Annotated in this window: 196 protein-coding genes and 1 CRISPR repeat array (1 of these 197 cut by a window edge); of the genes, 86 read left to right on the forward strand and 110 right to left on the reverse strand. The window is 37.5% G+C overall.

Annotation, left to right across the window (positions count from 1 at the left end):
• Both BUA97_RS12340 and BUA97_RS12345 read left to right on the forward strand, forming a co-directional pair.
• On the forward strand, positions 1–1,554 hold a 1,554-nt coding region (locus BUA97_RS12340; protein WP_072998670.1), incomplete at its 5' end, for an MFS transporter.
• Between the two features lie 153 nt (positions 1,555–1,707).
• Positions 1,708–2,148, forward strand: coding sequence for a DUF305 domain-containing protein (locus tag BUA97_RS12345; protein WP_072998672.1), 441 nt, complete (start codon positions 1,708–1,710; stop codon positions 2,146–2,148).
• An 8-nt stretch (positions 2,149–2,156) separates the two neighbouring features.
• Here the strand turns inward: BUA97_RS12345 and BUA97_RS12350 are convergent, their stop codons facing one another.
• The 5 genes from BUA97_RS12350 to BUA97_RS12375 all read right to left on the reverse strand — a co-directional run bounded on the left by BUA97_RS12350 (position 2,157) and on the right by BUA97_RS12375 (position 11,079).
• Complete coding sequence (locus BUA97_RS12350) at positions 2,157–2,924, reverse strand: 4-hydroxy-tetrahydrodipicolinate reductase (RefSeq protein ID WP_072999380.1); 768 nt, start codon at positions 2,922–2,924, stop codon at positions 2,157–2,159.
• Positions 2,925–3,137: 213 nt separating this feature from the next.
• Positions 3,138–4,586 carry a TolC family protein gene (locus BUA97_RS12355; RefSeq protein ID WP_072999382.1) on the reverse strand — a complete coding sequence of 483 codons (1,449 nt, stop codon included), beginning with the start codon at positions 4,584–4,586 and terminating at the stop codon, positions 3,138–3,140.
• Positions 4,573–7,689: an efflux RND transporter permease subunit gene (locus BUA97_RS12360; protein ID WP_072998675.1), complete on the reverse strand. Its 3,117-nt coding sequence runs from the start codon at positions 7,687–7,689 to the stop codon at positions 4,573–4,575. The genes BUA97_RS12355 and BUA97_RS12360 overlap by 14 nt, the downstream gene beginning before the upstream one ends.
• Positions 7,690–7,706: 17 nt before the next feature.
• The gene (locus BUA97_RS12365; protein WP_072998678.1) at positions 7,707–8,795 is read right to left on the reverse strand and encodes an efflux RND transporter periplasmic adaptor subunit; all 1,089 of its coding nucleotides are present in this window, start codon (positions 8,793–8,795) and stop codon (positions 7,707–7,709) included.
• 547 nt (positions 8,796–9,342) lie between these two features.
• Complete coding sequence (locus BUA97_RS12375; protein WP_072998683.1) at positions 9,343–11,079, reverse strand: APC family permease; 1,737 nt, start codon at positions 11,077–11,079, stop codon at positions 9,343–9,345.
• A gap of 229 nt (positions 11,080–11,308) precedes the next feature.
• Between BUA97_RS12375 and nhaA the strand changes: the two genes are divergently transcribed.
• Both nhaA and BUA97_RS12385 read left to right on the forward strand, forming a co-directional pair.
• Positions 11,309–12,634, forward strand: a complete 1,326-nt coding sequence (gene nhaA / locus BUA97_RS12380; protein WP_072999384.1) for a Na+/H+ antiporter NhaA — start codon at positions 11,309–11,311, stop codon at positions 12,632–12,634.
• A gap of 6 nt (positions 12,635–12,640) precedes the next feature.
• A complete protein-coding gene (locus BUA97_RS12385) occupies positions 12,641–13,930 on the forward strand; it encodes a DUF389 domain-containing protein (RefSeq protein WP_072998686.1) in 1,290 nt (429 codons plus the stop codon).
• 198 nt (positions 13,931–14,128) lie between these two features.
• On the opposite strand, the gene BUA97_RS12390 is transcribed toward BUA97_RS12385, so the two are convergent.
• Positions 14,129–16,135 carry a BCCT family transporter gene (locus tag BUA97_RS12390; RefSeq protein WP_072998688.1) on the reverse strand — a complete coding sequence of 669 codons (2,007 nt, stop codon included), beginning with the start codon at positions 16,133–16,135 and terminating at the stop codon, positions 14,129–14,131.
• A gap of 608 nt (positions 16,136–16,743) precedes the next feature.
• Positions 16,744–19,692: a glycosyl hydrolase 115 family protein gene (locus BUA97_RS12395; RefSeq protein WP_084081330.1), complete on the reverse strand. Its 2,949-nt coding sequence runs from the start codon at positions 19,690–19,692 to the stop codon at positions 16,744–16,746.
• Positions 19,693–20,141: 449 nt separating this feature from the next.
• On the opposite strand from BUA97_RS12395, the gene BUA97_RS12400 reads away from it, so the two are divergent.
• The 3 genes from BUA97_RS12400 (at position 20,142) to BUA97_RS12410 (ending at position 23,814) form a co-directional block, all read left to right on the forward strand.
• Positions 20,142–22,736, forward strand: coding sequence for a glycosyl hydrolase 115 family protein (locus tag BUA97_RS12400; protein ID WP_072998690.1), 2,595 nt, complete (start codon positions 20,142–20,144; stop codon positions 22,734–22,736).
• 463 nt (positions 22,737–23,199) lie between these two features.
• Entirely contained in the window at positions 23,200–23,460 is a 261-nt protein-coding gene (locus BUA97_RS12405; protein WP_072998693.1) for a helix-turn-helix domain-containing protein, read from the forward strand.
• Between the two features lie 24 nt (positions 23,461–23,484).
• Complete coding sequence (locus tag BUA97_RS12410; RefSeq protein WP_221405661.1) at positions 23,485–23,814, forward strand: hypothetical protein; 330 nt, start codon at positions 23,485–23,487, stop codon at positions 23,812–23,814.
• Between the two features lie 374 nt (positions 23,815–24,188).
• Here the strand turns inward: BUA97_RS12410 and BUA97_RS12415 are convergent, their stop codons facing one another.
• The 3 genes from BUA97_RS12415 to mnmE form a co-directional block, all read right to left on the reverse strand.
• On the reverse strand, positions 24,189–24,473 hold the full coding sequence (locus tag BUA97_RS12415; protein WP_072998695.1) for a helix-turn-helix transcriptional regulator: 285 nt from the start codon (positions 24,471–24,473) through the stop codon (positions 24,189–24,191).
• A 183-nt stretch (positions 24,474–24,656) separates the two neighbouring features.
• Positions 24,657–25,796 carry a site-specific integrase gene (locus BUA97_RS12420; RefSeq protein WP_072998698.1) on the reverse strand — a complete coding sequence of 380 codons (1,140 nt, stop codon included), beginning with the start codon at positions 25,794–25,796 and terminating at the stop codon, positions 24,657–24,659.
• 167 nt (positions 25,797–25,963) lie between these two features.
• Positions 25,964–27,349 (reverse strand): tRNA uridine-5-carboxymethylaminomethyl(34) synthesis GTPase MnmE, encoded by a 1,386-nt coding sequence (mnmE, locus tag BUA97_RS12425; protein WP_072998700.1) that lies wholly within the window; start codon positions 27,347–27,349, stop codon positions 25,964–25,966.
• 90 nt (positions 27,350–27,439) lie between these two features.
• On the opposite strand from mnmE, the gene tyrS reads away from it, so the two are divergent.
• Positions 27,440–28,735: a tyrosine--tRNA ligase gene (gene tyrS, locus BUA97_RS12430; RefSeq protein ID WP_072998703.1), complete on the forward strand. Its 1,296-nt coding sequence runs from the start codon at positions 27,440–27,442 to the stop codon at positions 28,733–28,735.
• Positions 28,736–28,873: 138 nt separating this feature from the next.
• Here the strand turns inward: tyrS and BUA97_RS12435 are convergent, their stop codons facing one another.
• The 3 genes from BUA97_RS12435 to BUA97_RS12445 are packed head-to-tail and all read right to left on the reverse strand — an operon-like array spanning position 28,874 to position 31,201.
• Complete coding sequence (locus tag BUA97_RS12435) at positions 28,874–29,953, reverse strand: porin family protein (RefSeq protein ID WP_072998705.1); 1,080 nt, start codon at positions 29,951–29,953, stop codon at positions 28,874–28,876.
• An 8-nt stretch (positions 29,954–29,961) separates the two neighbouring features.
• Positions 29,962–30,660 carry a hypothetical protein gene (locus BUA97_RS12440; RefSeq protein ID WP_072998707.1) on the reverse strand — a complete coding sequence of 233 codons (699 nt, stop codon included), beginning with the start codon at positions 30,658–30,660 and terminating at the stop codon, positions 29,962–29,964.
• On the reverse strand, positions 30,641–31,201 hold the full coding sequence (locus tag BUA97_RS12445) for an RNA polymerase sigma factor (RefSeq protein ID WP_072998710.1): 561 nt from the start codon (positions 31,199–31,201) through the stop codon (positions 30,641–30,643). Before BUA97_RS12445 ends, BUA97_RS12440 begins: the two co-directional genes overlap by 20 nt.
• A 394-nt stretch (positions 31,202–31,595) precedes the next feature.
• Here BUA97_RS12445 and prfB point away from each other — a divergent pair, with 394 nt between their 5' ends.
• Genes prfB through BUA97_RS12460 form a run of 3 tightly spaced genes read left to right on the forward strand, consistent with a single transcriptional unit; the run spans position 31,596 to position 33,287 of the window.
• Positions 31,596–32,708 (forward strand): peptide chain release factor 2, encoded by a 1,113-nt coding sequence (gene prfB / locus BUA97_RS12450; RefSeq protein WP_072998712.1) that lies wholly within the window; start codon positions 31,596–31,598, stop codon positions 32,706–32,708.
• A gap of 53 nt (positions 32,709–32,761) precedes the next feature.
• Complete coding sequence (locus BUA97_RS12455; RefSeq protein ID WP_072998714.1) at positions 32,762–33,004, forward strand: hypothetical protein; 243 nt, start codon at positions 32,762–32,764, stop codon at positions 33,002–33,004.
• Positions 32,988–33,287, forward strand: a complete 300-nt coding sequence (locus BUA97_RS12460; RefSeq protein ID WP_072998716.1) for a type II toxin-antitoxin system RelE/ParE family toxin — start codon at positions 32,988–32,990, stop codon at positions 33,285–33,287. Before BUA97_RS12455 ends, BUA97_RS12460 begins: the two co-directional genes overlap by 17 nt.
• A 42-nt stretch (positions 33,288–33,329) precedes the next feature.
• Here BUA97_RS12460 and BUA97_RS12465 read toward each other — a convergent pair whose 3' ends face one another.
• On the reverse strand, positions 33,330–34,661 hold the full coding sequence (locus BUA97_RS12465) for a dihydrolipoamide acetyltransferase family protein (RefSeq protein WP_072998718.1): 1,332 nt from the start codon (positions 34,659–34,661) through the stop codon (positions 33,330–33,332).
• A 125-nt stretch (positions 34,662–34,786) separates the two neighbouring features.
• On the opposite strand from BUA97_RS12465, the gene BUA97_RS12470 reads away from it, so the two are divergent.
• From BUA97_RS12470 to BUA97_RS12480, 3 genes are all read left to right on the forward strand, one after another.
• The gene (locus BUA97_RS12470; protein ID WP_072998720.1) at positions 34,787–35,077 is read left to right on the forward strand and encodes a putative quinol monooxygenase; all 291 of its coding nucleotides are present in this window, start codon (positions 34,787–34,789) and stop codon (positions 35,075–35,077) included.
• A gap of 137 nt (positions 35,078–35,214) precedes the next feature.
• Positions 35,215–37,815 (forward strand): T9SS-dependent M36 family metallopeptidase, encoded by a 2,601-nt coding sequence (locus BUA97_RS12475; protein WP_072998723.1) that lies wholly within the window; start codon positions 35,215–35,217, stop codon positions 37,813–37,815.
• 145 nt (positions 37,816–37,960) lie between these two features.
• Entirely contained in the window at positions 37,961–38,602 is a 642-nt protein-coding gene (locus tag BUA97_RS12480) for a LolA family protein (RefSeq protein ID WP_072998725.1), read from the forward strand.
• A gap of 38 nt (positions 38,603–38,640) precedes the next feature.
• Here BUA97_RS12480 and BUA97_RS12485 read toward each other — a convergent pair whose 3' ends face one another.
• Entirely contained in the window at positions 38,641–39,345 is a 705-nt protein-coding gene (locus BUA97_RS12485) for a DUF4294 domain-containing protein (RefSeq protein ID WP_072999388.1), read from the reverse strand.
• Positions 39,346–39,403: 58 nt separating this feature from the next.
• On the opposite strand from BUA97_RS12485, the gene BUA97_RS12490 reads away from it, so the two are divergent.
• Both BUA97_RS12490 and rpe read left to right on the forward strand, forming a co-directional pair.
• A complete protein-coding gene (locus BUA97_RS12490; RefSeq protein WP_072998727.1) occupies positions 39,404–40,480 on the forward strand; it encodes a M42 family metallopeptidase in 1,077 nt (358 codons plus the stop codon).
• Positions 40,481–40,531: 51 nt separating this feature from the next.
• A complete protein-coding gene (gene rpe, locus BUA97_RS12495) occupies positions 40,532–41,182 on the forward strand; it encodes a ribulose-phosphate 3-epimerase (RefSeq protein ID WP_072998729.1) in 651 nt (216 codons plus the stop codon).
• Positions 41,183–41,336: 154 nt separating this feature from the next.
• Here the strand turns inward: rpe and BUA97_RS12500 are convergent, their stop codons facing one another.
• The 8 genes from BUA97_RS12500 to BUA97_RS12535 all read right to left on the reverse strand — a co-directional run bounded on the left by BUA97_RS12500 (position 41,337) and on the right by BUA97_RS12535 (position 49,643).
• Positions 41,337–41,756, reverse strand: a complete 420-nt coding sequence (locus BUA97_RS12500; RefSeq protein WP_072998732.1) for a nucleoside-diphosphate kinase — start codon at positions 41,754–41,756, stop codon at positions 41,337–41,339.
• A gap of 378 nt (positions 41,757–42,134) precedes the next feature.
• Positions 42,135–43,655 carry an amidophosphoribosyltransferase gene (purF, locus tag BUA97_RS12505; RefSeq protein ID WP_084081331.1) on the reverse strand — a complete coding sequence of 507 codons (1,521 nt, stop codon included), beginning with the start codon at positions 43,653–43,655 and terminating at the stop codon, positions 42,135–42,137.
• Positions 43,656–43,674: 19 nt separating this feature from the next.
• A complete protein-coding gene (purC, locus tag BUA97_RS12510; protein WP_072998734.1) occupies positions 43,675–44,394 on the reverse strand; it encodes a phosphoribosylaminoimidazolesuccinocarboxamide synthase in 720 nt (239 codons plus the stop codon).
• Positions 44,395–44,626: 232 nt separating this feature from the next.
• Positions 44,627–45,634: a VWA domain-containing protein gene (locus BUA97_RS12515; protein ID WP_072998736.1), complete on the reverse strand. Its 1,008-nt coding sequence runs from the start codon at positions 45,632–45,634 to the stop codon at positions 44,627–44,629.
• Between the two features lie 4 nt (positions 45,635–45,638).
• On the reverse strand, positions 45,639–46,634 hold the full coding sequence (locus BUA97_RS12520) for a VWA domain-containing protein (protein WP_394332930.1): 996 nt from the start codon (positions 46,632–46,634) through the stop codon (positions 45,639–45,641).
• Positions 46,635–46,722: 88 nt separating this feature from the next.
• A complete protein-coding gene (locus BUA97_RS12525) occupies positions 46,723–47,622 on the reverse strand; it encodes a BatD family protein (RefSeq protein WP_072998741.1) in 900 nt (299 codons plus the stop codon).
• Positions 47,623–47,672: 50 nt separating this feature from the next.
• A complete protein-coding gene (locus BUA97_RS12530) occupies positions 47,673–48,533 on the reverse strand; it encodes a DUF58 domain-containing protein (protein WP_072998743.1) in 861 nt (286 codons plus the stop codon).
• A 105-nt stretch (positions 48,534–48,638) separates the two neighbouring features.
• On the reverse strand, positions 48,639–49,643 hold the full coding sequence (locus BUA97_RS12535; RefSeq protein WP_072998746.1) for an AAA family ATPase: 1,005 nt from the start codon (positions 49,641–49,643) through the stop codon (positions 48,639–48,641).
• A 204-nt stretch (positions 49,644–49,847) separates the two neighbouring features.
• On the opposite strand from BUA97_RS12535, the gene BUA97_RS12540 reads away from it, so the two are divergent.
• The 7 genes from BUA97_RS12540 (at position 49,848) to BUA97_RS12570 (ending at position 56,454) form a co-directional block, all read left to right on the forward strand.
• Positions 49,848–50,324 carry a DinB family protein gene (locus tag BUA97_RS12540; protein WP_072998747.1) on the forward strand — a complete coding sequence of 159 codons (477 nt, stop codon included), beginning with the start codon at positions 49,848–49,850 and terminating at the stop codon, positions 50,322–50,324.
• A gap of 26 nt (positions 50,325–50,350) precedes the next feature.
• Positions 50,351–51,028, forward strand: coding sequence for a DUF4919 domain-containing protein (locus BUA97_RS12545; protein WP_072998749.1), 678 nt, complete (start codon positions 50,351–50,353; stop codon positions 51,026–51,028).
• A 206-nt stretch (positions 51,029–51,234) separates the two neighbouring features.
• Positions 51,235–51,987, forward strand: a complete 753-nt coding sequence (gene rlmB, locus BUA97_RS12550; protein ID WP_072998752.1) for a 23S rRNA (guanosine(2251)-2'-O)-methyltransferase RlmB — start codon at positions 51,235–51,237, stop codon at positions 51,985–51,987.
• Positions 51,988–52,046: 59 nt separating this feature from the next.
• Positions 52,047–53,090, forward strand: coding sequence for a DUF6263 family protein (locus BUA97_RS12555; RefSeq protein ID WP_072998754.1), 1,044 nt, complete (start codon positions 52,047–52,049; stop codon positions 53,088–53,090).
• 9 nt (positions 53,091–53,099) lie between these two features.
• Positions 53,100–53,327: a hypothetical protein gene (locus BUA97_RS12560; RefSeq protein WP_072998757.1), complete on the forward strand. Its 228-nt coding sequence runs from the start codon at positions 53,100–53,102 to the stop codon at positions 53,325–53,327.
• 155 nt (positions 53,328–53,482) lie between these two features.
• Complete coding sequence (locus tag BUA97_RS12565) at positions 53,483–56,023, forward strand: YfhO family protein (protein ID WP_072998760.1); 2,541 nt, start codon at positions 53,483–53,485, stop codon at positions 56,021–56,023.
• 17 nt (positions 56,024–56,040) lie between these two features.
• The gene (locus tag BUA97_RS12570) at positions 56,041–56,454 is read left to right on the forward strand and encodes an RDD family protein (RefSeq protein ID WP_175546202.1); all 414 of its coding nucleotides are present in this window, start codon (positions 56,041–56,043) and stop codon (positions 56,452–56,454) included.
• Between the two features lie 60 nt (positions 56,455–56,514).
• On the opposite strand, the gene BUA97_RS12575 is transcribed toward BUA97_RS12570, so the two are convergent.
• A complete protein-coding gene (locus BUA97_RS12575; RefSeq protein ID WP_072998764.1) occupies positions 56,515–57,570 on the reverse strand; it encodes a diphosphomevalonate/mevalonate 3,5-bisphosphate decarboxylase family protein in 1,056 nt (351 codons plus the stop codon).
• A 119-nt stretch (positions 57,571–57,689) separates the two neighbouring features.
• Between BUA97_RS12575 and BUA97_RS12580 the strand changes: the two genes are divergently transcribed.
• Positions 57,690–58,142, forward strand: a complete 453-nt coding sequence (locus BUA97_RS12580; protein ID WP_072998766.1) for a glucosaminidase domain-containing protein — start codon at positions 57,690–57,692, stop codon at positions 58,140–58,142.
• 40 nt (positions 58,143–58,182) lie between these two features.
• Here BUA97_RS12580 and BUA97_RS12585 read toward each other — a convergent pair whose 3' ends face one another.
• Together BUA97_RS12585 and BUA97_RS12590 are read right to left on the reverse strand one after the other, a co-directional pair.
• Positions 58,183–58,473 carry a putative quinol monooxygenase gene (locus BUA97_RS12585; RefSeq protein WP_245795919.1) on the reverse strand — a complete coding sequence of 97 codons (291 nt, stop codon included), beginning with the start codon at positions 58,471–58,473 and terminating at the stop codon, positions 58,183–58,185.
• Positions 58,473–59,093, reverse strand: a complete 621-nt coding sequence (locus BUA97_RS12590; RefSeq protein ID WP_072998768.1) for an NAD(P)H-dependent oxidoreductase — start codon at positions 59,091–59,093, stop codon at positions 58,473–58,475. Before BUA97_RS12590 ends, BUA97_RS12585 begins: the two co-directional genes overlap by 1 nt.
• Before the next feature lie 100 nt (positions 59,094–59,193).
• Here BUA97_RS12590 and BUA97_RS12595 point away from each other — a divergent pair, with 100 nt between their 5' ends.
• Positions 59,194–60,090, forward strand: a complete 897-nt coding sequence (locus BUA97_RS12595; RefSeq protein ID WP_072998770.1) for a LysR family transcriptional regulator — start codon at positions 59,194–59,196, stop codon at positions 60,088–60,090.
• A gap of 136 nt (positions 60,091–60,226) precedes the next feature.
• Here the strand turns inward: BUA97_RS12595 and murI are convergent, their stop codons facing one another.
• The 6 genes from murI to BUA97_RS12625 are packed head-to-tail and all read right to left on the reverse strand — an operon-like array spanning position 60,227 to position 67,075.
• Positions 60,227–61,057: a glutamate racemase gene (gene murI, locus BUA97_RS12600; RefSeq protein WP_072998772.1), complete on the reverse strand. Its 831-nt coding sequence runs from the start codon at positions 61,055–61,057 to the stop codon at positions 60,227–60,229.
• A 45-nt stretch (positions 61,058–61,102) separates the two neighbouring features.
• The gene (locus tag BUA97_RS12605) at positions 61,103–62,701 is read right to left on the reverse strand and encodes a DUF4139 domain-containing protein (RefSeq protein ID WP_072998774.1); all 1,599 of its coding nucleotides are present in this window, start codon (positions 62,699–62,701) and stop codon (positions 61,103–61,105) included.
• 48 nt (positions 62,702–62,749) lie between these two features.
• Positions 62,750–63,874 (reverse strand): radical SAM family heme chaperone HemW, encoded by a 1,125-nt coding sequence (gene hemW / locus BUA97_RS12610; RefSeq protein ID WP_072998776.1) that lies wholly within the window; start codon positions 63,872–63,874, stop codon positions 62,750–62,752.
• 52 nt (positions 63,875–63,926) lie between these two features.
• Positions 63,927–64,895 (reverse strand): PorP/SprF family type IX secretion system membrane protein, encoded by a 969-nt coding sequence (locus BUA97_RS12615; protein WP_084081333.1) that lies wholly within the window; start codon positions 64,893–64,895, stop codon positions 63,927–63,929.
• Between the two features lie 19 nt (positions 64,896–64,914).
• Positions 64,915–65,982 carry an RluA family pseudouridine synthase gene (locus tag BUA97_RS12620; RefSeq protein WP_072998779.1) on the reverse strand — a complete coding sequence of 356 codons (1,068 nt, stop codon included), beginning with the start codon at positions 65,980–65,982 and terminating at the stop codon, positions 64,915–64,917.
• A gap of 46 nt (positions 65,983–66,028) precedes the next feature.
• Positions 66,029–67,075 (reverse strand): PASTA domain-containing protein, encoded by a 1,047-nt coding sequence (locus BUA97_RS12625; protein ID WP_072998781.1) that lies wholly within the window; start codon positions 67,073–67,075, stop codon positions 66,029–66,031.
• A 126-nt stretch (positions 67,076–67,201) separates the two neighbouring features.
• On the opposite strand from BUA97_RS12625, the gene hpt reads away from it, so the two are divergent.
• The 6 genes from hpt (at position 67,202) to BUA97_RS12655 (ending at position 71,951) form a co-directional block, all read left to right on the forward strand.
• Complete coding sequence (gene hpt, locus BUA97_RS12630; RefSeq protein WP_072998783.1) at positions 67,202–67,756, forward strand: hypoxanthine phosphoribosyltransferase; 555 nt, start codon at positions 67,202–67,204, stop codon at positions 67,754–67,756.
• A gap of 44 nt (positions 67,757–67,800) precedes the next feature.
• Positions 67,801–68,382, forward strand: coding sequence for an adenylate kinase (locus BUA97_RS12635; protein ID WP_072998785.1), 582 nt, complete (start codon positions 67,801–67,803; stop codon positions 68,380–68,382).
• A 78-nt stretch (positions 68,383–68,460) separates the two neighbouring features.
• On the forward strand, positions 68,461–69,444 hold the full coding sequence (gene obgE, locus BUA97_RS12640; RefSeq protein WP_072998787.1) for a GTPase ObgE: 984 nt from the start codon (positions 68,461–68,463) through the stop codon (positions 69,442–69,444).
• Positions 69,445–69,463: 19 nt separating this feature from the next.
• The gene (locus BUA97_RS12645; protein ID WP_072998789.1) at positions 69,464–70,084 is read left to right on the forward strand and encodes a porin family protein; all 621 of its coding nucleotides are present in this window, start codon (positions 69,464–69,466) and stop codon (positions 70,082–70,084) included.
• Between the two features lie 41 nt (positions 70,085–70,125).
• Positions 70,126–70,611 carry a DUF6438 domain-containing protein gene (locus BUA97_RS12650; protein ID WP_072998791.1) on the forward strand — a complete coding sequence of 162 codons (486 nt, stop codon included), beginning with the start codon at positions 70,126–70,128 and terminating at the stop codon, positions 70,609–70,611.
• 89 nt (positions 70,612–70,700) lie between these two features.
• A complete protein-coding gene (locus tag BUA97_RS12655; protein WP_072998793.1) occupies positions 70,701–71,951 on the forward strand; it encodes a DEAD/DEAH box helicase in 1,251 nt (416 codons plus the stop codon).
• A gap of 23 nt (positions 71,952–71,974) precedes the next feature.
• On the opposite strand, the gene BUA97_RS12660 is transcribed toward BUA97_RS12655, so the two are convergent.
• The 12 genes from BUA97_RS12660 to BUA97_RS12715 all read right to left on the reverse strand — a co-directional run bounded on the left by BUA97_RS12660 (position 71,975) and on the right by BUA97_RS12715 (position 84,061).
• The gene (locus tag BUA97_RS12660; protein WP_139258312.1) at positions 71,975–73,102 is read right to left on the reverse strand and encodes a hypothetical protein; all 1,128 of its coding nucleotides are present in this window, start codon (positions 73,100–73,102) and stop codon (positions 71,975–71,977) included.
• Positions 73,103–73,110: 8 nt separating this feature from the next.
• Positions 73,111–73,875, reverse strand: coding sequence for a TatD family hydrolase (locus BUA97_RS12665; protein WP_072998797.1), 765 nt, complete (start codon positions 73,873–73,875; stop codon positions 73,111–73,113).
• Positions 73,876–73,938: 63 nt separating this feature from the next.
• The gene (locus tag BUA97_RS12670) at positions 73,939–74,889 is read right to left on the reverse strand and encodes a GSCFA domain-containing protein (protein WP_072998799.1); all 951 of its coding nucleotides are present in this window, start codon (positions 74,887–74,889) and stop codon (positions 73,939–73,941) included.
• Positions 74,890–74,910: 21 nt separating this feature from the next.
• Positions 74,911–75,504, reverse strand: coding sequence for a hypothetical protein (locus tag BUA97_RS12675; protein ID WP_072998801.1), 594 nt, complete (start codon positions 75,502–75,504; stop codon positions 74,911–74,913).
• Positions 75,505–75,509: 5 nt separating this feature from the next.
• Positions 75,510–76,481 carry a polyprenyl synthetase family protein gene (locus BUA97_RS12680; protein ID WP_072998803.1) on the reverse strand — a complete coding sequence of 324 codons (972 nt, stop codon included), beginning with the start codon at positions 76,479–76,481 and terminating at the stop codon, positions 75,510–75,512.
• 271 nt (positions 76,482–76,752) lie between these two features.
• Positions 76,753–77,892, reverse strand: coding sequence for an inorganic phosphate transporter (locus tag BUA97_RS12685; protein ID WP_072998805.1), 1,140 nt, complete (start codon positions 77,890–77,892; stop codon positions 76,753–76,755).
• A 27-nt stretch (positions 77,893–77,919) separates the two neighbouring features.
• Positions 77,920–78,558 carry a DUF47 domain-containing protein gene (locus tag BUA97_RS12690; RefSeq protein ID WP_072998807.1) on the reverse strand — a complete coding sequence of 213 codons (639 nt, stop codon included), beginning with the start codon at positions 78,556–78,558 and terminating at the stop codon, positions 77,920–77,922.
• 152 nt (positions 78,559–78,710) lie between these two features.
• On the reverse strand, positions 78,711–80,405 hold the full coding sequence (locus BUA97_RS12695) for a DEAD/DEAH box helicase (RefSeq protein WP_072998810.1): 1,695 nt from the start codon (positions 80,403–80,405) through the stop codon (positions 78,711–78,713).
• Positions 80,406–80,500: 95 nt separating this feature from the next.
• A complete protein-coding gene (locus tag BUA97_RS12700) occupies positions 80,501–81,919 on the reverse strand; it encodes an L-serine ammonia-lyase (RefSeq protein ID WP_072998812.1) in 1,419 nt (472 codons plus the stop codon).
• A gap of 108 nt (positions 81,920–82,027) precedes the next feature.
• Positions 82,028–82,669, reverse strand: a complete 642-nt coding sequence (locus BUA97_RS12705) for a hypothetical protein (protein ID WP_072998813.1) — start codon at positions 82,667–82,669, stop codon at positions 82,028–82,030.
• A gap of 87 nt (positions 82,670–82,756) precedes the next feature.
• The gene (locus BUA97_RS12710; protein ID WP_072998816.1) at positions 82,757–83,323 is read right to left on the reverse strand and encodes a YceI family protein; all 567 of its coding nucleotides are present in this window, start codon (positions 83,321–83,323) and stop codon (positions 82,757–82,759) included.
• 165 nt (positions 83,324–83,488) lie between these two features.
• Positions 83,489–84,061 (reverse strand): hypothetical protein, encoded by a 573-nt coding sequence (locus BUA97_RS12715; RefSeq protein WP_072998819.1) that lies wholly within the window; start codon positions 84,059–84,061, stop codon positions 83,489–83,491.
• Positions 84,062–84,280: 219 nt separating this feature from the next.
• On the opposite strand from BUA97_RS12715, the gene BUA97_RS12720 reads away from it, so the two are divergent.
• The 4 genes from BUA97_RS12720 to BUA97_RS12735 all read left to right on the forward strand — a co-directional run bounded on the left by BUA97_RS12720 (position 84,281) and on the right by BUA97_RS12735 (position 87,889).
• Positions 84,281–85,648, forward strand: a complete 1,368-nt coding sequence (locus tag BUA97_RS12720) for a DUF1800 domain-containing protein (RefSeq protein ID WP_072998821.1) — start codon at positions 84,281–84,283, stop codon at positions 85,646–85,648.
• An 11-nt stretch (positions 85,649–85,659) separates the two neighbouring features.
• A complete protein-coding gene (locus tag BUA97_RS12725; RefSeq protein WP_072998823.1) occupies positions 85,660–86,856 on the forward strand; it encodes a DUF1501 domain-containing protein in 1,197 nt (398 codons plus the stop codon).
• Between the two features lie 133 nt (positions 86,857–86,989).
• Complete coding sequence (locus BUA97_RS12730; protein ID WP_072998825.1) at positions 86,990–87,412, forward strand: organic hydroperoxide resistance protein; 423 nt, start codon at positions 86,990–86,992, stop codon at positions 87,410–87,412.
• Between the two features lie 48 nt (positions 87,413–87,460).
• Entirely contained in the window at positions 87,461–87,889 is a 429-nt protein-coding gene (locus BUA97_RS12735) for a MarR family winged helix-turn-helix transcriptional regulator (RefSeq protein WP_072998828.1), read from the forward strand.
• A gap of 51 nt (positions 87,890–87,940) precedes the next feature.
• Here BUA97_RS12735 and BUA97_RS12740 read toward each other — a convergent pair whose 3' ends face one another.
• Entirely contained in the window at positions 87,941–88,963 is a 1,023-nt protein-coding gene (locus BUA97_RS12740; RefSeq protein ID WP_072998831.1) for a 3-oxoacyl-ACP synthase III family protein, read from the reverse strand.
• A 223-nt stretch (positions 88,964–89,186) separates the two neighbouring features.
• Here BUA97_RS12740 and BUA97_RS12745 point away from each other — a divergent pair, with 223 nt between their 5' ends.
• Complete coding sequence (locus tag BUA97_RS12745; RefSeq protein ID WP_072998833.1) at positions 89,187–91,655, forward strand: FtsK/SpoIIIE family DNA translocase; 2,469 nt, start codon at positions 89,187–89,189, stop codon at positions 91,653–91,655.
• 86 nt (positions 91,656–91,741) lie between these two features.
• On the forward strand, positions 91,742–92,188 hold the full coding sequence (locus BUA97_RS12750; protein ID WP_072998836.1) for a phosphohydrolase: 447 nt from the start codon (positions 91,742–91,744) through the stop codon (positions 92,186–92,188).
• On the opposite strand, the gene hisS is transcribed toward BUA97_RS12750, so the two are convergent.
• On the reverse strand, positions 92,185–93,534 hold the full coding sequence (hisS, locus tag BUA97_RS12755) for a histidine--tRNA ligase (protein WP_072998838.1): 1,350 nt from the start codon (positions 93,532–93,534) through the stop codon (positions 92,185–92,187). The two genes, BUA97_RS12750 and hisS, sit on opposite strands and share 4 nt — an antisense overlap.
• 146 nt (positions 93,535–93,680) lie before the next feature.
• Between hisS and BUA97_RS12760 the strand changes: the two genes are divergently transcribed.
• From BUA97_RS12760 to BUA97_RS12770, 3 genes are read left to right on the forward strand one after another with little or no spacing between them, the layout of a single operon-like run.
• Positions 93,681–95,258: a Na+/H+ antiporter gene (locus BUA97_RS12760; protein ID WP_072998840.1), complete on the forward strand. Its 1,578-nt coding sequence runs from the start codon at positions 93,681–93,683 to the stop codon at positions 95,256–95,258.
• Positions 95,259–95,272: 14 nt separating this feature from the next.
• A complete protein-coding gene (locus BUA97_RS12765) occupies positions 95,273–95,728 on the forward strand; it encodes a nuclear transport factor 2 family protein (RefSeq protein ID WP_221405662.1) in 456 nt (151 codons plus the stop codon).
• Positions 95,728–96,342: an alpha-ketoglutarate-dependent dioxygenase AlkB family protein gene (locus tag BUA97_RS12770; protein ID WP_072998842.1), complete on the forward strand. Its 615-nt coding sequence runs from the start codon at positions 95,728–95,730 to the stop codon at positions 96,340–96,342. Before BUA97_RS12765 ends, BUA97_RS12770 begins: the two co-directional genes overlap by 1 nt.
• Here the strand turns inward: BUA97_RS12770 and BUA97_RS12775 are convergent.
• The gene (locus tag BUA97_RS12775) at positions 96,335–97,486 is read right to left on the reverse strand and encodes an MFS transporter (RefSeq protein WP_072998844.1); all 1,152 of its coding nucleotides are present in this window, start codon (positions 97,484–97,486) and stop codon (positions 96,335–96,337) included. The genes BUA97_RS12770 and BUA97_RS12775 overlap by 8 nt on opposite strands.
• Before the next feature lie 373 nt (positions 97,487–97,859).
• Between BUA97_RS12775 and yidD the strand changes: the two genes are divergently transcribed.
• Positions 97,860–98,096 (forward strand): membrane protein insertion efficiency factor YidD, encoded by a 237-nt coding sequence (yidD, locus tag BUA97_RS12780; protein WP_072998846.1) that lies wholly within the window; start codon positions 97,860–97,862, stop codon positions 98,094–98,096.
• 417 nt (positions 98,097–98,513) lie between these two features.
• A complete protein-coding gene (gene lgt / locus BUA97_RS12785; RefSeq protein ID WP_394332931.1) occupies positions 98,514–99,374 on the forward strand; it encodes a prolipoprotein diacylglyceryl transferase in 861 nt (286 codons plus the stop codon).
• Positions 99,375–99,434: 60 nt separating this feature from the next.
• Here the strand turns inward: lgt and BUA97_RS12790 are convergent, their stop codons facing one another.
• The 3 genes from BUA97_RS12790 to BUA97_RS12800 form a co-directional block, all read right to left on the reverse strand.
• A complete protein-coding gene (locus BUA97_RS12790) occupies positions 99,435–100,898 on the reverse strand; it encodes a serine hydrolase (RefSeq protein ID WP_072998848.1) in 1,464 nt (487 codons plus the stop codon).
• 86 nt (positions 100,899–100,984) lie between these two features.
• The gene (locus BUA97_RS12795) at positions 100,985–101,572 is read right to left on the reverse strand and encodes a helix-turn-helix domain-containing protein (RefSeq protein ID WP_072999399.1); all 588 of its coding nucleotides are present in this window, start codon (positions 101,570–101,572) and stop codon (positions 100,985–100,987) included.
• A 143-nt stretch (positions 101,573–101,715) separates the two neighbouring features.
• On the reverse strand, positions 101,716–102,858 hold the full coding sequence (locus BUA97_RS12800) for an acyl-CoA dehydrogenase family protein (protein WP_072998850.1): 1,143 nt from the start codon (positions 102,856–102,858) through the stop codon (positions 101,716–101,718).
• A 149-nt stretch (positions 102,859–103,007) separates the two neighbouring features.
• Between BUA97_RS12800 and BUA97_RS12805 the strand changes: the two genes are divergently transcribed.
• From BUA97_RS12805 to BUA97_RS17025, 3 genes are all read left to right on the forward strand, one after another.
• A complete protein-coding gene (locus BUA97_RS12805; RefSeq protein WP_072998852.1) occupies positions 103,008–104,777 on the forward strand; it encodes an AMP-dependent synthetase/ligase in 1,770 nt (589 codons plus the stop codon).
• Between the two features lie 106 nt (positions 104,778–104,883).
• The gene (locus BUA97_RS12810) at positions 104,884–106,641 is read left to right on the forward strand and encodes an AMP-dependent synthetase/ligase (protein WP_072998854.1); all 1,758 of its coding nucleotides are present in this window, start codon (positions 104,884–104,886) and stop codon (positions 106,639–106,641) included.
• 30 nt (positions 106,642–106,671) lie between these two features.
• Positions 106,672–106,911 (forward strand): hypothetical protein, encoded by a 240-nt coding sequence (locus BUA97_RS17025; protein WP_139258314.1) that lies wholly within the window; start codon positions 106,672–106,674, stop codon positions 106,909–106,911.
• A 68-nt stretch (positions 106,912–106,979) separates the two neighbouring features.
• On the opposite strand, the gene prmA is transcribed toward BUA97_RS17025, so the two are convergent.
• Positions 106,980–107,807: a 50S ribosomal protein L11 methyltransferase gene (prmA, locus tag BUA97_RS12815; protein ID WP_072998856.1), complete on the reverse strand. Its 828-nt coding sequence runs from the start codon at positions 107,805–107,807 to the stop codon at positions 106,980–106,982.
• Between the two features lie 151 nt (positions 107,808–107,958).
• Positions 107,959–109,758 (reverse strand): TonB-dependent receptor plug domain-containing protein, encoded by a 1,800-nt coding sequence (locus tag BUA97_RS12820; protein ID WP_072999401.1) that lies wholly within the window; start codon positions 109,756–109,758, stop codon positions 107,959–107,961.
• A 228-nt stretch (positions 109,759–109,986) separates the two neighbouring features.
• On the opposite strand from BUA97_RS12820, the gene BUA97_RS12825 reads away from it, so the two are divergent.
• From BUA97_RS12825 to uvrA, 4 genes are all read left to right on the forward strand, one after another.
• On the forward strand, positions 109,987–110,547 hold the full coding sequence (locus tag BUA97_RS12825; protein WP_072998858.1) for an N-acetylmuramidase family protein: 561 nt from the start codon (positions 109,987–109,989) through the stop codon (positions 110,545–110,547).
• Positions 110,548–110,551: 4 nt separating this feature from the next.
• Positions 110,552–110,845: a hypothetical protein gene (locus tag BUA97_RS12830; protein WP_072998861.1), complete on the forward strand. Its 294-nt coding sequence runs from the start codon at positions 110,552–110,554 to the stop codon at positions 110,843–110,845.
• A 4-nt stretch (positions 110,846–110,849) separates the two neighbouring features.
• Complete coding sequence (locus tag BUA97_RS12835; RefSeq protein WP_072998863.1) at positions 110,850–111,446, forward strand: hypothetical protein; 597 nt, start codon at positions 110,850–110,852, stop codon at positions 111,444–111,446.
• A gap of 107 nt (positions 111,447–111,553) precedes the next feature.
• Entirely contained in the window at positions 111,554–114,343 is a 2,790-nt protein-coding gene (gene uvrA / locus BUA97_RS12840; protein ID WP_072998865.1) for an excinuclease ABC subunit UvrA, read from the forward strand.
• A 27-nt stretch (positions 114,344–114,370) separates the two neighbouring features.
• Here uvrA and BUA97_RS12845 read toward each other — a convergent pair whose 3' ends face one another.
• The 5 genes from BUA97_RS12845 to BUA97_RS12865 form a co-directional block, all read right to left on the reverse strand.
• A complete protein-coding gene (locus BUA97_RS12845) occupies positions 114,371–115,006 on the reverse strand; it encodes an NAD(P)-dependent oxidoreductase (protein ID WP_072998868.1) in 636 nt (211 codons plus the stop codon).
• 573 nt (positions 115,007–115,579) lie between these two features.
• Positions 115,580–116,248 carry a YceI family protein gene (locus BUA97_RS12850; RefSeq protein WP_072998870.1) on the reverse strand — a complete coding sequence of 223 codons (669 nt, stop codon included), beginning with the start codon at positions 116,246–116,248 and terminating at the stop codon, positions 115,580–115,582.
• Between the two features lie 199 nt (positions 116,249–116,447).
• The gene (locus tag BUA97_RS12855) at positions 116,448–117,218 is read right to left on the reverse strand and encodes a TIGR02757 family protein (protein WP_072998872.1); all 771 of its coding nucleotides are present in this window, start codon (positions 117,216–117,218) and stop codon (positions 116,448–116,450) included.
• A 134-nt stretch (positions 117,219–117,352) separates the two neighbouring features.
• On the reverse strand, positions 117,353–118,999 hold the full coding sequence (gene pafA / locus BUA97_RS12860) for an alkaline phosphatase PafA (RefSeq protein ID WP_072998874.1): 1,647 nt from the start codon (positions 118,997–118,999) through the stop codon (positions 117,353–117,355).
• A 141-nt stretch (positions 119,000–119,140) separates the two neighbouring features.
• Positions 119,141–121,264: a TonB-dependent receptor domain-containing protein gene (locus BUA97_RS12865; protein WP_072998877.1), complete on the reverse strand. Its 2,124-nt coding sequence runs from the start codon at positions 121,262–121,264 to the stop codon at positions 119,141–119,143.
• A 132-nt stretch (positions 121,265–121,396) separates the two neighbouring features.
• Between BUA97_RS12865 and BUA97_RS12870 the strand changes: the two genes are divergently transcribed.
• On the forward strand, positions 121,397–121,963 hold the full coding sequence (locus tag BUA97_RS12870; RefSeq protein ID WP_072998880.1) for a DUF4256 domain-containing protein: 567 nt from the start codon (positions 121,397–121,399) through the stop codon (positions 121,961–121,963).
• A gap of 2 nt (positions 121,964–121,965) precedes the next feature.
• On the opposite strand, the gene BUA97_RS12875 is transcribed toward BUA97_RS12870, so the two are convergent.
• The gene (locus BUA97_RS12875; protein WP_072998882.1) at positions 121,966–122,340 is read right to left on the reverse strand and encodes a Fur family transcriptional regulator; all 375 of its coding nucleotides are present in this window, start codon (positions 122,338–122,340) and stop codon (positions 121,966–121,968) included.
• A 108-nt stretch (positions 122,341–122,448) separates the two neighbouring features.
• Between BUA97_RS12875 and BUA97_RS12880 the strand changes: the two genes are divergently transcribed.
• Positions 122,449–123,357 carry an NAD(P)/FAD-dependent oxidoreductase gene (locus BUA97_RS12880; RefSeq protein ID WP_072998884.1) on the forward strand — a complete coding sequence of 303 codons (909 nt, stop codon included), beginning with the start codon at positions 122,449–122,451 and terminating at the stop codon, positions 123,355–123,357.
• A gap of 64 nt (positions 123,358–123,421) precedes the next feature.
• On the opposite strand, the gene BUA97_RS12885 is transcribed toward BUA97_RS12880, so the two are convergent.
• On the reverse strand, positions 123,422–124,348 hold the full coding sequence (locus tag BUA97_RS12885) for a malate dehydrogenase (RefSeq protein ID WP_072998887.1): 927 nt from the start codon (positions 124,346–124,348) through the stop codon (positions 123,422–123,424).
• Positions 124,349–124,566: 218 nt separating this feature from the next.
• Between BUA97_RS12885 and pfkA the strand changes: the two genes are divergently transcribed.
• On the forward strand, positions 124,567–125,553 hold the full coding sequence (gene pfkA, locus BUA97_RS12890; protein ID WP_072998889.1) for a 6-phosphofructokinase: 987 nt from the start codon (positions 124,567–124,569) through the stop codon (positions 125,551–125,553).
• A 45-nt stretch (positions 125,554–125,598) separates the two neighbouring features.
• A complete protein-coding gene (gene gap / locus BUA97_RS12895; protein ID WP_072998891.1) occupies positions 125,599–126,603 on the forward strand; it encodes a type I glyceraldehyde-3-phosphate dehydrogenase in 1,005 nt (334 codons plus the stop codon).
• Between the two features lie 161 nt (positions 126,604–126,764).
• Here gap and BUA97_RS12900 read toward each other — a convergent pair whose 3' ends face one another.
• From BUA97_RS12900 to BUA97_RS12930, 7 genes are all read right to left on the reverse strand, one after another.
• Positions 126,765–126,959 carry a hypothetical protein gene (locus BUA97_RS12900; protein ID WP_072998893.1) on the reverse strand — a complete coding sequence of 65 codons (195 nt, stop codon included), beginning with the start codon at positions 126,957–126,959 and terminating at the stop codon, positions 126,765–126,767.
• A 12-nt stretch (positions 126,960–126,971) separates the two neighbouring features.
• A complete protein-coding gene (locus BUA97_RS12905; RefSeq protein WP_072998895.1) occupies positions 126,972–127,574 on the reverse strand; it encodes a MarC family protein in 603 nt (200 codons plus the stop codon).
• Between the two features lie 50 nt (positions 127,575–127,624).
• Positions 127,625–129,361 carry a BatD family protein gene (locus BUA97_RS12910; protein WP_072998897.1) on the reverse strand — a complete coding sequence of 579 codons (1,737 nt, stop codon included), beginning with the start codon at positions 129,359–129,361 and terminating at the stop codon, positions 127,625–127,627.
• On the reverse strand, positions 129,362–130,096 hold the full coding sequence (locus BUA97_RS12915) for a tetratricopeptide repeat protein (protein WP_084081336.1): 735 nt from the start codon (positions 130,094–130,096) through the stop codon (positions 129,362–129,364).
• Between the two features lie 260 nt (positions 130,097–130,356).
• Positions 130,357–131,205 (reverse strand): ABC transporter permease, encoded by an 849-nt coding sequence (locus BUA97_RS12920; RefSeq protein WP_072998900.1) that lies wholly within the window; start codon positions 131,203–131,205, stop codon positions 130,357–130,359.
• Positions 131,202–132,101: an ABC transporter ATP-binding protein gene (locus BUA97_RS12925; RefSeq protein ID WP_072998903.1), complete on the reverse strand. Its 900-nt coding sequence runs from the start codon at positions 132,099–132,101 to the stop codon at positions 131,202–131,204. The genes BUA97_RS12920 and BUA97_RS12925 overlap by 4 nt, the downstream gene beginning before the upstream one ends.
• A 97-nt stretch (positions 132,102–132,198) precedes the next feature.
• Positions 132,199–133,128: an SPFH domain-containing protein gene (locus tag BUA97_RS12930; RefSeq protein ID WP_072998905.1), complete on the reverse strand. Its 930-nt coding sequence runs from the start codon at positions 133,126–133,128 to the stop codon at positions 132,199–132,201.
• 160 nt (positions 133,129–133,288) lie between these two features.
• Here BUA97_RS12930 and BUA97_RS12935 point away from each other — a divergent pair, with 160 nt between their 5' ends.
• Together BUA97_RS12935 and BUA97_RS12940 are read left to right on the forward strand one after the other, a co-directional pair.
• A complete protein-coding gene (locus tag BUA97_RS12935; protein WP_072998908.1) occupies positions 133,289–134,938 on the forward strand; it encodes a peptide-N-glycosidase F-related protein in 1,650 nt (549 codons plus the stop codon).
• 86 nt (positions 134,939–135,024) lie between these two features.
• On the forward strand, positions 135,025–135,882 hold the full coding sequence (locus BUA97_RS12940; protein WP_072998910.1) for a tyrosine-protein phosphatase: 858 nt from the start codon (positions 135,025–135,027) through the stop codon (positions 135,880–135,882).
• A gap of 23 nt (positions 135,883–135,905) precedes the next feature.
• On the opposite strand, the gene BUA97_RS12945 is transcribed toward BUA97_RS12940, so the two are convergent.
• The 3 genes from BUA97_RS12945 to ccsB all read right to left on the reverse strand — a co-directional run bounded on the left by BUA97_RS12945 (position 135,906) and on the right by ccsB (position 140,322).
• Complete coding sequence (locus tag BUA97_RS12945; protein ID WP_317041421.1) at positions 135,906–136,082, reverse strand: Arc family DNA-binding protein; 177 nt, start codon at positions 136,080–136,082, stop codon at positions 135,906–135,908.
• Positions 136,083–136,101: 19 nt separating this feature from the next.
• A complete protein-coding gene (locus BUA97_RS12950) occupies positions 136,102–136,971 on the reverse strand; it encodes an SPFH domain-containing protein (protein ID WP_072998914.1) in 870 nt (289 codons plus the stop codon).
• Positions 136,972–137,085: 114 nt separating this feature from the next.
• Entirely contained in the window at positions 137,086–140,322 is a 3,237-nt protein-coding gene (ccsB, locus tag BUA97_RS12955; protein WP_072998917.1) for a c-type cytochrome biogenesis protein CcsB, read from the reverse strand.
• A 197-nt stretch (positions 140,323–140,519) separates the two neighbouring features.
• Between ccsB and BUA97_RS12960 the strand changes: the two genes are divergently transcribed.
• From BUA97_RS12960 to BUA97_RS17030, 3 genes are all read left to right on the forward strand, one after another.
• Complete coding sequence (locus tag BUA97_RS12960; protein WP_072998919.1) at positions 140,520–141,428, forward strand: magnesium transporter CorA family protein; 909 nt, start codon at positions 140,520–140,522, stop codon at positions 141,426–141,428.
• A complete protein-coding gene (locus BUA97_RS12965) occupies positions 141,416–142,342 on the forward strand; it encodes an endonuclease/exonuclease/phosphatase family protein (protein ID WP_139258316.1) in 927 nt (308 codons plus the stop codon). The genes BUA97_RS12960 and BUA97_RS12965 overlap by 13 nt, the downstream gene beginning before the upstream one ends.
• A gap of 77 nt (positions 142,343–142,419) precedes the next feature.
• Positions 142,420–142,590 (forward strand): lmo0937 family membrane protein, encoded by a 171-nt coding sequence (locus BUA97_RS17030; protein ID WP_139258318.1) that lies wholly within the window; start codon positions 142,420–142,422, stop codon positions 142,588–142,590.
• A 70-nt stretch (positions 142,591–142,660) separates the two neighbouring features.
• Positions 142,661–149,252: a CRISPR direct-repeat array (repeat unit 47 nt; unit sequence GTTGTGAATTGCTTTCATTTTTCCGTATCTTTGAGATACAACACAAC).
• A gap of 57 nt (positions 149,253–149,309) precedes the next feature.
• Here BUA97_RS17030 and cas2 read toward each other — a convergent pair.
• The 5 genes from cas2 to BUA97_RS13000 form a co-directional block, all read right to left on the reverse strand.
• Entirely contained in the window at positions 149,310–149,648 is a 339-nt protein-coding gene (gene cas2 / locus BUA97_RS12975) for a CRISPR-associated endonuclease Cas2 (protein ID WP_072998923.1), read from the reverse strand.
• A 51-nt stretch (positions 149,649–149,699) separates the two neighbouring features.
• Complete coding sequence (gene cas1, locus BUA97_RS12980; protein ID WP_072998924.1) at positions 149,700–150,593, reverse strand: type II CRISPR-associated endonuclease Cas1; 894 nt, start codon at positions 150,591–150,593, stop codon at positions 149,700–149,702.
• 12 nt (positions 150,594–150,605) lie between these two features.
• Positions 150,606–154,790: a type II CRISPR RNA-guided endonuclease Cas9 gene (cas9, locus tag BUA97_RS12985; RefSeq protein WP_072999406.1), complete on the reverse strand. Its 4,185-nt coding sequence runs from the start codon at positions 154,788–154,790 to the stop codon at positions 150,606–150,608.
• A gap of 315 nt (positions 154,791–155,105) precedes the next feature.
• Entirely contained in the window at positions 155,106–155,747 is a 642-nt protein-coding gene (locus BUA97_RS12990; protein ID WP_072998926.1) for a DUF6266 family protein, read from the reverse strand.
• A gap of 235 nt (positions 155,748–155,982) precedes the next feature.
• Positions 155,983–156,246 carry a helix-turn-helix domain-containing protein gene (locus BUA97_RS13000; RefSeq protein WP_175546203.1) on the reverse strand — a complete coding sequence of 88 codons (264 nt, stop codon included), beginning with the start codon at positions 156,244–156,246 and terminating at the stop codon, positions 155,983–155,985.
• Between the two features lie 300 nt (positions 156,247–156,546).
• On the opposite strand from BUA97_RS13000, the gene BUA97_RS13005 reads away from it, so the two are divergent.
• From BUA97_RS13005 to BUA97_RS13015, 3 genes are all read left to right on the forward strand, one after another.
• The gene (locus tag BUA97_RS13005; protein ID WP_072998931.1) at positions 156,547–156,738 is read left to right on the forward strand and encodes a hypothetical protein; all 192 of its coding nucleotides are present in this window, start codon (positions 156,547–156,549) and stop codon (positions 156,736–156,738) included.
• Entirely contained in the window at positions 156,739–157,332 is a 594-nt protein-coding gene (locus BUA97_RS13010) for a dual specificity protein phosphatase family protein (protein WP_072998934.1), read from the forward strand.
• 82 nt (positions 157,333–157,414) lie between these two features.
• Positions 157,415–158,218 (forward strand): class I SAM-dependent methyltransferase, encoded by an 804-nt coding sequence (locus BUA97_RS13015; protein WP_072998936.1) that lies wholly within the window; start codon positions 157,415–157,417, stop codon positions 158,216–158,218.
• 65 nt (positions 158,219–158,283) lie between these two features.
• Here the strand turns inward: BUA97_RS13015 and cphA are convergent, their stop codons facing one another.
• On the reverse strand, positions 158,284–160,902 hold the full coding sequence (gene cphA, locus BUA97_RS13020) for a cyanophycin synthetase (protein ID WP_072998937.1): 2,619 nt from the start codon (positions 160,900–160,902) through the stop codon (positions 158,284–158,286).
• Positions 160,903–161,278: 376 nt separating this feature from the next.
• Here cphA and BUA97_RS13025 point away from each other — a divergent pair, with 376 nt between their 5' ends.
• The 3 genes from BUA97_RS13025 (at position 161,279) to BUA97_RS13035 (ending at position 163,880) form a co-directional block, all read left to right on the forward strand.
• Complete coding sequence (locus BUA97_RS13025; protein ID WP_072998938.1) at positions 161,279–162,175, forward strand: cyanophycinase; 897 nt, start codon at positions 161,279–161,281, stop codon at positions 162,173–162,175.
• 138 nt (positions 162,176–162,313) lie between these two features.
• Complete coding sequence (locus BUA97_RS13030) at positions 162,314–163,156, forward strand: isoaspartyl peptidase/L-asparaginase (RefSeq protein ID WP_072998940.1); 843 nt, start codon at positions 162,314–162,316, stop codon at positions 163,154–163,156.
• A gap of 16 nt (positions 163,157–163,172) precedes the next feature.
• A complete protein-coding gene (locus tag BUA97_RS13035; RefSeq protein ID WP_072998942.1) occupies positions 163,173–163,880 on the forward strand; it encodes a leucine-rich repeat domain-containing protein in 708 nt (235 codons plus the stop codon).
• Between the two features lie 56 nt (positions 163,881–163,936).
• Here the strand turns inward: BUA97_RS13035 and BUA97_RS13040 are convergent, their stop codons facing one another.
• From BUA97_RS13040 to BUA97_RS13050, 3 genes are read right to left on the reverse strand one after another with little or no spacing between them, the layout of a single operon-like run.
• Positions 163,937–164,920, reverse strand: a complete 984-nt coding sequence (locus tag BUA97_RS13040) for a PLP-dependent cysteine synthase family protein (protein WP_072998944.1) — start codon at positions 164,918–164,920, stop codon at positions 163,937–163,939.
• A gap of 29 nt (positions 164,921–164,949) precedes the next feature.
• Positions 164,950–165,555: an LURP-one-related/scramblase family protein gene (locus tag BUA97_RS13045; protein WP_072998946.1), complete on the reverse strand. Its 606-nt coding sequence runs from the start codon at positions 165,553–165,555 to the stop codon at positions 164,950–164,952.
• A gap of 20 nt (positions 165,556–165,575) precedes the next feature.
• Complete coding sequence (locus BUA97_RS13050; RefSeq protein ID WP_072999409.1) at positions 165,576–166,805, reverse strand: ABC transporter permease; 1,230 nt, start codon at positions 166,803–166,805, stop codon at positions 165,576–165,578.
• A gap of 4 nt (positions 166,806–166,809) precedes the next feature.
• Here BUA97_RS13050 and BUA97_RS13055 point away from each other — a divergent pair, with 4 nt between their 5' ends.
• Complete coding sequence (locus tag BUA97_RS13055; RefSeq protein ID WP_072998948.1) at positions 166,810–168,072, forward strand: exo-beta-N-acetylmuramidase NamZ family protein; 1,263 nt, start codon at positions 166,810–166,812, stop codon at positions 168,070–168,072.
• Positions 168,073–168,115: 43 nt separating this feature from the next.
• On the opposite strand, the gene BUA97_RS13060 is transcribed toward BUA97_RS13055, so the two are convergent.
• Entirely contained in the window at positions 168,116–168,781 is a 666-nt protein-coding gene (locus BUA97_RS13060; protein ID WP_175546204.1) for a porin family protein, read from the reverse strand.
• A gap of 70 nt (positions 168,782–168,851) precedes the next feature.
• Entirely contained in the window at positions 168,852–169,295 is a 444-nt protein-coding gene (locus BUA97_RS13065) for a 6-pyruvoyl trahydropterin synthase family protein (RefSeq protein WP_072999412.1), read from the reverse strand.
• Between the two features lie 95 nt (positions 169,296–169,390).
• Here BUA97_RS13065 and BUA97_RS13070 point away from each other — a divergent pair, with 95 nt between their 5' ends.
• Positions 169,391–169,858: a hypothetical protein gene (locus BUA97_RS13070; protein WP_072998953.1), complete on the forward strand. Its 468-nt coding sequence runs from the start codon at positions 169,391–169,393 to the stop codon at positions 169,856–169,858.
• Positions 169,859–169,861: 3 nt separating this feature from the next.
• Here BUA97_RS13070 and BUA97_RS13075 read toward each other — a convergent pair whose 3' ends face one another.
• From BUA97_RS13075 to dnaN, 5 genes are all read right to left on the reverse strand, one after another.
• The gene (locus BUA97_RS13075; RefSeq protein WP_072998955.1) at positions 169,862–170,692 is read right to left on the reverse strand and encodes an alpha/beta hydrolase family protein; all 831 of its coding nucleotides are present in this window, start codon (positions 170,690–170,692) and stop codon (positions 169,862–169,864) included.
• A 49-nt stretch (positions 170,693–170,741) separates the two neighbouring features.
• Positions 170,742–172,100: an oxygen-independent coproporphyrinogen III oxidase gene (gene hemN / locus BUA97_RS13080; protein WP_072998958.1), complete on the reverse strand. Its 1,359-nt coding sequence runs from the start codon at positions 172,098–172,100 to the stop codon at positions 170,742–170,744.
• Positions 172,101–172,301: 201 nt separating this feature from the next.
• Positions 172,302–173,549, reverse strand: a complete 1,248-nt coding sequence (locus BUA97_RS13085; protein ID WP_072998960.1) for a YCF48-related protein — start codon at positions 173,547–173,549, stop codon at positions 172,302–172,304.
• A 71-nt stretch (positions 173,550–173,620) separates the two neighbouring features.
• Positions 173,621–176,020 carry a phenylalanine--tRNA ligase subunit beta gene (gene pheT / locus BUA97_RS13090; protein WP_072998963.1) on the reverse strand — a complete coding sequence of 800 codons (2,400 nt, stop codon included), beginning with the start codon at positions 176,018–176,020 and terminating at the stop codon, positions 173,621–173,623.
• A 135-nt stretch (positions 176,021–176,155) separates the two neighbouring features.
• Positions 176,156–177,286 carry a DNA polymerase III subunit beta gene (gene dnaN / locus BUA97_RS13095; RefSeq protein WP_072998965.1) on the reverse strand — a complete coding sequence of 377 codons (1,131 nt, stop codon included), beginning with the start codon at positions 177,284–177,286 and terminating at the stop codon, positions 176,156–176,158.
• Between the two features lie 566 nt (positions 177,287–177,852).
• Here dnaN and BUA97_RS13100 point away from each other — a divergent pair.
• The 3 genes from BUA97_RS13100 to BUA97_RS13110 are packed head-to-tail and all read left to right on the forward strand — an operon-like array spanning position 177,853 to position 180,634.
• Positions 177,853–178,758: an ABC transporter ATP-binding protein gene (locus BUA97_RS13100; RefSeq protein WP_072998967.1), complete on the forward strand. Its 906-nt coding sequence runs from the start codon at positions 177,853–177,855 to the stop codon at positions 178,756–178,758.
• Positions 178,759–178,818: 60 nt separating this feature from the next.
• On the forward strand, positions 178,819–180,129 hold the full coding sequence (locus BUA97_RS13105; RefSeq protein WP_072998969.1) for an ABC transporter permease: 1,311 nt from the start codon (positions 178,819–178,821) through the stop codon (positions 180,127–180,129).
• 49 nt (positions 180,130–180,178) lie between these two features.
• A complete protein-coding gene (locus BUA97_RS13110) occupies positions 180,179–180,634 on the forward strand; it encodes a lipocalin-like domain-containing protein (RefSeq protein WP_072998970.1) in 456 nt (151 codons plus the stop codon).
• A 35-nt stretch (positions 180,635–180,669) separates the two neighbouring features.
• Here BUA97_RS13110 and BUA97_RS13115 read toward each other — a convergent pair whose 3' ends face one another.
• From BUA97_RS13115 to BUA97_RS13125, 3 genes are all read right to left on the reverse strand, one after another.
• Positions 180,670–182,019: a DEAD/DEAH box helicase gene (locus tag BUA97_RS13115; RefSeq protein ID WP_072998972.1), complete on the reverse strand. Its 1,350-nt coding sequence runs from the start codon at positions 182,017–182,019 to the stop codon at positions 180,670–180,672.
• 289 nt (positions 182,020–182,308) lie between these two features.
• Positions 182,309–183,355, reverse strand: coding sequence for a T9SS type A sorting domain-containing protein (locus BUA97_RS13120; RefSeq protein WP_072998974.1), 1,047 nt, complete (start codon positions 183,353–183,355; stop codon positions 182,309–182,311).
• A 288-nt stretch (positions 183,356–183,643) separates the two neighbouring features.
• Positions 183,644–184,810 carry a sensor histidine kinase gene (locus BUA97_RS13125; protein WP_072998976.1) on the reverse strand — a complete coding sequence of 389 codons (1,167 nt, stop codon included), beginning with the start codon at positions 184,808–184,810 and terminating at the stop codon, positions 183,644–183,646.
• A 125-nt stretch (positions 184,811–184,935) separates the two neighbouring features.
• Between BUA97_RS13125 and BUA97_RS13130 the strand changes: the two genes are divergently transcribed.
• The gene (locus tag BUA97_RS13130; protein ID WP_072998978.1) at positions 184,936–185,802 is read left to right on the forward strand and encodes an aldose 1-epimerase family protein; all 867 of its coding nucleotides are present in this window, start codon (positions 184,936–184,938) and stop codon (positions 185,800–185,802) included.
• A 428-nt stretch (positions 185,803–186,230) separates the two neighbouring features.
• Here BUA97_RS13130 and BUA97_RS13135 read toward each other — a convergent pair whose 3' ends face one another.
• Entirely contained in the window at positions 186,231–188,225 is a 1,995-nt protein-coding gene (locus BUA97_RS13135; RefSeq protein WP_072998979.1) for an alpha/beta hydrolase family protein, read from the reverse strand.
• An 88-nt stretch (positions 188,226–188,313) separates the two neighbouring features.
• Between BUA97_RS13135 and BUA97_RS13140 the strand changes: the two genes are divergently transcribed.
• Together BUA97_RS13140 and secG are read left to right on the forward strand one after the other, a co-directional pair.
• Entirely contained in the window at positions 188,314–189,162 is an 849-nt protein-coding gene (locus tag BUA97_RS13140) for a T9SS type A sorting domain-containing protein (RefSeq protein ID WP_072998980.1), read from the forward strand.
• A gap of 64 nt (positions 189,163–189,226) precedes the next feature.
• Positions 189,227–189,565, forward strand: a complete 339-nt coding sequence (gene secG / locus BUA97_RS13145; RefSeq protein WP_072998982.1) for a preprotein translocase subunit SecG — start codon at positions 189,227–189,229, stop codon at positions 189,563–189,565.
• A 62-nt stretch (positions 189,566–189,627) separates the two neighbouring features.
• Here secG and BUA97_RS13150 read toward each other — a convergent pair whose 3' ends face one another.
• The 4 genes from BUA97_RS13150 to BUA97_RS13165 form a co-directional block, all read right to left on the reverse strand.
• Positions 189,628–190,215, reverse strand: a complete 588-nt coding sequence (locus tag BUA97_RS13150; protein ID WP_072998983.1) for an HD domain-containing protein — start codon at positions 190,213–190,215, stop codon at positions 189,628–189,630.
• Between the two features lie 9 nt (positions 190,216–190,224).
• Positions 190,225–190,917: a dipeptidase PepE gene (pepE, locus tag BUA97_RS13155; RefSeq protein WP_072998984.1), complete on the reverse strand. Its 693-nt coding sequence runs from the start codon at positions 190,915–190,917 to the stop codon at positions 190,225–190,227.
• Positions 190,918–191,386: 469 nt separating this feature from the next.
• A complete protein-coding gene (locus tag BUA97_RS13160; RefSeq protein ID WP_072998986.1) occupies positions 191,387–192,571 on the reverse strand; it encodes a hypothetical protein in 1,185 nt (394 codons plus the stop codon).
• Positions 192,572–192,607: 36 nt separating this feature from the next.
• Entirely contained in the window at positions 192,608–195,148 is a 2,541-nt protein-coding gene (locus tag BUA97_RS13165) for a TonB-dependent receptor domain-containing protein (RefSeq protein WP_072998988.1), read from the reverse strand.
• 285 nt (positions 195,149–195,433) lie between these two features.
• Between BUA97_RS13165 and BUA97_RS13170 the strand changes: the two genes are divergently transcribed.
• The 5 genes from BUA97_RS13170 (at position 195,434) to BUA97_RS13190 (ending at position 201,555) form a co-directional block, all read left to right on the forward strand.
• Positions 195,434–195,988, forward strand: coding sequence for an L-threonylcarbamoyladenylate synthase (locus tag BUA97_RS13170; RefSeq protein WP_072998990.1), 555 nt, complete (start codon positions 195,434–195,436; stop codon positions 195,986–195,988).
• Between the two features lie 262 nt (positions 195,989–196,250).
• A complete protein-coding gene (locus tag BUA97_RS13175; RefSeq protein ID WP_072998992.1) occupies positions 196,251–197,675 on the forward strand; it encodes a CCA tRNA nucleotidyltransferase in 1,425 nt (474 codons plus the stop codon).
• Position 197,676: 1 nt separating this feature from the next.
• On the forward strand, positions 197,677–198,117 hold the full coding sequence (locus tag BUA97_RS13180) for a hypothetical protein (protein WP_072998995.1): 441 nt from the start codon (positions 197,677–197,679) through the stop codon (positions 198,115–198,117).
• Positions 198,118–198,153: 36 nt separating this feature from the next.
• Complete coding sequence (locus tag BUA97_RS13185) at positions 198,154–198,948, forward strand: thymidylate synthase (RefSeq protein ID WP_072998998.1); 795 nt, start codon at positions 198,154–198,156, stop codon at positions 198,946–198,948.
• Between the two features lie 96 nt (positions 198,949–199,044).
• Positions 199,045–201,555, forward strand: coding sequence for a M1 family metallopeptidase (locus tag BUA97_RS13190; RefSeq protein WP_072999000.1), 2,511 nt, complete (start codon positions 199,045–199,047; stop codon positions 201,553–201,555).
• A gap of 204 nt (positions 201,556–201,759) precedes the next feature.
• Here BUA97_RS13190 and BUA97_RS13195 read toward each other — a convergent pair whose 3' ends face one another.
• From BUA97_RS13195 to BUA97_RS13215, 5 genes are all read right to left on the reverse strand, one after another.
• Positions 201,760–202,143, reverse strand: a complete 384-nt coding sequence (locus BUA97_RS13195) for an HU family DNA-binding protein (protein WP_072999002.1) — start codon at positions 202,141–202,143, stop codon at positions 201,760–201,762.
• Positions 202,144–202,504: 361 nt separating this feature from the next.
• A complete protein-coding gene (locus BUA97_RS13200; RefSeq protein ID WP_072999414.1) occupies positions 202,505–202,804 on the reverse strand; it encodes an MGMT family protein in 300 nt (99 codons plus the stop codon).
• A 4-nt stretch (positions 202,805–202,808) separates the two neighbouring features.
• Complete coding sequence (locus BUA97_RS13205) at positions 202,809–205,271, reverse strand: DUF5686 family protein (RefSeq protein WP_072999004.1); 2,463 nt, start codon at positions 205,269–205,271, stop codon at positions 202,809–202,811.
• Positions 205,272–205,414: 143 nt separating this feature from the next.
• Entirely contained in the window at positions 205,415–207,145 is a 1,731-nt protein-coding gene (locus tag BUA97_RS13210) for a cellulase family glycosylhydrolase (protein ID WP_072999007.1), read from the reverse strand.
• Between the two features lie 103 nt (positions 207,146–207,248).
• Positions 207,249–209,195, reverse strand: a complete 1,947-nt coding sequence (locus tag BUA97_RS13215) for a heavy metal translocating P-type ATPase (protein WP_072999009.1) — start codon at positions 209,193–209,195, stop codon at positions 207,249–207,251.
• Positions 209,196–209,541: 346 nt separating this feature from the next.
• Here BUA97_RS13215 and rplS point away from each other — a divergent pair, with 346 nt between their 5' ends.
• The gene (gene rplS, locus BUA97_RS13220) at positions 209,542–209,898 is read left to right on the forward strand and encodes a 50S ribosomal protein L19 (RefSeq protein WP_072999011.1); all 357 of its coding nucleotides are present in this window, start codon (positions 209,542–209,544) and stop codon (positions 209,896–209,898) included.
• Positions 209,899–209,974: 76 nt separating this feature from the next.
• On the opposite strand, the gene kbl is transcribed toward rplS, so the two are convergent.
• The 6 genes from kbl to BUA97_RS13250 all read right to left on the reverse strand — a co-directional run bounded on the left by kbl (position 209,975) and on the right by BUA97_RS13250 (position 218,632).
• Entirely contained in the window at positions 209,975–211,168 is a 1,194-nt protein-coding gene (kbl, locus tag BUA97_RS13225) for a glycine C-acetyltransferase (RefSeq protein ID WP_072999013.1), read from the reverse strand.
• 88 nt (positions 211,169–211,256) lie between these two features.
• Positions 211,257–213,197 (reverse strand): M1 family aminopeptidase, encoded by a 1,941-nt coding sequence (locus BUA97_RS13230; RefSeq protein ID WP_072999016.1) that lies wholly within the window; start codon positions 213,195–213,197, stop codon positions 211,257–211,259.
• Between the two features lie 77 nt (positions 213,198–213,274).
• On the reverse strand, positions 213,275–214,729 hold the full coding sequence (gene dacB, locus BUA97_RS13235; protein ID WP_072999018.1) for a D-alanyl-D-alanine carboxypeptidase/D-alanyl-D-alanine endopeptidase: 1,455 nt from the start codon (positions 214,727–214,729) through the stop codon (positions 213,275–213,277).
• Between the two features lie 150 nt (positions 214,730–214,879).
• Entirely contained in the window at positions 214,880–217,330 is a 2,451-nt protein-coding gene (priA, locus tag BUA97_RS13240) for a replication restart helicase PriA (protein ID WP_072999020.1), read from the reverse strand.
• A gap of 13 nt (positions 217,331–217,343) precedes the next feature.
• The gene (locus BUA97_RS13245; protein ID WP_139258322.1) at positions 217,344–217,928 is read right to left on the reverse strand and encodes a hypothetical protein; all 585 of its coding nucleotides are present in this window, start codon (positions 217,926–217,928) and stop codon (positions 217,344–217,346) included.
• A gap of 8 nt (positions 217,929–217,936) precedes the next feature.
• A complete protein-coding gene (locus BUA97_RS13250) occupies positions 217,937–218,632 on the reverse strand; it encodes an ABC transporter ATP-binding protein (protein WP_072999024.1) in 696 nt (231 codons plus the stop codon).
• A 219-nt stretch (positions 218,633–218,851) separates the two neighbouring features.
• Here BUA97_RS13250 and BUA97_RS13255 point away from each other — a divergent pair, with 219 nt between their 5' ends.
• The 7 genes from BUA97_RS13255 (at position 218,852) to BUA97_RS13285 (ending at position 223,627) form a co-directional block, all read left to right on the forward strand.
• Positions 218,852–219,349, forward strand: coding sequence for an RNA polymerase sigma factor (locus BUA97_RS13255; protein ID WP_072999026.1), 498 nt, complete (start codon positions 218,852–218,854; stop codon positions 219,347–219,349).
• Positions 219,350–219,465: 116 nt separating this feature from the next.
• The gene (locus tag BUA97_RS13260) at positions 219,466–220,062 is read left to right on the forward strand and encodes a hypothetical protein (RefSeq protein WP_072999028.1); all 597 of its coding nucleotides are present in this window, start codon (positions 219,466–219,468) and stop codon (positions 220,060–220,062) included.
• A 68-nt stretch (positions 220,063–220,130) separates the two neighbouring features.
• The gene (locus tag BUA97_RS13265) at positions 220,131–220,997 is read left to right on the forward strand and encodes a hypothetical protein (RefSeq protein WP_072999030.1); all 867 of its coding nucleotides are present in this window, start codon (positions 220,131–220,133) and stop codon (positions 220,995–220,997) included.
• A 143-nt stretch (positions 220,998–221,140) separates the two neighbouring features.
• Positions 221,141–221,554: a Holliday junction resolvase RuvX gene (gene ruvX / locus BUA97_RS13270; RefSeq protein ID WP_072999032.1), complete on the forward strand. Its 414-nt coding sequence runs from the start codon at positions 221,141–221,143 to the stop codon at positions 221,552–221,554.
• A complete protein-coding gene (gene def / locus BUA97_RS13275; protein WP_072999034.1) occupies positions 221,551–222,123 on the forward strand; it encodes a peptide deformylase in 573 nt (190 codons plus the stop codon). The genes ruvX and def overlap by 4 nt, the downstream gene beginning before the upstream one ends.
• A 103-nt stretch (positions 222,124–222,226) precedes the next feature.
• Entirely contained in the window at positions 222,227–222,820 is a 594-nt protein-coding gene (locus BUA97_RS13280; RefSeq protein ID WP_072999036.1) for a DUF5606 family protein, read from the forward strand.
• A gap of 72 nt (positions 222,821–222,892) precedes the next feature.
• On the forward strand, positions 222,893–223,627 hold the full coding sequence (locus BUA97_RS13285) for an ABC transporter substrate-binding protein (RefSeq protein ID WP_072999038.1): 735 nt from the start codon (positions 222,893–222,895) through the stop codon (positions 223,625–223,627).
• Here BUA97_RS13285 and BUA97_RS13290 read toward each other — a convergent pair.
• From BUA97_RS13290 to BUA97_RS13315, 6 genes are all read right to left on the reverse strand, one after another.
• On the reverse strand, positions 223,611–224,171 hold the full coding sequence (locus BUA97_RS13290; RefSeq protein WP_072999040.1) for a Crp/Fnr family transcriptional regulator: 561 nt from the start codon (positions 224,169–224,171) through the stop codon (positions 223,611–223,613). The two genes, BUA97_RS13285 and BUA97_RS13290, sit on opposite strands and share 17 nt — an antisense overlap.
• An 87-nt stretch (positions 224,172–224,258) precedes the next feature.
• Positions 224,259–225,461 carry an ABC transporter permease gene (locus BUA97_RS13295; RefSeq protein WP_072999043.1) on the reverse strand — a complete coding sequence of 401 codons (1,203 nt, stop codon included), beginning with the start codon at positions 225,459–225,461 and terminating at the stop codon, positions 224,259–224,261.
• Positions 225,462–225,484: 23 nt separating this feature from the next.
• Positions 225,485–226,444 (reverse strand): HlyD family secretion protein, encoded by a 960-nt coding sequence (locus BUA97_RS13300; RefSeq protein ID WP_072999045.1) that lies wholly within the window; start codon positions 226,442–226,444, stop codon positions 225,485–225,487.
• A gap of 20 nt (positions 226,445–226,464) precedes the next feature.
• Positions 226,465–227,868, reverse strand: a complete 1,404-nt coding sequence (locus BUA97_RS13305) for a TolC family protein (RefSeq protein ID WP_072999417.1) — start codon at positions 227,866–227,868, stop codon at positions 226,465–226,467.
• Positions 227,869–228,096: 228 nt separating this feature from the next.
• A complete protein-coding gene (locus BUA97_RS13310) occupies positions 228,097–228,543 on the reverse strand; it encodes a GAF domain-containing protein (RefSeq protein ID WP_072999047.1) in 447 nt (148 codons plus the stop codon).
• A gap of 63 nt (positions 228,544–228,606) precedes the next feature.
• Positions 228,607–230,031: a nicotinate-nucleotide adenylyltransferase gene (locus BUA97_RS13315; protein WP_072999419.1), complete on the reverse strand. Its 1,425-nt coding sequence runs from the start codon at positions 230,029–230,031 to the stop codon at positions 228,607–228,609.
• A 54-nt stretch (positions 230,032–230,085) separates the two neighbouring features.
• Here BUA97_RS13315 and BUA97_RS13320 point away from each other — a divergent pair, with 54 nt between their 5' ends.
• Positions 230,086–230,686 carry the 5' portion of an MBL fold metallo-hydrolase gene (locus tag BUA97_RS13320; RefSeq protein WP_072999051.1) on the forward strand. It continues 167 nt past the right edge of the window, so only the first 601 of its 768 coding nucleotides appear in the window; the start codon lies at positions 230,086–230,088; its stop codon lies off the right edge, out of view.

Genomic DNA, 230,686 nt, shown 5'->3' on the forward strand with positions numbered 1-230,686 from the left:
GTATCCGATTGGGTAGCGAGATCCGTCATATTTGCCATTCTGATGACCTGTCTGTTTAGTTTCGCTTTTTACAGCAGTCCGGTTGCAGCGATGGGTTATTATGGGATCCAATCCTCTGATGTACAATTTGGAATGGTAGTCTTGTATGGCTCGACGGTCGCTTTTCTGGCGCTTGATGTCCGTATCGTAAAATATTTTGAGGCAAGGAAATATCTGCTGACAGCAATCGCACTGAACGCAATATGTTCCTTGATCTGTTTTCATTTCAAAGATTATGCCTTGTTTATGGTATGCCAGTTTGTACAAGGAATCACTTGCGCTTTGATGTCCGGTATCGTCTTGCTGTTGATTTTTCCGAGGTTACATTCGATGCATGCCCGGGTTATTGCATATAGTATCCTTTACGGAAGTATACAGATCGCTGCACCACTATATTCTATCTATACAAGTATAGTGCTTCATTTCTTTGATTTCAACTGGTTATTCTACGGGTACACCGTAATACTCATTATTCTGACATTCGCTGTATTACTAACAATGAATAGTAAAGCAAGATTTACCAAAAAGATGCCACTGTATCAATTGGATCTGATAGGATATGTTTTATACGCATCATTGATATTAGTATTCGGATATATTATGGTCTACGGAAGACAATTGGGATGGTTTGGTAGTTCATTAATCACCACTCTTAGTGTAATCAATCTAATTATTCTTTCACTTTTCATCATTAGAGAATTGAAACTTAAACGACCATTGATCAACTTACAGATTTTCAGGACAAAGAATTTCATCATCGGACTATTAATGCTTATTACGTTCTACATTTTCAAAGGCAGTAACGGACTTGCTTACGGCTATCTGGAAGTTATTCTTGGTACTGATCCACTCAGTACTGTTCCAATATGGATGGCTGTGATCATGGGAACTGTTATAAGTATGTTCGTCACCTCAAGGTTTGTATTGATGGGGTTTAATCTCGTTAAGATCATCATTTTGGGTTTTGTAGTAATGGCAGTGTACTACGTTTATATGATACAATTTGTTTCAATACATGGTGAAACCAGTGATTTTATACTACCTCTGTTTATGTATGGCGTTGCAACAGGCGTTCTGTTTGTTCCGATAGTCTCATTTACAAATTCATCAGCCCCTCCTTCAATTGCGGTTAATGCATCATTAGTAGGAATATTGGCGAGGTTCATTGGTTTTACTGCAGGTCTGGCATTCAGCAACGAACTTCAATTATTTACAAAGTCTGCCGTCAGGGAAAAAGTGAGGGAAACAATAACAGAAACCAATCCGCAGTTACCTGTTACATTACTGGATATTCAAAAGCAATATGCGACAACAGGTAACGATTTGTATACTTCAAAGACTATCTCGGCTGCTTATTTTAATAAAATGGTCGTGCAGCAGATATTGGCCCGTGCAACGCGTGATTATTATACTTTGATGCTGATTGGAGTTATTTTAGTAATTATTATCCTGATCATTTTACCACAGATCAAAAAAGTGTCCTTAAAGCTAAAGAAGAATCAGATGCCTTATTGATTATGATAATCATATACTTTGCCGCGCAAGCTGTTTATTTATTAGAAATTAAAATTAAATCAATACATTCTTTATAAAACTCTAGAGCTTGCTGATCACGAATAATTATAGCCGAGGTCTGCTATTTGCTGTAATTAATTCAAATCAAAACTTATGAGCTACAAAAAATTATTGATCACTTTAGCTATTTCAGCTGTTCTGATGTATCTGATGATGTTCTTAAATATGAATTCCATCAATGATTATTATACCAGTCTGACCAGAATATATATGGCACTGATAATGGTAAGCCCTATGGCGATTTTAATGATTGTAATGATGGGAAAAATGTATACCAACAAAAAATACAACAACATTATAATCGTAGTTTCAGCTCTGGTTTTCATAATTACTCTTACTGGTATTAGAAAACAGATCCCTATTGGCGATGAACAATATCTCAAAGCCATGATCCCTCACCATTCCTCTGCTATTATGACCAGCAGAAATGCAGACATCAAAGATCCTGAGGTCAGAAAACTGGCTGACAGCATCATCCTATCGCAACAAAGGGAAATTGATGAGATGAACAGAATAATCAAGAGATTACGCTAATTTATAATTTAAGATAACGAGCTGGCCTGGGAGAAGAAATAAGGGCGAAGTATGTCCTCAAAATTATAAAAGCCCTCTCTTTTGTCTTTTAGATTCTCCGCTACAAACAACGCTCCGCTGCCAAAGGCTTCTCTCGATATTGACTCATGGACAAGTCTTACGGTTTGGTAAGGAAATCCGAAGATGACCTCGTGTTTTCCAACAATCCCTCCTGCACGGACCGAATTGATCGATTCGGTCTCCAAGTCTAACGTTTCGGCAATTCTCACGGCAGTGCCTGACACACCAGATTTGGCTTTAAAGTGCTCTTCTATTAATTCGATATCGACATCAGGGGCAATATTTTTCAACAGTGAGGCGGCGAACAAAAGGTAATTGACACCTAAAGTGATATTGGGAGACCAGAATACCGTTGTAGTTTTAGCAAGTTGCTTTAAAAAGGCAATCTGATCGTCGTGATAATGCGAGATGGCAGAGATGATCTTGACTCCGTGACGCGCGGCTGAGCTTCCGTACTGCAAAATACTTTCAGCATCTGAAAAATCTACAAGGATATCAACTGGATACATCTCAAAAAATCGATCCATCTCCATCTCTGATCTCGAATAAATAATACTTGCGTCATCAGCTTCTATATTCAAAGCTTCTTTGGCTGTTGACAATCCCGGCTCTGCATTGTTTTTCAGCACCCACTCTAAGGAAAAGTCTTTACTGCCAAGAATTACATTAGCTACGGCTTTCCCGGCTTTTCCAAAACCTATAAGACCTATTTTCATAATCATATATAATTTAAATGGACAATTGATCTGTTTCAAAACAGCGAACCATGCCCTGTTAGTCATTTAGATGATAAGTAATTTACAAAAAATATTTTAACCAGGTTCTCCAAACTGAATCTGAGATATTTAAGTCAACATGTTTGAAGTAAGTAATTGATGACTAAAAAAAACTGTCCAAATATTATCGATTAAATATTAGAATTTAAGGGTTTATTGCAACCTGCCTCCTAAAGCTTTAAACAGCAATACATTATTCCTCGTATTTTCATGCTGGAATTTAAGCAGATCCAGCTCTGCCTGAAGCTTGCTTTTCTGAGCATTGATCAATTCAAAATAATTGGCGTAACCTGTAATGTACAAATCATTAGAAACTTCAATTCCTTTATCAAGAAATTGCACTTCCTCTTCTTTTAAATCCAGAACGCGATGAAATATTTTGGTCTGTTTCAAAATAGACTGAAGTTCGTTAAAAGCCGTCGTCACACTTTTCTGATAATTTAAAAAAGCAATTTCCTGCTCATTGTTGGCAATATTGAATTCGTATCTCAATTGTCCTTTGTTGAAAACAGGAACCATCAATCCGCCTAAAAGCTGGCCTGCCAAAGAAGCCGGCTTAAAAAATGTTTCCGCTGAAAAAGAATTTAATCCGAAGGTCGCACCCAGATCAATCCTGGGATAAAATGCGGCTCTTGCTGCTTTTGCATCAGCATGTGAAGCCTGCAATGTATAGTAATTAGAAACCACATCCGGCCTCGAATGAATGACTGCATCCACATTGATATTCTTATTCAAAATCTCAAAATTGGTTGGCAAAAGAGTCGAACCTCTTTCAATTTCACCGCCATAGACTCCTGTCAAAGTTGCAATAGCTTGTTTTACCGTTACAATTTCGACTTTTATGTGTTCGATTTCTGCCAGCCAGTTGTTGTTCTGAGCCTTAAACTGCTGAACGGCAAGCTCGGTAACTTTCCCTACTTCACGCTGAGCCTTAATGATTTCAAAAGCCCTTTTCTGCAAATTGTAATTGTCCTGATAAATTTTCAGACGTTTGTCCAAAGCAATCAGATCATAGTACAGATTAGCAATATCGGTAAACAGATCAATCTGGATCAGTTTTAAACCTTCTTCCGAAGCCAGAAATTTATTCTGAGCAGAAAGCTTTTTGTTTTTCAGCTTTCCCCAGGCATCGATTTCCCACCTGCTTCTTGCGCCCATCCAGTAATTCGGTGTAAAATCCGTATTGATCATCTGCTGTTCGGTGATGTTTGAGGAAAGATTGGTATCATAATTCCCAACTCCTTCCATCGTATATTTTCCGTAACGGTCGCCCGAAACAATCGCTCCGACATCCAGGGACGGAAGCAGCTCCGTCCTTGAACGTTTAAGAAAACTGTTGGCCATATCAACACGTTGTTGCGCAATTTTAAAATCCGGATTCGCCTCTTTTACCTGTTCAAAAAGTTTCAGAAGATTCTGGTCTGTGAAATAGGTCTTCAGATCAATTCCGGTAAAATCTCCCCTGGTTGCGATGGTTTCCGAGTTTTGTAATTCAGGCGTTTCTTTTACTTCTTTTATGGCGGTTACTTTTGGAACAGCGCAAGACGTTACTGCCAGTGCGGCTGTACTCCAGACTGCAAATTTTAATTTATTTGGTTTCATTCTTCTTTCTGTTTTCAAGGGTTGCGAAAAAAATATATAATCCCGGAATAATAATCAGTCCGAAAACGGTTCCGATTAACATTCCGCCTGCGGCCGCGGTTCCGATCGAACGGTTTCCGATAGCTCCTGCTCCGGAAGCGACACACAGCGGAATCAAACCTGCAATAAATGCAAAGGATGTCATTAGGATCGGACGGAGACGTTGTTTTGCGCCTTCAATTGCTGCGGGAATAATGTCATTTCCATCTTTATGACTGGCAACAGCAAATTCTACAATCAGGATGGCATTTTTAGCAAGCAATCCTATCAGCATGACCAAGGCGACCTGTGCGTAAATATTGTTATCTAATCCGCAAACCAGCAACGCAATATAAGAACCGAAAATCCCGGTGGGTAAACTCAGTAAAACCGGCAGTGGTAAAAGAAAACTTTCGTATTGAGCAGACAATAAAAGATAGACGAAAACCAGACAGACAATAAAGATATAAATGGTCTGATTACCCGATAAAATCTCTTCTCGTGTCATTCCCGACCATTCGATCTCAAAACCTTTTGGAAGGCTTTGTTCAGCGACTTTTTCAACCGCTGCAATGGCATTCCCGGAACTGTATCCTTCGGAGGGTTCACCATTAATCATTGCAGACATATACATATTATAACGGGTTAAAACTTCCGGTCCATAAACTCTTTCAATGGTAATGAACGTTGAGAAGGGAACCATTTCGCCTTTGTCATTTTTTAAGTATAAGTTCAGAATACTTTCCGGCGTTTCACGGTATTCCGGGCTTGCCTGAACCATTACTTTGTACATCTGCCTGAATCGGATAAAATTGGTGGCATAATAAGAACCGAGCATCGTCTGCAAAGTTGACATCGCATTATCCACCGAGATTCCTTTCTTGGCGGCCATATCATAATCGATATTGATCATGTATTGCGGGAAAGTGGCATCAAAACTTGTGAAGCTGTTTTTCAGTTCGGGTGCTTCATTCAGTTTTTTGACAAAATCTTTAGTGATCTTATCCATATTTTCGATACTTCCGCCTGTCCTGTCGAGAAGCCGGAGTTCAAAACCACTTGTATTACCAAATCCCGGAACGGTAGGTGGTGCAAAGACTTCAATTTCGGCATCGGAGATTCCTTTTGTTTTTTCAGTAAGTTCTTTAATAAAATCATCAACAGACTTATTTCTTTCTTTCCAGTCTCTAAGATTGATCATTGCCATACCGTAGGACGAACCGGCAATTTCTGTCACCACACTGTACCCAGCCAAAGTCGTCACGTTTTCTACGCCTTCAATTTTTTTGGCAATCGACGTAATTTCATCCAAGACTTTTTCCGTTCGCTCAACCGTCGCACCTTGCGGAGTTGTGACGCTCACATAGGCCATTCCCTGGTCTTCCATCGGGATAAAGCCTGAGGGCAAAAATTTCGAAGTCAATCCGATCAGGAAAACAAATAAGAACAGGAGTCCGAAAGTGACGATTGTTCTTGTAGCAAATTTTGATAAGATGTTCACATATCCGTTGGTTACTTTTTCCAGTAAAATATTGAATTTATTGAAGAATTTATCAATAAAACTTTTCTTTTTATCGTGATTATGAGGTTTTAAAATCAAAGCACATAAAGCTGGAGTCAATGTTAATGCATTGATACCGGAAATCACAATGCTTATCGCCAGCGTTAATGAAAACTGTCGGTAAAAAACTCCGACCGGACCATCCAGGAATGCCACCGGAATAAATACCGCCGACATCACCAACGTAATTGCCACCACAGCTCCTGCAATCTCTTTTGTCGCAATGACCGTAGCCTGGTAAGGCGGAAAACCTTCTTCCATTTTAACGTGGACTGCCTCGACAACGACAATCGCATTATCAACGACAATTCCGATGGCTAAAACCAAGGCAAAAAGCGTTAATAAATTCACGGAAAAATCAAGCATATCCATAAATGCAAACGTTCCGACCAATGCCACAGGAACTGCCAGAACAGGAATCAATGTAGAACGCCAATCCTGAAGGAAAAGAAATACGACAATAGCTACCAGAATAAAGGCTTCCAATAGAGTATGTAATACCGCACTGATAGAAGCGTCGAGGAATCTCGAAACATCATACGCCATATTGTAATCCATTCCCGGAGGAAAAGAATTCATTTTCAGCTCGGCCATCTTATCCTTTACATTCTGGATGACTTCCGAAGCATTTGATCCAGGTCTCTGCTTCAACATGATCGATGCGGAAGGCCTTCCGTCGGTCTTTGAAACCATTCCATACGTCATTGCCCCAAATTCTACTTTGGCAATATCTTTCAGCTTTAAGATCGTTCCTTCTTCATCGGCCCTGACCGGAATTTCTTCGTACTGTTTAGGCTCAAAAAATTTACCTTTGTATTTTACAACATATTGAAGTTGACCGGCCTTTTTACCGGATGATTCCCCAACTTTTCCGGGAGCTGCGGAAATATTCTGCTTCTGAAGAGAATTTACTACTTCATCCGCCGAAATATTATACGCTGCCATTTTCTGAGGGTCAAGCCAGACCCGCATCGAATATTCTTTCTGCCCCATGATTTCAGCACGGCCTACTCCATCCAGACGTTTCAGTTCCTGAAGAACATTGATGTCTGTAAAGTTGTAAATAAACTGTTCATCCTGGCTCGGGTCTGTACTGGTGATGTTGAGATACATCAACATACTGTTCACTTCTTTTTCGGTGGTAACCCCGGCTCTGATCACCTCTTCCGGCAATTCATCCAGAATGGTGGTTACCCTGTTCTGAACATTGACTGCCGCCAGATCTGGATCCGTTCCTACCTCGAAGAACACCTGGATCAACGTCAAACCGTCATTGGAAGTCACTGTGGACATATAGGTCATTCCCGGAACGCCATTGATGGCACGTTCTAAAGGCAGTGCCACTGCATCTGCAGACACCTCGGCATTCGCTCCGGTATATTTGGCCGTCACCGTTACCGAAGGCGGAACGATATCTGGAAATTGGGTGATCGGCATCTTCATTAAGGCCATAATTCCTACCAAAACAAAGACAATGGAAATCACGAGCGAAAGAACCTTTCGCTTTATAAACATTTCTACCATGATTGATTATTTAAGAATTAAAGTCTGTTTTTGATTGTGATCTGATCTCCGTCTTTCAGCGATTGCGTGCCTTCGTAAATAATCAAATCTCCTTTTTTGAGGCCGCTTTCCACGACGTATGAATCTTTCAGAGCCGTTTTGACCTCTATGTTGGTCATCTTCACTTTGTTGTTCTTATCCACTTTGAAAATGTAGGTTTTATCCTGAATGGAAAATGTTGCTTTCTGAGGGATCATCATGGCATTATTCTGAACTTCCGAAATAGAAAGTTTTCCGGACGCACCGTGTTTGATCAAATGATTAGGATTGGGAAACAGAACTTTATAGCGAATGGAACCCGTTGCCCGGTCGATCTCACTTTCAGCCGACTTCAAAGTGCCGCTAAATTGATAAGCTGCACCATTAGGTAATGTCAATTCGATTTTCTGATGCTTTCCCAATTTGTCATGAGCCAACAGTTCAAAATACTGATTTTCCGGAATCGAAAAATAAGCATAGACTTCATCGAGCTGCGATAAGGTAGTAAGCAATGTTCCGTTGGTCACAAGACTGCCGTCTTTATGCGGGATAATATCAAGAACACCGTCAAAAGGAGCTTTGATGGTTGAAAAATCGATCTTTTGCAACACTGCTTTTCTTTCGGCATCTGCAAACGCATATTTTGCCCTTGCAGAAGAAAGTTTGGCTTTGGCAAGCTCCAATTCATTATCGGCAACAAATTTTTTGCTGTGCAGACTTTGGACCTGCTTCTGTTCTACTTCTGCAATACGAACATCGGCCGTAGCTTGTTTCAGGCTTGCAGTTGCCTTCAGCAATTCAACCTGAAGCTCGGCATCATTGATCTTAAATAATGGCTGTCCTTTTCTTACGAATTGACCTTCGTTGACGTATATCTTCTGAATGATGCCACTCAGCCGGGAACGTATTTCAACATTTCTTTTAGCCTGAATATCGGTTACAAACTGATTGGTTACCAAAGTATCTTTCTGCTTTACGACATAAACAGGAACTTCTTTAGTGCTTTTATTTTTATTCTGATGGTTTTTACCACATGACCATGTGCATATCAATGCAAGACTGCACCATATGAGACTTTTTGTTTTCATTGAAAATTTTTGATTACTAAACTTGATTAAACATTAACATTTAGTAATTCTCAGAAAAGTTGCAGTAAATGGAGATAAGAAGTAAAAAAACTATAAATTGGTTTAGTAGAAGCAGGAGGAAAAACCTCACAGATTTCAAAATGCTCGTTTGTGGAACTTTCATAATCTCCATCAATATCCGCTGAGCTTAAAAACTTAGAGAAATTTTTACCGCAAACGGGCAGCGCTTTTACATTTTTATAAGATTTAGAACAATTATTAAAACCTTTCTGTGTACAATGTTGGGTCGTCAAAATATTCGCAATAGACATTTTGGTCCATTTCGAATTAACAAGAGTAAAGATTGTAAGAATGTATATAAATACGGATGACCTAAATACCATTATCTACAGAAATTTTTGAAAATTCCACACTATCATATGTGGCACATACAAAGATAGCCCCTTTGGTTTTTAATCTTTTTTTAAGCAGTGTTAAATATTTACTAAAAATTACAAATTTTTGTTAAAGCGTACACATAATTTATTAATAAAAAGTTCCACTGGTGTTATAATACCAATCGTACACCTCCCAGTTCATCCACTCTATAACTGAACCGGTCGCCAGGGCTGCTGATAAACATGAAGTTCTTAGGAATGTTCCATTTGTTGCTGAGATCTTCTACCAGTTCCGGCGTGAATTTACCAACCAAGGTAATATATTCCATGTCAACATCCGGGTAAGCCCGGTCCAAAACTTCAAAATCTGCAAGGAACTTCGGGTCAGGGATCTGCTCCTTTTCAAGGACTGTTACAATCTTCATTTTATTGGTTACTTCATTCTCATGAAGATACATCATCACCTTATTTAAGGTTGCGATATCGTCACCTTTTGAGAAGAATACGAAATTCTGCTCATAGAGTTTTTTAAGTTTTCGGTTCAGGAAGCGCTGTCTTGTGACGGTGTATTTTTTATATCCGCGGGATACGGATTCCAGCATATTAACTACAAAATGCATGATATCTTTCCTCATCAGCATCGCGAGAATAATAAGTACAGAGGGAATAAAATATTGGAGAAAAGTGACGAGATACTGAGGCTTGGTTTTAATATTACCGTACAAAGCAATTATAATTGCAAATAAGGCGATGACCACAGCGCCCGGCCTCGCACTTTCGGGCCGTGGAAGACGGGAGCGTCTCAGCTTTAAGAGAATATTACCCAAAGCAAAAGAAGCCATTACGGTAAGAAACGACAAAGCATAGACCGCTGCCAAAGGCCCAAGCTGACCACGAGTCACCAAAAGGACTGAACAGCAAAGAAGAAAAAACAAAATCAGGATCCTGTAGGTGCTCCCTCTTTTATTTTCCTTCAGGAAATAATTGGGAAGTATTCTGTCCAGGGTCATCCTTTTAATGAGTCCGTTTACACCAACAAAAGAAGTAAGAACGGCACCGCTTAAAACAGATACCGCATTGATCGAAATAATGGTTGCCAGCCACTTGCCTCCGGTAAGTGTTCCTACATAGCTCAGAAAAGAATTCTGATGGGATTGAACGTCAGAGATTGGAATAATGCAAATGGCAAGGAATGCGATAAGTGGATTCAGGATGGATACGGCGATCCACATATTTCTCAGTGTTTTTGCAAATACGCCCCTTTTCTGTTCCTCTACGAAATTGGATGAGCTTTCAAAACCTGATATACCTAACATCGCTGCGGAAAAGCCAAAAAAGATAGCCGTCATTATACTGCCATTTCGAACGGGAAGGTGAAAATTCTCGATCAATATAGAAAGGCCATTCTCAAAAACAAAATAGAAGCACGAACCAATGAGCAGAGCCATTGTCGTGAGATGAAAGATGAAAATAACCAGCGCAACGACCGCACTCTCAGAGATTCCCAGAATCGTCAGTCCTAAAAATATTAGCAGAAGAACAAACGTAGCAATATTGACGTTGAAGTAGGGCAAAATGTGATGAAGATAATGCATCGCTTCACTGGAAGAGATCACTGCGGTAGCCATATATGACAGAATCGTAAGACAAGCTGCGACGGATGCATTGCTTTTTGATGTCGTGTTTAGCAATACATTATAAGCACCACCATTAAGAGGAAGAGCACCGACCACCTCACCGTAGATCTTTCTGAAAAGATAAAGTACTGCTGCAACGAGCAGAAGAGCGATCCAGGCATACTGCCCTGCTGCAACAATAGCCAGTGCAGAAACATACAAACAGGAAGAAGTGATATCGTTTCCACAGATGGCAGTGGCATACCATTCACCAAGTTTTTTTGTCGACATTTTTGTTGATTTCTTGTTTTAGAGGTGTAATATTATAAATTAATTTACAGTCAAAGCTATTTTTTATTTTAAAATTTATGCTTAAATTTTATCAGACAATGTTCTAAAAATCAACATCTCCTCCAACGCTGTATTACTGTGAAACTATCCTGATAACTTTACTGGAAACGTTTTTAGTTGGGGAAAAGTTATGAAAGCCGTAAATTTAGGCGCATTTAAAAATTCAATAATGAGTAACGGTTATAACCAGAAACCGATCGATAAGATCGTGCACCCTATGCAACGGTTTATTCAACAGGAAAAATCAGGAGGTCTTCTGTTGGGAATCAGTGTGATCATTGCTTTGATCCTGGCTAATACACCACTCTCTCATGCCTATCATGAGATTCTCGGACAGTCTTTCGGTTTTAGATGGAACGATCAGACCTACTTCGACTATAATATCCACCATTGGATCAATGACGGACTGATGTCGATATTTTTCTTCGTCGTCGGGCTGGAACTGAAAAGAGAAATTATTGGAGGGGAGCTTTCCAATGTAAGAAAGGCTCTTTTGCCCATTGTAGCTGCTGTTGGCGGTATGGTTATGCCTGCACTTATCTATCTGCTTTTTAATCCTTCTGGCGAACCCCATAGAGGTTGGGGAATACCTATGGCAACCGATATCGCCTTTGCATTGGGCGTCCTTTACCTGTTAGGGAAAAAGATTCCTCTTGCGCTCAAAGTTTTTCTCACAGCTCTGGCTATTGTCGACGACCTGGGTGCGGTGCTAGTCATTGCATTTTTCTATACCGCGGAAATCAATATGATGTTTTTATTGGCAGGACTTATCATCCTTGCTTTAATGTATTTAGGGAACAAGCTTGGTGTAAGATCCATTATTTTTTATGCTGTGCTCGGAATTGGCGGAGTCTGGACCTGCTTTCTCGTTTCGGGAGTGCATGCAACGATAGCTGCTGTACTGGCTGCCTTCACGATTCCTGCGGATGTTAAGATCAGAGAAAATCTTTTTATTGCGAAAATCAATTCCTATCTGGAACGATTTAAAAATATTGATCCGACCGAAAATACACCGACGCTTACCAATGAACAACTTCATGTCCTTGAAAAAATGAACGAAGCGACCCTGGCTGCTACTCCTCCATTACAAAGATTGGAACATGCCATGCACCCTGCCGTGTCATTTCTCATTATTCCCATCTTTGCCATAGCCAATGCCGGAATTTCTTTAAGCATTGATATGGAAAGTCTTTTTGACAATAATATCGCATTAGGTACCGCTTTAGGTCTTCTCATTGGTAAAGTACTGGGAATTTTAGGATTCAGTATTCTTTTTATCAAACTGAAGATCGCAAAAGTACCTGATGGCATTACAATTAAGAATCTTCTGGGACTCGGGTTTTTAGCTTCCATTGGATTTACCATGTCATTATTTGTGACCTCACTCGCCTTTAGCCATGAAGAATACCAGACCCAGGCAAAAATCGGTATATTTGCTGCATCACTCATCGGTGGAGCTATAGGATATATTATTCTCAACCGATCTGCAAAATAGATACAGATGATTAGAAATATCTTCAATTTTATCAACCTTCACAATGGTGAAGAAAAAAAGGACAAGGTTCTTGAAAATGTTGTTTCCAACATTTCTTTCCGGGGTTCAAATCTGTGGATCCTGGCATGTGCGATTATTATTGCTTCAATTGGTCTAAACGTTAATTCTACGGCGGTAATTATCGGTGCGATGCTTATTTCTCCGTTAATGGGACCGATCGTCGGAGCCGGGTTTGCTCTTGGAACCTACAATTTTTCATTGCTGAAGAAGTCATTTAAAAATCTTCTGATCGCCACTTTTGTAAGTCTTACAGTATCTGCGATCTACTTTTATGTCAGTCCGTTTAAAGATGTACAGTCAGAACTTCTGGCAAGAACAGCGCCCAATATCTATGATGTTCTCATCGCATTTTTTGGTGGATTAGTGGGCGTGATTGCTATCACAAGGGTTGAAAAGGGAAATCCGATTCCCGGCGTTGCCATTGCCACCGCTTTAATGCCGCCGCTATGTACCGCAGGTTTTGGTCTGGCAACTTTCAATTTTTCATTTTTTTTCGGGGCTTTTTACCTTTATACCATCAATTGCTTCTTTATTTGTATTGCTACATTTTTCGTGGTAAAGTTTCTGCAATACCCATCTTCTATTATTGATAACAAATATGAGAAAAGAATCAGGTACGGGATCTCTATCCTGATCATCGTTATGATTGTACCAAGCTTTTATCTGGCTTATAACCTATATAAAGAAAAGAAGTTTACGAAGACGGCTGAGCAGTTTGTCCAGAAGGAATTTGAAAATAACGGTTATACGGTTATTTACAAGAAGATCAATTATAACTCAAGCCCTAAAACGATTGACCTTGCTTTTCTCAACAAAAAGTTTACAGATAATGAAATAATCTCTTTTAATAAAATGCTTGCAGATAATGGTCTTGCAGATACAAAGCTTAGCATACGTCAGAATGATACCGATATTAAGTCTGAAATCTTAAATGAGATCAATAAGTTTGATAATAACATTTCGGAAAAAGACATTGCTATTTCTAAGCTCAGACAGGAACTGGACAGCTATAAAGTGACAGATTCAACACTTATTCAAGAAATAAAGATCCTTTATCCTGCCATTGGTGATATTTCTTACGGAAAAATCGAGCAATATCCGAGGACAGACAGCGCAAGACTGCAGTTTACTTTATTTTATTCCGGTAAGGATGTTGACCGGGATCAGCTCATGCAATGGCTGCAAAAAAGGATTCACGAGAAAAATATAAGAATTATTAGTTCCAATGCTGAATAATATGAAGATAACAAATGTCACAAAAAAAATTAGATGTAAGGAGCATCAAATTCAATATTCCTTCCCTACTTTCAAAAAAATATTTGTCATAGTACCTGATTTTCTAATAACTTCCTTTAAAGATCTTTCCACCTGTTAATAATGAGAAACTGATGTTTTAATCCGTCAATTCATCGGAAACAAACCGGCAATGATCTTTTATTTAAATCTGTGATTGGCATCACTGCTGATAAACATCGTATTCTTTTCTTCAGAGACAATCTCGATGAAACGTTCATAATGTTTCAATACATCTGAGATCAATTCGTTCTTAGTAAAAAGTTTAATGTCATACCCTTCCCTGCTATCACCGAAGTACGATTTCGGATAATAGACAACCCCTTCTTCGGAATTCGGCAGGTTCTCTTCATCTAAAAGATATTCCGAAATCATTTTTGATTCTTTTTTCACCCCGTATTTAAAGTTATTGATAACATCATATTTTATCTCAACTTCAATACTTTCCGGAATGTTGTGCAAATTGATTTTGGCATCGATGCCGTTTTTTGAAAATTCTTCCCCTAACTCCTGGAAGGCCTGCTGGACCGTAGTTTTGATATACAGCTCCGTAGATTCTGCATCATTGAATGATACAATTTGTCGCAGCCGTTCTCTCCAGTGCTCTCCGGACCATGGAATCGTAGTGGATGAAAAGTCTTTTTCATAATAGCCTTTGTCAATAACAAGTGCTTTGGTAAGACTTACAATAAATAATATCATTATAATTGAAAAAGGCAGAGCCGTTATCAGGGTCATACTTTGAAGGGCCTCCAGGCCTCCTGCATTAAGAAGCATCAGGGCCAGGACTGCCAATAGCACGCCCCACCCTGCAGTCTGCCATTTAGGTGAGATCCTTGCATTTTTTGTCGCAATGCTGTTCATGACAAAGATTCCACTGTCCGCAGACGTTACGAAGAAAATAATGATGATACCGATCACAAGGAAACTGATCAACTTGGTCAGAGGGAGATATTCAAGAAACTGAAACATAAGTCCGTCAGGATCATTAGCCATTTTACTTAAATAACCGTTGGCTGTATTCATATCAAACCATATAGCGCTGTTTCCGAATACCGACATCCATATAAAATTGAAAAGCGTAGGTAAAATCAGTACGGCAGCGACAAACTCTCTGATGGTCCTTCCTTTAGAGATCCTTGCAATGAACAGCCCGACATACGGAGACCACGAAATCCACCATGCCCAGTATAATATCGTCCAGTCATGAAACCAGCTCTGGGTATTTTCCTCATAGACATGCGTATTGAAAGTAAGGCTGAAAAAACTGTTGATATACGTTCCTATCCCTTCAGTAAAACTGCCGATCAGGTAAACCGTTGGTCCAAGCATAAGTACAAATAACAGCAGGGCAACTACCGCAATAATATTAATATTACTGAGAATCCTGACCCCTTTATCCAATCCGGATACCGCAGAAAAGATAGCCAGCAAAACCAAAACAGCCACAATAAGAACCTGGTATGGAAAACTGTTTTCCGGTAAGACGTTTAATGTTACAAGTCCTGAGTTGATTTGAACGACGCCAAATCCCAGTGTTGTCGTAATCCCGAAAAATGTGCTGCACAACGCAAAGATATCAATAATATTTCCCCACTTCCCTTTGATCTTATCTTTAAGCAGTGGGTAAAAACAACTGCGCAGGGATAAAGGCAGTCGATACCGGTATGAGAAATATGCCAGTGCCAGCCCCACAACGCCATAAATCGCCCACGCATGAATGCCCCAGTGAAAAAAAGTGTATAACTGTGCATTTTGAGCCCTCTGAACGGTCGACATAGAAGAAAATATGGGATTGGAATAATGCTGCATAGGCTCGGCAACGCTGAAATACATCAGACCAATACCCATTCCTGCCGCAAAAAGCATCGACATCCAGGAGAAGAAGTTGTAGTTGGGTTGACTGTCGTTGCTGCCAAGCCTGATATTACCGTATTTGCTGGCCATAATATATATCAGGAATATGACAAACAAGGTGACAGACCAGACATATACCCAATTGAGATTGATGAAGATAAAATTTTTGACAGTACTCAATAAATCCTCAGTGGCACTTGGATATATTGCCGATATGAGGCAGACACCAATGATAAAGATCAAACTTGGAGTGGTAATTCCCTGTTTTAGGGTGCTTCTTATTTTGTTCATCTTAATACCGTAATTTTAGAATACAAAAAGGTAAAATATTTTTCGGTACGATGCAAATTGCAGCCCATTTGAATAGAATAACAATTTTTATCTTGTATTTCAAATAATCTTCAGGTAAACGACTGAATAGCTGGATTCATAAGATAAAAAAAATACTTTGCATATTATCTATATCTGCTAGCAAATGTTTAAATAAAGTATTTCAAATTTATTAACAGGATTATTTAATGTCTAATATTCTTCTAAGATCTTTTTTAAATGTCTCCATATTTATTCTATTGCTGGTAATAGACCGATACAGGCAATTAATGACCTACTATTCCAATGCTGATTGCATTAAACAAAATCATCGATGAAAATGTTCGAAGATACGCTCTTTAAGGTAACAAAAAGCCAAACGGGTAACTTTCTCAGTGGCCTTGTTTTAATCTAAATATAAGAGTCGAACATTTTTAAGGTCAGTGTCAGTTTGATTAATGATTAAATTAATCTTAATTAGAAATGTTGCATGGTTATCATAAAAAAATTGAGTTTTAAGCTACAGTGATTTGTTACTACAAAAAATGCAGCATTGGAACAATTCTATTAAAATGCTACGTCATGTTTAATTATTGTTTGTCAGGTGCACCGAAGTAGCTTGGATAAATATCATTAGGATTTATGATGATACGTTCTAATACAACCTCCGGATCAATCATGTAAATTTTCAGGGTATGTAGACCATGTGTTTTGACATCTAATGTAGCATCCAGCCAACGTTGGTTATCAAACACTTCGGTACGGCGGGGTTTTCCGCGGGAAATCAGGGCATAGTCCGGTCCGGGATCCGGCAGCGGTTTTAATATCTTTGAACGGCCAAGGTTTTCCGGCGTGTATTCTTTAAATTCATCATGATAGCCTTTTCTGGCATCGATGATAATAGGTTCAGCGTTGTCAATAGAAACCGCAATTCTTAATCCGCGACCCGGGTTAACATCCTGGGTTGGCAGAATTCCGAGCAATACTTTTGCAGGGCCTGCCTCTGGAAGAAAAATCTTATACTCCAGTCGTGGAGCATTTTCAGGAGTTGAATTTGGTGCTGTAGTAGGATAAATACCCATACACGCTTCAGCTCTTCCCAAACCAGGTAAAGCTATCCATTTGGCCTGCTTACCTGATATATTTGCGCTGAATTTATTTGCAGGGATAGAAAACTCGCCGGAAAATCCGCCATAAAAATCTTCTTTGCTGGCAGGTGCTGCTTTCTTCAACGTATTTATAACTACCGGTACCTTAATACTATTTTGATTAACTTCAATCAAGCCGCTTCCTTTACCTTCAGGAGCTTTTTTCCAGTCAATATCTACATATATGCGTTGTTCTGTTTCTGTGGTTCCTTTAGTAGCACTTACTCTAATCCACGGTTTATCTGCTTTGACCGTAAATTTCAGTAGCCCTTTTCCACGGTTAAAAATGTCGATATAATAACGCTGCTTGTCAAGAATGTCAAATTGGGGAAGCTCTGCTTTTCCTTGTGTTCCTGGCCAGGCATCTGTACTTCCTTCCACCGCAATACCTAACGATGGTTCTGGCAAAGGTGTAACTTCATTAAGCGGAGGCAAGCTGTTCTCCTTCGGCATCGACCAGTGTTGGTAACCCAAATGTACGTCGCTCATCATATTTTTCCATTTACCGCCAGCAATAGAATCATTGTAACGGGTGCTTAGTTTTTTATCCAGCTCAAAAAGTTCGCGGGCACGATTGGCATATTCATTAGCACTTACTCTACCTTGTTTAGCATAAAGATTATTACGTCCTGCTACCAGATAAATCTCTGCCACACCAGCTGAAGCTTTAACCGGATACAGTACTAGCTGATAATAAGCGTCCAATGCCTCTTTCGGCATTTTCTTTTCCAAAGCTTCTGCTTTTGCGGTAAGATCCTGCCACCTCTTTTGTACCTTTTCGGCTTCATGGTAATTGACAAAACTGAAAATATTCGGATCCTGTACTTCCGGCTTTCGCATCAGGTTATATTTTGAATATTTTGATACGAGATCTGCAATTTCTGTAGCATGTTCTTTTCCGAAAATTCCAGTCGCCCAATCGGTCATGTAATCAGAAGTTTGATTAGCAGAGATCGCATTGGGATTCCAGGCATAACGCATAATAAAATCGATCGGCATTTCTTTCGGCTTTAGGTCACCCACGTTAACGATCCAGATACGGTCGATGCCGCTTTTATACGCCAGACTGAATTGCTCTCGCAGTTTCGGAACTGTTGTTGTGTTGATCCAGCGGTCGTTCCAAGGTCCGCCGTTCATATCAATATGATAATATAATCCCATACCGCCTTTACGTTTTAGTTCATTGGCTGGTGCGGTACGGCGAATGTATCCCCAGTTATTGTCGCAGAAAAGCAATGTCACGTCGTCAGGAACATTCATTCCGGCATCATAGTAGCGCTGCACTTCTGTGAATATAGCCCAGAGCTGAGGGACTTCTGTAGGACTTTTGCCATACACATTTCCGATAATCTCACGTTGGTCGGCAATCACTTGTTTCAGTGTTTTGATATTTTCGGTATCGTCTCCTTTTCCCATAGCCACGTCGCCGTCACCGCGCATACTCATTGTAATCAGGTTATCATAATTTTTATTCCGCTCCAGACCTTCGGTCCAGAATTTCTTTAGATTTTCAGCGTTTGTTACATAATCCCAAGCCCCGATTTGATCTTTGCGTTTGGTATATTCTTTCTGCGAACGCATCATCGGCTCGTGATGCGAGGTTCCCATTACAATACCGTACTCATCGGCAAGAACAGGGCTCATCGGATCATCTTCATTAAAAGCATTTCCCCACATTGCAGGCCACAAGTAATTAGCTTTTAAACGAAGTAACAGTTCAAAAATATGCGTATATACTTTGGAATTTATTCCGCCAAAATGTTTATTGGACCAGCCGGAAAAAGAAGGACTTTCATCGTTGATAAAGATTCCACGGTATTTCACTTTCGGCGATTCCTGTAAATAACGACCTGCTTTAACATAAAGATCTGTACTTTTCTTTACAGGAGCATCAGCCCAATAATACCAGGGAGATACCCCAATTTTCTCAGAAACATCATAAATTCCATATATCGTTCCGCGCTTATCGCTGCCGGCAATAACAAGATTATCTCCGACAGTCTGGATTACAAAAGATTCCCATTTATTTTTTACAGCGTCTACGTTCAGCTTACCGCCATTTATTAGCTGATCTATAAGTCTGCTTTTGCCGATAGTTCCAACGATAATTGCTCCTGGTACAAGTTTTACATCTGCAATTATCGGCGATGCTACATCGGTCACTTTACGCACGTCATCACCCAGATCATTGGCAGCACGTAAAATGCCTTTCCAATCATCAGGATCTACAACTATTTTTGCCGTAATTCCATTTGCTGCAATCCGAAAAGCACCTTTTTCAGCTGTATGCTGTACATAATCCGGGAGTAAACTTAGCGTATGATGAGCAGTTTGTGCATTTATTATTAAACCAGTAAATAGTAACGCAAAAAAAGTTAATTGTTTAAGCATAATTGATAATTTTGGAATTTATGCTACCGTTTCAGACGCGGCATATTCGGATTAAATGATAAATATATAAAATTAAATGTAATTTTTACAATTAATGAAGAATTAGGATAACAGAAAGAATCGTTAAAAATTAAAATTTGGAAATAAAGCATCATTGTCAAATCATACATATGACGAATTATAAAATGTACAAAGCCGTTTCCAACAAAAACATTCAACCGCCACATATCATAAATTACCGTACAAAAAAGCCGGAAATCCCTTATTCAGATAATGGCTTTAATTTTTTTTCCAAGAAAAAAAACCTTAGTTTTAAAATTCCATACTTGGGAAAATAATTAGAAATTAACATGATTTTTTGATTTTTCTCTCCGGAAACAACAAGAACAAAAACCAGAATAATCGATTCTCAGAATACAATAAATTCCTGGTGTTTAATAATATTTAATATGAAAAATTATTTTACCATACTGCTGTTACTACTCTCTATCAATTTGTTTGCATTAGATCATAAGAATATCGTTTCTAATGATCTTAAACCGGGTAACTTTCCATTGATAGAAAATGGCATTCCCGGGAAAATACTCATCGATGAAAATGACGACTCTGCCGTAAAAATTGCAGTAAGCAATCTTCAAAAAGATTTTGAAAGAGTTTCAGGACGACAAGCCGAAATGATGTTCTATCCTCAGTCTAAAAGATTGATCATCATCGGCAGCATTGGCAGTAAATATATCAAAGCATTGATCAAAAACGGGAAAATCGACGAAAAAGAGCTGAAAGGCAAAAACGAAAAATATATAATGACTGTTGTTGATAATCCTCTGCCCGGCGTAGATGAAGCATTGGTAATAGTCGGAAGTGACAGACGTGGAACGGTGTATGGAACTTATGAACTCTCTGAACAGATCGGGGTTTCTCCTTGGTATGACTGGGCAGATGTTCCCGTTAAAAAACAACAAAATTTATCCATCAAACCGGGAAAATATACAGCCGGAGAACCTGCGGTAAAATACAGAGGTATTTTTCTGAACGATGAAGCGCCTTGCTTAACGACTTGGGTACATAATACCTACGGCACAGATTACGGTGACCACCGATTTTATGCAAGAGTCTTTGAATTGCTGCTCCGTTTACGCGCCAACTATCTGTGGCCCGCCATGTGGAGCTGGAGTTTCTATACTGATGACCTCAAAAATAGTGAGACAGCCAACAAAATGGGAATTATTATGGGGACTTCTCATCATGAGCCAATGGCGAGAAACCATCAGGAATGGGTGAGGAAAAGAAAGGAATATGGAGAATGGGATTACAGAAGCAATCAGAAAAATATTGATCAGTTTTTTAAGGAAGGCATTCAAAGAGCTGCCAAAACAGAAGATCTGATCACCATCGGTATGCGCGGTGACGGCGACACGCCAATGGGCGGAAAAGAAGGAGAAGATCATAAAACAGTTCCAAATGATGAAGAAAACATCAAACTACTGGAAAAGATTATACACAATCAAAGGAGCATTATAAAAGACATCACAGAAAAATCCGCAGATAAAACCCCTCAGATGTGGGCATTGTACAAGGAGGTTCAAAGATATTACGACAATGGACTGAAACCGCCTGATGACGTTATTGTACTGCTTAGCGACGACAATTGGGGCAATCTGCGCCGTCTACCGAGAGGAAAGGAGAAGGATCATCCGGGTGGATACGGAATTTATTATCACGTAGATTATGTGGGTGCACCACGTAATTCAAAGTCCATCAATGTGAGTCCGATTCAAAATATCTGGGAACAGACACAACTGGCTTATGACTATGGTGTGGATAAAATATGGATCGTGAATGTAGGTGATCTGAAACCGATGGAATATCCTATTTCGCTGTTTTTAAATATGGCGTGGAATCCTAAAAATTATAACAATGACAATCTACTGCAACATACCAGAGACTTCTGTGCACAGCAATTTGGAGACGATCAGGCAGATGAAGCCGCACGCATTTTAAACTTATACAGCAAATATAACGGGCGGGTAACTCCGGAAATGCTGGACGCCGAAACTTATAATCTTGAAAGCGGCGAATGGAAGCAGGTTTCGGATGAATATCTCAAGCTTGAGGCAGAAGCCTTACGCCAATATGTGAGCCTAAATTCCGAATACAAAGATTCTTACAAACAATTGATTCTTTACCCGGTGCAAATGATGGCCAACCTTTATGAGATGTATTATGCACAGGCAATGAATCACAAACTGTACAAAGAAAATAATCCTGAAGCTAATTTCTGGGCAGACAAGGTGGAGACTACCTTTAAGAGAGATGCCGATCTGAGCTACGATTATAATCATGTAATGTCAGGCGGAAAATGGAACGGCATGATGATTCAGAAAAAGATTGGCTATACTTCCTGGAACGATAATTTTCCTAAAGATACCTTGCCAAAAATTTACCGTATCAATTCAGATAAAACTTCAGGAGGTTACATTTTTACTGCCAAAAATAATGTGGTTGTGATGGAAGCAGAACATTATTTTGAATCTAAAAATTCTCCATCCACAAGCTGGACAACGATTCCTTACATGGGAAGAACATTGAGCGGTGTTGCTTTGATGCCTTATAATAAAGAAGTGACCAATGCTTCGCTTTCTTATAAGATGAGCATTCCAAAGGGTATTAATAAAGTGAAAGTTCACGTTATTGTTAAATCCACATTGGCATTTCACGACCCGAAAGGCCATCAGTACAGTGTAGGCTTTCTCGGAAAAGAAGAAAAAATCATCAACTTCAATCATAATCTTAACGAAGATCCTGCCAATATCTACTCGGTGTTCTATCCTACCGTTGCAAGACGTATAGTTCACAATGAGACCGAATTGCAACTGCCGGAAACCGAGGATGGACAACAAACCTTAATCATCAAGCCATTGGATCCGGGAATCGTATTCGAAAAAATAGTTGTTGATTTCGGAGGTTATGAAAAAACTTATCTTTTTATGAATGAATCGCCTTTTGTAAGGGCTAATAATATATCTGTATTACAGAAGAAATAATAGCATCATAACTTTTGTAAGTGATTTTATATTTTTATAATTCCGCAATACATTCATTAAAAAGATCCAACACACCTGGCAAGAGTTTACTAAATTTGACAGTTATAGTCGATAGAAATGTTATTTTTACATATCAGGCAATACTTCAAACGTTGTCTGATACGTTCAAACCACTATCAATATTAATTAGTAAATGATATTGATAAAGCCATGTCAAGTTCCAAAGGCAAGAATATTTTACATTTGTACGGATGTCTTATATACATTTCAACTTAAATTTTACCAACCTTCTGATACAATTTGATTCTTATATCCCCATTTTAATCTTTTCTGATACATCTAATATTTTAAAGTAATAGCTTTTACTATTATTCGTTGCATCTTGATTTAAAGCTATTGATTTACAAATTTTTATGCTGCAATTTTGCAAGAAAATTGTAAATAAATTAATTACAGCTACGCCATGATAGTAAACATAATCACGAAAGAAGATCTTCAGGAATTTAAAAATGAGTTATTAAAAGACATTAAAAATTTGTTCAATATTAAAACTTCCGAACAAAAACTGTGGTTACGGTCTTCCGAAGTTAAAGAACTTCTAAATATTTCGTCCGGAACATTGCAAAATTTGCGTAATGAGGGAACTATAACGTATACTCGTATAGGAGGAACATTGTATTACAATTATAAAGACATTGAAAAAATGCTGAGAGGCAATAAATAATGTACTAATCCTATATATCGAGAAATGAACTACATAAAACATCTCACAGGTTTCTATGAAAAAGCCACACAAGACAATACGCTTAAACCCACACATATCAGTATCTACCTGGGGCTATTCCAATTCTGGAATTTCAATCGATTCCGAAATCCCATCAGCATTTCTAGGGACAAAGTAATGCGGATTAGTAAAATCCATTCAAAGGCAACTTATCATAAATGCCTTAAGAATCTGCACGCTTCTGGCTATATCATTTATCTACCCTCATACAATCCATTTGTAGGAAGCCAGGTTATAATGGTGGACTTATCACTTGAACTAAGGACATTTGAAAAACAGGATTTTAGCGATTAATTAGTCTTATATAACATTTTTCCTAGCATGAAATCGCATAAAATATTGTTTCATACAAAACATTTATTTTTTATCTCCGATATTTTAACTTGAAATTTTAAGGTGCAAAGAGAAGGATTATATTTCTTGCTTTGAACTCTAAATAACCTGTTCAATTTTTAGCCTTTTTACTTGCAGATTTGAGCAGAAATTTTTAGCTTTACTACGTAAAATTTAAATTAGGATTTTACCACTTTTTTGCCAATGTCCTATTTGAGGCCATTCACAGAGATGCAACAGCGAAAATCTTATCCATAAAGCGATGAGAAATGGGCACAAATCCCTCACTCTCCTAGCTTTACCAAACAATAAAAAAGTAAAGGACAAAGCTGTTTTTATTTTTTGCCTAAAGAAAATTCTATTGCTTCTTGTTGGATCTCGTCATTTGATTTATGACTGTTTTTCAGCAACCATTCGTCAATTTTTTTTCGTTCAAAGAATAGAATTTTTCCGGAAGGTTTTGAAAATGGGATAGAGTTGGTATGAACCAATTTGTAGATATAGGATTTCTTGAACCCTGTGTAATCCGAAAGCTCTTCTACATTAAGAATTGCTTTGAGCCCGAAAATATGCTTTTCAATTCGGTTGAGCTTGTGAATAATGATTTCGTTATTTTCCATCTGTTTCTTTTAATTGACTTAACGAAACAAAAGTCAACAATAATAACCATAAATAAAAGACTATCTGTAGCTTGTGGGCTAAATAAGAATACTCTGGATTGATTTTATCTGTCAAAAGATTAAAAAAGATTAATCTGGATTAAATAGCGATTTTCATTGAGTTTAAAAATAGAAAACGGATTTTCATAACTCGATATTTAATTCCGGAATAATCTCAGCAGCTTCCTTCATTTTGCTATCCACAATTTTTGCGTAAATCTGTGTTGTTCTTAATTCCCGATGTCCCAGTCTTTTGGAAACCGTGTAAATATCTGCACCATTTTCTAACAACAGAACGGCGTTCGTATGTCTCGCTGAGTGAAAAGTAATATGCTTAGGAACTGCAGCTCGATTGCACCAGCGAATAATTTCAGTATTGTAGGTCATTCCATATTTCAAACCTTTGAAAACTCTTTCTTTCGGATCTTGTCTTTCGCCCAACAATTCCCTGGCTTGTTTTGAGATATAGAGGTATTCTACACCATCCGTTTTTTCCTGTCGGAAGTTGACTCTAGAAACATCACCTTCGTCACGAACTTCTTTCCAGGTCAAAGTATTAATATCCGACCAACGTAGTCCTGATAAACACGAAAAAAGAAAAGCTTTTTTCAAAACCGGATATTTACATTCCGCTTTGGCTAAACGTTGTAATTCATCAAAAATCAGGTATTCTCTTTGGCTTTCAGCCTGTTCAAAGGATTTGACTTTTGATGCGTAATTTATAGTCAAATATCCATTATCGAAAGCACTCCTTAGAGCAGCTTTAAACTTGTTGAAATATGAATATTTTGAATTTTGAGAAAGTGGTAGCTCACTTTTTGTAAGAGCGTCTTTTTCGAAATATCGGTGAACTTTCTTGACGAAACTTTCATCAATTTCTTCGAAAGTCATATTTTTTGGAACAATCTTTTTGAGATGTTGTAGTGTAGAAAACCAGTTACCGTAATTATTAGAAGTATCTTGCTTTTGCTTTTCTTCTGTCAGTTCAGCAAAAAAATTTAGAAATACCCTTTTTGATTTTGCAGTATTTTTTAATTCAAATCTCCCTTGCGCGTATTCAGCTTTTCTAATTGCAAGTACGTTTTCTGCAAATTCTAAAGCTTCTTTATTTTCTTTTTTTTCTTTTGCAGTTTTTGGATCTGAAATTAAATAAGAATCTAGATTCTCAAAGCTTCTCAGATGTTTTCTTTTTCCGTCTTCAGTAATTTCGGAACCGCGATAAAACTCAATCGACAGACTGATTCTTCCATCTTTCAATTTTCTTTGACTAAGTGATATTTTCATAATTTTGGATTTGTACTACTTTGTACTACTTTTCACTATTTTGATAGCCCGAAGTGGTACAGAAGTAGTACAAATATATAAATAAACTCCAAAAAGAGAAAGTAAAATTTTTATAAATAATTGATAATCAAATAAAAGAAAGAAAAAGAAACCAAAGAAAAGCTAAATTATTTCCCGATACAAAACTTACTGAAAATATTTCCAAGCACTTCATCATTCGTAAATTCACCGGAAATCTCACCAAGATATTCCAACGCGTTACGAAGTTCATAAGCCAGAAGTTCTGTTGTAATCTGTGATCTTACAGCATCTTCTACTCTTTTGACCGAATTCAGCGATTTCTGCAAAGCCTCATAATGACGTTGGTTGGTGATCACAACATTGCCTTCTTCGGATTTCAGATGTTCTACATAAGAAGACAATTCGTTTTTAAGATCCTGAATATTCTTATTTTCAACCGCCGAAATTTTAATAAAATCAAAATCAGTTGAGATACCATTTCTGAAAATCTGCTCTAACTTTTCATATTGAGTCGGAATTACCTCGTCAATTTTTGTGGCGCATATAATCAGTTTTAAATCGTCTCTTAGTAAAGATTTTATCATCTCGATATCTTCTGAGAAATCTTCTGTTCCTGCGTCAGCCAGATAAACCAGAATCTCAGCATTTTCAACTTTTTCCCTAGCTTTTTTTACACCAATCGCTTCAATTTCGTCCGCCGTTTCTCTAAGACCTGCAGTGTCAATTAACCGAAATGCGTGTCCCTTGATGTGAAGCACTTCTTCAATCGTATCTCTTGTAGTTCCGGCAATATTGCTGACAATTGCTCTTTCTTCTTTCAATAAGGCATTCAGCAATGTAGATTTTCCCGCATTTGGTTTTCCAATAATTGCGACTGCTGTTCCGTTTTTGATAGCATTTCCGTACTGGAAACTATCAATCAGTGAAATTAATTTATCTTCAATTTTTTTTAATAATGATGTCAATGCCGTTCGGTCTGCAAACTCCACATCCTCTTCTGCAAAATCAAGTTCCAACTCAATTAAAGATGTGAAATTCAACAAATCATTTCTTAAGAATGAAATCTCATTCGAAATCCCACCTTTTAATTGATTCAAAGCTACTTTTCGGGAAGCTTCATTTTCAGATGCAATTAGGTCCGCTATGGACTCAGCTTGTGATAGATCGATTCTGCCATTCATAAACGCGCGCATCGTAAACTCTCCGGCTTTCGCCATTCTCGCACCATTATTAATCAGGGCTTCAAGAATTTTTTTCCCGATATAAGGCGAACCGTGGAAAGAGATCTCAACAGAATTTTCCGTCGTAAAAGTCTTCGGAGCATGAAAAACTGAAATCATCACTTCATCAATCGTCTCATTTTCATCTTTGATAAAACCATAATGAACAGTGTGAGATTCCACCTTTTCCAGATTTTTCCCTTCAAAAATTCTATTGACAATTTTGAAAGATCCATTTCCGGAAACTCTAATGATTCCAATTGCTCCGATTCCGTTGGCTGTTGCCAGTGCGCAGATAGTGTCGTGATTCATTTTACAAAATTACGATTTTGATTTAGTATAACTAACAATATGAATCTAAGCCAAACTTATTCTTATCTTTGCACGAAATTTATTAAGACAATGAATGCATTTATCGAAGAGCTAAAATGGCGCGGACTTTTTTCTGATATGACACCGGGAACGGAGGAACAACTGGATAAAGAAATGACAAAAGCTTACATCGGGTTTGACCCAACAGCGGATTCTTTGCATATCGGAAGCCTTATCCAGATCAAGATCCTGGCGCATTTTCAACAGCACGGCCATCAGCCGATTGCTTTGGTCGGAGGTGCAACGGGAATGATTGGTGATCCTTCCGGAAAATCTGCGGAACGTAATCTTTTGAGTGAAGAAACTCTACTCTATTATGTTGATTGTCTTAAAAATCAATTGTCAAGATTCCTAAGATTCGATGGTGATGGTGAAAACAAAGCTGTCCTGGTTAATAACTATGACTGGATGAAGGACTTTACGTTTCTCGATTTTGCAAAAAATATCGGCAAGCACATTACCGTGAACTATATGATGGCAAAAGATTCGGTAAAAAAACGTTTCTCAGGAGATTCCGGTGTAGATGGAATGAGCTTTACAGAGTTCACTTACCAACTTTTACAAGGCTACGACTATCTTCATCTGTACCAGAACGAAGGCGTGAAACTCCAGATGGGCGGATCTGATCAATGGGGAAATATCACCACAGGAACAGAATTGATCCGTAGAAAAGTACAGGGTGAAGCTTATGCTTTGACAGTTCCCCTGATCACAAAAGCTGACGGATCCAAATTCGGAAAGTCAGAAAGCGGCGAAAATTATTGGCTCGATGCAAAGAAAACCTCTCCATACAAATTCTACCAGTTTTGGCTGAATGCAACGGATGATGATGCGGAAAGATTTATAAAATTCTATACGTTCCTGAAAAAAGAAGAGATCGAAGCTTTGGTTCAGGATCATAAAACTGCAGCTCACGAAAGAAAGCTTCAGAAAAAACTGGCAGAAGAAGTGACAATCTGGGTACACGGAAAAGAAGAATATGAAAAAGCACTGAAAGCTTCCCAGATTCTTTTCGGCCAATCCACAGCAGAAGATCTTGTAAGCCTGGATGAAGAATTGTTCCTGCAGGTTTTTGATGGTGTTCCTCAGAAGGAATTATCCAAAGAAGAAGTCATCGGAAGCAATATCGTAGATCTGATCTCAGAAAAATCAGGCTTTCTGAAATCTAAAGGAGAAGCCAAAAGAGAGCTGACAGGAAATGCAATATCCGTAAATAAAACAAAGGTAGGAGAAGACTTTTCAGTTTCCGAAAATGACTTGATTGACGGTAAATTTCTTCTGCTTCAGAAGGGTAAAAAGAATTACTTTATTGTAAAAACAGTTTAAAAACGATATTGTGATTAGAATAAAAAACTCCGGCTAAACGTCGGAGTTTTTATTTAAAATAAAAAAGACACATCTTTTTCAAGATATGCCTTTAAATAAGAAAATAATAATAAGAATGTTCTATGAAAATTTATAGTTTTAAAAATCAATATTTGCGATTTCGATACCGAACTGGATTCCGTTCTTACTCGGTAAGTCAGCTTTATCATTAAAGATGGAAGTGAAATCTTTTTTGATAAATAAGTTCACACCGCCATAACCCAGACTGAATTTTCCACCAAACAAAAATGTATTCACCCCGTCATCCAAAGTATAGTCATACTTTCTGAATTTGTCATTTTCATTATAATATTTCACCTTAACAATGCTTCTGGTATTGATTCCGGCATAAGCTCCTACGCCTACTTTCCACATCTTTTTCTTTACATCCAGATATTGTTTGCCATCATATTCCGTATATTTAGGATTGAGATAAAGCTGAAATTCAATTGGCAAAGTCAAATAAACATTTCGAAGTTTAGAACGTTTTAGTCGCCCTTCCGCAAAATCTTGCAGATATAAGTGCGAATTATCCTGAATAAAAACCTGCGGACGTTTCGGCATATAAGTGTCGGTTCTGTAAGCCAATCCGTATCTGATGAACCATGGACTGGTGAATCCGCCTAATTGACGATCCGTTCTGAACTGCACTTCAACACTGTGCGAGTTCCCGATTCTCATCTCAGAATCGTTTTCAAAAGGATTAAAGCTGCCTTTATCTCTGGTAAGATTTGTGAATGCATATCCAACGCTCAGCGTACTGCTTTTCAGATATTGCTCAGGAGTGGATTTACCACTTTTTCTAATGGATAAACCTTTAGTACTGAAAACGAAAACATCTTTATTTCTCAAGGTATCTTGCTTTGTATTGTAAACCGAGTTGGTCACCGCGGTTTTTGTAATATCATCTAAATGTTGACGTTCACTCTCAATTTTGTCATTGATGATTGTCTCGTATTTTTTAGCGACCGTTTCTTTCTGCGCAATCTGTTCTGCTTTCGTTATATTTCCGGAGCTGAAAGCATCATCGATTTTATCGGTTTCGGATTTCATATTTGCTTTTTCTGTAGAGACGATCTCATTCACTTTCTCCGTGTAAGATTTCATCTGATTATCAAGCGTAGTTTGTGCAGTAGCAAAGCCGGAAAGCAATGCCAGGAGTAAAATTTTAATATTCATAGTTTAAATTATTTAGTATTTACAGAATCTTTTTCGTAGAGCGTGATTCCGAAGAGTTTAACACGTTTCGGGCTGGGAAAATCGGACTCGTTTTTAATTTTCGGCACATTGATTCCCATTGATGACTTTGGCGTCTCAGCTTTCGCTTTATCTATTTCTACTCCGAAAAGTAAATCCGATGATGAGATATATTTTACTTTTTGTTTTGGAATAATGATATCATTTTGAGCTAATTTCTCTTCAGGTTTAGGAGTGATTTGCAGCGCTTCTTTTTTTATAATGGATTCTTTTTCGGCAATTTGATTTGAAACTGAACTTTCTTTTTTTACTGAATTTGTCATTCTGAACGGCGTCGAAGAATTTTCATTTTTAAATTCCTTTTTTTGAGTTTTGATTTTAGAACTGTTTGTCAAAAGAGATTTTTCTACCTCATCTTCGTAAGCCGCTTTTTCTTTTGCTGTGAAGATTTGGTTCTCAGTTCTAAATTTGAATTCTCGACTATTTTTAACCTGGTTTTCAATATTGTTTAACCAAGAAACACCGCTGAAATTTAAAATCAAAATTGCAACAGCAACGTACCGTAACCAAATCATTTTTGGCTGTCTCTTTTTCGCAGGAACCTGGTCAAGTTTTTCTTCCAATCTTTCCCAAAGACCGTCGGAAACTTTCATTTCCTCTTGTTCGTATTTAGATTTCAGATTCTGCATTTTGTTTGATGTTTTGTTGTTGATTAAAAAAATCATGAAGCCATTTTTTAGCTTTGCTTAGCTGGCTTTTACTGGTTCCTTCGGAGACATTCAGAATCTCTGCAATCTCCAGATGTTTCTTTTCCTCAAAAACCGATAGATTGAAAACCAGTTTGTAACCAATCGGCATTTCCTTGAAAATCACATCCAAATCAATGTCTTTAGAAAGTTCATCAACATCATCAATCTGTTCTGCCATCGAATCCGTAAATTCAGTTTCGGCATACAAAATATGTTTGTTTGTCCGGATAAAACTAATAGCATCATTCACTACAATCTTTCTTAGCCAAAACGGAAATGACTCATAATTCTTACAATCCTCCAGCTTCGTAAATGCTTTATAGAAAGCGTTCATCAGAACATCTTCCGCATCATCCCGATTACTGATGTAAGAATTGGCAACCGACAACATTTTCCCCGAAAACATCTCGAACAGACTCTTCTGAGCCAGCCGGTCATTTTTCTTTGCTTTGGAAAAGATATGTTGTAAATCTGATTTCATTTTCTCTTTCTGACTATAAGACGGCAAAATTCCGAAATGGTTGCCTCAATTTTCATAACAATTTAAAATTAATTTACAAACAACTGATTATCAACCAATAAATTTCAAATACTTTTTACATTTTACTTTATACATTTTACTTTAGTATGGAAAGGATTTCCACTACTATCCCTATTGCGGGTCTCGTCATAAAAATAAAGTTTTCAATCCATAACACGTAGCTTCAAAATATGATATAAAAAATAATTCCTCGCTGAGCGAAGCGCCTTTGTGAACCTAAAAATATTTCAATTAGATAAAAAAATCTTTGGGGCTTTGCCTTTAATTCTCATTCCAATCATTAATCGACAGTATTCACAATTTTCTCCTTACTTTTGCAAAAATCAAAACAAACGTGGTAAACACAGACCAAATAAAAGATATACAATCCAGAATAGAAGACCTTCACAAATTCCTGGGCATCGAAAAAAAGAAAATCGAAATAGCTAACGATGATGAGAAAACCGCAGCTCCGGAATTCTGGGAAAAACCAAAAGAAGCCGAAGTGTTCCTGAAACAACTCCGTTCCAAGAAAAAATGGGTGGAAAGTTATGAGGAAATCAATTCTCAATTCGAAGATTTACAGGTTCTTTTAGAATTTGCAAAAGAAGACCCGGATTCTGAAAAAGAACTGGATGAAACTTTCCCGGAATTAGTTGAAAAAGTCGAAAATCTGGAATTCAAAAATATGCTTTCCAACGAAGGTGATGAGTTGTCTGCCGTTCTTCAGATCACAGCTGGCGCCGGCGGGACAGAATCTTGCGACTGGGCAAGTATGCTGATGCGGATGTACACAATGTGGGCAGACAAACAAGGCTACAAAATCCGTGAACTGAATTTCCAGGAAGGTGATGTTGCTGGCGTAAAAACTGTAACCTTAGAAATCGAAGGTGAATTTGCTTTCGGTTACCTGAAAGGTGAAAATGGCGTTCACAGATTGGTGAGGATTTCGCCGTTTGACAGTAATGCCAAACGTCACACAAGTTTCGTTTCGGTTTATGTTTATCCTTTGGTTGATGACACGATTGAAATCAATATCAATCCTGCCGACATCAGTTTTGAAACGATGCGAAGTTCCGGAGCTGGTGGACAAAACGTCAATAAAGTTGAAACGGCTGTTCGTCTTCGTCACGCACCAACAGGAATTATCATTGAAAACTCGGAATCACGTTCTCAGCTTCAAAATAAAGAAAAGGCAATGCAACTTTTGCGTTCCCGACTTTATGAAATTGAACTCGAAGAACGTATGAAAGCCAGAAACGAAATCGAAGCCGGCAAAATGAAAATCGAATGGGGTTCTCAAATCCGAAATTATGTGATGCATCCTTATAAATTGGTAAAAGATGTGCGCTCAGGATATGAAACCTCTGATGTCGATGGAGTAATGAACGGCAATCTAACTCCTTTCCTGAAAGCTTATCTGATGAATGAAGGACAAGGTTCTGCGGATGAGCTGGATGATTTGTAGAAAAGCTCAAACAAATTTGAATTTTTATTTTTAAATTTGATAAAAGATTTACAATGGACACGGATTTACAAATACAAAATAAAAAATTAGAGTTAATTCAATGGTTATCAACTATTGAGGATTTGAATTTTCTGGAAAAAATTTCTGAGTTCATTTCTCGTGAAAACAAAAAAGACTGGGCAGATCTAATTTCGGATGCTGAAAGAAAATCTATTGAAAAGGGAATCGAACAAGCAGACGCTGGAAGGCTAAATCCACATTCTAAAGCGAGAGAAATTTATGGAAAAAGGATTTGAAATTCTTTGGACTGATTTAGCTTTGGAAGAGCTTTCTGAAACCGTTGGATATCTTGAAAGAGAGTTTTCTCAAAAGGAAATTGACATTTTGGGCGATGAAATTGAAAGGATTACATCAATCATATCACAAAATCCAAATATTTTTCCTAATTCTGATAAATTACAAACTAGAAAAGCCGTAATCTTAAAATTTAACACTTTATATTATAGAGTTATGAATAATAAAATTGAAATTTTATCATTCTTCTCAAACAGACAATCCCCAGATAAAAAGAAATTATAATTTTAAAATAAAAAAGCCTCAGAAAATTCTGAGGCTTTGCTTTTATATTTCCGTATTCAGATCCCAATTTTCAAGATAATCATTGACGTGTTTCAGAAACATTCCGCCTAAACTTCCGTCTACTACTCTATGGTCGTAAGAATGTGACATAAACATCTTTTGACGAATGGCAATCACATCTCCAAATTCCGTTTCGATAACTGCAGGTTTTTTCACAATGGCTCCAACCGCCAAAATCGCCACCTGAGGCTGAGGAATAATCGGTGTTCCCATCAGGTTTCCAAAAGTTCCGACATTGGAAATCGTGTAAGTTGCACCTTGCGTATCAGCCGGCGTCAGTTTTTTATTTCTTGCTCTGTAAGCCAAATCATTGATTGCTTTTGCCAATCCTGATAAGCTCAACTGGTCTGCATTTTTAATCACAGGAACAATCAGATTCCCATCCGGAAGAGCTGTTGCCATTCCGATATTAATATTTTTCTTCTTGATGATTTTATCGCCATCCACAGACACATTGATCATTGGAAAATCCTGAATTGCTTTTACAACCGCTCTGATGAAAATCGGCATAAAAGTCAACTTCTCGCCATCTCTTTTCTGGTAAGAATTTTTGTTGGCATTTCTCCAGGTCACAACATTTGTAACATCAGTTTCTATAAATGACGTTACGTGTGGCGAAGTATGTTTGCTGTTAACCATCGCATCCGCAATGATTTTACGAACTCTGTCCATTTGGATAATTTCGTCACTATCATTAATGCTGATTGGCTGAGCTGGAGCTGGCTGAGTTTTGACTTCAGAAACCGGTTGAGAAATAGTCTGCTGAACTGGAGCGGATTGAACTACACCTCTGTTTTTCACAAATCCAAGAATATCTTCTTTGGTAATTCTGCCTTCTAATCCGCTTCCTTTTATGGTTTTAAGTTCAGATTCAGAGATATTTTCCTGCTGAACAACAGATTTTACCAAAGGAGAAAGATACAAATCAGAACTTTGATTGCTCAATGAATTATCAGAATAATTTCTCAATGGTTGTTCCAAAGTATTTATAACTTCCGGCTCAGGCTTGTGAATCTGGTCTTCAACTTCTTCGTAAGATTTTGGTTCTGGTACTTCTGAATCCTGAGTACCGCCTTCTGTTTCCAAAATCGCAATGACTTCACCTATTTTTGCAACCTCATCTTTATTTTTAAGAATTTTAATGATTTTTCCGGAGACCGGTGTCGGAACATCGGAATCTACCTTGTCTGTTGCAATTTCTACCACAGATTCGTCCTCCTTTATAAAATCACCTTCATTAAACAGCCAGCTGATAATTGTTGCTTCCATAACTCCCTCGCCCATACTCGGGAGCAATAGTTGATATTCTGCCATTTTTTTGCTTTTTTGAATTTTTCCAAAAATACATTTTTTTTTATTAATTATATAATTCTATTTTTTAAAACTTGCAACATCCATTTTTTCATACATTTGAGAATCAAAATTTTTAGAATCTTACAATGAATATTTATCTCAGTGCAATTATCCATATCAAAGAAAATGCAATAATGGATGCTATAGAAATATTAAAGAAACTGGTTATAGAAACCCGAAAGGAATCAGGCTGCATACAATATGACCTTCATGAAGATAGCAGAAATAAAGGTGTATTTTTCATCCATGAAACTTGGGACTCCAATGACAACCTGCAGCAGCATCAGGTTTCTGATCACATGATTAATTTCCGGGAGAATATCAGTTCTTTTTTGGAAAAGCCTAACATTGTCTATATCGGCAACAGATTATTCTAATTCAATAATTGTCAATATAATAGTTAAATTTTTATTGAAAACCCAAAAATTAGAAATTTGTTTGGATTTAATTCATTAAAAAGGAAAAAAATTAATATTTTTGCTAATGATATTTTAATTTACTAATAAAGTTATATATGAAACTAAATCAACTCACTAGATGTGCAGGTGTAGGCGTTTTCTTTTTGTTTGCCAGCCTGAACGCACAATCAAATGAAATAATTATCAGAGACCATATTAAGAATGATGTTGCTTTCCGCAGCAATTCTAATGTGGATTTCAGAATCCAAAATGAAGATAAGTCCAAGAGTCTTAAATCGGATATTGTAAACATTCAACAATATTATAACAATACACCAATTTACCGGTCTTTGGCAAAAGCTGTTGTAAGAGAAGGAAAAGTTATTTCTTTCAATAACAACTTCATTCAGGTCAATGGTAATAATATTATTTCAGACAAAGTTGACAAGTCAGAAGCTTTATCATCCGCATTGAGACACCTTAATATTGCCGGTCAAGGCTTTGAGGTAATGGATGAAAACAGTGGAGATCTTATCAATCTTCCTGATAATAAAGTTGCCAGCCTTCGTTTTTATTTTGAGAAAAATAATACTTTAATTCCAGCACAGTTGTTTTTCATTAACCAAAGCAAAGAAAATAAGTATTTTTCTACATTGGTTAGTTTGACAACAGGTGAAGTTCTGGAAAACAACAGTATGATCAACGAATGCTCTTTCCATCCGGATCATGCATCAGATCACCCATCTCTTGCAGAAAACAATGAACATCTGCTGAATCATTTTAATTCTTCGCCTTCAAATAGCGAAAACCAAGTTAAAGCCGCTACAGATGCGACTTACAATGTATTCCCGTTCCCATTGGAAGCAGCAACATTTGGCCCAAGAAGTCTGGTAACCAATCCGTGGGATCTTACAGTATCCCCGGAAGGTTGGCATTCTAACGGAACAACCAACTATACAGATACAAGAGGAAACAACGTTTTTGCTTATGTTGATAACAATGCCAGCAATAACATTAATGGGTTTTCACCGGAAAGTACAACTACAGGATCTCTTACTTTTGATTTTCCATTTGTAGAATCACCAAGCCTTAGTGCTTATGATAACAGAAGTTCTGCGGTTACCAATCTGTTCTATGCCAATAATATGGTACATGATATAATGTATAAATTCGGTTTCACAGAAAGCAGCAGAAACTTCCAGTCCAATAACTTTGGAAAAGGCGGAGGTCAGGGTGATGCTGTGCGGGCAGAAGCTTTTGATGGCAGCGGTTATAATAATGCAAATTTCGCATCCGGTCAGGAAATTCTGAACGGTGTAGGAAACTGGATCGTACAGGCTCCAAGAATGCAGATGTATCTTTGGAACTACAGCGTTCCTTTGAAGAAAAGATTATTTTATACAGATCCTGTTTTGGCTACAAGACCCGGCGTTAATACCGGAGTTTCTAATTTCGGAAGACCGCTTATGGAAACCGGTGTAACGGGAGATGTGGTAATCCCTTCTGTAGCAACTGGTTGCACAGCACTGGCATCTGGTAGCCTTACTGGCAAAATAGCTTTAGTGAATACAACTAGCTGCGCTTATAATATCAAAGCAAAAACTGTTCAGGATGCCGGTGCAATAGGAATGATCGTGCATAGAACCAACTCCAATACCGTTAGCGATATAAACATTAACAATGTAACTAATGTAACTATCCCGACCATAATGCTTCCTAAAGATGAGGGAGATTTCATTACTGCAGAACTAACCGCAGGGAGAACTGTGAATGTTAACCTGAAAGATCTTGCTGTTGGTTACAAAAACTCCAGTTTTGACAATGGCGTTATGATCCACGAATATGGACACGGGATTTCCAACAGACTGACAGGACAGGGTTACAGCTGTCTTACAAGCATCGAACAGATGGGCGAAGGATGGTCAGATTTCTTTGCTTTAATGCTGACTAACGCTCCAGGAGCTACAGCAACTACAGCAAGAGGAATCGGAACCTACTCTACCAATTCACCAACCACAGCCAATGGTATCAGACAATATAAATATACTACTGATATGACTGTGAATCCTCACACATATGCAGATACAAATCTTACAGGAGGGCAACAGCATGCTATTGGAGAGATCTGGGCAACAATGCTTTGGGATCTTCATTGGAAAATGGCAGAAAAATATGGCTATAATTCTGATGTAACCGCTGATCCTAACTCAGGAAGTGCAAAAACATTACAACTGGTAATGGATGGTTTAAAATTACAGCCTTGTAATCCGAACTTCATTTCCGGAAGAGATGCTATACTACAAGCAGACCAATTGAAAGGTGGTGCTGACAATTGCCTGATCTGGAATGTATTTGCAAAGAGAGGATTGGGAGTCAATGCTTCTGCAGGAAGCAATTCCAGCATCACGGACCAAGTGAATGGATTCGATGTTCCTGACGGGTGTGTTCTTGCTACAGAAGATATAGCTGCAAATAAAAAATTCGGGATATATCCAAATCCTGCAAAAGGAGAATTTTTCATAAAGACAGCTCCGACAGTTGGCAATGCTACCATTAAGATTGAAATACTGGATATGAACGGAAAACTTATCAAATCTTTTGAAAGAAAGAAAAACAGCTCCGAGCCTATCTCTACAAAAGGATTGATAAAAGGAACTTATCTGGTTGTAATGAGCGAAAACGGAAAATCTAATGCTGAGAAATTAATTGTAGAATAAGCCATAATAATTACTATATATTCAAACCTTTTCCTTAGTGAAAAGGTTTTTTTGTTGTGTCAAAACTTAACAAAATTTTATTATTTCAGAATATTGGCATCAATATTGAAAAACTAACTTTGTTTCAAATTTAATTAATAAGTAAATGAAAAATTTTTTAAAGACAGTTTTGGCTTTAACTTTTATGGGCAGCAGTTTTTTTGCGCATGCTCAAACCATCGATAACAAATCGAAGACCATACTGGATGATATAACCAGAAATTATAAGAGCAAAAAAAATTCTTATTTCAAATTTTCATATACAACAGGTAATGGAAAGTCATCACAGACACAAACGGGGATCTTCTATTCTGACAATACCAGATATAAACTTAAAATAATGGGTATAGAACAGATCTTTGATGGTAACAAAGTCTATAATATCAATGATGAAGATAAAGAAGTGACAGTTTCAAAACCTAATGATAATCAGATGCACTTTTCCCCATTAAGTTATCTGGATTCTTATAAAAAAGATTACAATGTATCGTATTCAGGAAAAAAGACCATTAGCGGAATTCCTGTTGATATTATCAAAATGACTCCTGTTAAAAATAATGGATTGAAAAATGTCATCTTGTATATCAATACGCCACAGAAAAAACTGATCAAACTCGAACAAGTTTCCAGCAACAATGATTTGGCAGTGATCAATATAAGTAACTATAAAGAAAATCAGCCATTATCACCCTCAGTTTTTAGCTTTGACAAATCCAAATATCAAAATTATCTGATAACTGAATTATAAAATAAAAAAAGCATTACAAATTAGATTGTAATGCTTTTTTATTTCTCTACTTTATAATCATTGGCACCCGGATAAGGCTGGAGATAACCCAGATTCCAGTTAGACTGCAACAGCGATTCTATAAAAAGATCATCCCTGAATCTATGCGGATCATAAGGTGTCTTCAGACTTACATCTGCTATATTCCCCTTTACATTCCACCAAAAGGCACTCCATCCGCCTCTTAGTTCTTTAATGATTTCGTAAACTGTTTTTCCGGTAGCTCTGTTCATTAACTTGGCGAAAATCTGACCTTCGGTTGTCGTTAGTTCACGCAATTGATTTTCATAGCTGGCAGCCAGTTCAGTTTGTCTTTGCTTGATATATCGGTTGCGGTCGGAGCTTTTCAGATTCGCACTTTCTTTTTGTATATTTCTGTATTGTTCCAAAGCATCCAGAAAAAGTGGATAAACTCGGTTAAGTTTTTTATTCAGGAAAAAATAAAAATTCCTGTCCAGTTGATTGTTGAAGTGTGGATTTGCTCTCAGCGTCAATTCGTCCAAAACGATGACCTGTTCGCCATTTATTTTATAGATTTTTGCCTTTTGGACTTCGTCGTAATAATATTCATTTCCATACTCATCTTTTTTCAGTCTGCTCTTTGGAATATCGTCAAAAGAATTCACCTTTAAAGTATCCTGCTGCGAGAAACAAAATATGCCAATAAACATACAAAGAAACGGAAACAATTTGCCAAAATTCATTACTTTTACCTCCATAAATACTAACGATATTTAATATCAAAAATCATTCCCTTTCGTCATGAAATTCGAAAAGAAATCAATTAAATTCCTGGCAGAATATCTCAATACTGCTTCACCTACAGGTTATGAACACAACGGACAAAAAGTCTGGATGGATTATATCAAACCTTATGTCGATAAAATTGAAGTTGACAACTACGGAACAGCTTACGGAATCATCAATCCGGACGCAGACTTCAAAGTAGTTATAGAAGCTCATGCGGACGAGATTAGCTGGTATGTCAACTATATCACGGATGATGGTCTGATCTATGTTATCAGAAACGGTGGCTCGGATCAAACTATAGCTCCTTCAAAAGTCGTGAATATCCACGGCGAAAAAGGGATTGTAAAAGGCGTTTTCGGGTGGCCGGCCATTCACACCAGAAGTACCAATCAAAATGAACCGACTCCAAAAATTGATAACATCTTCATCGACTGTGGTGCCAATTCAAAAAAAGAGGTCGAAGAATTGGGAATTTTTGTTGGTTGTATGATTACTTATCCTGATGAGTTTTTCGAACTGAATAGCAGATATTTCGTTTGCCGGGCTTTGGACAACAGAATTGGCGGATTTATGATTGCAGAGGTTGCAAGACTCTTGAAAGAAAACAAGAAAGAATTGCCTTTTGGATTGTACATTACCAATTCCGTTCAGGAAGAAGTCGGACTTTATGGCGCTGACATGATTGCTGACACCATAAAGCCTAACATTGCCATTGTGACAGATGTGACACACGACACTACAACACCAATGATTGAAAAGAAAAAAGAAGGCGACCAAAAATGCGGCGATGGACCGGTTGTGTTTTTTGCACCAAGTGTTCATCACACCATTCGCGAATTGATAATTGATACCGCAAAAGAAAAAGAAATCCCTTTCCAAAGGGCTGCAGCAAGCAGGGCAACCGGAACCGATACAGATGCATTTGCACATTCTAACGGCGGCGTTCCGAGCGCATTGATTTCGCTACCTTTGCGTTATATGCATACCACAGTAGAAATTGTTTCAAAAGAAGACGTCTCAAACGTTATCAGATTGATCTACGAAAGTCTTTTGAAAATTCAGCCTGCAATGAAATTGAAATATCATTAAATCTCTGGAATTCAGGCTCAGTTAACAGCATCTAAATCCTAATCTAATAAAATGAAAAACAAACTCATAGCACCTTCACTACTTTCCGCAGATTTTGGAAATCTGCAGAGAGATATAGAGATGCTCAACAATTCCCAGGCAGACTGGATCCATGTCGATGTGATGGATGGACGCTTTGTGCCTAATATCTCTTTCGGATTTCCCGTGATGAAAACCGTTCAGGAGCACGCCAAAAAATTTGTCGATGTTCACCTGATGATTCTGGAACCGGAAAAATATGTTGAAGAATTCATTGAGTTTGGAGCCGATTTGATTTCTGTCCATTTCGAAACCTGCACCCACCTTCACAGAACCATTCATCTGATCCAGAGCAAAGGTGCAAAAGCAGGAGTAGTCCTTAATCCTTCAACTCCTGTTCTGATGCTGGAAGATATCATTGCAGACGTAGATTTGGTTCTGTTGATGAGTGTCAACCCGGGATTCGGAGGTCAGAAATTTATTGAAAACACTTATAAAAAAATCAAAGAAACCAAAGATTTGATCTTGAGTAACAACTCCACGGCATTAATAGAAATTGATGGTGGCGTAAATCTGGACAACGCATCAAAACTATTCGAAGCTGGAGCAGATATTTTAGTAGCCGGAAATGCAGTTTTCTCTTCCGTCAGCCCTGAAAGGACGATTGAACTTCTGAAGATTTAAATTTTTCCAAGGAGCTTATCCCGCTATCCGCTGTATCTTTTTTGCCAGGCATTGTCCATCGCAAAAAAAGGATGCCGCTGCTATCGGGGCTATTCATAAATAAAAAAAACAGGCTATCAAAAAATGATAGCCTGTTTTATATTTTCAGGAGAAATTAGAAAATCTCTCTGCCAGAAAAATGGAATTGGGCTTCGATAAGCGCATTCTCATCAGAGTCAGAACCATGGACTGCATTTTCACCGATGCTTCTTGCAAATAGCTTTCTGATAGTTCCTTCAGCAGCTTCAGCCGGATTCGTAGAACCGATAACAGTTCTGAAATCATCCACAGCATTATCCTTTTCAAGAACAGCAGCCACTATTGGTCCGGAAGACATGAATTCTACCAACTCGCCGTAGAAAGGTCTTTCTGAGTGCACTTCGTAGAATTTTTTTGCATCAGCTTCGGTCAGCTGAGTTAATTTTAACGCTTTAATTTTAAAACCAGCTTCGCTGATTTTTCCAAGAATCGCACCAATATGTCCATCTGCAACGGCATCTGGCTTGATCATGGTAAATGTGATTTTTCCTGACATGTTCTTATTTTATTTTTTTTTAAAGAGTTGCAAATTTACAATAATTTTTCCTTATGTTTGCAACAGAAAATTCTTTTTCAAAGATTCGAATTTTATTGGCACAGTATTTGTATCATTATTTTCGATTCTCATGTTTAATTTGAGTTTTCATGGTTATTAGTTTTTACCCCAACTTCGGTTGGGGTTTTTTTATTTATGAAAATCACTTTAATAAATAACCGCCAAAACAAAATGTATCAGCGGTTTTATATAAATGATTCTTATCAGTTTGATTTTTGTCACACAATTCAATCAGCGAATTGCAGCAGCCAGGCCTGAGTGGAGCTCATCCGCCAGCGGCGGATAGTGGGAACGGAGGACTGAAAAACTGCCCGAATTCTAATCACCCTGATCTACAAAAGCCAATTCGTCCGGATTATTGACAGGATATTTCTCTGTGAAACATCCAAAGCAATGATTGGGTGAACCTAAAATCTCTATTAGATTTTCCACACTCAAAAACTCCAGACTATCGACAGCAAGGTAATCCTTCAACTCATCTTTTGTCATATTTGCTGAGATCAAATCGTCTTTGGTAGGTGTATCAATCCCCAAAAAGCAAGGGGCAACAATCGGTGGTGACACACTTCTAAAATGAATCTCCTTAACACCTGCATTTTTTAAAATCTTCACCAGACGTTTTGACGTTGTTCCTCTCACGATAGAATCGTCGATAATAACCACTCTTTTATCTTTCATTTCGGATATAATCGGATTGAGCTTCAGGTTCACAAAATGTTCCCTCATCTCCTGAGACGGAATAATGAATGATCTGCCGATATACCTGTTCTTGATCAAAACCGGTCTGAAAGGTATGCCCGAAGCTTTGGAAAACCCAATCGCAGCAGGAACGCCGGAATCAGGAACGCCTATCACAATATCGGCATCTACAGGTGCCTGTTCCCAAATCTTCATTCCCGACTTCTCTCTTACTTCGTGAACATTAATACCTTCAAGAGTAGAATCCGGTCTTGCAAAATAAATATACTCGAATGCACAGATTTTATTGACACAATCTTCTCTAACCAGGTAGGATTGCAAACCTTCTTCATTGTCACTTGTGTAAACAATCTCACCAGGAAGAATATCACGGACATATTGTGCTCCTACTCCATCCAAAGCACATGTTTCCGAAGCTACAACGAATGTATTTTCGTCAATAGCACCTAAAACCAAAGGCCGGATTCCATTAAAATCGCGGAACGCAAAGAACTTATTTCTCGTAATCCCGACAACCGAATAGGCACCTTCTATTTTTTCCATGGTTGCTTTGATCGCTCCACGCAGTCCCAAGTCCAGATTTTTCTGAATCAGCCTTAAGATAACTTCGGTATCAGATGTCGCACGGAACACCACTCCTTCATCTTCCAGTTCCTTTCTAAGCTGTTTTGCGTTGGTGAGATTTCCGTTATGTGCAATTGAAAGGATGATCTGATCATATTCATTCTTTGCAAAAAAAGGCTGAAAATTATATTTTTTCTTGTCACCTGCAGTTGTATATCTTGTGTGCCCGATAACGGTACTTCCCATAAACTGCTCGGGCTCTTCTATTGTTTTGAAAACGTCCAGAACCAAGCCTTCATCTTTTACAGAAAATATTCGCCCTTTGTTCCCGACAGCTATTCCGCAAGCTTCCTGACCACGATGTTGTAGTGCAAAAAGGCCGAACTGCGACAAAGAAAAAGTATCCAAATTTTCAGGAGAATGCAGTCCGAAAATCCCGCACTCCTCTTCCATTTTGTCAAAAGGATAAGTTCCTAATTTCTCTTTGGAAAGATGTTTGGTTGCTTCAAATTCCTGATAGCGGTTCTGGAAAGCATATTTTGATAATGTGCTGTATTGTTGAAATTCTAAATCCATTCTAAATTGTTCTTGGATTCTATTTTTCTAATGCTGTTTGTAATCTGTCAAAAATCTCAACATAAGCTTCTGTGATTTCTCCCAAATCTCTTCGGAACCTGTCTTTATCAAGCTTTTTCATTGTATCCCTGTCCCAAAGTCTGCAAGTGTCGGGAGAAATCTCGTCTGCTAAAACAATTTGTCCATCAGAAGTTTTCCCTAATTCGATCTTAAAATCTACAAGAATGACATTCATTTTATCAAACAAAGCAATCAGAAGCTCGTTGATTTCGCCCGTCAATGCATACATCTCTTTCAGCTCATCGAACGTTGCAGCACCTAAAAATACAGCATGGTAATCATTAATCAAAGGATCACCCAACTCATCTTTTTTGTAACAGATATCGAAAATAGTAACAGGAGATTTGGTGCCTTCTTCAACTCCTAATCTCTGAGCCATACTTCCTGCAGCGTAATTACGAACAACCATTTCCAGCGGAATGATTTCCACTTTTTTAACAAGCTGTTCTCTGTCATTGAGTTTTTCGATAAAATGTGTCGGAATTCCGTTTTCTGTAAGATAACCAAATATAAGTGTAGAAATCGCGTTGTTCAGTTCGCCTTTTCTATCAAACTGACCTCGTTTCTGGGCGTTGAACGCTGTTGCATCATCTTTATAACGAACAACGACTTCGTCAGGTTTTTCGGTAGCGAAAACCTGTTTAGCTTTACCTTCGTAAAGCATTTCTTTCTTTTCCATTTAAACTTTTTACTGTTAGATTTATGTACAAATTTACGAAAAATTTACATTAAATGTAATTTGGAAAATATTATCCTATTGAGCATGCTTTTAGTACGATGAATTGCATGCAGCCCGACCTGAGTGGAGCTCTTTTTCTGATGGGGCAATTCTTATGACGTGATGGGATGTCATCCCGTTTTGTAATGGCAGAAAAAAGCGGGAACGGAGGGCGGATAAAGCTGCCCAAAAATTAAATATTGAAATCTTTTTTCGGGTTGAAAAGATAAATCAAAAGGAAAAAGAACATCGATGCGCACAAGAAATACTGGTAATAATGCACAGCGGACTGGGAGCTGATGATCGTGGAACTTGAACCTGTATTTTTGTGAAGTTCGCCGACAAGATTGTTAATGGTATTATCGAGATTGTTGCCATCCAGATAACTGCCGCCCGTGGAAGAGGCGATATTGCGAAGTGCCTTTGTCTGAAGTTTGGAAACGACAGTTTCACCATACATATCGGATTTATAACCCATTAGTTGTCCGAAATAATATTCCGGAATAGGAGCACCTTCTTCTGTTCCGACACCGATTGCTGTAATTCTGACGCCTTCTTTTCTGGCAAGATTGATAGCTTCATCCTCATGACCTTCGTTATCTTCTCCATCACTGATCAATACAATATTCCGCGAGCCTTTTGTGATATTTTTAAATTTTTGTGCTGCAATCTGAATCGGTTTCAGAAAATCGGTTCCCTGATTCTGAACAACACTGGTCTCGATTCCCAAAAGATAATTTTCTGCTGCAGAATAGTCACTGGATAAAGGCATGACTGAATATGCATCTCCAGCAAAAACGATGATCCCAACCCGGTCATTGGTCATTTTCTGAAGCGAATTGATGATGATATTTTTTGCTTCTTCCAGGCGGCTTGGCTGGATATCCTGCGCATTCATAGAATTGGATACATCGAGAACGAACATCGTACTGCTAACATTCTGCTTCACATTGATTTGTTCTTTTCCGCCCAAAAGATCAATGATGGAAAATATCAGAAATAAAAATCCAAGTAAATATAAAACCGGAAACAGCTTGGCAAAGGATGATGTTTTCTCAAATAAAGCGTCCTGAAAACGACTTTCCGCAAAAAGATTTCTTTTTTTGTTTTTCCAACGGATATAATGGATGATAAAGTAGCCTATGACAGGCAACAAAATAAGTAATAACAGATACCAGTAATTTCCTAAATACCAATTCATCGGCTTAATTCAAAATTTTAAAAATCACCCACCTCAATAATGCGTCCAGCAATAAAACCCCTAAGGCTATCCAAAGAAAAATTCTGAAATACTCCTCATAATTATATAATTTAGACGATTTAACATCTGACTTTTCCAGCTGATTGATCTCGTCATAAACATTCTGTAAACTGCTGTTGGATGTTGCCCGGAAATATTTTCCGCCCGTTAGCTGTGCAATATCTATCAGCGTATTTTCATCTATTTCGGTTTTCTGTTCTGTAAAAACAATGTCTCCAAAAATATTTGTTCCTGTCGGGAAAGCCGCAAAACCATTACTTCCAATCCCGACAGTATAGACTTTTATCCCGTTATTTTTTGCCAGTTCTGCGGCGATCTGCGGCGGCATTGCATTGATAACTGTATTCACGCCGTCAGTCATCAGAATAATGATTTTACTTTTGGCCTTACTTTTTTTAAGGTGATTTACTGCAACAGATAAACCTTCTCCTATTGCTGTTCCCGGCTGCAGCTCTAAAGGATTAAGCTGATTCAGCTCATCGACAACAACCTGATGATCAGTTGTTAAAGGTACTTTGGTGTAAGCTTCTCCAGAATAGGCAACCAAGCCTATTCTGTCATTTTCTCTTTTATTCACGAAATCAATCGCAATTTTTTTTAGGGCTTCCAACCTGTCCGGATCCAGATCTTTTGCCAGCATACTGAGCGAAACGTCTACGGAAAGCATGATATCAATTCCTTTGGACTCGTCCCTGTCCTGCGAAATCGTATAAGTCCTTGGTCTTGCAAGTGCAATAATCAATGCTGTAAGGATAAAATATTTCGAAACCTTCAGAAAAGTCATTACAAATGAAATATTCCCGCTTGGTTTCATATTGCTGACAGACGACACAGCAATACCTTTGCTTTTTTTCTTGCCATAATCCATTATTAATAAAGGAATGAAAATAACAAAAAGCAATAAAAACCACGGACTGTAAAATTCGAAATTCACGTTAATTATTAATGATTTTTAAATCACCAGAGGCTTTACCTAAGGTTACAATATTGGACGTTCAGAGTTCATTATTTTTTTCAAATCCATTCCCTCAAACATTTGTATTCCGAAGATTTTCAGCTTCAATATCTTTTGTGGAACGCTTCACAAAATCTCTTATTTCTATAAAATCTTTTGACATCAATTCTTTTGTAGGGATTGTTTTTGCAAATTTCACAAGGTCACCACGCAAAAATATGTCTTCCACGATCTTTTCATTTTCCTGAGAAATCGCATTGGTATTTTTCATATATTCTATCAGATCATCAGTCAGCAAAACATCTGCAGGAATATGATACTGTTTGGTAATAAAATTTCTGGTAATCTCAATCAGTTCAACATAAAAAGATCTGAAATTTTCATTTTCGATATAATTCTTCTTTCTAAGTTTCTCCAAATCTTTTAAAGTTTGATTTGTAGTTACAGCAGGACTGTCTTTGCGTTTTCTTCCCCATTTTACAATTCCGATGATCAGAACAATGATTGCAATAACAATCAGGAAAAGAAGAACGTAGAATTTGTATAAATCCCAGTAATCCTGGACATTCAGTTCCACTTCTTTATTCTTCATTATATCATTAATCTGATCGCCTTTTTTAGCTGTATTAATGACTTCAACTTCATAAGGAATGGTTTTCAGTATTTTATTCCCGACCTTAACCTGGATTTCCGGAATCGTAAATTTCCCTTCCTGAAAAATCGCAAATTTCACAGAGCGAAGATATATGTCTTTTTGCTTCGCAATGCTGTCATTCACCATTTCAAAATGAAAAGGCAGCAACTCATTCCTTGGCGCAAGCTGCACATCTTTCCCGTCAAGATCGAGAATCTGAATTTTAAAAACAGCTACTTCGCCTAACGCCAAAGTCGTCTTATCAAGACTTGATGTTAAAGTCTGACCTAATCCAAAAGTCGAAATAAAGAGAAAAAGTGAAAGAAAATATTTAAACATTATCGGTTGCAGGTTGATCTTTTTGATTATTTCAGTTTTTATTCCTGATTTTATTTTCTAAAATATTGATACAAAGATTTGCTGTAATCATCAGAAGTATTGATGTCTAAAAAATGAGCCGACGAATTTTCGAACTCATCTTTTGTCTGACGCATTTTTTGTTTTTGCTGTTCTGCAAAATCGTAGCGCCATCTTGCGCTGGAAGTATTTGCCCAGACTTGTTTCCCGGTTTCTGCATCGCGAAAAAGCGCATAACCAATATCCGGGATCTCCATATCTTTTTCATCATAAATCCTAAGTCCCAAAACCTGATGTTTCCTGGCAGTCACATTAAGAATTTTCTGGTCAAATTCATCCTCAAAATCTGAAAACAGAAACACTAGGGATTTTCTTTTGAAAACACTCATCATATAATTGAAAGCTGTATCCAGATTTGATTTGGCAGGAACATAATCTGCAGACAGAATATTACTGATAATCGACAAAACGTGCTTTCTGCCTTTCTGTGGCGGAACGACTTTGAGAACTTTATCCGCGTATAAAATCAAGCCTACTTTATCATTATTTCCTGCGGCCGAAAATCCCAGAGATGCACAGATCTCAGCAACATATTCTCTTTTCAGCTGCGTTTTGGTTCCGTAATCCATTGATGCAGAAACATCAACCACAAGCATCATCGTAAGCTCGCGCTCCTCCTCCATTACTTTCACAAATGGTTCGCGGAAACGCGCAGTTTTGTTCCAGTCGATTCGTCTTGTATCATCTCCGAATTGATATTGTCGCACTTCTGAAAACGTCATTCCCTGACCTTTGAAAGCGCTGTGATATTGTCCCATTAGCGATGCTTCCGTTTTCTTTCGGGTCCGGATTTCTATCTGCTTTACTTTTTTGACAATATCTTTTATCTCCATTTTAACGCTGGTGCTTTTTGGCGGTCATCGGTTGATAGTTTTCAGGCATCTTAGTTTTTTCAAAAACAATACGACGAGTGACCACTATCAACTGATTAACCATTTTTAAGGGGCTTGTATTTTCCCTAAAATTTTATTCACTATATCATCCTGAGAAATCTCCTCTGCTTCGGCTTCAAAGCTCAATCCGATTCTGTGTCTCAAAACATCTTTTGCAATTTCTTTCACATCTTCAGGAATTACAAATGCTCTTCCTTTGATGAAAGCATAAGCTCTGGAAGCAATTGCCAAGTTGATACTTGCTCTCGGCGACGCTCCAAAACTGATATAATTTTTGATGTCAGACAATCCATATTTTTCAGGATAACGGGTCGCGAAAACCATATCCAGAATATATTTCTCGATCTTTTCATCCAGATAAATCTGATTGATAAGTTTTTTAGCTTCAACAATCTGATTCAGATCCACCACTTTTCTGATCTGAGGAATATCCTGCGTAGAAATCATTCGCATTACTTTTCTTTCGTCCTCAAATTCAGGATAATCTATTTTACATTTCAGCATAAAACGGTCAGTCTGCGCTTCTGGCAAAAGATAAGTTCCTTCCTGGTCAATTGGATTTTGAGTCGCTAAAACTAAGAATGGTTTTGGCAAAGACATCGTCTCATCGCCGATTGTCACTTGCTTTTCCTGCATCACTTCCAGCAAAGCAGACTGAACTTTCGCGGGCGCACGGTTAATCTCATCTGCCAAAACGAAATTGGCGAAAACCGGGCCTTTTTTTATAGAAAAATCGTTATCTCTTACATTATAAATCATTGTTCCCACCACATCCGCAGGCAACAAATCCGGCGTAAACTGAATCCTGGAAAACTCGCCATCAACAGCTTCGGACAAAGTTTTGATTGCTAAAGTTTTGGCCAACCCGGGAACACCTTCTAAAAGAACGTGGCCGTTGCCGAGAAGTCCTATCAAAAGACGGTCAATCATATATTCCTGACCGATAATAGCGCGGTTGATTTCTTGTTTTAAAATAGAAAAAAAGTAATTCTGTTCTTTTACTTTTTCTGTAAGCTGTCTGATATCTTCTGCTTGATTCAATTCTGACATGGTAAATATTAAAAATATAATTGGTAAATTTCATACAAAAACAGGCAACGGCAAACACAACAACTGCTAATCTTGCGTTAAATATTTGTTAAAATAAAACCTGGTTTGTTACAGGATTTTTTCTTTGATTCTTAATAAAATCAGATTATTTGTCGTTTATTTATAATTAATATAACTTTGAACCCACAAAATCTTTATTTGAAAATGAATTATCATTTTGCCAATCACAGACAAGTCAGAAAAAATCTGCTTTATATTTTACAAAACACTTCCGAAAAGGATCTTCTTACAATCCCGGACGGGTTCAACAATAACATCTACTGGAACATCGCACATTGTATTGCAACACAGCAACTGCTCTGTTATTACCTGAGCGGAAACCAGTTCCGGATTGATAAATACTGGGTGGAAACTTACAAAAAAGGAACTTTTGCCAATGTTGATGTGAAGCAGTCTGAAATGGAAGATTTAGCCTATCTTTTAATTGAAACTTCAAAAATCCTGATGAAAGATTTTGACAATGATTTCTTTCCGGATTACACGCCATATTCCACGAGTTTCGGGATTGATTTGAAGAATATTCAGGATGCAATTATTTTTAATAATATGCATGAAAGTATTCATTATGGTTATATCCTGGCGCAGAAACGGGCTTTGATCGGTGAAGGATTGAGCTTATAAATTATTTGCAAATTTAAATTCGCATTATGTATAAAAAACTATTATCCATTACCTTTTTAGCATTTACAATTATTTTATTTGCTCAAAATCTTGAATTCAAGGTTCCGAACTACAATGAAATAAAAAAGCATATTGAAGATAAAAAGTCAGAATTTTATTATCCAGATTTGCTGTCCAAGCTAAAAAAGAATGATACACTTTTAACCAAAGATCAATACAAACATTTATATTTCGGATATATTTTTCAAAAAGAATATAATCCTTACCATAGAGGTAAAAGTGATGAAAAGCTTTCAAAATATTACAGAGGCGAATTTGAAAAAAATGAATTTCCTGAAGTTATAAATACGCTTAAAGAATCATTGGAAGAATTCCCATTAGACCTACGAAGCTTGAATTTTCTTTCTTATCTCTATCATCTCAATGGTAGTGAAGATATGGCAAAAACAACATCCTTAATTTTCCAAGGATTATTTGAAGCTATACTTTCATCCGGAGATGGCAATAAATGTGAAACCGCTTTTCATGTGATTTCAGTAAGCCACGAATATGTTTTGCTGAATATGTTTGACCTGAAATCTATATCTCAAAGCTTCAATGGAAAGTGTGATTTTTTACAATTCGAAAAAGATAAGTACAGAGTTCCCGGGATTTATTTCAATGTTGAAAAACTTCAGGAAAAAAATATTAATCTTCTGCGGTAGATCTGAAATTGAATCTGATTAATCTCAAATATATTTTCATTTTTTTAAGTTTTTAAATTTTTCAAAACTTTTAAATCACGCTTTATCTTTGTTCTGTCAGGACATTGAGGGTATTTCGTTTGAATTTTCTGAACTTAAAAAATTACAATTTTGTTAAGATATAACTAATCCCAAAAACCTTACTTTTGCAAAACAAATTTTCATCAATGAACGAACAGAAAAAAGATGACTTCATCTTCGGACTAAGACCTGTAATGGAAGCTCTGGAAGCCGGAAAAACAATAGATAAAATATTCATTCAGAATGCTTTACAAGGCGAAATCTATATAGAGCTGAAACAACTTCTTGCCAAACATAATCTGCGTCCAAACTACGTTCCTGTAGAAAAACTCAATCGTTTTACGAGAAAAAACCATCAAGGTGTCGTTGCTTTTATTTCTGATGTTCCGTTTTATAAAATTGAAGATGTTTTGCCTCAACTTTTCGAAGAGGGGAAAACACCTTTTATCCTGATACTGGACAGACTGACCGATGTAAGAAACTTTGGTGCTATTTGCAGAACTGCAGAATGCGTAGGAATCGATGCCATTCTGATCCCGGAAAAAGGTGGTGCACCCATCAACTCAGATGCTATTAAAACTTCTGCCGGAGCGATTTATAACATCAAAATTTGTAAAGAAAAAAATCTTGCACATTCGGTGGATTTTCTACAGCAAAGTGGTATCAAGGTTTTTGCAGCAACTGAAAAGGCGCAGAAATTGATATACGATGCAGACTTCACGGAACCTTGTGCAATCGTTATGGGAAATGAGGAAACAGGGATTTCAAAAGAAGTACTTCATCACTCGGATGAGAAAATAAAACTTCCTATAGAAGGTAAAACCCAGTCTCTGAACGTCTCTGTAGCTTGTGGTGCCATTCTTTACGAAGCTGTGAGACAAAAAATAGTTGTTGGTTGATAGTTGATAATCACTCCATCATTACTCAAAATCATTATATTATTATTCAAATATCATTTATGAAAAAAATAACAGCGCTTGCGCTAATCGCAATAACACTAGTTGCTTGTAAAAAAGAAACTAAAACCATCACCAGAGTTGACCCAAAAACAGGAAAAACTGAAACTGTGACTGTAGAAGTTTCGGCGGAAGAAGCAGCAAAGCCAAAAGCAATTGCTGACAGCAGCGGCGTTTACAAGCAAAAATTTATTCTTGAAAAAGGTGTTACCTATCCGTTGGTATCTTATCAGAGAGAAATCCAGTCTCTGACGACGCCTGACGGCAAAACCATTTCCGGAACCAACGAAACAACGGACGAAATGTCCGTAACGGTGAATGATTTCAAGGATAATATCTATGATATGACTCTGAATATGGTTGGAAAAAGAATGTCCAGTTCAGCAAACGGAAAGACAGTTGTAATTGACACAAAACAATCTGCTCCAAAAGAGGAAAGTCTGAAAATGGATTACATGGTAAGTAAAGGTTTAGCCGGAAACAAGCTAAGCGTAAAAATGGACATCTATGGAAATATCAAATCCATTACAGGCTTCGAATCCGTGCATAACAATCTGAGAAAAGCGATTGCCGGAACGATCAGAGAAAAGAAACAGCAGGATGCGATTATCGAAAACTTCAAAGCTGGGTTCAATGAAGAAATGATGAAAGAACAGCTAAGCAAAAACCTAAAACTGATTCCGTCGAAAGGCACAAAAATCGGGGAAAAATGGACGACTTCTGAAGATATCGACCCAAACGGAAAGCTGAAGCAAACCTTGACTTTCACTTTGGTAAAAGTTGAAGACGGAAAAGCGGAAATCAGCGTGACTGGTGTAATCCCATCCAAATCTGACAAGCAGTCTAAAGACGGCATGACGCACACAATGAGCATGGGCGGCTCCGAAAGCGGAAAAATCATCATCGATGAAAATACAGGCTGGCTGTTGAATCAGAATCTGTCGGTAAAAACAAATCAGAAAGAAAGCCTATCCGACGGAAAACAGACGCAAAGTATGTCGAAAAACGCCACAACATCTATTATCATTAATCCTTCTTATAAATAAAATCTGGAAATGAAATACATTTTCGAATTCATATTGGCAACCATCATTATATTCTTTGTCTGGAATATTCTGAAAAGATTGTTTTTCAATGCGTTTTATAAGAACTTCCCAACATTGAATCCTAAAAATCACCAGCAAAACGAACAAACAAATACTAAAAAAATGCCTAAGCAAAAGGTCAACTGGGACGCAGAAACTGTGGATTATGAGGAAGTGAGGGATGATAAAAAAGATTAGTTAAAATCTTAATTAAAATAAATACAAAACCTTTCAGATTATGAAGTCTGAAAGGTTTTTTAATATTAAATTTGGAATTTAATTTTTAAAACAATTTTAAATTGGGATTAATCCTAAAAATTTAATATCTGAAGTCTAATATCTAACATCTATTTATGTTCAAAAACAAGAAAAATCTAATATTCATCGTAGCAAGTCTTGTTATTTTCGTTTTACTGGCGGTAGTTTATGCCAATCCTGTGATCTCGGGAAAACGATTGATGCAGCACGATATCGTTTTTTACAAAGGTGGCGCAGAAGAACTTTTGCAATACCGCGCCAATAATGATAAAGAAACCTACTGGAGCGATGCAATGTTTGGCGGAATGCCCACTTATCAGACAGGAGTGCAATTCCGCGGCGATGTGATCAAAAAAATAGATGATGTTTTCATGTTTCTTCCAAAACCTGCAAATTATTTGTTTTTACTATTTGCCGGATTTTTCTTTTTGGGAATGGTTGCTGTCAGAAATTGGAAATATGCCCTTCTAGGCGCAACATTTTTTGGATTGTCCACTTATTTCTACATTATCATTGCAGCCGGACATAACGGAAAAGTTCATACGATTGCCTATTTCGCACCGCTTTTAGCCGGAATCCTACTCGTTTATTTTAGAAAAAAATATATTCTTGGCTTTATCGTCACTGCACTTTTTGCAGGCCTGCAGATTTGTGCGAATCACCCGCAGATGACTTATTATCTGTTCTTAGGATTGGGATTTCTGTTTTTGTCAGAATTGATAAGAGCCTTTAAAGGAAAAATCGAATGGAGACATTTCCTGGTCTCTTCCGGAATTGTTGCATTCGCAGTAGTAATCGGTGTTGGAATGAATTCCCAAAGAATAATGGCGAATGCAGAATATGTGAAAGAAACCGTTCGTGGAAAGCAAATTTTGAATACAGGTTCTCACACCGCCGGAAAATCCGGAATGGATAAAGAAAGCATCACCATGTGGAGCTACGGAAAACTGGAAACACTTAACTTATTTATTCCTAGATTAATGGGCGGAGGAAGTCAGGAACCGGGTTCTGACAAGATGATGGAAAAAGTGCAGGAACTGGCTCAGGAAAATATCAGATCCCAACAGGAATATGATATGATGACAAGAGGTTTCGGAAGCCTGACTTATTGGGGAGACCAGCCGAGCACATCTGGTCCAGCTTACCAAGGTGCGGTGGTTTGTTTCCTTGCAATTTTAGGCTTTTTCTTTGCCGGAAAAAAATACAGATATTGGATTTTAGGCGCTTCGATTTTGACCATATTCCTAGCTTGGGGAAGCAACTTTGCTGTGCTTACAGATTTCTTTATCGATTATGTTCCGATGTACAATAAATTCCGTGCGCCATCTTCTATCTTGGTCGTCGTCGAGTTTTTATTCCCATTGATTGCAATTCTTGGATTGTACAAATTCTTTACGGATGAAAAACTGACGGAAGAATATAAAAAGAAAATTTTGCTTTACGTTTCAGGAACAGTTCTCGGAATCACATTGATTCTGTTGTTTTTCGGAAAAGGAATTTTAGGTTTCTCCACAGCCAATGAGAAAACTTATCTTCCGCCATTTTTACTGGATTATTTGGTTGGTGAAAGAGCATCGATGTTCCAAGCTGATGCAATCAAAGCTGTTTTTTATGTTTTGATTACAGCAGGTGCATTATTTTTAGGACTAAAGAAAAAACTGAATGTCAACATTGTTTTATTGATTATTGGATTCGTAAGTTTGTTTGATCTCTGGACCGTTAACATGCGTTATTTGAATGATGATAATTTTGTAGATAAAACTTTTGCAGATTCTCCTTTCCAGACAGAAAATTCGGAATATCTGATGAGCAAAGCTGGAAACGATTCCTTTGTTCAAAGTCTTTTGCAACAGACTGAAGTGAACAAAGCTTTACAAACGATTGCTGAAAAAGATAAAGACCATTACAGGATTTTCAATAATATTCTCTCAACATTCAGTGAGACAAATACATCTTTTTTCAAATCATCGATAGGTGGTTACCATGCTGTAAAACTGAGACGTTATGATGATTTAATCAACAAATATTTTTCATCAACTGACCAGGTGAAAACGATCAGAATCCTGAATATGCTTAACACCAAATACTTCTTAGTCGGTGATCAACAAAAACCGGAAATCACACCTAATCCTGAAGCAAATGGCAATGCGTGGTTTGTTTCTGACATCAAATTCGTGGACAATCCTAATGAAGAGCTGAACGAAACTGGAAATGTAGACACCAAGAAAATTGCTGTGATTTCCAAAGATGATAAAGCTTATTTCAACGGAAAAAATCTGGCAAAAGATTCAACTGCTTATTTGGATTTGAAAACTTATCAGCCAAACGAATTATCTTTCGAGTCTTCTTCTAAAACACCACAATTGGCCATATTTTCAGAGATTTATTATCCGCACGGCTGGAATGTTTATCTGGATGGAAACAAGGTAGATTACATCAAAGCTAATTATCTTTTGAGAGCACTTTACGTTCCAGCAGGCAAGCATAAAATCGAAATGAAATTTGAACCGGCTGTTATCGAAACTGGGAAATTATTCTCTTTAATCAGTTTTGGACTGTTTGTTTTATTGAGTTTAATTGGAGTTTATTTTTTGATTATGAATTCTCGGAAATCTGAGGTTGCGGAAGTTTATTAATTAGTTTATTAAATCAAGTGAAAAATAAAAAATTTATTTCCCGAAGATTTCTAGCTGGTTTTATAGATTATTCCATAATAATCGCTATAAATGCTTATTATATTTATTCTTTTGGAAGTTTGAATGATGAAGGCGGATATTCTGTAACTGGATTCAAAACATTTCCAATAATAATTTTTTGGTTTGTCTATTTATGTGTAATCGAAACAACTTTTAGCTCAACGTTAGGAAATTTCATTGTGCAATTAAAACCAGTTGATTTGCAAACCGAAAATAAAATTACTTTGAAGCAATCTTGTTTACGACATATTGCGGATGTTTTAGATATGTTCTTCTTTGGATTAGTAGCAATTATTATTATAAAAAACTCAAACGAGAGTCAAAGATTAGGAGATTTACTTGCGAAATCGAAAGTTATAGAAAACAAATAAAAGCAAAGACAATTTTAAAATCAAAGCAACTCAGATTGAGTTGCTTTTTTATACAAACAGTTAAAACCTCATCACATCCTTCACAACGCCGCCTTTCTGAGTCAGTGGTATAAGTTCTGTTTTGATAAAGTCTTTAATTCTGTCATTGTCAATATCATTAGGGAAAAGGAGATGAACATTAGCTCCTGCATCCAGCGTAAAAAATAACGGCAAACCTGTAATTCTCCGGAAATCCCAGATTTTATTGATAACTTCAAGTGTTCCTGTTTTCATGAGAATAAAAGCCGGGTCACTCATCATCATCATTGCATGAAGAGTCAGCGCCTCGTGTTCTACAAGCTTTATAAAACCTTCCATATCGCCTGTTAAAAGAATGGTTTTCAGCTTCGCAAAATTTTCGTGTGCCTCCTGAAAACGTCTTTCTGCATAAGGATTTGTGTTCATGAGACCATGACCAACTGTGGAAGAAACCGACTTCTGACCTTCGTGAATCAGCAAAACCCAATCATTAAAATTTTTAAATATTGGATGAATATCAACATTAGGATATTGAATGGCATACAAATCGGAACTTTCTGCAACTTCATCTGTTTTGCCCCAAACAACCAGACCTTCGTAAAGACTTCTGCAAGCACTTCCACTTCCTAATCTTGCCAGGAAGCTTTCTTTTTTTGTTTTAAAATCTTCATCGGTAACTCCTGTAAAAAAGTTATCCAGATTCATCAGGCATTTTGCAATGGCTCCAAAACCTGAAGCCGAACTTGCAATTCCGGAGCTGTGAGGAAAAGTATTTTCCGTTTTGATAATATATTTACCTTTTAGTATCCATGGCAGATATTGCTCGATATTTTTGAAATACTTTTCAATTTTTTCAGCAAATTTTTGCTCATCATTTCCTGCTAAAAAAGTCTGAACAGAGAAATCTTCTCCTGCAAAAAACTCAATCACCGTGTTGGTTCTGCAATGGCTCAAAGTATAGCTGATACTAGGATTAGCCGGAATTTGATTGTCATATTTCCCCCAATATTTGATCAGTGCGATATTGGAAGGACAGCTTGCTGAAACTACTTGACTGGATATCTGAAATTGGGGACTTCCCAAGAATTCTTGCTTCATAAGTTTGGCTTTTTGCAAGGCAAATTTAATGTATTTCGCAATGACTAAAAATATTTTTAAATTTGCAAAGGCATCTTCTATATTATCAATGGTATTAATTATAGATTAAAAAAGCAATTATGCGTTTTAAGAATTTAGGAATCAAAGCTTTATCGGTATTGATTATTTTTTTCAGTTTGACAATGTCTGGTCAAAATTCTTATATCAATCAATATAAATCTGTTGCGGCCGAATTGTCTCAGGAATTCGGGATTCCGGCGGCGATTATTCTTTCGGTAGCTTACGTGGAAACTGGCGGCGGGAATAGTAAACATTGTCAGACGCTTAACAATCATTTCGGAATCGTCGGAAAGAACACCGTCAATAATTCCAGATTCAAAAGTTTTGAAAGCTCTAAAGAATCATTCAGGTCTTTCTGCGAAATGATTTCAAGAAAAAAATATTACCAAAAACTAAAAGGCAATCTTAATAATTCCGAATGGCTCAATGCAATTGCTTCTGCCGGTTATGCTTCCAAACCAACGGAATGGAAACATAAAATCAAACTGGTTATCCAGAAATTCGGATTATGATTTATAAAAAACCGCCTCAATTAATCGAGGCGTTTAAATTTTATACCAATTTTGCTAGATAAATCTCAGCAGGTTTTTCTAATAAACTGGGTGCTTTTTCTACAAATTCTTTGATGTAAGATTGCTGATTATGCGCATCCAAACCTTCCTTACTTTTCCAAATCTCGTGAAAGATAAAAACCGATTCGTCATCCAGACTTTGCTGTAATTCATACTTTTCGCAAGCTTTTTCTTTTCTGGTATTTAAAACCATATTATCAAGAATTGATTTCAAATCCTGAACTGATTCCTTTTTTGCCTTTAAAATTGCGGTCAAATAGATTGATATCATTAATTTAAAATTTCAGATTCAACATCCACGAAAACACTTTTCAGATAATTTTTATATTCGAATTCATAATTATCGATTCGTTCCTTAGTTGCCTGTTTTTCCATATCGTGAAAATGGAAGCTTCCCAGATTTTTCATTCCTGTGAAAGCATTCATTTTATGAAAACCGAACAAAATACCTTGATCCACAGAATGCTGATTGAAAAATTCGCCCTCCAAAGTGAAAGCCGTTTCTGGCGCATTCCAGCTTGTGGTCACGAAATATTTTTTACCGTGCATCAAACCGCCAGTTCCGTAATTGATAGCAGGATTCACTCTGGAACGTCCGTCGCTTTTGTATATTCCGTTGTTATGGCCAGCAGTGAAAACTTCATCAATGTAGAATTTAAGACGATTCGGAACCTGAAACCACCAAACCGGAAAATGATAAACCACTACATCTGCCCATTTGAAATTTTCCGCTTCCTCCATTGCATCAAAATCATCATTGATATTGGTCATTCTAACTTCAAATCCCAGTTCTTTAAGCGTTTCTTTTGTCCAATTCGCAATTGTATTATTAAAACTTCCTCCGGAATGAGCGAACTTTTGTCCACCATTGATTATGAATATATTTTTCATTTTTAATATTTTTTAATTATTGATAGTGCAAATTTCCGACAGAAAAATCAATTATAAAAATAATATAAATTATATATTTGCATTATAATTATGATGCAATATGATAAATCTGGAATGGCTTAGAACTTTTAAAAGTGTGTATGAAACACAATCTTTTACGAAGGCAGCGCGTGAACTTTATATTTCCCAGCCGGGCGTTAGCCTTCATATAAGTTCATTGGAAGCTTATGTAGGTTACGCTTTATTTGAAAGAATTTCGAAAAAACTGATCCCGACAGAGAAAGCGAAAATTCTTTATAATTTCACTCTAGAACCGCTTCTGAAGCTTGAAACAGCCGAACAAACCTTTCATAAAACCACAAAAACCGAACGCCCGACTGTGAGCATCGGGATGTGTTTTGAAACGTTTCAATTCACGCTGGAAAAGCATATTCCGACATTTGATTTCAATGTGATTATTCGGTTTGGATTGTACGAGCAGATGTTTTCGGATTTGGATAATGGTTTACTGGATTTAATCATCACGCCAAGAAAAGCCAATTTGAAAAATCTGAATTTTGATTCATTTTCCAAAGAAAAAATTGTTTTGATCAATGGAACCGGAACCGACACCACCGAGTTTCAAAACTTGATTAAAAAAAATAAAATTGAGGAAGCCGAAGCCTGGCTGAAACAGCAAATCTGGTACAGCACAGCGGCGGATATGGAACATCTGAATAATTTCTGGAAAGCGAACTTTAACCGACATCCTGATTTCAAACCGAATTACATTGTCCCGAATATTTGTTCCATTGTCCGATGTTTAAGCGGTAATTCAGGGTTTTCCGTAGTTCCGGATTTTCTCTGCAAAAAGGAAATTGCAAACGACGGAATCGAGGTAACTTGGGAAGGGAACAACAAAATTGAAAACACACTTTATTTCGGCGAACGTATAAAAAATAATGTTCAAAATGAGATTGACAGAATCAAGGAAATTTTTAGGAATGAGAATTTTTAATTATTAAACCACAAAAGAAACAAAAGCTATATTTAGATTTATAAAAGGCTTCGACTCCGCTCAGCCTGACAATGGTAATCGAATATTATTAGGAATGTCATCCTGAGCGGAGTCGAAGGATTTTTACTAAATATTATCAAAGAACTTTCAGTTCCAAATCTATCGATTTTCCGAAGAATTTTTTAGAGATTTTCTCGAAATTTTTGGTAATGTCTGACAAGAAAAACTGATAAGTGGATTGGTGATTTTCCTCGTTCAGAAGATGATGTTTATCCAGAATCATTTTCAATTGATTAGCAACAATATTCGGAGAATCGATAACACGGACACGGTTTCCGTAATATTGTTTGATTTCATCAATCAACAGAGGATAATGTGTGCAACCTAAAATCAAAGTTTCGATATTTTTTAATTTACTATTACTCAGATAATTATAAATAATAGAATGCGTAATCGGATGATTTTTGAAACCTTCTTCAATGGCTGGCACCAAAAGAGGCGTTGCCAATTCATCAACTTTGATAAACTTATTATGCTTGCGAATCGATTTTTTATAAAGCCCTGAATTAACCGTTGCTTTTGTCGCAATCACGCCCACATTATTGTGAATTTCATACGACACTTTTTCCGCAACCGGATTGATGACATCAATGACCGGAACTCTTTCAGCAACCAATTCATGAACTTCGTGGAGTGCATTGGCCGTTGCCGAATTGCAGGCAATGACAATGGCTTTACAATTTTTATCTAATAAAAACTGAGTAATTTTCGTAGAATAACCGACAATGGCTTCACGGGATTTTTCACCATAAGGAAGATGTTTGGTATCGCCAAAATAAATCAAATCTTCATTGGGCAACAATCTTTTGATTTCTTTCGCAACAGTTAATCCACCAACGCCGGAATCAAAAATCCCGATTGGCTGATTGGCTGAAAGATGCGTGTAGTCGGCTTTTTTCTTTTTCAAAATTTGGAAAAATTAAAGAACAAAAATACGGAATTTGAAACAAAATTAATTAAGATTTGATATCGAATAATCCTTTGGATATCTCACTTTGTAACTCACTCTTATTTTTTTGGTTTCTGATGCCGGAATTTTCATATTCCAGGTTAGATACCCTTTTTCCTTGTCATATTCTGCATTATCACTTTGTAGCAATTCAATTTTCACAGCATCGTCTGTACTCAGAGGAATTTGATCTTTGACTTCTACATCTATCGTATCTTTTTTATTATTTCTAATAATTATATCATATGTAAAAGTTTTTTCCTGATAAGACGAAAACATTTTCGAACTGGATTTATCATCTACAGTTTGTTTTACTACACTTATTTTTTTATCGTTTCCAAGTGTAATGTCAAGCTCGTCAGTTATTTGATTTGGATTGATATTGGTTTCGCCAACATACATATTCTCAAAAATGACATTTGCAGTCCCGGGAATCAAATTATATTGGTTAAAATCTTTGACTTTAGCAATGAGAAAAGCATCCTTACTCTGTTTCGGCACAATCACATATTTGTAGATTGCGGGAATTTTGGTTTGTTTAAGATTAATAAAATGATCTTCATTATTAGACAAAATATTATACGGAATATCAACATCAAAACTAGTATTAAGTTGGTTTTCATTAATTCTAAATCCAGCACCAACAAGCACAACCTCCTCAATTTCCATTGTTTTTGCCGTATCACTTTTGTAAGATCTTTTCTGGGAACTAGAATAGTTTTTTTCCTTTTCATAAGAATTCAAAAACCACGGGTTCAGAACGGGAATATTGTTATTTCTCGTCGCATATCCATTGATCAACGACAACCTTACATCTTTCCAATCTAAACCTGTATCTTGTCTCACCTTCGCTTTGAAAAGTACGTTCAGCGGTTCAGAAATTTTATTGCCTTTGATTTCATAAAACGGTTGCCAAGAAACATTCTGTGCAAGATAACTAATATCCATTTTTACGTTTGTAGCAGAATTACTCAAGATTTTAATAACCAAAACGCCATCAGAGATATTTTCTTCTTTATTTGCATTTTCGTTCAAGCTGTTTCTGAGACGACTTTGTTTTAATGAGAATTTGCTTATTGATTTTTGAAGTTCAGCCCGGCTGAGACTGATTTCGGTTCTCTTGGTTTTATAATAATCTGTCAATTGTATCAATTGTGCGACAGAAGATGAATTGCTTCCCACCAAAAGTGTTTGATTTTTGTCTAAAAGTTCCAGCGTTTTAGTTTGCGATTCGAAATCTACATTGGCTTTTGCAATCAGATTATCGAGAATCGTGAGACTGTCGGAAATCGATTTTACTTTTGGATTTGTTTTATCTAAAAGATTATTGGTTTTATAATCATCAGAGAACTGAACCGAGAGGATGGCAACATTTGGATTGTTGGAATTAATTTGAATTGATTTTTCCTCGATTTCTTCAGAAATATTGGTAATAACTACTTCTGAAGGCCCTGCAGGAATATTGAAAGTAGCTGAACTTTGTAATTCTGCAGATGTACGATAGATACTGACACCTGAAACTTTTGACTTTACAAAAATTGGTTTTTGAGCAAAACTAAAAAAACCAATTAAGAACAGTATAAAAAATAAATTTCTTTTCATATTTTGATATTATACTCAAATATACTTTTTTTAGAGATTGAAAAGTCATCAGACTAAAAATAAATCGCTGGCAATTCCGTCTGCCAAAAACCAATTTTTTTCTGGGATTTTTAGATGGTTATTTTCAATAGTCAGGATTCCGTTTTCTTGTTTTGTCTTGATTTCCTGATTAAGATAATCGATTATTTGTGAAGAAAATGTTTGATTGATTTTATCTAAATCTACGCCCCAAATTGTTCTGAGTCCAATCATAATCATTTCATTAAACCTGTCTTTTTCGGAAAGAATTTCGGTTTCTTTTGGAAGAATGTTCCCGTTTAATTTTTTGATGTAAATCGGATTATTAGCAATATTCCAACTCCTTTCCAAATGACCGTCGTAAGAATGCGCAGACGGGCCAATTCCCAAATACGGTTCTGATTTCCAATAAGCAGAATTATGTTTTGAATGAAAACCCGGTTTTCCAAAATTTGAAATCTCATAATGGTCGAATCCATTATCTTTCAGAAAATCTTTCATATAATAAAATTCCTGATTTTGCTCTGATTCTTCGGGCGAATTCACTTTTCCCTTTTCAATCCATTTTTCTAAAGCGGTTTTTGGCTCAACGGTCAAAGCATAGGAAGAAACGTGAGGAACTTGAAGTTCTATTGTTTTGTAGAGATTGTCTTTCCAGATTTGGAAGTTGGAAGTCGGTGAACCATAAATCAGATCGATGCTGATATTTTCCAAACCAAAATCCTGCGCTCTTTTGATAGAGCTTTCTGCTTCGGACGCATTGTGCGCTCGGTTCATCAGTTTCAAATCGTTGTCAAAAAAACTCTGAGTTCCAATAGATAAACGATTGAATTCGGTTTGTGATAATTCTTTGAGAAAATTTTTGTTCAAATCATCCGGATTGGATTCCAAAGTGATTTCGATATTTTCATCAAAACTGAAATATTTCTGAATTTCATCAATTAAAGATTTGATTTCATCAACAGTCAAAACAGAAGGTGTTCCTCCACCAAAATAAAGTGATTTCAGCTTTTTATTATCAAGTTCATTTTTCCTTAGGCCAATCTCTTTTTTGATAGCAAGAAGCATCTCGTCTTTCAAATTAAAAGAAGTTGAAAAATGAAAGTTGCAATAGCTGCACTTCTGCTTGCAAAAAGGAATATGTAGGTAGATCATTAAAAAAGCCCCGAAAATTCAGAGCTCAAAGTTATTTAAATTAATATTAATGTTATCTGTATCGGAAACCTCTTGGATTGATAAAGTTATCGATATTAAAACCAACTGACAGCATAAAACTGTTTCCAAAATTCTCGGTTAATTCAGACACTCCAAAATTATAAACAGCACCAAAAGTAAAATTAGAAATCCTTCCTTTAATCACCGGCGACATTCCAAGATTCTGACTTCCAATAGCACTTTTCGCGCTACGGAAACTGATACCCGCTGACAGATTATTCTTTTCGCCAAAAACTGTTGCCATCAGATTATAATCGAAAATTCTGGAAGAATTGGTATTAAGATTCATCATCAGAGATGGTGTTACAAACATCCCGTCTATAAAATGCCAGTCATAACCTGCATTAACATAGAACTTAGTTGGCGACGGTTCTATACCATTATCAATTGGCAGTGTATTGCTGATCGGGATGTCCACTACAGAAACACCTGCAAAAAAGTGCTTGTATTTCACAGCCGTCCCAAGATTGACATAAGCTAGAAAAATATCGTTGGTATTTTCACCTAGTACCTGATCGCCCTGTTGCTCTGCATTCAATTGGGTATAATCGATATTCATATTATAAAGATTGGTTCCAATCCCGAAAGAAAACTGATCCTGTCGGTCTTCTTCATCAGTTATAGGGATAAAATACGAAGCTCCGAGCGTCAATCCGTTAGAAGATATCGGTCCGTTCTGATCTCGAAAAAATGAGATCCCAGCTCCGACTCTGTCGAATATATTGGCGTGTAAACCGACAGATTGAACATTAGGGGATTCATTAAGCTGCGAAAACTGTTTCTGATAATTAAGATTCAGGACAACATCATCTGTCTTCCCCAACAATGCAGGGTTAAACAAAAAATCTCCATCCAACAGATATTGCTGATAGAATGGTAACGTCTCCTGGGCCTTTGTTTCAATTAAAAAAACTGTTGTGCACAGTAAATATATTTTATAGAATAGGTATTTTTTCTTCACAATACAAATATATAAAACTCTAGTTATTATCTAAATATTTTCTCCAACGTTCTGAAGCTTCTTGCATATCTTTTGGCATCGGACTCTCAAAATACATCTCTTTTTTTGTAACAGGATGAATAAATCCCAGCGTATGGGCATGTAAAGCATGTCTTGGTAAAATTTCAAACACATTCTGTACAAATTGTTTGTATTTGGGAAGGTTGATACCTCTAAGTATCACATGACCTTCATATCTTTCATCATTAAACAAAGTATGCCCGATATGCTTCATGTGGGCACGGATCTGATGGGTTCTCCCTGTTTCCAGTTTACACTCAACCCATGTCATATATCGGAATCTTTCCAACACTTTGTAATGTGTAACGGCATGTTTTCCATGGCTGCCATCCACATAGGTGTACATCTGCATTCTGTTTTTCGGATGTCTTCCAATGTGTCCTACGATTGTTCCTTCATCATCCTGTACATTACCCCAGACAAAAGCCCAGTAAAGCCTTTTTGTTTTCCTGTCAAAAAACTGTTTGGCCAGATGACTGAGCGCATATTCATTTTTTGCAATGACCAATAATCCGGATGTGTCTTTATCAATTCGGTGAACCAATCCTACCCTGTCCAGATCAGAATTATAATTGGGATCCTTTGCAAAGTGGAATGCCAATGCGTTCACCAGCGTTCCGTCCCAGTTCCCGAATCCCGGATGAACCACCATTCCGGCATCTTTATCAACTACTACAAGATCCTCATCTTCATAAACGATATTAACAGGAATATCTTGTGGTATAATAACATTTTCTCTTGGCGGATGCGCAAGAAGCACACTGATTTCATCACCAGGTTTTACCTTATAATTTTGCTTTACCGGATTTCCGTTTACAACAACATTACCAGCTCTGCAGGTTTGTGATATTTTATTTCTGGATGAATTCTGACGGTGGATCAGTAAAAATTTATCGATTCTCAGCGGTTCCTGATTTTTATCGACCTTAATTTTAAGATGCTCATATAACCCGCTGTTTTCATCGTCAGCAGAAATTTCATTACCTGTCAATTCGTCTTCTAAAAATTCTTCGTTTTCGTCAAGCATAACTTAATTTTAAAAAGGCTTCAACTAATTGTTGAAGCCTTCTGTTTTATTCTATCACTACTTTTTTTGGCTTAGGCTTTTCCACGGGTTTTGTTGTTTGAGGGGATGTTGTGTTTGGTTTTCCCGCCGGCTGGGAAGTAGCTGTTTGAGATGCAGACGCTGCTGTAGTGGCTGCCTTAGGTTTGGGAACCGTTGTTGTTTGTGTAGTCGTTGCAGGCTGATTGGCAGAAGTCACAGGCTTTTGCTCCACTGTCGGCATTTCCCTGTATTCTATTGGTGCCAGTGTTGTATCAATTTTCGGACGGTACATTTCATCCAGTTGTCTGATCTTATTTTGTAATTCTGCAGGTGTCTTTTTACTTGCCCATAAATCTATCTGCATACCCTGATCACGCAAAGCCCCGAATTCCGGATCTTGATAATAAACTATATCGGAATCATCTTTCCCGCCATCTTCATGCTCTATAATTCCCACTTCAAACAAAGCCTGTGCAATTATTTTCTTCGCTTCCTGAACTGTCCTTCCTACAACATTCGGAATGGTAACGTTTCTGAGAGGTCCGGATCCGATGACCAAATCCACAGCAGAAAACCTTGGAATTTGTGTTCCAGGCTTCACACTAGTGCCGTTATATATAATTCTAAGAACCGCATCCCGTTGGATACTTGGTTCATATAACGTATCGCCGACTTTAAGTCCTACAAGATTCAGCTGGTTAAAAGCCAGACCTTTGTATCTGTCGATAATATCAGGGATTGCTACTTTTGCCCACGTTCTCGGATTAACCTTCAGGGTTATAACTCTTCCGTTTTTTACGTTGGATCCAGGATTAGGGTTAACCGCCAACACCTGGAACGGGCGAAATTTAGGATCATATTTGAAACTATCCACTTCGTATTCCAGACCGGAATCGTCCAGGATCTTGATAGCTTCGTGAACAGTCATATTCATCACATTCGGCACAGGAACTTCCTCGCCATGATTGGTATGGAACTCCAGCCAGCGGAATGTGAGCCAGACCAAACCGGCAAAAAGAGCCATTGCTAAAACTATATTAAGTAATACTTTCCAGTGGAAAAGCGATTTGAACATAATTATTCTTTTTCAGAAACAGTAACGCAAATATAGATAATTAAATTGTATTACCGATTTTCTATCATCTTAAAAAGATATCGGTCAATTGGCATAAAAACCTTATTTTTGTGCTTTGAAATACTTATGGAGTCTATACAAATTCACGACAAAAACTTTGTTCCCTATCTGAAACATGATGAAATTCAGGAAATTATAAAAAAATTAGCCTTTAGAGTTTATGAAGATTACAAAGATGAAACACCAATTTTTGTTGGGGTTCTGAATGGTGTAATCATGTTTTTTGCTGACTTTCTAAAATATTATCCTGGCAAATGCGAAATTGCATTTTTACAGGTGAGTTCATATTCCGGAACACAATCGACCGGAATTGTCTATAAGAAGATGGATCTGACAAAAGATGTTGTGGACCGCCATATCATTCTTATGGAAGACATTGTGGATACAGGGAATACTTTGGAAAATCTTTTTGAGTATTTCAAAAATACACAACGTCCAAAATCACTGAAAGTAGCTTCTCTTCTATTGAAGCCGGATGTTTTCCAGAAAGATTTCACGATAGATTATGTTGCCAAGGAAATCCCGAATAAATTCGTTCTGGGATACGGACTGGATTATGATGAACTGGGGAGAAACCTTCCTGATCTCTATCAATTGGAAGAAGGCAGAATCAATCATTAATTTAAGAAGAAAGAAATAATTCTCTAATATATTAAAAAAGCATTATGATCAACATCGTTCTCTTTGGTCCACCAGGAAGTGGAAAAGGAACTCAGGCTCAGCATCTTATCGAAAAATTCAATCTGAAACAAATCTCAACGGGAGATCTTTTCCGATACAACATGAAAAATGATACGGAACTGGGAAAACTGGCAAAATCATATATAGACAAAGGCGAGCTCGTTCCGGATCAGGTTACAATAGATATGCTGATTGATGAACTGAAAAAACCAACGGAAACCAACGGATTTATTTTCGACGGATTTCCTAGAACTGCTACTCAGACTGATGCTCTGGAAAATATCGTCAAAGAAGAACTGAATACAGATATCAGCATTTGTCTTTCTCTGGTTGTTGAGGACGAAGTTCTGGTACAAAGACTTCTTAAAAGAGGTGAAACCAGTGGAAGAACGGATGATTCTAATGAAGAAATCATCAGAAACCGAATCAAAGAATACTATACAAAAACTGCTGAAGTTGCAGAGCTTTACAAACAGCAAGGCAAATATGTTGAAGTTAACGGAATCGGTGAGATCTCGGAAATCTCAAATAAGCTGTTTGCTGAAGTAGAGAAAATTCAGAAATAAATAAGCTGCAAGCCAGAGAGATACCGGAAATTTTATTTTTCCCCAGATTCTGATGCTTCCAGCATTCAATATTATATTATGTCCAATTTTGTAGATTACGTAAAAATCCATTGTAAAAGTGGTCACGGTGGTGCAGGTTCTGCTCATCTCCGCAGAGAAAAATACATCCCAAAAGGTGGTCCCGATGGTGGTGATGGCGGACGTGGCGGACACGTTATTATGAAAGGTAATGCCAACGAATGGACACTTCTTCCACTTCGCTACACACGCCATGTGAAAGCAGAACGCGGACAGAATGGTGCAAAAAACCAACTGACCGGAGCATATGGTGCAGATGTTTACATCAATGTTCCATTGGGAACAATTGCAAAAAATGAAGACGGTGAAATCATCGGTGAAATCATGGAAGATGGTCAGGAAATCATCCTGATGGAAGGTGGAAAAGGTGGTCTCGGAAACGAACATTTCAAATCTTCCACGAATCAAACACCAAGATATGCACAGCCAGGAATGGATGGTCAGGAAGGTTATGTCATCTTTGAACTGAAAATTCTTGCCGATGTTGGTCTGGTTGGTTTCCCAAATGCCGGGAAATCAACATTGCTCTCATCTGTTTCTGCAGCAAAACCTAAAATTGCAGATTATGCATTTACAACCCTGACTCCGAATCTCGGAATCGTGGAATGGAGAAATTATAAATCTTTTGTCATGGCTGACATCCCCGGTATCATCGAAGGAGCAGCTGAAGGAAAAGGACTTGGACACAGATTCCTGAGACATATCGAAAGGAATTCTATTCTATTATTTCTTATCCCGGCGGATTCTGAAGATCATTTTCAGGAATTCAAAATTCTGGAGAATGAACTGAAAGAATATAACCCTGAATTGGTAGACAAGGATTTTATTTTATCAGTTTCAAAATCTGATCTTTTGGATGACGAGCTGAAAAAGGAAATCGCAGCAGAATTCCCAGAGAACAGACAGCCTTTATTTTTTTCAGGCGTAACTGGTGAAGGCCTGCAGGAACTAAAGGATGCAATCTGGAAAAAGTTGCACGGATAAAATTAAAACTTAAAAAACTATGAAAAAAATTGCTTTGCTGCTATTATTGGCAGCATCATCTTTAACACTCGCACAAACACATTTTGGAGTAAAAGCCGGTTATAGTTTATCCAGTATGAAATGGAAAAGCAGCATCGGTGACTTGAAATTTGATTCCAAATCTTATTTCTATGTTGGAGGGTTTGCAGAACATAAATTCAATGAAAAATTTGCAGTTCAGGGAGAAGTGCTTTATACAGAGCTTGGCGGTCAAATGGAAGAGGAATTGACACAATTTGTAGGAAATCAGTTAATTACAGTCGGTATGGCAGAATATAAATTTAAATATCCTCAAATACAAGTTCCCGTATCTGCAAAATATTACTTTGTCAATAATTTTAATGTCCTCGGCGGTTTTAATTTCGCATTCAATATAAATCCGGTTGTTAAATCAAATTTTCTTATGAACGGAAGCGATGAAGGCAAACTGGAAAATGCAAAAACACTGAACATTTCGCCTTTCTTAGGAGCAGAATATCTATTTGACAATCATTTTTCTGTAGATGCAAGATATAACTTCGGTTTGTTCAACGCCAACAATTCTGGTTTTGATAACAGAACAGGATTCTTGCAAATCGGGTTGGGATATCGTTTCAGGTAGATTCGGAACAATTATTGAAAGCCTAATTTTAAAATATTAAAATGAAATATATAATAAGTCTTCTGGCTTTCGTAACTGTGTTATCCTGCACCACTTCACAAACTTCAAAATACTCCAAGATAGAATACGAAGTTGGACCTTGTTTCGGATTTTGTCCTGTTTATAAACTAACTGTTAATTCTGACCGCAATGCGGTATTGGAAGCTGAACATTTTAACTTTTCCGAAGGCGAAGGAAAGGGTGATCTCGACAAACCAAGAGAAGGAACTTTTACATCAACAATTTCTAAAGAGGATTATGAAAAACTGATTATTCTTACCGACGCTGCAGATATTAAAGCATTGAAATACAGTTATATAGACAAAAGAATCATGGATGCTTCCAAATCGGAATTAAGCATTTATTTTTCTGATTCAACAAAAAAAACCATTCAGATTTCGGCTGGAGAAAAGCCTCAGAAACTTGTAGATCTTCTGGCTTTTATTGATAGTCTGAAGAAAAAACAACAATGGAAAAAAGTTAATTAAAAACTTTATTTTAAATAAGTTATCTTTGCAAAACATAAATTCCTTCTGAATTGAAGGGATTTTTTTATTTACATTAAAAATATTTTCATTTGAAATTCGAAGAATTAGGCTTGATCAAGCCGATATTAGACGCACTAAAAGCACAAGGCTACGAACAGCCAACACCAATACAGGAAAAAGCAATCCCATCCATTCTACATAAAAAAGACCTATTGGGAAGCGCTCAGACAGGAACAGGGAAAACGGCAGCTTTTGCCATCCCGATTTTACAAAATCTTTCTGAAAAAGAACAACATAGAAACCAAATAAAAGCGTTGATCCTTACACCGACAAGAGAATTGGCCATACAAATCGAGGAAAATTTTCAGGCATACGGAAAACATCTTAAACTGAAATCGCTTGTGATTTTTGGTGGCGTAAAACAACACGCACAAGAACAACAGGTCAAAAGAGGTGTTGATATTCTGATTGCAACTCCGGGAAGATTGCTGGATTTCATTTCTCAGGGTATTGTGAAACTCCATCATCTGGAAATCTTCGTTCTGGACGAAGCGGACAGAATGTTGGATATGGGTTTTGTCCATGATGTTAAAAAAATCCTTAAATTAATTCCTGCAAAAAGACAGAATCTTTTTTTCTCTGCAACGATGCCGAAAGAAATTGCAAAATTAGCTTCAGAGATTTTGGTAAATCCTGTAAAAGTGGAAGTAGCCCCGGTTTCTTCTACCGCTGATACAATTCAGCAAAGTATTTATTTTGTTGAAAATTCTAATAAGACTGATCTTTTGATACATCTTTTGAAAGACCCGAAACTGGATCAGGTACTGGTTTTTTCCAGAACCAAACATGGCGCCGATAAAATTGCCAGAAAGCTACATCAGGCAAAAATCTCCGCAGAAGCAATTCATGGCAACAAATCTCAAAATGCAAGGCAAAACGCATTATCTAATTTCAAATCCAAGAAAACAAGAGTTCTTGTTGCAACCGATATTGCTGCAAGAGGCATTGACATCGATGAATTGAAATATGTTGTCAATTATGAACTATCTGATGTATCCGAAACCTATGTTCACAGGATCGGAAGAACCGGAAGAGCAGGTTCCGAAGGTACGTCTTTTTCTTTTGTAGACGGTTTGGATATCGCCAATCTCAGAAATACTGAAAAGCTGATTGGGAAAAAAATCCCTGTCGTAAAAGATCATCCTTTCCATACCGATGATCTGGTGGAACAAAAAAGAGACAGCAACAATAAACCGATGCAGGCAAGAACATCATCTTCCAAGATTCAGCCGAAAAAAACTCAGGAAAAGAAAAAATTCTTCAGAAAAAGAAACGGATAAGATTATTATTCTGATAAGGCATTTTATTTTTGCCTTTCTTCAAGAGCAAAGCAATAGCCTATGATGCAAAATGGCAAGCCAGCTGCAAGATAGGTTGTTGCAAAATAAGCACTTTCGAAGTAATTGGTTTCCCAGACTATATATTGTTCCAGGAGATAGCATGCCATAAGTGCAAAAAGAAAATAAGATGAATAATAATACACATCATTAATTTTCTTTACAAAAACAGAAACTACCAATGTTATTGCAATCAGGAAGGCAGACACGATAGTATTGCTTTGACCCTGAAGCAGTAACGGATTATGGTCATAAATCGTTTGCAAATCCTTTGCCGGCAGCAGAACACTTGCTAAAAGTAAACCTGAGGATATTATGAAACCCATTCCTATTTTCAAAATTGACTTCGCATCGGCTTTAACAAACGAACTCATCAAAAATAAAATAATCGGAATGATAACGGCACTTCTGGTCAGACAGATTATACCTAAAAAAAGTCCGAGCAGAAATGAACGCTTAAAATAGTTGTCCCTGAATTTCTGATGCCAAAGAAGAATAAACGTGGCTGCAACAACAAATGATGAAATAAAGTCACTTTTGCAGATGACTTCATAGTTAAAAGACAAAGAAACTCCTAACATTAAAATACCTTGGAATACCAAAACATGATTCCCGAATTGTCTCATCAAGGCATAGCAAAATAATAAAAAAACAGCAATCTGAAGATAGCCTACATTTCCAAGCAAATAAAAAGGCGCGGCTAATAATAACTGCCCTGGAAGATAAGAAGATTTATTACCCAGATGATTAACCTTGTCATAAAAAAAATTCCCCTGAAGCCAGTTTTCTGTGGAATAATTCAGAGTTTCCCAACGATCGATATTCAACTTTACAGGATCATTCAGCAAATGACAGAAAACTAGGTAGATAACAGTAATTATAATTACCAGAATATAATTGCTCTTTGTATTGATTTTCTTGATTAATAAATCACTTTTACTGATACGGGACATTAAAACATTAACAATAAGAAAACCAATACATAATACAGATAATGGAATAATATTTTGCCTGGCACCATACTTGATCAGGAACACCATATTAATAATGAAATAGATAGTAAATAATACGGCAGAGTGTATTTTATTTTTCATTAATAATGTTATATTTTGAACAGTTTCAGGGCATTTTCCGTTGTGATCCTGTTGATATCCGGAAAATCTTTTTTATAAACATCTACAAGTTTTCCCGCAACTAGTTCTATATAAGCACTCTCATTCCGTTTTCCCCGGAAAGGAACCGGCGAGAGATAGGGAGCATCCGTTTCCAAAACAATCTTATCCAATGGAATTTCTTTCAGAAACTGGTCAATTTTTCCATTTTTGAACGTCACTACTCCACCGATTCCCAAAATGAACTGAAGATTAATTGCCCGATTGGCCTGCTCAAGATTACCAGAAAAACAATGAAAAATACCGCGAAGTTTCGGATGCTTTTTTCTTTCAAGCACTTCGAAGGTTTCATCGAAGCTTTCTCTTGTGTGGATCACGATTGGCAAGTCTCTTTCGATAGCCCAGTCAATCTGCTGTTCAAAAGCCTTAACCTGAATGTCCAGAGTTGATTTGTCCCAATACAGATCAATCCCTATTTCGCCAATGGCTACAAAATCTCTCTGGTCGAGATAATTCTTCACCAGTTGCAATTCTCTTTCCCAGGATTCTGGCTGAACCGAGCATGGATGCAATCCCATCATCGCATAGATTTTTCCGGGATATTCGGTTTCAAGAAGCAGCATTTTCTGATGGGTTTCAGAATCAATGGCAGGAAGAAAAAATTTTTCAACGCCTTTGTCAATAGCCCGCTGAATCATTTCGCTGCGATCTTCGTTGAACTGGTCTGAGTATAAATGAGTGTGAGTGTCGATCATATCAGTGACAAATGATAATCTATAAATGATAATTGAAGTCTAAATTAATTCATCATCTATAATTTAAAATATTTTATGTTTTACTTTTTTTTGCTGTTCTTTGATTCTCAGATTGATTTTCTCAATAAAATCCTGGTATTTCGGATTTTTTTCATCGCCGGGTTTATGGTTCAAAGCTGCTGCTATCTTGTTATTTTCGTTGATGAAAATCTTAGCATTATCAGAGAAATAAGCACTCCCGAATTTTTCCCAAATATATTGAACGGCCTGGGAATTTGGGTGAATCAAATCGTCTTTGTAAAAACGGTAATCACGCAGATCATCCATCAGTATCTCATAAACCGGCAAATAGTTACAATTATCTTTCCCGGAAATAGATTCGTGAATGGCTGTAATCAATTTTGATTTGCTTAATTGATTTTCGATCATTCCGTCTTTGATATGACGAACCGGTGAAACTGTGAACAGAATCTGAACATTATCCCTGCAGATATCGGTAAGAATCTCAATTGTTTTATGGATTGAATCCGTCAGTTCCTGATTAGATAAAAGTCTTTTCTCAAAAAATTTCTGCGGAATCTTATGACAATTCGCTACCAGCTTTTTTTTAGGAAGAAACTCATAAATAAAAGACGTTCCGAAGGTGATGATTACAAAGCCAGTATTCTGTAAAAACTGGTTGGCATCTTCTATATTCTTGTTGATTTTTTCAAGAGAGCGATGCAGATATCTGGAATCGAAAGAGGAATGATGATCCAGACTGATGTAACTTTCATTTGCCAGAATCAAATCATTTTCCTGATATTCTTTGGCATCATAGATCTGCCGAATTGCCTGACAGACAGAATATGGATTAAAAATAGTACCGAATGGATTGTTCAGAGACTGGATTTGCCCTTCGGAGAATTTCTCGTGCATTTCCGTCGCAAAACAGGAACCGATCGAGAATATACAATCGTCGATTCCTATTTTTGTTATACTTTCATTAATTTCAACTTCTGTACGGAATTTCATTTGCTGATATTTTTTAAATATTTATTCGATCCGTTCATATTTTTTATATTCAGTAAAAAGCTTTTCAAAAAGAAGTTGGTTTTTGTCACTTTTATATAAGTAAACTTCATAGGTAATAATTGCAAACAGCAAAGGTAATTCATCCTGTTGGTACGTATTGTTTTTAATGGCATCTTTCCATCCTCCTCCATAGTTTTGAATAAAACTTTTCTGAACATTATATGCCATTTCATTTCCAAGAAATTTTGGAAGAGCATTTATGTAAACCGCCTTAGATAAAAGTTCTCTTATTTGCCTGTCTCTTTTAGTATAAGGATCCAAAAGAAAATAAATCAGGGCATTGAATATTAAAGTATAAAGTACGCTGTTTTCAAAACTCTGGTCGTAATAATCCCTCGTCAAGCCTTTGACCAAAAGGTAAATCAGAGAAATGACAATGACATAGATCTTGACTGCATGTTTCCAGTGCAAATCTATTTCTATGCTCCTGTTATTTTCAAGAAAATAAAAACTCTGGACTGGAAATAACGGAATTCCAACCACGACAAATCGGGTCCCAATACCTTGTCCTTTGTATTTTCGGTATTTTTTTATGATGAAATGTCCAAAAATCATATTTCTTAGCTTTCTCTTCTCAACAGATAATTCGCCAGTTCCCGGAAGGGCAGTTTTCTTTCATCAGGAAGATTAATTTTATCAAGATAGGACTGCCCTATTTCATTATGTTTTTGAATCAATCTCAAAACTTTGTCATCCACTTTTGTTCTTCGGAATATTTTTTCCACGCTGTAAACTTTATCGACGTTATCCGTTTTTTTGGAAAACCAATAATTAAGCTCTGATAATTCTTCTTCATCAGCATGTTCAAGTGCCAGGAGGTATAGAATTGTTTTTTTATTTTCATAAATATCGCCGGCATGTTTTTTTCCAAATTGTTCCTGATTTCCAAACACATCCAGATAATCATCCATGATCTGAAAAGCGATCCCGATATGCTTTCCGAAATTGTACATCGCCTCCGCATCTTCCTCTGAAGCACCGGCAATCAAAGCACCGATCTGAAAAGAAGCTGCGCTCAGGACACCCGTTTTGCTGGTGATCATATCGATATAGTCATCATAGGTCACGTTTTTTCTTGTCTCGAAATTGACATCGTTTTGCTGACCTTCACAAAGTACAGCACCGGTTTCTGAAAATATTTTAATACATTTTTTAAACAATTCCGGTTCCAGATCTTCGAAAAACTGATAAGCTTTTATCAAAAGTGCATCCCCTGAAAGAATCCCGACATTGATGCCATGCAACGTGTGGATCGTCGGCTTGTTTCTTCTGAGCGGCGCCTCATCCATAATATCATCATGGATCAAAGTAAAATTGTGAAAAAATTCTATTGCCAATGAAGGCTTGAGGGCCTTTTCCAAATCACCCCGAAAAAGATCGCAAGCCATCAGAACCATTATCGGACGAAGTCTTTTGCCGCCATGCGAAATGATATAGTTCATCGGACTGTATAGCTCGTCAGGCTTATTTTTGAAAGTATGTTTCTCGATTGCTTCTGCTACAATTTTCTGATATTGATCCAGGAATTCCATTTATAATAATCTGTTTATGGCAAAAATACGACTTTTAAACGGTCAGTAAAACCGATTTGATAATAAACTACTAATAATGTGACAATAAATTCAAGTTAATTTACATAAATAATTAATTTTATGTAAATCTGGAAAATCGTATTATAAAAAGTAATATAAACTGCTGTAAGGAGCAAATGTTTTATTGACCTACAAAAAAAAGAAAAACCTCATAGGTAAAAATCCATGAGGCAGGTTCTGACGCAAAATATACGTTCAAATATTTTTTTAATTAAAGCAGCGTCACCAAAAGATAGGTAACTCCGGCGACAATCGCACTGATAGGAATCGTTAGTACCCATGCCCAAAGCAAACTGACAGTAACACCCCAACGGACAGCAGAAACTCTTTTTGTAAGCCCAACCCCAATGATGGAACCTGTGATTGTATGCGTGGTAGAAACAGGAATTCCCAAATGATCTGTGATGAATAATGTAACCGCCCCTGCTGTTTCCGCACTCACGCCTTCCAACGGTGTTACTTTCGTAATCCTGGTTCCCATAGTCTTGATGATCTTCCAGCCACCACTCATTGTTCCTAAACCGATTGCTAAAAAGGATACGAAAGGAACCCATAGATAATGCTGTGCAAAATATGTAAATCTGCCAGCTTCCGGAATACTGAGATATTGAGGATCCTGAATCATATTGACATGATAATAGATCATGGCAGCACCAATAATTCCCATAACTTTTTGTGCGTCATTGGTTCCGTGGCCAAGACTGAACAACGCAGAGGAAACCAGCTGCAATTTTTTGAATGCACGCTCTGCCTTGTGCGGATTTGATTTTTTACAGATGTTTACAATAATCAAAGTAATAATAATTGAAACGAACATCCCTATAAATGGCGCCATAAAAATGAAAAGAAAAATTGGAATGACGACTTTGTACTTAACCACATTCTGAGAGAATAACTGTTTGAATGCCAGATAAATATTTTCAAAAAATGAGTTGTCCGGATGGGCAAGAACAATGGAATGATAATCTGTAGTCAGTGCATGCATCAGTGCTGCACCAATAAAGCCTCCGATCAGCGTATGTGATGATGAGGACGGAATTCCGAACCACCAAGTGAACAAATTCCATATGATGGCTGCAATAAGACCGGCAAAGATAACCTCGAGATTGATGAAGTTCTCATCTACTGTTTTAGCAATTGTGTTACCGATTTTAAACTCGCCAATAACATAAGCAGCAAGGAAAAAGGCCGCAAAGTTCCATACTGCCGCCCAAAGCACGGCCTGGAAAGGTGTAAGAACCTTTGTGGAAACAATGGTAGCGATGGAATTGGCAGCATCATGAAATCCATTGATATAATCAAATATTAACGCTAATACGATAATAATAATAAGTAGAATTGGAAAATCCATTCGATATTTTGTTTGATAAAACCTGTGTTATGCGTATTTGATAACAATACTTTCCATCGTGTTGGCAACGTCTTCTGCTTTGTCTGTTACGACTTCCAGATAGTCCAAAATCGATTTTTGCTTGATGATCAATATCGCATCATTGGTCTCAAATAATTTCACAATCGCCTGACTAAGAACATCATCCGCAATATTTTCGTAAGAATTGATTTTTATACAAGATTCTCTTACTTCATCAGAATTTTTAAAATCTTTCAGATTCTCCAATGCCTTTTTGATTTCAAGGCAAGATTTGTATATCAAAAGAGAAAACTCTGTATAAGCATTGTTCTCTCCAGCTTTGTACAGATAGATATATTTTGCCGAAGCGTAGATATAATCTGCAATATCATCAAGACCTGTCGCCAGATAATTGATATCTTCCCTGTCAAAAGGTGTTATAAAATTCTCTCCTAGCTGTACGAAAATCTCGTGTGTCAGGTCATCCATCTTATGCTCATAATCGCTCATCTGGTTGAGAAGTGCTTCATCATTGATGTCGAATTCTAGCAAACCGTCGTGGAAGGTTTTGGACATTTCTACTAATGTTTCTGCCACACGAAGAAACAAATCAAAAAAGATTTTGTCTTTTGGCTGGAAAGCCCTGAAAATATTACCTATTCCCATTTTTATAAATGTTAATTTGTGCAAATATGATAAAAAACAAATTGACCTAAAAACTTTAATATTAATTTTTCATTAATATTAATAACCATAAAAACCTGTTGATTAACAGGTTTTTATGGTTTATCTTTAACATATCGGTTAGCAAAATGATACTAATTGGCAACTTCTGCTCTCATTTCTTTTCCCCGAAATTTCATGCTGGTTAATCCATCCAAAACTTCGTTTTTGAATGATTTCTCAATTTCAAAGAAACTGAACTTGTCCAATATCTCTATCTCACCGATGTCTGCTCTTTTCTTGGATTTAGAAGTCGCCTTGTTGATGATCTCCAACATATCCATTTTCTTCAATTGGTCTTTTTTACCAAGATTAAAGAAAAATCTTACCATATCTTCATTCTTGCGTCTTGGCTTTCCTCCTCTTTCATTTCTATCGTTTCGGTCTCTTCTCTCTCTCTTTTCGCCATTTCTTTCGCGCTCTCTTCCTCTTTCTCTTCGGCTACCTCCTCTATCATCTCCTCTATTGAATTCCTGCTGCTGGATATCGTTTCTATCTCTGTAAAAAATCGCAAGATCTTTCAATTGGAATTGCAGTAACTGATGTACTAACTGTTCTTTAGAAAAATTCGATAAATCTGGGATTAGACTGTCATCAAAATCGAAGAAATTCTCATGTTCTGTAAATAGTTTTTCAAAAACTCCACCAACCTGAGCTTTGATGATATCATCGCCAGTAGGGATATTTTTTTCTACCATTTCAATCTTCGTGTCAGATTTGATATGCTTCAGCTTTCTGCTTTCCTCTGGCTTGATCAAAGCCATGGAAATTCCATCCTTACCCGCACGTCCGGTTCTTCCGCTTCTGTGAACGAAAACTTCCGGATCATCCGGTAAAGAGAAGTGAATAACATGTGTCAGAGAATCCACATCCAGACCTCTTGCCGCAACATCTGTCGCTACTAGAATGTCAATATTTTTCAGTCTGAATTTTTTCATTACCGTATCTCTCTGCGCCTGTGAAAGATCACCGTGTAGTGCATCTGCAGCATAACCATTCTGCATCAGGAAATCTGCAACTTCCTGAGTTTCCATTCTTGTTCTGCAAAAAATAATTGAATATTGATTCGGATTTGCATCGATCAATCGCTTCAAAGCTTCTTTCTTTTGTCTGTAACCAACCACGTAAAATTCGTGTTTGATATTTTTCTTAACAGCATTGATAGATCCAACAGAAATTCTGTGAGGATTAGTCAAATAGTTTTTAGAAATACGTTCTACTTCTTTGTTCATCGTTGCAGAGAACAAGAAAGTTTGTTTTGTGTCCGGAGTTTCACTAAGGATTGTTTCTAAATCATCTTTGAAACCCATTGAAAGCATTTCATCAGCTTCATCCAGAACTACCCATTGTACTTCAGAAAAATCTAAGGCTTTTCTGCCGATCATATCGATCACACGACCCGGAGTACCCACAATAATCTGCGGTTTGTCTCTCAAAGATCGAATCTGATCCATAATACTACTACCACCATAAACTGCTGTAGTTTTGATGTTTTTTAGGTATTTCGTGTAATTTTTGATGTCTTTGGTAATCTGAAGGCAAAGTTCACGAGTAGGGCAAAGCACCAATAATTGGATTTTACGACTGTTGTCGTCTATCATATCCAAAATCGGAAGCGAAAATGCTGCTGTTTTGCCTGTTCCTGTTGCCGCAAGTGCGATAAGATCGCGAGTATCTGTAGAGATAAAAGGAATAGTCTGTTTTTGGATTTCTGTCGGCTCTACGAAGCCGAGGTCGCCAATAGCCTGAAGAACTTCAGGGCTTAAATTGGATTCCGTAAATAAATTCATTTAAAGATCGTCTAATTTGCTGCAAAGATACGAATTTTATTTTTGATAATTATCAGGCTTCTTTTTTAACGATTCTTTATTAACTAAATTTAATATTAACACTCCGCAACATTCACAGCTACAGCCAGTCCGCCTTCCGATGTTTCTTTATATTTTGAATTCATATCCAAAGCGGTTTCCCACATCGATTTGATAACACTGTCCAAAGACACTTTTGCTTTTGTCGGGTCGCCATCCAACGCCAGTGATGCAGCTGTAATGGCTTTCATTGCACCCATAGAATTGCGTTCAATGCAGGGAATTTGAACCAATCCACCAATCGGGTCACATGTTAACCCAAGATGATGTTCCATTGCGATTTCTGCTGCCATCAGAACTTGTCCGGGTGTTCCTCCTGAAATCTCAGTTAATCCAGCTGCTGCCATTGCCGAGGAAACGCCAACCTCTGCCTGACAACCACCCATTGCTGCAGAGATAGTTGCATTCTTTTTAAAAATAGTTCCGATTTCTCCTGCAACTAACAAGAATCTAATGATATCTTCTTCTGAATTAAATTCTGTAAAGGTCTGCGCATACATCAAAACTGCGGGAATCACACCGCTTGCGCCATTGGTTGGTGCCGTTATGATTCTGCCAAAAGAAGCATTCTCTTCATTCACAGCAAGTGCAAAACAAGACACCCATTTGGTGACAGAACTGAAGGTTTTTTCCTGGTTTTTAACCATTTCAAACCACTCGTTTTTATTTTTGTAAATCTGTGTTCCGAGGAGTTTTTCATTCATTTCTGAAGCACGTCTCGTTACATTCAGCCCGCCGGGAAGAATTCCTTTTTTGTTGATGCTTTTATAAACGCAGTCTTTGATATTATCCCAAATTTCCAAAGCTTTTTGGCTCGTTTCTTCCTGACTTCTCCATGATTCTTCATTCAAAAAAACAAGATCAGATATTTTTTTGAGATTAAGTCTTTCAGAGTATTTCAGAATATCACTGCCATGATGGCATGGATAAAGCGTCCGCACACATTTTTCATCAATAGAATTATCTTCTTTAGTCGCGACAAATCCACCGCCGACAGAATAGTAATCCTGACTGAATGCTTCACCATTTTCAAAAACAACTTTGAAGATCATTCCGTTTGGATGAAAATCCAGGGATTTTTCTTTGTTTAGGATCAAATGATGTCCGTAGATAAACGGTAACCAAACCTTTCCTCCCAAGTGTAGTTTTTGTTCGGATTTGATTTTATTGATTTTTTCATCAATTTTATTGGTATCAATTGTTCGGAAATTTTCACCGCTCAAGCCCAGCATTCCTGCGATATCAGTTCCATGACCGATTCCAGTCTTTGCCAGTGAACCAAAGAATTCTACGAAAACTTCTTTGATATCTTGTAAAGAATGATTTCGCTTCACCAGATCAAGAAACATTTGCGCAGCATTCCAAGGCCCCATTGTGTGGGAAGAAGATGGGCCGATTCCTATTTTTATGATGTCAAAAACGCTGATAGATTCCATTAAAATTGTAATAATTATCGTCTGTAAATGTAATTGATTTTTGAAACCGTCACAACTTTATATTATTGATCGGATAATTTTTGGATCTCGATTTAAGAAAATTTAAAATTAGACAAAAATAGTTTTCAAAATTTCAGAAACCTGTCTGGCTTTGGTAACCGGGAAAAGGTGTGTTGCGTTTTTTATTATAAAATCCGGTTCAGAATATTTGATGGGAAAAACGATGTCTTTATCTCCCGAAATCTGAATTACATCAGGCAGTTTTTCGAATTTCCATTGGGCAACTTTATCCATGGACCATTTGAGATAATAAGGATCTTTTACCCGGAAATACTGTAAAATATTTGCATTTTTGGAATCGAAAATTCTTTTCAGAAATGCGTATAAAAAAGTGCTGCTGTTGCCAAAAAGTCTTTGCGGAACATATCTTACAGCATTGGTTTTTGCACCCGCTTTTATAAGTCTGGACTTTTCCTGGTCACATCTGATGCTTGCCAAAATGACAATTTTTTTTGCAGGCTTAATTTTATGAATTTCCTGAACAATAATGCCTCCAAACGAATATCCGAGAAGATAAAATTCTTTGGAATTATCTATAGATGCTGACATCCTGACAACATAATGGTGAAAGTCCTCATCCAACTCTGGAATAAGCCATGGAATGTGGACAATTTCAATGTCCGGATTGAACGTTAGTTTTTCCAAAACTTTTTCGTCACCACCAAGTCCGCTAATGATATATAATTTCATTATAATTTTGTTGTGTTTTGTCCAAATTTAATACAAAAAAAGAGCAGAAAAAATTCTGCTCCTAATATTTATCTATAATTTTGATAATTATTTCACGCTGATTTTAACTTTCATATCAACATCATCTTTAACCAAAACATCTTGCATTGTAGATTTGTAAGCTACATCGAATTTTTGTCTGTCGAAAGAAAATTTGTCAGATTCTAATGTTACAACACCGTTCGCAGCAGTGATTTTTGCAGGGAAAGAAACTGGGTTGGTTTTACCTTTTACAGTAAGCTTTCCGTTAACCACAAAGTTATAATCTTTGTTAGAATTTTTCTTAACAGAAGTAATTACATAGGTTGCAGTCGGGAATTTTTCAACTTCGAAGAAATCTCCGTTTTTCAGATGCCCGTTCAATTTCCCTTGGTATTCTCCGGAAAGGTCTGTAGAGTTGATAGACGTCATATCCAATACAAACTCGCCACCAACTACTGCTCCATTCTTAAGAACCAGGTTCCCTGATTTTACATTCACAGTTCCATCGTGTGAAGATGCTTCAGTTTTTGCGATTTTATAACCCCACCAATGTACGTCTGAACTTGTTAATTTTTTAGTTTGTCCGAAAGCTAATCCGCTTGCCAATACAGCTAGTAATAATACTTTTTTCATTTTTTTAATAATTTTAATGATGCAAATTTAATTAGAATCAATCAAGATTGTTGTTGATGTATGATAACTTTTAAAAAAAAATCAATGCCCTCATTATAAAATGAAGGCATTAAGTATGTCATAGTTTGATTAAATAATTTTGATCTATAAGATTCAAAGATTGTATTATTTTCCAAGAGGAATGTTGTAGCCAAAACCTACGCCAATTGCTCCGGCATTATATTTTTGGTCAGCAATCTGTCCTTTGTCGCCTGTGAAGGTTTTGTTGTATTGTACAAAAAAGTTCCAGTCGCGATTGTGGTAACCAATTTCGGGCTTTATATAGAAACCGCCGTCTGGTCTGTCTACATCGATATTTTTAGCAACTTTATCATCGCCTACGATGAAACCGTAACCTAGATCAGCACCAAAATAAAATCCCATCTGTTTAGGATAAACCCTGAATAATGCTGCAACAGGAATTACCCCGAAGTCATTATTATCTACTTTCACACCATTGATGGTAGCGTTTTTACCAAAATAATGATTATACCCAGTTGCGATACCAAGACCAAAACCAGGTGTAATCAGATTCTGATAAGAAAGATCTACTCCAAGATTTGCAGATGTGTTACCACCTGTAGAAACTCCGCCATTCAAACCTACTTTGAACATATTGTTCATATCTGCACTTTGAGCCGAAGCCAATCCACCAGCCAAAATCCCAAGACCCAATGCCAATTGCTTTAAAGTTTTCATATTTTTAAATTTTAAATTTTACATGGTTCTTCTTTGTAAAATCCGTGCCAAAACGATATTTTGTTTTACATATCTAACACTCATCCAAAACAACCTTCTAATTTTCAATTATTTAAAATCACAATTAAATATTAAAATTAATTCATAAACTGACATTTTCATCATTTTTGATTTAACTAATTCTTATTTACATACTCCAATCAAATAAATCCGTTAGCTATGAATCAATTTCTTAAAAATAAACATTTGGTTTCCAGAGCGGGTTTCGGTATTCATCATAATGACATTGAGAAATACAGAAACCTGAATCCAAAGAAATTATATCAGGAACTTAAAAATAATTCTGATTATAAGCCTTTGAAAACTGATATGCAACCGGTAACTCCGCAACAATACCAGGAAATGTCAAAAGCAACCGACAGAAAACCTTATAATCAGTTCAATAGAAATTATAACAGCTCAGTCCGGAAATCATGGCATTCTCAAATGATAAATACATCTTCTCAGCTTCGGGAAAAAATGGCGCTTTTCTGGCATGGGCATTTTGCCACAAGGCTTCAGCAGTCAATATTTAATAAAGATATCATTGAGATTTTCAGGAAAAACGCTTTGGGAAATTTCAGGGATCTGGTTTTCGAAGTCTCCAAATCGCCGGCAATGCTGAATTTTCTGAATAATCAACAAAACAAAAAAGCAAAACCCAATGAGAATTTTGCCCGGGAACTGATGGAACTTTTTACTTTGGGAAGAGGAAATCTCTACACGGAAAAAGATATAAAAGAATCTGCAAGGGCTTTTACCGGCTGGAGTTATAATGCTTTTGGAGAATTCACGGATAACAAAAAACAACACGATTCTGAAGAAAAAGTGTTTCTAGGAAAAACCGGAAATTTTGACGGAAATGACATCATCAATATTATTCTTGAAAAACCGGAATGTGCCCATTTTATCACAGGAAAAATCTACAAATTCCTCGTTAATGAAAATCCTGATGAAAAAATAATAAAATTTCTGAGCGATAAATTCTATAAATCTAATTATGATATCACGACTTTGATGGATGAAATTTTTCTTTCAGATTGGTTTTTTTCTGACAAAAATATCGGAGCAAAAATCAAGTCACCTGTAGAATTGATTGTCGGAATCAGACGGATTATGCCCATGGATTTGCAGAATGGTGATACAATCTACAACTTCGAAAAACTGCTAGGGCAAGAATTACTCCAACCTCCGAATGTCGCCGGCTGGCCAAGCGGAACGCTTTGGATTGACAGTTCTACCCTGTTATTGAGAATGAGAATCCCAGCGGTAATGGCCGGTTACAAAACTCTGAACATCGAACCCAAATCTAATGATGATGTGAATATGGGAAAAGATGAGAAAAAAGTCGTTGTTAATAAGAAACAAAATACAATCACAATACATTGGGATGGTATCAGTAATATATTGAATGAAGATCTTTTCAATTTATTATTATCAAATCCGAATAACAATCTTCAGAAAATGATCACGGATTTCAATTCCGATAAAAGTAAGAAACACCTGATGATAAGTATTATGTCAACACCGGAATATCAACTTTGTTAAAATAAGCCATTATGATTATCAATAGAAAAAACTTCATAAGAACAAGCAGTCTTGCTGTAGCTTCTATGCTTTTTCCTAATTTTTTAGATGCTTTGACTTTACCCGAAGCCATAGCAATGAATGGAAAAACGCTGATTATTCTGCAATTATCCGGCGGAAATGATGGACTGAATACGATTATTCCTGTTAAAAATGATATTTATTACAAATCAAGAAATCAAATTTCAATTAAAGAAAATGATGCACTTTTGATGACGGATGAAGCTGGAATTAATCCCAATCTGAAATTCTTTAAAACGCTTTATGATAACGGAGAATTGGCAGTGATGAACAACGTGGGTTATCCGGAACCTAACAAATCGCATTTCCGAAGTATGGATATTTGGCAAACTGCGAGTGACAGTAATGAATTTAAAAATTCTGGCTGGCTCGGACGATATCTGGATGAAGCCTGTCATGAATGTCAGAATCCAACTCAGGCAATAGAAATTGATGACCTTCTGAGTCTTGCCATGAAAGGCGAAACCAAGAACGCCATCGCTTTCAAAGACCCGAAAAAATTGTTTGATAACAGTCAGGAAATACTCTACAAAAAACTGAATACCGGCAATCAAGATCATGAGCATGATCTGACTTCCTATCTTTATAACACGCTCGGCAACGCCATCAATAATTCTGAATATATATTTTCTGAAAGCAGAGCGAAACCGACAGATAAAATTTATCCGGCAACACAAATCGGAAAAGATTTTAAAACCATTGCATCGCTTATCAAATCTGATATCAACACACAGGTTTATTACCTTTCCGTAGGAAGTTTTGACACACATACCAATCAAAATCAGAAACAAAATCAACTGTTTAAAAATATCAATGAAGCTGTAGAAGTTTTCACAAATGATATGAAAGAGAATGGGAAATTCAGGGACATTATGATTATGACATTTTCTGAATTCGGAAGACGTGTTGCCCAAAACGCCAGCAACGGAACTGACCATGGAACAGCCAATCAGATGTTTTTCATAAGCGGTGGGCTCAAGAAAAAAGGATTGCTGAATCCGCTTCCTGATTTAACCAATCTCAAAGACGGCGATTTGATTTACACTGAAGATTTCCGAAAAGTCTATGCAACAGTTCTCAAAAGATGGTTGAATACGAATGACAAGAAAATTCTTGGAAAGGATAATGGTTACTATGATTTTATCTAAATTTAAATTTTAAAAAAATTTATAGTTTATATCAATGATTGGTTTTGATGTAAACTTTATTTTATATTGTACAAAATATAATTTTACGCTATATATTTGCACCATCAAATAATATAATTAAAACATCAGCAAAATGAAAACATTGTACAGTATTGGCGCAACAGCCAAAGGCGGAAGAAACGGACATGTAAAAAGTGAAAACGGAATTCTGGATTTAGAAGTTAGAATGCCAAAAGGTTTAGGCGGCGCCAATGACGAGTATGCGAATCCGGAAATGCTTTTTGCAGCAGGATATTCGGCTTGTTTTGACAGTGCTTTGAATCTGGTTATCAAGCAAAGTAAAATAGAAACAGGAGAAACAACGGTAACAGCGAAAGTTGGAATCGGACAACTCGAAAATGGAGGTTTTGGTCTGGAAGCGGAATTACACGCCAACATTCCTGGCGTTTCTTTGGAACAAGCGCAGCAACTGATTGAGAAAGCCCATCAGGTTTGTCCTTATTCTAATGCGACAAGAGGAAATATCGACGTTAAGCTGACTGTGAGCAACGATTAAGGAAATTGAATTATTATCTTTGATGAATTGTAAATTAAGACACGCAATATGGAAGATTTTTTAAAATTAGACAAACAGCTTTGTTTCTCCGTCTATGTTTTGCATCGCGAGATCATGCAGTGTTATCGTCCGATTCTGAAAAATATTGGGCTGACTTATCCGCAATACATTACCATGATGACGCTTTGGGAAAAAGATAATTTGACGGTGAATCAGGTTGGGGAAATTTTACAACTGGACAACGGGACTCTGACACCTTTACTGAAAAGACTTGAATCTAAGGGTTATCTGGAAAGAAAACGCAGCAAGGAAGACGAACGAGTTGTAAAAATCCACTTAACAGAAAAAGGTACTAAACTCAAAGAAAAGGCAACTTGCATCCCATTGGAATTGGCAAAAGCTATGCATCTGAATATCGACGAAATAATGGAACTGAAAACTTTATCTGATAAAGTTGTTCAGAAAATTAATCAATAAAAAAAAGTGCTATTTGCAAATCCAAATAGCTCTTTTTTATTTTGAATCGAATCAATACTCAAACAAAACACTTCCCCAGGTGAAGCCACTTCCGAAAGCCGACATACAAACCAAATCGCCACGTTTCATTCTGCCTTCCTGAATCGCTTCACTCAAAGCAATCGGAATTGAAGCAGCGGTTGTGTTTCCATATTTTTGAATATTAACGAATACTTTTTCGTCCGGTAATTTCAATAATTGTTGAACGTATTGTGCAATTCTGATGTTCGCCTGATGCGGAATCAGCAAATCTAAATCTTCAATTTTCTTTCCTGCTTTCTCCAAAGCTTCAAGAATTGTTTCCGGAAATCTAGTAACGGCGTGTTTGAAAACGAAATTCCCGTTCATCACCGGATAGATATCTTCTGCAGTTAATGAATCCGGATTTTTGAGAAGATTATCGCTCCAACCCAATTTAGTTCCCGGGAATTTCACCGCTAATTCTTCCGCATATTTTCCTTCGGAATGCATATTCACTGAAAGGATCCCGCTGGTATTTTCATCATCACTTGCCGATAAAACTACTGCACCTGCACCATCACCGAAAATCACGGAAACGCCACGTCCGGCATCAGAAAAATCCAATCCGAATGAATGGATCTCTGCGCCGACAACCAAAACATTTTTATACAATCCAGATTTGATAAATGCATTTGCTACACTCATAGCGTAAACAAAACCTGAACATTGGTTTCGAACATCTAAAGCGCCAATTGTCCCGCAACCTAATAATTCCTGCAAGAGAACGCCTGAACCTGGAAAATAATAATCCGGAGACAAAGTCGCAAATACAATATAATCAATATCTTCCGCAGCGAGGTTAGCATTTCTAAATGCTATTTCTGAGGCTTTGAAAGCGTAGAATGAGGTTGTTTCCTCAGAATCTATACGATTTTTGCGGTGTCTTCTTTCTTTGATGCCTGTTCTTTCTGTAATCCACTCATCGTTGGTTGTCATCAATTTAGACAGATCGTCGTTAGTTACTATATTTTCCGGAACGTAGTGTCCGACTCCTGATATTACACTTTTAAGCATTGGTGTGTTTTAGAATTTTGACAAATGTAAATATTTTATTTATTACATAAGTTCAGTTTAAATAAAGATTCCTGCAAAATATTTTATATCATTTCCAGGTACAACTAATTGATTTTTACCAGACCATTCTGACACCTTAAAAAGTCGCTCAATAAAAATTCTTTCAAAGTATACATCAGACAGAAAAAACATTAAATTTGCATCTATTGACTTTTTTTTTAAAATGAAGAACGAACAAAACACAGCTTCCAATACCAAAATCATATCAAAACCAAGAATCATCTCGGGGATTAGTTTTATTGTCCTATCCGTGGTTCTTCTGCTGTCATTCATTTCTTACCTGATGAACTGGAAAGCCGACCAGAGCCAGGCCGGAACTATGTCTGACAAAACGGTAGAATCATCCAATCTTTTTGGTAAGATCGGCGATTGGCTGGGAAATCTCTTCATCTTTGAAAGTATTGGTGTAGCAGCTTTTATAGTTGCATTTTTATTTTTCGTATTCGGGACTTTGATTTTTAAGAAGAATTATTTTAAACCCTGGAAAACCATTTCGCACAGTTTATTTTTCATTTGCTGGATTCCGATATTTTTTGGTGCAGTTACCAATGGCGAAGGTGTTTTAGGTGGCGTTTACGGTTATCAGATTATGGATTATCTGAAATCTTACATCGGACTGGTAGGACTTTGGATGGTTCTTCTGGTAAGTTTTGTTCTTTATTTTGTTCTGGAATTCAATCTGAGACCAAGTTCTATCAAAAATAAACTGAACGATATCAATGATAATACATTCGGAAGATTGAAAAACATGATGCCGAATTCCGAAGAGGAATTCGAAGCGGATGAAGACCTGGAAGAAGAAATTATCCCTGAGAATCCTGCGGTTATCGAAACCTTAACACCGAAAACCGAAAATGACTTCAGTAATATCAAAGTCACACAGGATTTTGAACCCATCAAAACACCGAATCAGACATCTTTCAAAGAAGAAACTAAAGAATCTGCTCCTGAACCAATTATATTATCTTCTGCCACGGCTCAGCCTCAAAAGCCAGTGATAGAAACCCCTGTTATCAAGTCTGAAGATGATTTTGCCTTCAATGTAGAAATCAAAAAGGACGAAGATTTTCCGGTTTCTAGTGAGCAGCAAAAATCGGATGATCTTGTTAGCAGACATGGTTTGTACGATCATAAACTGGATCTGGCAAAATTCCAGATGCCTTCCGTTGAGTTGCTGAAAGATTACGGAAACGAGGAAATCACAATCAATAAAGATGAACTCGAGGAAAATAAAAACAGAATTGTTGGCTTACTGAAAACCTTCAACGTCGGTATTTCCGAAATCAAAGCGACAATTGGACCAACGGTGACACTTTACGAAATTGTACCTGAAGCGGGAATCCGTGTGGCGGCGATCAAAAAACTCCAGGACGATATTGCACTGAATCTTTCTGCACTTGGAATCAGAATCATTGCACCAATGCCGGGAAAAGGAACCATCGGGATCGAAGTTCCGAGAAAAAATCCGACAATGGTTTCAATGCGTTCCGTTGTAGCTTCGCCAAAGTTCCAATCTGCAGATATGGATTTGCCAATAGTTTTTGGACGAACAATTTCTAATGAAGTTTTCGTCGCTGACCTTGCAAAAATGCCTCACCTACTGATGGCTGGAGCAACCGGACAAGGTAAATCTGTTGGGATTAATGCGATTTTAACTTCTCTGATTTATAAAAAGCATCCAAGCGAACTAAAATTCGTTATGGTGGATCCGAAAAAAGTGGAATTATCACTTTATTCAAAAATAGAAAGACATTATCTGGCAAAACTGCCAGACACAGAAGATGCAATCATCACAGACAATGCGAAAGTAATTAACACACTGAATTCACTTTGTATCGAGATGGATGACCGTTACGAATTGTTGAAAAATGCATTCTGTAAAAACATCAAAGAATATAATGCAAAATTTGCCCAGAGAAAGCTGAATCCAGAAAACGGGCACAGATATCTGCCATATATCGTTCTGGTTGTGGACGAATTTGCAGATCTGATTATGACTGCAGGAAAAGAAGTAGAACATCCGATCGCCAGGTTGGCACAGCTTGCAAGAGCGATTGGAATTCATTTAATTGTTGCCACTCAAAGACCTTCTGTAAATGTGATCACAGGTATGATCAAAGCGAATTTCCCTGCGAGAGTTGCTTTCCGTGTGATTTCCGGTGTGGATTCGAAGACAATTTTGGATTCACCCGGAGCGGAACAACTAGTGGGAAAAGGCGATATGCTTTATTTCAATGGAAATGATCTGACGCGTCTTCAATGCGCATTTGTTGATACGCCGGAAGTGGAGAGAATTGCGGAATTTATTGGTGAGCAAAAAGGTTATTCCGATGCTTATCTTCTTCCTGAATATTCGGGAGAAGAAGCCAGTTCTACTGTTGGTGCTTTCGACCCGAATGAAAAAGATGCTTTGTTTGAAGATGCTGCAAGAATTGTGATTTCCACCCAGCAAGGTTCCACTTCTATGCTGCAGAGACAACTGAAACTGGGTTACAACAGAGCGGGAAGAATTATGGATCAGTTGGAAGCAGCCGGTGTTGTCGGTGGTTTCAACGGAGCAAAAGCAAGAGAAGTTTTGATTTCTGACCTCAACTCTTTGGAACGGTTGTTTGATGAGCTGAAAGGAAGGTAGAATAAAATATCTGGCAAAAATCTGAGCAATACTCATCATAATAAAAATCATTTGAATAATCAAAAAGAAAAACCAAATCCAAATAAATGTCCACCCACGAACTCCTGAACAAAGCCATAAAAATCGCTACCAAAGCCCATAAAAAACAAACTGATAAATACGATGCGCCTTACCTAGGCCACGTTTTCCGGGTAATGAATGCCGGCAAAACTATCGACGAAAAAATCGTGGGCGTTTTACATGACGTAGTGGAAGATCATCCGGAATTCTCTTTCGACTACCTGAAAGAAAAAGGCTTTCCCGATTATATCCTGGAAGCGGTGGAATCTCTTACAAAACGCGAAGAGGAACATCTGGATTATGATGCCTTTATCGCAAGAATAGAAAAAAGTCCTTTGGCAATTGCTGTCAAACTGAACGACCTGAGAGACAATATGGATCTTACAAGATGCACGGAACCGTTACAGGAAAAAGACCTGAAACGTTTCAATAAATATCTGAAAGCTTATCTTTATCTGTCCGAGAAATATTAATCCAAAAACTGTTCTGTTTTCAGAGTCTGCTGCTCACCTGTGGTCAGGTTTTTTATAGTAATCGTTTGATTTTTGATCTCTTCTTCACCAAGAAAAACCAGGTTTTCAATCCCCTTCTTCTCAGCATAGGTGAATTGTTTCTTCAGTTTTGAAGCTTCGGGATAGAGTTCTGCGGAAATATTTTTTTCTCTTAATTCCGAAATCAATTTCAGAGCTTCGATGGATTCTTTTTCTCCGTAATTGGCAAAAAGATATTTGACATTATTCTCAGAATCTTCCGGGAAGATATTTAATTCTTCCATCACGAGATAGATCCTGTCCAGACCAAAAGAAATCCCGATTCCGGGCATGTCTTTCACGCCGAAAACTTCTGTTAGATTATCATAACGTCCGCCGCCGCCAATGGAACCCATTGCCACATCATTCGCTTTCACTTCGAAAATGGCGCCGGTATAATAATCCAATCCTCTGGCTAACGTAATGTCAAAGACTAAACTTTTAGAATCAACTCCGAGACTGAGAGCGTTTCTGATTACGAATTCTAATTCTTCAACACCTTTCAGTCCTGCCTCGTTTCCGTTAAATTTTTCCTTAAGATTCAACAAATTTTCAAGCACATCAGAACCCTGAGCAAAGAGAAAATCCAGCTTGGAAATGGCTTCTCCGGAGATTCCTTTTTCCAGCATTTCTTTAGTTACGCCGTCTTTACCGATTTTATCTAATTTATCCAGAGCGACTGTAAAATCAATCAATTGGTGAGCAATCCCTGCATATTCTGCGATTCCGGAAAGGATCTTCCTGTTGTTGATGTGAACTGAAACGGATAGGTTCAGATCTTTGAACGATTTAAAATACAATTGCAGCAACTCCACTTCCTGCCAAAGACTTGTGCTTCCCACAACATCTGCATCGCATTGATAAAACTCTCTGAATCTTCCTTTCTGCGGCCTGTCTGCTCTCCAGACCGGCTGAATCTGATAACGTTTGTAAGGAAAAGCCAGCTGTCCCTGATTCATCGCCACAAATCTTGCAAATGGAACGGTTAGGTCGTAACGAAGGGCTTTTTCTGAAATCTGGGAAATCAGTTTTTGAGAATTTCTGCTGGTCCAGTCTTCATCATTTGCTTTGGAAGCATAATCACCGGAATTGAGGATTTTAAAAATCAGTCTATCGCCTTCTTCGCCATATTTCCCTGTCAATGTAGAAAGGTTTTCAAAACTTGGGGTTTCCAAAGGCTGGAATCCGAACAGTTCGAAATTGTTCTGTAATATATTGATGATGTATTTTCTTCTGGAAACTTCTTTCGCAGTAAAATCTCTGGTTCCTTTTGCTAGACTCGGCTTCATTTTAATGGGTAATGATGTTTGATAATCGATTGCAAAAGTAAGAATAATAGCGCAAAGGATTCTAAATCTAATTTAACTTATAGGAAAAATTCAGACATTTTTATATTTTTAAGAATTATTTGAAATTAAAACACAAGCTATAATTGATGCATACACTCTTACCTTTTTTGCTTGCCATGGTAGCGGCGATTGTACTGCTGAATATTTTGGGAACCAAACTGAGAATCGCCTACCCTATTCTTTTGGTTGTCGCAGGGTTATTGATCAGTTTCGTTCCGGGATTGCCAATGGTCAGGATTGATCCTGATCTTATATTTTTTATCTTTCTTCCGCCATTGTTGTTTGAGGCAGCCTGGAGCATCTCTTTTAAGGAAATGAAGAAATGGTGGCGGATAATCGGGAGCTTTGCTTTTCTCGTTGTGTTTTTCACGGCATTATCGGTCGCCCTTTTTGCCAATTATTTTATTCCGGGATTCACGATTGGTTTGGGATTCCTTTTAGGCGGAATTGTGTCTCCTCCGGATGCAGTGAGTACTGGTGCCATTACAAAATTCGTGAAGATCCCGAAATCCACCTCTGCCATCCTCGAAGGAGAAAGTCTTCTGAACGATGCCTCTTCATTGATTATATTCCGGTTTGCTCTGATAGCCGTCAGTACAGGTCAGGTCATCTGGCAGGAAGCGGCTTCCAGCTTTGTGTGGATGGTCATCGGTGGCGCAGGGATAGGACTGCTCCTAGGCTGGATATTAGTTCAGATTCATAAGATTCTGGACACAGAACCTGCTTCTGACATTGCGCTGACCATGATAGAACCTTATTTTATGTACCTCATTGCAGAGCTGTTCCACAGCTCGGGCGTTTTAGCAGTGGTTGCCGGTGGATTATATATGTCTTCCAAACGACTGGTCTTTCTCAACAGTGCCAGCCGAATCCAGGCTTACAGCGTGTGGGAAAGTTTTGTATTCATCCTCAATGGTACTGTGTTTTTACTCATCGGTTTGGAGCTGCCAGAGATTGTGGAAGGAATCCGGTCCGAAGGTGTCCCTATTCAAACAGCTATTGGCTATGGGCTTTTGGTAACCGCTGTTCTGATTGCAGCAAGAATCGTCAGTGCCTATGCTGCATTGGTAGCGACAATCATCTTCCGACCGGGTGTGATCCCAAATGCTTCATCGCCACGGAGAAGATACCTAATGCCATTGCTCCTCGGTTGGACCGGTATGAGAGGAGTCGTTTCTCTGGCTGCTGCTTTGGCCATTCCTGTCACACTGAATGGTACAGCTTTTCCCCATAGAAACCTGATCCTGTTCATCACATTTACCGTCATTTTATTGACGTTGGTGATACAAGGCCTCACTTTGCCCGCTCTCATAAAACGAAGCCGCCTGTTTGATATGTATACTGAAGAAGACGAGACGGAGACAAAACGAAAGATCAAACACGGACTGCGGCAACATGTCTATGAAAAGCTGAAACACAAATATAATAACGGATTCGGCAGTCATCCCGGCTTCGAAAGAATAATGAAACACTGGGAAGAGAAAGTGAATGCCAGCGATGAAAGCTGGATGAGCCCGGCATCTAAAAAGATCTTCTACGAAGTGCTCGAATGCCAAAGGCAATACCTGACAGAACTGAACCGCGATCCGAAAATCGATGAAGGAATCATCCGGCAGCAATTATACCAGATTGATCTGGAAGAGGAACGTATAAAAAGTATTTAAAATAACATTATATTATGAAAATATTCAGATTATCCGCAGCGCTCCTGATGCTTTCAGCATTGACTGTCGGCTGCAGCAATTGTGATACAAAAGGCAATCCCGAAAACGAACAGCTTGTGAAACATTATTTCGAGTTGTTTAACAAACACCAATGGAAAGAGCTTTCTGAGCTGTATGCAGAGCATGCAGAATTCAAAGACCCGAGTTTTGGTACAGGAACCGTAAAGCAGAGCAGACCTGATTTTGTGAAAAAGTATACGGAGCTGAATCAGATGTTTCCCAACCTGAAAGATGAAGTGAAACATATCTACGTCTCTGGCGACAAGCATATCATTGTTGAATTTGTCTCTACAGGTACTGCACCGGATCAGTCCGGATTTGAACTTCCGATTTGTACAGTTTTCACCATTGAGAATGGAAAAATTACCAAAGACTTCACCTATTACGATAACTTTGACGAACCTAAATAATGAGCCTTTTTGACGATCAGCCCGACATTATTGAAAATATTCTGCCATACGACGGCATTACCTCTTACTATGGGAAAATCTTTTCCGATGAAGAAGCCGACCATTATTTTGAAGCATTAATGACGCAGACCGAATGGAAAAGTGATCAGGCCGTCATCTTTGGAAAAGTTATAGAGACTAAAAGAAAGGTGGCCTGGTATGGTGATGAGAAATATAGCTACACCTATTCCGGAAGGACAAAAACAGCTTTGCCTTGGAACCGGACACTTCTTAAAATCAAAGAAAAAATCGAGGCCGTAAGCGGCGAAACTTTCAATTCCTGTTTACTGAATCTGTATCACAACGGTTCTGAGGGCATGGCATATCACAGCGACGGCGAAAAAGACCTGAAAGATAATGGGGCGATAAGCTCTGTCAGCTTCGGGGCAGCCAGGAAGTTCCACTTCAAGCATAAAACCACCAAAGAACTGGTATCTCTCATCCTGGAACACGGCAGCCTGTTGATGATGAAAGATGTAACGCAAAAATTCTGGCTGCACAGGTTACCCACCACAACAAAGGTCATCAGACCAAGAATAAGCCTGACGTTCCGAACCATAGACAGATCTAAATAACCGGCTTATATTTCCTGATGAAACTGAGGCAAAGCAACAGTCCTATCCCGGCCAGGCCTGCTCCCACCAGGGACGGATAATTATAAGACAAGCCCAATTCTAGGGGCAAACCGCCGAAAAGCGCGCCCAGAGAATTGCCCACATTGAAAGCGGCCTGCATAAAGGCCGACGCCATCATTTCCGAATTCTTTGCAGAACGGAGCATTATAATGTTGACAGGTGTTCCCACAGCCATTGACAAAGCACCGCAGACAAATGTCAGAACAAGGGACACCGACTGATACCCAGAGAAGAAGAAAACCAGAATCAGCGCCAGTATCATGGCACCGAGAAGAATTGCTGCTGCCAATGCCGGGCGCATCCTGTCCGCCATGATGCCGCCGAGGAAATTGCCAACCACCATCCCGGCACCGGCAAGAACCATTATGTATGCGATAGAATCCGTCCGGAACAGGGAAACATGCGTCATCAGCGGTGTGATATAGCTGAACCATGCAAACAGACCGCCAAACCCGATCCCCGTGATCGCAATGATATGCCAGGCTTTGGCAGAACGGAAGAACTCCAGCTCATCTTTCAGGGTGGTGGTGCGCAGACTATCCATATAAGGCAGCAGGAATTTGAGACCTATCAGGGTCAGCACACCCAGCACAGCCACTACCCCGAAGGCATACCGCCAGCTCAGCTGATGACCCAGCCAGGTCACGAAAGGTACCATGGCTAGATTGGCCAGGGTTAATCCGGTAAACATCATGGCAATGCTCTGTGCCTGCTTGCCGGGTTTTGCAAGCCGCGTGGCAACGACAGTCCCGACACCGAAAAACGCGCCGTGCGGCAGGCCGGAAAGGAATCTCACGACCAACATCGTATAATAATCACTCACCAGTGCAGACAGCGCATTGAACAGGATGAAGGCCATCATCAGAAAAGCAAGGATCTTCTTCGGAGGAAATTTAGCGGCATAGGCTATCAGAACCGGTGCGCCCACCACTACCCCAAGGGCATAAGCTGATATCAGATGCCCGGCCTGAGGAATAGAGATATGCAGCGATGCAGCAACATCCGGCAGCAATCCCATGATCACAAATTCTGTAGTCCCGATCCCTAATGCGCCCAAAGCCAGCGGAATTATTCTTTTATCCATTTTGCAAAATTCTTGATTTTAATGATAAAAGTCAAATTTTAACCGTTCCGCAACAGAATAGTAAGATTAAATTAAGAATTGATTAATGTTACATTCACACACGCAAGCACCGGAACAGTTCCGGGGATTTTACCGGGCACTACCTGCCGGGCATCTGCACTGCCATCACACGCCCGTTTTCATGGTTTCCTCACGCCCTTCTGGACCAACTCCCCACGGATGTCTGCACTATCTCCTCCTGCGATAACCAATGCCGGGGTGTACAAAACTGCTTGGCGGGCGAAGTCTGTCTGTTTAATTTAAATTGTTATAGTTGGTTAAAATTAGTTTGTGTTATGATTTTTCTGTTATTTTTGTATCAGTAAAAATCAAAATGCTGAACAGGATTCTCACTTTTCCGTTTGTGGTATTGATAAAGTTTTATCAATTCTTTATCTCCCCATGGCTTGGGAAAAACTGCAGATACGAGCCTACCTGTTCCCATTACACCCTGGAAGCACTCCGCGTCCATGGTCTTCTGAAAGGAGGGTGGCTGGCTGTCAGAAGAATCGCAAGCTGCCATCCGTGGGGCGGCGAAGGCTATGATCCCGTTCCCCCGAAACAACCTTAAAATCAATTATCAATGAACAATATCTTTCTTCGGTTTTATCTTATACTCTTTGCAGGCATTTTCCAGCTTTTTTCTTCGCAAGCCGCTGTTACCGACCTATCTGACGGCACATTGAAAATCAACAGTAATGAAGATCTTCCTGTAAAGATCTTCGCTTCGCAAAGAACGGATTCTTTGGCAAACCAGGCTTTCAGGAACATCCCGAATGAACTGATCATCCTGAATGAGGACAATATCAAAGCGGAATCTGCCGAAGGTCTTGCCAGCATTCAAAACATTCTAGAATCTTTCAAGGCGAATAAGTTCCAGTTCCTGGACAAGGATTTGAAACCTGTAGAACCTGTATTCGAACAAAAAAACATAGAGAACTTCAAGTATCTGCTGAAGTCTGACAAAGTGCTGAAAGCTGCAGACCATGTGGAACTAGAGACAGAATTCAACATCTGGGATCCGATGAAAGGAATTCCTCTGGGCCCGGTAACGCTGCATTTTTACAGCCTGATGTTCATCTTTGCATTCGGTCTCGGCTATGTGATCATGGCAAGGATCTTCAAAATCGACCATGTGGAGGAGAAATACCTGGAGCCGCTGTTCACGTGGACGCTTATCGGGACGATCCTGGGAGCAAGATTAGGGCATGTTATTTTTTATCAGCCGGAATTGTTCAAGGAAGACTTCCTGAGTGTTTTCTTACCCATCAGCACGAGAGGCGGGCTGCATTTTACCGGATTTGCAGGCCTTGCGAGCCATGGTGCAACCATAGCTTTGATCTTCACTACCTTATATTACAGCTTCAGAATTATCAAAAAGAATCCGTTCTGGGTGTATGACAGGATTGGGATTGTGGTGGCTCTGGGCGGTGCATTTGTACGGATGGGAAATTTCTTCAACTCGGAGATCATAGGAAAACCGGTTGATCCGGCTTCGCCATTTGCGATACTTTTTCCTCAGCAAAGCTCGGAATATGGCGTGACCATTCCACGGTATCCAAGCCAGTTGTTCGAAGCGGTAGGATACTTTTGTCTGTTTGTTTTGCTATGGTTCCTTTACAGAAAAACGGATAAGAAATACCAGCAGGGATGGCTGTTCGGGTTGTTTTTTATCATCCTGTGGGCGATCCGCTTCTTTGTTGAGTTCCTGAAGGAACCGCAGGGCGGCGAGTTCATCACGGTTGGCGGGCTGAACACGGGGCAGGTTCTGAGTATCCCTTTCATGATTGCAGGATTCCTGATCATGATCTATTCCAAGAAGTTTAAGCTTCCCAAAGAACAGGCATAAAAATAAAACTCCCGAAACCGGGAGTTTTTTTATGACGTTAAGAGACCAGCCTAGAGCATTTTATCTGGTTTCGATTTCCACGATCTTTTTACCGTTGTTTCCAAAATATTGGTTCATCAATGGTTCATAGATCTTGTAGCCATCGTCTGCATTGGTGAAAATGATAAGGCCTTGCCTGGTCTTTGGCAAAAGAAAAACAATAGTGTTCACACCTTTGTCGGCACCGCTATGAGACAAGGCAATGGCATCATTGCCCAAATCGTAAATTTCGAATCCGAGACCGAAATACTTATTCGCTTTTGTCTTGACTTGTCTGGTTTTCATGGCTTCAAAAACTGAATCTGACAACAGCTCATTATTCATCACAGCGACCAAAAACTTTCCGTAATCTTCGACAGTCGTTATGAGGTCATCTGCGGCATTCGCTGTTTTATTTTTTACAATGTCATAAGGTTTCCCATAGCTGTCATAGCCAATAACCACTCTTCCCTCATCTTTCTTTCCGTTCCAGATGTAGCTTGTATCCTTCATATCCAACGGCTGAAAAACATATTCGCTGGCCAATTGTTCCAGGCTTTTACGGAATTTTTTCTCGAGAGCTTTTCGCAGGTATTCAAAACCTTCTCCGGAGTACTGATACTTTGTTCCGGGATCAAATTCGAAATTCAGCTTACCGTCTTTATTCATCCATCGCCAATTCGGGAAGCCAGTCTGATGGCTTAATACCAATCTTGCTGTTAGCTTTTTGATTCCGGGATCATTTGCAATATCAGGATCCGTCCAATAGTGATAAAGCGGTTCATCCAGATTCCATTTTCCGAGGCTTGCCAAACGTAAAACCGTCATCGCCGTAACAGGTTTTGTCAAAGATGCAACATTGAAAAGGCTGTTATATGCCGCGGAAGCTTTGCCATCCAATGTCCCGAAGACTTTTATCTGTGTTAACTTCCCGTTCTCGATCACGCCTAATCCCAGCGTCGGAATGTGATTATCTTTCAGTAATTGCTCGATATTGTCCGCACCGTTTAACTTTGGTGCGCCGTGGTCATAACTAAGAACATCGCTCATGAACCAGTTTCCATCTTTCTTAGTCCACACTGTTGTGAATTTTGCCTGACCTCCCAAAGCATCTTCTTTTCCTTTTTCCCGAATATAAAACTGATGTTCGCCGGACTGGATGGCGCCGTACAATTCGCCGTTATTATACAACGGAAAAACTTCCAGGCTGCTTTCGATGACTTTTCGGATCGGTTTTTGGTTTGGATTTCCGCAGATGTTTTGTTTTGTTCTCTCCAGGAACAATTTCCTGTCCTGGAAACCGCCGTTATCGTGATAGAATTTCAGGTTATCATCCACAGATTTTTCCAAGTAAGCCATATCACAACGGTTGAATCCACGGTCAAAAAAAATGCTGTCCTGCTTTTTGAGTTCAAGAAATAAAGCTGAATTCTTATCAATCTGAGCCTGAACAATCCCTACTGAAAAGAATAGAATAAGTAAGAAAACGCTGTATTGTTTTGTCATAATTTTATTTTTGACAAAGATTCAGAATTAAATGATTCCGATTCAAAAAAACAGCCCGACAATAACCCGACAAGTTCCTGACAGTACTATAAAACACTGAAGTTCAGCTTATAAAAAAGATTATGTTTCTTATCCAGTTCATAAGCGTTTCTGAGAACAATGTAAATATTAGCCAGGATTAATGTAATAATTGTTACCATGACAGATTCTTTTCCGAGCTTTAGAATAACAACCAGCATAAAGATAACCGGAGCAATAATGGCTAAGATAATCTGAAGCGAAATGATTTGCCTGATGATTTCATTTTTCTGTTTAGAAATCAGCATTATCAACAAAGGCGGCAGAAAGTTAGCAACCGGAAACCAACATAAGGGCAGCGAAGAAAGGTTGATTATCTTGATTAGGGTGAAGTTTTCAGTTGGATTATTTTCTTTTAACCGGGCCGGTTCTTCAAGAATATGAACTTCCATCATGGATTCTTCTATCGGATGATCTGATATCAGCAAATCGTTTTCCGTAATCTGAAGCGTTGAAGCCAGTGTTTTCAGGGTATAACCTTTCGGCTCTGTTCCGGCTTCAATGCGTTGAATGGTTCTGACGGAAAGCCCGGATTTCTCCGCTAACTCTTCCTGGGTCAGATTTTGTTTTTCCCTGATTTTCTTTAATTCCGACATCTGATTATAAATCATGAGCGATAAATGACAATTGATTTTAAAAGCAAATTTAGCAATTCGATGAATTTTGAAGAAACTATATTTCAAATCCACAAAAAAACCTTCCAAAACTGGAAGGTTTAAAATTTATCTGGTAAAATAATTTATTTCTTGGATATCGCTCTGGAAATTACAATTTTCTGAATTTCAGAAGTTCCTTCGTAAATCTGAGTGATTTTTGCATCCCTCATCATTCTTTCCACATGGTATTCTTTCACATAACCGTAACCGCCGTGGATCTGAACTGCCTCGACTGTTGTATCCATTGCAACCTGAGATGCATACAATTTTGCCATTGCGCCGCTTTCTGAGATGTCTTTTCCTTCATCTTTTTCAGCCGCCGCTTTGTAAATCAACATTCTCGCAGCCATAATGCTTGTATGCATATCCGCGAGCTTGAATGCAATTGCCTGATGATTGATAATTTCTGTTCCGAAAGATTTTCTTTCTTTGGCATATTTCAGAGACAATTCATAAGCTCCGGAAGCAATTCCTAAAGCCTGAGAAGCAATCCCGATTCTACCGCCATTCAGAACTGCCATCGCGAATGCGAAACCGAAACCGTCTTCTCCGATTCTGTTTTCTTTAGGAACCTTCACATCCGTAAACATCAAAGAATGTGTATCACTCCCGCGAATTCCCAGTTTATCTTCTTTCTTCCCAACAACGAAACCTTCCCATCCTTTTTCAACAATAAAAGCATTGATTCCTTTATGTTTTTTCTCAGGGTGAGTCTGGGCAATCACTATATAATAAGTGGCGTTTCCACCGTTTGTAATCCAGTTTTTGGTTCCATTCAGCAAATAATAATCGCCTTTGTCTTCCGCAGTTGTTGATTGAGAAGTAGCGTCAGAACCAGCTTCCGGCTCGGACAATGCGAATGCACCAATCACATCGCCACTCGCAAGCGGTTTCAGATATTTCATTTTTTGTTCCTCATTACAGAATTTTTCCAGACCTGCGCAGACCAAAGAATTATTGACCGACATCACAACAGCTGCAGACGCATCAATTTTTGCAATCTCTTCCATTGCCAAAACATACGAAATGCTATCCAGACCGGCTCCACCATATTTAGGATCTACCATCATCCCTAAAAATCCCATTCCGCCCATTTTTTTGACAGCATCGTAAGGAAATTTTTGTTCGTTATCTCTCTCTATAACACCTTCCAAAAGTTCTGCGTTTGCAAAATCTCTTGCGGCTTGTTGAATCATTTGTTGCTCTTCTGTAAGATTGAAATCCATAAGGTTCTTTTGTTATATTTTTCGTCCGTAAATATAAACTTTTTAACAAAAAATCAAAGTAAAATGCCATATTTTGTTATATTGGAAAAAAAAATTATATTTACGATAACACAAACTTAATTTTAATAATATATTAATAAAGATATTTTATGAACGTTAAAAGAATATTCGACTTCGCTGCTCTTGCGCAGGAAAAGTTTCCGAAAGAAGACTGTCTTGTTACCAAAAAAAACGGAACCTGGATAAAAACTTCTACCCTTGAGTTCATTAATCAGGGCAATAAAATTTCCAGAGGTCTCCTAAAGTTAGGAATCAAGCCTGGCGATAAAATCGGATTGATTACTTCCAATAACAGAACAGAATGGGCAATAATGGATCTGGGAATTTCTCAGATTGGCGTTGTGACAGTCCCTGTTTACCCGACTATTTCCGAGGAAGATTACATTTATATTTTTAATAATTCTGAAATCAAATATTGTTTTGTTTCAGATGCCGATCTGTATAAAAAATTAACCAATGCAAAACCGAATATTCCTTCATTAGTCGGCGTGTTTACATTTGATGAAATTGATGGAGCACCCAACTGGAACGAAATTCTTGACCTTGGTGAAAATGAATCTACACAAATCGAAGTTGATGATCTGGCAAAAGCCATTAATCCGGAAGATCTGGCAACAATTATATATACTTCGGGAACTACAGGAAAACCAAAAGGTGTTCAGCTGACTCACAACAATCTTGTGGCTAATGTAACTGCAAGTACACCAAGAATACCGAAGGATAAAAGTATTGATTATAAGGACATTAAAGCATTGAGCTTTCTTCCGATTTGCCACGTTTTTGAGCGAATGATCTTTTATCTGTATGTCAGTAACGGAATTTCTATTTATTTCGCAGAGAGTATTGAGAAAATTGGAGATAATGTGAAGGAGGTTCATCCACATTACATGACGGTAGTTCCGAGACTCGTAGAAAAAGTTTATGATTCTATCTATAACAAAGGTACTGCTGCGGGAGGTTTAAAATCCAAGATTTTCCTTTGGTCATTAGGAATTGCAGAAAAATACGAACTGGGAAAACCAAAATCCTTGATGCACACCATTGCTGATAAACTGGTTTTCAAAAAATGGAGAGAAGGTTTGGGCGGTAATCTGATTACCCTGGTTTCAGGTTCTGCTGCATTATCAAAACGGCTGAATATCATGTTTCACGCTGCCGGAATCCCGATTCTTGAAGGTTATGGCCTGACAGAGACATCACCAGTAATTTCTGTCAACGCATTTGGAAAGGTGAAAGCCGGATCAGTCGGAATTCCGCTTGAAAATGTAAAAGTAAGAATCGAATCCGACGGCGAAATCGTTGTAAAAGGTCCTTCTGTTTTCGAAGCTTATTATAAAGATGAAGAAAAAACAAAAGAAGCTTTTACGGATGACGGCTATTTCCGTACGGGTGACATAGGAATGATTGATGAAGACAATTTCCTTTTCATCACAGACAGAAAGAAGGAAATGTTCAAAACGTCCGGAGGAAAATTCGTAGCACCACAAGTCATCGAAAATCTGGCAAAAGCGTCCAAATTCATTGAACAGATCATGGTGGTTGGTGATGGTGAAAAAATGCCTTGTGCGTTGATACAGCCTGATTTTACTTTTGTAAAGAACTGGGCAGAACTTCATCATGTCAAAATTTCTGATTCGCCGAAAGCGATTGCTGACAATCCTGCTGTAAAATCCAGAATCGAAAAAGAAATAGAAAAGATCAATGCGGGACTCGGAAAATGGGAACAGATTAAAAAGATTGAACTGACTCCAAAAATATGGACCATCGATGATGGTCTTCTCACCCCTACACTGAAACTGAAAAGAAAAGCAATCAAAGCAGAATTTCAGGATTTGTATGACAGAATGTACCGAGAATAAGTATAAGCTATCCAATGGATAGCTTTTTTTATGCAAATGTTAACATCCGGGAACTTTAGATTTATTTATATTTGCGCCAAACGTAAGCTTAAAAATATAACAATCAATGGAAGTAAAAAGGATTTTCGATATTCCTTATTATTCGAAAGCGCATTTCGAAAAAGATGATTTTGTCTGTGATAAAAGAAACGGAAAATGGGAGAAAATATCCACAGAAGATTATATCAAAATTACCAACCAGCTCTCGAGAGCTTTACTGAATTACGGACTCAAAAAAGGCGATAAAATAGCATTAATTACTTCCACCAACAGAGTGGAATGGTGTTTTTTTGATCAGGCTGCTTTACAGATCGGTGTTGTCACAGTTCCGATTTATCCTTCTATCTCAAGTGAAGACTGTATTTACAATCTGGAAAATTCTGATTCTAAAATCTGTGTTGTTTCTGATGATAAGCTGTATGAGAAAATCAATTCCATAAAAAGACAATTACCGGATCTGCAGGATATTTTCACATTCGACAAAGTCGATAATGTGAAAAACTGGAAAGAATTATTAGATCTGGGAAAAGACACTGCTATCCAGCAGGAAGTTGATTTTATTAAAAATTCTGTTTCAGAAGATGATCTCGCCTCGATTATTTATACATCCGGCACAACCGGCAGACCAAAAGGCGTGATGCTGACGCATAAAAATATCGTTTCAGATGTTCTGGGCTGCGAAGACAGAGTTCCTCATAAAGATTCTAAAAACCGTGGACTGAGCTTTCTTCCGCTTTGCCATGTATATGAAAGAATGGTCTTATACCTTTTCATGACAAATGGTATTTCCATATATTTCGCCGAAAGCAATGAAAAGCTGAGCGAAAACCTGAAGGAAGTAAAACCGCAGTATATGACCGTGGTTCCGAGAATGGTGGAAAAAGTTTATGACGCCATCTACAAAAGAGGAACTGAGGCTGGCGGAATCAAATCCAGGATTTTTCTCTGGTCTCTGAAAATTGCAGAAAATTACAAACCGGGAAAATCAAAATCTTTATCGCACATTATCGCTGATAAATTAGTCTTCAGTAAATGGAGAGATGGCCTTGGTGGCGACATTATCACTCTGGTTTCCGGTTCTGCTGCGCTTTCCAAACGGTTGAACACAATGTTTCATGCTGCCGGAATCCCCATCCTGGAAGGTTATGGATTGACGGAGACCTCACCTGTGATTGCTGTCAACAGTTTTGAGCATACCAAAATCGGTTCTGTCGGAAGACCAATCAAAAACATAGATTTGAAAGTCCGTGAAGATGGAGAAATCACTGTAAAAGGACCGACTGTTACACTAGGTTATTACAAGGATGAAATGCAGACAAAAGAAGCTTTTACAGAGGATGGTTATTTCAAAACAGGTGATATAGGAATTCTGGATGAGGATAATTTTCTTTTTATCACGGACAGGAAAAAAGAAATGTTTAAAACTTCGGGGGGAAAATATGTTGCGCCTCAGGTAATTGAAAATCTGGCCAAAGCCTCCCAGTTCATCGAACAGATTATGGTAGTCGGCGATGGTGAAAAAATGCCGACGGCTTTGGTTCAGCCGGATTTTGAATTCGCAAAAAACTGGGCTTTGAAAAATAATATCAACATTGGAAATACTCCGGAAGAAATCGCAGGTTCTAAAGATTTAAAATCCGAGATAGAAAAGGAAATTGCAAAAATCAATGAACATTTAGGAAATTGGGAACAGGTCAAAAAGATCGAACTGACACCGGAGATCTGGACCGAAGATAACGGACTTCTGACCCCGACGCTGAAACTGAAAAGAAAGGCTATCAAAGCCTACTTTATCAAGTTATATGATAAAATGTATGACAGATAAAAACCATCAATGATAAAAAAATCACAATAAATGCTTATAACCCGAACAGAATTAATAAAAATCTGTGACAAATATATTGCCGAGGAACTCAGCAAGGATGAGCTCATTCATTTTGCAAGAACGGTAATGTTTGATGATGAAAACAGGTTCGAATGTGAAGATGAACTGGTAGAAGATATATTATCTCAATGGGATTATGCGAAAACCCAATCAAAAATCAATATGAAAAGTATTCAGTTTTTGCGGGATGCACTTCTGGAAATTGAATAATTTTATAATTAAAAAAATTCCCCGGATAATCTCCGGGGAATTTTTATTTCTGCGATTAAACCATATTTTTACTTGGTCAACAACAAAGAAACCCACTCCTCTCTCTGGATTTTTTTATCGAGCTTCAGATTTTGTTCGGTACAAACCTCCAGAATATCATCCACATCAAAGAAACAAAGTCCGGAAAGTAATAGTTTTCCGCCATCCTCCAAAACGGAAACATAAGTCGGGATGTCGGAAATCAGGATATTCCTGTTGATGTTAGCTAAGATAATTTCAAATTTTTCCTTGCCTAAATTATCCGCAGTTCCCAGTTCAATATCCAATTCTACATTGTTACGTTGTGCATTTTCTTTGGAATTTTCTACAGACCATTCATCAATATCAATAGCCACGGTTCTTCCCGCTCCTTTTTGTTTGGCAAAGATTGCTAAAACCGAAGTTCCACAACCCATATCCAGTACTTTTTTGTTCTCCAGCTCCATCTCCAGCATTTGCTGAATCATCAGATGTGTCGTCGGATGATGACCTGTCCCGAAAGACATTTTCGGTTGAATTACAATCTCGTTCATTTCCGGATTCGGTTCGTGGAATTCTGCCCGGATCAGGACTTTATCTTCAACATTGATAGGCGAAAAATTCTTTTCCCATTCCTCATTCCAGTTGATATTCGGCATCTCTTTGTAGGTGTAAGAAATCTCCACTTCCTTGTTTTGCAGAAGGTAAATATTTTGCAATTCTTCTTCGTTAAAAAGATCTTTTTGGACATAACCAAGAATGCCGTCATATTCTTCCGTGAAGCTGTCAAAGCCGATTTCTATAAGCTCTGCCATTAATATTTCGTTCCAGGGTTGTAGAGGTTTTATTTTGAAATTGAATTCTAAGTAAGCTGCCATTGTATAATTTTTTGCAAATTTAGGTTATTTTAAATTTTAAGAAAATGAGAGTTTATCACAAATGCGCAAGGAATATATTTATAAAAAAATTTAATTTTCTTGTGCCTTATAACAACTTATGAATAAAAAGAATATTTGCTTTTGGGTTAAACTAATTCATCTTAATCTGATACGTAAATCCAACGTGGAACCATCGTCCAGGCATTGGAACCAGATTAGTTTCCACATATTTCGCATTCGTCAGATTGTTGATTAACACGTAGAAATTGAGGTCTTTGTATCGGAAATTCAATTGTTCATCCAGCGTATTGTAACTGCCGAGATTCACACGTTCCGTATATCGGTAAATCAACTGATTGCTGAAAAAATTCAGAAACTTCAAATCGATCTGACCTACTAATTGATGCCTCAGATTCTGTAAACTATATCTCGAAAATGCTTTATCAACATCCAGATTATCGAGATAAGTATAATTGATACGATAATTCAGAAATGTAAAAAGTTGGTGTTTAAATTCTGTCTCAAAACCTTTCAAATGAATTTTCGCTACATTTTCGGCTATCCAAGGACTATTTGGTGTATCTTTTTGCCAATCGATTCCGCTTTTGGTATTTCTTATGAAACCGCTGACTTTCGCCAATATTTTCTTATTTTGGAAGCGATAACCCAGCTCTGAAGAAACAGAATTCTCAGGAATCAGATTAGGATTTCCCCGCTCAGTCGGGCTTACATAATATAAATCAGTGAAAGTGGGAATCCGGAAACCTTTAGAAATCGTTCCGAAAATTTTATGATCTGAATTAAAGACATAACCAACATCCATTCCCGGATAAAAGAAATTATCTCCCGAATAACTTGCCCAGCTTGCGCCGGGATTCACTTCCAGTTTTTGATTAAATAATTTAAACTGATGGTCAAAAAACAATTGTGTTATGTCTCTTTTTCTCTTTCCAAGATTACTGCTGGTTAAAAATTCCCTTCTGTAGTCCACACCAAAATTGGTGATTCCGAGTGAAGATTCATAAGATAAATTGATGGTTCCGCCAGCGTTATTACCGATGTGCATATTCCTGTAAAACAAAGGATTTTCACGCTTCAGCAAGTACATATCCTGACCTCTCCTCCAATAAAGACTGGAATTAACCGAAAGTTTCCGGAACTTCTGCTGATATTGTAAGCTAACCACAGAAGCCTGGGTTTCCTCGTATTGATTGGTGTAAGATGGCGATGCGTAAAAACCATTTGCCCCAAATTTCTTCTCAGAGAAACCGGCTTGCAAGCTAAAATTTCCTTCATTCAGCCTTAATTTGTTTTGATAAAAAACATTCCTGATTTGATAATCCGTATTGAAACGATAACCGTCCGATGCACCATTGCTCACCGTTAAAAGATTGGAAAATTTTTCCGAACCGAATGTTCCTGATGCCGACAAATCATAGGCCTTAAAATCGCCACCATGCGCTTTCACGGTCACTTTTTCATCCGAAGAAGATTTTGTCACAATATTGACAACACCTGCAAAAACATTCTGTCCATAGAGTTTTGCTGATGAACCTTTCATAATTTCGATCCGCTCGACCGCCGAAATATCAAACGGAATATTGAATGTATTATGACCCGTCTGCGAATCGTTCATCCTGATACCGTTAATCAAAATCAAAACCTGTTCAAACGAACTTCCCCGAATCGAAATATCACTCTGGACACCGTTGGAACCTCGTCTTCTGATATCCAATCCGGAATGGAACTGCAATAACTCATCGATGCTTGTCGCCGGACTATTTTCGATCTCTTGCTTGGTGATGACCGTCACGTTTTCATTCACATTATTATAAGGAGTTGATAAAAACCGGCCTTGTAGTTGAACCTCATCGATTCCCTTTTCCTGATTCTGCGACCATAAATTCTGCTGAACAGCCAATACAGAAATTGCAAGAATTATTTTTTTCATAAGTAGATTTATTATTTTGAAAGACCAGGCAATCATTCGATCTTATAGTAATTCCCTTCAGATAATCGGGCGCAAAGATAATTTTTCTATGCAAAACCATCGAAACAAAAATCACGAAAACGGGTAATTGCATAACATTATTTTTTGATAGAGATTTGGTTTCAGAAACTTAATGATAACCGAAAGCCGAAGCGGTAAAAAATAGGCTAACAAATAAAAAATTAGATTATGAAAGCAAAATTACAGGAACAAGACTTCAAAAATGCAGCAAAAGCACTTAACTGCGAAGTGGCTGCTATCAAAGCTGTTGCAGAAGTAGAATCCAGATCAGACGGTTTCCTGCCAACAGATGAGCCGGTCATTCTTTTCGAAAGACATATTTTTTCGAAACTTACAAAAGGAATATTTGATAAGTCCCATCCGAATATCTCCAATCCGACATCAGGTGGCTATGGAACAGTTTCTCAACAGCACAAAAGATTGCAGACAGCTGTGGCATTAGACAGGAATGCGGCTTTAATGTCCGCATCGTGGGGAAAGTTCCAGATTATGGGTTTCAATTTTACATTAGCTGGTTATAATAGCCTTCAGCAATTTGTCACAGCAATGTACAGCTCAGAAGCTGAGCATCTTAGCGCATTTGTACAATACATCAAAAACACTTTTCTGGATGATGAACTTCGCGATAAAAGATGGACTGATTTTGCAAGAAAATATAACGGACCATTGTATTATAAAAATAAATACGATACAAAACTGGCAGCCGCTTACAAAAAATATAAAAATTAAAAAGATGGAGGACAGACTTGAACTAATGAAAAAATATGCTAATTACTATAGACCAGAAAGATTTACATATCTAATTATCAGCATCTTGGTTTTTATAGTATTGCTTTTTTTCGTCGTTTATCAAATTTGGAATGATAAGACAAATCTGGGACAGACACTATCACTGATGTCCGCATTTTTCGGAACGGGCGGCATTTTGACTTATTCTATTTCTCAATTATTCAAATTTATGGATAAGGTTGATGAAAATATAGGAAGATATTATTCTGACAATGCCGGAAAACCTGAAATAAACTGATGGTATGGAAACAACTTTTGTAAAAACAAGAAGAGAACAATTATCGTTTTTTGGATTTATTTTCCTTGCTTTAGGATTTATTGGACTCCTGTTATATGGTAATTATATGAATAACGTACTGGATAAAAAAATTCAGAACCTGAAAGATGAGCAGGCAAAATTTGAATTAAAGAAAAAAGAAAATTCACAATTAACAATGCTGATTCCTAAAAAAGATTCGGCAAAACTGAATAAAATTATCGAAATTTCCAAAACCCAGATCAATGCTGTAGAAACAAAGACTATTCTGAAAACTGATGAAAATACTAAGTCCGTAGTCTATATACAAGTAGGAAGCGAAAAGACTTTGGCCTCTCTTAAACAAGAAGACTTCATCAATAAAATAAGCGGTGACGGATATAAAGTAATAGATGAATATGATCTGGAAGAAGGCAAGGCGAATAATCAGATAAGGTTCTTCAATCTTGAAGATAAAATCCTTGCAGAAAATCTGTCTGTCAGAATAAAAAGGAATTTCCCGGAAATTATTCTGACCACAAAATTTGTAAAGCTGCCTAAGACCAGGATACCAGCCGGACAATTGGAAGTATGGATCGAATAACCCATACTCACATCTAATCTATATTGCCAAAGCCTTATGTCTTTGGCAATAATTTTTAGCATTAAAATCATTTATATTTTCGTAAATTTGTAGGTCTTATTTTTACTATGGCTACAGCTTCTGAAATCGATATCAAAAAATATATTTTCGTTAAAAACGCACACCTCAACAACCTGAAACACATCGACGTTCTGATTCCGAAGAACAAGCTGATTGTGATCACAGGTGTATCGGGAAGTGGAAAATCATCACTGGCTTTCGACACCATTTATGCCGAAGGACAAAGGCGTTATGTGGAAAGTCTGAGTTCCTATGCACGTCAGTTTTTGGGTAAATTGGAAAAACCAAAAATTGATGATATCAAAGGTTTGGCTCCATCGATTGCAATTCAGCAAAAAGTAATTTCTTCCAATCCGCGTTCTACGGTCGGGACTTCTACGGAGATTTACGATTATATGAAATTACTGTTCGCCAGAGTTGGAAGAACTTATTCGCCGATATCGGGCGAGGAAGTGAAGAAAGACAGCGTGACGGATGTGATAGATTTCATCAAGGCTTCCAAAAAAGATTCCACTTTTTTATTGTTAACACCTTTGACCTTCGAGAAAGAAATATTTGCTGAATTACTTAAAACCCTTAAAGTTTCAGGTTTCACCAGATTGGAAGTGAACGGAAATCTTGCCGGAATCGAGGATTTGGAATCTTTCGGATTCACGCCCGAAAAGGATATGACGATTAATCTCGTGATCGACAGATTCAGTTATGAGGAAGATGAGAATTTCCTGCAACGTTTAGCAGATTCTATCCAAATGGCTTTTTATGAAGGTCACGGCTATTGTTCACTTAAAAATACAGAAACAGGGAAAACCCGTGAGTTTTCCAATAAATTTGAATTAGACGGCATCGTTTTCAACGAACCGAATGTTCATTATTTCAGCTTCAACAATCCTTATGGTGCTTGCCCGACTTGCGAAGGTTACGGAAAAGTGATTGGGATTGATGAAGATCTGGTGATTCCGAACAAAAACCTGTCGCTTCACGAGGATGCAGTCGCTTCATGGAAAGGCGAAAGCATGAGCGAATGGAAAAAGGATTTCATAAAAAAAGCTAAAGACTTCCCTATTCATAAGCCTTATCATCAACTGACCAAAGAGCAGAAACAATATCTTTGGAAAGGCGACAAAACCAGAAATTTCCCGAGCATTGATAATTTTTTCAAAATGCTGGAGGAAAATCTATACAAAATCCAATACAGGGTGATGCTTTCCCGTTACCGTGGAAAAACCATTTGCCACGAATGCGAAGGCCTGAGATTGCGAGAAGAAACAAGCTGGGTAAAAATAGACGGACATAATATTCAGTCTTTGATCGAATTGCCTTTGGATGAACTGCTTCCATTAATCAAAACTTTAAAACTCAACGACCACGACAGAGAAATAGCCAAACGACTGACTTACGAAATCGAAACAAGACTAGAATTTTTGACGAAAGTTGGTCTGGGTTATCTGACACTAAACAGAACATCGAACACTCTTTCCGGCGGAGAAAGCCAGAGAATTAATCTGGCAACCAGCTTAGGAAGCTCATTGGTTGGTTCCATTTATATTTTGGATGAGCCAAGTATTGGTCTGCATTCAAGGGATACAGAAAATCTGATTGGTGTTTTGAAACAATTGCGAGACCTGGGAAATACCGTGATTGTTGTTGAACATGATGAAGACGTAATGCGAGAAGCAGATTATATTATCGATATTGGTCCGGAAGCGGGTTATCTTGGTGGTGATTTGGTTTTCAGTGGCGATTATAAGGAAATGATGAAATCCGATACTTTGACAGCGAAATATCTGAATGGCGATTTGGAAATCGAAATTCCTGTAAAACGAAGAAAGACAAAAGAATTTATTGAAATAAAAGGTGCTCGTCAAAATAATCTGAAGAATGTTGATGTCAATATTCCATTGGAATGTCTCACTGTTGTCACCGGCGTTTCCGGAAGTGGAAAATCAACACTGATGAAAGAAGTGATGACAAATGCGATTCAGATTCAACTCGGAATGGGTGGAAAAAAAACGGATTATGATTCGGTAGAATTTCCAAAAAAACTGATTCAGAATATCGAATTGATTGACCAAAACCCGATTGGAAAATCATCCCGTTCCAATCCTGTGACTTATCTGAAAGCTTATGATGATATCCGTGACCTTTTTGCTAAACAAAAATCTGCGAAAGTTCAAGGTTTGAAACCGAAACATTTCTCTTTCAACGTAGATGGCGGACGATGCGACGAATGTAAAGGCGACGGTGTGATTACTGTTTCGATGCAGTTTATGGCAGACATCGAGCTGGAATGTGAAGTTTGCCACGGAACACGCTTCAAGAAAGAAATCCTCGAAATAAAATACGACGAGAAGAACATTTCCGATATTCTTCATATGACGGTTGATGAAGCGTTAGAATTTTTCAAAGAAAACCATGAAGAAAAAATCGCTACCAAACTAAAACCACTTCAGGATGTTGGTTTGGGTTATCTTCAACTCGGTCAGTCCTCTTCTACTCTTTCCGGTGGAGAAGCGCAGAGAGTAAAGTTGGCGTCTTTCCTTGTAAAAGGTGTGACGACGGAAAAAACTTTATTTGTATTTGACGAGCCTTCAACTGGTTTGCATTTCCACGATATCAAAAAATTATTGAAATCGCTTCAGGCATTGATAGAATTAGGACATTCGGTGGTGGTGATTGAACATCAGCCGGATATAATCAAGTGTGCAGACCATATTATAGATGTTGGCCCCAATGCAGGAAAATACGGTGGCGAGATAGTTTTCACAGGGACACCGGAAGATTTGATTAAAGAGAAAAAATCTTTTACTGCGAAGTATATTGCGGAGAAACTAAAATAAAAAGAGAGTCAAATGACTCTCTTTCTTTTATAAGTTATACAAAAATGGACTTTTCTTAAAATAAGTTTTATCATCAATCTGAGAAATCAAAAATTCCGACAAATCATTTGCACTAATATTTTCACCAATGCAATCATGTAAATTAGTTTGAGTTGCAAAACTTTCATCAGTCTGAATTATCAAAGGTAATCTTACCAAAGTCCAATCCAAATTACTTTCTGTCAGAAGTTCATATTCCTTTTGTTTATCCAAAGTTGTTTCAGGATAATTCTGATACATCCATTCGGTTGCCATTTTAACTTTTTCATTCTTGTTGTCGAATGGTGTGTTGACATTCAGACCTGTTATCACGATATATCTTTTGATTTCGTTAGAATTCAGAAATAGTATAACATTTTTCGTTGATTCAGAAAATATTGATTTTTCTCCCTTAGGCTGGCCAATTGTACTAATTACAGTATCGCAAGTTTTTATTAATTCATTAACTGAATCATAATCCCTTGCATCACCTTTTACAATTTCGATTAAAGGATTTTGATCTGGAAAATTCTCTGGATTTCTTAAGAGTAATTTGATTTGGTAACCTTTTTCAATAAGTTTTCTTACAAGAAAGCTTCCTGCCTTTCCTGTTCCGCCAATGATGGCAATTTTATGTAGTTTCATTATAATTCTCTTTAAATTGTATTAGAAAATAAAAATTTTAGAAATCAATAGATTTGATTCCTCATATCTCAGACTTTTATAGAAATAAGCCTGATAAGATGTGATATTTTATAAAGAGATTGTAATGGAACAAAAGTATTAAATTATTTTATATTCTCACAAAAAAGAACTTTGCTATGAGTTATCCACAAAAAAATGTGGATAAGTATGAAATTTTAACATTCAGTTTACATTTTGTATTGTTTTTCTTTTTAAATTTACAATAGAGATTTAGGAAATGAACACAAAATTTGCTTTTGATCCAATCGGAATTACTCAAATTAAATTTGATATAAAAATTTAAGGGATAGCATTGTCGGCTGTCCTTTTTTGTTGTTGTCTAACTAAAAAATGAGATGTTTTTATCTACTGAACCGGCTTCTAAAGAGTCGGTTCTTTTATTTTCAAATGCTTCGACTCCACTTAGCCTGACAATTTAAGAAATGTCACACTGAGCGGAGTCGAAGTGTTTTCAATTACAAAAAAAAAACCACTTCTTTCGAAGCAGTCTTTCTTTTCATTTTTACAATTTACTTATTTTGAAGCATTCACATTGATACCAATTTCAATATCTTTACTGATCATCCATTCAGCAGGGTCAGTTTCATCAGTCCCGAATTTGATTCCCCAATCTGCTCTGTTTACAGTAAATTTAGCTTCAACACTAGCTTTACCTTCAGCAACAGTTACTTTCGCAGGGAAAGAAACATTAAGCGTTTTTCCTAATAATGTCAAGTTTCCGCTCACCGTTTTGTTAGCGCCTGCAACCGCATCTTTCGGCAAATCTCCAGCTAAATCAGCTACAGAAGTGATTTTGAAATCTGAAGTTGGGTTTTTAGTAACGTTGAAGAAATCTTCATTCTTAAGGTGTGCTTCCAGATCAGCCGGTTTTTTGTCAGCTTCGGTTACAGATGCAGGGTCAACTTTCAAAGAAGTCATATCGATTACGAAATCTCCAGAAGTTACCGCATCATTTTCAACAGTGATTTCACCAGACTTCAGGTTAAGAGTTCCCCAACGTGGCGCAAAACCGCCTTTGTGAAAAGCTTTCCAGTTTACGTTGGATGTTGCCAAATCTACGTTGTATGCTTCACCTGTTTTTGCTGCAACTTCCTGTGCATCTTTCACTTTTTCTTTTTTGTCATTACAAGCCGTAAACATCAAAGTAGCGCCTGCCAATGCCAATACCGTTAATTTTTTCATAGATAATATTTTAAATTAATATTGATTTTTCTTGCAGCAAAAATAAGACCTTAAATCTTCACACCGCATTGATGTACATCAAGAAACTTTTTTTAAGACACAAAAGACACAATATTTTTGCAGAAGAATAAATTCATATTCAATAATAAAATCAATTATGTTCTTCGTGAAAACTTTTTGACTTTTGTGGTAAAAAATATCACTCGAATTCCTTGGAAACACCCAATCCAAACAAAGCAAAATCGTAAACCGCCGGGTCAACAGCATTATATTTCCTGAGAATGAAGTCCAGTTCTTCCACCGCTTTCCAATCGTTTTGTTTTCTGGTAAGAATTCCTAGTTTTCTTGAAATATTCGCAGTGTGAACATCCAGTGGGACAGAAAGATACTTCGGGTCAATCTTTTCCCAAATACCGAAATCAACGCCTTTTTTATCTTTCCGAACCATCCAGCGCAGAAACATAATCAATCTCTTGGAAGCAGAATTTTTGTAAGGCGAACTCACGTGTTTTTGTCCACGATGGACTTCCGAAATAAAATGATTTCTGAAACGCTCGATAGAATGAGAGAAATTGCTTTCATTTTCATTGATTAGAAACACATCTTCCAGACTTTCAAACTGTGTATAAATTCGTCTGAAATTCTTGAGAAAGAAAACAAAATCTTCGTGGTTGAAAGTTCTGTGAATCGCTTTTTGGGGAATTCTATCCAAATCAGAATCAGTAAAATTCATTACGAAATCAAACGGCGAATTTCCCATCAATTCCATCATTTTGTTCGCATCATTGATGATCGATTTTCTATTTCCCCAAGCGATACTTGCGGATAAAAATCCAGAAATCTCGATATCCTGTTTCAAAGAAAAACGATGCGGAATCTGAATCGGGTCATCGGTAATAAAATCCGGAGAATTGTAGAGTTCTGCTTTTTCATTCAGCAAATCGAATATATCTTTTTCGGTTAAATTCATAATCAACTGCAAATGTCCAAAAAAAATGTCACTCCGAAAGAATCCGTTTGCTGAGTTTCTTTCAGAATGACAATATTGAGTTTTTATGTTATTTTTAAAATTAAAGAAAGAATTCACTTCTTACTTCCTTCTTCTCATCTCCCAATCACTTCTGTAATTGGTTTTCCGATGGCACCGCTTGGAAACTCGATGTGAAGTAATGCTGAGATTGTTGGTGCAATATCTGTCATAGAATAATCGCCGTTGCTCTCGCCATGCTTGATTCCCCAACCCATAAAAATCAATGGAATGTGAGAGTCGTAGGAATTCCAAACACTGTGAGTCGTTCCTTTTTTAGCATAAGTTGGCAACATCCCATCGTGAGAAATGATTTGAATATCACCACTTCTCTGCCAGTTGTACCCATTGATAGCTCTTGATTTTATTGGCTCCGGAATAGCGGATGAACCAATCTTTTTCAAATCTACAGCGTACAAAACTCTTGGGTCTTTGTTCAGATTATCGATGATTGTTGTTTTGATAGCTTCCTCATCCAGTTTTTTTTCTTTGATCAAAGTTTGGTTCAGGTAGATCTGATAATTATCGATTCCGAGAATCAGCTTAGAATTAGCATATTTTTGCTCCAATTCAGTACCCAGATTTTTTTCCATTCCTTCATCAAAGAAACCGCCTAAGATCTTGTTGGCTTTTAAAAATCCTTCAGCATTCGCTCCACCGTGGTCAGCAGACAAGAAAACCAAATAATTATTCTTTCCTACTTTCTCATCCAACATTTTGAAAAACGCAGCCAAATCTCTGTCTAATCTGATATATGTATCCTCAACCTCGATTGAATTTGGTCCGTAAGAATGTCCAACATAATCCGTCGAAGCCAGGTTGATCGCCAGGAAATCGGTTTCAGTTCCTTTTCCTAAGGCATAATTATCCAAAGCCGCTTCTGCAAATTTCAGAGTCAAAGTATTTCCGAAAGGCGTCGTTCTGATAACGCCTTTTTGCTTTGAATAATCAGATAATAAATTTTTGTATGGAAAAACTGGCTCTTTTGCGCTCCCAACAGGTTTTTCCCATTCTACATTATCGGCCGTACTTTCTGTGTAGTCTGCAATCGGCAAAGCTGTTTCCCAACCGCTGGCCAAGAGTTTTTCAGGAACTTTCTGGTCGTTGAAATCTTTTACCCATTTCGGCAACTCATTCATATAATAAGAACTTGTGATGAAATTCCCGGCAGAATCATCAAACCAGAATGCGCCCGTTGGATTGTGACCTACAGGCAAAATAGAAGCACGGTCTTTCAAAGAAACTCCAACGACCTTCGATCTGAAATTACTTGCGATTCTCAATTGGTCCGTAACAGTTGTTGACCAAAGGTTTTTGGGAGAATGACTTCCGTTTCTTTTATTATCGGTTCCAACCGGATTTACACTATCGTCTGTTGTGCAATAAACATTTTTTCCGGTTTCTTTATCCGTCCAGTCGTTCCCGGCGATCCCATGAATGGAAGGAACCGAACCTGTGTAAATGGAAGTATGCCCAATCGCAGTAACGGTCGGAATATAAGGAATATGAACATTGTTAAGAGAATAACCTTCTCCCAAAAGTCTCTGAAAACCGCCTTTCCCGAATTTTTTCTCAAAACGGTAAAGATAATCCCAGCGCATTTGGTCAACCACCAATCCTACAACTAATTTTGGTCTTTCTCCTGAATTTAACTTTGTTTTCTGTGCGTTTACATTTCCAAATGTAGCAACTGCTAAAACGAAAATCTGAATTTTCCTGAACATTGATCTACTTTTTATTTAAGCCAAATTTACGGCTTTCAAAAGTTTTAGGATGTGAAATTATTATTAAAGTTTTCAGACCTCAACTACACAAAACAAAAAGAACGAGCCAATGCTCGTTCTCTTTAATTTATCATTGAAAATTTATTTACTTCCGCCAGAGTTTTTCTCGACATCGGTTTTTGTATTTTCTTTTACTTTTTGGTTCCCGAAACGTTTCACAAATGTGAGCGAGAATCCGTACCAATCCCATTTGTTATAATTTCGAATCATCCCTGTCGAGCTGTAAGTTGTATTGTCTACACTTGGTCTTTTGAAGATGTTCATCAACTGTAAGCTTGTTTCGATTTGAGAAACTGGGAAAATCTTGGTTACAGAGATGTTATGAAAGAAATTGTATTTATTCGCGACAGAGTTTCCGTAATTCTGATTATCAACACTGAACCAACCACTGATATTAATATTCTTATTAAACAAATTGGTGTAAGACAGATTGGTAGAACCACCGATATAACTGATATAGTTGTTTGTCTGATTCAACCCATTTTTCCTGTTGAAATCGCTGTTATCTATATAATACCAACCGATTCCTAAGTTGACATTCAGTTTATTTTTGAATAGATTCTGATTGGTGTTGGCAAAAAGATAAAACTTTTCAACTTTTCCCTTGAAATTATCCGACACAGAAATTGTTTTTCCGTCTTCCTCTACGAACTTGTTCCAGTAATCCTGGTCTGTAAACATATATCTGGCTGATAAAAAATACTTTTTGAATAAACCGAATTTCATTACGATTCTGTCGCTTGGATTAGGAAGCAAGTCCATATTTCCACGATAGTACATCCCATTATTTCCAGGCAAAACAAACGGGTTGAATTCCGAATACCAAGGTCTCCAAAGACTGTGATTGTAGGTCAGACTCAAATCATAATCTGGTGAAAAAGCATACTTCAGCAAAAGATTGGGCATAAAAGTTCCGTAAGAATCTTTTCTTTCATTAGCATTTTCCGTGATTTTGTAATCAATATGTTCATATCGCAAACCTACTCTTGTCTCAAGCTTTTCAAAAAAGGTTTTGCTGTAAGTGAAATAAAGTGAGTTGATGTTGTCTGTATATCGGAAATCACTGGTTGCATTATTAGCATTATTCAGAAAATCAAAATAATTGTTTGGAATAACATTATTATTAAAATCAACTTTGCCACCAACTTCCAGACTTCCGCCATTTTTTCCTAAAGGTGTTGTATAATCAACTTTTACGTAATAATTCCTGGTCTGAGTGTAAGAATCTATCCTATAAAAATTAGGTATCAAAGCTGTTTCATTGAAAATGGTATTTCCATTATCAGAATCATAATTGACTCCTAAGTTGATATCCAGAATTTTATTTTTCTCCTTGTCATAATATTTATAGAAGAGATTGCTACCAAGTGTTTTTGCAACCGAAGACCTCATCATATTCTGAACAAAAGTATCCTGCAAAACATCATCTACATAGGTTGTACCGCCGGAATTGGAAGTAGAGTTTCTTTTGCCCTGATAATATTCCAGGACAAGCCCTACATTATTTTTATCATTGAGCTCGAACTCCGAAGTTGATGATACCGAAGGATTTTTATTTTTGAATATACTTTCCGCATTGATATTTTTGACTTTTTTATCTTCATATGTGGTAACTATTGAAGAGTTTTTTGTTATGAAAATATTGTCACCATAACTTCCTCCAAACGTCTGAGTGAAGTTCTTTTTATGATAATTCAGATTCAGACTTCCATATTGATTATTCTTAGTATTCTGGGTATTGGTTAATGAAACACTTCCTTTCAGACCTTCATCGTCCCGCTTTTTCAGAACGATATTGATCACTGCACCTGTTGCTTCATAACGGGAAGAAGGACTTGTAATGACTTCTATTTTCATCAGGTTGTCTGCAGGAATCGTTTTCAGATATTCCTTCAGTTCTTTACCTGTAAAAACCGATTTTCTGTCGTTGATATAAACCGTTACCGATTCTCCTTCTGCTTTTACATTATCATTGTTATCAATGCTAACGAGCGGCGTCATCCGAACGATGTCCCAAGTTGTGTTTCCGGCGAGAATAGAGCTGTTTTCGACATTAAAAACCGTTCTGTCCGCTTTACTTTGGACAGTAGGTTTTTTAGCAATAACAGTTACTGCTTCTATTTCTTTGGATTTTAAAGTGTCCTGGTTTTGGGCAAAACTGAATGTAAAGGATAATAATCCTAAAAAGCATAATGCTGACTTCATTGTTATTGTTTATAATATATAAGACAATTGTAATTACATTATGTTACATCAGAATCAATAAATTTTTATCAAATCGGATTTTAGTTAAATTTGAGACAAACAATTTGAAAAGTATAATTAAATCATACAATTATGAAAAATTACAAATCTCAGCTGTCTGCGGATCAGCAAGAGACATTGATCAGTGTTCTGAAAAACCGTTTCGAATCTTATCCTAATCGGCATGAAAATATAAAATGGAATAATGTTCAGGAAAAACTGGAGTCATGTCCTGAGAAATTATGGTCGCTTAATGAAATGGAAAGAACTGAAGGCGAGCCAGATGTTGTTGGTTATGATAATAAAACAAACGAATATCTTTTTATCGATTGTTCCGCAGAAAGTCCAAAAGGCAGACGAAGTATTTGCTATGACAGAAAAGCTCTTGACTCCAGAAAAGAGCACAAACCTGTGAATAGTGCGATTGATTTGGCTACTGAAATTGGAATTGAAATTTTGAGTGAAGAACAATATCGATATTTACAAACACTTGGAAATTTTGATTTAAAAACGTCGAGCTGGGTAAAAACACCTGACGAAATCCGAAAATTAGGCGGTGCGATTTTCTGTGACAAGCGTTACAATACAGTTTTCCTTTATCACAACGGCGCAGAATCTTACTATGCAGCAAGAGGTTTTCGGGGAATTTTGAGAATCTGATTTTAAGTACACTCTTTACAAATACCCGTCAGAACACAGTTCTCACTTTCCACACAATAACCGCTTTCTAAAGAAAACTGAACAGCAACCGGCAGACATTCTATCGTTTCACATTGCGTACATCTGAAATGAAAATGATGGTCTGCCAATTTTTTTTCTTCGCATTTGATACAAACAGCAAAGTATTGTTTTCCGTCTTCCGCAACAATCCTGTGTAGAATTCCGTCCTCGCAAAAACGATTGAGAACACGGTAAACCGTAGCTCTATCTATATTTATGGCAATCTTTTTCATAATAGAATCCTGGCTCATTGCTTTTTTGGAATCTGCTAAAACACTCAAAACAGCATCTTTGGTAGGCGTACTTCTTCTTTTCATTTTAATTAATGCGATTTAGTTGCAATAATAAAAATTAATCCTAACTTTGGCAAGGAATAAGTATTTAATTTTTCATTCCGAAGATATTTATCTTAAAAATTCAAAAATATGAAACAGGAAAATACATTCGATGTCATAATCGTTGGAGGAAGTTACGCCGGACTTTCTGCAGGAATGGCTTTGGGCAGGTCACTCAGAAAAGTTTTAATCATTGACAACGAAAAACCTTGTAATATCCAAACACCACATTCTCATAATTTCCTGACCCAGGATGGGAAAACGCCTAAAGAAATTTCGACCTTAGCAAAAGAGCAAGTCAAAAAATATGACACAGTTGAATTTTATAATGGATTGGCAATAGAAGGAAAAAAGACGGAAAATGGATTCGAAATCACGACCAAACGAGGCGAAATCTTCAAGGCTAAAAAACTCATTTTTGCAACGGGAATTGTGGATGAAGTTCCGAATATCAAAGGTTTTTGGGAATGTTGGGGAATCTCTCTAATCCATTGTCCATATTGTCACGGCTATGAATTTAAAACTAAAAAAACCGGAATTATTGCAAATGGCGAACGTGGATTTCATATTGCTTCTTTGGTCAATAATTTAACAGATAACTTAACTATTCTAACCCGAGGAAAATCTGATTTTACTGAGGAGCAAACTCGAAAATTGATGCAAAACAACATCAATATCATCGAAACAGAAATTGATGAAATCCAGCATCAAAACGGAAATATTGAAAGTTTGATTTTATCGGATAATCACGAACTGAAATTTGAAGCTGTTTACGGCGCATTTCCTTTTCATCAACACTCGGATATTCCAAAATCTTTAGGTTGTGAAATGACGGAAATGGGTCACATTAAAACTGACCTTTTCCAAAAAACGAATGTTTCCGGGTTGTACGTTTGTGGCGACAATTCCAGCCCAATGCGCTCGGTTGCGAATGCTGTTTACACAGGAAATTTTGCGGGTGCAATGGTGAATGCGGAGTTGACGCAGGAAAATTTCTGATAAATAAATACAAAAAAAACCGTCTCATAATCAAGACGGTTTCATTTATCACAAGATTGAAATATTAAACCTTCAAATCACCATTCACATCTCTCACAGCCTTTGCTGCTTCAGCGAATTTTGCTTGCTCTTCTTCTGTCAAAGTGATGTTCACGATTTTCTCAACACCATTTTTCCCGATGATGGCCGGAACTCCCAAACAAATATCGCTTTGTCCGTATTCACCGTCTAACATTAGAGAACAAGGGATCATTTTCTTTTGATCGCAAAGAATCGATTGAACCATTACAGAAACAGCCGCACCTGGTGCATACCAGGCAGAAGTCCCCAATAATTTGGTCAATGTTGCTCCTCCGACTTTAGTTTCCTCGATCACGGAAGCTTTTTGCTCATCAGTCAAAAATTCAGAAACAGGAACTCCGTTTCTTGTAGCTTTGCTGAACAAAGGTAACATTCCAGTATCTGAATGTGCTGCGATTACCATTCCGTCCACATCTGAGATTGGACTTTCCAAAGCTTCCGCCAATCTGTATTTGAATCTTGCAGAATCCAGGGCACCACCCATCCCTATGATTCTTTCTTTTGGAAGACCAGATGTTTTGTGAACCAGGTAAGCCATTGTATCCATCGGGTTAGAAACCACAATAATAATGACATCCGGAGAATGCTTAACTAAGTTTTCAGTTACTTCTTTTACAATTCCGGCATTGATTCCGATCAATTCTTCTCTCGTCATTCCCGGTTTTCTAGGAATTCCGGAAGTGATAACTGCCACTTTGGAACCTGCCGTTTTTGAATAATCTCCTGTTGTTCCGGTGATTTTTGTATCAAAACCATTCAGGGAAGCGGTCTGCATCAGATCCATTGCCTTTCCTTCTGCAAATCCTTCCTTGATATCTACCAAAACAACCTCAGAAGCGAAGTCTTTCATTGCGATATATTCTGCACAGCTTGCTCCTACTGCACCAGCTCCTACTACGGTAACTTTCATAATTATTAAATGTATTTATATTAGTGTAAAATCCTGAATTCTATGACCGTAAATATAATAAAACTTCCAAAGCCCGAAAAAAAATTAATTCAAACATTTGTCATATTTTGACCAGATTCATTTCAATTAACCTATGATATAAATTATCTAACAATCCTGAAATGAAGCTTAAAATGTGGTTCAAAATTCGTAAATTTGCTTAGAAAAAAATTAAAAATATGTCAGAAAACAACATTAAATCTATTGCGGTTCTGACTTCCGGAGGTGATGCCCCGGGAATGAATGCCGCACTTAGAGCAGTTGTACGAACAGCGAATCATTTCAAAATAAACTGCTACGGAATCCGAGAAGGTTACAATGGTCTTATCGCAGGTGATGTTACCAAAATGGGGCCGCGTTCCGTGAAAAATATAATTAATCAGGGCGGAACAATTCTTAAATCTGCCCGTTCCAAAGAATTCATGACTTACGAAGGTCGAAAAAAAGCTTTTGAACAATGTCAGAAATTGGGAATTGATGCTTTGGTTTGTATTGGTGGAGACGGAAGTTTTACAGGAGCCAAGGTTTTCAACGAAGAATTTGGGATCAAGGTAATCGGTGTCCCTGGAACTATCGACAATGATATTTTTGGAACAGATAATACAATAGGATACGACACGGCACTAAATACAGCAATGGATGCGATTGACAAGATCCGTGATACTGCCACTTCGCACAACAGAGTTTTTTTTGTGGAAGTGATGGGACGTGATGCCGGATTCATCGCTCTCAACAGTGGGATTGCTACGGGTGCTCTTGACATCCTCATTCCGGAGAGAAAAGACAGCATGGAAGATCTCTTTAATACATTCAGAACGGCTGAGAAAGTCGGCAAGTCGTCAAGTGTTGTAGTTGTCGCTGAAGGTGAAGAACTTGGCAACATCTATGATCTTGCAAAAGCAACAAAAGAAGAATTTCCAAATTATGATATCAGAGTAACCATTCTTGGACATATACAAAGAGGCGGTTCTCCAAGTTGTGCAGACAGAGTTCTTGCCAGCAACCTTGGTTATGGTGCTGTTGTGGGTCTGATGGAAGGACGAAATAAAGTAATGGTAGGAATGCAGGCTAATAAAATAACATACACGGCCATAGAAGACGCCATTAAAAAACATAACGAAATCGACAAGAATTTGCTTCAGATTGCTGAGATCCTTGCGATGTAATTCAACTTAAAACAAATAAATAACAAAACCTTAATTTTTTTTAATATGTCAACAATTAAAGTAGGAATCAACGGATTCGGGAGAATCGGACGTTTAGTTTTCAGAGCTATGGCCGAAAGAAGCAACATCGAAGTTGTAGGTATCAATGACCTTATCGATGCTGAATATATGGCTTATATGCTAAAATACGATTCGGTTCACGGAGCGTTCAAAGGAGAAGTATCAGTACAAGGAAATAATCTTGTAGTTAACGGAAAAACAATCCGTGTAACAGCTGAGAAAGATCCTAACAACCTGAAATGGAATGAAGTTGGTGCAGAATATATCGTAGAATCTACAGGATTATTCCTTTCAAAAGATTCGGCTCAGGCTCACATCAACGCTGGCGCTAAGAAAGTAATTCTTTCTGCACCTTCAAAAGATGATACGCCAATGTTCGTGATGGGTGTTAACCACAAAGAACTTACAGATGATATCAAAATCTTCTCAAACGCATCTTGTACGACAAACTGTCTTGCACCATTGGCAAAAGTAATCCATGATAACTTCGGAATTGCTGAAGGTCTGATGACAACTGTACATGCTACTACTGCAACTCAGAAAACTGTAGACGGACCATCTGCAAAAGACTGGAGAGGTGGCAGATCTGCACTTAACAATATCATCCCTTCCTCTACAGGTGCTGCAAAAGCAGTAGGAAAAGTAATACCTTCTCTGAACGGGAAATTAACAGGTATGTCTTTCAGAGTTCCAACTGCTGATGTTTCCGTAGTGGATTTAACTGTAAAATTAGACAAGCCAACTTCTTACGAAGAAATCTGTGCCGCTATCAAAGCTGCATCTGAAGGTGAACTGAAAGGAATTCTTGGTTACACAGAAGATGCTGTTGTTTCTCAGGATTTCGTGAGCGATGCAAGAACTTCTATCTTCGACAAGGAAGCAGGAATCATGCTAAATCCAACTTTCGTAAAATTGGTATCTTGGTATGATAACGAATGGGGTTATTCAAACAAATTAGCAGATATGCTGGTTCATTCAGCGTCTTTATAATCTGAATACAATTACATAAAACCCTTAAGGTTCAATGCCTCTGAAAGTAATATTTTCAGAGGCATTTTTATAAATCAAGTCAATTTAAACAAAAAAAAGAGCCTTTAATACCAGGCTCTTTCTTATAATATTTCCAATTATAGAAATGTAAATCTTAAATTTTATTTTTTCTCTGCCAATTTACTCCATGTATGGAGGATATAAACTACGATAATTCCTAAAATCCCTGATGATAAAGAGAATATGAACTTGGTGTTCTCTTCATCAAAAAACCCTGCTCTCCAATCGATAGCATAAAAATTGAATCCAATAAAGAGGACAAAAAGAATAAGGAATATCTTATAAAATGTTTTCATTTGTCAAGATTGTTAAAAGTGAATATAATTCTGAAACAGTTGTGCAAAGTTAGCAGTAAATAATTTAATAGAGATAGCCAAAAGAACAATTCCAAAAACTTTTTGCAATACCTGTAGTGATCCCTCGCCCATTTTTCTTTCGATCCATGGCGCAAGTTTGAGTACAATATATACCAGAATTGTATTGAGCACAATTCCAAATATGATATTGATATCATGATATTCTGCTCTTAAAGATAAAGTGGTTGTAAGCGTTCCGGCACCTGCTATGAGCGGAAAAGCAATCGGAACAATTGATGCTGCCTGCGGCTGATTGGTTTTATGAATTTCTATCCCGAGTATCATTTCGATTGCAATTATAAAAATTACAAATGCCCCGGCAATAGCAAAAGAATTGACATCAACACCAATAAATTTCAGGATATTATTTCCAATAAAAAGAAAAGAAATCATCAATAATCCTGCAACAATAGCGGCTTTTTCAGATTCTATTTTTCCGAATTTCTGTCGCAATGAAACAATAATCGGGACAGAACCTAAAATATCAATTACCGCAAACAAAACCATAAAAGCGGTCATTGTTTCTTTGATCGAAAATTCTCCTAAAAACTCCATAATTTAATTTTAAAGATTTCGCAAAAATAAGAAATATTTTTGAAAATTTCTTAAAGACATTTATAGACTTCTTTTATTTCATCAAAGAGTTCTATTTGTTTTTCTTTTGATGAAAAAGGCGAATACCTTTCAACAGTGATCATAGTAATTAACTGATCATATTTTTCAGTGTAAGTATTTCCAAAATCGGATTGGAGATAGTCTGCAAATGATTTGGAGTAATGATCTCTACAATAGCGATCTGCATCACTTTTAAGTTCTTCAAAAGCCTGGAAAAATTTTGCGGAATCATTCTCTTCCAGAATTTTTTGGAGATAAATAAAGTAAGATTCGGTATCGAATTTCTTTTTATTTCTAAGCAACGCCTCGGTTTCCTCGATATTGACAATCGGTGCAATCGGCAGATTTTTTTTCTCAGCCTCTTTTTTCTTTTTTTCTTTATATCTTTTAAATATAAAACCAAAAAAAACTGAACCAAAGATCACGATCAGCAGATTACCGATAATTCCGTACCAGTTCACCGTTTTATGCTCTTCAATTTTGAGCTTTTTGGTATTCATAACAGGCGAGTCGACTCTATCAAGAACATTGTTTGTATATTCATTAACTTTCTGAAGCGTGGATTTTGCGTTGGCAATATCCTGAGCATTGACGGTATTCAGTAATAGATATCTTGATGCAATCTCCATATATTTCTCTTCTTTCGGGTCAAAGTAAGAAAAATCCTCAATCGCAATTTTCAGATCACCTCTTTTCTTTGGAATAATCACATACTGCGCTTCGATATCTCCTTCCAGTCCGTCTTTAGTCGCCAACGAATTATTAATAATCTTGGGCTCAAAGGTTTCGTAATCTGCAGAAGGCAGAATTTTGGGTAAAATCGACGGTGAAAGATTTCCACTTCCGCTGACTTTCACGCTGATATTAAACGCTTTATTGATTTCGAAATTTTCTTTATTCTTATCAATCAATTCTACTTTTACATCATATTTTCCAACGGCATTATTGAAATTTGCAGGAGCGCCTTCCGGCAATTTCTTCACATTGATTTTAACTTTGTTGGAAACCAGCGTATTTTTATGATTTTTAAAAGGAATCTCAGCAGGCGGAACTTCCACATAACCTGTCACTTTTGGGATAATGACAAACATAGCTACGATCTGGGAAGAAAAATCATTGTCAGTCTCTTCGATAGATTCGTCAAAATTTGCAATGGACCGAATGACAAAATTTTTTGTTGGCTCAAACTTAGCAGGCTCCAAGTGGCGAAAACCGGAAATATTTTTGGAATATGCTTTAATAATTCCTATGACGGGTTCATTTTTGTAAACTTCTTTGTCAGAGACCTGCATATTCAGATACATGTTTTTCGATGGATTCTGGCTTGCAAGCGGTTTTTTCTCGGCTTCTTTTACCAACACGTCGATAGGCTCGGTTTTATAAACCTTTCCGTTTACACGTACCAGCGCAGATCCGACACGCAGATTACCTGGCTGTTTCGGATCCAGAGAAATCTGACAGACAATCTGGTTGATTCGTATTTTCTTAATGGGATCTATGAAAGTGCTCTGTTCTGAAGAAACAGCATAATCAAATTTTGAAAAGTCCGGAAGCTTTATAGGCGTCTCCTGAATAAGATCTTCTCCAAAAATTTCTAAAACAACAGTAAAAACAAATGGATTATTGACACGCGCCTCTTTCGTGTTAACCTCAGAATAAAGATTAACCTGAGCAAACGAATAAACCGATGCCAGCAGGAATAATATGTATAAATTTTTTCTTATCATTTACCAATCTTTTTCGTTGCTTTGGGGCATCGAATTGGCTCTTTTATTTAAAATTCTTCTTGCAGTTTCTCTCTCGCGGTTTTCTATCTCTCGCAAAATCATTTTTTCTGCTTCTTCTGGGATTTTATTTTCCTCTTTTTTTGGCTGATCCGGCTTTCCCTGACTTTCTCCTTTTTTCTGATCGCCCTGTCCGTTTTGCTGATCCTTTTTCTGATTGCCTTTCCCAGCCTCATCATGATTCTTCTGATCTTTACCCTTGCCTTTTCCTTTGTTGGGATCCTTCTTTTGCTTTTCTTTATTTTCCTTGTTTTTCAACATTGCGATTTCGTAGTTTTTACGGATAGCTTCGTTGTATGGATCTTGTTTCAGTGCCTGTTTATAATAATCTGCTGCCCGTTCGGCATTGTTGGACTGCATAGAGACATTTCCCAGATTATAAAGTGCTGCTGCTTTTTCGTATTTGCTTTTCGTCAGTTTTGTTGCTTTTTGATATTCCGCGGATGCTTCTTCATATTTTTTACTTTTATAAAGAGAATTTCCCAGGTTATAATGCGCTGTGTAACTTCCACTTTTCTCAGCTATGGCTTCCAGATATTTACCGGATGCTGCATTGTATTCTTTTGCATCGAATTTTTTATTCCCCTCGTAAACAAGTGCATTGTAACTTTTCTGTGCCATCAAAATCTGGGAAGAAAAAACAAAGTATGTCGCGAGTAAAATAAATCTAAAATCCATTGCTACAAAATTATCCGTTTTATTGTTAAAATCAATACTTTAAAAGTTAAAATTGGGTTAAATAAATCTTATATAAACGCCTTAAAACAAGGATTTTTTGTAGATATAATTCTACAAAACGCAACAAAAAACCATTGAAAATAGTCCAATGGTTTTTATTTGAATGTAGTTTAAATAAAATAAAATCTAAAAATAACTTTAAATAAATAAATTTAAATATTATAAATCAATATCTTAAAATATTGTATTTAAAGTAATTTCTACCAGTCTTTCTTTTTTAGAATCATATAACTTCCACTAATAAAAATAATTGACCAGATTATACAGGAAACAACACTTGCGATTGGGTATTCAAACTTGAATTCCATTCCGATTAGTTCTGCCATTTTAGTTCTTATGAGAGGATTGGGAATTAAATCGGACATGCTTTCTAACGGAAGATAGTCTGTAATAAAATGATGGTTCATTTCCAGCTTTTCTCTTTCGACCGGGTTTTGAGCCTTAGTTATAAATGATATTCTTTCTAAAAATTTTAATATTCCCTCGATTACCGAAAACATAAAAAATCCAAGGAATACAAAAATCGACTTTCTGAAAAGAACAGAGAGAAACATCAGAAAAGAAAAAAAAGTAAACAGCTTCAGGAAATAATTAAAGATAAAATAAATCTCTTTAAAAATCAGTGCATTTTCCTGAGTCGAGGAATAACTTTTTCCTAAAATAAAAGTAGTGATGAAAACAACCAAAGTTGAGAATCCTGTGAAAATTACTATCGTGAGTAATTTGGATGCAATGAATTCTTCTCGGCTCAGCCCGTCAATTATGTTTTGTTTAAACATTCTGTTACTGAACTCCTGGCATATAGAAAACACAATGATACAGCCAAGAAAAATCTTCAGCAGGCCAACAATATACGTTGTGAAATTCCAGATCCGTGGAAAATCATACATCCCCTGCTCTTTCAGATTGATCTTGATTCCGGCAAAATCAAAATCAATTAATCCTATCAATAACAGCAGTATAAGTATAACAAAATACAATCCTGCGAATATCCTGAATGGATTGTAATTCAGATTTTTGAGGTATTCTAATTTTAAAAGGCGTATCATAGGTTATTCTGTTTTACAAGTTCCAGGAATTGTGTTTCCAGACTTTCTTTTTTCTTCTGAAGATGAGAAAGTGAAATTCCTTTTTCAAATAATTTTTTGTTAAGTTCCGAAGCAGAAATATCTTCAGAAATCTGCGCAATAATTAGATTCCCATGATCTTTTACGGATGAAAAAACGCCAAAAGATTCTAACGCCGAAATCAGGACCTGTTTATCATCCGCTTTCAGTTCAAAAAATCCTTTTGTATTGCTCATAGCATCCACAGAACCGGAATAGATCGCTGTCCCCTGCTTGAGAACGATAACATGCGAGCATATTTTTTCGATCTCGTCCAGGAGATGGCTTGCAACGATAATTGTAGTTCCGGATTTGGCAATCTTGTTGATAATATCCCGGATCTGTATGATCCCTTCCGGATCCAGTCCGTTCGTCGGCTCGTCCAGAATCAGAACTTCAGGTTTTGCGAGTAAAGCCGAGGCAATTGCCAAACGCTGCTTCATCCCCAGGGAATATGTTTTGAATGCATCTTTTTTCCTGGCCAGAAGATTGACAACATCCAAAACCTCATCAATCCGGTTAATTGAAACGCCTTTTATCGTTGCAACAATTTCAAGGTTTTTCTCGGCACTCAGATAAGGATAAAAATTAGGCTGTTCGATGATCGCACCGATTTTTTTCAGCGAATCTGTATCTGTTCCTTCTTTTCCGAACCATTTCCAGCTGCCGGAAGTCGGATTAATTGTAGAAAGCAACATGCCGAAAGTCGTGGATTTTCCACTTCCGTTAGGGCCTAAAAGGCCATAGACATTACCTTTTTCTACATCGAAGGAAATATTGTTAACCGCAATCTGTTTGAATTTTTTGGTTAAGTTTTTTACTTCCAGAATTTTTTCCATCTGATATTTTTTTAATACTAGTATGAGGAATCGGAAAATAGTTACATGTAATCGAAAAGATAAAATAAAAAAAGCCTGAAAAATCAGGCTTTAGAATTTATAAAAACTTTGGATTTTGCTTATTAGGCTTGGAAGTATCCACATCATCAATTTTCTTAGAAACAGCCATTGCAGCAACAAGATCATTCAGCATTGTGCTGGCAGCAGTTGGCGTATTTGGAAGCAAGACGAGATTAGATCTGTTGTTTGCACCAATGGATTGCAGGGTGTCATAATGCTGAGTCACTACAATAAGAGCCGAGGCTTCGTGTGCCTCGATCTGAACGCTGTTCAGCATTTTCACTGATTCTTCAAGACCTTTGGCGATCTCTCTTCTTTGATCCGCAATCCCTTGCCCTTGCAGCTTTTTAGATTCGGCTTCAGCTTTTGCAACGGCAACTATTCTTATTCTTTGCGCTTCAGATTCATATTCAGCAGCAGTTTTTTCTCGCTCGGCAGCATTGATCCTGTTCATGGCATGTTTTACCTGCTCATCCGGATCTATGTCAGTAACCAAAGCTTTGATAATATCATAACCATAGCTGTTCATAGCTTCCTGAAGTTCGCCTTTTACAGCCACAGCGATATCATCTTTTTTTACAAAAACATCATCCAGCTTCATTTTTGGAACTTCTGCTCTTACAACGTCGAAAACAAAAGAAGTGATCTGTGCTTCCGGATTTTCGAGTCTGTAATAAGCATCCCCAACCTGTGTTCTGATAACCTGATACTGAACAGAAACTTTCATTTTAATGAAAACATTATCCAATGTTTTTGTATCGATGATGACATCAAGCTGCTGGATTCTCAGATTCATTCTTTTAGTAATCTGATCTATGAAAGGAATCTTCAGATGAAGACCTGCATGTCTCACTGTCAGGAATTTTCCCAAACGTTCAACAATCGCAGCACTTTCCTGCTTTACAGTAAAAAAAGACGCCAATAAAGTAATCAGACCAAAAAAGATAATAACCCAGATAAATATCATAATGTAAATTTTTTTAAAGATAATGCTTTCAAAATAAAATTCAAAACAGAATCATAAATAATATTATTCCATAATAAATTAAAAAATTAATATCAAAAAGAGTAATAAATTCACATTATTTTGAAACATTTTTTAAATTTGTGATAATAATAAATCTAATATGAAGAAGAAACTACTTTTTGCTATTGCAAGTCTTGCTTTAGCACCTATTTTCAAATCCCAGAACATCTCTGTTTTTAACGACGTGCCGTTTTACAGCATGTACCATTATCTGGGTGATGGAGAAACACTACCTGTTGAGGCATATGAGCAAATCCCGGCAGGGGCGATCCGCCTTCATGCTTATGAGCAGGATATTATTTCCAGAAAGTTAACCTCTTCAGAAATTGCATCGATCGGAAGCAGTGTGAAAATGAATATTTTGCTGACTGCAGCTTGTGATAACTATGACAGAATAGCAGGTGTGAATCTTGTTCTAGTTCCGAAAGGAAGCACAGCTTACACCTACAATCAGGCTGATATAAAGCGTATAGAGATGGGAAGATTCATCACACCCTTCATGAATAAAAACGTAACGCCGACTCAGGTTCCTTACAGCTATCAGATAGACAATATTTCTGACATCTTACATGATTCCTCTCTTTCCTCGGTTTATGATTTTTGGATCGAATTCCGGGCAGATGGTTATTCTGCTGCAGCCCAGACTCAGGTTAGTGGTTGTGCTAACAGAACAGATGTATTCCGCGGGAATCTTGAATTGGTATCAAGCGGTTCTTACGTTCCTGCCGATAATTTCTTCCTGCCGCTCTCTTACCGTCAGAACCTGAATAATTATAACGCAACGGATGTTCCGGGACAGACCACAAGACTTGTTAATTTTACACTGGACCAGCCTATACAGAATGTAACTTTGTACCTGATCACTTCCAATCATGGTTCCAACACCGGCGGAGAAGAATATGTACGAAGAGAGCATTTTGTTTATCTTGACAATCAGGTTGTGCACCAATATAAACCCGGAGGAAAAAGCTGCGAAGACTACAGACAATACAATACGCAAGGAAACGGGATCTATGGAACCGTAGCAAAGCCACCAAGAAACTGGATGAACTGGAATAACTGGTGTCCTGGCGATGCAGTTCCGAACAGAGAAATCAATCTGGGAAATCTGTCAGCAGGTTCGCATACCATCAAAATCAATGTTCCGGACGCAGTGTTCAAAGACGGGCAAGGTTATTTTCCTATTTCCATGTACATTCAGAATCAGAAAAGCGGGCAAATTATCTGTGCAGCTCCGACAGAACTGAAGATTGCCAGCCAGATTGGGCAAGCTATCAATATCTCCTGGAAAGAGAATGGCAATGCCAACCAATGGGAAACCATCTGGTCCAGAAAAAATGTTTACACTACTGATTATGAAGATATCCACCAGATAGAAAATACGCCTGCAGATTCCAAAAGTAACCTGACTCTCAACTGGCTCTACGAGATGTATGTTAAATCAAAATGTACAAATGAGAACATTAGCAGCCTTTGGACCGGACCCATCTACTCCACGGTTGTCAAGCTGGGCACCAACGAAACCGAAGTAAAGAAGTCTTCTGTCTATCCGAACCCTGTGAAAGATATCATCAACATCAGTTCTAATTCTAAAGTGAGTAAAGTTGGTATTTATAATATCGATGGGAAAATGGTGTCGGAAGCTAATTCGGATAAAATCGATCTCTCAAAATTCTCCTCAGGAATCTATCTGATGAAAATCGATTTTGCCGATGGCAGCTCCGAAACACAGAAAGTCATAAAACGATAAGTTTGTTTCTAAAATTCCTGCTAATTAAGCAGGAATTTTTATTTAATTCAAAAAAATATTTAAGTTTGAAAAAGCGTTCTTATTTAATGAGATATTTCTTCTTTCTTATTCTATTGTCCATTGTTTCCTGTAAAACCTACCATTCTAAAGCAGAGTTTTCAACCTATTCCAACAGAAATCAAATCAAAATAAAAAAGGTTAATAACCTCCGGTATTTAGGAGGCATTAAAAACGCTGAAGGAAAAACACTGAAGGATAGCTTGATCTACAGAAGCGGGAATCTTCATAAACTAAGGAACTCTTCTTTTGATGAAATAAAATTATTGAAGATCAGTAAAATAATCGACCTGAGAACGCATCAGGAGATAACAGATGAACCGGACCATTTGCCAGAGTTTATTTCTTATCAAAACCTTCCTGCTTTCGAAGATGAAAACGGAGCGCTAAAAGATGCAAAAAAGCAAGTTTTAAAAGGTCGATTTCATAAAGCGGATGCTGACAAAAGAATGACACAATTCTATAAAAATTATGTTTCTGAAAACCCAGAAGTGATTAAGAAAATAGTTACGGAGATTCTGGATTCTAGTCATCCTATTCTTTATCATTGCACCGCTGGAAAAGACAGAACCGGAATGATAACAGCTTTGATTTTAAAAATTTTAAAATTTGATAATACTGTAATTTTTGAAGAATATCTACAATCCAACAACCTTCGTGAGAAAATCATTCAAAAAAGATTGAAGCTTGCCAATAACTTACACTTTATCTATCCTAAATTAGACATCGGTGTTTTAGAAAAAACGGGTTGGATAGAGCGAGACTACCTACAATCCGCTTTTGATGAGATCGATCAACAATATAGATCGATCGACTATTACATTCATCAGGCTTTGGGAATTTCAGAAGAGAGAAGAGAAATCTATATTCAGAAGTTTTTACAATAGAAAAGCAGTCAAAATTGACTGCTTTATTTTTTATCAGTTGACTTATTTTCCGTTTTATTTTTTTTCCTCCCTGAATTGATTAGACTTTGATTGATAATATACTCTAGTTGTCCATTCACACTTCGGAATTCATCTGATGCCCATTTCTCCAGTAATTTATACATCTCATCATCCAATCTTAAAACAAAACTCTTCTTCATCAATACTTTATTTTTTGGATTAATTATAAAGTGTTCCGGCATTCAGGATTGGTTGGGCTGCTTTTTCACCACATAAAACAACCATTAGATTGCTTACCATTGCAGCTTTTCTTTCGTCATCCAATTCAACAATATTTTCTGCCGATAGTTTTTTCAATGCCATATCCACCATTCCAACAGCACCTTCTACAATTTTAGCTCTTGCAGCTACAATCGCCGTTGCCTGCTGTCTCTGTAACATTGCACCTGCAATTTCCGAAGCGTAAGCCAAATGACTGATTCTAGCTTCCTGAACAACAATTCCTGCAGTTGAAAGCCGGTCTGTCAATTCTTTTTCAAGAATATGATTAACATTGTCACCACCATCACGAAGCGTTATTTCCGCATTTTCGTCTTCCAGGTTATCATAAGGAAAACTTACCGCCAAATGTCTCACCGCAGCTTCACTTTGGATTCTTACATATTCCATATAACGTTCCACATCAAAAGCTGCTTTATATGTATCACCAACTTTCCAAACGATAACAGCTCCAATTTCTATCGGATTTCCCATTTTGTCATTCACTTTCAAAGTTTGTCCCTGAAGGTTTTCTGAACGAAGACTCATTCTTTGTGTTGAGTACAATGGATTAATGAAAAATAAGCCATTCGCTTTTACTGTTCCAACGTATTTACCAAAAAAGCTAAGCACTCTTGAATGATTCGGTTGAATGATCATCAATCCTTTCAGAAAAAAGATAAATGCAACAAAAGAAAGCACGCCAAAAATCAACGAAACAGGATTGTTATTGTCGGCTCCGCTTATAACAAGATAAGCACTTAACACAAAAAGAACAAGGCTAATGACTAATGCTAAGAAGCCTGATAAAGGTTTTACAATTTTTTCCATAGTATTTAATTTGATATTAATTTGATATCATAAATATACTATTTATTTTAATATAAAAAAATAAAAAAGCCGAACTTCTTAAAAGTCCGGCTAATTAATTTTATCTGATAAAACTTATGGTTCTACTTGTGTTCTTTTCTCTTGCTTTTCATTCAGTTTTTTATACTTGAACCAAGCTGCAACAGACAATGCCAGCATATAACCTAAACTGATATAAACCCAAAGCGGCAAAGGAATGGGGTCTCCTTTTGCATAGGAATGTAATCCTGACAAATAATAATTAACACCGAAATAGGTCATCACCATTGAGCAGAACGCAAACATAGTCACTACATGGAATGTATATCTGCCTCTCAGTCCCGGAACCAGTCTCATGTGAATCACAAATGCGTAGATCATAATCGAGATGAAAGCCCAGGTTTCTTTTGGATCCCAGCTCCAGTAGCGTCCCCAGGATTCGTTGGCCCAGATCCCGCCTAAGAAGTTCCCAATGGTTAAAGCCAATAATCCGATATTCAAAGACATCTCGCTTACGATGGCTAATTCTTTCAATGTTGTATCATTATGCTTTTTGAAAGTGTCTTTGTTGGCAATCACATAGAAAATCAATGAAATCATCGCTATCAACATCGATAATGAGAAGAATCCGTAACTCGAAGTGATGATGGCCACGTGAACTACCAGCCAATAAGATTTAAGAACCGGAACCAGTGGTGTGATCTGCGGATCAAGTGCGGAACCGCCGTGTGCGAATCCCATCATAATCACGGCAACCAGGAAACCGGCGGCCGGAATCAGGGCATTTGAGTTTCTGTAAAGTACGTATCCTGCGGTAATACCAACCCAAGAGATAAAGATAATCGCCTCATAACCGTTACTCCAAGGTGCGTGTCCGGAGATGTACCATCTGGCTACCAGGCCTAAGAAATGGAAAATATAACCAACTGCACCGATATAAATAATTGCTTTTATAACCTTATTAAGAATCTTACCGGATCTGAACAATTCTATAAAGCCTAAAACCAGAAGCAAACCTCCAATGATTGTATAGAAAATCAACAATTTGAAGTTAATGTCTAATGTATTCATCAGAACTTCAAGTTTAACTTTAGTTTCGGAAGGCACTACATTTTTGCCCCATTTCTGCTGATATTCCTCTACTTTTTTCAGTTCCGCATCCGCTTTTGCCCAGCTTCCGCCTTGTGTCGCCATTAGAACACTTGACAAATAAGGCCCCAGAACCGACTGTGCATTTTCGTCAGCTTCAAAAGTAGGTGTCATTACAGAATTCCAAGTGTGATTTGGATCATTTTTTACAGGAACTGTTCGGAAATATTGGTAAGACATGATGCCGTTCAGCACCTGTACTTTGTCATTCAGTTTGATAACCGCTTCATCATATCTTGTTCTTTCGGAGGCTTTTTTACGGAAAGCTTCATTAAAATCATCTTCTAAAACAAAACGGAGATTCCCATTTTTGTCAGCAGGAAACAGCTTGATTAAACTTGTATACCCTTCGTCAGTGGCTTTTGTTTTAGCTCTAAGGTCTTTTCCTACTTTACCTGCAGTTTCGATTTTGATAATGTTGACCTGAGCCCAGAACATCGGGTCAATGGTCGCTGCCAAAAACCATTGGTTGGCATCCAAATCCTTAAAATAAGCACGACCGGTTAACTTATGCAGGATATCAATCGCCTGAGTATTGGAAGGCACAATCCTCCCTTCATAATTCTGAACCAGAAGATAGGCGAATTTGTCTGCGTGCTCTTTGCTGATAGTGATATTTTTCACCATTTCGTCCGCATCCAAAACCATTGGATTCTTATTCGGTGACGCTGGCTTAGCTTCGGCAGAATGGGAGTGACCTTCGTGGCTTCCGTCTTTGCCATGCATATCAATTTCCTGCGCACGGATTCCGAAACTTAACAGAATCAAAAGAACCATTGCTGTTTTTTTCTTGCTAACATTTTTCAGCATCTGGTTAAGATTCCAGAATCTGGAACCTTTCCAGAACATGGTTACAAACATCCCGACAAACAGGAATCCATAACCGATATAGCTGATCAACGTTCCCCAGAAGTCATGGTTTACAGACAGAACCGTTCCTTTTCTGTCCGGGTCGAAACTTGCCTGGAAGAAACGGTAACCTTTATAATTAAGAACGTGATTCATATAGATATTGTAGGGTGTTTCCTTTCCTTCGTCCACGATTCTGACGTGAGATTCGTAAGCCGACGGCGAAGAACTTCCGGGATAAGTTTCCATTACAAATTTTTCCAGTTTAAGTGCAAAAGGCTGTGTGAAATAAATTTTCGGCCCGAATCCCAACATGATGTCCAGACCATCGATATGGATCTGCTTATAGTTATTAGGATTTCCTCTTTCCACCACGAGGTCAACGATTTGTTTTGTTTTCGGTCCTGCTACTTCTACTTTCAGCATATCCGGAACATCTTTATCTTTTTGCTTGTCGCCTTCATAAGCCACTAATTTTCCACGTTTTGTACCTTCCGGAATTACCAGTTTCAATTGGTCAATGGTATAAAGACTTCTCAAGACCAAAGGCTGGAACACATCTTTCTCAGTTGCACCGGTCGCTTGTGTTGCCATCGTCATATAAGCTGCATCGGTCGGCGTTTTAATATAAAGCTGCCCGTCTTTTTTCTGGAATTCGACAGCACCATCGATAGCCGTTCTGTTATAACTCACCAAAGTTCCATTGATATTCTGAACCTCGCCTTCGGCTAAATAGATATTCTGACGTCCGCCCATATCGCTGGTAGAAACCAAATGCAGGAATTCTTTCCCTGAATTATCAACAACCAGGCTGTCTTTTTTTCTCTGAATATAATCAAGGGTTTTCACAACGATTTTTTCTTTTCCTAAGAAATCATAAGTTGCCTTAAAGTCGTGATGAAGCGGCGACATCAGATAAGGCACATCATGGTAATTCTGCTGCTCTCCTTTTTCCTCGATTTTGATTTTGAAGAAATGTTTATCAGTAACGATTTCGTTGGAGGTTTCACCTTCACGGATGTGCATTGTCCCCTCGAAGCTGATGTAACGTGTAATAGCGCCACCTATAAAAATCAATATAAAAGCCAGGTGGAATACCAAAACAGGCCATTTTTCCCGTCTCCAGAGTCTGTATCTTCCGATGTTTCCAATGAAATTGAGAATCAGTAGAAACATAATTGCTTCGAACCATTTGGCTTCGTAGATCAGTGCTTTTGCGGTCGGTGTTCCGTAATCATTTTCGATAAAAGTAGCCACAGCCATGGAGATTGCGAAAACCAGCAGTAGAACAGCCATCGTTCGCGTAGAAATAAGAATATCCTGAATCTTTTTCATTATGAAAAGTTATGATCGGCAAAAATAAGGATGATAATTTGATTTGGCTAATTAAAACAGTTATTTATGATTTTTTTAGATTATATCTTGAAGGATCTGCTGAGAATATACCATTCAAACGGAATCATTGGAAATTATTTTGACCATCAAGTCTTAAAAACTAATATTGATATTGAGATTTTATTTAGTTTTGTTCTATGCCTATCGAACAGAAATACAAAACCACTCACTGGGAATGGATCGATGTAACCGCACCAACGGAAGAAGACCTTCAGTTTCTCAATGAGCGTTACCATATCAATTATCTTTTGCTGGAAGATACCATAGACCCCAATCACCTTCCGAAGTATGAAGAGGTCGGTGATGTAAAATTTTTCCTGGCCAGGGAATCCACTGACTTGGAAAGGCGGACACTCAACAATATCAGCGATATCAGCAGCAAGCTGGGCATCTTTTTGCTTCCGAAGCTGATCATCACGACACACAGGGCAAAGAGCAAAAGCATCCACGAGGTCTGTGAAGAGCTGAAAAAGGAAAACCCCGACAGTATCTCCAGAGACCACCTGGCTCTGAAGCTGGCATTAAGAATCATCAAAACCTTTGATGATGAAAGCCGTAATCTGCTGGAAATCATGGATACGATAGAGAACGAAATCTTTCTGAAAAATACCAACCACACGAACCAGATCCGCAGGCTGTATAAGCTGAAAAGAAAATCAGGACTCAATACCAGAATTCTTAACATCTCCGGGGAATGGATCTCGAAATTCAAAACACTGGCGCTGGAAGAAGTCGAAGTGATGGACCTTCTCGATAAACAAAAAGATGTCATCGCTGATTTTGACCATGTAAATGCGCAGACCGTCAACCTCATCTCCATGTTTCTTGCGCTTTCTGATCAGAAAGCCAATCAGGTAATGAAACTGCTGGCGATATACTCGGTTTACTTTTTACCTATCACCTTTATTGCAGGTGTGTACGGGATGAACTTCGATAATATGCCGGAGCTTCATCATAAAAAAGGCTATTATTATACACTGGGACTGATGGCAGTTATCGTGATCGTAACCTTCATCTATATGCGTCGCAAAAAGTGGCAGGGTTAGAAATGGCAGGCATGGAAACATTCATGTTCTATAATGTGGAAAATCTCTATCCGCCTGATCAAGAAGGATGGCCTAGTTCCAGGCTGCATAACTGGGATGATTACAAATACCGTCTGAAGATCCGTAAGATCAACAATGTTTTCCGCTTTATTCAGGAGGACTATCAACGGCTGCCATCCATCATCGGCCTTGCAGAAATTGGCGCAAAGTCCGTGCTGGAAGATCTTACTGATGGTTCCTCTCCGATCCGTCATTACGAAATCATTTATCAATCTTCCGGTGATTCCAGAGGACTAAGCGTGGCATTACTGTTTGATAAAGAGAAATATAAATTGCAGAAGTCTGAGTTTCTAAAGTTTACAACAGGTGACCCGGCGTTGGAGACACGTGATGTTTTGCATGCAGTATTTTTATATAATTTAAAAAAATTTCATGTCTTCGCTGTGCATCTTCCGTCAAAGAGAAACAGAGATGTTAAAAAAGAATTCCGGAATCATATCTGCAAAAAGCTGCAAATCCTTTTTTCAGAACTCCATGACAGGAAGGAAGCCATTATCCTGATGGGCGATCTGAATGACAATCCTGATAACGAATCCGTACAGTTGCTGAAAAAACATCATGAAGATCAGATATTGTCAAATCCGTTCGAATTACTTTTCAGTCAAGGCCGGTTTTCCTGTTTTCACAGGAAGAAGGGGGTTCTGTTTGACCAGATCCTTTTTACGGAGAAGGCTTTAGCAGATGTTTTTTCAGTTAAATATATCGGAGCTGAGATCTACAACAACACAAAACTACGTAATAAAGGCAACCAACAGCTGTACTTCCCTGCCAGAACCTATTCCGGATCTCGGTACATGGGTGGCTACAGCGACCATTTCCCGATATTGCTTCACTTACATGATTCTCATAAATAAATATTTTTTTTGCTGTGAATGAAAAAAGGCACAGTATGTGATAGTATCACATCAATCACACTAAAAAATATTAAATTATGAGAAGTCTATTATGGTTAGTCGCAGCGATCTGTATCGTAGTTTGGCTATTAGGAATGCTGGGCGTAGTCCCGGGAATGAGCACCGGTTACCTGGTACATGTTTTATTGGTAATTGCCATTGTAGTGGTATTGTTTAACATCATATCCGGCAGAAAGCCTTTGGATTGATAACGACTACTTATCAGAAAAAATAATTTAGCCTGTTTTTTGAGCAGGCTGAATGTTTTATGGATTAACCGTTGTGAATTGCTTTCATTTTTCCGTATCTTTGAGATACAACACAACACTCAATCCAAAGTCTGCAGCTTCCGAAGCGTTGTGAATTGCTTTCATTTTTCCGTATCTTTGAGATACAACACAACAATCAGTTGCTTTCATTTCTTCCCAACTTTGTTGTGAATTGCTTTCATTTTTCCGTATCTTTGAGATACAACACAACACACCGATCACGTCAAAGATCCTTCAAAACGTTGTGAATTGCTTTCATTTTTCCGTATCTTTGAGATACAACACAACTAATAGGCTTCTCATCTCATCCCTTTGCTTGTTGTGAATTGCTTTCATTTTTCCGTATCTTTGAGATACAACACAACAATTTATTGTTCTTTATCGTGGCGATAACGGTTGTGAATTGCTTTCATTTTTCCGTATCTTTGAGATACAACACAACCAGTATTTGACCGGGAATACTATACTTTCAGTTGTGAATTGCTTTCATTTTTCCGTATCTTTGAGATACAACACAACAAAAATATTCAGTGTTATGATCTATCACATGTTGTGAATTGCTTTCATTTTTCCGTATCTTTGAGATACAACACAACCAATGGATAGTTTGGGCATTATCAAATCAAGTTGTGAATTGCTTTCATTTTTCCGTATCTTTGAGATACAACACAACGCATTAATTAAAACAATAGCCCAGCCACCCGTTGTGAATTGCTTTCATTTTTCCGTATCTTTGAGATACAACACAACGTTGCATTGAATATCTGCAATAATGACTTTGTTGTGAATTGCTTTCATTTTTCCGTATCTTTGAGATACAACACAACGCCGTTGTACTATGGGATATGAAGCCAAACGTTGTGAATTGCTTTCATTTTTCCGTATCTTTGAGATACAACACAACTAAGTCTTTTTTTTGTGCATTATCGAGAGAGTTGTGAATTGCTTTCATTTTTCCGTATCTTTGAGATACAACACAACTAAAGATTAAGCTTCCGGATATTGATTATAGTTGTGAATTGCTTTCATTTTTCCGTATCTTTGAGATACAACACAACTCCAATTGTCGTTTTTATCAAGAATAGGTCGTTGTGAATTGCTTTCATTTTTCCGTATCTTTGAGATACAACACAACCTCTCTTTTGATGTAAATCCACTCCAACTAGTTGTGAATTGCTTTCATTTTTCCGTATCTTTGAGATACAACACAACTCCAATTGTCGTTTTTATCAAGAATAGGTCGTTGTGAATTGCTTTCATTTTTCCGTATCTTTGAGATACAACACAACCTCTCTTTTGATGTAAATCCACTCCAACTAGTTGTGAATTGCTTTCATTTTTCCGTATCTTTGAGATACAACACAACATATTTGACGAAGGAACTCATGCAGGAATTGTTGTGAATTGCTTTCATTTTTCCGTATCTTTGAGATACAACACAACATAGTTTTTATGTCGTTGGTTGCAGCTTTAGTTGTGAATTGCTTTCATTTTTCCGTATCTTTGAGATACAACACAACGAATTAGAAATGCAATTTGTGTAATTATCTGTTGTGAATTGCTTTCATTTTTCCGTATCTTTGAGATACAACACAACAAGTTGGAAACATGGAATTACCTTCTATTTGTTGTGAATTGCTTTCATTTTTCCGTATCTTTGAGATACAACACAACTTGTAAATTTTCAATAAAAATTCATCCTCGGTTGTGAATTGCTTTCATTTTTCCGTATCTTTGAGATACAACACAACTCTGGCTGTTGGAATTGCTCAAATTGCCGGGTTGTGAATTGCTTTCATTTTTCCGTATCTTTGAGATACAACACAACATAAAACCTACTTTTGCGTAACAATTAACCGTTGTGAATTGCTTTCATTTTTCCGTATCTTTGAGATACAACACAACTTACGTTAATGAGAGTTACGCCGATATTAAGTTGTGAATTGCTTTCATTTTTCCGTATCTTTGAGATACAACACAACTTTGCGTCCTCGCCTCGCTTCTTAGCCATAGTTGTGAATTGCTTTCATTTTTCCGTATCTTTGAGATACAACACAACGGTTTCAAATGCCAATTATAACTCATTAGTGTTGTGAATTGCTTTCATTTTTCCGTATCTTTGAGATACAACACAACTTGTACCACCTTTTAAGCAAATGACCCGCAGTTGTGAATTGCTTTCATTTTTCCGTATCTTTGAGATACAACACAACGCACCAATGGGTTCTATACTTGTTGTTGAAGTTGTGAATTGCTTTCATTTTTCCGTATCTTTGAGATACAACACAACTGTCGGATGGATCAGCTATATGATATATCTGTTGTGAATTGCTTTCATTTTTCCGTATCTTTGAGATACAACACAACTCAAAATTCGCAAATCTATGCCTCAATTGAGTTGTGAATTGCTTTCATTTTTCCGTATCTTTGAGATACAACACAACAGATTTTCACACATTAGCTCCACACGGACCGTTGTGAATTGCTTTCATTTTTCCGTATCTTTGAGATACAACACAACAAGATAGGCCACTACGTAACTACGCTAAGTGTTGTGAATTGCTTTCATTTTTCCGTATCTTTGAGATACAACACAACCCAATCTACAATGGTGAAGATACCAAATGGGTTGTGAATTGCTTTCATTTTTCCGTATCTTTGAGATACAACACAACTAGTCGATAGTGCTGGGAAAATTGCCACCAGTTGTGAATTGCTTTCATTTTTCCGTATCTTTGAGATACAACACAACGCATCCGTATCTTTCGCTATATTTGTAGTCGTTGTGAATTGCTTTCATTTTTCCGTATCTTTGAGATACAACACAACAGACAGATTTTTGTCCTCCAATTGTTTGAGGTTGTGAATTGCTTTCATTTTTCCGTATCTTTGAGATACAACACAACTAGAGGTTTAATCGTTTGTCCGCTTTCTGTGTTGTGAATTGCTTTCATTTTTCCGTATCTTTGAGATACAACACAACCCTGTTCTGATATCGGTTCTTGATTCATATGTTGTGAATTGCTTTCATTTTTCCGTATCTTTGAGATACAACACAACGTATTCTTTACAAGAAAGTTTTCAGCAGATGTTGTGAATTGCTTTCATTTTTCCGTATCTTTGAGATACAACACAACATCCGTGATGTCCTTTAATTCGTTGCATTTGTTGTGAATTGCTTTCATTTTTCCGTATCTTTGAGATACAACACAACAAACTGTAAATAAAACATCACGCTAACCCTGTTGTGAATTGCTTTCATTTTTCCGTATCTTTGAGATACAACACAACACAAAGAGTTCACTGATGTTGCTTTCGATAGTTGTGAATTGCTTTCATTTTTCCGTATCTTTGAGATACAACACAACGGCCTTTGATGCAGCTGTAAGAATCTGCGGGTTGTGAATTGCTTTCATTTTTCCGTATCTTTGAGATACAACACAACTTACTGTCTATAAGAGCCTGCGCCCAGCTTGTTGTGAATTGCTTTCATTTTTCCGTATCTTTGAGATACAACACAACGTATCTTCGTCAGGGTCAGCAATTGTAAGCGTTGTGAATTGCTTTCATTTTTCCGTATCTTTGAGATACAACACAACTAGTGATAAATCCGATGTACACCCACAGCCGTTGTGAATTGCTTTCATTTTTCCGTATCTTTGAGATACAACACAACACGTCGGGCGGTTATTATTACACACCTCCAGTTGTGAATTGCTTTCATTTTTCCGTATCTTTGAGATACAACACAACTCCGTTACAATGTTAACTTTATCAGTTTTTGTTGTGAATTGCTTTCATTTTTCCGTATCTTTGAGATACAACACAACTAATTCTTTTATTTGAACCCTTGCATTTTCGTTGTGAATTGCTTTCATTTTTCCGTATCTTTGAGATACAACACAACTCATAATTTATCAGACGTACTGGAACGAAAGTTGTGAATTGCTTTCATTTTTCCGTATCTTTGAGATACAACACAACAGTGTGAATCCTGCAACTTCGACGAATAAAGTTGTGAATTGCTTTCATTTTTCCGTATCTTTGAGATACAACACAACCAATTTTGGGCGATAATCGGGTCTTTTGGTGTTGTGAATTGCTTTCATTTTTCCGTATCTTTGAGATACAACACAACGACTGGAGTTTGACGAATCGGGCAAAGTGAGTTGTGAATTGCTTTCATTTTTCCGTATCTTTGAGATACAACACAACAGCATACGATTAAAACCACGATCGAACTTGGTTGTGAATTGCTTTCATTTTTCCGTATCTTTGAGATACAACACAACAAAAAAATAATTAATGTAAATCTAAATATAGTTGTGAATTGCTTTCATTTTTCCGTATCTTTGAGATACAACACAACTTATTTCAATATGATTATCACCTTGAAAATGTTGTGAATTGCTTTCATTTTTCCGTATCTTTGAGATACAACACAACCGCTCTTGGGATTAGTTCAATTGAATTTGAGTTGTGAATTGCTTTCATTTTTCCGTATCTTTGAGATACAACACAACAGCAACCAACCCTCCAGAGTGAAGTCTTTTGTTGTGAATTGCTTTCATTTTTCCGTATCTTTGAGATACAACACAACATCTCGATATTACTTCCTCTTTTGTTTTGTGTTGTGAATTGCTTTCATTTTTCCGTATCTTTGAGATACAACACAACTGAACGAAAATTTCTTGAATAGAGTTCAAAGTTGTGAATTGCTTTCATTTTTCCGTATCTTTGAGATACAACACAACAGTGATTTTACTTGTATTATAACCAAAGGCGTTGTGAATTGCTTTCATTTTTCCGTATCTTTGAGATACAACACAACACGTTTTTATGGGCTACTAACCCCCTTATGGTTGTGAATTGCTTTCATTTTTCCGTATCTTTGAGATACAACACAACTCAGTCATAACAGGTCGCATTTCGTCATTAGTTGTGAATTGCTTTCATTTTTCCGTATCTTTGAGATACAACACAACTATTGAGAAATCCAAATCTATGCTCCACATGTTGTGAATTGCTTTCATTTTTCCGTATCTTTGAGATACAACACAACACATTGCAATGAATGGTAAGAAAGTAGAGCGTTGTGAATTGCTTTCATTTTTCCGTATCTTTGAGATACAACACAACTGTAAAAATCTTCTTAATGAAGTCGGAGTAGTTGTGAATTGCTTTCATTTTTCCGTATCTTTGAGATACAACACAACTCGAAGTTTCTCAACAAATCAGAACCGCAGGTTGTGAATTGCTTTCATTTTTCCGTATCTTTGAGATACAACACAACATACCAAAAAAAAGAAGGCGTTAAGACAATGTTGTGAATTGCTTTCATTTTTCCGTATCTTTGAGATACAACACAACTACACAGCGACAGGAATTGGTGAAACACCTGTTGTGAATTGCTTTCATTTTTCCGTATCTTTGAGATACAACACAACTTTTCGTTTAAATCGTTATTATCAAGATTTGTTGTGAATTGCTTTCATTTTTCCGTATCTTTGAGATACAACACAACAAACCTGACTGCGAGATAATCGGAATACTAGTTGTGAATTGCTTTCATTTTTCCGTATCTTTGAGATACAACACAACCTAAATGTTTTATATTTGTATCAACAAAACGTTGTGAATTGCTTTCATTTTTCCGTATCTTTGAGATACAACACAACTTCCTACTTCAAGGATTCATCCAGAAATTTGTTGTGAATTGCTTTCATTTTTCCGTATCTTTGAGATACAACACAACCATCTTTTTTAAGCACCAATTTGATTTTGTGTTGTGAATTGCTTTCATTTTTCCGTATCTTTGAGATACAACACAACTAAAATCATTTGCTAAAACAAAAGAGCATCGTTGTGAATTGCTTTCATTTTTCCGTATCTTTGAGATACAACACAACGAGTCAAATCCAGATCCAGTTCCAACGAATGTTGTGAATTGCTTTCATTTTTCCGTATCTTTGAGATACAACACAACACATTGCAATGAATGGTAAGAAAGTAGAGCGTTGTGAATTGCTTTCATTTTTCCGTATCTTTGAGATACAACACAACAACTAAGCTTATTTTCACGATAAAGGAAGTGTTGTGAATTGCTTTCATTTTTCCGTATCTTTGAGATACAACACAACATGATCTGCCTGCTGGTACAGTTGTATTTGGTTGTGAATTGCTTTCATTTTTCCGTATCTTTGAGATACAACACAACAACCGAAAGATGTTTCTTCGCCTGACGGCGGTTGTGAATTGCTTTCATTTTTCCGTATCTTTGAGATACAACACAACAAGTCTGCTTTGCTGATAGTTTCGCCATTGGTTGTGAATTGCTTTCATTTTTCCGTATCTTTGAGATACAACACAACCGGTAGATATGCGCGTAAAGCGTAAAGTCGGTTGTGAATTGCTTTCATTTTTCCGTATCTTTGAGATACAACACAACACTTCCTTGGTTATCGTCGTAGTTTTTGGGGTTGTGAATTGCTTTCATTTTTCCGTATCTTTGAGATACAACACAACCCAAGCAATTAGCGTATAAATCGTTTTCGTGTTGTGAATTGCTTTCATTTTTCCGTATCTTTGAGATACAACACAACCTCAAAAGTTAATCCACTGAATTTCAGTGGATTTTTTGTTTATTTAGGATTTAAAAATCAAAACAATTCGAGCTGCTGGAATGTCGGAGACGGTTCTTCTTTATTCCTGGCAAAGAAAATTTCTATATCCCCGAATTGCTTATCCGTGATGCACATTATCGCAACTTTACCTGCTTTTGGAAGCATAAACTTCACTCTTTTGATATGGACCTCGGCATTCTCCCGGCTCGGGCAATGGCGAACGTACATCGAAAACTGAAACAAGGTAAACCCATCATCGATCAAGCTTTTACGAAAGCGGGTCGCATCTTTCATATTAGCTTTGGTCTCCGTCGGCAAGTCGTATAATACTAGAACCCACATAATCCGGTAAGCGTTAAACCTTTCAGCATTCATTTATTGTTGTATACTGTACAATTTAAAAAGTATAATGATTAATATAATTTCTTAACTCAATTCAGGATAAGAAATCATTCGTTTTTCCCCTGTATAACATTTGTAAAGCGAAGAAGCCGTTGTTTTTACAGCCACTAACAATGGTCTCGTTTTATCATCAATCCTCACATCTTTAGTTGCGATTTGCAGAATGTATGCTTTGAAATCTTTCGTCAATTCCTCAGTCTCAGGATTCATTTTCAGCCATTGCATTACCAATAAATCCACAAAAGGTCGGTAAGGCTCCATCAGATCATCTGCAAGACAGTAAGGATTGTATTTATTTTTATGGAAAATTCCCAACACCGGAAGCAAACCAGTTTCCACTATTGCTCTCGCGACAATACTTCTTAGGACTGCATATCCGAAGTTGAAAAACTGATTTGGCGAATCCCCAAAACGCTGTCTCAGAAAATCTAAGCTAATCAGATATTTCCAATAATGTTGCGCCGCAATGCCCTCCATATTGGTAATATCACCCGATTTCACATTCTTTTGATACTCCAGCATCGGCTCAAAGTAATTCCCTAATTTGACCAAAACTTCTTTCTGATTCTCAATTTTACATTCGATAGTTTGTTTCCAAAGTTGTTTTTTGAGCGGTTCGCTGGCTTCCAATTGATCTTTCACCCTGTCCGAATGTTCTGTATGTCCATAAAGTGGCAACATAATGCCGTGTGGCAAATGATGCGCATCACAACTCACAACCACAACATTGTTTCCCATCATTTTCTGTATCAATTGATGCGAAACCGTGATTTGAAAATGGTCCAACATCAACAGTCCCAAATCTTCCACAGGAACTTTTCCCTTCATCTCGTTGGTAGTAGGTTCCATAATGTACATTTGCTCATCTTTGAGTTTAAGGTAAGCAGGATTGCCGATGTAGATGGAGCGGGTTATCATAGTTATTTTGTTTTAATATTCTCCTATGTGAACTATTTTACCTGAATGGTTTAGTCTTACTTTCAGAAAATCTCTAATTCCATTCAATCCCTCTCTTTTCCAAGTAATACCTTTTAATGTCGAATTATCTTCAACAGTAGTTTCTAAATGATGTCTGAAAAAATAATCTCTGATTGTAAACTTCTGTACCCTAAACATATTTTTAGAAATCAGGCTCAAATTCTTTTCATCTAGCAAATCAATCTCTTTAGGATTAAAATCTTCTGACGGGAACAAAAACATTTCATTTTGCTTCATTGTGAAAAGAAACTTCCATCCTAAACTTTGGTTAAAATCTTTATCTATAACTGAAAGTCCTTGATTAATTCTTTCTACAGCTTCATACAAGCTAACTACCCTTTCTTGTAAGTTACCAGCATCATCTTCGTAAATGGCAACGTGATGATTATTCCCTGTGCTTACAAAATCTACCGCTATTTTATTTCCATCTTCATCTAAAATTTCATTTCCAAAATGGTCTTTTTTGTAATGCAAAGCTTCCGCATTACTAATTCCCGTAATTGTAACGGTCTTTACAGCAATACCTTTGGATTTATTAAGCCATATCGGATTCTTTTCTAAGTCAGAAAAAGCTTCCTTGGAATTTCCATTAAATGCTTTCAACCTTTCGGTCAAAATATCACGCAACCTTTTATCAGTAACTTTTTCAATATTCTTAAAATCTTTAAAATTATCGGGATTGACGGCTTTTCTTATGGTGTAAACCGTTTCATACCAAGCTAATGTTACACTTTCAGGTACCTGTTCAGTTTTCGCTTTATCCAAATAAACTGGATTTTTAGCTAAAACATTTTTTCCCGTAAATGCCTTTTTTGAATCTCCATCAAATTCCTCTAATCTTTCTAATAAAGCATTTCTGAATTTCTCATTCTGAACTTTATTTATAGTTTCTAAATCAAACTTTCCGGATACTTTTTCTTCCTTAGTTTTTAGGAATTTCGAACTTCCATAAATGGTTTCTTTATGAAGTTGTCCTCTTGGTGTAAGTTCCGTTTTTGCAAAAACACTACCCTTTTTCTTAATTTTATTAATATTCTTCGTAACAACTTTATTCTTAGTCTTATGAGAAATTAAGACCTCATCCAAATGCTTTTTCGCATCTATTCTGAAATTCTTAATTGGCTCAACAAATCTTCTTTGCTTAGAACCATTTTTCTTTTCAAATACTTTAGTTATTAGATTTTCGATATTTGAAATCACTTTATGTTGCTTGTGGCTCTCATCTTTTCTTGCATTCAGATGATTCAGATATTGAATATGATTATGAGTGGTAAATGCAACCGTCAAAGCATCCATTGCGTGGTGGCGATGGTCATTTCTTTTAGTCCAATCTATGATTCTCTGTTTTTCTTCTCCTTTAGAATTAATTACTGTTTCTGTCAGACCTAATTTTTTATACTTTTCCAGATTAAGTTCTTTCATCGTATTCACGAGATTCCAATCTTCACGGAGTTTATCTGTGATTCTTCCTGTTGTAGGAACTACCGAATTCGTAATTTCAAAAAGAATTTCTTTGGCTTTTTTGGCAATATACTGTGTATTACGCAAATCTCTTTCTATAAATCCATCTCCAATATCAACACCTTTTTTCTGAAGCTTTTCATATTTTGCCTTTGTAATTCCTCCTTTATCATAAAGTTCTTTGATGAGGTTGAGGAATTTTTCTAATCTTTCTTTCCCTTTGATTTCAAGGTAATCAAAAGCTGTAAAATTTCCTTTATCAAGGTTCGCACCTCTTGGAACTAAAACTTTATTAGAAAAACTATCATCGAAAAATCTCGATTGTGGAATAATATGGTCGATGTCATATTTATCTGTAAAAAGCTCATCTCTTTTGATTTGTACATCAGTATATAAATCTTTAAACAGATTTTTCTCCAATTCCAAATACAATTTGTATCGAATAAGGTCGTTTCTCGAAGGCGATTTTATTCCAAATTCTCTCTGCAAAACTTCAGCATATTTCTGATGAAGTAAAGTTGCTTTGCTGATTTCAGAAGTCATATTTGCTCGCTCTTCGGCGTTATTTTTCAATTCACGGGCAAGTTCTATTCTGATTTCATCTGGTCTCCCATATTCTTTACATATTTCATTAACGAGATTTATCATTTGATTCAAAATCTTTTCAACTACAGGATTTCTCAAAGAATTTTTTGGTAGAATCTCCAATTGCTCTTTCAAAACTCTGTTTTCAAGTTGTTCTTTTGTCAACGAATTTTTGGAATGATTATATCCAGCCAAATTACAAGCATCACTATATTTGTGTTCCTTAATATAAGTGAAAATTCTTCGCATCGCTTTCGAACTCAAGCTTCCATAGTCCTGAGAAAAACCAATTTCAGCCAAAACTTTAGAATGCTCTTTTTTGAAACCAAATTTCTTTTCTAAAAGCTCATACAATTTTTCGTTACCAGATGGAGAATCATCACCTTCATAGGAATATAACAAATGCCAAAGCTTATAAGAACTTTGTTTTTCAAAATCACTTCCATCTAATTCTGGATTGAAATCTAATATAGAAATATCAATCCCTAATTCTGATAACTTTTCTTTGACGAATTCTTTTATAACTGTAGCAGAAGAATGAATTTTAGAAACTTTAATCTCATCATCAATAGTCAGTTTAAATTCTTTTGGAAATTGTATTCCTTCATTAGCAATGATTTTCAGGAATGCAGTGTAGAGATTCTCATTGGTATTGTTACCTTCAATATCTTTAAAATTTGTTTTCCATTCTTTACCAGAATAGCCAACGATATCTAAAACATCTTTTGCAGAAAGTCTTCCTTTAATATTAACTTCATCAAAAATGGATTGTTTAAAGTCTAAGTCAATTGGGAAAATCTCTTTAGTTTCTACATTTTGAAACTGTAAATTGTTAAGAACCTGCCAAATTTTAAACTCCTGAAATAACGGAGACGACTTGGGTGCTACTTTTAAACCAACCGTTTTCTTTTTAGTTTTTCCGTTTTCTGTAATTTCTATTTCTCTGTTTTCAAACTCACAAATACTGATTAATCCCTTTTGAGATTTGAGTTTCCTTTGATAAAAAATAACAATATCACGGATTTCTTCTTTTAATTCTTTCGTTAATTCTTTGTGATATTTTGCTTGAGTTTCCCATATCTTTTCAAATTCATCCAAATAATCCTGTCTGTAGAAAACCTGATTTTTCAGCTTCGTATGAGGATTTACTTTGAGTTGTTGATATAGATATTCGCCAACAGTTTGGTTATTGAAATACAATTCTTTACTTCTATCACTGATAGCGCCAAGATAGCCACTTGAGCTATACAGATTACCATTTATCTCTTGGAGAACGATAGCTAAGCTTTCAAGATCTAATTGTTTTTTAACAGCTTCGCTTCTCCAAAAATATTTTTCTACCTTTTTCTCTTGCATCGTCCCAACTTGTTTGATACCAACAAGAGAAAAAGGCTCTTTTAAAGTTGTCCAAGTTCCTGTTTTAGGTTTACCTTGTAATGCTTTATAAAGAACATCTGTTAAGATTTCTGGATAATATTGTTTTTGAAAATCCCAAACCTTGTCGAACTCTGCTTGTAAATCTGAACGATAAAAATCCGGTAATTGCTTCTTACCTTCTTCCAAAAGTTGGTAAGAATATTCTCCAGGCGTAAGATTTTCTTCATATAATTTCTTAGCCACAGCCATTCCGTCAACAATCTGACCTTCATCTTCGTTCTTTGCTTTTCTACTGCTTTTGTAACCTCTTTTTTTATTGATAAGAATTAATACTCTTGCAAATTCGGACAATTCAATTCTTTCTTTTGCCGAGATTGCTCTTATTTCCTGAGTTTGAAATGTAGAATTTTTTCCAACCTCCGTCAATAAGTCGGTTTCTTTAAGAATATTGTTTTTCTTTAAAACATCAATCAGATTTTCTCTTCTCAATTTGAATCTTTGAAGATTTCTTCTGGCACTTCTGGCCAATGTTCTATTGGCATTAGTAGTAATAGGCTTACCTTTCTCAAAATTGATTTGCTCATCAACCGTCAAAGGATTCACACGAACACCTAACTTAATGATTTTATTATTCTCTGAATTCTTCTCATCTTCTTGAACAAAAGCCCATCCAATTGATGAAACTCCTAAGTCCAATCCAAGTATATTTCTTATCATAGCTATGTCGTTTATTTGAAACTCTTAAAATTAAGAAGAAAAAAAATCACAGAAATGCGGTTTTCCGTAATTCTATTAAAAAAATAAGTTTTAGATTTGTATTCGAAAGCAATTCACAATAAGGATTATTCCGTTGTGAAAACATTTAGCGCCTCGCCTACCTGTGGGGCATTTTTTATTTTAAATGTTTCGTGAATTCCTTTTAAAACAATATACAGTAAATAACAAAACATTCAAGCTGGGGCAACTCGCCCTTTTTTATACCCACACCCCAAAACAAAAAAATCCACTCTTTCAAGTGGATTCCTTCATTTAAATAACCGTGTGCTCGCCCAGATAAAAACTGTTGCTGACAAAGGTCTGCTTATCATTGTTGAGATAAGCATAGACCTCTACAGTCTTCCCGATACAATAATTCGGGAGCGTGACATCCAGCATCAGATCAGAGCGCATGACCATACTTTCGAAGATATCGAAGAGCTTCAGCTCTTTACAATAACACACTATACCCACTTCATCGGTAGCTTTCGCATTGCCCTGATTGCCGTTGTCTTCCCATTCCAGGCTTAGAACACAGCCAACCTGCGTAGCAAGCACGGCGTTCTGGAAACCAGTCAGTTCACCTCTGGTGATCAGCACCTTGTTGTAAACCAGTTCCGGAATACCTGCTACTACACGCATCGCTTCGTTGATAGTGTATGATGTTGCCATATTCACTCTCGATTTTACGCCACTACCCGACCCGAAATACCGGGATTGTATGGCTTTGAGCGGGAGCAAAAAAGCCACCGCCAGTTTGAACTTGGCCTGCTGGAGCAGTTGTTTTTCGGTAGGCTCTTTCTGAGATGGTTTAGGAAGACTTCGCATGATGTCTTTGCCACGCCAGTTAGCGCCTACTACAGTTCCTACTTTGCCTGAGAACCCACCGAGGATTCCTTTGTTAAATGTTGCCATATCTAATAATTTTTAAGATTAAGTAGGACGAAGTTAGGACACAAATGCACAGCCTGTACACCCCTGACGGCATTTGACAGGGGATGACTGGTAATGACGGCAATTGACCGGTAGTTTTTGGATTCCTTCGGATCATCTACCACATTCCTTCGGATCGGCTTCGGAAAAAAGATGTTTTTTCCGAAGCCGATCCGAAGAAGACCCGAAGAAGACCCGAAGAAAATCAAAGAATTTCTTACTTTCCCTTCATCAGCTTTTTTACAGAAGCTATTGTGTAGTATATCCTGCCGCGTATTTTGATAAACTTAAGTTTTCCGGATTTTCGCAACCGGTAAACAGTACTGTCGCTGGCTTTGAGTAACTGTTTGACATCTGCAGTGTCATAAAGATTTTTGGTTTTCGCTTTTTTGTTAACCAATTGTCGGAGGTATGAAATGATCTCAGCAAACATCCCTAAAAAAGTATCTCTGTCAGAAGAGTATTCGTCTTGTTTTTTCATGGTTTGTGTTTTTAATTTAAATAATTCAGAATAAAAGCAATTGCTTAAAATATCATTATATAAATATAAGAAAAATATTATTAAATAACCACCAATCAAATTCATCAAAAATGAGCATTATAAAGCTTAAACATTGTACCCGGCGCTTTCCGGGCAAAAACTGTCATTATCACAGACTGAAAATCCCCTATATGCTTTCCGTGGGCAGGATCAGCAGAACCGCTTTACTAAGCAGCTTTTTATAATCGTGATTAATTGTATATTTGGATACTTTTAATCATAACTAACTGATCTACGACTATGGAAAATAACAAAGCACCATTGTTCACTATGGCTATCGTCGCCATCATCGTGGGATTTGCACTCTATAAGCAGATCGACTTCAATACAATGACCGTTGAGAAGCCTGCGTTGTCTGTACTGTATGCCGTTACCCTTACTTTTGCGGTTTTTGTATTTATCAGGAATTATAAAAAGAAAGCTGAAAAATAGATGGCTTCTACCGTCAGAAAAAAAGCGATTAAAACAACAGCAATCCTTCTGATTGCTGCAGCTGTTGTGATCTGTGCTTTTGTTTTTTATCAGAAAAAGATGCGCTACAATATGGTAACCATCTCGGATAACAGGGTTTATAATTCCGGTGTGATTCCGCCGGACAAGCTGCCCGCCATCCTCGGAGACCACCATATCAAAACTGTTATCGACCTGCGTGACGGCGTCCTGCAAACCACGCTGAACCCGGAAACAAAACAACAGGTGAATGCTGAGGAACATGCTGTCAATCATATCCCCGGCGTCCATTATTACAATCTTCCCACAGACCAGATACCGCAGGACAGCACGGTAAAAAGGTTCCTGAAGATCATGGACGATCCGAAAAATTATCCGGTACTGATCCATTGCCACCATGGCGTGGGCCGTTCGAGGCTGTTCAGCTCGATATACAGAATAGAATATGAAAACTTCAGCAATGAGGAAGCACGTGCCAATGCGCGCTATCTCTGGGAGCTTAGCGGTAATTTCTCCAAAAGCTCTGAAAAAGGGAACTATCTGCTGACCTATAAAAAGAGAAAACAAAGCCACTGAAGACACTTTGATCCGGAACACAGTTCAGCTATTCAATAAAATGTGAATATCAGGACATCAACCAACTAATGAATAAAGCGTAATGAATAAAGAGTATAATTATCTGGAAATCAACCGCCAGTCCTGGAACAACAGGACAGATAGCCATCTGAAGTCTGACTTCTATGACATGAACGGCTTTCTGAAAGGGAACACCTCCCTGAACAGCATAGAGCTTGAACTGTTGGGTGACATCAGCGGGAAATCCGTGCTGCACCTGCAATGCCACTTCGGACAGGATACGATATCCCTGAGCCGGATGGGCGCAAAAGCTACCGGCATAGACCTCTCTGATAAAGCTATAGAAAATGCCCTGCAGATCGCCAAAGACACTGGTTCCGATACCCGGTTCATCTGCTGTGATGTGTATGACCTGCCCAATCATCTGGATGGGCAATTTGATATGGTCTATACAAGCTACGGGACCATCGGCTGGCTGCCGGATCTGGATCTGTGGGCAAAGGTGATTTCAAAATTCCTGAAGCCTGGCGGCAGACTTGTATTTGTAGAGTTCCACCCTGTTGTGTGGATGTTTGATGATAATTTTGAAACGATCTTCTACCGTTATTTTAATTCGGGGGCGATTATAGAGTCCGAGAGCGGCACATATGCGGACAAGACAGCGGACATCACACAGGATTATGTCATGTGGAACCATAGTATGAGCGAGGTGGTCAACAGCCTGATCCGCAATGGCCTCAGCCTGAACACTCTGGAGGAGTATGATTATTCACCTTACAACTGCTTCAATAAAACCATCGAATATGAGCCTAAAAAATTCCGGATCGAACATCTGGGAGACAAGATCCCAATGGTTTATGCAGTGGTTGCCACAAAAAACAACTAATATTTATCAATACAAAAAAGGCTGTCTCCATAATGAGACAGCCTTTTATTTTTCACTCTGCAGTATTATTCGTCCTGAAGCTCTTTCGCCTGGTATTCCTGGACGATCTCTATGGCATTGTTTATCACATCGCTGAGCGCCGTGATGAAGGTCCCTTCCTCGGCCAGGCTCATAGAATGCTTTAGCGCATCGATCTCTTTCGGGATGATCTCATAGCTGACGCTTTTTTCAACGCTATGGATGCCTTCTATAATCAGTCCATTGATCTCCTCCTCGGTTCGTCCGCGCAGATGTTTTTCGTTCCTGATGATGATATGGTCAAACATCCTTGCCGCAATCTTGCCACATTCCCGGATATCACTATCCCTTCTGTCACCAACGCCGGAGATGATACCGATCTTCTTGTTGGATTCCACGTTTTTAAGATAGTCCTCTATGGCTTCATAACCCGCAGGATTGTGTGCAAAGTCTATCATCACCTTGAAGTTCTTGAATTTAAAAACATTCAGCCTTCCCGGTGTCAGCTGTGCACTTGGGATGAAGGTGGTTAAGGCTAATGCGATATTCGGAATTTCAAATCCATAAACATAGGCTGCCAGAGACGCTGCCAGAACATTAGCGATCATAAACCGCGCTTTCCCTTCCATGGTGATCGGGATGTTCTTCACACGCTCTATACGGATCTTCCATTCTCCTTTTTTGATGGTTACAAAGCCTTCTTCATAGACGCAGGTGATTTTTCCTTCTTTCGCAAACTTTCTGATATGCGGATTATTTTCGTCCAGACTGAACAATGCAACTTTGGAATGCAGGTCATCTTTTATCCTCATAGAATACTCATCATCGGCATTCAGGACACACCATCCGTCTTTTTTGACACTGTCCAGAACGACACGCTTAACTCTTGTAAGATCCTTAAGATTATGAATATCACTTATCCCCAGGTGGTCTTCTTTGATATTGGTTAAAACCCCGATGTCACAAGTCCCGAATCCTAATCCTGAACGGAGAATCCCGCCTCTTGCCGTTTCCAGAACTGCAAATTCTACAGTCGGGTCTTTCAGGATGAATTCTGCAGACATAGGCCCTGTGGTATCCCCTTTTTCAAGTAATGTATTCTGAATATAAATTCCGTCTGAAGTTGTAAATCCTACACGTTTTCCATTATTTTTTACGATATGTGCCAGCAGTCTGGTGGTCGTCGTCTTTCCATTGGTTCCTGTCAAAGCTATGATCGGGATCCTGAATTCCTTTCCTGGCGGATAAAGCATATCAACTACCGGTGCTGCAACATTTCTTGGCAGGCCTTCACTTGGTGCCAGGTGCATCCGGAATCCCGGCGCAGCATTGACCTCCAGAATTGCACCACCACTCTCTTTCAAGGGTTGCGTGAGGTTTTCTGCCATGATATCAATGCCACAGACATCCAGCCCGATGATCCTGGAGATGCGTTCCGCCATCTGGACATTTTCCGGATGGATCATATCTGTGACGTCAATGGAAGTTCCGCCGGTGGAGAGATTGGCTGTAGATTTCAGGTAAACGATTTCACCTTTTTGAGGAACAGTTTCCAGAGTGTAGCCCAGCTTTTCCAGAAGTTCATTGGTATCTTTGTCCACATCAATCTCCGTTAGTACATTTTCGTGCCCATAGCCTCTTCTCGGATCCAGGTTTTCTTTATCAATAAGCTGCCTGATATTTAATTCACCGTCGCCTACTATGTGTGCCGGAACCCGTCTTGCAGCAGCCACCATTTTATGATTGATCACCAGAACCCTGAAGTCAAAACCGGTTATATATTTCTCAACAATGACCTTCCTGGAATATTGCTGTGCATGCTGCAAACCTGTCAAAGCTGTTTCATAATCCTTAACATTGATGGAAGCGCCCTTTCCGTGGTTGCCATCCAGAGGTTTAAGAACCAATGGGTAACCAATCTTTCTGACCACACCCTGAAGGCCTTCCTCATCCATTACCAGATCCCCCGAAGGAACCGGAATGGCTGCATCTTCAAGCATTTTTTTTGTCAGCTCCTTATTGCAGGCGATATCGACAGCAATGCTGCTTGTATTACCAGTGATGGTTGCCTGGAAACGCTGCTGATTGATCCCGTAGCCCAGCTGAACCAAAGAGTTTTTCCCCAATCTGATCCAGGGAATCCTACGGGAAGCTGCCTCTTCAACAATGCTTCCTGTAGATGGGCCAAGTCTTTCGCGCTCGCGGATCTCCTTGAGCTTCTGGATACAGGCATGGATGTCATACTCTGTCCCGTCAATCAGGCATTGTGCAATTTTTACGGACTCTTCGGCTGCATAAACACCCGCTTTTTCTTCTATATAATTAAAAACAACGTTATACGTTCCGGGCGTTTTCGTTTCCCTCGTCCTCCCGAATCCTACATCCATACCGGCCAGAGTCTGGATTTCCAATGCGATATGTTCGATCACATGCCCCATCCATGTGCCCATCTCTACACGCTTGAAGAAACCGCCAACTGTGCCTTCTGAACATCTGTGCGAAATGAGTGACGGCAGTAATGCCTCGATTCTATCTCGGAATCCTTCGATCTTATTGGTGGGCTGATGTTCGACTTCCTCCAGATTAAGACGCATCTGGATTAGTTTTTTCCGGGTTATGCTCCAAATATTCGGACCACGTAAAACCTGTATTTTCTCTATTTTCATATTTTAGCTAGTAGATGAGTTGATTTTCAATGCAAATTATTCAGGATATGTTCAGAATTCGTAAAGCCATTCTGTCCGGCGAAGCCAGATTATTGATGGGCTGTATAAACCTTTCCAATAACAAATACGCTACTAATAATCGTTCCATTTTATCAAAGATAATAGAAAAGCTTTAAAATCAAGAAAAATCAGAAATAAATATTTTAATATAAAATGAATATTTTATGATATGTTCAAAATAATTAACAATTCGTTAATTTAAAATCATTGATTTTCAGAAATATGCCCGCAAGTATTAAAAGTTTAAATTATAATCCAAATTTTTAGTACGCTGACATTAGGTTTATTCTGTTACGATTTATTATTTTTGTTTACTATGAAATCAAAAGGAAAACTGGTCATCATCGGCGGGGCTGTAAACAAAGGAAGTTTTACGGAAACTGATTTTGATCAAAACGTTGAGAAAAACCTCAATTTTTTTGAACGGGGTATCCTCAGAAAAATCATCGATGAATCGAAATCGAAAGAACAATCGGTCATTGAAGTGATCACCACTGCCTCCCAGATTCCCGACATTGTCGGCCCGGAATATAAAAAAGCCTTCGAATATCTCGGCGCAAAAAACTGCAACATCATGGACATCCAGAACCGTGAGCAGGCCAACAGCGATGCCATTGTGGCAAGAGCGAACGCTGCGGATGTCGTCATGTTCACCGGTGGCGACCAACTGCGGCTGACTTCGATTCTTGGCGGAACAAGATTCCATGATGCGATACTGACCAAGTATCAGACAGAAGATTTTATCTATGCAGGAACTTCCGCCGGAGCAGCGGCGGCCTCGGAAAATATGATCTATCAGGGTTCCAGCTCAGAAGCCCTTTTGAAAGGCGAAATCAAAACGACACAAGGTCTTGGTTTTATAGAAAATGTGATTATCGATACCCATTTTGTGCAGCGCGGAAGGATCGGAAGACTGTTCCAGGCCGTTGTAAACAATCCGAGAACACTGGGTATCGGCCTGGGTGAAGATACAGGTCTTTTCATCGTGGAAGATACCATGACGGCGATAGGTTCAGGACTTGTCATCCTTGTGGATGGCCTTCAGATCAAGGATACCAACCTCACTAATATCGAACTGGGACAGCCGATCTCTATTCAGAATCTGATTGTGGATGTACTCTCGATGAATGATACTTTTGATCTGAAATCCAGAGAAATGACGATTGTTAACTCCCAGTATAATCCGATCCCGCAGGTGATCCCGAATAGCTAATTAAGATTTTCATTAGTCATATTAGTCTCTCACAAATCTTAAGATCATGCAGATTAATAATAAAAACAGTCTGCAAAATTTGCTTAATCTGTGAGAGAAATACATGTCTTCTCTCTTTGATCACAAATAAAATAAAAAATGAAAATAATAATCCATGGCGGATTCTTCTCAGAAAGCAGCCAAAGCAATGAAGTGAAAGTTGCCAAGCAAAACTCCCTGAAAGATATTGCGAAAAAATCTTATGAGTTTCTTCAGAACAACACTGCTTTTGATACGGTAGCATTTGCTGTTTCGCTTTTGGAAGATGACGAATTGTACAATGCCGGAACCGGCTCGCAAATCCAAAGTGACGGTGTGATCCGAATGAGTGCAGCGATCATGGACGGCGAAACTCAGAAAATGAGCGGCGTGATCAATATCCAAAATGTGAAAAATCCGATTCTTGTTGCCAAAGAACTGATAAAAGAAGATGACCGTGTTCTCGGCGGGACCGGTGCAAAGAAATATGCTGCCGGGTATGGTTTTGAAGATTACTCTACCGAAATTCCGCAGCGAAGAAAAGAATACGAAGAAAAACTGAAAACCGGCGGAAAAGGAACTGTCGGTGCTGTTGCAATTGACAAACACGGCAAACTGGCTGTTGCGACCTCAACCGGTGGAAAAGGTTTTGAAATCCCCGGAAGAATTTCTGATTCGGCTACTGTAGCAGGAAATTTTGCCAACCAATTTTGTGCGGTAAGCTGTACCGGCGTTGGTGAAGATATTGTGAGCAATGCGACTGCAGCTAAAATAGTGACCCGAGTAACTGACGGATTAACCATCGAAAATGCTTTTGACAGAACTTTTGAGGAACTGAAAGAAATTGACGGTTTTGCCGGAGCGATTGGGATCGACTGCGAAGGCAATATTTTCCATCAGGATTCTTATCCGACGATGGTTTTTGCGAGTTTTGACGGGGTGGATTTTGAGGTTTTTAGGTAAAATAAAATCGATTTAAATGAAAAATTTATTATTTCTGTTATCTATAACAGCTTTAACAGTTGCTTATTCTCAAGTTTTAAAATTTGAAAATCAATATTTTGAAAAAGCGATTTTAAGAAAATATCCGAAGTTAGATTTTAACAAAAATGGAAAAATCGATAAAAAAGAAGCTGAAAGTTTAAGAGAATTAGGTTTGATGTCTCAAAATCTTACCAATGTAAATGATATAAGATTTTTTAAGAATCTTGAATATCTATCATTAACCAACAATAAAATTGAAAAAATAAAAATAGAAAATTTCCCTAACCTAACTAAATTTTATTGTGCGAGAAACAATCTAAAAACATTCCAAATTTCTAACATTCCAAAATTACAAGAATTAGCATGTGGTAGAAATCAAATTACTGAGGTAATGATTAAAAATTGTCCAAATATTGAATCACTCGATTTAATGGATAATCAAATTTCAAACCTTGATTTAAGAAAATTTCTGAAATTAAAGTACTTAGTTGCCGATAATAATAGACTTAAGGAACTTGATTTATCAAATAATCCAGAATTGATTCAAATCACAATTAATAATAATGATATAACCAGACTTGATCTAAGAAGGAATATCAATCTAAATATGAAAATTCTTTACATTGATGATAAAGTTCAAATTATTGGTAATAAAAATAAAATGAATAGCTACAGGAGACCACCTACCGTAATTGCTAAATAAATTAAAACCGCCATCTCCCGAAAGCGGTTTTTTTATAATTTCTCATTAATAATTCATTAATCCAGCCAACCCATTTCCTTCATCCATTCATCATTGTAGATTTTGCCTACATAACGGCTTCCGTGGTCGTGTAGCAAAACGACGATCACATCATCTTTCGTGAACTGGTCTTTCATCTGAACCAAAGCAGACATTGCACTTCCTGCAGAATAACCGCAGAAGATCCCTTCTTCTTTTGCCAGTCTTCTCGCATAGATGGCGCCGTCTTTGTCCGTTACTTTTTCGAAGTGGTCGATCACGCTCATATCATAATTCTCCGGAAGGATATCTTCGCCGATACCTTCTGTGATGTAGGTGTAGGCATGATTCAGATGGATCTCTCCAGTCTCGTGGATTTCTTTCAGAATAGAACCGTATGTATCAACGCCGATGATTTTGATGTCCGGATTTTTCTCTTTGAAGAATGTTCCGCAGCCCGTAACAGTTCCGCCTGTTCCTGCGCCTGCAACAAAGTGTGTCAGCTGTCCATCTGTCTGATCCCAGATTTCCGGTGCTGTGCTCTCATAATGAGCCTGTCTGTTGGACAGGTTATCATATTGATTGACATACCAGCCGTTTTCCGTTTCTTTGGCTAATCTTTTTGAAACAGAATAATAAGAACGTGGGTCAGTCGGTTTTACATCTGTTGGGCAAACAATGACTTCTGCGCCTACTGCACGAAGAATATCACATTTTTCTTTGGACTGTTTGGAGTTGGTCACAAAAATACATTTGTAACCTTTCTGGATAGCGACCAGAGCCAGACCCATCCCTGTGTTTCCGGAAGTACCTTCGATGATGGTTCCGCCAGGTTTCAGACGTCCGTCTTTCTCAGCATCTTCAATCATTTTAAGCGCCATTCTGTCTTTTACAGAATTTCCCGGATTGGTAGTTTCCACTTTTGCCAGAACCAAAGCCGGGAAATCTTCTCCCAGTACTCTGTTGATTTTTACCAAAGGCGTATTACCAATTGTTTCTACGATATTATTGTAATATTTCATAATTCTATTATATTTTAAATTTAAGGCTATTATCCTCTTGCTCTTTCCAGGAGTACCATCATCAGGAAACTGAGAATCACCAGAGACTCGTCTTCGTCATCGATGTCAATTAATCTTTCCAGCTGGAATCTTCTGCCAATCAGCGACGGCATTTTTTTCAGCCTGAAATATTCTTTGCCAGCATTATCTTTTACCGTGTAAGACGGATTGAGAAAATAGCCTGTAAACATACCGAGAATCGGAATCTCTCCGATGAAGCTGTCAAAAACCTTAACCCATCCATTATCTTCATTGATCTGATAAATTGGATTATCATTCTCGTCGATGATATCATACTGGGCCTTCCAGATCGAACGCATGCCTCTTCTGGCCAGCCTTCCGAACTTTTTGCCCTGTACCAGATCGGTCATCATATAAGAAGCATTGAAATCAATCCATTGATTGGCCTTGATGTTAAACAGTTCCTTCGTTCTGCTCTCATCACTGAAGACAATGACATCTTCCTTCAGCTTAAACATCTTCTGACGGACGTATGCCACATAATTCCCATTCCTGTCCGTGATGTTAAAATCACTGGCAAGCGTGGTGATCTTAAATTTAAAATCGAGCGGATAATTGAGGTTCTTAAGTACCATTGTATGTTTTTTTATATTATTTAGCTGTATTTTATAGCTTTCAGCGGTGAGATCCTGCTGATCAGATAACTTGGTAAAATCATTGCAAAACCTGAAACAATAAAAATCCCCACAGAGACGGCGATGATATAGAGTGGATTCAGATCCACGGGAACTGTGCTGATAAAATAGTTTTCCGGATCGAGTTTTATGATTCCCGTATACTTCTGAACCAGCAATAAGCCTATTCCTATTACATTCCCTGCCAGCAATCCCGGGATCATAATCATGAGCGTATAATTGATAAATATGGAACGGATCTGCGCATTGGTTGCCCCGAAAGTTTTCAGAAGACCTATGGAATTGGTTCTTTCGATAATCAGAATTAAAAGGACCATAATGATGTTGATAACCACTACAACCAGCATAATAGTAATAATCAAAGATATATTCTGATTAAAAATATTGACCCAATCCAGAATCTGCGGATACTTTTCCGTCACCTTTTCTGCATAATTTTTATATCCGATGTACTTTTCCACTTCGGGAAAGGCGGCATTTATTTCATCAGTGTCATTCAGGAAAATGTCCATTCCGCCCAATTCTCTGTCATTCATATTAAGGACTTTGCGGACGTGGTTGATGTCGCCGATCATATAAAGATCATCCACCAGCTTGATATCGGTCTTGTAGATCCCTTTGATCAGAAACTTCCTGTAAATAGGTTTCTGATCTTCCTTAGAAAAAATTGCGACAATGCTGTCATTGGTTTTGAGAGACAGATCAGATGCAATTTTTTCAGACAGGATAACCTCATTGTTGTAACCATCTTCGTTATAATCCGGAATCGATCCCGAGATCATGAAGGGCTGAAATCTTTGTTTGTCAAAATCCTTCCCGACGCCTTTCAGAATCACGCCTGCAAAGTTAGCTTCTGTTCTCACGATACCGCTGGCAGTCGCATAAGACTGCAGGCCTGCCACGCCCGGAACACCTTTTATAGCTTTCTCGTCCAGGCCTTTTGTATCCAGAACCGACGAGTTGTAGGAAGAATTGGAACGCGTCGATTTCACAGAGATATCACCGCTGAAATTAGAAATCCGGTCTTCTATGGCTTTTTTGGAACCAAGACCCGTAGAGATTGTAATCAGCGAAACAATTATACCCAAAGCGACAGACAGCCTGCCGATGTAGACGATCACCTTGGAGAGATTATTTTTGTTATCTTTGGAAAACGCTATCTTTTTCGAGAAATATAACGGAAAATTCAAATCAATGATTTTAAGCTTCAAAAATAAAACTTTAGTTTTTATCCTGCTAATTTATTTTGGTTCATTAATTTTAATTAAGTCTCAGGGCAATTGTGAGGATTGTTTCTTGACCGGAGCAGAACGCTCCGAGCTTTATCTGCCATTGCTTACAAATAAAAACATTGCTGTTGTTACCAATCAAACAGGTGTTGTCAGAGATTTCCCGGAAAGTTATTACGAAATGATGAAAGACCCAAAGGTTGATTGTGTCAAACAAGCTACTCAAAATATTAGTATTGTAGATTTTTTAGTAAGAAAAAATATTAAAATCAAAAAAATATTTGCACCAGAACATGGTTTCCGCGGCACAGCCGATGCTGGCGAACATGTAAAAAACGGGATCGATACTAAAACGGGATTACCAATAGTTTCACTTTACGGCGATAATAAAAAACCAAAATCCGAATACCTGAAAGATGTAGATATTATCTTATTTGACATCCAGGATGTCGGTGTGAGATTTTACACTTACATTTCAACCCTTTCTTATATCATGGAAGCGGCTGCAGAAAATAATATTGAAGTCATCGTTTTAGACAGGCCAAATCCTCACGACGGTTATACAGACGGCCCAATGATGAAAAACCAATGGAAAAGCTTTATAGGACTGCACAATGTTCCTGTTGTTTACGGACTGACAATAGGAGAATATGGCAAAATGGCAAACGGCGAAAAGTGGTTAAAAAATGGAATCCAGGCAAAATATACTTTGATTCCGATGCTGAATTATCACAAGAAAAAACGTTACGGCGTATCCGACAGACCTTCCCCGAATCTTCCAAATGACAAATCCATCAATCTCTATCCAAGTCTTTGTTTCTTTGAAGGCACTCAGGTGTCTGTAGGAAGAGGAACTGATTTGCCTTTTCAAATTTACGGTTCGCCCTGGACAAAAAATTTTAAATATCAGTTTACGCCAAAGCCCACCGAAGGTGCCAAAGATCCTTTTCTGAACGGAAAATTATGCTATGGAGAAAATCTCAGTCAATATCCTGAAGACCTGCGCCAGCTAAATCTGGAATGGCTTCTGACATCTTACAAAAACTATAAAAATCCAGATCAGGATTTTTTCCTGAAAAATCTGTTCTTTGATAAATTGGCCGGAAGTGATGAATTAAGAAAACAAATCATTGCCGGAAAATCAGAGAACGAAATCAAGCAGAGCTGGAAAAGTGATCTTGAGCAATTTGAAAAGATAAGGCAGAAATATATTATTTATCCTAACTAAAAAAACCTCGCGGGTTGCGAGGTTTTGTTTATTTAAATAGGAATTAGAACTTATATCCTAAACCAACTTGGAAGAAATTTAATTTTGATTTTTCTCCGTCAACCGGATCTTTAATTTGGTTTGAAAGTCCAAAACTGTAACGAGCGTCTGCAAATAATCCTTTGTAAACTTTTACTTCAGCACCGAAGAACAATCCAAACTCAGAAGATTTCAACCCTCCGTTGATATAATCTTCAAGCATTTTTTCATATTCATTGATTTCATCCTGCGTACCAGCATCAACAGAAGTACCTTTCACTTTTATTTTAACTTTATTGCTCGCTTTAAAGCTTACAAAAGGTCCACCATAAATACCAAAATTTGGAGTAACAAAATATTTTGCAGAAACCGGCAACAGGATTCTGTTCATATTTATATTTTCAGTAACCGTAATTCCTGATTCAGATTCTTCAACTTTTGCACCCAAATTAGCGTATTGCAATTCAGCCTGTAAAGCAAATTTTTCAGTTAAAGAGTGCTCAACCAATGCTCCAACATAAAATCCTGATTTAGATTTCAAAGCACCTAAGTCATTTTCATTTACATTCATTGTTGAAAGAGCATATCCTGCCTTCACACCGAATTTTGTTTGAGCGTTCACAGCTCCGAAAAGTGCAACCGCACCAACTAGTAATAGTTTTTTCACGTTTATTAAAATTTTAGGCTGCAAAAATATTAAAATTTTATAAATATCAAAATTATTAACAAAGAAATTGTCTGTTTTTTATCAAAACCGAAACTTAATTATCTTCTGCCAGCCATTCGCCGTAAGAATTTTCGGTTTCGTGAAGCTTGAGATAAGCAAGCTGGATGTGTTGTGGAAGTTTCGCCCTGATTTTTGAGGCAATATCATAAAGCATATTTTCGCAAGTCGGCTGATAGTTACAGAAAATCACTTTGTGGCCTTGGTTTTCCAGACTTTCGCCAAGAGATTTGTGAGGAGAAGAGCCATTTACCATCACGGCATGATCCCAAACATCTACAATTTCCTGCTTTACTATTTTTTTTATGTCGCCAAAATCCACTACCATTCCGTTCTTGTGACTGTCCAGATCATTGATTGGATTGCCCTTTACCGTCACATATAACTTGTAGGAATGACCGTGCATATTTTTGCATTTTCCGTCATAATTATACAGCACATGAGCCGTTTCAAAAGTAAATATTTTAGTAATCCGTATCATGCTGCAAAGATAATTAAAAAAAGGCGGAATATTTTCCGGCAAAAGATTTGTCACAGACGAAAACAAAAGTCTATTTTTGTAGAAATACACACATCATGAAAAAAATGGTCCTTCTGGCAACTTTTGTTTTATCCGTTTTTCATTATTCTCAGAATTATGCTGGTCTCAACGATCTTCTTGAAAAAATCGAGCGTAAGAATAAAAAATTAAAAGACGCTTCCGATTATAGCATCGCTAATAAAAAATTCGTTCTCATGGAAGATTTTGAAGATCATTCCGAACGACATATTCTTGAATTCGGTGCGGATAATAAAATCACTCTGATCGAACTGATTGATGACAAATCCACAGGGCAAAGCTTTTCCAATATTTTTTCCGGCGATTATATCCGTAAAAGAAATGCTATTTCCGTAAGAGCCAATTACCTGGAAGGCAAACAGATTGCTACACCGATTATCTACAGCCTGTACCTCATGAATGCTAACGACATCTGGTACTTGAAGGATATTAACAACAGCAAACGCTGGATAGAAAACAACAACCTGATCAAAAAGAATAAGTAATCTTTACCCATTTTTCAGGAACTCAACACAAATATCGATAGCTTCATCCAAATCTTTTGGAAGAATATTACTTTCCCAAGGTTCTTTTGCACCAAAAGTGTGACCGGCATTTTCAATGATTTTTAATTGAGAATCTTTTGTCCATTTATGAAGATTTTCGGAATGTATTGATTTTACAGCTTCATCAGCAGAGCCGTGGACGAACAGAGCAGGAATTGTTAATTTTTTGCAGGCATTCTCCACATCAAATTTTTCTTTATTTTGTTCAAAATCCTGATAGAACTGAAAATAATGAGGCATTTTTTGTTTCGTTCTAGCATTCTCTGCAAAGTAAACGCCTTTGTTTTTCCAGTCTTCAAAAGCCTCATTTTCAGGAAATCGGTCCAGTGCAGAAACGCTTGCAAGTGTTATCAATGCAGAAACAGCTTTATTTTCAGCAGCTTTTACAATAGAGATTCCGCCACCTCTGCTGTGTCCTAATAATATGATCTTATCAGAGTCAACTTCTTTATGATTTTTGAAATGACTGATAACAGTCTCTAAATCTTCAAGTTCTCTGGAGTAATTATTCTGTCCGAAAGCGTCCAGGTCTGAAAATTCATTTGGATTTTCAATTGTTGTACCGTTGTATGAGAAATTAAATTTTACAAAGTAAAAACCAGCATTCGCTAATTTTTCTCCCATCAGTTCCCAAGTTCCCCAATCTTTGTAACCTTTGTAACCGTGTACAAAAAAAATCATCGGAAGTTTAATATTAACCTCCGGAAAAATAGCGTCAGCCAAAAAATCTTTTTGACCTTTGATAATTATATTTTTTTGTTTTATTAAATTCATTTCTATTTAAAAATAAAAAAAGAAGTTACTAAAACTTCTTTAATTTTTATTATATCGTCATCGAGAATATCCTGGTTTCCGGTTTGTTTCTCATCATTCTGAGATCAAAAACCATTGCTACGTTTCGTGTGAAAGCCCTTCCCTTTTCTGTGATTTTAATTTGATTGTCTGAGATTTTCACCAAACCGTCAGATTCCATCTCTTTCAGTTTTTCAAGAGCATCTTCGATTTCGGGGAAAGCATTCTGTAAATCCCAGCTTGTTTCCAGCTGACACATCAGATTCAGAATATGTTTTCTTATATTCAAATCTTCGGCATCCAAAATATGACCGCGGAAAACCGGAATCTCGCCTTCTCCTACAATCTTCTGGTATTCTTCCACGGTTTTCACATTCTGTGCAAATGCATACCAGGAATCAGAAATGGCAGACATTCCCAAACCAACCATCAGCTGGGTTTTGCTGGATGTATATCCCATAAAATTACGATGCAGCTTTTTCTGAATCAATGATTGATATAGATCATCGTGCTCCAAAGCAAAATGATCCATCCCGATTTCTATGTAACCCAATTCTTCCAGCAGTTTTTTCCCATCTTCGTACAGCCTTCTCTTTTCGTCACCGCTCGGCAGATCATTTTCATCAAAACCTCTTTGACCGACACCTTTTACCCAAGGAACGTGCGCATAAGAATAAAAAGCCAACCGGTCTGGTTTGAGCTCGAGCGTTTTACGGATGGTATATTCTGTTGCTTCCCAGGTCTGATGAGGCAAGCCGAAAACCAAGTCATGGCTGATACCTTTATAGCCAATCTCTCTCGCCCACTCTGTCACATTTTTGACATTTTCGAAAGGCTGTATCCTGTTGATGGCTTTCTGAACTTTCGGGTCGTAATCCTGAACGCCAAAACTGACTCTTGTAAATCCAAGATCAAATAAAGTCTGAAGATGCTGTTTAGTCGTATTGTTCGGATGACCTTCAAAACTAAATTCTGGTTCATCTGCAATTCTGACCGTGTCGAAAATACCTGTTAACATTGTTTTCAGGTTTTCCGGAGAAAAGAAAGTCGGTGTTCCGCCACCAAGATGAAGTTCTTTCAGCTTTGGTTTCTCATTAAATAATTCAAGATATAACTTCCATTCTTTCAAAACACTCTCCAGATATGGAATTTCTACGGAATGTTGTTTTGTAATTCTTTTGTGGCAGGCACAAAATGTACAAAGTGCTTCACAAAACGGCAGGTGAATATAGATGGAAATTCCCTCTTCGGAATTGCTTTCCGAAAAGGATTTCATAACGGAATTTTTCCAGAGCTGCGGTGTAAAATCGGCTTCGTTCCAATACGGAACGGTTGGATAAGACGTATATCTTGGACCCGGAATATTATATTTGTCAACTAAAGAATTCATTGCTGCAAAGTTACGAAAACTATGTTTGGAATGATTTTGAATTAGGATGACTTTTGATTGTTAAATTCTATTATTGATGTCTTATTTTCTTTTGAAGACAAAATCCATAGCCCCGATAGTAGCGGCATCCTTTTTTTTCCGGAATAAGCTTTGGCAAAAAAAGATATAGCGGATAGCGGGATCAAACTCTCAGAAAACATTCTATTTTTTAATAATCTTTATTGATTGTCGGCCGAGATTGGATTGTACGGCCAATAGATATTCGCCAGCAGGATATTTGAATTCCATGGTATATTTTTTCACACTTTTCTGACTCACATCATCTTTTAAAATATTGCCCAAAAATTTCCCTGTCAAATCATACAACCCAACAATAATATGGTCGGAATGGATGTAATGAATATTAAGAATCAGCCTGTCTTTTACAGGATTTATCACATCAATCTTCAGGTTTTCAACTTTTTCGCTTCCCGTTTCGTCTGTTGCCAGTCCTGATGCTGTCATTTTATAAATATGATTGCCTGAAGCAAAAGCTGAGGTTCCGTTAATGAAAAAAATGCGGTTGAGAGAGCCGCCCAGATTGTTATCGATCCAGGTATTGCCACCGTCAAAAGTCTCCATGAATCCGGAGTTATGACCGCCCATCCATCCGTGGGTATCGGAGACAAAACCAACAGCCTGAACATAAGGGTCCGGAAAATTCTTAGTCTGCCAGGTCAATCCGCCGTCCAGTGTTTTCAATAGTTTTCCTTGGGTCTCCGACTCTATAGAGCAGAACATTTTTTTATTATCCGGAAAAATCTGCATTTTCCAGACATAATCGCCAGGATCACCAGCTCTGTATATTTTGGTCCAGGAATCGCCGCCATTTATAGTTTTTAAAATAACAGCACCCTGATCATCACTACCGGATACAAAACCTGTATTTTCATCAATAAACAAAACTTCCACAAGTGCAGATGCCTGTTCCGACATATCGATGAATTTCCAGGTATTGCCGGAATCTGTTGACTTGATAACATAGGCCGGAGAAAACCAAGCGCCACACCCATAGATTGTCGATGTGCCAACAGCATCCAGTCCGCAAATAGCAGGAAGTGATGGCACTATATTAACCTTGCTCCAAGTTGTTCCACCGTTTGTTGTTTTATAAAAGTTATTATTTAGTGTGCCTACAAACCCGATATTCTCGTTCAGGAATTCTATATTTCTAAAATACTGCCCGGTCTGTGTGCTTACAATCTGCTCTGTCCATGTTGTTCCGCCATTGATAGTTTTAAAAACCGTTCCGTTCCCGCCTCTTGCAGCCCAGCCGAGATTTTCATTCAGAAAAAAGACATCATCATAGCGGCCTGTCGTAGATGGCGGAGATGCTAATGCCTTCCAATTGTAAGTCTGTGCAAAAGCAAGACCCGAAATAACCAAAAATGAAGTCAGTAATCTTTTCATGGTTTAATTTTTTATAAAAATAAAAAAATCGGGAGAATTTCCCGATTTAGATTTATATATTTTAAATTAATTTATCTTAATTCTGCTCTGAACTCTTTTTCAAAAGACTTGATAAGCGAATTCATAACCTCAGAAATATCCTTATCCTCCAAAGTTTTTTCCTCATTCAGAAGTTCAAAACTCACTGCATAAGATTTTTTACCTTCCGGAAGGTTTTTGCCTTCATAGACATCAAACAGGTTGATATTTTTCAGAAACGGTGATTTATTTTTTTTCGCCAATTCGTAAAGTTCTGAATAACTGATGGTTTTATCCACCAACAATGCCAGATCTCTTCTGATTTTGTTGAACTTCGGAATATCTATGAATTTCAGATTCTCTTTTGTTCTCAAAGCCTGGCAATTTTCCAATTCGATTTCTGCGTAGAAAACTTCCTGGCTGATATCGAAGTCTTTCAGCATTTGCGGAGAAACTTTACCTAATCTTGCCAAAGTTTTATCGCCGGATTTGATTTCCAAAGCATCGGAAAAACGCCCGTCATCCAGCGCAGATTCCTGAAAATCAAGGTTCAGTTTTTCTAGAAGAACTTTCACATAAGCTTTCAAATAGTAGAAATCTGTCGCACTTTTTGGCTGAAGCCAGTTTTCCGCCACTTCTCTTCCCGAAGTCAAAATCGCTAACTGCTTTCTTTCTTCGTACTTTTCTATCTTGTGATAAATTTTCCCTAATTCGAAAAATTTGATATCCGCGGATTTCCTGTTGATGTTATAAATCGCATTTTCTAAAAGTCCTTCCAGTAAAGATTTTCTCATGAATGCCAGATCATTACTCAACGGATTCAGTAGTTTTACAGCATTCGTTTCATCTTTTATAGAACGAAGCGAATTGTTCATCACTTCATGGAAACCATTGGACTGCAAAGTTCTTGCCCAGGAATTTTCCAAAGCATCCTGGTCATCGAAACTTAATTTTACTGGTGTGAACGATATTTTTTTGGGTGCTTCTATTTTATTATAACCATAGATTCTGAGTACTTCTTCGATAACATCAATTTCTCTTGTCACATCAGCTCTATAAACAGGAACGGACAATTCGAGGCCATTTTGAATTTCGTTAAGAATCTGAATATCAAGAGATTTTAAAATCTCCTTTACTTTTTCTCTATGGATTTTAGTTCCCAAAATCTGGTCTAATTGAGAATATCTGAAAACCACATAATGGTCTTTAATTTTTTCCGGATAATGTTCCATAATCTCGCCCACCAATTTTCCTCCAGCTAATTCCTGAATCAAATTGATCGCATGAGTCAGAGCGGTTCTGGCATTATTTGGATCTACTCCTCTTTCAAAACGGAAAGATGCATCGGTATTCAGACTGTGAAGTTTAGACGCTTTTCTGATCGCTACAGGATTGAAATATGCACTTTCCAAGAAAATGATTTTTGTTTCCGATGAAACGCCACTGTCGCTTCCACCAAAGACGCCTGCAATGCAAAGCGGATTATTTTTCCCGTCCTTGATAATGATTTCGGAACCATTCAGAGTTCTTTCAACATTATCCAGGGTTTGGAATTTGGTTCCAGCTTTTACCGTTCCGACTTTCACAGTTTTTCCAGTGATTTTATCGGCATCGAAAGCGTGAAGCGGTTGCCCGAGTCCGTGAAGAATATAATTGGTAATATCTACAACATTATTAATCGGCGAAAGTCCAATTGCTCTCAATCGGTTTTTTAACCATTCCGGAGAGTCTTTTACCTCAACATTTTCGATAACTGCTCCCAGATATCTTGGTGTTAACTCAGAATCTTCAACGATTAATTTGAAATCGTGAGAGCCTTCTACATTGATCGCAAGCGATTCGATTTTGGTAAATTCTGATTTAAGATTATTAGAAGAAACAAAAGCCTGCAAATCTCTGGCAACACCGTAGTGTGACATTGCATCGGTTCTGTTTGGCGTTAATCCAATTTCGTAAACCTCATCGTTTGTCAGTTCAAAATAATCTGCGAAAGGTTTTCCTACTTCGAATTTCGTTTCATCTAAAACCATAATTCCGGCGTGGTCATCACTCAAACCTAATTCGTCTTCGGCACAAATCATCCCTTCGGAAACTTCGCCACGGATTTTAGCTTTTTTGATTTCGAACGAATTGCCGTCTTTTGTATAGATTTTTGTTCCGACCACAGCAACAGGAACTGTTTGCCCTACGGCTACATTAGGCGCACCGCAAACAATTTCCAATACTTTTCCGTTGCCGACATCCACTGTTGTTTTGCTCAGTTTATCTGCATTCGGATGTTTTTCGCAAGTCAGAACTTTACCTACAACAATCCCTTCCAGGCTTCCTTTTACGGTCTCGAATTGATCTACACCTTCCACTTCCAAACCGATATCGGTAAGATATGCACTGATTTTCTCAGAGTTAAGGTCTGTTTTGATATAATCTTTAAGCCAATTATTAGAAATTTTCATTGTTTATATTTAATTGTCGGATTTAACAAGCTGATATCCGAGGTTTTTATTAAACAAAATTTGAGACTTGAACTATCAAATCTCAAATTGTATTTTTATTTTAATTGATAATTAATTATCCTAATTGATGATGATTTACAATCCTATCACAGGCATTGACAACATCAGGATACTCTCATTCTCCTCCAGTCCGTCCACCGGTTCTACAATTCCTGGTCTGTTGGGTTGAGACATTTTCATCGTGATATCGTCAGAAGCCAAAACGGATAACATCTCTGTCAGGAATTTTGAACTGAACCCGATGTTGATATCATCACCATTATAATCGCAAGGGATCTGCATATCTGCTTTGTTAGCATATTCCGTATCTTCTGCATGAAGATGAAGAACGTTCCCAGACAACTTGAATCTTACCTGATTCGTAGATTTGTTGGACATAATAGACGCTCTTCTGATAGAACCCAAAAGTAAACTTCTGTTGATGGTCAAAACGTTGGGATTTTCTTTAGGAATTACCGCATTGTAATTCGGATATTTTCCGTCAATCAAACGGCAAATCCAGATATTATTTCCGAAAGTGAATTTCGCCATATTATCACTGAATTCAATTACAACATCTTCGTTGGAATTGTTCAGGATATTTTTGAAAATCGATAAAGGTTTCTTTGGCATAATGAACTCCAAAGTCTCCGGATGTACGATATCTGTTCTCTTGTAAACCACTAATCTGTGAGAATCTGTGGATACAAAATTGGTCTCATCTTCTTTGAACTGAAACAAAACGCCAGTCATCACAGGACGTAGAGAATCGTTACTCGTAGCAAACAAAGTGTTCGCCAAAGCTTCAGCCAAAATCCCGCCTCCAATGGTCACTTTCTGAGATGCATCAAATTCCGGTAATTCCGGATAATCGTCTGCATTGTCCAATGCTACGGCAAAGTTGTCTTTCTCATCCAAGATTTCCAAAACGCTTCCGTTTCCATCTTCAGAATCTTTAACCGCAAGCGTCAAAGGCTGTTCACCATAAGTTTTCAGGAAATCCTGAAAAATCTTACCTGGAACTGCTAATTTTCCTTTGTCGTCCGACTTCACTTCCAGAGAAGTAATCAATGTCGTTTCTCCGTCAGAAGCGGTTACTGTCAGTAAGTTCTGGTCTAACTCGAAAAGAAAATTCTCCAAAATTGGTCTGGATTGTGACCCGGAAATCACGCCACTCACCGTCTGTAAAGCTTTTTGCAAATCGCCACTGGCAACAATAAATCTCATAAACTGTATTTATTTCAATTCCACAAATATAATGATTCTGAGCAAATTTTAAAAGCATGATTTATTTAGTTATTAACAATTATGTGTTTAAAGCAATATCTAGTCTTGATTCAGGAATTTTTTTTGACATTAGTAAGTCGAAGAATTTGTTTTTAATACCTGTAAGTCGGAGACGTTATAAATCCATTTAGTTATTATGCCAATGATCCATTTAGTTGATTCTTTGATTCACTTAGTTAAACCATTGATCCATTTAGTTGGGTCATTGATTCATTTAGTTGAGCCATCCTCACGTGTTCATCGGCTTTTCCGGGAATTCTGATTAAAAATTAAAAAATCGAAATTCCTATTAAAAAAGCTTTGGTAACCATCTCAGGATTTTGAAACCTTATACAGCCGGTCGGAGATAATAAAATTTTTCTGTAACATTTGTAATATTAATGAACTAATTTTGTGAGGTTTTAAAAAGACAAAACATCAACACAGTCCCGATTCTATTGGAGCGGAAGGCGTGTTGGAATAGTCAACTGGAATATCTTGTTGCTTCTAAAAATAAAAACATTTGTATGCTGAGAGCAGAACATATCAAAAAAACATACAACGCCGGGAAGAAAATTGCGCTTCAGGACTTCTCGATTGAAGTTCCTACAGCAAGCATTTACGGGCTTTTAGGTCCGAATGGCGCAGGGAAAACATCTTTTATCAGGATCATTAATCAAATTACTCAGGCAGACGAAGGCGACATCTGGATTGATGGTCAAAAACTGAATCCGGAGCATATCCGAAATATCGGATACATGCCGGAGGAACGAGGACTTTATAAGAATATGACGGTGGGTGACCAGCTTCTTTATTTTGGAGAGCTGAAAGGAATGTCCCGACAGGAAGCACTTTCGCAGGCTAAATTCTGGTTTGAACAACTGCACATCGACCAGTGGTGGAAGAAAAAACTGAGTGAACTGTCCAAAGGGATGGCGCAGAAAATCCAGTTTGTGGTGACAGTGTTACATCGTCCTAAACTCTTGATTCTGGATGAGCCTTTTTCGGGTTTTGACCCTGTGAATGCGAATCTCATCAAGGATCAGATCATCCGTCTGAAAAATGAAGGAACGACAATTATCCTGTCGACGCACCGAATGGAAAGTGTAGAGGAAATGTGTGATTTTGTAGCCCTCATTAATAATTCTAAGAAAGTTCTGGATGGGAAAGTTTTTGATGTACGAGAGCATTTTAAACAGAATGTTTTTTCAGTGGTTCTTTCTGATGTGAACTCTGAAAATCTGGAAGAATTAAGCCGAAAATACCAAATCGAGACGATAGGAAATGCTAACGGTCTTTTCAATTTTGAGCTAAAAAATACTGAGAATCAAACAATCCTTTTGCAAGACCTGCTGAAAACCGGAACGATACGGACTTTCAATGAGAAGATCCCGAGTATGAATGAGGTTTTCATTAATGCCGTTAAGGGTTGATGGGTTATCGGTTGATAGCTGACGGATTTTAATTTTTACTTAATACTTTTTACAACAAGAATGAAAAATATATATCTCATTACCAAAAGAGAATTTCTGACGCAGGTTAAGAAAAAATCTTTTATTATCCTGACACTTCTTGCGCCTCTTTTGATTGTTGGATTTGGAGCTCTGATTGGTTTCATGTTCAAAGCCAACGAGGCAGAATACCATTTCGAAGTGGTTGACAAAAGCGGGATTTTCGCAGGTCAATTGAAATCAACGAAAGATATTACTTACACTTTCGTTCCGGCCAATACTGAAAATACTTTGGTTAAAAACCTGAAAAACCTGAAAGGTTCGGACGGTATCCTCATCATCCCAGAACTGAAAGATAAGAATTTTGATGCGCTGGAAAACGGAACAAAGTTGTTTACCAATAAAAAAATCGGTGTCGATACCAAATTAGCTGTTTCTGCAGATCTCAGCAATATCCTCAAAAAGGAAAAGATCAAAATGCTTGGGATTTCGGAAGACAGAATCGTGAATCTTGATAAAGGTTTCAAAATCATTTCTCAAAACGTCACGGAAAGTGACCGCCCAGAAAGCGACCTTGCTTTCGGCATCAAAACGGCGTTGAGCCTCGGATTGATGTATGTGGTTTTTATGTTCATCATTATTTATGGTGTTCGTGTAATGAGGAGTGTTTTGGAAGAGAAAAACAACCGTGTTGTGGAAATCATTATCTCCTCTGTGAAGCCTTTTGAGTTGATGATGGGAAAAATATTGGGTGTGACTTTGGTGGCTTTGACACAGTTCATTATTTGGATTGCGATGTCTGTGACTGCAGCTTTTTTCCTCAATACAGGATTTGCGGCGATGCAGAAAAATATGCCTGCTGAACAAAGCGAAATAATGAAAAATATGGATTTTCAGCAAATCGCGACGGAAGTTTCACATGTTCTTTTGGATATGAATTACGTAGGAATCATCAGCGTTTTTGTATTTTTCTTCTTGTTTGGATACATCTTTTACAGCTCCATGTATGCAGCCATTGGAAGTGCGGTTGATAATGAAACAGAAACACAGCAATTCACGATGTTTGCGATTGTTCCTTTGATGTTGGGACTTTACGGAAGTTTTACGATTATGAATAATCCGGACGGACCGATGGCTTTTTGGTTGTCAATTATTCCGTTTACGTCGCCGGTTGCTATGATTGCGAGGATCCCTTTTGGTGTTCCGCTTTGGGAGATTCTGTTATCGATTTTCCTTTTGATTGCTTCTACTCTATTGATGGTTTATATTGCTGCGAAAATCTATAGAGTGGGAATTTTGATGTACGGAAATAAGGCGACTTTGAAGGAGATTTGGAAGTGGATTAGAAGCTAATTTCTCTTTATTGATAAATTTGCATTTTATTTGTGGAAAAATTAATCCCGTGAAAAAACTTATTTTATTTACCTTAGCTTCCTTAGTAATTATTTCTTGTAGGAAAGATGATGATGAAAAATCTGAGTCAATGATTGTTGGAACTTGGACTCTGACTAAAAATCAAGTAATGTCAGGGAAAGACAATTCAATTTTGTTCTCCGAAGCTATAACGGATTGTCCAGATAAAAGAACTTACTTATTCTCAGAAAATAATTACACAATAAACAGTTTCAAGGATAATTTCACAGGTTCTTGCATAATAGATGATACAGAAAATGGCGAATTTAATTATGATGAAAATCAGAAGCAAATCACATTCAAATCTACTCGTACAAATAATCCTTACACACTCAAAGTTAACTCTGTCACAAATGATGAGCTACAGTTAATTAATCCTCTTTATTATTATGATGTTGACAATGATGGAATTAATGATAAATTTGTTATGGTATTAAACAAATAAAAAAACTCCTCAGAACATTCTGAGGAGTTTTTGTTTTATTTCTTTCTCTTAGCTTTAGATTTTGCTTTTTGTTGCGCTCTGTTTGCACCAAATTTTTTAGGTGCTTTTCGCTTGCTCGGACCACCAAGATTGATTTTTTTGTTCTTGTCTTTTTTCTCGTGGAAAGCAGATTCGCCTTCGTTGAGTTTTGCCGTAGTCAGGAATTTCATTTTTACCTCGTCCTGTTCAGAAGCAATTTTCACTTTAGAAATGGTAACGTCTTGAGGGAAAGTGGATTTTTGGATTTCTTTATCCATCAACAATTCGATATCAAGAAGCTGTCCTTCTTCCTTTTTCGTATAGAAAGTTACTGCGATACCATCTTTGTCTGCACGGCCAGTTCTACCAATTCTGTGAATATATTGTTCCGGAACTTCCGGAACCTCGAAGTTGAAAACGTGTGAAATATCCGGAATATCGAGACCTCTTGCCATAATGTCCGTGGTAATCACACCGCGCAGTTCCTCATTGCTGAATTCCTGCATTACTCTGAGACGGAAATTCTGAGATTTATTGGAATGGATCACACCAAATTCTTCGGGAAACTCGTGGTTTAATTTTTCATAGATCAGATCGGCGTGCTTTTTATTATTAGCGAAAATCAGAATTTTTTCAAGATTATTTTCTGTTTTCAGAAGATGAATCAGTAAATTCAGTTTTGTATTGAAATTTTCTACAGGAATTGCCGTTTGGGCAATTTTCTCCAAAGGCGTTCCTGATCTTGCGAGAGAAATCTCAATCGGACCGGCAAAATATTCGTTCAAAATCTCGTCCAGTGCCTCAGTCATCGTTGCTGAGAAAAGAATATTTTGTCTTTTCTCTTTCATCATTTCGAAGATATGAGTTAGTTGTGGACGGAAACCCAGATTCAGCATCTCATCAAACTCATCGATGATCAGTTTATTAACTTCCTTAAGAGAAATCGCATTATCAATCGACAAATCCATTACTCTTCCCGGTGTCCCAACTAAGATATCACACCCGTCATTGAACAGCAGTTTCTGTGTATTGATATTTTTACCACCATAGATTCCGATAACTCTTGCAGTGATGTTTTCCGTCAGTTTTTCAAGAACTTCGGTAACCTGAACCACAAGTTCTCTGGTTGGAACCAGAATTAACACTGTCGGGTTGCCGGTTTTATTATATTTCCATGTTTTGAGTACAGGAAGCAAGTAAGCTAAAGTTTTACCGGTTCCGGTCTGTGCAATTCCCATTACATCACGACCTGAAAGGATTGGTTTCAGGCTTTTTTCCTGGATTGGCGTTGGCTCAAAAAGATTGAGGTCAGCTAAAACATCAAGAATTTTTTCCGGTAAATCGAAATCTGCAAAAGTGGTTTTCATCCGGCAAAGATATGGATTTTGAAATCAAGGGAAATTTGTATTTTTAATTCAATTTGATTTCCTAAATCGGATATAATAAGAATGTTACAAATATCTTTTTTGTTAACTTTTTCATTGTTTCTAATTAAGCAAATAAAAGCCGATTGATAAATATTGAAAATGATAGAATGTAACTTTTTCTATTCTAAAAATTGGAAGTAAAAACTCTAAGAGTTTGTTCAATTTATTCGAGTCGAAGATACCATCATTAAAAGCAACTGAATTATATTAAAAACATCTTAGAATTCTACTATTTTTTTATAATTTTTTTTGAAATACCATTTTCTAATACTATGAAATATACTCCTATAGGCAAATTTCTAATATCTATATTACTTTTATTAGTAATTGTTCCTTTCATTACTTTGACTCCTAGATAATTATTCACTTCATAGGTAAGAGGTTTACTTATTCCGGTAATGGTTACAAAATCAGAAGAAGGGTTTGGATATAATATTATATTTTCAATAGAACTATTATTTTGGACATTTAAAGTTGAAATTGGCATTTTAATAATTTTATTTTCGCCGTAAACACAAACATATAGATCCGAGTTATTAATAAATAGCCCTGTTGGTTGGGTAATGTTTGTAATTGTATCTATAATTACTGGAGTAGGGTTATCTATATTTACCAATAATATTCTATTATTAGAAAATTCTGATACCAACAATTTATCTTCATAAACAAGAATCTCAGTAGGATTATTAAGTTCTGTCATATAATCCATACGCACTGGATTATCAGAAGAAATATCTAGTTTTGAAATTCTGTTGCCATTGAACTCAGCAACATAAAGATTATTTCCATGTATTGCAATTCCTGTAGGATCACTAAAACCTGATGCTACTATTTTCATAACAGGATTAACTTCAGAGATATCAATTTTCGCTATTGTTCCAGAAACTTCCAAACTAAAATATAAATCATTTCCTTTGATGGCAATACCGTCAGGAGTATCACTAGTTTTAAATAAAGAAACAGGAGTATATATCTGCGAGGTTAAATCTATTTTTACAATTTCACCACCATAAGGATTTGTTACATATAGATAATTGTCTTTAAAAGTAGAACGATAAGTCCCGTTAGTATACCAAACTATACTAGGGTTAGAAATCGTATTGAGAGTATTCTTCAATAAAGACCCTTGATGTTCACCATAAAAAATATCATTATTATATACAAAGAGAGCTGTTGGAAATTTCACATTTTCAACTACTGTAGTTCTTTGTGAACTAAAATAATTTACATTAAAAATGAAAATTAAGATTTTAATGATGGTTAAGTTTTTTTTCATAGGTTTAATTTTTTTATTTTTATTTAATATTTGTCTTAATATAGATTAAATTGATTTTTATTAATAACGAATTTCTTGTAAAATTTATATAAAATGGTTACACTTTTTACTGTATTAAAGAATTACTATTTTGTGAAATTCTAAAAGCCTGTAAAAAAACATTATAAAAAAATAATTATTGGTCATTTACAACGATTACCATTGGTAATTCATATATAATTAATCAATTAAATTCATAATGAAAATACCCTACAAACATTTTTGACAATCAATTGTAATCATTAGTTTTTACTTCTGATCTTCCTTCAAAACGATTCTGAAAGTTGTTCCTTTCCCCACTTCGGAATGAGCAATTCTGACATCGCCTTTGTGATATTCTGAGACAACTCTTTTGGTTAATGACAATCCTAATCCCCAACCACGCTTCTTTGTAGAAAAACCGGGTTTGAAGGCGTTTCGAATCTGTTGTTTTGTCATTCCGCTTCCGGTATCAGTCACATCGATATAGATATTTCTGTTTTTTTTATAGAGTGACAGCTCCAGTTTTCCTTCGCCTTTCATTGCATCGACAGCATTTTTCACAAGATTCTCAATCACCCAGCTCATCAGTATCCTGCTGTGAGGAATGAGGACAGGCTCATAAGTTTTTCTTAGCGTGAACTCGACTCTTGTGGAGATTCGTTTTTTCAGATAATCATAATTCTGCTGCACGGTTTCATTGATATCAAGATCATTCAGTTCCGGAATAGAACCGATTTTGGAGAATCTTTCGGAAATCGTTTTCAGCCGGTTCACGTCCATCTCCAGTTCTTTTATTCCAAGTCCATTCTCATCTTCAAGCTTCATAATCTCTACCCACCCTATCATGGAAGAAAGCGGTGTCCCGATCTGATGCGCCGTTTCTTTTGCCAAGCCTGCCCAAACAAAGCCTTCATCCGTTTTTTTCAAAGTTCTCAGAAACCAGAAGGAAAATGCAAGATATGCTCCTACAAACAATGCGAGAATATATGGATAATAACGGAAATAATTTAGAAGATCCGAGTTATCATAATAGATATATTGATTTTGACCTGATGGCAATTCTACAACAAAAGGATCATAAGAATTTTCCATTTTTCGGATCAGATTCTTCAGTTTCACAGTATCCTGTTCTATCTCTTCCGGGATATTTGCCTGGAAAACCGGAGTCTTTTTTTTGTCAGTAACAACAATTGGCAAATTTGTATTATCCTGCATAACAGCAAGGTACAATTCCTGAATCTTTGGATCTGCTGAGATATCGTCATCCGTATAAGCCTTGAGCGCAGTGCCTATAAGATTGATTTTCTGAATCTCCTGCTTACGAAGCTGATCGATCATCAGAAAAGAAGAAACAGCAATTCCAAAAACAATAGCAGTCAGTATGAAATATACGACCCAGCTATTGATGCGCTTCAGAAAATTAAATCCTTTCATTATTGCTTATAAAACGGCAATTTAGGAATTTATTACATAAAATGAAAAGTTAGCTTTTAGACATTAGATATTGGATTCAAAATCGAAGATTAATGCAGATATTTGTATTCAATTAATTTTAGAAAATGACAACGATCCAAAATACAAAACTGAAGGCTACTTTCAACGAACTTGGTGCAGAATTAGTTTCCCTCATCAATCTGGAAATCGGTAAAGAAATAATCTGGGAAGGAAATGCTGATTTCTGGAGCGGGCAAAGTCCTGTTCTTTTTCCAACTGTCGGTGCTTTGAAAGATGATAAATATATTTTCAAGGGAAAAACTTATGAGTTGCCTCGCCACGGGTTTGCAAGAAAGCGGGTTTTTGCAGCGAAAAAATCCTCTGAAAGTGAAATTATTTTCGAATTGAAATCGGATGAAGAATCTATAAAAATTTATCCTTTCCAATTCAGTTTGGAAATCAAATATACTTTAGTTGAGAATAAACTGACGGTTTCTTACCAAGTGAAAAACCTTTCGGAAAAAGAAATGTATTTTTCTCTCGGCGCACATCCCGGATTTGCGATTGACACAGAAAAAGGCTTGAATTACAGTGATTACGAAATCATTTTTTCTGATGATGAAAAGCTGGAAATCCATCCTTTGGCAGATAATCTTATTAGCAATAAAATAAAAATAATAGAACTTGAAAATAAAACATTGCCTTTATCTTATGAATTGTTTTCCAAAGATGCATTGGTAATGACGACAATGAAAAGTCAGGAATTGATTTTGAGAAACAAAAAGAACAATCATAAAGTTATTTTTTCGTTTTCGAATTTTCCGTATTTCGGGATTTGGGCGGCGAAGAATGCAGATTTTGTTTGTCTGGAGCCTTGGCAAGGCATTGCAGATCTGGAAAATCACAATCAGGAATTGACGGAAAAGTTTGGGATTTTGAAGTTGGAGAAGAATGAGGATTGGAAGGCGGATTGGGCTGTGGAAATTGAATAATTTTTATTGCAAAGTCTCAAAAATTTTATTTCAAGATGCCTTAAAAGTCGCAAATTTTGCCGCTTTATATAAATAACGAAACCCTTTCAGAGTTTGAAACTCTGAAAGGGTTTTTCTTCTATTTTACATTAATGTTGATTTACGTTGAATCCGCAGCCCGACTTGAGCGGAAATCCTTTTTACGCAACGAAGTGGAGTGAAAAGATTGGGAGCGGAAGGCGGATTAAGCTGCCCAAATTATATTATTCTTTATCCAATTTGTTCCAATATTCTAAAATTTTATTTTTTATATTTTCTGGTAACGTTTTTTTTATTCGGCTAAAATAAAAAATTGCAGTTGAAAAATTTCAACTGCAATTTAAAATATTTTTAACCACCCCGTCAAAAATTTATAAAATTTTTGCCACCCCTTCGAAGAGGGGAATTTTCTAAAGTGTTTCTTTTAGCCAATCAAAGAATTCTCTCTGCCAAACCAAACCATTCTGCGGATGAAGCACCCAATGGTTTTCATTAGGGAAATAAAGAAATTTGGTTTTCAGACCTTTCAGCTTTGCAGCCTGGAACGCTTCCTGACCCTGCTCATAAGGAACACGGAAATCTATTCCGCCCTGGATAATCATAATCGGCTTATTCCATTTGTCCACAAAATTACTCGGATTAAATTCTGAATAGGCTTTCGGAGTAGGTTTTTGCCAATAGCTTCCACCTAAATCCCAATTGGCAAACCAGAGTTCCTCTGTTGTTCCGTACCAGGATTTCATATCAAACAAACCATCGTGTGCAATAAACGTTTTGAATCTGTTTTCGTGAACACCAGCCAGCATAAATACGGAATAACCGCCGTAACTTGCGCCAACAGCCGCAACTCTATTTCCATCTACATATGGTAAAGTTTTTGCAAAATCGGTTGCAGACAAATAATCTCTAATTGGTTGTCCGCCCCAGTCGCCGCTGATTTGTTCATTCCATTCAACACCCCAGCCTGGCATTCCGCGTCTGTTTGGCGCCACTACAATATAACCATTAGCTGCCATCAAAGCGAAATTCCATCTTGTGGAGAAAAACTGTGTGAGTGCAGATTGCGGTCCTCCTTGACAATAAACCAAAGTCGGATACTTTTTATTCGGGTCAAAATTCGGCGGATAGTGGAACCAAACGCCCATTTCTTTTCCGTCCGTGGTTTTTACCATTTTCAGTTCGGATTTTCCAGGAATTAATTTTGAGTAATTCTCTTTATTGATATCAGTAATCTGCTTCAAAGAACCTTTTGCATCAACTTCGAACAAATCTGCATTATGATTGATATCAGTTTTTGTGACCCAGAGCTTTCCTTTGTTTTCTAAAACAATATCGTTGATGTCAAAATCGCCTTTTGTCAATTGTTTTACTGATTTGTTCTTGACATCAACCGAAAACAATTGTTTTGTCCCTTTGAAAGCCGACGTGAAATAAATCAATTTGGAATCCGAAGCCCATTTTACATCGCCAGTTACACTTTCGTCCCAGGCTTTAGTCAAATTGGTTTTTGCTTTGGACTTCCAATCCATGATTACGATGTCATTTTTATCCGCTTCGTAACCATCTCTTTCCATAGAGTTCCAAAGCAGGAATTTCCCATCATTGCTGAATTTCGGATTCACGTCGTAACCCATCATTCCTTCTGTCAGATTAGTCGTTTTTCCGGAAGCAAGATTGTAAGCGAAAATATCTGTATTGGTACTTTGAGCGTATTCCGCACCAGATTTTGCTTTCGTTACATAAAGCAATTCCGAAGAATCCGGACTCCAGACAAAATCTTCTGCGCCACCAAATGGTTTCTGAGGTGAGTCAAAAGCTTTGCCTTCTAACAAGTCTTTAACCTTATCAGCAGATTCTGAAACATTCACCACAAAAACGTGATTGTAAGAACCTTCATTCCAGGCGTCCCAGTGACGGTGATTCAGGTCTGTGTAGATCTGAGCGGTTGTTTTTGGTAAGTCTTTGTATTTATCCTTTCCAAGGAGATTCTCTATATGAACTGCTTTGCTAAAAGCAATTTTTTTCCCATCCGGAGAAATCACGATATTATCAACTTCGCCGACATTATAGAATTCTGACCAGGTTTTTCCGGAATCTTTTGACAAGAAAATCGTATTATTTTCAAGAGCATAAATGCCGGTAGTATCCCATTGAATAATGCTTTTCTTTCCTAAATCGATTTTTGTAGATTTTCCTAAGACATCCAGCCAGAAAGCTTCGGAATTGGATTTTTCTGTTTTAAGGTCAGTTTTGCTGATTTTGTAAATCAGGGAAGATTGATCCGGAGAAACGGACTGAACACCAAGCCGGTTGAGTGTCCACATGATTTCCGGTGTCATGACCTGTTGTGCATTCATCATAAAAGGCGCTGTTGCTGCTGCAACTATGAAATGTTTGATTTTCATCTGTTTATAATTATCTTTTGAAAAAACTCGGACGAAGTTATTAAAATATTGTGTAAATTTGAAGGTAACCTATATAAAACTAATTCTTATGAAAAAACTTTTACTCTTTTCTTTGGTGATTGTGTTTCAATCATTTTTTGGACAAATCCAGTTTGAACCTTTTGTCAATCACGATTATCAGCCTTATAAAGCAACTCTGCAAGGAAACGGAACAATTTTTTACACAACTGACGGATCAGACCCAACCACTAATTCTGCCTCGGGTTATCAAAAAGTAGAAATAACGATAAATCAAAATACGCTTATAAAAGCAATATTAAAAGATTATTCTGGCCAACTTTCTGACATTTTATCAAAGAATTTTTATTTTGGTGAATTACCTTCTAAAACGGTTTATTTCAAACCACCATCATCCTGGAATCCAAATTTTGTATGTGTCTGGCCAATGAGAATTGATCCGGGGACATTAGTTGATTATACCATGGCACAACCTATGACAAAAACAAACTGCGAAGGATGGTATAAGTATACTTATGGTTTTTATAAATCTGGATTTACATTTGATAATTGTAGATTATCCGGCTTAGATCCTCTCCTCCAGAGTACTCCATATATTGCAACTGAGAATACAATTTATTACGATTTCACAGACGGACCAATCTCCAACCCGCCGGCTTGTCTTTTGGCGGTAAATGATCCATCAAAAAAAGTAGCTGTTGTAAAGATATTTCCAAATCCGGTTCAGGATTATGTTAATATAGAATCTGACAAAAGCTTTATCGCTTATGAGATCATTGACGGATCCGGAAAACTGATTCTTAGCAAGGATTTTAAATCCTCTAAAATTGATATTAGCAATTTGAAAGCAGGTGTTTACTTCATCAAACTAAAATCATTAAATGACGTAACGAATGTTGTGAAATTTATTAAGAAATAAGTTTTCATTTATTGATTTATAATCCCTATATTTGCGCTTCAAAATTTATTATTAAGACGATACTATGAGCACAATATTTACGCTGTTTATGATTCTTATTATCATTGCTAGCATTCTATTAGTTATCATCATTATGGCACAAAACCCGAAAGGCGGTGGTCTTTCCGGAACATTCGGAGGAACTTCTTCTGCAACATTTGGGGTTCAGAGAACCAACGATTTTATGGAAAAAGCAACCTGGACGTTGGGAACAACAATTGTTGTTTTGATCCTGCTTAGCATTATCCTTACAGGAAAACCTTCGCAAACAGCTCCGGGCATACCGACACCTGTGAAAACTGAAGCACCTGTAAAACAAGCACCTGCTAACAATACGCCAGCTACACAGACTCCGGCAAAATAATTTAAATTATTAAAAATAAAGAAAACGCTTCCAAATGATGGAAGCGTTTTTCTGTTGCAGCTCTAAGAAAACTTATTCTCATCAAAGCATTTTTTCATTAGTATCCGGAAGCATTCTTCCATCTCATCTGATGCCCTGCATATGGCATTCTCCAGCATATTCCTCACCTGTTTTTCTGTAACACCGGCTTCGGTCCAGCTTTTCCCGGCATTGTGAGAATTAAGAATAAAAGGCATGATCCTGTCTATAGCGCATGCAAAGATGGCATCGGGCGTTTCTTCTTCTTCAAATTCTATCCAAAGCTTATAAAACTCTGACGAAAGCGGTTCATCCAAGATTCCGAAGATGTTCTTTGCTGCAAGCTTTTCCCTTTCGAATTTGCCTTTCATTCCTTCTTCATCGAAAAGAAACGTGTCGCCGGCATCGATCTCTACTAGATCATGAATGGATAACATCCTGATGACTCTCAGCAAATTGATATCTGCATTATTCTTAGCATAAGGATAAAGGATCTGAGCGAGGATGATGATCTGCCAGCTGTGTTCCGCAGTGTTTTCTCTTCTGGAGTCGTCTGCATTATAGTTTCTTCTCCGGACGTTTTTCAGGGCATCGACTGCGATGATGAAGTCTATTTCTTTCTGTATTTTCATATTACTAATTTATAATTGTGTTCCGGGTTCTACCTCGCAGGGTTCTTTTCCTTTTTCGAAAATCCTTGTTTGTTCCGGGCCTTCTATTGTGATCTTATTACCGGTTCTTCTTATCCAATTCCCTTCTCTAAGACCTATAACTTTGATATCATTCTGTGTGAGGAATTCCCTGATCCGGGTTTCGCGGGTTTCTCCGTTGTGTCTGATTTCCGGATTGTGGTCGAGGTAATGTGGATTGATATTGAAAGGAACAAGTGCCATACAGTCGAAACTTGGCGGATAAACGATAGGCATATCGTTGGTGGTTTTCATGTTGATGCCCCCGATGTTGCTTCCTGCGCTGCAACCAAGATAGGGTTTGCCAGATTCTACGTTTTGTTTCAGAACAGTCATTAATCCAGATTCGTGGAGGGTTTTCACTAACAGGAATGTGTTGCCACCGCCGGTGAAGAATGCCTGAGCGGAATTGATGGCTTCTGTTTTATCTTCGAACTCGTGGAGACCTTTTATATTGATATTGATTGTTGAGAAGAAGTCTTTTGCTTTCCGGGTATAATCTTCGTGGGAGATGCCGCCGGGTCTGGCGAATGGGATGAAGATGATTTCTGTGATGTCTTTATATAGTAATTCTAATTCCGGTTTTAGATATTCGAGATATTTTCCGCCATAGAGCGTGGATGTGGATGCGAGGATGATGTTCATATTGATATAATTGACAGCAAATTTCGGGAAATGTTTTTTTTAATATGGAATAATCTCTGGAAGATTTAATTTAAATATTATCGTTTTATATTTTTTGAATTTGAAATCACTGAATTATTTCGGATAAGACAGCATGGTTGCCAACAGTAAAATTATATTCTCCAACGCTAATTTTGAAACTGTCATCGGTAGTTTTGTCAAAGACATTGCTAGTGTTATAACTGTGATCGCTATGGGAGAATGGTTTATTCATAAAAAAACCTGCAGAATTAATTGCAGGTTCAAATAAATTTGATTTGATATGAAGAAAAAAGAAATTTTACTTTATTAAAACCTTACGTGACTTCTCATTAGATTTGAAAATATTTTCCTGAAAGCTAAAAAAAAGAATAAGAAGGTTTATTAGTTTAAAATACTAATAATTTAAGCTAAAGGCTATAAATAATAGCCTTTAGTATGATTATTTATCTTAAAGTCCTGTCCAACCGTTAGCCCACAATGGCGTAGCAGTTCCGCTACCAGCGCCGGTAGCATTAGCGTTTTCTGTATATGTACCATCGGCAGCAGGCTGAGCAACAGAACCTGAGGCAGAAGTAATGGTTACTGCTTTTGCACCTACATTATCAAACTTTATGTTTGTAAATTTGCCTTTACCATTAAGATTTGCAATAGTTGTGTCGTGCTGAATAGTAATGGCCGTAGCCCAGCCAGAAAATACGACATTATCTAAGGTAGCTCCGGTTCCAACTCTGAATAAGTTAGTACCTGCTCCTTCGTTATCAGTTGTAGCATAACCGATGAATGTTGCGTTTTTTATTGTTGGGTTAGACATTGGAGTTGCTGTCTGTGTATTCGCATTGTTATCAGCTTCGATTCCTCTGTTTCCAACTGTTGCTGAGGTCCTTTTGCTGTAGATATTGGTTGCTGTACCATTCCAACCTTCTGTCCAGTCGAACCCGTCGTCATCATTATTGACAGAAACAATATTGCTTACGTTAACGGTACCACCGAAAAATTCGATTCCATCATCTGCACCGTCTATTACCGCTACACCATCGATCTTGGTCTGATTACCAACCCCAAAAAGTGATAAACCGTTATATTCCTTGGTATCGCTGAATCTTGCTCCAGCCCATCTGATCTGAGTGTAAGAAATAATTCCGCTATTATCATTTGCAACTGTACCGCCATAAGTTAAGCTGGCAACTTCAGAAGTTGCAGTTGCGCCTGCATTGATTGGGGCTTTACCACAAATTACAATACCGCCCCAATCTGCTTTTTTAGGTGTTGCAGAAGCCGATGAGAAAATCACGGGGTTTGCAGCTGTTCCATTTGAAAAAATCTTTCCGCCCTGTGCAACTGCAAGGTATGTAGAGGTTCCTCCCGAGCAAAGAATTTTAGTTCCTGCAGGAATGGTAAGCTCTGCTCCGTCATTAATGATAACTGCTCCTGTCATACGGTATGTAACTGAAGCATCAAGAACCAATTTATCACCGGACTTCAAGGAAACTTTGAAGTCATTAGGATTGATAGTAACGTTACTAGGATTAGGTGTTATTGTTGTATCCTCATCAGAAGAACAAGAATTAATAACCGTAATTGTTGTTAGTGATAGTGTGCAAAGAACTAATGCACTAGAAATTAATTTTTTCATTTTTAGAAACTTTTTTATTTATTTTTTTTTTGTATGTTAAAATTTATACCCAACATTAACTCCTACTACACTGCCTCTTCTGAAATTATATGGTATATCATTATTAAGGTTTTCTTGTATTCTTTTTATATAAGGATTAAGAAGATTTTTTAGAGACAGTCCAACATTAATATTATTTTTGAAATTGATCTTGGCAGTGAAGTCTAACATATTGATTGGCTTTTGTACTATATTTCCGATTTTACTGGTACTGATAGAGTATATATAATTACCTACATAGGAGTAAGAAATTACAATATCCATATCGCTGCTTTGCCCTAGTTTCTGATTAAGTCCCAGATTGGCATTGGCCACAAAATCTGCTGCTCCCTGAAGCTTATCTTCTTTTTTGTCAAAATTCACAGAAAATACATCTAAGGTTTCTTTCTGCACCTTTTCTTTATCCAACTCCGCTTTAGAATCCATATATGTTGCGTTGACAAATGCATATAATTTTGACCCATTACTAAAACTGAAAATATCTTTTCTGACTTCTGCTTCTAAGCCAAAGACATATGCCCATTTTCCGGCATTGAGATATGAGAAGTAAGGATCAGAAGAATTGATAAATGTTTTTGAGATAGGATCCTGAATATATTTTCCAAAAGCTGTTAAAGAAATAACTTCGCTTGATTTAGGAAAATATTCCCATTTCAAATCCAGATTATTGTTGTCAGATGGTTTTAAAAAAACATTTCCCTGGGTAGTCTCTGTGATGTCAATATAGATATAAGGCGCCATTTCTTTTAACTGAGGCAAAGTATAAGTTCTGGATGCCGCCAATCTTAGATTTTGCTTATCGTTGATAGAGTATTTAATATTAAATGCTGGTAAAAATTTGTTATATTTTTTTTCAAGATTATTTAGTATATCACCTTTTACCACAGTTTCAAATTGAGACTGCCATTCTATGTACTGCCTGATACGGTCATATCTCACTCCTAATTGTACCAAGAATCTATCCGATAATTTATAATCAATATTGGCAAATCCTGAATTTATATCCTGGTCGCCATTGTAGAGTATTGGCTTCATGACATCGGCTTGTCCAAAACTACTGGTTATGGAGAAGAAATTTTTGGAATAATTGTAAGCGTTGAAGACAGAGTCCAAATTGTTAGGATCAGAAACTATCGCAGGTGATGTAACTTCATTGTTCCATTTAAAATCTGCCTGTTTGGAATAAAAGGTTCTTGTCTTGAATCTTCCCTGATAACCGACTGCTATTTTGGATTGATCCGCAAAATTATAATTGAGCGTAACATTTCCCGTATATTCTTTATCATCCAGATTATCATAATAACGGTTGTTAAATCCTGATTCTCGAGCAACAGTATATGTCCCGTCTCCATTCCCGAATAAGGTATTAGTGATTCTATCCGGTCTCTGACTGTTGAGGTAATTGTAACCTGCAATCCAGTTAACAGAAAAGTTGTTTGTCAATTTGTGATCTCCTCCTATTTGGTTGACCAAGACGTTTGTCACTTTATAATCTGCCCTTCTGACATATCCATTATTGGCTTCTGCATAATCTCTTATTTCACCTTCATAGATCTTTGCTTCTTGACTGGTTGAATGGATATAATTCGTAATTAGTTTTAACTGGTGATTTGGATTTATCCTATAGAATAAATTTAATAAACCTGTTGTATTGGTGTTATAAACATACTTCTGAACCTTGTCAAAATCCTTGAAAACAGTTTGCTCGCCAAATTGACCTTCTGCACCCTCTAAATAAGAAAAATTATTATTGAAACCGGCATAGGCAAATGTATTAAGTCTTCCTTGCCCGCCAATTCTGAAGGATTTACCTGCTTGTAAATTAAGTCCCGTATTAATTGGTGTCATCATTGATGGACTGAAAGTATCCTTGAAATTCCAACTGGTCTGATAGTTATAGCCCGAAAGTGCATTTGCAGGAATTTTCTGAACCTTAGTTCCAAAAAAATCAGGCCCATCTTGTAATAAGAATTTATCTGCTTTGGTGTTCTGAAGGTTATAGCCGCTATCCGTTCCAAAAGCAATATATCCTTTACCAGAATATTCCTTTGATACGATATTGATATTGGCACCTCCAAAATCTCCCATTAACCTAGGATTAAAAACTTTTTCCAGGGAGATATAATCTATAACATCTGTTTTCAGCAATGACAAATCGATATTCTTATTTTCAGGATCATCCGATGGCATTACCAGACCATTTAGAGTTGTAGCATTGTAACGGTCAAGAAGTCCTCTTACAGAAATCGTGTTTCCTCCTTCCTGCTTTACCGTTCCTGTCGCTTTGGTCACTGCCGTTGCAACATCACCAACACCCTGCTTGGATAACTGTGCTGCACCCACCCTTTCTATCATTTCGACAGATTTTTTCTGAACCTGGATAATGTTGGCTTCGGAACTTTTTTTAGTATTGCCGATGATTTTCACTTCATCGATTTTCTTTTCACCCTTTAGTGTATCGTGGGTAGATTGTGCCAACAAAACTGTGGTTGACATACAAAGAAACAAAGCACCGATGCTTACTGTTTTTGCTTTCATTTTTACTTTCCTTTTTTCTTCGTTGCCAAAGAAATGCTTTGGAGAGCAATCGGAATGTATAAGAATTTTTAAATAATCTTTAATTAAGCGTTACGAAAAATCATATTATATTAAATCAAGTTTAACAGATTAATAGGTTTTAAAAGTGTGTTCATTATTTGTTAAATTTGCAGTAGATAATTTTTACTGAAAAAACTTTCCAAATCAATCAAATCGTGTGATATCAATGCTTTGCAGTTTTAATTAGTCCTTAACATTAGAAAACACCCAAAATCGACACTCAAAATGGATTTTACCAAGGCCATAGAAATTTTACAATCCGGCGGAACAATTCTTTACCCGACTGATACCATCTGGGGAATCGGTTGCGATGCGACAAATCCGGAAGCCATTAAAAAGATTTTCGACATCAAAAAAAGAGAGCAAAACAAGTCGCTTATTATATTAGTAGACTCTGAAAAGCGATTACAGGATCTGGTGGACGTACCGGAAATGGCCTGGCAAATCATTGACCTCAGCGAAAAGCCTGTCACTATTGTTTACGAAAATCCGAAAAATCTCCCTAAAGAGCTATTAGCAGAAGACGGAAGCGTCGGCATCAGAATCGTAAAGAATGATAGCTGCAAAAAACTGATTACAAAACTTAACAGACCTTTGGTTTCAACCTCAGCCAATCTCAGCGGGCAAAAGTCCCCAATGAAATTCAGTGACATCTCCGGTGACATCAAAAATTCTGTTGACTATATAGTAGAAGACAATCAAGATAAAGTCTCCGAGTTTTCCGGGTCGTCTGTTATCAAAGTCTGGAATGACAATCAGATCAAGATTCTGAGGGAATAAAAAAAACCGGCGGATGACCTTTTTCAAGATCATCCGCCGGAAAAATAAACTATGAAAAAAAACTACTTTTTGTATTTATCTTAATCTCAAAAAGAATACCCGCAGCTATTTCCATAGCAAAATGTCTTATTTTTTACTCTCTGAATAAAAACAAAAGACAAAAAGTCCTGATTATCAGAAAATAAGATAAAACTTTAAAAACAATTATCTTTGCATCTTATTTAGAAGCCATATTTAATGGCCCACTTTCTTAATTTTAGCAATGTTTATCAATCTCAAACAAAATAAAAACCTTAAACTTTTCAAAATCATTTCTGAAGTCGCCGACAGAAACGGACAATCCGTTTACGCTGTGGGTGGATTCGTAAGAGACTTGCTGATGCAAAGAAAAGCACCAACCGACATCGATTTTGTAACGGAATCCAGCGGCATAGAACTCGCAGAGAGCATTGCGAAAGCAATTGATCCACAAACAAAAGTGACCGTTTTCAAAACTTACGGAACAGCAATGTTCAAGTACAGAGATCTGGAACTGGAGTTTGTAGGCGCAAGAAAAGAAAGCTACAGTGAAGATTCCAGAAAACCATCTGTAGAAAACGGTACGTTGGAAGATGACCAGAAACGCAGGGATTTTACGATCAATGCGATGGCAATTTCTCTTAACAAAGATAATTTTGGGGAATTGATCGATCCATTTGGTGGAATGCAGGATCTCTCCAACAAAATCCTTAAAACGCCTTTGGAACCTCATCAGACTTATTCTGACGATCCTCTGCGAATGATGAGAGCCATCAGATTTGCGGCAACTTTGGATTTTGAAATCGAAGACAATTCTATGCAAGCTATTAAGGATGAAGCCGAGCGAATCAAGATCGTTTCGATGGAACGGATTATGGTCGAATTCAATAAAATTATGCTTTCCGAACGACCTTCCAAAGGTCTAAAATTACTGGAAGAAACTTCACTTTTGCAATATATTTTACCCGAATTAACAGCCTTAAAAGGTATTGAAGACATCGACGGACAAACGCATAAAGATAATTTTTACCACACTCTGGAGGTGGTGGATAACATCTCTGAAAATACAGATAAGCTTTGGTTACGTTGGGCTGCTTTGCTCCACGATATTGGAAAAGCGCCAACCAAAAAGTTTGTTGAAGGAACAGGCTGGACTTTCCACGGACACGAATTTCTGGGTTCAAAAATGATAAAATCTATTTTTAAACGATTAAAACTTCCGCTTGGACAGGAACAGAAATATGTCGAAAAATTAGTCAGAATGCACGCCAGACCAGTTTCATTGATTACAGATGATGCTTCTGATTCGGCTTTGCGACGTCTGCTTTTTGATTCCGGTGAAGATCTGGAAGATCTTTTCACACTTTGCAAATCGGACATCACCACAAAAAATTATTCTAAGCAAAGTCGATTCAAGAAAAACTTTGAATATGTGGCGCAGAAAATAAAGGAAGTCGAAGAAAAAGATCAGGTAAGAAATTTCCAGCCACCCATTTCCGGAGAAGAGATTATGGAACTTTTCGGTTTGAAACCGGGACGAGAAATCGGGATTTTGAAAGAGAAAGTGAAAGAAGCGATTTTGGAAGGCGAGATCAAAAATGATAAAGATGAAGCCAGGGATTTTGTGATTTCGGAAGCAGAAAAATTGGGATTAACATTAGTAAACTAAAATGAACAAAGCAGAATTGATAAATCTTGTCCGACAGAGAGCATCGGAAAAAATCCGGAATTTTGAGAAACTAATCGCAGAAACTAGAGCGTCAAGCAACGACACCAAAAGTTCGATGGGCGATAAATACGAAACAGGAAGAGAAATGCTACAGCAGGAAATCAATAATTTGCAAGTTCAGCTGAATGAAGTTTTGAAGCAACAGGATTTTTTAAAGACAGTTCTCATAAAATCATCTGACAAGGCAGAAAAGGGAGCGATTGTAAAAACGGAAAAAGGTTTGTTTTTTATTTCAGTTTCTCTGGGCGAAATCACTTTTGAAAATCAAAAAATCATTTGTATTTCTCCTGAATCTCCTTTAGCAAAAGCGATGAACCGGAAACAAAAGAATGAAGTCTTTTCGATAAACAACATCAATCAAAAAATTGAAAATATCTGGTAAAAATTACCTTATTTTTGTAACTCACAAATCAACCTAATGCAAAACTACCTCGATTTACTTCAGCATATTTTAGATAACGGAACCGACAAAACCGACAGAACAGGAACGGGAACACGCAGTGTTTTTGGATATCAGCTGCGCTATGATTTGTCGAAAGGATTTCCTTTGGTGACAACAAAAAAGGTTCATTTGAAGTCTATTATTTATGAATTGCTTTGGTTCATCAAAGGTGATACGAATATCAAATATCTGACTGATAATGGCGTTTCAATCTGGAACGAATGGGCCGATGAAAACGGAGATCTAGGACCTGTTTACGGAGCACAATGGAGAAGCTGGAGCGGAGCCGACGGAAAAGTGGTTGACCAGTTTTCGGAAGTGATTGAGCAAATCAAGAAAAATCCGGATTCCAGAAGATTAATTGTTTCTGCCTGGAATGCTGCGGAAATCCCAAATATGGCTTTGGCACCCTGTCACGCTTTGTTTCAGTTTTATGTAGCAGATGGGAAATTGTCGCTTCAGTTGTATCAGAGAAGTGCCGATGTTTTTTTGGGAGTTCCTTTTAATATCGCAAGTTATGCGCTTCTTTTGATGATGGTTGCGCAGGTCACAGGGCTTGAAGTTGGCGATTATGTCCACACTTTTGGTGATGTTCATATTTATAACAATCATTTTGAGCAGGTTCTGAAACAGCTCTCAAGACAACCGAAACCTTTACCAATAATGAAACTAAATCCCGAAATCAAGGATATTTTTGACTTTGATTTTGAAGATTTTACGTTAGAAAATTATGATCCGCATCCTGGGATCAAAGCGCCCGTGGCGATATAAAACCAAGTGGGACTTTCCCACTTTTTTTGTAACAATTTCACAAAACAAACTACTTATCAAACTTTAAAATAAACAACGATACAAAAATTCGTAAGAATGAAAAAAATACTGATTGCTGCACTTTTCTTGAGTGCAATTTTTAATTCAAATATGACTTATGCGCAGACAGAAATTTCTGGCAGAACGATTCCTTACAGAGCAACTCACACTAAAACGACAGAACTGAAACACACCAAACTGAAAGTCAATTTCGATTATCAGAAAGAACAGATGAATGGCGAAGAATGGTTAACGGCAAGTCCGTTTTTCTATGCAACCAACGAATTGGTTCTTGACGCCAAAGGAATGTTGATTCACGAAGTAGCTCTGGACAAAAACGGCTCTAAGTCGCCTTTGAAGTATGATTATAAGAACGATGTTCTGAAGATTACACTGGATAAAACCTATCAGAAGAATCAGGATTACACGGTTTATATTAAATATACAGCGCGCCCTAATGAAGTAAAACAGGAAGGAAGCGCGGCAATCAGTGATGCGAAGGGTCTTTACTTCATTAATGCACAGGGCAAAGATCCGGACAAGCCTACTCAGATATGGACGCAGGGTGAGACCGAATCTTCTTCTGCCTGGTTCCCAACCATCGATAAATCCAACCAGAAGACAACGCAGGAAATATATATGACAGTTCCTGATAAGTACGTCACGCTTTCCAACGGAATCCTGAAAGATTCTCAAAAGGAATCAGGAAACCTTAGAACCGACCATTGGGTGATGGATAAAAGACACTCGACTTACTTATTCTTTATGGGTGTTGGAGATTATGCGATTGTAAAGGACAAATGGAGAAATATCCCTGTTGACTATTACATCGAGAAAGAATATGAGCCTTACGCCAAACAAATCTATGGCAACACGCCGGAGATGATTGAGTTCTTCTCAAAAAGATTAGGCTACGATTATCCTTGGGCAAAATACGCACAGATTTCCGGTAGAGATTATGTTTCCGGCGCCATGGAAAATACAACGGCAACACTTCACGGAAGTGACATTCTTCAAAAGCCAGGACAACTGATTGACGAAAATAAATGGGAAGATACCATTGCGCACGAGTTGTTCCACCATTGGTTTGGAGATCTAGTAACGGCAGAAAGCTGGAGTAACCTGACTGTGAATGAATCTTTTGCCAATTATTCAGAATATCTCTGGAACGAATATAAGTACGGGAAAGATCAGGCGGATTACCACCAAATGGAAGATGTGGATCATTACATTCATAATCCTGGAGATTTTAAAAAGGATTTGGTACGGTTTAATTACGCTTCCCGTGAAGATGTTTTTGATTTGGTAACCTATCAGAAAGGTGGCGGGATTCTTCATATGCTGAGAAATTATTTGGGTGATGATGCTTTCTTTGCCGGAATGAATGACTATCTGAAAACTTACGAATACGGTAATGCAGAAGCTCATCAATTAAGATTAGCATTCGAAAAGGTGTCCGGGAAGGATTTGAACTGGTTCTTTAATCAATGGTATTTCGGAAGCGGACATCCGAAACTGAATTACACTTACACATTCGAGCCTGTTAAGAAACAAGTGACTGTGGCTATCAATCAGTCTCAGGATCAGCCTTTCGAATTTCCTTTGGCGATCGATATCTATGACAACGGCAAGCCTGTGAGACAGAAGGTTTGGGTAGATGCCAAGGCGAAAAATACGTTTACTTTCGACGCTTCCAAGAATCCTGATCTGATCAATATCAATGCAGACGGAATCTTAGTAGCAGATGTTACAGAGACTAAAACACCTGAACAAAGTTTGCTACAGTTCACCGGTTCTAAAGAATACAAAAGCAAAGCTATCGCTCTAAGCAATATCAAAGAGGACGCCGGGAAAAACCCTGCAGCCATCAAATTGTTGGGTGCAGCAATAAAGGATCCTTTCTTCAGGATCAGAGAACAGGCTTTGGAATTGATAGATTTAACAAATCCGGATCAGATGAAAGCTTTGGGCACCGAGGTAGAAAAGTTAGCTGCCAACGATCCTAAAACACTGGTTCAGGCTGCGGCAATTTCCGCATTAGCGAAAACCAAAAATGCCAAATATTCGCCGGTTTTCGAGAAAGGTTTGAATGCCGTTTCCAATGCTGTGAAGGCTTCTTCCCTGGCAGGCATGGCAGAAATGGATCCGGCGAAAGCCGCCACTTCTATCGAGAAAATAGATTTGGATGGCGCATCGGATGATCTGATTTCAAAACTGCTGCCGATCATTGTAAAGAACAAAATCGAGAAACAGATGCCGGCCATCGGGCAAACGGTTGCCTTCTACCCTTTCATCAAATTCCAGGATCCTGTTTTAGGAAAATCTGCCGAGGAGGGTTACAACTGGATCATGAGTTCTGATAATCTGAAAGCAACGGAGAAAATCACCAAAGTTTTGGTTCAGGCCAAATCTCAGATGCCGGACAATCCGCAGATCAAAATGATGATAGGCCAAATGCTGAAAGACGGTCTTGCCAAAAAAATGGAAGTTCTGAAAAACAACCCGAACAGTCCAACCATCCACCAGCAGATTGACGCCATCAACAAGTCTATTGAAGCTTTTAAATAGAAAACCGGATATATTAGAAATCAAGGTACCGGTTCCGCATCAGATATAGATATCGAAAAAGCCATCTCAGCTGAGATGGCTTTTTTAATTAACCCCTGATTTAAAAATCCCGCAGACCAAATAATAAAAACACAAATGATTATGAAAGTAATCCTACCAATCAGTAGTATAAGATCTACGGGAAATTATTAACCAAAAAAACACCTAGCCCTTCTTCTGGAAAGTTGCCAGCTTCAGGGCATTCTTTATCATTATTCCGGGACGGAAAATAGCTTTCACGCTTTTGATACTTGCAGCCGTAACATTCTTTTCTTCAGCCTCACCTGTACTGGAGCCACTGGCCTGTAGCGTAAAATACTCACCTACATAGACGATCTTGCCATCGGCAATGTCCTGTGCAATTTTGTAAAATGTGGTTTCTAATACGGCCAGGATATCCGCCTTGGAAACAGTAGACATTTCAGCTGCATACTTTGCAAGATCTGCGAGTGTGGTTTTACCATCGCCAACGATGTTGGCATAATACTTTGCCTGCGCATTCAAATCTCTTGGATTTTTACGTGGCACAACATTGAATTTAATAGACATTGATTTATGTTTTTTGTTGTTTATCGTGGTAAAAATAAAAACTTAAATCATATAAACAAGCTAAATAAATTGATTTTTTTAACTTGTAGATAAAAATCTACAAATTGATTTAAAAACATCAAGTTGTTTTCATTAAAACGCCTTGATCTCTTCATTAAAACAACTTGATGCTTTTTATAAAACGTCTTGATCTTTTTTGTAAAACATCAAGACGTTTTAGCCTACCTCTGCGACCGCCCTATCCATCGGCTTTGCAGAGGGGCATTTTTTGAGCCGATTTTATTGATGCCGATGTGCAAAAATCACGTCACAAAAAAAAGTCATTAATAAAAAAACCATCAGATCTGATGGTTCTTGTAAGTTATAATTCCTGCAAAGGATCCCAGTAAAGTTTCTTAAAATCCCGGATCATCCCGCTGTCCTGTATGGTCACATTTTCCTTTTCCAGCCTTTCCCTGAAAGAAGAAACCGATAGCCTGCCGCCGGCGCCCACTACCCTGTGTGCGGGGACATCCTTCGGACACCCGCCCATGGCTTTCCCTACATGGCGGGAATGGTTGGGATAGCCGATGGCTTTTGCAATGGAACCATAGGTCGTGACTCTCCCCTTGGGGATGAGCCTGGTGATCTCATAGACCTGTTGTATAAATAAATTGTTCATCTTATCAGAATCCAAGAACCTTAAGCTTCAGCTGAATGGCAAAGTTATCTGCAAACTTATTGGTAGAATAATAGCCTACCCTGTAGAACAGCCCTAGATTGAACTTAGAACTCAGGAAATTGTTATTCTCCAGGCCGATCTCCTGATAAAGATGATCCAGCGGGCTGAACTCGAATTTGTGATACTCCGGGTTTTTCATATTCCCGATGATACCTTTATAAACAACATCGAAGCTGGAGGTATTCTTTCCTATACTTTTAAAATACCATGGTATGCGGTGGGTAAAGTAATAGCCGGCAAACTGGTCATTAAAGTATTTGCCGGAGGTCATCGTTGCAAAGCCAAGATAAGTCGTCAGGTTAAAGTTTGAGAATATGCTGTTTTCTCTGCTGGAGTCCAGGCCACCCATCTCGAACTGATGCCAAACGGGTGCATTCCCGGTGAAATAACCGCCATAGGCTCTTGTCCCTGTAACCCCGAGAACCGTGCGGAACTGATGGGTGTACAGAACATCGAAGCGGCTGTAATTGAGCTCGCCACCGAGACTTTTATAACCCTGCTCATAGTTAAGATAGACTTCCGGAAAATTCTGATCGAAGGTATATTTTCCGGATGGCGTCATGATATTTTTACTGTTTGGCGAGAACTTGATGGTTGCCAGTGAGCTGAAGTTATCAAAGCGGCCGGCACGGTTCATGAATTCATAATCAAAAACGGCTTCTTCCTTCTGCTTTTTTGCAGAAACATTGAGTGTGAGCGAATTGCTGAGGTCGATCTCATAGCCTGCCCGGAGTCCTTCATATTTATAATATTTATCATTCTGGATGGACATCCCGGAGTTCATTATAGTCATCCTTGCATTCCAAAGAAACTGACTGAACCGCCCTGAAGCTGCCACATCATTAAAATACTCAACCCGGAAGAACGAGTTGCGCTCCAGCGTGGTGCGCACATCCACACCGGCTCCGTATTTCCAGCCTCTGTCCTTGAAGCCATAAGCCACGTAAACATCCGGAGAGATGTACTTGTTGAATCTCTCATTCAGCTTAAAACCAGCGCCCAACCGGAATCCCTCGTACCGGTTATATTTGGTCTGCATAGGATCGATATCTACCATTCCTACCCTGATCTTGCCTCTCAGCAAGCCTGTAATAACCTTGGCTTTCTGATCGAGCTTGTACTTCTTCCCGATGCTGTCGATCTTTGTATAGGTCATTTTTTCACGCAGCGTGAGGCTGTCTGTCCTGTACTGATCCAGAAGTGAACCGTCGGCATTCTTTACACTCATCGTATAACCGCTGAATTGACTGGCCTGCAGCTCTACCGGTGTCTGGAAATCAAAATAGTCAGCCTTCATGTAAGCATAGTTCCCGAATTTTTTAATCTTATCCAGACGTGCCTTTTTCTCTTCTGCCGTTTCGTTTTCTTTCTTCTCCACTGTATCGAACGTAGAGGTTCCCATTTTTATCTTGAGGTTTTCGGATTTCAGGAACCATTTGTTATCGATCGGGATCCAGATGGAAGTGATGCTTCCGTCTGATTTTACTTTGCTGTTGCTCTCGATCTTTTTGATGGCATAGGTCTCTTTGTCAATATAGAGATATCCGTTATATTTTCTTCTGTTCACTGGTATTTTATAATCCACCTGCCTGAATCTGATGACATAGTTATCCCTTCCGTCTATATTGATCGAGTCGGTGAGAAAATATCTGTAAAGGCTTCTGTTCTCCGGTAAAACTTCTCTTGGAACTTTGTTCCTGTTCGATCTCAGAGTTATCATTTCATAGATCGGTTCCTTCAGTCCGGATATTCTGTTGTCCAATACATTGATCTTCTCACCATATTTTTTAGAATAAAGAAACTGTGTGGCACGCTCCCATAGAAACATTTTGCTTTCTGCAAAAACGCTCATGGATTTCTCACCTTCTACGGAATCTTTTTTTTCCTTTTCTTTTACAGGAAGCGTGCGGTTCGGAAGCTTTGCCAGGGAATCCTTTCTTGCCGTCATGAATCTCTTATAGTCATTTATACTATCCTGATCCAGATCAAATGACATCTTTTCATAAGACTTGTAGGAGTAAGAATCCAAAGCGTTGGGAGAATTCTGCCTGAAGTTTCTGAAAACTTTATCCAGGATTGCCAAAGCTTTCGGATCGCTTTCGTTGGTAAGTGTTACAGCCTCTATCTCTCTCGTCTTTGAATTTTCCTTGTCCAGGCTAATTTCCATGTTTTTGTCAACCACCACCTCATCACCGATAAAATGGCTGGCTTCCACATCTACTTTGCTACATCGGGTGGTAAAACTGGCCACACCGTTCTCATCGGTATGGGCGAGAAGTTTATCATTGCAATATATTTTTGCACCTTTGACAGGTCTATTGTCGTCTGATCTGTAAACCCGGATTGTGCTTTGTGAAAAGAACAGGGACGTATAAAAAAGAAATAAGGTAAAGTAGATTCTCATCATGATATGGATTAGTTTTGTATAGCAATAAGCATATATAATGACGCTTATTGTTATTGTTTTACAAACTTAAAACTTATATCAATAAAAAACATTCCAAAATGACCTGGAATGTTTAAAAAATAAAATAATGTTAAATTTGATAATTATTTCAATTCAAAGAAATTGATATTTGTATTACCATTTTCGAAATAAAGTCTGAGTTTGTTCTGACCTTTTGAGAGGTTGATGCCGTCTGCTGAAACAGTCTTCCAGTATTTCCCTGTTGGCGGCAATGCGATTGCAGACAATGTTTCTCCTGACTCTGATTTCAATTTTATCTGAGCGTTTTCATTAGAGTCATTATTATATCTGATTTCAATTTTATATTTTTTGCTCTGATTAACATTTAGCGTGTATTGCAGCCATTCCCCTTTTTCCGTTTTTCCTACAAAATAGCCGTTGCTGATTTTATCATCACAAGCAAAGATATCAACACCGTCGTTTCTCATTTTATTTCCCGAGTTCCATTCTGTATGTTTTCCGGAGCTTACCCACAGATTTTGATAGTCATTATCCAGATAAGCTTTTCCCATTCTTCCTAGGTCATATTCCGTTGCAAAAATCCGTCCGGGAGCCTTGTGATTTTTGTAAGGTTTCGTGGTATCGTCATTCACCTGCCGGAACATAGCGTCTATTACATCTTTCTTGACTTCTACATTTTCTATTTTGTAATTGTCAGCGATCTTCAGCAAAGCTTTTTTAGCCAGATCTTTACCCGGCTTTTCACCGCCATTTTTCCAGTAATCGAGAAGTTTCTGATATTCCGGGGTGATTTTCACACTTGTGACGCCTGCAATGTTGTCAATCTTCTTCATCGGCCAATAAGCATAACCTATGTTATTTTTCAATAACAACTGATTAAGTTCCGTAAACCACACATTGGAATTTTCTCCCGTTTCGCCCAACCAAACCGGAACATTAAGCTTGTGACGGATATCCAGAATATTCTGAATCGCTTCTGTTGAATTGTTTGTCCAATACTTATGAAAACTCAGAACCATACTATCATCCCAAAGCGGGATCAAACCATTATAGTTATTCCCCCATCCGTTTCCTTCTATAATGATAATGTGATTCTTGTCGACCTGCCTGATGGCTTCTGTGATATCTTTTTGCAGCTTCCAAAGCGGTGCATTGGACATCTCATCTGTTCCGTTCGGATTTTTCCCTGTGAATGGATAGTTGGGCTCATTGATCAGATCATAGCCGCCGATCCATTCTTTATCTTTATACCTTTCTGCGAGCTTTTTCCAGAGAGCAACTGTCTTTTTCTGATTGTCTTCATTTTCCCAAAGCGATGGCTTTGACTTGTCGTTATCAGAAATATTTTCGTCATTCCCTTGCCCGCCAGGCGCAGCATGAAGATCCAGGATGAGATAAATTTTGTTGTCCTCGCACCATTTCAGGAGATTGTCCGTCATCACAAAACCTTCCTCCAGCCAGGTATTTTGTCCTTTTACAGGTTCTTTTTCTATCGGCAAAGTGTAGAGATCATAATGCATCGGAAGTCTGATAGAATTGAAACCCCATTTTGCAAGGGAATCAATATCTTTTTTTGTGACACCGTTTTTCAGATATGCTTTGTAAAACTCATTTTTACCCTCTTCACCAGCCACTTCTGAGATTTTTTCCTTGATCTTGTATTGCGGTCCGGCAAAGTCAGCTGTTTTCAGCATATAACCTTCCTGTAGCATCCATCCTCCCAGACCAAGTCCCTTCAGATAGACATTGTCTCCTTTCTGATTTACAATTTTCTGTCCCTGAGACTTTAAAAAACCCTGAGCTGTCCCAAATTGAGACAATAAAAAAGCGCAAAATACGGCAGTTCTTATCATAATTTCATTTTGAACTAAGATAAGACTATTTTCTAAGCAGGCAAGTGATTTATAAAATAATATTGCAGATAAGAATTATAATAAGGAATTTTGCTGAACCGAATCAAACGAACTTCATGTTCTGAATCCGGACAGCATTCAGTATTGCGAGCAAAGCCACACCTACATCTGCAAAAACAGCTTCCCACATATTAGCCAGTCCGCCGGCTCCCAATATCAAAACAATTACTTTGACACCGAAAGCCAAACCTATATTCTGATAAACGATTTTTTTAGTTTCCTTTCCTATATTGATGGCGGTTGAGATTTTGGAAGGCTGATCGGTCTGGATTATGACATCCGCTGTTTCGATTGCCGCATCAGAACCGAGACCGCCCATCGCAATTCCAACATCGCTTAACGCAAGAACAGGCGCATCATTGATACCGTCTCCTACAAAAGCGACGATCTCTTTCGGGTTTTTTTTCAGACTTTCAAGCTTTTCAACTTTCCCTTCCGGAAGCAATCCGCCAAAAGCTACATCAACAGCTAACTTTTTAGCAATATTTTGAGTCAATGCATCTTTATCGCCGCTCAGCATCATTGTTTTGATTTGCTTTACTTTCAGGTTGCTGATTGCAACTTCTGCATCATGTTTTACTTCATCAGAAATTGTAAGGAAACCTTTGTATTCCTTATCAATTGCAAGAACAACAGTCGTTTCCACAATTTTATCCAATTCTTCGGGATATGGGATATCAAAACTTTTCAATAAACTTGTGTTTCCTGCAAGCACCTGCCTGCCATCAATTCTAGCTTTGATTCCTTTTCCGGAAATCTCTTCAACAGATTCAGGTGATTTGCTGGAAGGATAATACTGGGAAATTGCCTTTGCAATAGGATGTGTAGAATGACTCTCGAGTGATGATAAGACCGACAGAAACTCTTCTTTCGAAATATTGTCAGGAATAATGTCCTGCACTTTGAAAACACCTTTGGTTAAAGTTCCGGTCTTGTCCATCACCACAGTTGTAACGTTGGCAATAATGTCCAAAAAGTTGGATCCTTTGAACAAAATCCCGTTCCGGGAGGCGGCTCCGATTCCGCCAAAATAACCCAAAGGAATCGAGATCACCAAAGCACAAGGACAGGAAATCACAAGAAAAACCAATCCTCTGTAGAGCCATTCTTTGAAAATATAATTTTCTACGAATAAATAGGGGATCAATGTTATCAGGACTGCGAGAAAAAAAACAACCGGTGTATAAACTTTTGCAAATCTTCTGATGAACAGCTCGGTTCTAGCTTTTCTGGAACTTGCATCCTGAACCATTTGCAGAATCCTTACAATCGAACTGTTTTCGAACAGCTTTGTTGTTTCAACTTCTATAACCTGATCCAGATTCAGCATTCCGGCAAGGACTTCTTCTGATTTCTGAATCGATGACGGTCTACTTTCGCCGGTTAAAGCAGAGGTGTTGATACTTGCTTTCTCTGACAGCAAAATTCCATCCAGCGGAATTTTTTCTCCGGCTTTAACTTGAATCTTTTCTCCGATTTTAACATCTTCCGGAGCTATTGTCTTCCAGTTTCCTTCCTGAAAAACCGTGGCTTCTCTCGGACGGACATCCAGTAAGGATTTGATATTATTTCTTGCCCTGCTCACGGCAGATTCCTGGAACATTTCTCCTATTGTATAAAACAACATAACAGCGACACCTTCGGGAAATTCGCCTAATGCGAATGCGCCTATTGTAGCAATTCCCATTAACGAAAACTCATTGAAAAAATCCAGTTTCCCGGCTAATTCAAATGCTTCCCTGAACACTGAAAAGGCAACTAATATATAAGACACAAAATACCAGCCCAACCGAAGCCAAACATTACCTGTAAACCAGTCTGCCTTGATCCAGAAATCCAAAATCAATCCTGAGAAAAAAATGACGAGACTGATTATTAAACCGATTTTCGAACTGCCATGATTATGGTTGTGCTCTTCGTTATTATGCTGATGAGAATGTTGTTGTTTTTTAGTATCCGTTTCGCAACATCCGCTGCTACAATTCGCCATATTTATAATGTTTCTAAACAAAGTTACGATTTTATTAAATGTGCTGTCCCATTTCCGGATATGATTTTTGTGCCAAAACATGATTACTGGCGCAGTTACATAAGGGATAGTAACGGAAATTTTTTTAGGGGAATGGCAAAATCGCCAGGAAAAAAAGATTGTAGTGGATAGCCCGGACCCGAGGTGTGGAAAAAGCACTGGCGAGAGATACGCCCAAAAATGAAATTAATTCTGAGATTGTATTGCAGTTATGAAAATTATTTTTATTTTTGCAACCTGTTAATCAACCTCTGACGAAAGACGTGAACGTTGTTTAGCTAGGCAAAACAAATTTTTTTTATAAAAAATGGATTTAGTTAAGTACGTACAGGACAAGTACATTACAAAAAAAGAATTCCCAGAATTCAAAGCAGGTGACACGATCACTGTTTACACAGAAATTAAAGAAGGTAACAAAACCAGAACACAGTTTTTCAAAGGAACTGTGATCCAACTAAGAGGAACTGGTGCTACAAAAACTTTCACTATCAGAAAAATGAGCGGTGATGTTGGTGTAGAAAGAGTTTTTCCAATCAACATGCCTGCGCTTCAGAAAATAGAAGTGAACAGACAAGGTAAAGTGAGAAGAGCGAGAATCTACTATTTCAGAGACCTTAGAGGGAAGAAAGCTAGAATCAAGGATAAGTCTTACGCTAAGAAATAATCCTGAGCCATCTCAGAAAAATATAAAACCAGCAATATTTGCTGGTTTTTTTGTTTTTAGAATGTTAAGGTTTAAATTAAATAACGCCCAGATCTTTTCCAACTTTCTCAAAAGCTCCAATCGCTTTATCCAGATGTTCCCTTGTATGCGCTGCGGAAAGCTGAACCCTGATCCGAGCTTTACCTTTCGGAACAACAGGATAAAAGAATCCAATAACATAAATACCTTCTGACAAAAGTTTTTCTGCCATTTCCTGTGCCAATTTTGCGTCGTATAACATGACCGGAACGATCGCAGCATCACCATCCGGAATATCAAAACCTTTTGCTTTCATTTCCTTTCGGAAATAGTCTGCATTTTGCATTACTTTATCTCTCAGGGACGTATCTTCTGAAATCATATCCAAAACTTTGGAAGCCGCACCCACAATTCCCGGAGCAAGTGAATTGGAGAAAAGATATGGACGGGAACGTTGTCTAAGCATATCAATGATTTCCCTTTTGCCGGAAGTGAATCCACCTAATGCGCCACCTAAAGCTTTTCCTAAAGTTGATGTGATAATGTCTACTCTACCGATAACGCCATTGGCTTCGTGTGTTCCTCGTCCTGTTTTACCGATAAATCCCGTTGCATGCGAATCATCAACCATGACCAAAGCATCATATTTATCCGCTAGATCACAAACACCTTTCAAATCTGCAACGATGCCGTCCATAGAAAAAACGCCGTCGGTAACGATGATTCTGAACCTGTGCTTTTTTTCGGAAGCGGCAATTAGCTGAGTTTCCAAATCCTTCATATTGTTGTTTTTATAGCGGTAACGGGCAGCTTTGCAAAGACGTACACCATCGATAATGGAAGCATGGTTCAGCTCATCAGAAATGATCGCGTCTTCTTCTGAAAACAAAGGTTCGAAAACACCGCCATTTGCATCAAAACAAGCTGCATACAGAATAGTGTCTTCCATTCCGAGGAATTTGGAAATTTTTTCTTCCAGATTTTTATGAATATCCTGGGTTCCACAAATAAAACGAACCGACGACATCCCATAACCATGAGAAGCTATTGCATCCTGTGAGGCTTTAATAACTGCAGAATGATTGGACAATCCCAGATAGTTATTCGCACAAAAATTTAGAAGCTTTTTCCCTGAGACTTCTATCTCTGCACTTTGCTGCGATATGATAATTCTTTCTTTTTTATAAAGACCTTCGTTTTCTATGTTGGTGAGTTCATTCTGAATGTTCTCAAGAAATTTTTGTGATATCATTTTATTGAATTTCGATTTTAACAAAAATAAAAAAAGCACATCAATTGAGTGCTTTTTTTAACTTTTTTATGTTTTGGTTATATTGAATTTATTCTTTAATGATTTTAAAAGACTGGTCATTAAATTTCAAAATATAATTTCCTTTAGCAAAATTTGAAATACTGATTTCAGAATCTTTATTTGCAGTTCCTTTCTTGATTAATTTACCATCAACAGAAAATATTTCGTAGTCTGTAGCTTTTTCCAAACCTGTAATTTTGATGAATGATTTTGCCGGATTTGGATAAACATTCAGCTTTTCTTTGCTGATATCAGTCACGGCTAATGTATTATCTTTTGTAACGGTAGAACCTTTTGTAATGATTTGATTTTCATAATTGAATGTTACATTGGTCACGGTAAACCCAACGTCTTGCGTAAAATACTGATTGTTGGACGTATGATTTAATACAAAATAAGCGGTCTGACCACCTGAACCTGAAACCCTGATCGGAAGCGGCATTTCAAAAAAACTAACAGTAGAGCTACTTCTTGTCTGCCCAACCCGGAAAGTCAATTTTTTAGAAGCCGAATTCTGGGTCCATCTGATCTGGTAACTGGGATAACCTTCTCCATAGATCCAGTCTTTGAAAAACTCTGTAAAATCTTTTCCGGTATAGGCGCTTAGAAAATCTCTAAAATCATTAGTTTTGACATAATTGTAGGCAAAGGCCGGATTGTCTTGGTATGCTTTAATAGCCGAATAGAATTGGTCTTCACCAAGAATCCATTTGATCATTCGTAAAACAAATCCACCTTTAGCATAAGTTAATCTACCATCAAAAACTCTCCCTATATTACTCAACCCAGAATCAGGTACATAAACACTTCCACCTGGGTCACTGGTAATATCACTAATTTCGCCTGCGAGATAATTTTGAAACTGAGCAGGACTCATCAATAATTTTTCATAAGTCAAATGTTCTCCGAATGTCGCAAAACCTTCGTTGAGCCAGATATCGTTCCACGCTCCACACGTCAGCTTGTCACCGAACCATTGATGCGCCAACTCATGGCATATAAGCCCTTCGCCAAAATTGACCATCGAGGTCATTGTAGCATGCTCCATACCTCCACCCCAATTGAATTGCATGTGCCCGTACTTCTCATTCCTGTACGGATAAAGCCCGAATTTATCTTCAAAATTCTGCATGCAGCTTGTCGTCCAGTCCAGGCTTGCCTGTGTATTTGCAGTTGCATATTCGGGGTATACATAATTCAGGAAAGGAAAAGAACTGCCTGTAGTGGTAATGGTAGAATTCATCTTTGTATAATTCGCAATTCCTAAAGCAAAAAGATAGGCCGGAATTGGGTAATTGGTTTGCCAATAGGTAAGTTTTTTACCATTAGATAAAATAGTTTCAGACATCAGCTTTCCATTTGACCCTACAGTATACTCAGAAGGCGTGGTCACCTTGACGTCCATCTTTTCTATTTTGTCATTCATGCTTTGTTTTGTTGGCCACCAGCCTTTTGCACCATAAGGCTCAGATAAAGTTGCCAATACAGGATCGCCAGCAGGTGTAAATCCAGCTTCAAAACTGGCGAATGCACCACTGCTATCAGGAACGCCACTATAAGTGATAGCCAAGGAGTCTTTTACATTGGCAGCGATTGGTACAGGAAAATTAATTTTAATTTCATCTGTATTTAACTGCTGAAAAGTCAGATTCTGACCATGATATTTAACATTAGAAACCGTAAGGTTCTTTGCGAGATCAAAATAAATACTACTGGAATTTGATAACATCTTGAAATGTGAAGTCATCGTTCCAGAGACAAACTGCTCTGTGGGATCAAGATCCAATTCCATTCTTACATACTGTAAATCATAATTCAATGTGTTGGGATTAACATTATAATCAAGGATTGATCGGGAAGCTGCTTTTTTTTCAGATTCTATCAGCCCTTTTCTGTCAATATTATGATTCTGACCAAATAAGTTACCAATTGTTACAAACAAAACCAGTAAATTATAAAATTGTTTCATTATTATAAATTTGATTCAAATCTACAAAAAAAACTCATCCCGGCGAGATGAGTTTTAAATTTATAAAAGATTGACTATTACAAATCTAAAGTCGGATCCAGCAATTGCTCCATTCTGTCTTTCACCTGACTTACAGATCCCGAGAATTTGTTGATTAGTAAAGAAAAGGCAAGTGTCCTGTTATTTCTGGTTTTGATATATCCGGCAAGACATTTCACACCGTTTAGCGTCCCTGTTTTGGCAAAAATCTGTCCGTTGGAATTCAGAAGAAACATATGTTTCAAAGTTCCAGATTGTCCTGCGATTGGCAAAGATTCGAAATATTCTTTGTAATAGGGCGACTTCATCATTTTAGCCAAAAACTTAACCTGCGAAATTGGTGTCACGGTATGGGCCTTTGATAATCCGCTTCCGTCCATATAGTTAAGACCGTTCAGATCAAAACCGATGGATTGCAAATGATCTTTCACAACGGTTCTTCCTGATTCTATCGTCTGATCTCCTAACTTATGAAAACCGTTAGCTTTTAACAATGCTTCCGCATAGTTGTTATCACTTCTTTGATTGGTATAATTGATTATCTCTGTCAGAGTTGGAGATTTGTAAACCGTAAGCACTTCTCTGGGTTCCGGTTCTCTGTCGACTATTTTCGGCGCAACTTTTCCAGAAACGGTAATCTTATTTTTCACCAGACTTTCTCTTAGCTTATTGGCTAAAAAAGCAGGTGGTTCAGCTACTTTTGTCGTTACCCAGCTTCCTTCAAACTTATCGGCGTAAACCAGTTTGTTAGCATATGGCGAAACATAAAAATACTTTTTTTGCTGATTAAAAGGATTATTGGATTGGTTAATAATCAGTTTTTCATTCCTCGGGTCGATATCCTTTGTGGTTCCTACAGGAAGAAAATAATTTTTTTGCTCCAGCCAGACTATATTCTGTGGAAGTTCGGTTTTATTCTCCTTGAAGATTGCAGTCTGAATAATGATATCACCAGTAATTTTTTTAATTCCTTTCTCCCGGATTGCATCCAGATATTGGCTGACAATCTGTGTATAGCTGGCGGCACCACCTCTGTTTCCGCCCAAAGAAGGATCACCGCTTCCTACAATATAAAGATTCCCTGTAAGGATGCCGTCTGCGTCTATACTGCCCGAGTATTCCAGTTGTGTGTTCCATCTGTACTGCGTCCCTAATAGAGAAAATGCCGTTTCCGTCGTTAATAATTTAGTTGTAGAAGCCGGGATCAACGGAGCTGTTTCGTTATAAGCCGTCACAATTTTTTCAGTTTTTGGATCATAAACTACAAATCCCCAGTTGGCATTCCTCAGAACCGGGTCTGTAAACATCTTATTGATATTGAATTCAATTTGATCTTTCGGAGAAAGCAGCGCCTTTTCTGCCGTTATATCTTTTACAAGCCCCTGATTTTCTGAAACCTGAGGAAAACTTGAAACTGCGACGCTTCCTTGCGAAAAAATAACTGAGGAAATACCAATCGTGATGATTGAAAAGTAATTTCTTAATTTATTCATTCTCAAAAGAATTAGAATTTTGTTGAATTATTTTTAATAAAGGGTGTTGAATAAGCAACCTTACTCTCAAAACGTAGTAAAATTAGAGATTATTGCTATAGATTTTACGGTTAACCGTAATAAAAGATTCAAAATTCAGTTAAAAAAAAGTTAAAAATCAACAAACACATCTTTCTTTACGGATTTATAAGCTGTAATTTCATCAAATTCATCAAATGATTTCAGGAGTAATTCTTTATAGATTCTGTAGTTTCTGTTTTTTGGAAATTTTAGAAGAACCTGATACTGATAAAGGTTATTAAGCCTTGCTATAGGGGATTTTTCAGGCCCGAGAATGCATTCTTCCGGAATATATTTTCTGAAAATCGATCCGAGAAACTGCGATGCACGGTTGACTTTATCTTCTTTTCTGTGTTTCAGCTCGATCATTATCAATTTCACAAAAGGCGGATAAAGGAATTTTTTTCTTTCATCAAGAAAATACTGATAAGTCTCTTTAATATTCTGATTTTTAATCAACTCAAAAACCGAGTGCAGCGGATTATAAGTCTGAATCAGAATTTTTCCTTTCCCGGAAATGCGCCCTGCTCGTCCTGCAACTTGAGTGATCAACTGATAAGCCCTTTCCTCTGCACGGAAATCCTGAACATGAATCATAGAATCTGCCTTTGGAATCGCGACCAATTCTATATTGTCAAAATCCAGGCCTTTGGAAATCATCTGTGTTCCGACCAGGATGTCCGTTTCCCCATTTTCCAGCTTTTCATAGAGTTTTTCGTAGGCAAATTTCTTACGCATCGAGTCCACATCCATCCTGTCCACTTCCGAATCAGAAAAAATTTTCTGCACTTCTTCCTCGATTTGTTCCACACCGATTCCTCTTGTATTCAGATTATCACTGTTACAGCTTGGGCAGGAGATCGGTTTGGAAGCACGGTGTCCGCAGTAATGGCATTTGAGTTCGTTGGAAGCTTTGTGATACGTCATCACGACATCACAATTACTGCAATAAGTCACATGGCCGCAGGTTTCACATTCGACAACATTGGCATATCCACGCCGGTTGTGAAGTATAATGGTTTGTTTTCTTTCTTCTAGCTGACGGTTGATTTCGTCAATCATTGTCTGACTGAAATTTCCGACGATTTTCTTCTGGTTTTGCGCTTCCTTGATATCAATAATTTTGAATTCCGGCAAATCAACTTCCCCAAATCTTTCGTTCAGAACCACATAACGCAGCTTATCTTTCATCGCCAGATCATAGCTTTCCAAAGAAGGTGTTGCCGAACCAAGAATCAATCTGGATTGATAAAACTCCGCAAGCATCATCGCAGAATCTTTGGCATTGAAAAAGAAGCTCTGATCACGTTGTCGGTAAGCCGAATCGTGCTCCTCATCGACAATAATCAATCCCAGATTTTCATAAGGCAAAAACAAAGAATTCCTTGTCCCAATCAATATTTGAAGTTCATTATTTTTGATTTTTTTCCAGACTTCTACCCTTTCAAAATCCGTCAGTTTATTATGATAAAATCCGAGTTTCTTGCCATATTTTTTCTCGAGTCGGATGGTGATTTGTTTAGTCAACGCAATCTCCGGCAACAGCAAAAGCACATTTTCTCCCGCAATTACGCAATCTTCAATTTTCTCAAGATAGATATGCGTTTTTCCCGATGAAGTCACGCCATGAAGCAACACATTTTTATCCTCTTCAAAAGCCTGATTAATTTCTAAAATCGCAGTTTTCTGAATATCCGTCAGTTCTTCAATCTCCTCGATTTTGCCTTCGTAAGATTCGATTCTGTATTTTTCAAGATAATATTCCTGAATCAATTTTTTTTCAATCAGAAGTTTAACCTGCGATTGATTAAAATTTCCTTCGTCAAAAATATCGGATTTTCTGACGGGTTTATCAGGATTTTCGGTTTCCTTATCCAAGAGCAATAGAAACAATTCCTGCTGTTTCTTTGCCTTTTTCAGACTTGAAATCACTTCCGCTAGATGAATTTTAATATTTAATTCGTCTCGGTTGATTCGCAAATACGCAACTTCTTTCGCCTTATATTTTTCAGTTATTTTTTCATCTACTGAAATATATCGTTCATCAATAAGTGCATTGATAGTTTTGATGATTTCTTTTTTGGGGATGAAAGCTTCAATCTCCTGCAAATTCAGCATTTGTCGAACTTCCAAAGCTTGGAGAAGATAAGTTTCGTTCGCATCCAGATTTTGCCAGTCAATCGTTCTTTCGGATAATAACCGGACGTAAGTTTCGCTTTCTAATTTCAAAGAAGACGGAAACGCCAAACGGTAAATTTCGCCGAGATTACAGAGATAATAAGAGCTGAGCCAATTCCAGAATTCCAGTTGCTGTTGTGGAACAATCGGTTGATTATCCAATAAATTGATGATTTCTTTAGGAACAAAAGTTTCTTCAAAATCATTGAAAAGTTCTGCAACAATTCCTGTGTAAATTTTCTTCCCACGAAACGGAACCAAAACCCGCATTCCGACTTCAATTTTATCCAAAAAATCTGCTGGAACTTTGTACGTAAAAGTTCCTTTGAGATTGAGCGGAAGGATAATTTGAGCGAATTGCAATGTTGTGATATTTTTAAATGACTAAATGACCAGATTTTATGTAGGTCAATTCAGAACGTTTAATAAATTCTTCTAATGATGTTTTTTTATTTGCATTTTTATTAGTCAATTCAAAATAATACACTTGTGGATTTGCAAATCCAGAACGAAAATTCCAAAATCTAAATCTCTTAATTGTAGGATTTTTATTTAAAAACTTAAGTTCCTCTAGATTTGAAATATTGAATGAATCATTTTTCTGAAGATTATAGAAAAACTTTTTCTCATCTGTTAATTTATCAAATTCATCTTTGGAAAAAATTTCATTATTTTCTCCAGTTCCTATCAATAATTGTGGATAAAAAATCCCTAACGTAAAAATAGGTAGATAATCAGAAGAGCAATAAACTATTAATGTTTTATTATCGAAAAGAATTTCTGAATTACTTTTTACTAAAATTTCGGAATTAAATCTTGAATAATTTTCTTTCTTATATTTTTTTTCAAAAATTTGTTCAGCCCAATAATTTTCTTGCTCTCCTTGATTTTTAAATTCTCTTTTTTGAGAAAAACCAATGAAAAACATTAAGAGAAAAAGTAATATAAAAAATCTTTTCATCTCAATAACTAACCCGTATAACTCTGGAAAGCCTCTTCCAAGCTTCCAAACTTCCCTTTGAACTCAGAAATTGGAGAATCCTGTAATATTTTTCCTTGATGAATCAAAATCACACGCGAACAAAGTGCTTCGACTTCCTGCATAATATGCGTGGACAAAATCACAGTTTTTTCTTTTCCGATTTCTTTGATCACATTTCGGATTTCTACGATTTGATTGGGGTCGAGTCCATTTGTTGGTTCATCGAGAATCAATAAATCCGGTTCGTGAAGAATGGCTTGAGCCAAACCAACTCTTTGTTTGTAACCTTTGGAAAGTTGCAGGATTTTCTTTGACTTTTCAGGTGTAATCCCAACCAAACCGATTACTTCTTCCACTCTTTCTTTTCTGATATGATGAAGATTCGCCACAAACTGCAGGTATTCTTTCACAAACATCTCATTATAGAGCGGATTATTTTCCGGCAGGAAACCGATTTTCTTTTTGGATTCGATATCGTTTTCTGTAATGTTTTTGTCGTCCAGAAGAATTTCGCCTTCATCGATTTTCAGGACACCTGTGATGGATTTCATCAGCGTAGATTTTCCTGCACCATTGGGGCCGAGTAGTCCGATAATTTCATTATTTGAAATCGTGATATTGATACCGTCGAGCGCAATCTGCTCTCCGAATTTCTTGGTAAGTCCTGAGATTTTTAAAGACATTGATTGTGTTATAAATGATCATTAATAATTGACAATTGATTTACAAAAATATGAAAATTGATTGGTTTTATTTTAATGTAATGTGTAACAGTCTGTGTAGACCTCTTATTGTCTACTTAGCTGGGGTAACAGTTTGCTCAATTAGGGTTATTCACTATTCTTCGGATTTTTTGTAACAAATTTTATTTATTATTACTAACCCAACAGAGTTAAACAATAATGCAGTCATCTGAGAAAGAATTTTTAGCGAAAATCGAGAAACATAAAGGGATCATCTTCAAGATTTCCAAGATGTATATGGATAATCGTGATGACCAGAACGACCTTTTTCAGGAGATTGTCTATCAGGTGTGGAAGTCTTTTTCAAGCTTCGAAGGGAAAAGTGAATTCTCGACCTGGCTATATAGAATTGCGCTCAACACTGCAATTATATTCCTGAAATCTGAAAAACGACGGAACTTCATCCAGAATGATGATGTCTCGCTGTATAAAATCAAAGAAGAAGAATACAACCACGAAGACGAGCAAAAACTGAAAGTCATGTACGAATCCATCCAAAAACTGAATCCCATTGACAAAGCTCTAATCTTCTATTATCTGGAAGACTTTTCCGGAAGAGAAATGGCGGAACAGATGGGAATATCGGAGGGAAACGCCAGAGTAAAGCTGAACCGTGCAAAAGAGAAATTAAAAGAGTTAATTCAAGACAAAAGATAAAACCCCTCGACTCCACTCAGACTGACAGCCATCAACTATCAACCATCAACTATCAACTATCAACTATCAACTATCAACTATCAACTATCAACTATCAACTATCAACTATCAAAGATATGGACTTAGATAATCTCAAATCATTATGGAATAAAGAAGATGTTTCCGAAACACCGGAGATCTCGCCGGAAAAACAGGGACAAATCCACCATCCTCTGGAAAGAATCCGTAAAAATATGCGTTATGAATTTTGGTCGACAATTGTGTTGCTTCCCATAATTTTGGTTGTCATTTGGTTTTTTCCAATTCCGTTCCGTTTCAGGCTCTATATAGATGTTCTGGTGGCATCTATGGCATTAGTGACTGCTTTTTTCTTCAGCAAGTTTTTTAAATTGTATAAGGAAATCAGCAACCCGACCTTAGGAACTTTGGACTCTCTGAAAGATCTGTTACATCAATTTGAATTGAATAAACAATATTATTTGTCTTTCTATCTAAGTTTTGTGCCGTTTTTTGTCTGCGAAATCATCATCATTACAGAATCAATCCCATACAGCCACGACTATACAGATGGACTTTTAGCTTTCAAATTCCTGCTTTCTATTCTGTTTGGTTTGTTTGCACTTTACTTCGCCGGAAACTGGTGGTTCAAACATTTCTACGGAAAATACATTGATAAAATTGAAAGTCTTGTAAAAGAAATGAAACAGAATTAATATGGAAATACCTCGCAAAAAAATGCGGGGTTTTTACTTTAAAATTCTTAAATTAGAAAAACTTCTCTATGAAAAAATTATATAATATTCTTTTTCTCTTTTTTCTCACAACAGGAATTTCTGCCCAGAATTTAGAAAAAATAGCACAAGAAATAACAGATGAGGGAATAATGCTTTACAGAAGCGAAATGGCAAGTTGGTATGGAACAGACATTTTTCTTGCTAATTATAAGAACCGAGAAAATATTGGAGGATACTTCTCGTATATAGATGATGGAATCCCAAAATGTATATTTTTCTCAAAAAGTAAACGCGTGATTGGAACCATCGCTTTCCCAACAAACTATAAGCCCGAAAATGCCAATATTGATTTGTCTGAACGAGATTTTACAAGTACCGAAAATGAATATGCAACAATTAGACATGCAGCCTTAGAAAGAGTAAAAAAAGATACAATATTCAAATATTATAATAATACAGACTTTAATTTAATTCCTATTATAAAAAAAGATGTCAGAAAGGTTTATGTTTTAACCGGACCAAAACAAAACAATATCGTTCTTTTCGGAAATGATTATCTAATTGACTTTAATAAAAAAAATGAAATTAAAAAAGTTCAACGTTTACACAAATCACTTATTACTCAAAAAATAACAGACGAAAAAGTAGGCAAAACTGTGTCTGGTATACATTCTCATATACTGGAAGATTGGCCATACATGACACCGACAGATATTTGTACTTTGATGCTATATCAGAATCTCACCAATTGGGAAAGCTATAATGTGGTTAACAAAAAATATTTAAGTATTTGGAATAATAAAACCAATCAATTAGTTATAATGTTAACCGATGTGGTAAGAAAAATCAACGATGATCAGAAGAATGGACATCCGGAAAACCAAAATCCAGACAACAATAATATAGAAAAGTAATATGATTTTTGAATATTCTGAATCCTTTTTTAAGTCTGTTTAAAGATGATAAACCTAATAAACCAGCCAAAAAAATAACTTCAAAATCAATATCCCGATTATCAATTTCCATAAGCTGAATTTTTTTGTAAATTTGCAGACTTATGGGACAAATCCTGGCCATCGACTACGGAAAAGCAAGAACGGGAATCGCTGCGACTGACGATATGCAAATTATTGCAAGCGGACTGACGACAGTAGAAACACCAAAACTTGTAGATTTTCTGAAAAAATATTTTTCCGAAAACGGCGTGGACGAGATTGTCGTCGGACTTCCCACAGATTTGAAAGGAAATATGTCCGACATCGAAACTGAAATTCAGAAATTCATTTCGGTGTTTGAAAAAGAATTTCCAAATCAGAAAATCAATCGTCTGGATGAACGTTTCACTTCCAAAATGGCTTCTTTTTTTATCAGCCAAAGCGGAAAAAACAAAAAACAGAGACAGGAAAAAGGATTGATTGATAAAGTGAGCGCAACGATATTGTTGCAGAATTTTTTAGACCAGAAAAGATGATTCTACCAATTAGAGCCTTTGGCGACAGCGTTTTGAGAAAAAAAGCTCACGAAATCGAGAAAGATTATCCCGAGCTGCAAACCCTTATCGATAATATGTTTGAAACCATGTATGGTGCGAACGGAATCGGTTTGGCTGCGCCTCAGATCGGTCTGGATATCAGGCTTTTCATTGTAGATGTTTCACCGCTTTCTGATGACGAAGATTATGAAAACATAGCGGATGAGCTGAAGGATTTCAAAAAAGTTTTCATCAATGCCAAGATCCTGGAGGAATCCGGTGAAGAATGGAAATTCAACGAAGGTTGCCTTAGTATTCCTGAAGTCCGTGAAGATGTTAAGCGTAAGTCGACCATCAAAATAGAGTATCACGATGAAAATTTCGTTAAACATACCGATACATTCTCGGACATCAGAGCAAGAGTGATTCAACATGAATATGACCATATTGAAGGTATTCTTTTCACGGATCACCTTAGTGCTTTGAAGAAAAAGATCGTGAAAGGAAAACTTCAGAAGATTGCAAACGGCGATGTGAGCGTAAGCTATAAAATGAGGTTTCCGAAATAGGCAAGAAGCTGAATGTTAGAAATTACAAGTAAAAACTAACTCTTACCCCCAACTTAAAACCTCTCACAAAAAAATATAACATTACTAAAGAAAAAATATTAAAATGCAGTTAGAAAAAATTATTTCAATCTCCGGAAAACCGGGACTTTTCAAATTGGTTTCTCAGCTTAAAAACGGTTTTATCGTTGAAGATATCACTACCAAGAAAAAAGCAAGCATCTCGAACTCAAGCCAGGTAAGTCTTCTTGACAATATCGCGATGTTCACATTTGATAAAGAAGTTCCTTTGTTTGAAGTCTTTGAAAATATTGCAAAAAAATACGACTACAAGCCGACTATCAGTCACAAATCTTCCAGCGAGGAATTGAGAGCTTTTATGTCCGAATCTCTACCAAATTATGACGTGGAAAGAGTATATGAGTCCGATATCAAAAAATTGGCTCAATGGTATAACTTGCTTCAGAAAGCAGGCTACATCACGGCGGAAAGTTTTGTGAAACCGGAAGCGCCGGCTGTGGAAGTGGCTGAAGAAACTAAGACTGAGGAAAAAGCAGAGAAGGCAGAGAAGAAACCTGCTGCGAAAAAAGCGCCAGCAAAAAAAACTGCTGAAAAAACAGAAAAAGAAACTGAGGCAAAAGCTGAAAAACCTGCAGCAAAAAAAGCGCCGACAAAAAAAACGACAAAGAAAGAAGATTAATAGTCAGTTATTAATTGTAAATCTTAAAATGCTCTCTCAGAAATGTTTATTTTTGAGAGAGTTTTTTTTATTATGAGAGTTATTTCATTGGTTCCCTCGATTACGGAAAGTCTGTTCGATCTGGATTTATCGACCGACGAAATTGTTGGTCGGACTAAGTTCTGTATCCATCCAAAAGATTGCGTTGATAAGGTTGAGGTCATCGGCGGAACAAAAAACCTGAACATCGATAAAATAAAATCTCTGAAACCTGACCTAATCATCGCTAACAAAGAAGAAAACGTCAAAGAACAGGTTGAAGAATTGATGAAGGATTTCAACATTCTGGTAACGAATGTGGAGACATTGGAAGATAATTATTATTTAATCAAACAACTCGGACACATATTTGGAAAAGAAGAAAAAGCACAGTTTTATAATCTGAAAACTTATGAAGTCTTTGACATTCCGGAATCTGAAAAACGGCTGAAAGCAGCTTATCTCATTTGGAAAAATCCTTATATGACGGTTGGTGGCGATACTTTTATTTCGAGGATTATGGAAGAATTAGGATTTGAGAATTTGTTTAAAAACGAGAAACGTTATCCGGAAATTCAGCTGGAAGATTTGAAAGAAAGCGATTTGATCTTGCTTTCATCAGAACCTTTTCCTTTTAAAGAAAAACATATTGTTGAGATCCAGGAAGTTTGTCTGAATCAGAAAATTAAAATTGTTGACGGCGAAGCATTTTCCTGGTATGGAACGCACCTAGCGAAATGTGGAGCGTATTACCGTGAATTGCTGGATGAAATCAAATTTCACTTCTGATTCTGCTTAGTGTTTCCTGCGAAATTCCCAGATATGAAGCAACCATTCCGAGAGGTGCGCGCAGAATTATATCTGGATTTTCTTCTAAAAAATGTCTGTATTTTTCCTTGGCAGTCATATGCTGTAGCGATACAATTCTCCCCAGCATCTGCGTCATCAGATTCCCAAGAATATATCTGCTGAAGTTAGCTGCTGGGAGTGAGACTGAACATAATTTTTCTAATTTATCATAATTACAGGTGATAATGACTGATTTTTCTATCGCCTCAATATTGTTCTTGGAAGGTTCATTTTTAAAAATTGTGTCAATATTGGCGGTAATTTTTCCTTCGGGATAAAAATTAGTTGTTATATCTTTTCCGTTTTCGTAGTAAAACATCCGCAATAAACCTTGGTCTACAAAGAAAATAGTTTTGTTATAATAATTTTGATGGCTCAGAAGACTGCCTTTTTCGAAAGTGTGGCTTTCGCATTCTTCATAAAAAAACGTTTCTATCTCGTCATCTATCTTTAGATATTTTTTTAGTTCCAGAAGGATTTTCATCGGTTATTTTTCTGTAAAAATACGAAAAATGGGCATTCCAAAATAATTTGAAACGCCCACTAACAAACATTAAAATAAAATGAAAACTTATGAAGAGCCTGTTTTCTGGTCTTCATAATTCTCTGCGATATGATAAGCCTTGAACAAGAAATGAATCTTGATCTTCAAAGCAATCCATCCTAAAATAAAATAGACCCAACCCAGAATAAATAAATGCCAAAAATATCTATACGTCAGATAATCAGAACCTTTCTCCACCACCATTATTTTCAACGCCTCCAAATATGGCGTTAGCGGAATAATATTGGTGAATTTGGAGATAAATTCGGGCATTGCATAAGTTGGCCAGGTAAATCCACTGATGATGAATGCAGGTGAAGCAATCACCATAAGAATCTGCGTAGCTTTCAGTGCGTCCGGAATAATGATGCTTACGAGAACACCCAAATTGGTTGCAGCAACTACGAATATTGCGGTCACTAAAAAGAAATTAATCACATTTTCCGGTGCAGGGATTTTGAAATAAATGCTGCACAGGTAGAAAATCAAAATATTGAAATTAGAAAAAATCCAGACAGGAAGACATTTGATTGCCATTACCAAAACCGCATGCTTATGCTTGCCGGCAAAATCCTTTATGAAAGACTCCCTTTTAAACTCCTCGGAAAATGTAACTGCCATTGCCAGCAGAATCACTTGTTGCAAAACGACCGCCATCAGAGCCGGCCACATAAAAATAAGATAATTACTGGTAGTATTGAATAGCGTAATGTAATTGGCTTTGAAAGGCTCAATATTCATTTTTGCCTGCTCTGCATTCATTCCTTTCTTTTGCAAAGCCTTCATCTCTGCACCGGCAGAAAAAGTACCCAGAGTCAACTGAATGGCTTTTGATGCAAAATTAGCGGTCAGGACATTGGATGTATTGATATAGACATTAATTTCCGGATACTTTTTCTGAAGAATGCTGGCTTCAAATCTTTCCGGGATGATAACCACAGCACCTGCTTCTGTTTTTATGACTTCATCTTTTACGATAGCTGGTTCTTCTACATAATTCAAAACTTTGATCGACTTGTTATCTCTCAGCATATCAATTACCTGGTAAGATAATGGCGTTTTATCATGATTGACTACAATGACCGGGATATCCGTTACCTTCCCGTTTTTGTATGTGAATCCCATCAGAAGCGCATAAAAAACAGGTGCTATAAAAAAAACAGACAGCATCGTTTTGTTAGTTAAAAACAACCGAAACTCTCTTTTTAAAAGGTATCTTAACTGTTTCATTTTTTATTTTTTAAAAGTTAAGATTACTTCAAAGTAACACTGGAATTCACCAAAAGCTTATTGACCTTGGCTCTGTCTATGGGAATAACTTTGATTTCATAAACGGCATCTTCAGGCTGATAATCCGGGAAAGCTGTCGTAATATCAGCATACTTGGTCAGTTGTTTTACAGAAACTATTTTTCCTTCAAACTCCTGATTACCATAAGTTGACTTCATACTGACCGGTGATCCTTTCTGAAATCTGGAGATTTCACTTTCCGGGATCGTAAAACGAAAGTAAGTTGTATTCGGTATATAACCGTTGAATAATGCATAGCCGGCAGTTGCCAGTTCTCCGACATTCAGAGAAATCGTTTCAATTTCCATATCATTGGTTGCGATGATATATCTTTCAGAATAGGCGACATTAGCTTCCTGCAAAGCTCCTTTAGCCTGATTTTCCTGCCCTGTTGCCATTTCGATTTTTTCGATTCTGGTTCCCAGCTCCACATCATGTAACTCTGCATTTGCAGCATCCAGTTGTGCTTTTGCACCCTGGTATTTAGCAAAAATTTCATCGTAATTTTGGGGTGACATTAGGCTGTCTCTGAACATATTTGTGGCTCTTTTGTAAGATTTCTGAGCGAATTCATATTGTTCCGCAAGTCCTTTCTGCTTGGCTCTCAACTGTCGGAGCTGGTCTGCAGTTGCACCATTTTTCGCCATTTGTGCCTGAGCTGCTGCGGCTGTAGTTGCACCTTTGGCCTGAGCAATTTTTGCAGAAACCTCCGGAACGTCAAGCATCGCAAGAGTATCTCCTGTTTTTACCGTCTCTCCTTCTTCTACATAGATTTTCAAAATTCTACCGGTGACTTTTGGCGCAAAGGATACAATTTCTTTTTTTGTCTTTCCTTCGATGAGTTTATCTTGTTTTTCATTTTTACAGGCTATTAAAGAGAATAGCACTAGAATAGCCGATGATTTTAAAATATAGGTTTTCATTTTATGTTGAATGTTTGTTGTTAAAGTTTATCGACAGACAGATTTTGTGTAGATTTCATAAGTTCTACAGCAGCTCTTCTTTGGTTAAAAATGGCAGTTTGATAGTCTAATTCTGCAGTTTCCAAGTCATTTTCCGCTTCTATCAGTTGGGAAGATTTTATCAAACCATACCTGAATTCTTTCTCAGCCTGGATTAATGCATTTTTAGCAATTTGTCTTGCTTTAGCTTTCATTTCTATCTGAGAATCAGCGATATTGTAGTTAGTCTGATTGTTGGCGAGATTCAGTTGAAGTTTTCTTTCGGTATCAGATTTTTTGCTTTCCAGAATTTCTTTTTCGATTTTGGCTTTTTCGATTTCATGTTTCCCTTCATTCCCATCAAAAATATCCCATTTGAAACCAATTCCCGCCTGGAAGATTGGAAACAGGTTTAAATTGGTTAAATCATAATCCAGTTTAGTTCCTGAACCCGGTATCAACGCTTTGGATGAGGAAAGATTGGTATTATAAAATCCCAGGTATGATAATGATGTAGAAGCCTGCACTTTCGGAATCCACCATGTTTTTTCTGCTTTTATTTTGGCATCAATAGCTTTCATCCCAAAGTCTAAAGCCTTTAATTCTGCCCTATTTTCTATGGTTTTATCCACAAAATATTCGATTTTTTCCAGATTCGGGTTGATGAGTTCAATTCTCTCCTTCCCAATTCCTGTCAGAACATTCAGTTGTGTAATCAACAATTCTCTTTTTCCTTCATATTCCACCATTTTAGAATCCAAAGTGGCCTGAGCCAGTTCTATTTTCTTATAATCATAAGGCGTAATTAATCCATAACCAAGCGCTTTCTCGGCAGTTTTCTTATTTGCATCCAGTCTTCTTTTACTTTCATCCAGCACTTTCTTGCTTTCTGCGACTAATGCAAACTGATCATAAGCTTTAGAAATCTGAGTGATTACTTCATCCTGATTTTTTGCCTGCAAAGCTTGACTGGCATTATTTTTCTCCACTAAAGCCTGTTTCAGATATTTGACTTTACCGCCAGAATAAATCAATACTTTGGCTTCTGCTTTCGCAGCAGCTTCAAATCCGGACAAAGTAAAATTATTATTAAAAGCACCTTCCTGAAAAACCGCTCCAGGAAAAATGGGCTTAATCGCAGGAATAGTAATTTCTGGAGAAATGAGTCTGGCTGTTGCGTTGATGTAACCGGTTTTTCCTGATATCTCCAATTTTGGAAGAAAAACATCTTTCAGTTTTTGCTGATCCAGCAGATTAGATTTAGAGTCTAAATTTTGTTGTTCAATTGCGGCATCTTTTGTCATTGCTGCATCTATAAGCTCCTGAAGTGTGGGAGCAGACTGTGCCTGCAAAATCAAAGGAAAACCAATAATTGCAAAAGAGACAATTTTCTTTAATGTTTTCATTTTTGATGTTCTGTTTGTTGACACAAATTTCCGAAAGGAAAACATTGTTTCCTTTGACATTTATCAAAAAATGAAAAGTAAAACTAATAATTGAAAATAGAATTTTTATAAGAAACGCATCTGGTCGTGGGAAATATTATCGGAAGTTGATGAATAATGTTTAAAAAACTCAAAAACCACAAAGCTTTAACTTCATCTTTTGTGACCTTGTGGTTGTATAATTTAATATTATAAAATCTTCGCAACCTCCTCGCAAAGCCAGTTCAGCATTTCCTCATCTTCTTTTGTGAACGGATCAATTGTATGAGAGTCGATATCAATCTGTCCGATATTTTCTCCATTTTTAAAAATTGGAACCACGATCTCCGCTTTTGTATCGATGGAACAGGACAAATAATTATCCTGAGCATGAACATCCGGAACGACGAAGGTTTCGCCGGACTCAGCAACCTGACCACAAATACCCTTACCGAAAGGAATAATCACATGATCCGTAACTGCGCCAACATAAGGCCCGAGAACCAGCTCATCCTTATCTCCATTTTTGAAATAGAAACCTGTCCAGTTGTAATAAGAAATTTCTTTATCCAAAAGCTGACAGATTTTCAGAAGTTTTACGTTTGTATCTTGCGGACTTTCCAGGATAACCGAAAGTCTTTTTTTTAATTCTACCATTTTTAATTATTTAATTCAAGATCTGAATATCTTTTAAAAGTCGATTTGTTTAAAAAGCTATGATTAATTCAGGCCATCAAAAGTCAATTGTTTGTAACCGAACATCTGTCGGTCTTTTATCATCTCCGAAACGCCTTGCGGAAGTTCTTCTTCCCAACCCATTTCCTGCGTAACTATTTTTTTCAGGATCTCTCTGGAATAGATTTCCAGGAACTTCGGGTTGAAATCCGTGATGTCCACAATCCGTTTGTTGAGCTTAAAATATTTATACAATTCCTTCAGATTATCATTAACTTTCAGGTTGTCAGAAGTCAGCAATTCTCCGGTATTAGGATCTTTGTATGGATATAGATAAACCCGCATATCTTTCTTGAAAAACTTCCCGAATGCTTCCAGAATTCCGCCAGGGAGATTCTTATAATACTCTTCATCAAAGACATCTAAAAGGTTATTAACACCCATCGCCACACCGATATGCTGATTTGTAAATGTCGAAAAATAATCAACCATTCTGTAATATTCGGAGAAGTTGGAGATCATTACTGTATATCCCAATTTCCCGAGAATATCAACCCTGTCGAGGAAATCCCTTTCGTTGATATCACCATCTGCGCGCAGATTTGAAATCGTGATTTCAAAAAGGATCTGCGTGTTATCGCTGTCACAGGCATTATCCTGATTAAACATTTGTAATCCGTGCTCGAACATATCGATATTCACCCTTGTTACAGGACGGAAACTTCCCCTCACAGCAAAAATATTCTTTTTGTAAAGAATGTCGGCAGGCAGCATATTATTTCCCTGAGAATTGAAAATCACAGCATCGGTCATCCCCAGTTTCACCAGCTGAAGACTCATCAGACGATTGTCTACATACTGGAATGCTGGACCGCTGAAATCTATCATATCAATTTCCAGTCTGTCTGTGGACAGATCGTCATACAGAGATTCGATGAGAATTCTTGGATTATCTGCGTAGAAGTAAGCACCATAAATCAAATTAACACCAAGACTCCCGAGTGTTTCCTGCTGAAGTGTCGCATTTGTCTCCTTGAACTTGACATGAATAACGATCTCGTTAAAATCTTCATTCTCATTATTCTGATATCGAATCCCTACCCAGCCATGGCCTTTTGAAGTTTTATCAAAATTGATCGTTGTAACGGTATTGGCATAGGAAAAGAATTTTTTTCCGGGATTTTTCTCTCTTGGAATTCTTTCTTCTATCAGCGCCATTTCATAACGCAACATCTTTCTGAGCCGGTTCTGCGTGACGTAACGGTTCTTCGCCTCCTTACCATAGATGGCATCTGAAAAGTCTTTGTCATAAGCAGACATCGCTTTTGCAATGGTCTGCGATGCACCGCCGGCACGAAAAAAATGGCGGACAGTTTCCTGGCCTGCACCGATTTCCGCAAAAGTTCCGTAGATAGAAGAATCGAGATTAATAGCTAAAGCTTTCTGTTTTGGGGTAAGTTTTGGCTTTATCACAAAGAATTAGATTTATTTTGTAAATTTACCAAAAACAGCGCAATTACGAAAATGCTTTTGAAATTTTTAGGAACCGGAACATCACAGGGGATTCCCGTTATTGGCAGCCATCATCCGGTTTGCTTGTCGGATAATCCAAAAGATAAAAGACTGCGAACCTCAGCTTTGGTAACGACAGATTCCGGAAAAAAGATCCTGATAGACTGCGGTCCCGATTTTCGCCAGCAGATGCTGATGAATAAGGAAGAACAGATCGACGCGGTTCTGATTACCCATGAACATAACGATCATATTATCGGCCTGGACGACCTGCGACCTTTGATCTTCAAGAATAAAGCATCTATGACGATCTATTGTAATTTGCGGGTGGCTAATGAAATAAGGGAACGTTTTCCATATGCTTTTATTGAGCAACGATATCCTGGTGCGCCAAGTTTTGATCTTTTCGAAATTGATGATAAATTCAGGTTGTTCGATGAAATTGATATTATTCCTATCGATATCATCCATTCTGAAATTAATATTCTCGGATTCAAATTTAAGAATCTTGCTTATATTACCGATGCAAGCAAGATTGATGAAAAAGAGAAGGAAAAGCTTAAAAACCTTGATTTTTTTATCATCAACTGCCTCAGAAAAACCGAACCTCATC

The organism is Epilithonimonas mollis, from assembly GCF_900142325.1.
In the GTDB taxonomy this organism is placed as follows: domain Bacteria; phylum Bacteroidota; class Bacteroidia; order Flavobacteriales; family Weeksellaceae; genus Epilithonimonas; species Epilithonimonas mollis.

Excerpts from the sequence above, each read along its gene's own strand:
- BUA97_RS12720 (WP_072998821.1), top strand. The coding sequence starts at position 84,281 with ATGAATCAATTTCTTAAAAATAAACATTTGGTTTCCAGAGCGGGTTTC.
- def (WP_072999034.1), top strand. The coding sequence starts at position 221,551 with ATGATTCTACCAATTAGAGCCTTTGGCGACAGCGTTTTGAGAAAAAAA.
- BUA97_RS13140 (WP_072998980.1), top strand. The coding sequence starts at position 188,314 with ATGAAAAAACTTTTACTCTTTTCTTTGGTGATTGTGTTTCAATCATTT.
- BUA97_RS12820 (WP_072999401.1), bottom strand. The coding sequence starts at position 109,758 with ATGAAAAAAATAATTCTTGCAATTTCTGTATTGGCTGTTCAGCAGAAT.
- BUA97_RS12705 (WP_072998813.1), bottom strand. The coding sequence starts at position 82,669 with ATGAAATTATATATCATTAGCGGACTTGGTGGTGACGAAAAAGTTTTG.
- BUA97_RS12405 (WP_072998693.1), top strand. The coding sequence starts at position 23,200 with ATGATAGTAAACATAATCACGAAAGAAGATCTTCAGGAATTTAAAAAT.
- BUA97_RS13185 (WP_072998998.1), top strand. The coding sequence starts at position 198,154 with ATGCAAAACTACCTCGATTTACTTCAGCATATTTTAGATAACGGAACC.
- BUA97_RS13045 (WP_072998946.1), bottom strand. The coding sequence starts at position 165,555 with ATGGTACTTAAGAACCTCAATTATCCGCTCGATTTTAAATTTAAGATC.
- BUA97_RS12490 (WP_072998727.1), top strand. The coding sequence starts at position 39,404 with ATGAAATTCGAAAAGAAATCAATTAAATTCCTGGCAGAATATCTCAAT.
- BUA97_RS13205 (WP_072999004.1), bottom strand. The coding sequence starts at position 205,271 with ATGATGAGAATCTACTTTACCTTATTTCTTTTTTATACGTCCCTGTTC.
- BUA97_RS12635 (WP_072998785.1), top strand. The coding sequence starts at position 67,801 with ATGATCAACATCGTTCTCTTTGGTCCACCAGGAAGTGGAAAAGGAACT.
- BUA97_RS13295 (WP_072999043.1), bottom strand. The coding sequence starts at position 225,461 with ATGAAACAGTTAAGATACCTTTTAAAAAGAGAGTTTCGGTTGTTTTTA.
- dacB (WP_072999018.1), bottom strand. The coding sequence starts at position 214,729 with ATGAATAAATTAAGAAATTACTTTTCAATCATCACGATTGGTATTTCC.
- BUA97_RS13180 (WP_072998995.1), top strand. The coding sequence starts at position 197,677 with ATGAACAAAGCAGAATTGATAAATCTTGTCCGACAGAGAGCATCGGAA.
- BUA97_RS13150 (WP_072998983.1), bottom strand. The coding sequence starts at position 190,215 with ATGAAAATACAGAAAGAAATAGACTTCATCATCGCAGTCGATGCCCTG.
- BUA97_RS13260 (WP_072999028.1), top strand. The coding sequence starts at position 219,466 with ATGGACTTAGATAATCTCAAATCATTATGGAATAAAGAAGATGTTTCC.
- BUA97_RS13075 (WP_072998955.1), bottom strand. The coding sequence starts at position 170,692 with ATGAATTTAATAAAACAAAAAAATATAATTATCAAAGGTCAAAAAGAT.
- BUA97_RS12565 (WP_072998760.1), top strand. The coding sequence starts at position 53,483 with ATGTTCAAAAACAAGAAAAATCTAATATTCATCGTAGCAAGTCTTGTT.
- BUA97_RS13170 (WP_072998990.1), top strand. The coding sequence starts at position 195,434 with ATGGATTTTACCAAGGCCATAGAAATTTTACAATCCGGCGGAACAATT.
- rplS (WP_072999011.1), top strand. The coding sequence starts at position 209,542 with ATGGATTTAGTTAAGTACGTACAGGACAAGTACATTACAAAAAAAGAA.
- BUA97_RS12940 (WP_072998910.1), top strand. The coding sequence starts at position 135,025 with ATGAGATATTTCTTCTTTCTTATTCTATTGTCCATTGTTTCCTGTAAA.
- BUA97_RS12790 (WP_072998848.1), bottom strand. The coding sequence starts at position 100,898 with ATGACAAAACAATACAGCGTTTTCTTACTTATTCTATTCTTTTCAGTA.
- BUA97_RS13010 (WP_072998934.1), top strand. The coding sequence starts at position 156,739 with ATGGCTTCTACCGTCAGAAAAAAAGCGATTAAAACAACAGCAATCCTT.
- BUA97_RS12990 (WP_072998926.1), bottom strand. The coding sequence starts at position 155,747 with ATGGCAACATTTAACAAAGGAATCCTCGGTGGGTTCTCAGGCAAAGTA.
- BUA97_RS12545 (WP_072998749.1), top strand. The coding sequence starts at position 50,351 with ATGTATAAAAAACTATTATCCATTACCTTTTTAGCATTTACAATTATT.
- BUA97_RS12595 (WP_072998770.1), top strand. The coding sequence starts at position 59,194 with ATGATAAATCTGGAATGGCTTAGAACTTTTAAAAGTGTGTATGAAACA.
- BUA97_RS13085 (WP_072998960.1), bottom strand. The coding sequence starts at position 173,549 with ATGAAAAGATTACTGACTTCATTTTTGGTTATTTCGGGTCTTGCTTTT.
- BUA97_RS13030 (WP_072998940.1), top strand. The coding sequence starts at position 162,314 with ATGAAAATAATAATCCATGGCGGATTCTTCTCAGAAAGCAGCCAAAGC.
- BUA97_RS13000 (WP_175546203.1), bottom strand. The coding sequence starts at position 156,246 with ATGAAAAAACAAGACGAATACTCTTCTGACAGAGATACTTTTTTAGGG.
- purF (WP_084081331.1), bottom strand. The coding sequence starts at position 43,655 with ATGGATTTAGAATTTCAACAATACAGCACATTATCAAAATATGCTTTC.
- BUA97_RS12870 (WP_072998880.1), top strand. The coding sequence starts at position 121,397 with ATGAAAAATTACAAATCTCAGCTGTCTGCGGATCAGCAAGAGACATTG.
- BUA97_RS12580 (WP_072998766.1), top strand. The coding sequence starts at position 57,690 with ATGCGTTTTAAGAATTTAGGAATCAAAGCTTTATCGGTATTGATTATT.
- BUA97_RS12730 (WP_072998825.1), top strand. The coding sequence starts at position 86,990 with ATGAAAACATTGTACAGTATTGGCGCAACAGCCAAAGGCGGAAGAAAC.
- BUA97_RS12885 (WP_072998887.1), bottom strand. The coding sequence starts at position 124,348 with ATGAAAGTTACCGTAGTAGGAGCTGGTGCAGTAGGAGCAAGCTGTGCA.
- BUA97_RS12830 (WP_072998861.1), top strand. The coding sequence starts at position 110,552 with ATGGAGGACAGACTTGAACTAATGAAAAAATATGCTAATTACTATAGA.
- cas2 (WP_072998923.1), bottom strand. The coding sequence starts at position 149,648 with ATGAATGCTGAAAGGTTTAACGCTTACCGGATTATGTGGGTTCTAGTA.
- BUA97_RS12605 (WP_072998774.1), bottom strand. The coding sequence starts at position 62,701 with ATGAAAAGAAATTTATTTTTTATACTGTTCTTAATTGGTTTTTTTAGT.
- rpe (WP_072998729.1), top strand. The coding sequence starts at position 40,532 with ATGAAAAACAAACTCATAGCACCTTCACTACTTTCCGCAGATTTTGGA.
- BUA97_RS12765 (WP_221405662.1), top strand. The coding sequence starts at position 95,273 with ATGAAAATATTCAGATTATCCGCAGCGCTCCTGATGCTTTCAGCATTG.
- BUA97_RS12350 (WP_072999380.1), bottom strand. The coding sequence starts at position 2,924 with ATGAAAATAGGTCTTATAGGTTTTGGAAAAGCCGGGAAAGCCGTAGCT.
- BUA97_RS13040 (WP_072998944.1), bottom strand. The coding sequence starts at position 164,920 with ATGAAATATTACAATAATATCGTAGAAACAATTGGTAATACGCCTTTG.
- BUA97_RS13070 (WP_072998953.1), top strand. The coding sequence starts at position 169,391 with ATGAAAAAAATGGTCCTTCTGGCAACTTTTGTTTTATCCGTTTTTCAT.
- BUA97_RS13250 (WP_072999024.1), bottom strand. The coding sequence starts at position 218,632 with ATGTCTTTAAAAATCTCAGGACTTACCAAGAAATTCGGAGAGCAGATT.
- BUA97_RS12880 (WP_072998884.1), top strand. The coding sequence starts at position 122,449 with ATGAAACAGGAAAATACATTCGATGTCATAATCGTTGGAGGAAGTTAC.
- BUA97_RS12795 (WP_072999399.1), bottom strand. The coding sequence starts at position 101,572 with ATGTCGGAATTAAAGAAAATCAGGGAAAAACAAAATCTGACCCAGGAA.
- BUA97_RS12540 (WP_072998747.1), top strand. The coding sequence starts at position 49,848 with ATGAATTATCATTTTGCCAATCACAGACAAGTCAGAAAAAATCTGCTT.
- BUA97_RS12360 (WP_072998675.1), bottom strand. The coding sequence starts at position 7,689 with ATGGTAGAAATGTTTATAAAGCGAAAGGTTCTTTCGCTCGTGATTTCC.
- BUA97_RS12710 (WP_072998816.1), bottom strand. The coding sequence starts at position 83,323 with ATGAAAAAAGTATTATTACTAGCTGTATTGGCAAGCGGATTAGCTTTC.
- BUA97_RS12465 (WP_072998718.1), bottom strand. The coding sequence starts at position 34,661 with ATGGCAGAATATCAACTATTGCTCCCGAGTATGGGCGAGGGAGTTATG.
- BUA97_RS12500 (WP_072998732.1), bottom strand. The coding sequence starts at position 41,756 with ATGTCAGGAAAAATCACATTTACCATGATCAAGCCAGATGCCGTTGCA.
- BUA97_RS13165 (WP_072998988.1), bottom strand. The coding sequence starts at position 195,148 with ATGAAAGCAAAAACAGTAAGCATCGGTGCTTTGTTTCTTTGTATGTCA.
- BUA97_RS13200 (WP_072999414.1), bottom strand. The coding sequence starts at position 202,804 with ATGAACAATTTATTTATACAACAGGTCTATGAGATCACCAGGCTCATC.
- BUA97_RS12945 (WP_317041421.1), bottom strand. The coding sequence starts at position 136,082 with ATGAAGAAGAGTTTTGTTTTAAGATTGGATGATGAGATGTATAAATTA.
- BUA97_RS12400 (WP_072998690.1), top strand. The coding sequence starts at position 20,142 with ATGAAAAATTATTTTACCATACTGCTGTTACTACTCTCTATCAATTTG.
- BUA97_RS17025 (WP_139258314.1), top strand. The coding sequence starts at position 106,672 with ATGCTTATAACCCGAACAGAATTAATAAAAATCTGTGACAAATATATT.
- BUA97_RS12375 (WP_072998683.1), bottom strand. The coding sequence starts at position 11,079 with ATGTCGACAAAAAAACTTGGTGAATGGTATGCCACTGCCATCTGTGGA.
- BUA97_RS12925 (WP_072998903.1), bottom strand. The coding sequence starts at position 132,101 with ATGGAAAAAATTCTGGAAGTAAAAAACTTAACCAAAAAATTCAAACAG.
- uvrA (WP_072998865.1), top strand. The coding sequence starts at position 111,554 with ATGGCTACAGCTTCTGAAATCGATATCAAAAAATATATTTTCGTTAAA.
- BUA97_RS12515 (WP_072998736.1), bottom strand. The coding sequence starts at position 45,634 with ATGAATTGGTATTTAGGAAATTACTGGTATCTGTTATTACTTATTTTG.
- BUA97_RS12535 (WP_072998746.1), bottom strand. The coding sequence starts at position 49,643 with ATGTCAGAATTGAATCAAGCAGAAGATATCAGACAGCTTACAGAAAAA.
- BUA97_RS12590 (WP_072998768.1), bottom strand. The coding sequence starts at position 59,093 with ATGAAAAATATATTCATAATCAATGGTGGACAAAAGTTCGCTCATTCC.
- BUA97_RS12850 (WP_072998870.1), bottom strand. The coding sequence starts at position 116,248 with ATGAAAAAATTAACGGTATTGGCATTGGCAGGCGCTACTTTGATGTTT.
- ruvX (WP_072999032.1), top strand. The coding sequence starts at position 221,141 with ATGGGACAAATCCTGGCCATCGACTACGGAAAAGCAAGAACGGGAATC.
- BUA97_RS13135 (WP_072998979.1), bottom strand. The coding sequence starts at position 188,225 with ATGAAAATCAAACATTTCATAGTTGCAGCAGCAACAGCGCCTTTTATG.
- BUA97_RS12470 (WP_072998720.1), top strand. The coding sequence starts at position 34,787 with ATGAATATTTATCTCAGTGCAATTATCCATATCAAAGAAAATGCAATA.
- mnmE (WP_072998700.1), bottom strand. The coding sequence starts at position 27,349 with ATGAATCACGACACTATCTGCGCACTGGCAACAGCCAACGGAATCGGA.
- hpt (WP_072998783.1), top strand. The coding sequence starts at position 67,202 with ATGGAGTCTATACAAATTCACGACAAAAACTTTGTTCCCTATCTGAAA.
- dnaN (WP_072998965.1), bottom strand. The coding sequence starts at position 177,286 with ATGAGATTTATTGTTGCCAGTGGCGATTTGCAAAAAGCTTTACAGACG.
- BUA97_RS12950 (WP_072998914.1), bottom strand. The coding sequence starts at position 136,971 with ATGGAAAAAATTGTAAAACCTTTATCAGGCTTCTTAGCATTAGTCATT.
- BUA97_RS13255 (WP_072999026.1), top strand. The coding sequence starts at position 218,852 with ATGCAGTCATCTGAGAAAGAATTTTTAGCGAAAATCGAGAAACATAAA.
- BUA97_RS12385 (WP_072998686.1), top strand. The coding sequence starts at position 12,641 with ATGATTAGAAATATCTTCAATTTTATCAACCTTCACAATGGTGAAGAA.
- BUA97_RS12620 (WP_072998779.1), bottom strand. The coding sequence starts at position 65,982 with ATGCTTGACGAAAACGAAGAATTTTTAGAAGACGAATTGACAGGTAAT.
- kbl (WP_072999013.1), bottom strand. The coding sequence starts at position 211,168 with ATGATATCACAAAAATTTCTTGAGAACATTCAGAATGAACTCACCAAC.
- BUA97_RS12395 (WP_084081330.1), bottom strand. The coding sequence starts at position 19,692 with ATGCTTAAACAATTAACTTTTTTTGCGTTACTATTTACTGGTTTAATA.
- BUA97_RS13120 (WP_072998974.1), bottom strand. The coding sequence starts at position 183,355 with ATGAAAAAAAACTTAACCATCATTAAAATCTTAATTTTCATTTTTAAT.
- hisS (WP_072998838.1), bottom strand. The coding sequence starts at position 93,534 with ATGAAGCCGAGTCTAGCAAAAGGAACCAGAGATTTTACTGCGAAAGAA.
- BUA97_RS13300 (WP_072999045.1), bottom strand. The coding sequence starts at position 226,444 with ATGAAAACCTATATTTTAAAATCATCGGCTATTCTAGTGCTATTCTCT.
- BUA97_RS12475 (WP_072998723.1), top strand. The coding sequence starts at position 35,215 with ATGAAACTAAATCAACTCACTAGATGTGCAGGTGTAGGCGTTTTCTTT.
- pheT (WP_072998963.1), bottom strand. The coding sequence starts at position 176,020 with ATGAAAATTTCTAATAATTGGCTTAAAGATTATATCAAAACAGACCTT.
- BUA97_RS12525 (WP_072998741.1), bottom strand. The coding sequence starts at position 47,622 with ATGTTTAAATATTTTCTTTCACTTTTTCTCTTTATTTCGACTTTTGGA.
- BUA97_RS13190 (WP_072999000.1), top strand. The coding sequence starts at position 199,045 with ATGAAAAAAATACTGATTGCTGCACTTTTCTTGAGTGCAATTTTTAAT.
- BUA97_RS13175 (WP_072998992.1), top strand. The coding sequence starts at position 196,251 with ATGTTTATCAATCTCAAACAAAATAAAAACCTTAAACTTTTCAAAATC.
- BUA97_RS12355 (WP_072999382.1), bottom strand. The coding sequence starts at position 4,586 with ATGAAACCAAATAAATTAAAATTTGCAGTCTGGAGTACAGCCGCACTG.
- BUA97_RS12690 (WP_072998807.1), bottom strand. The coding sequence starts at position 78,558 with ATGGGAATAGGTAATATTTTCAGGGCTTTCCAGCCAAAAGACAAAATC.
- BUA97_RS12865 (WP_072998877.1), bottom strand. The coding sequence starts at position 121,264 with ATGAAGTCAGCATTATGCTTTTTAGGATTATTATCCTTTACATTCAGT.
- BUA97_RS12365 (WP_072998678.1), bottom strand. The coding sequence starts at position 8,795 with ATGAAAACAAAAAGTCTCATATGGTGCAGTCTTGCATTGATATGCACA.
- BUA97_RS12410 (WP_221405661.1), top strand. The coding sequence starts at position 23,485 with ATGAACTACATAAAACATCTCACAGGTTTCTATGAAAAAGCCACACAA.
- pfkA (WP_072998889.1), top strand. The coding sequence starts at position 124,567 with ATGTCAGAAAACAACATTAAATCTATTGCGGTTCTGACTTCCGGAGGT.
- BUA97_RS13215 (WP_072999009.1), bottom strand. The coding sequence starts at position 209,195 with ATGGCGAATTGTAGCAGCGGATGTTGCGAAACGGATACTAAAAAACAA.
- ccsB (WP_072998917.1), bottom strand. The coding sequence starts at position 140,322 with ATGAAAAAGATTCAGGATATTCTTATTTCTACGCGAACGATGGCTGTT.
- BUA97_RS12530 (WP_072998743.1), bottom strand. The coding sequence starts at position 48,533 with ATGGAGATAAAAGATATTGTCAAAAAAGTAAAGCAGATAGAAATCCGG.
- BUA97_RS12435 (WP_072998705.1), bottom strand. The coding sequence starts at position 29,953 with ATGAATATTAAAATTTTACTCCTGGCATTGCTTTCCGGCTTTGCTACT.
- cas1 (WP_072998924.1), bottom strand. The coding sequence starts at position 150,593 with ATGATAACCCGCTCCATCTACATCGGCAATCCTGCTTACCTTAAACTC.
- BUA97_RS12685 (WP_072998805.1), bottom strand. The coding sequence starts at position 77,892 with ATGGATTTTCCAATTCTACTTATTATTATTATCGTATTAGCGTTAATA.
- BUA97_RS13100 (WP_072998967.1), top strand. The coding sequence starts at position 177,853 with ATGCTGAGAGCAGAACATATCAAAAAAACATACAACGCCGGGAAGAAA.
- BUA97_RS13245 (WP_139258322.1), bottom strand. The coding sequence starts at position 217,928 with ATGAAAAGATTTTTTATATTACTTTTTCTCTTAATGTTTTTCATTGGT.
- BUA97_RS12855 (WP_072998872.1), bottom strand. The coding sequence starts at position 117,218 with ATGAATTTAACCGAAAAAGATATATTCGATTTGCTGAATGAAAAAGCA.
- BUA97_RS12585 (WP_245795919.1), bottom strand. The coding sequence starts at position 58,473 with ATGATATCAATCTATTTGACCGCAATTTTAAAGGCAAAAAAGGAATCA.
- BUA97_RS12715 (WP_072998819.1), bottom strand. The coding sequence starts at position 84,061 with ATGAAAACTTTAAAGCAATTGGCATTGGGTCTTGGGATTTTGGCTGGT.
- BUA97_RS12625 (WP_072998781.1), bottom strand. The coding sequence starts at position 67,075 with ATGTTCAAATCGCTTTTCCACTGGAAAGTATTACTTAATATAGTTTTA.
- BUA97_RS13285 (WP_072999038.1), top strand. The coding sequence starts at position 222,893 with ATGAGAGTTATTTCATTGGTTCCCTCGATTACGGAAAGTCTGTTCGAT.
- BUA97_RS12805 (WP_072998852.1), top strand. The coding sequence starts at position 103,008 with ATGAACGTTAAAAGAATATTCGACTTCGCTGCTCTTGCGCAGGAAAAG.
- cphA (WP_072998937.1), bottom strand. The coding sequence starts at position 160,902 with ATGAAAATAGAGAAAATACAGGTTTTACGTGGTCCGAATATTTGGAGC.
- BUA97_RS12440 (WP_072998707.1), bottom strand. The coding sequence starts at position 30,660 with ATGCAGAATCTGAAATCTAAATACGAACAAGAGGAAATGAAAGTTTCC.
- BUA97_RS12390 (WP_072998688.1), bottom strand. The coding sequence starts at position 16,135 with ATGAACAAAATAAGAAGCACCCTAAAACAGGGAATTACCACTCCAAGT.
- BUA97_RS12930 (WP_072998905.1), bottom strand. The coding sequence starts at position 133,128 with ATGATATTTATCTGGGTTATTATCTTTTTTGGTCTGATTACTTTATTG.
- BUA97_RS13025 (WP_072998938.1), top strand. The coding sequence starts at position 161,279 with ATGAAATCAAAAGGAAAACTGGTCATCATCGGCGGGGCTGTAAACAAA.
- BUA97_RS12910 (WP_072998897.1), bottom strand. The coding sequence starts at position 129,361 with ATGATAAGAAAAAATTTATACATATTATTCCTGCTGGCATCGGTTTAT.
- BUA97_RS12695 (WP_072998810.1), bottom strand. The coding sequence starts at position 80,405 with ATGAATTTATTTACGGAATCCAATTTAAGCCCTGAAGTTCTTCAGGCT.
- BUA97_RS12745 (WP_072998833.1), top strand. The coding sequence starts at position 89,187 with ATGAAGAACGAACAAAACACAGCTTCCAATACCAAAATCATATCAAAA.
- prmA (WP_072998856.1), bottom strand. The coding sequence starts at position 107,807 with ATGGCAGCTTACTTAGAATTCAATTTCAAAATAAAACCTCTACAACCC.
- tyrS (WP_072998703.1), top strand. The coding sequence starts at position 27,440 with ATGAATGCATTTATCGAAGAGCTAAAATGGCGCGGACTTTTTTCTGAT.
- BUA97_RS12920 (WP_072998900.1), bottom strand. The coding sequence starts at position 131,205 with ATGATACGCCTTTTAAAATTAGAATACCTCAAAAATCTGAATTACAAT.
- BUA97_RS12680 (WP_072998803.1), bottom strand. The coding sequence starts at position 76,481 with ATGGAATTCCTGGATCAATATCAGAAAATTGTAGCAGAAGCAATCGAG.
- BUA97_RS13310 (WP_072999047.1), bottom strand. The coding sequence starts at position 228,543 with ATGGTAGAATTAAAAAAAAGACTTTCGGTTATCCTGGAAAGTCCGCAA.
- BUA97_RS13230 (WP_072999016.1), bottom strand. The coding sequence starts at position 213,197 with ATGAAACAATTTTATAATTTACTGGTTTTGTTTGTAACAATTGGTAAC.
- BUA97_RS13305 (WP_072999417.1), bottom strand. The coding sequence starts at position 227,868 with ATGAAAACATTAAAGAAAATTGTCTCTTTTGCAATTATTGGTTTTCCT.
- pepE (WP_072998984.1), bottom strand. The coding sequence starts at position 190,917 with ATGAACATCATCCTCGCATCCACATCCACGCTCTATGGCGGAAAATAT.
- BUA97_RS13210 (WP_072999007.1), bottom strand. The coding sequence starts at position 207,145 with ATGATAAGAACTGCCGTATTTTGCGCTTTTTTATTGTCTCAATTTGGG.
- BUA97_RS12420 (WP_072998698.1), bottom strand. The coding sequence starts at position 25,796 with ATGAAAATATCACTTAGTCAAAGAAAATTGAAAGATGGAAGAATCAGT.
- BUA97_RS12445 (WP_072998710.1), bottom strand. The coding sequence starts at position 31,201 with ATGAAATCAGATTTACAACATATCTTTTCCAAAGCAAAGAAAAATGAC.
- secG (WP_072998982.1), top strand. The coding sequence starts at position 189,227 with ATGAGCACAATATTTACGCTGTTTATGATTCTTATTATCATTGCTAGC.
- BUA97_RS12770 (WP_072998842.1), top strand. The coding sequence starts at position 95,728 with ATGAGCCTTTTTGACGATCAGCCCGACATTATTGAAAATATTCTGCCA.
- BUA97_RS12700 (WP_072998812.1), bottom strand. The coding sequence starts at position 81,919 with ATGGAATCTATCAGCGTTTTTGACATCATAAAAATAGGAATCGGCCCA.
- BUA97_RS12455 (WP_072998714.1), top strand. The coding sequence starts at position 32,762 with ATGGACACGGATTTACAAATACAAAATAAAAAATTAGAGTTAATTCAA.
- yidD (WP_072998846.1), top strand. The coding sequence starts at position 97,860 with ATGCTGAACAGGATTCTCACTTTTCCGTTTGTGGTATTGATAAAGTTT.
- BUA97_RS12915 (WP_084081336.1), bottom strand. The coding sequence starts at position 130,096 with ATGGATTTTAGATTTATTTTACTCGCGACATACTTTGTTTTTTCTTCC.
- gap (WP_072998891.1), top strand. The coding sequence starts at position 125,599 with ATGTCAACAATTAAAGTAGGAATCAACGGATTCGGGAGAATCGGACGT.
- BUA97_RS13065 (WP_072999412.1), bottom strand. The coding sequence starts at position 169,295 with ATGATACGGATTACTAAAATATTTACTTTTGAAACGGCTCATGTGCTG.
- BUA97_RS12415 (WP_072998695.1), bottom strand. The coding sequence starts at position 24,473 with ATGGAAAATAACGAAATCATTATTCACAAGCTCAACCGAATTGAAAAG.
- BUA97_RS12660 (WP_139258312.1), bottom strand. The coding sequence starts at position 73,102 with ATGAAAAATAAAATACACTCTGCCGTATTATTTACTATCTATTTCATT.
- BUA97_RS12760 (WP_072998840.1), top strand. The coding sequence starts at position 93,681 with ATGCATACACTCTTACCTTTTTTGCTTGCCATGGTAGCGGCGATTGTA.
- BUA97_RS12960 (WP_072998919.1), top strand. The coding sequence starts at position 140,520 with ATGCCTATCGAACAGAAATACAAAACCACTCACTGGGAATGGATCGAT.
- BUA97_RS12725 (WP_072998823.1), top strand. The coding sequence starts at position 85,660 with ATGATTATCAATAGAAAAAACTTCATAAGAACAAGCAGTCTTGCTGTA.
- BUA97_RS17030 (WP_139258318.1), top strand. The coding sequence starts at position 142,420 with ATGAGAAGTCTATTATGGTTAGTCGCAGCGATCTGTATCGTAGTTTGG.
- BUA97_RS12555 (WP_072998754.1), top strand. The coding sequence starts at position 52,047 with ATGAAAAAAATAACAGCGCTTGCGCTAATCGCAATAACACTAGTTGCT.
- BUA97_RS12735 (WP_072998828.1), top strand. The coding sequence starts at position 87,461 with ATGGAAGATTTTTTAAAATTAGACAAACAGCTTTGTTTCTCCGTCTAT.
- BUA97_RS12750 (WP_072998836.1), top strand. The coding sequence starts at position 91,742 with ATGTCCACCCACGAACTCCTGAACAAAGCCATAAAAATCGCTACCAAA.
- pafA (WP_072998874.1), bottom strand. The coding sequence starts at position 118,999 with ATGTTCAGGAAAATTCAGATTTTCGTTTTAGCAGTTGCTACATTTGGA.
- BUA97_RS13015 (WP_072998936.1), top strand. The coding sequence starts at position 157,415 with ATGAATAAAGAGTATAATTATCTGGAAATCAACCGCCAGTCCTGGAAC.
- BUA97_RS13035 (WP_072998942.1), top strand. The coding sequence starts at position 163,173 with ATGAAAAATTTATTATTTCTGTTATCTATAACAGCTTTAACAGTTGCT.
- BUA97_RS12905 (WP_072998895.1), bottom strand. The coding sequence starts at position 127,574 with ATGGAGTTTTTAGGAGAATTTTCGATCAAAGAAACAATGACCGCTTTT.
- BUA97_RS13115 (WP_072998972.1), bottom strand. The coding sequence starts at position 182,019 with ATGAAAACCACTTTTGCAGATTTCGATTTACCGGAAAAAATTCTTGAT.
- BUA97_RS12560 (WP_072998757.1), top strand. The coding sequence starts at position 53,100 with ATGAAATACATTTTCGAATTCATATTGGCAACCATCATTATATTCTTT.
- BUA97_RS13055 (WP_072998948.1), top strand. The coding sequence starts at position 166,810 with ATGATTTTAAGCTTCAAAAATAAAACTTTAGTTTTTATCCTGCTAATT.
- BUA97_RS12800 (WP_072998850.1), bottom strand. The coding sequence starts at position 102,858 with ATGGATTTCAATCTTACAGAAGAGCAACAAATGATTCAACAAGCCGCA.
- BUA97_RS13125 (WP_072998976.1), bottom strand. The coding sequence starts at position 184,810 with ATGAAAGGATTTAATTTTCTGAAGCGCATCAATAGCTGGGTCGTATAT.
- hemN (WP_072998958.1), bottom strand. The coding sequence starts at position 172,100 with ATGAATTCTTTAGTTGACAAATATAATATTCCGGGTCCAAGATATACG.
- nhaA (WP_072999384.1), top strand. The coding sequence starts at position 11,309 with ATGAGTAACGGTTATAACCAGAAACCGATCGATAAGATCGTGCACCCT.
- BUA97_RS12665 (WP_072998797.1), bottom strand. The coding sequence starts at position 73,875 with ATGATCGACACTCACACTCATTTATACTCAGACCAGTTCAACGAAGAT.
- BUA97_RS12650 (WP_072998791.1), top strand. The coding sequence starts at position 70,126 with ATGAAATATATAATAAGTCTTCTGGCTTTCGTAACTGTGTTATCCTGC.
- BUA97_RS12675 (WP_072998801.1), bottom strand. The coding sequence starts at position 75,504 with ATGATTTTTGGACATTTCATCATAAAAAAATACCGAAAATACAAAGGA.
- BUA97_RS12825 (WP_072998858.1), top strand. The coding sequence starts at position 109,987 with ATGAAAGCAAAATTACAGGAACAAGACTTCAAAAATGCAGCAAAAGCA.
- BUA97_RS12645 (WP_072998789.1), top strand. The coding sequence starts at position 69,464 with ATGAAAAAAATTGCTTTGCTGCTATTATTGGCAGCATCATCTTTAACA.
- BUA97_RS12460 (WP_072998716.1), top strand. The coding sequence starts at position 32,988 with ATGGAAAAAGGATTTGAAATTCTTTGGACTGATTTAGCTTTGGAAGAG.
- BUA97_RS12345 (WP_072998672.1), top strand. The coding sequence starts at position 1,708 with ATGAGCTACAAAAAATTATTGATCACTTTAGCTATTTCAGCTGTTCTG.
- BUA97_RS12845 (WP_072998868.1), bottom strand. The coding sequence starts at position 115,006 with ATGAAACTACATAAAATTGCCATCATTGGCGGAACAGGAAAGGCAGGA.
- BUA97_RS13290 (WP_072999040.1), bottom strand. The coding sequence starts at position 224,171 with ATGAAAATCCTTCTGGAACTAAAAAAATATCTAAAGATAGATGACGAG.
- purC (WP_072998734.1), bottom strand. The coding sequence starts at position 44,394 with ATGGAAAAGAAAGAAATGCTTTACGAAGGTAAAGCTAAACAGGTTTTC.
- BUA97_RS12485 (WP_072999388.1), bottom strand. The coding sequence starts at position 39,345 with ATGAATTTTGGCAAATTGTTTCCGTTTCTTTGTATGTTTATTGGCATA.
- BUA97_RS12740 (WP_072998831.1), bottom strand. The coding sequence starts at position 88,963 with ATGCTTAAAAGTGTAATATCAGGAGTCGGACACTACGTTCCGGAAAAT.
- BUA97_RS12480 (WP_072998725.1), top strand. The coding sequence starts at position 37,961 with ATGAAAAATTTTTTAAAGACAGTTTTGGCTTTAACTTTTATGGGCAGC.
- hemW (WP_072998776.1), bottom strand. The coding sequence starts at position 63,874 with ATGATCTACCTACATATTCCTTTTTGCAAGCAGAAGTGCAGCTATTGC.
- BUA97_RS12875 (WP_072998882.1), bottom strand. The coding sequence starts at position 122,340 with ATGAAAAGAAGAAGTACGCCTACCAAAGATGCTGTTTTGAGTGTTTTA.
- BUA97_RS12900 (WP_072998893.1), bottom strand. The coding sequence starts at position 126,959 with ATGAAAACATTTTATAAGATATTCCTTATTCTTTTTGTCCTCTTTATT.
- BUA97_RS12935 (WP_072998908.1), top strand. The coding sequence starts at position 133,289 with ATGAAGAAGAAACTACTTTTTGCTATTGCAAGTCTTGCTTTAGCACCT.
- BUA97_RS13195 (WP_072999002.1), bottom strand. The coding sequence starts at position 202,143 with ATGTCTATTAAATTCAATGTTGTGCCACGTAAAAATCCAAGAGATTTG.
- BUA97_RS12575 (WP_072998764.1), bottom strand. The coding sequence starts at position 57,570 with ATGAAGCAAGAATTCTTGGGAAGTCCCCAATTTCAGATATCCAGTCAA.
- BUA97_RS13265 (WP_072999030.1), top strand. The coding sequence starts at position 220,131 with ATGAAAAAATTATATAATATTCTTTTTCTCTTTTTTCTCACAACAGGA.
- obgE (WP_072998787.1), top strand. The coding sequence starts at position 68,461 with ATGTCCAATTTTGTAGATTACGTAAAAATCCATTGTAAAAGTGGTCAC.
- BUA97_RS12775 (WP_072998844.1), bottom strand. The coding sequence starts at position 97,486 with ATGGATAAAAGAATAATTCCGCTGGCTTTGGGCGCATTAGGGATCGGG.
- rlmB (WP_072998752.1), top strand. The coding sequence starts at position 51,235 with ATGAACGAACAGAAAAAAGATGACTTCATCTTCGGACTAAGACCTGTA.
- BUA97_RS12810 (WP_072998854.1), top strand. The coding sequence starts at position 104,884 with ATGGAAGTAAAAAGGATTTTCGATATTCCTTATTATTCGAAAGCGCAT.
- BUA97_RS13005 (WP_072998931.1), top strand. The coding sequence starts at position 156,547 with ATGGAAAATAACAAAGCACCATTGTTCACTATGGCTATCGTCGCCATC.
- BUA97_RS13160 (WP_072998986.1), bottom strand. The coding sequence starts at position 192,571 with ATGAAAAAATTAATTTCTAGTGCATTAGTTCTTTGCACACTATCACTA.
- BUA97_RS13280 (WP_072999036.1), top strand. The coding sequence starts at position 222,227 with ATGCAGTTAGAAAAAATTATTTCAATCTCCGGAAAACCGGGACTTTTC.
- BUA97_RS13105 (WP_072998969.1), top strand. The coding sequence starts at position 178,819 with ATGAAAAATATATATCTCATTACCAAAAGAGAATTTCTGACGCAGGTT.
- BUA97_RS13130 (WP_072998978.1), top strand. The coding sequence starts at position 184,936 with ATGACAACGATCCAAAATACAAAACTGAAGGCTACTTTCAACGAACTT.
- BUA97_RS12670 (WP_072998799.1), bottom strand. The coding sequence starts at position 74,889 with ATGAAATTCCGTACAGAAGTTGAAATTAATGAAAGTATAACAAAAATA.
- BUA97_RS12835 (WP_072998863.1), top strand. The coding sequence starts at position 110,850 with ATGGAAACAACTTTTGTAAAAACAAGAAGAGAACAATTATCGTTTTTT.